This window comes from Massilia sp. W12 (genome assembly GCF_037300705.1).
Classification (GTDB): domain Bacteria; phylum Pseudomonadota; class Gammaproteobacteria; order Burkholderiales; family Burkholderiaceae_D; genus JACPVY01.
Genome location: NZ_CP147776.1, coordinates 3168148 through 3398833 on the forward strand (window position 1 = coordinate 3168148; position 230686 = coordinate 3398833).

Here is a 230686-nt window from a genome sequence, read left to right on the forward strand (position 1 = left end):
GGCGCGCCATCTCGGTTTTGTGCTGGTCGAGGGCAGCGACCTCACCGTGCGCAATGGCATGGTGTATATGAAAACCCTGTCCGGCCTGCAGCGCGTGCATGTGATTTTGCGCCGGCTGGATGATGATTATTGCGATCCGCTCGAATTGCGCGCCGATTCCACCATCGGCGTGGCCGGTTTGACTGAGGCGGCGCGGCGCGGCAATGTGGTGCTGGCCAATGGCCTGGGCGCAAATCTGCTTGAGTCCGGTGTCTTGAAATGCTTTTTGCCGCAGCTGTGCGAGCGCGTGCTGGGCGAGCCGCTCAAGCTGCGCTCTGTCACCAGTTGGTGGTGCGGCGAGGAGGCCGGCTTAGCCCATGCGCTGGCGCATATACGCGAGCTGGTGTGGAAGCCGGCTTTTATCAACCGCCGCCAGGCCCCGCAATTCGGCGATTTGCTGGACCAGGCCGGCCTGGACGATCTGCGCGCGCGGATTGCCGCCCGCCCCGGTCTGTTTGTGGCGCAGGAACAAGCGCCCTTGAGCCAGGCCCCGGTGTGGCAGGATGGTTTGCAGGCCGGCGCAGTCGGCTTGCGCGTGTTCGCCTGCGCCACCCCGAATGGCTATCTGGTGATGCCGGGCGGTTTGACGCGCGCGGCGGCGGATGAGCATGGGCGCGTCATCAATATGCAGCAAGGCGGGGCCTCGAAAGATACCTGGGTGATCGGCGGCAGCCGGCCCGGCCCCTTGCATTTATTGCACCACGCCACCTCGGCGGCGGATTTGAACCGTGGCGATGCGCATTTATCCAGCCGCATTGTGGACAATTTCTTTTGGTTTGGCCGCTATGCCGAGCGGGCCGAACATATGGTGCGCTTGAGCCGTTGCGCGCTGGATACGCGCTTGCAGCTGGCGCCGGGCGAGCGCAGCGGCGAGTGGTCGGCCTTGCTGCAGCTGTGCGAGCATTTCGGTTTGCTGCCGGCGCATCTGGTGCAGCAGGAATATCCGGAATCGACCGATGTGATTGAAGAATGGTTGATCCAAAGCGTGACCAATCCGCGCACCACCGGACTGGCCTCAAATTTGCAAACCCTGTTCAATGTCGCCTTCCATTTGCGCGAGCGCTTGTCGCTGGATAACTGGCGCATGCTGAATCAAATGGTGCAGCAGTTTGAGGCGGTCGGCAACGCGCCCACCCTGCTGGATGCGCAGGCGGTGTTAGAGCACAGCGCAACCGCCCTGTTCACCTTGTCCGGTTTTGCGCTCGATGGTATGACGCGCGATCAGGGCTGGCGCTTTTTATCGCTGGGGCGCTGGATTGAGCGGGTGCAGTTTTTGTGCAACAACCTGCTGCAAGCTTTGCGCATGCCGCCCGGCGCGCGGCTCGATTGGCTGTTGGAATTGGCTGACAGTATTGTGACCTACCGCGCCCGTTATATGGCGGCCCCGGAATGGCTGCCGACGCTGGATTTATTGTTGCTTGACGACACCAATCCGCGCGCAATTGTGTTTCAATTAAACGGCTTGGCCAAATATTTGCGCAAACTTGAGGCAATGCACGGGCCGTGCGGGGTGGATGCGGTGCAGGCTTTGCACCATCGTCTGGCAAGCCTGCATGTGGATAGCGATTTGCACCAGCACTCCAGCGCCCTGGAACAGGTTTTGCTTGCAATTACCCAGGGCAGCGAACAGTTGGCGCATAAAATCGAAGTCCGCTTCTTCAGCAATACCGAGCAGCATGCCGCCGCCAGTCAGTGATTTTTTGCCGGGAGCATTCAGTGAGCGAACAGGAGATTGTATACAGCGTGACGCATGAGACAGAATATCTGTATCAGCGCAGCGTTACCCTGTCGCAACAGTTATTGCACATGACCCCGCGCAGTTTCACCAGCCAGGAGTCGCTCGCGCACACATTGGAAATTTCACCGCAACCGGCGGAATTGTCGATGCGGCCCGATTATTTCGGCAATCTCAGTCATTGGCTGTGCGTGAGCGCGCCACATCTGCGCCTTGCGGTCTGCGCGCGCAGCCGTCTGCTGTTGCGCCGCCGCTTGCAGGAAGCGCAGTTGCAGGGTTCGCCGGCCTGGGAAGATAAGCGCGATAAGCTGTTGCGCACCGCACACCTGTCCCTACGCGAGGTGGCGCAATTTTGCTGGCCCTCGCCGCATGTGCCGTATGCGCTGGAAAATACCGAAGCCGCATGCCAGCAGCTGCGCGCGTATGCGCTGCAAAGCTTCACCCCGCGCCGGCCTTTGATGGAGGCGGCGCTCGATCTGACGCAAAGAATCCACCGCGATTTTGAATTTGACAGCAGCGCCACCACGATTTCCACCCCGGTTTCCACGGTATTTTCTTTGCGCCGTGGCGTGTGCCAGGATTTCGCCCATTTGATGCTGGCCTGCTTGCGCAGCCTGGGCCTGGCCTGCCGCTATGTCAGCGGCTATATTCTGACCACGCCGCCGCCGGGACAGCCGCGCATGATAGGCGCGGATGCCTCGCACGCCTGGGTTTCCCTGTTTTGCACCGGCTATGGCTGGGTCGATTTTGATCCCACCAATTGCTGTCTGGTGCAGGATGAGCATTTAACCGTGGCCTGGGGCCGCGATTTTTCTGATGTGACGCCGATGCGTGGCGTGATTTTGGGCGGCGGCGAACAGCAGCTGCAGGTGCGCGTCACCGTGACGCCGGAGCCTGCAGCGTCTGAGGCTGCCGCATCTTCCAGCTTGTGAAGGATGAGACGATGCCGGATTTTTACAATGAAATGTATGAAGATGCGGCCAACGCGGTGTTGCGCTCGCATTATGCGGATTTTTCCAGCTGGCTCGCCGAACAATCCGCCGCCACCCTGGCCAGCAAACGGGCGGAGGCGGATTTGCTGTTCCGCCGCGTCGGCATCACCTTTGCCGTATATGGCAATGAGGCCGGGACAGAGCGCCTGATTCCTTTCGATATGATTCCGCGCATTATTCCAGCCTCGGAATGGCAAATTCTGTATCGCGGTTTGCAACAGCGGGTGCAGGCGCTGAATATGTTCATTCACGATATTTATCATGAGCAGAATATCGTGCGCGCCGGGATTATTGATGCTGAGCGCATTCTCGGCAATGCGCAATACCGGCGCGAAATGCTGGGCGTGAATGTGGCTTCGGATATTTATGCGCATATCGCCGGGATTGATATTGTGCGCGCCAACCATGATGGCAAGCAGGGACAGTTTTTTGTGCTGGAAGATAATTTGCGGGTGCCTTCCGGCGTCTCTTATATGCTGGAAGACCGCAAAATGATGATGCGCTTATTCCCCGAACTGTTTGAACGCAACCGGATTGCGCCGGTGGCGCATTTCCCCGATTTGCTGCTGGACAATCTGCGCAGCGTGGCGCCGATCGGCGTCACCAACCCGACCGTGGTGGTGATGACGCCGGGCATGTATAACTCGGCTTATTTTGAGCATGCTTTCTTAGCCCAGCAAATGGGCGTCGAACTGGTTGAGGGACAGGATTTATTCGTCAAGGATGATGTGGTGTATATGCGCACCACGCGCGGGCCGCAGCGGGTGGATGTGATTTACCGCCGGATTGATGATGATTTCCTCGATCCTGAAGCGTTCCGTCCCGATTCTTCACTCGGGGTGCGCGGTTTGCTCTCGGCGTACCGCGCTGGCCGCGTCACGCTGGCGAATGCAATTGGCACCGGGGTTGCGGATGACAAGTCGATTTACCCGCTGGTGCCGGAGATGATCCGTTTTTATCTGGATGAAGATGCGATTTTGTCGAATGTGCCAACCTGGCAATGTCACAAAGCGGATGAATTGTCGTATGTGCTGGCGCATCTGCCTGAGCTGGTGGTGAAAGAAGTGCACGGGGCCGGCGGCTATGGCATGTTGGTCGGGCCTGCCGCCAGCAAGCAGGAAATCGAAGATTTCCGCGCCCGCTTGCTGGCCAATCCGGGCGGCTATATCGCACAACCCACGCTGGCCTTGTCTTCCTGTCCCACTTTTGTGGAATCCGGCGTGGCCCCGCGCCATGTGGATCTGCGTCCCTTTGTCTTGTCCGGCAAGCAGATCACCATGGTTCCGGGCGGCTTGACCAGAGTCGCTTTGACCGAAGGTTCGCTGGTGGTGAATTCTTCGCAAGGCGGCGGCACCAAAGATACCTGGATATTGGAGAACTGAGCATGTTGAGCCGAACCGCAGATCATTTATTCTGGATGGCGCGCTACACCGAGCGCGCTGAAAACACCGCGCGCATGCTGGATGTGACATTTCAGGCCGCCCTGCTGCCACAGGGCAATGAGGCGGCGCGCCGCAGCTGGCAGGCGGTGCTGGGCATTTCCGATTTGCAGGCGGCGTATGACGCCGCATATGACAAGGTGTCGGGCAAGCATGTGCTGGATTTTGTTGTGCGTGAGCGCAGCAACCCGAGTTCGATCGCCGCCTGTTTAAGCTGTGCGCGCGAAAATGCGCGTGCAGTGCGCGGCAGTCTGACCACCGAGGTGTGGGAGACGCTCAACACCACCTGGCTGGAACTCAACAGCCAGTTATCCGCTGGCGTGATGCATAAAGATCCGGGCAATTTCTTTGAGTGGGTGAAATACCGCTCGCATCTGTTTCGCGGCGTGCTGATCGGCACCATGCTCAAAGATGAGGCGTTTTACTTTTCCCGCCTGGGCACCTTTTTGGAGCGCGCTGACAATACCGCGCGCATTCTGGATGTGAAATTTCACGCCCAGCCGCATGCCGAGGGGCGGGACGAACCTGATCCGCGTGATTTTTATTACTGGGCTGCGCTGTTGCGCTCGGTGTCAGCGTTTGAAATTTACCGCCGCGTATATCGCGATGTGATCACGCCGGCCAAAGTGGCGGAATTGTTGATGCTGCGCCACGATATGCCGCGTTCGCTGCTGGCCTGCCTGGCCGAGGTGAATGACAATCTGAGCCGGGTGGCGAATGACGCTTCGGCCGACACTGAACGCTTCGCCGGGCGCTTGCATGCGGATTTGAAATATGCGCGGATTGATGAGATTTTGAGCGAAGGCTTGCATGCCTATCTGACGCGCTTTTTAGAGCGCACGTTTGAGCTGGGCAACCGCATCAGCCGCGATTTTCTGGTGCCGGGCGGCAATTGATAAGGAGGCGGGCATGACGTATTGCGTAGCCATGCGGCTGGACGCCGGCTTGGTGTTTTTAGCCGATTCGCGCACCAATGCCGGGGTCGATCATGTCGGCGCGTTTCGCAAGATGACGATTTGCGAAGTTCCGGGCGAGCGCGTGATCACACTGATGACTTCCGGCAATCTCTCGATTTCACAATCGGTGCGGCAGTTGGTGACAGCCGATGCTGGCGCCAACAGCCGTTCGCTGTGGAATGTGAATTCGATGTATGAGGCGGCGCAGTTGGTGGGCGATGCGATCCGCCAGGTGTTTGCGCGCGACGCCGCCGCGCTCTCCACTTTCGGCATTGATTTCAATATCGGCATGATTTTGGGCGGCCAGATCAAAAATGAGCCGTGCCGCCTGTTTATGCTGTATTCCGCCGGCAATTTTATTGAGGCGCAACGCGAAAATCCGTATTTCCAGATTGGCGAAGCCAAGTACGGCAAACCGATTATCGACCGCGTGGTGACGCCTTCGACGGCGCTCGATGAGGCGGCCAAGTGCGCCCTGATTTCCATGGATTCCACCCTGCGCTCGAATATCTCGGTCGGCATGCCGCTCGATTTATTGGTGTATCAGGCCGACAGCCTGCGGGTGGAGCGCTTTGTGACGCTGGATGAAAACAATCAGTACTTTGCGATGATCCGCAAATCCTGGGGCCAGAATCTGCGCCAGGTGTTTGAAAATCTGCAAAACCCGCTCTGGCATGGCGATCCGGCGCAATGGCCGAATGCCCTGACTGCGGATTGGGAAGGCAATCGCGATGTGCATTTACAACGTCCGCCGCCAGCCGCCCCATACTAAGCCCGCCACCTTCACTTTGATTTCACTATCCGCATTGCGGCTGATAATATGAAAAGACTCTGGCAGCTTGCCGGGGTGAGCGTATCGCAGCGGTAAATCTGCAGCAGTGGGCGAGAAATTGCCTGCGCTGCCGTTTTTTGCGCTGGTTTTCTCACGCCGCCGGCTTGCCAAGGCACAAGCGCGCTGCTTGCCTCCGCATTTGCCCCTGCGGCGCTGTGTATGACGTGTTGTGCTTGTCTTTTGATAGAGGAAGCCCGTATGCAACTGTCATTGAAAAACCGCTTGATCGCCCTGTGCGCAAGCATTCTGGCGCTGGCGCTGTTGGTCTTGGCCGGCGCCAATTTTCTGCTCAATAAAAACGCGACTGAAGAAAATATCAGCACGCAAATGCAAGCGCAGTTGCACAGCAATGTGGCGCTGCTGACCGAATGGGCGCGCGCGCGGCGTTTGATTGTCGCTTCGCTCAAAACGGTGGCCACCGGCGGCGATCCGCTGCCCTTCATCAAACAGGCGCAAGCCGCCGGCGGTTTTGATGACGCCTATATCGGTTACCCGGATAAAACCACGATTGCGCCACACCCCATGCCCGCCGGCTATGACCCGACGATCCGCCCCTGGTACAGCAAAGCGGTGAAGAATGGCGCGCCGATCGTCACGGCGCCTTATGTTGACGCCACCACCGGCAAACTGGTGGTGACGTTTGCCGAGCCGATGAGCGAAGGCGGCAGCCTGAAAGCTGTGCTGGCGGGCGATGTGCTGCTCGACACCGTGATCAAGAATGTGGGTGCGATCCGCCCTACCCCCTCTTCCTACGCGATGCTGGTCGAGACCAGCGGCTTGATCATCGCCCATCCTGACGCCAAGCTGGCCTTAAAACAGGTTGGCGAATTTGATCCGGCTTTGAATATGGATTTGGTGCGCAAGCTGGAAAAACAAAGCGCCGGACACACTTTGCGCTTAAAGGAGCGCGACGTGCGGCTGTTTGCGCGCCCGGTGGAAGGCACTGACTGGCTGCTTCTGATTGCGCTCGATGAGAGCGAGGCGCAAGCCAGTCTGCGCCAGCAAATCGCCAGTTCCGCCCTGATCACCCTGCTGGCGCTGGCGGCGATGGTGGGGATTTTATGGCTGAGTTTGAGCCACAGCCTGCAACGTCTGGTGCTGGTGCGCGATGCGCTGGAAGATATCGCTTCCGGTCATGGCGATTTGAGCCGCCGCCTGGATGCGCATGGCAGCGATGAAGTGGCGCAAATCGCACTGGCGTTCAATCATTTCACCGACAAAATCGCCGGCGTCTTAAAGCAGGTGCGCAAAACCAGTGAATCAGTACGCCACGCTTCGGCGGAAATCGCCAGCGGCAACGCCGATTTGTCTGCGCGCACCGAGTCGCAAGCCAGCTCGCTGCAGCAAACCGCAAGTTCGATGATGGAAATGACGGAATCGGTGAAACAAAACGCGGAAAATGCGCGCGAAGTGAATAAGCTGGCCGAAGACGCTTCCCATGTCGCCTCTGAGGGCGGCGATGCGGTGATGCGGGTGGTGGAAACCATGGGCGCGATCAAGCAAAGCTCCAGCAAGATTGCGGAAATCATCAGCGTGATCGACGGGATTGCTTTCCAGACCAATATTCTGGCCTTGAATGCGGCGGTGGAAGCGGCGCGCGCCGGCGAACAGGGGCGCGGCTTTGCCGTGGTGGCGGGCGAGGTGCGCAGTCTGGCCCAGCGCAGCGCGGCGGCGGCCAAAGAGATCAAGAGTTTGATCAGCACCTCCAGTGAGCAGGTGGAATCCGGGGCCAAGGTGGTGAATGTGGCGGGAACCACGATTGCCAATGTGGTGCAGGCGATTACCCGGGTGGCGGATATCATCGGCGAGATTTCCAACGCCAGCACCGCGCAAAGCGATGGGATTGAGGAAATCAGCCGCGCCGTGACGCAGATGGATGAAATGACGCAGCAAAATTCCGCCCTGGTCGAAGAATCCGCCGCCGCAGCGGAAAGTCTGCGCGATTTGTCGGCGCAATTGGCCGATGCGGTGGCGCAATTCCAACTCGAATAGCGCCGCCGGCCCGGGCCGGTTTTGCCGGCCTGGGCAAGCGAGGATTGCTTTTGTTACAAAATCAGCGGGTTTCAGTAGCAGTAAAGCAACAGACTTATCGATACGGCTTGCCTTTTCCCCTCAGTCACTCCAGCATATTGCCAGCTAAGGCGTGCGCAAGAAGTGTAACAAATCTTGTTAAAACAGAACTTGTTTTGCCGCTTCCTGTCTGTTAGCACAAGAGAATACATGCATTCCCTGCTTTATTGCGCAGTAAAGCCAGCATAACTGGCGCTAATAATTTGATCGAATAATCTGCGCATACAAAGGTCAGGCAGTGGCGTTTGAAATGTAACATTGGTTTTCACCGCTCCCCTTGCCAGGCGATCCCGGCTACCATGGGCCGCGTGGGCAAAAAAGGGACAAAAAGGTCTCTTATGTCGTACTAGCAGCTGTGTATCCATGTGACACACAACCGCCAGGCATAAATGTATGCTGGTTTTATTGAAGTCCGTTAAGCGGACACAACGGTGAGCGTTTTACGTTTTCCGCAGGCAGTCTGCAGCAAAATACTGCAGACAAATGAGCAGCGCGGCCAGCAGTGGACGCGCTCTATGTTGAGCATACTTACCCATTGATCTATGCAATCCGAAGCTACCACGACTCCAGAAGCGAACAACACCTCGGTCGCCGCACGGCGCATCCAGAACCTGTTGAACCTGATCGAGCACTTCCAGACCCATGAAATGATTCTGGATGAAGTCGCCGAATTTTTAGGTTTCACCCGTTCCGGCGCACAAAAATACGTGCAAACCCTGCGTGATGCCGGGGTGATCGAGTTGGCGCGCCACATCGAAGGCAACGGCACGAGCCAAGGCAAGGCGGTTTACCGCATTGGGCGCGATCCTGAAAAGATCAACGAATTCCGCACCGGCTTGACCCAGCCGAAAAAAGCCGGCGCCGGGCAAAACCGCCGCAAAGCCGGCGCCGAACATGGCATGCACGGCGTGCCGATGGCCGGCGAAGGCCGTCAATTCCATATCCTGGCTGATGACACGCATTATGCAATCCGCCTGCACCGCGCGCCGGTGCAACGTGATCCGCTGGTGGAAGCCTTTTTCGGCGCGCCGAAAACCAAAAGCTCCGCCGTGCAGTAAAGCGGGGTTTGCTTGAAACGGGCCAGCCGCCGCCAGCCCGTTTCAGCTGCATCAGCCAATCTATTCAAACAGGCGGCGCAATTCCGCAGGCCTTCCCACATCCCGCGCCAGCCCGCCTCAGGCAAAGCGGTTGTACAACACCACCGCCCAAGTCGCCACCACCAGCAAAATACTCAGCAGCACGGCGGCTGAACCAAAGTCCTTGGCGTTTTTTGAAAGCGGATGGCGCTCCAGCGAAACGCGGTCCACCACTGCCTCAATTGCTGAATTCAGCAATTCCACAATCAACACCAGAATCAGGACGGCAATCAAGACCAGTTTTTGAAACGCCGACACCGGCAGCAACAGCGCAATGATCGTGCCGGCGATCACCAGCGCCAATTCCTGGCGGAAGGCGTGCTCATGCAAGCAAGCCTGCTTCAAACCATCCATCGAATAGAAAAATGCGGAAAAAATGCGCCGCAATCCACTCTTGCTTTTAAATTCACTCTTTGCTTGGGGTTCTGTACTCATACATCCTCATTGTTTTGCTGTCCGCTTACGCCGCGCCGCCTGCCAGGCTGCGGCAGCGGCGCCGTCCGGCGCGCGCATATCTCTTTGTGCGCGCCAGCCGCTGGCGATGGGTAAGTGGCGGATCATACCATGCGGCCCGGCAATCAATCTCAACACAGCGGATGCTCCGCGCACAAACAGCCGGTACAGACGCGGCTGGCGCGCCAGCCAGGCCCAGGCCGCGAGCCAGGCGCGCTCGCTGCGCGGGCGCAAGCCTTGCGCGAATTGCATTTCCCGCAATTTACGCAGTAATTCCGGCAACGGAATCTTAACCGGGCACACCACCTGGCATTCGCCGCACAGCGTGGCGGCTTGCGGCAAATCAGGGGCGGCATGCAAACCCTGAAACGCCGGCGTCAACACACTGCCCATCGGCCCCGGATACACCCAGCCATAGGCATGGCCGCCGATTTTTTGATACACCGGGCAATGGTTCATGCAAGCGCCGCAACGGATGCAGCGCAACATCTCGCGCAACTCAGTTTCCAGCAGGGCGCTGCGCCCGCCATCGAGCAGAATAAACACCATTTCCTGCGGCCCTTCCTGCGCGCCGGCGTCACGCGGGCCGCTCAACAGGCTGACATAGTTGGAAATGCTTTGCCCGACAGCCGAGCGCGGCAGGAGGCGCAAAACGCTGGCCAGATCGGATAAGGTGGGCAAGACTTTTTCAATCCCGGCAATCGCCACATGCAGGCGCGGTGCGAGCAAGGTGCACATGCCTTCATTCCCCTCGTTCGTCACCAGGGCCACCGAACCGGTTTCGGCAATCAGGAAATTGCCGCCGGTGACGCACATCTCCGCTGCCAGGAAATGCGGGCGCAAGGTTAGGCGCGCTTCGCGGGTCAAGGCGGGAATGTCGATTTCGCCGGGATGGCTGCTGCCATGCACCCGTTCAAACAGGCGCGCAATCTCTTCTTTGTCTTTATGCACCACCGGGGCCACGATATGGGATGGCGCTTCATTGTCATTGATCTGCAGAATGTATTCACCCAGATCGCTCTCCAACACCTGCATGCCGGCGGCTTGCAAAACCGCATTCAAGCCGATTTCTTCACTCACCATGGATTTGGTTTTGACGATTCTGCGCACCTGGCGCGCCTGCGCCAATTCGAGCACCATCTGCGCGGCCTGTTGTGGCGTTTCGGCATACAGCACTTGCGCGCCGCGCGCACGCGCCTGTTCTTCAAATATTTCCAGCCAGATATCGAGCTGATCCAGGGCGCGCTGCCGCATCGTCACCACGGCTTCACGCGTGGCTTCAAAATCCTCCAGCTCACGGATGGATTGCGCCCTGCCCTGGACGAATTTGTCGGTGAGTTTGCGTAGATTGCGCTGCAATTGGGCGTCCGCCAGTTTTTCAGCTGCACGCGGTTTGAAATGCAAGGGATGGCTTTGCATCATTCCTCCTGTCCAGCCAGGATTTGCGCGTAGTGCAGCACCGTCCCATCCTGGCCCTGGCGCCGCATACGCCCTTCAATATGCAGCATGCAGCCGGTGTCGCCCATCACCAGCGCCGGCGCTGCTGTGGCGCTGTATTGCGCGCATTTTTCATCGCAGATAGCGGCGGAAATCTCGCCATATTTCAAAGAAAACGCGCCACCGAAACCGCAACAGGCGCGGCTGTCGCGCATTTCCCTGATCTCGACGCCGGCTTGCTGCAGCAATTGGCGCGGGCCGGCGGCTATTCCCAGTTCGCGCAATCCGCTGCAACAATCGTGATAGGAAATGCTCTGCGGCTGATGGGGCGCGTGTTGCAGCGGCAGTCTTGGCGGGGCGGCGACTTGCAGCAAGAATTCACTCAATTCGAGTATGCGCGGGGCCAGCGCGCGCCATTGCGCCAGTTCTTGCGGCTGATCTTTGAGCAATTCCTGATAGTGCACGCGCAACATGCCGGCGCAAGAGCCGGAGGGCAAGACCACCCAATCATACCCTTGCAGAGCGGATAAGACTTGCTGCGCCAGGGCCAGCGCTGCAGGCCGCGCACCGCTGTTATATGCCGGCTGGCCACAGCAGGGAATATCGGGTATCTCCACCGTGCAGCCGGCGGCTTCCAGCAAAGCCAGGCTGGCCAGGCCGACTTGCGGCCTCATCATATCCACCAGACAGGTGGCAAACAGGGCGACCCGCATCACTTTTCCCTTTCTCTATGAGCATCAGCCCGATTATGCACGCGCTGTCTGATTGCAGCGGACTTGCCACACAGATTTTCATGTAATAGCATTGATTTTCACATTGTGATATAACATGACAAAAATACTGCAACGCACAAAATTATGGACACTGCACAAGAACCCGGTAAGACCTCGATTCAGGTTATCGAGAGAATGAATCTGCTGCTCGACGCCCTGGCCAAATACCCCGATCCGGTCAGCCTGAAGGAATTATCCCAAGTTTCCGGCTTGCATCCATCGACGGCGCACCGGATTTTGAATGATCTGGTGACAACCCGCTTTGTGGATCGGGTTGAACCTGGCGCATATCGCCTCGGTATGCGTTTGCTGGAGTTGGGCAATATCGTCAAAAGCCGTTTGAGCGTGCGTGAAGCGGCGCTGGATTTCATGCGCGGCCTGCACCGCCGCACCCAGCAAACCATTAATCTCTCGGTGCGTCAGGGTGATGAAATTGTGTATATCGACCGCGCATTTTCTGAGCGCTCGGGGATGCAGGTGGTGCGCGCTATCGGCGGCCGTGCGCCGCTGCATCTGACTTCCACCGGCAAGCTGTTTTTATCGGTGGATGAGCCGAAAGCCGTGCGCGCTTACGCCACCCGCACCGGACTGGCCGGACATACCCGCAATTCGATTACCGAATTAGCGCGCCTGGAGCGTGAGCTGGCTCTGGTGCGCACGCGCGGCTATGCGCGCGACAATGAGGAATTGGAACTGGGGGTGCGCTGCATGGCGGCCGGGATACGTGACGATAGCGGGAAATTGGTGGCCGGTTTGTCAATTTCGGCGCCGGCCGACCGTTTGCAGGAAGAGTGGATGGAAGATTTGATTCAGACCGCAAACCAGATTTCGACCACGCTGGGGTATAACGGCAACCCGCTGTAAGACGCGGCAAAAACAAAAACGGCAGCCTGCGCGGCTGCCGTTTTTTGCTTGTAAAGAGGTTTTACAGCATGGTGCGCAATTTGGCTTCTTCCAGCCATTTGCGCACGCGGCTGGCGTCGCCCAGGCGCGATTCCTTGCCCTTGGAGTCAAGGAAAACCATGACCACCGGGCGGCCTTCAATCTTGGCCTGCATCACCAGGCAACGCCCGGCTTCAGAGATGTAGCCGGTTTTTTGCAGGCCGATATCCCATTCCGGATTATTCACCAGGTGATTGGTGTTGACATAGTTCAGGGTGCGGCCATTGGCCTCCACCGCGTAGCGCGGATCGGTGGAATATTTCGCCAGCAAAGGTTGCTGCCCTGCCGCCACCACCAGACGCGCCAGATCGCGCGCGCTGGAAACGTTTTTGCTCGACAAGCCGTTCGCATCGACATAACGGGTGTCTTGCATGCCCAGCGCTTTGGCTTTGGCGTTCATGGCCGCCACAAAGGCCGGCAAACCACCTGGATAATTGCGGCCAAGCGCGGCTGAAGCGCGGTTTTCAGAACTCATCAAGGCCAGATGCAACATCACGCTGCGCGGCAGCGAGACACCGACGCGCAGACGCGAGGAACTGAATTTTTCGCGATCCACATCTTCTTCGGCAATGGTCAGCATTTCATCCATGTCCTGATTCGCTTCCACCACCACCAAGCCGGTCATAAGCTTGGTAATTGAGGCGATCGGCAACACTGCATCGGCGTTTTTCTCAAACAGCACCTGGCTGCTGGATTGATCAATCACATACGCCACGCTGGATTTCAATTCGAGCGGGTCCGTGGTGCGGTTCAAGCCGGCCAGATCGCCAACTGTGGCAATCGCCGGCGCTACCGTCATTTGCTGCCCGGTAAACGCCACGCGCTGGTACACCACGCGCCGCTTGCCATGCACCAGCACGACTTTTTTCACCAGACGGGGGCGCAATTGCACTTTGCTGCTTTTGCCGGCTTTTGCGGCTTTGACCACTTTGCCGTTCTTGCCTTGCGCGCCGGGTTTGATCTTGACCACGGTTTTCTTCTGGCTTTGCTGCTTTGCTTCCACCGGGGGCGTCGCCAGCAGCGAAGCCAGAATCGCTGTTAAAAATGGCATTAAGAAGCGTTTCATATTTTCCTCCTGCAGCGCATACACGCCGCTGCTTGACTTCAGTATATGCAGTGATGGATTGCACATACGCGTATATCGCGGATATTCACGCGAGTCTTTCAAAACCATGTCAAAGTGTAACAAAATTCAGATTTATCGCAACTAAATTAAGGACTTAGCGCCTATTTCTGAAGCATTCTGTGAACACCCTGGACAGACATCCAGCCTTATTCATGAAAGCGGGCAAATGTCGCTACCGGTTCACGTTGCGTCACCAGGCTGTTTTCCACTTTGCTCATATCGGCATAACCCATGGACATGCCGCAAATCAAAATCTCCGCCGGGTCGATTCCCAAATGCTGTTTAATAATGTCGGGGTAATGGATAAAGGCGGCTTGCGGGCAGGTGTCCAGACCGCGCGCGCGCGCGGCCAGCATGATGTTTTGCAAAAACATGCCGTAATCCAGCCAGGAGCCGCGCTCCATTACCGGCTCAATTGTAAAAAACAGCGCCACCGGGGCGTCAAAGAATTGATAATTGCGGCCATGCTGCTGTTTCATGCCGGCCTTGTTATCGCGCGTCAAACCGAGCAGCGCATATAAATCCCAGCCGACTTTGCGCCGCCGCTCGATATACGGGGCCACCCATTGGCGCGGATAATATGGATACTCTTCGATTTCCTGGCGCTGCGGATCGTCATAGGCAGCCAGGATGTCGCGGCTTAATTTTGCGCGTGACTCGCCGGTCAGCACATGCACCCGCCACGGCTGGGTATTGGTGCCGGATGGCGCGCGCGCGGCGATCTGCAATATTTCTTCAATCAAGGCCCGTGGCGGCAACGTATCGAGAAATGCGCGCACCGAACGCCTGCTGGCGATTACATAATCCAGCGCCTGACGCACTTGTTCTTGATTCAGGCCATCAGGCAATGGTCTTTCTTGTGTCATCTCGCCCCCCATAAAGCGCGGCATGATTTTGTGGCGCAGGCAGCGCGACAATACTTGCAATCATGCAATTTTCTTGTGTTACGGACTTTCTGCGGCGACAAAATTTCAGCCGCCTTGCATAAACCGGCAAGTGTAGCATGCCATCTGCACAGCGCTGCATGCCGATCCATGCGGAAAGCGATGATGCATTGCACAAAAAAACGCTTGACTAAATTTCAGGCGCCATTAGAATACGCAATCGAAATCGTTGTTGCATTGCACAATCCCCGTTGCCCCCACAAGGAGACATCCATGTTTGCCATCCCCGAACAATTCACCACCAACGCCAAAGCCGGCATTGAAGCCCAATTCGCTGCATTCAATGCCCTGAGCAGCAAAGCTTTTGAAGGCATGGAAAAGCTGGTTGAATTGAATTTGAATCTGACCCGCAATGCGCTGGAAGAAAGCAGCCAGGCCACACGCCAGTTGCTGTCCGCCAAAGACCCGCAAGAAGTCTTCACGATCAATCATTTCAAGCCGATGGCCGACAAAGTGCTGGCTTACAGCCGCGAAGCCGCTGCGATCGCCAACAAAACCCAATCCGAATTCAGCAAAACTGCTGAAGCGCAAATCACCGAAATCAACCGTAAAACCGTTGAACTGGTGGAAGAATTCAGCAAGCACGCTCCTGCCGGTACGGAAGGCGCTGTGACCGCACTGAAAACCCTGATCGGCAACGCCAACGCCGGCTACGAGCAATTTTCCAAGGCCAGCAAACAAACTCTGGAAACGCTGGAAAGCAATCTGAGCCAGGTGATGAGCCAATTCACCCAGGCTGCTGAAAAAGCCGCGCCGCGCGCGAAAAAAGCTGCTTAAGTTTTTTCAAGCCATAAAAAAACCCGCTGCATGCAGCGGGTTTTTCATTTTCAGCGTCTGCCTCTCAGCCTTCGCCGAGGTAAGCCGCCTGCACGCGCGGATCATCCAACATGTCTTTCGCCGCGCCGCTCATGGTGATATATCCGGAATCCATCACATAGCCGCGATGCGCCGCCTGCAAGGCCAGTTTGGCGTTTTGCTCAACCAGCAAAATCGTCACACCCTGGGCCGAGATATTGCGCACCACTTCAAAGATTTTCTCCACCATAATGGGCGATAAACCCATCGACGGTTCATCCAGCAAAAGCAAATCGGGATGGCACATCAAGGCGCGCGCCATGGCCAGCATTTGCTGTTCGCCGCCGGAGAGCGTGCCAGCCAATTGGGCCGAACGCTCTTTCAGACGCGGAAACACGCCGTACCATTTTTCGATATCCGCTTCAATCGCCGCCTTGTCTTTCATGGTGAAGGCGCCCATTTGCAGATTTTCGTAAATCGTCATGCGCGCGAACACGCCGCGCCCTTCCGGCACCATGGCCAGCTTGCGCTCCACCAGCTGGAAGGATTTCAAGCCTTTGATCGATTCGCCTTTATAGCGGATATCGCCTTCCAGCTTGCTGCCAGGCAGACTGCCGGTGATTGCTTTGAGCGTGGTGGTTTTACCGGCGCCATTGGCCCCGATCAAGGTCACCAGCTCACCCTGATGCACTTCCAAATCAACGCCTTTGACCGCTTTGATGCCGCCGTATGCGACCTTGAGTCCGCTGATTTGCAAAATTGTCGCGCCAGCCATCAATGTGCCCCTCCCAAATATGCGTCAATCACCGCCTGATTGCTTTGAATTTCAGCGGGCAGTCCTTCGGCAATCGGCTTGCCATATTCCAATACGGTGAGGCGGTCGCACAAACCCATCACCAGCTTCACATCATGTTCAATCAAAAGCACGGTTTTGCCCTGCTCTTTGATTTTGACCAGCAGCTTGCGCAAGTCCAGTTTTTCGGTGGCGTTCATGCCAGCCGCCGGTTCATCCAAGGCCAGCAGCTTGGGATCGGTGGCCAGCGCGCGCGCGATTTCCAGGCGGCGCTGATCGCCATAAGACAGGAAACGCGCGGTGCGGGCGGCAAATTGGCCGATGCCGACAAAATCCAGCAATTCCTGGGCGCGGCGGCGGATCATGGCTTCCTCTTCACGCGCTGCCTTATGACGGAACACAGCGCCGAACACACCCTGTTTGGTGCGCACATGACAGCCCACCATCACATTTTCCAACACCGTCATTTCACCAAACAGACGGATGTTCTGGAAAGTGCGCGCGATCCCGGCTTTGGCCACTTCGTGCGGCGCAGAGGGCGAATAAGTCTGCCCATCCAGTTTGAAGCTGCCGGTGTCAGGCTGGTACAAGCCGGTGATGACATTGAAAAAAGTGGTTTTGCCAGCGCCATTGGGGCCGATCAAACCATAGATCTGACCACGCTTGACGTTGATGCCGACTTCGGTCAGCGCTTGCAAACCGCCAAAGCGCTTATTAACGCCGGCAATTTCCAACATGATATCGTTACTCATCTCTCAGTCTCCTGCTCAGGCTTGGGCCGGCTTGCCAGCCTGCTCCACTTTTTCTTCCTGCTCTTCATCTTCGTGCTTGGGCGCAGGCCACAAGCCGGCGGGCTTGTACAACATCACCACCACCAGCGCCAGACCGTAGAGCAGTTGACGCAAGACTTCATCTGCAATCACTTCATGTCCGAACAGTGCGTTTTGCACAGGGCGTGAGGTGTGGCGCAGCACTTCCGGGAAGGCCGCCAGAATCGCCCCGCCCAACACCACGCCGGGGATGTGACCAATGCCGCCCAACACCACCATCGCCAACACCACCACCGATTCCATCAGCGAGAAGGATTCGGGCGAGACAAAGCCCTGGAAGGAGCCGAACATGGCGCCGGCGATGCCGCCGAACGAAGCGCCCATGGTGAACGCCAGCAGTTTCACGTTGCGGGTGTTGATGCCCATCGCTTTGGCGGCGATTTCATCTTCACGAATCGCCATCCAGGCGCGGCCCAGACGCGAATTTTGCAGCCGCACCGAGACAAAAATCACCATAATGCACAGCAGCAGGAACAGGAAATAATAGGCTGTCACCGAAGGCATGCTGAAGTTGCCGATAAAGACGGTGGACTTGGAGCCTGGTTCACCCGCCAGGGAAACGCCAAAAATGCGAATCGGCTCAATCATATTGATGCCTTGCGGGCCATTCGTGATATTCACCGGCGCATTCAGATTGTTCATGAAGATACGGATGATTTCACCAAAGCCCAGAGTCACAATCGCCAGATAGTCGCCGCGCAACTTCAAGGTCGGCGCGCCGAGCAAGGCGCCGAACAAGCCAGCCAGCGCAGCCGACAAAGGCACAATCCACCACACCGACAAATGAATGCCGTTTTGCCGGATTTCCTCGCCGAACAATGACACCAGGAAGTTGCCGAAAGCCGGTGTCTGATTCACAAATGATTCCAGCACCGTGGCGAACTGCGGCGAGGCGAACAGACCGACCATATACGCGCCCACCGCAAAAAATGCGATATAGCCCAAGTCCAGCAAGCCGGTAAACCCGACCACCACGTTCAAGCCCAGCGCCAGCATGATGTACAGCAAAGCCATATCCACCACCCGCACCATGGAATTGCCGGAATCCGACAATTGCGCCAGGAAGGGGAAGGCAATCATGATCGCCAGCATAATCAGCATGCTGGCCTTGGCGCGGGCCGGATTTTTTTGCATATTGAAATCAAGCAAAGCCATCTCATCCTCCTTTACGCACGATCAGCCACACGCTCGCCCATGATGCCGGATGGCCGCAAGGTCAAGACAATGATTAACACCACGAAGGCGAAAATATCCTGATAGTGACTGCCCAAAAAGCCGCCTGTCAAAGGCCCGATATAACCGGCGCCCAGACTCTCAATCAGCCCCAGCACAATGCCGCCCACCATGGCGCCATAAATATTGCCGATCCCGCCTAACACGGCCGCCGAGAAAGCTTTCAAACCCGGCAAAAAGCCCATCGCGAATTGCACCGAGGAATAAGTGGCGCCCCACATCACGCCAGCCACAGCGGCCAGCGAGGCGCCGATGGCGAAGGTGGCGACCACCACAAAGTTGGCGTCCACCCCCATCAAACCGGCCACCCGTGGATTTTCCGCCGTGGCGCGCATGGCGCGCCCCATCTTGGTTTTTTCCACCAGGAACACCAGCCCCAGCATGGAAATAAAGGACAAGGCCAGCAACATGATCTGGGTTTGCGAGATCACTGCGCCGCCGATATGGATAGGCTCCGTGGACAAGGAGGCCGGCATCGGCAAGGGGCTGCGGCCCCAGTACATCATGGCGAAGGTTTGCAACAGAATCGAAACACCGATTGCGGTGATCAATGGGGCCAGGCGCGGCGCGTTGCGCAATTTGCGATACGCCACGCGCTCAATCGTGACATTGACGATGATGCACACCGGAATGGCGCCCATGATCGCGATGATGAGCTTGAGAAAGCCAGGCATATCCGGCGCCGCCGTGCCCAGAAAAGTGAGAATCGAAAATCCGACCATTGCGCCTATCATCAGCACGTCGCCATGCGCAAAGTTAATCAGATTCAAGACGCCATACACCATGGTATAGCCGAGTGCGATCAGTGCGTACATACTGCCTAACACCAATCCGTTGATGATTTGTTGGATAAATGTATCCATTGCCTGTCCTCTGTTCCCGGTATACACCGGCGGCACAGGTTCGGGCTGTCAGCCTGCTCCCGTCCCGCCAGGTTGGTTCAAGGCATAACGTCATTACGCGTCATGCCGCTTTCACAGCCAAGCGCAAGGCCGGGCTGTATGTCAATGACATCCTCTCCAAGTTTGCTGACGGCTCTGGCCGGTTATTCCGGTTGGCAGATAGCCAAGCTTCTGCCTTTATCCTACAGATGCCGCCAACAGTCAAATTAAAGCTGCGTTGCGCGCCCGTCCAAGCCTTTGGGCAGCGGGAACGTGACATTTTCTTCCACACCCTCCAGGCTGCGCACCCGTTTTGCGCCCAGTTCCTGCAAACGCGCAATCACTTCCCGCACCAGCACTTCCGGGGCCGAGGCGCCGGCAGTGACGCCGATGCGCTGCCTGTCCGCCAGCCAGGCCGGATCGATTTGCGCCGCCGAATCCACCATATGCGCCGCCACACCGCGTTTGGCGGCGACTTCGCGCAAACGGTTTGAATTGGAGCTGTTCGGACTGCCCACCACAATCACCAGATCGACTTGCGGCGCCATGAATTTCACCGCCTGTTGCCGGTTAGTGGTGGCGTAGCAGATATCGCCTTTTTTCGGCTCGGCAATCGCCGGGAAGCGCGCCTTGAGCGCAGCGATAATATCCGCCGTATCATCCACCGACAGCGTGGTTTGCGACACATAGGCCAGCAATTCAGGATTGCTGACTTGCAAGCGCGCCACATCTTCCACCGTTTCCACCAGATGCATGCCGCCATCCGTCTGTCCCATGGTGCCTTCCACTTCCGGGTGGCCGGCATGGCCGATCATGATGATTTCACGCCCTTCGCGCCGCATTTTCGCCACTTCAACGTGCACTTTCGTGACCAGTGGGCAGGTGGCGTCAAAAATCGTCAGCCCCAGAGCATCCGCTTCCGCTCGGACCGCCTGCGGCACGCCATGCGCGGAAAATACCAGCGTGCTGCCGCGCGGCACATCGCACAATTCTTCAATAAAGACCGCGCCTTTATTGCGCAAATCCTGCACCACATAGGCGTTATGCACAATTTCATGGCGCACATAAATCGGCGCGCCGAATTGCTGCAATGCGCGCTCAACGATTTCAATCGCGCGATCCACCCCGGCGCAAAATCCGCGCGGCTGCGCCAGCAACACTTCCTTGCCGTCCAGGGCCGCTTCTTGCTTAGCTTCCATCATCTCTCCCTGTCCTGTCACAAAATCGCAATGATTTTCACATCAAAGCGCAGGCTTTGTCCCGCCAGCGGATGATTAAAATCAAACAATGCATCATTTTCATCCAACTGCAACAACACTCCGGCAAACCGGCCGCCGCCCGGCGCATTGAACTCCACCAGGTCGCCGCGTTGGTACTGGGCATCCGGCGCGGAATTTTCCAGCAAAGTTTCGCGCGACACTTTTTGCACCAGCTCCGGGTTGCGCAAGCCGAAAGCGTCTTGCGGCGGCAACTCAAAGCTGGCCTCAGCGCCTTCCGGCAGACCGATCAGGCGCTGTTCCAGCGGCGCCGCTAACTGCCCCTGCCCCAACATGATGGTGGCGGGATTTTGCGCAAAGGTGCTGATGATTTCGCTGCCATCTTGCGCCTGTAAACGGTAATGCAACGTCAGGTAAGCATGTTCGCCAACCAGGGGCGTTTCTTGGTTTGTCATAATCTGTTCCGGATCCTGCGGGTGAAAAATGCCCCGTATTGTATGCCAGAACCCTGTCGGAAACCTGCGCCGCCGCCCTGTTTCCACCCGGCGCCGCAGCGCCCGCCAAACTTGGCGGCACATCCCCCTTGCCTGTGCAGCTGTATGCATATACAGTTAAGGCATTCCCGCATTTTCTCCACAAGGAGGCAATATGAGCATTGCCAGCTGGCCGGAAAATCAACGCCCGCGCGAACGCTTAATCGCACACGGCGCCAGTGTCTTATCCGACGCGGAACTGCTTGCCATCTTCCTGCGCACCGGCATTCCGGGAAAGGATGCCGTCACCCTGGGGCGCGAGCTGCTGCAAAAATTCGGCTCGCTGGCGCATATCTTTTCCGCCGCCCTGCCTGATTTTTCCAGCATCGCCGGGCTTGGCGACGCCAAATTCGCACAGCTGCAGGCTGCTTACGAACTGTCCCGCCGCGCATTGAGTGAGAATCTCCACAACCAGCCTGAGCTCAACAACACCCTCTTACTCAAACGTTATCTGCGCAATGAGCTGGCGCCTTGCACCGTCGAAACCTTTGTCGCGCTCTTCCTCGACACCCGCCACCGCCTGATCAAACGCGAAGTGCTGGCCACCGGCACGCTGCGCCAGGCGCATGTCCACACCCGGGAAGTGGTGCGCGCCGCCCTCTCGCATAATGCGGCGGCGATGATCATCGCCCACAACCACCCACGCGGCTCATGCGAACCCAGTGCGCCCGATCTGCATCTGACCAACACCCTCAAATCCGCGCTGGATTATGTCGAGGTCAATTTACTCGATCACATCATCGTTGGCGAAGATGGTTTGTATTCATTTGCAGAACACGGTCGATTGTAGGAACAACCCGGCTTTGCAGCCATTGGTGATAACACGTAGCCTGCAGGAAACATTCCGCCAACCCTGTTGATGCAGGCGAAAGGCGCCGCGCCACGCCTGAAAATAGATACCAAAATACAACACAATAAAAACTAAATATTAAATTGTTAAATTTAATCATGCCGTCATGACACAATTTTTTTTCGCAAGTGCTTGAAACACAAGAATTTTTTCGTTAGAATCTTGCTTTTCCGATTTAGGAAGCCTTTTAAGGAGTCAGAAATGGCACGTGTTTGCCAAGTAACGGGGAAAAAGCCGATGGTCGGCAACAATGTTTCCCACGCAAATAACAAAACCAAGCGCCGCTTTTTGCCGAACCTGCAAAGCCGTCGCATTTTCGTTGAATCAGAAAACCGCTGGGTTTCGCTGCGCATCTCCAACGCCGGCCTGCGCGTGATCGACAAGATCGGCATCGATGCTGTTCTGGCCGATCTGCGTGCCCGTGGCGAAAAAATCTAAACGCATAGCAAAGGAATTCAATCATGGCGAAAACCGGCCGCGATAAAATCAAGCTGGAGTCGACTGCTGGCACCGGTCACTTCTACACCACCACCAAAAACAAGCGCACCACCCCGGGCAAAATGGAAATCATGAAGTTTGACCCGAAAGCGCGCAAGCACGTGATGTACAAGGAAACCAAGATCAAATAAGATCATGGCGCACCACTAAAAAAACCGCACATGTGCGGTTTTTTTATTTTCAGCAACGTTCTGCGCGACTGCGCAATATAAGCCCCCCCCCTACCCATCCGCCTGCGCGCCGCATGCCCGCCTTCGCTAAACGCAGCAGGATAACGCCACGCATACCCGCCGAGGATTTTCCAAGCCCCGCGCCAGCGCAAAACAGATAAACGACATGCTTATGCTGCGGCATTTCAAGCGCAGCCGCGCAAAGCGGACGCATTCAAGCGAGGCGAAAAAAAAGCCGGCAACGCCGGCTTTTTTTACTTGCTGAAAGACTTATGCATAGCTGCGCAGGCGCAGGGAAAACTCCTGCAATGCGGCAATGCCGGAAGCTTCCGCACGCGCACACCAATCCTGCAGTTTTTGCAGCAATTGCTCACGCGACAAGGTGGAGCGCTCCCAAATCGACGCCAGTTCCATACGCATTTCATGGATGGTTTGCAGAGATTTGCTTTGCGCCAGCAATTCGCTCAACTGTTCTTTTTGCGGCTCGGGCAACTTGGCCGGTTCGCTCTTGCTGAACAGCTTGCGGGCGGATTTGCTGAAATTCGATTCCAGCGCGCCGCGCTCTTTCAATGCTTCCAACTCTTCGCGCCACGCGCCTTTGAGGGTTTTCACATATTTGCCCATCACTTCATAGCGATTGGCGATGACTGCTTGCAAGGTGTCGAAATCGATCACGGTTTTGCCATGCTGCAGCTTGGGCGCAGGCGCCACTTTCTTGACATGCGCCAAACCCAGGGTTTCCAAAATCCGGATGTACAGCCAGCCGATGTCGAACTCATACCATTTTGAGGAGAGCTTGGCGGAAGTGCCGAAAGTGTGGTGATTGTTATGCAGCTCTTCGCCGCCGATCAAAATACCCCAGGGCACGATATTGGTCGAAGCGTCCGGGCAGTCATAATTGCGATACCCCCAGAAGTGGCCAATGCCGTTGATGATGCCGGCGGCAGTCACCGGAATCCACAACATTTGCACCGCCCACACAGTCAGACCGACCACGCCAAACAGCAGCAAATCGATAATCAGCATCAATGCCACGCCCTGCCAGGTGAAACGGCTGTACAGATTGCGCTCAATCCAGTCGTCCGGTGTGCCGTGGCCATATTTTTCCAGTGTTTCTTTATTCTTGGCTTCTGCGCGATACAACTCAGCGCCTTGCAAGAGAACTGTTTTGATGCCTTTTGCGACCGGGCTGTGCGGATCGTCAGCGGTCTCGCATTTGGCATGATGTTTGCGATGAATTGCGGCCCATTCCTTGGTCACCTGGCCGGTCGTCAGCCACAGCCAGAAGCGGAAGAAATGGCTTGGCAGCGCATGCAGATCAAGCGCGCGGTGCGCTTGATGGCGGTGCAGGAAGATGGTCACGCTGGCGATCGTGATATGAGTCACGATCATGGTGAAGAAAAATACCTGCCAGCCGCTGGCATGGGTCAAACCATGCTGCAGGAATTCAATGATGTTCTCTAACATTACAACTCCAGTTGGATAGATGGGCGGACTGCGCACTGCGCGCCCGGCTCTGTTTGCAAAACGCGGCGCAAAAAAATGCCAAAGCCGTTTTGTTTTACTGCGATTTTACGCTGTAATGAGCGCGGCTTAAAGCGCTCAAAATAAAAAGTTTCCCGCAAGCTATATTTATGCCATGCAGCAGCCGGAAGCGCAATCAGCCTTTGGAGCTAGTCGGGCCATTTTTCAGATGCACATCGCGCTGCGGATAAGGCAAATCTATGCCCTGCTCGCGCAGCAGGCGCAAAATGGCGCGGCTGACATCGGACGACACGCCGCCCCTGCCATTTTCCGGGTCAACAATCCAAAAGCCCAGTTCAAGCTCCAGACCATCCTCGGCAAAACGCACCAGCATGGCTTGCGGCGGCGGCTCATGCGTCACCCTCGGCACAGTGGCGGCCACCGCTTCGAGTTGCGGAATCAGGCTTTCCACATCGGCGTTGTAAGGCACAGTCAGGCGGATGCCGATGCGCAAGCTGGTGTCGGTGAGGGAAAAATTCTGCACCACGCCGGACACCAGCATGTCATTCGGCACAATTGTTTCCACCCCGTCCAAGCCCTGCAATACGGTGTAGCGGGTGTTGATCTGGGTCACCCGGCCATTGAAGCGGTCAACGCTGATCATGTCGCCGATTTTCAGACTGCGTTCGAGCAAAATCACAAAGCCCGAGACATAGCTGCTGGCGATCTTCTGCAAGCCCAAACCAATACCCACGCCCAAGGCGCCGCCAAACACTGAGAGCACCGTGAGGTCGATGCCAACCATGGTCAATGACAGCAACACCGCCACCAACACCAGGCAGGCGCGCACCGCGCGCGAGACGACCACCCGCAAAGACAGGTGCACGCCTTCCATTTCCATCAGGCGCGACTCGATTTCGGCGCCGGCCCACAATGCCACCAGCACAGTGAGTAATGCACTCACCCCGGCCTGCAAAATGGACAATAAGGAAACATGATGGCGCCCGAGCGGGATGCGGGTATCGGCAAAAAAGTCGATCAGCTCAGGCCAGCTGCCGGTCAGATACAAAGCAAGCGCCAGCCACACCAGCAAGGCGAACACTTTTTCAAACAAGAGCAGATTATTGCCAACCTGACCGGCGCGCGCAAACACCCGGCGCAGCAGGAAGAACACGACGCGAATCGCCACCATGGCCCCGGCCAGGGGCACGGCGATGCGCAAAATGTCCAGGCGCAGATTCCAGCGCGCGGAGATCACGCGCGCCAGCACAATCAAGAGAAAAATCGTCAGCGGGGTGACTAAGCGCGCCACATGCTCGCGCGAAAGCGGCAAAGCATGGCCATCGCCGCCTTGCAGCAGATGGGCGCGCCAGCGCCGCCCCAGCCACCAGCCAAGGCCGGCGCACACCAAGAGCACCGCCAATTGCCAGAAAATCAGCGGGTTGCGGACATCGCTCCAGATATCCGCCAGCAAATTGGCCAGCAAATTATGCTGATTCATCTTCCTGTGCAGTGTGCGGCTTGCCGTTACGCTGTAAAACCGCAGCAAAGAAGCCATCGGTTTGGTGTACGTGCGGCAAGAGTTTCAGATAATCGCCCATCTCGAGCGCAATTTTTTGCTCAGCCAGAATTTGCGCCGCCGGCAACAGCGTGAAATCAGGATGGGACGCCAAAAAGTCTTGCACTACCGCTTCATTTTCCTCATCCAGCAAGCTGCAGGTGGCGTACACCAGGCGGCCGCCGCTTTTCACCAGACGCGCCGCCGCATCCAGAATTGCGCGCTGCTTCACGGCCAGCTCAGCCAAGCCTTCTTCATTCTGACGCCATTTCACATCCGGATTGCGGCGCAAGGTGCCCAGGCCGCTGCAGGGAGCATCCACCAGCACGCGATCCAGCTTGCCCGCCAGACGCTTGATTTTGGCGTCGCGTTCATGCGCGATCTGCACCGGATGCACATTCGACAAACCGCTTCTGGCCAGGCGCGGTTTGAGTTTGGATAAACGCTTTTCCGACACATCAAAGGCATACAGGCGGCCGGTATTGCGCATCATCGCCCCCAAAGCCAGCGTTTTGCCGCCGGCCCCGGCGCAAAAATCCGCCACCATTTCGCCGCGCTTGGGCGCTAACAATTGGGCCAGCAATTGACTGCCCTCGTCTTGCACCTCAATCGAGCCGTCTTTAAAGAGCGGCAGGTTTTGCAAGGCCGGTTTCTTTTGCAAGCGCAAACCGGTATTTGAAAATGGCGTCAGGGTGGCCACAATCCCGGATTCCGTCAGAGCCGCGAGGGCGGCGTCGCGCGTGGTTTTCAAGACATTCACGCGCAAATCCAGCGGCGCAGCCTGATTCATCGCCTGCGCCGCCACCAGACATTGTTCCTGGCCGAACTGGGCGCACAATTTATCAAACAACCACTGCGGCAAATTGGCGCGGATGCGCGCCGGCAGCAGGTTTTGATCGGTGGCGCGCACGCTGTTGACAAAAGCGGCTTCTTCTTCGCTGACGCTGCCCAGCGCATCCAGACCGGCATATTCCGCCAAGCCCAGCAGGGCCAGCTGACGCATCGTGGTTTTGCCATGGGTGGCGAATTCGGTATACAGCGCTTTGTGGCGCAACACCACATACACCGCTTCGGCAATCGCGCCGCGTTCGCGGCCGCCCAGTTTGGGATTGGCGCGCAAATAATGCGACAGCACCACATCCGCCGGGCCGGTAAAGCGCAACACTTCGCGCAACGCATTTTCAGTATGGTTTATGACTGCGGGAGGCAATCTCATCGGGAAATTCTTTCAAACAAAGGGGGTACAGAGAGGGGCTGGCCCGGATCAAGCGCCGGCTTGGGCCGGCAGCACACTGACGCGTCCATCCTGGATGCGCAGGCGGTTTTCGACGAACCAGCGCACCGCCTGCGGGTAAATGCGGTGTTCTTGCGTCAGCACGCGGGCTGCCAGACTGTGTTCATCATCGCCATCCAAAACCTCCACTGCAGCCTGGGCCACAATCGGGCCGTGATCCAGTTCGGCAGTGACAAAGTGCACCGTTGCGCCATGCAATTTGACACCAGCCTGCAAGGCCTGACGATGCGTATGCAATCCGGTAAAACTGGGCAACAGGGAAGGATGGATATTCAGCATACGGTTCGCGTATGCCTGGGTGAATTCGGCGCCGAGAATGCGCATAAAACCGGCCAGCACCACCAGATCCGGGGTATAGCTGTCGATCAATTCGCGCAGCGCGGCGTCAAACGCATTGCGGTCAGGAAAAGCGCGATGGTCCAGCACAGCAGTGGCGATGCCATGGCTGGCGGCAAACGCCAAGCCGGCGGCGTCTGCCTTGTTGGCAATCACCGCAGCAATTTGAGCTGGCCATTGCTGGTCGCGCGCAGCGTGCACGATGGCTTCCATATTGCTGCCGCGACCGGAGATCAGAATGACAATTTTTTTCATGGCGCGCATTGTACCTGCTTTAGCCTTGGCCTGCCGGCTTTTTGCCGCGCCGCCTTACTCCCTGATCTGCCGAAAGCTGGCGTAATGGTCTTCGGTGTAATAAAACACCACCGGCGGTTCGCCGCCGGCGACAATGCGGCGCGCGCCACGATGCGATATGCCGGGCGTTTTAACAGTGAATTCACGGTAATAGCCGCGCGGCATCTGCGGCAAACGCTGTTCGCGATTCATGAATTTGATGCCATCGCGCGGATATGGCCAGGGGCCGCCCTGTTTAATCAGCGCAAGCGTCTGGCGCGCCTCCGGCGGCAGACTGGCCGCATCCACCTGCGGCATGGCGCATGCCGGCAAACACAGCAAAAACATCAGGCAGACTTGCACAATAGATTGCATCCAGCCCATATCCCCTCCTGAAAGCGGCATGCCGCCAGTGATAATCGTAAAAAAATATATGCACAGACAAACCCGCTGCAGCAGCGCCGGATTCAGAGTCGAAAAACCTTGTTACACAATCCACAGGCGCAAATTGTGCAACGTTCAGAATTCTGGCTAAGATGGAGACACCGACTAACCGGGGAATTCACATGAACACATCAAGCAAAATCCTGCTGGCGACTTGCGCAACGCTGACCATTCTGCCGCTGTCAGCCAGTGCCGCTGACTTTGAAGATACCGCGCGCGTTGTCAGTGTGGCGCCACAAGTCGAACAAATCAACCGTCCGCGCCAGGAATGCCGCACCGAATATGTGCAGGTCGAGCGCCAGGTGAATAACAACGCAACACAAAACAACAATAATGGCGCACGCAATACCGGCGGCGCGATTATTGGCGGCGTGGCCGGCGCGATTTTAGGCAATCAGGTCGGCGGCGGCAATGGCCGCACCGCCGCCACCGCAGTCGGCGCGATTGCCGGCGCGATTGTCGGCGACCGCATCGAAAACAACGGCAACGGCCCCACCCCCAACAACAACAGCAATAACGGCAGCTACACCCAGATCGAACAACAGCCGGTCAAGACCTGTCGCACCGTCGATCAATGGGAAACCCGCAATAACGGCTATGCAGTCACCTATGAATATCATGGCCGCAAATACACCACCCAGATGCAAAATGATCCGGGCAAATTCCTCAAGGTGCGGGTATCAGTCAATCCTGCCGGATACTGAAACAGCAAGTGCGGTCTGATGACACAAGCCGCTTGAATGCGGCTTGCGGCATTTGTGCATGACGCGGATAATCTTTGTTTTTTGCTCCTCCCCTGTTCCCGCATGCTGATCAAACGCAAATCCATCGAAAAAGAAGAATCCCTGCGCAAAAGCGCGCCACGCACGCGCCGCCCGCATTACGCCCCGGTCACCCTGTCTGAGCATGATGGGGTGCGCTACCTGCATTTCGGCACGGAATGGGTGCAAGGCGGCATGCGCATCCGCAAGCCGAACTGGCTGGAGCTGGAATATGCGCAACAAATGATGGCCTTCATGCTGTTTTTGCCACAGGCGCAACATGTGGCGCAACTGGGTCTGGGCTGCGCTTCTCTCACCAAATTCTGCTACCACTATCTGCCGCAGACGCGCGTCACAGCGGTCGAACTCAATCCCTCCGTGATCGCGGTCTGCAGCGCGATGTTCAAATTGCCGCCCAATGATGAACGGCTGCAAGTGCTGGAAATGGACGCGATGGATTTTGTGCAAGACAGCGAACGCCACGCCAGCCTGGATGCGCTGCAAGTTGATCTGTACGATGCGCGCGCCAATGGCCCGGTGCTGGATTCGGTCGAGTTTTATCGCGGCTGCGCTGACCTCTTGCAAGAACATGGCGTGATGACGGTGAATCTGTTTGGCGACCATCCCAGTTTTCAGAAAAACATCAAAGCCATGCAAGCCGCATTCATCCAAGTGCTGACGCTGCCGCCGGCGCCGGATGGAAATGTGGTGGCGCTGGCATTCAAGCGTAGAATCAAACCTGATTTCGCGGCGCTGCATGAAGAAGCCGCACGCATCAAAGAAGCGACCAAGCTGCCGGCGCGCGCCTGGGTCAACGGCATCAAGCAAGCGCTGGAAGAAGCAGCCAAGCGCTGAGATTGACAAAACAGGATTGCATATGCGACAACAAAAACCCCTTGATTTGCAGATGCTGTTCACCTGGCTGTTAGCCGACGGCATTATGGAAAAGCCGGAAGTCAAAACCATGTACCACCACGCCCATGGTTTGATGAAAAACGCGGCCACGCCTATGCATCCCTTAGTCGCGATTGCGCAATGCAAAATCATCGCCCAGGACAGCAAAAAAATGCTGACCCTGGATTGGCTCACCGAATGGCTGGCCGGCAAGCTCAAACTGCCATTTTTGCGTATCGATCCGCTCAAAATCGATTTCACCAAAGTCGCAGACGTGATGAGCGCAACCTACGCCACACGCTTTAACATTCTGCCGATTGAAATCACAGCCACCGAACTGACCATCGCCACCCCGGACCCGTGCACCACGGAATGGGAAGCGGAAATCCAAAAAATCTCGCGCCGCAATATCAAGCTGGTGATCGCCAACCCGCTTGATATCAGCCAATACATCTCGCAATTTTTCAGTCTTGCCAAGTCAATCAAGGGGGCCAACAAGACGAATGCGAACGAAGCCTCGATGCGCAACAACTTCGAGCAATTGGTCGAACTTGGCAAAACCAATAAACAGGTGGACGCCAACGATCAGCACATTGTGAATATCGTTGATTGGCTGTGGCAGTACGCATTCGAGCAGCGCGCCTCTGACATCCACCTCGAACCCAAGCGCGACCTGGCGGTGATACGTTTTCGCATCGACGGCATTTTGCACCAGGTGTATCAGGTGCCTGCGGTGGTGATGATTGCAATGACTGCGCGCATTAAATTGCTGGGCCGCATGGACGTGATTGAAAAACGCCGCCCGCAAGATGGCCGCATCAAAACCCGCATGCCGAACGGCCAGGAAATTGAATTGCGCCTCTCCACCATGCCGACCGCATTTGGCGAAAAAGTGGTGATGCGTATTTTTGACCCGGAAGTGGTGGTAAAAACCCTGCCCGAACTGGGCTTCCCGAAAGCAGACGCGATGCGCTGGGATCATCTGACCACCCGCCCGCACGGCATCATCTTGGTCACCGGCCCCACCGGCTCGGGTAAAACCACCACGCTGTACACCACCCTCAAAGCGCTCGCCACCTCGGAAGTGAATGTGTGCACGGTGGAAGATCCGATTGAAATGGTGGAACCCAGTTTTAATCAGATGCAAGTGCAGCAAGGGATTGATTTATCGTTTGCCGATGGCGTGCGCGCCTTGATGCGGCAAGACCCTGACATCATCATGGTGGGCGAAATCCGCGATCTGGAAACCGCTGAAATGGCGATTCAAGCCGCACTGACCGGCCATCTGGTCTTATCCACCCTGCACACCAATGACGCGCCCTCCGCAGTCATGCGCCTGCTTGAGCTTGGCGTCCCGTATTATCTGCTGGAAGCCACCCTGATCGGCATCATGGCGCAACGTCTGGTGCGCACCCTGTGCGTGGAATGCAAGGCCAACGACGGATTGCTCAGTGACGACATCTGGAGCAGTCTGGTCGGTGAACGCGGCATCGCCAAACCGGGCAAAATCTTCCACCCGGTGGGCTGCCCGGAATGCCGCCAAACCGGCTACAAAGGGCGCACCGGGCTGTATGAATTATTAATGGTGACAGAAGAATTCACCCGTTTGATCCGTCCCGAAACCAGCTTGCAGGAATTACGCTCCCAAGCCACCAGCGAAGGCATGACGCCCTTGCGGATTGCTGGCGCACAAAAAATCATTGAAGGCCTGACCACCGCTGACGAAGTCTTGAAAGTCACCTCAGCGCTGACTGCTTGAATGAAAATTTTGCTGAAATTGCGGATTTCACCGCAGATTCATCTATAATTTCGCGCTTTCCGGGTTGTTAGCTCAGTTGGTAGAGCAGCGGACTCTTAATCCGTAGGTCGTAGGTTCGAACCCTACACAACCCACCACCGAATTCCGGCATGCCACACATGCCTGTTCGGGTTGTTAGCTCAGCTGGTAGAGCAGCGGACTCTTAATCCGTAGGTCGTAGGTTCGAACCCTACACAACCCACCAATATACCTCGCATAATCAAGCGCCTGACAGCCAGCCGCCGCTAGCTGTTGCCCTGTATCAAGAGCAAACCCGGCCTGATGCGCCGCAGCTTTGCATCACCCCGCGTACAAACATGGATCGCAGCGTTGCGCCATGTGCGCAGCAGCAGAAAACTGACAGCCTGATATTGATTGACGTAAAATGCTTCAGGTCTGCCGGCGCAGCCGGTGGCGACACACCAAGCCAGCGCAACTGGCGCCAACCAGGCGGGGAAACATGCTTTGTCGATGGTCAGGCATGCAGATGGCATACGGCAGCTTGCTGGCAGGTCGCATCCTTGCGCCCTGCTGCGACTGGCGCGCCGGCTTGCGCCGAAACGGTTTGCTGCGCTGCTTGTGCCGCCTGCCGCTCAGACTGTGCCTGATGCAGCTGGCGCTGCTGTTCTGCCTCGCCCCGGCGCATGCCGCGCCCCCCTGCCAGCGCCCCGATGTGTCACAGTTGTCAAGCCAACCGCTGCACATGACGCCCTGTCTGAGCATTCTGGAAGACAGCAGCGCACGCCTGACCTTACACGAGGTGCATGATCAGATGCCGGCGGGACGCTTTCGCGACGATATCCGGCGACGCGGACATTTCGGCATTTCCTCTTCCGCCTGGTGGTTGCGCCTGGAATTGCGCAATAACAGCGCGCAAACTCAGCAAATGATGCTGGAATTGCGTTACGCCAACCTGGGCTTGGTCAGCCTGTACGAAGGGGAAAGCACAGCCGGGGCCGAACAATTCAACAGCGTGCATACCGGTAACACCCTGCCCTTCACCAGCCGGGCCTGGCCGAATCACCATTTCATCTTCCCGCTCAAAATCGCCGCACACAGCGAACACACCCTGTATCTGCGCATTGCCGGCGCAGATACGCTGGAAACGCCCTTATGGCTGTGGCGCGAAGCGGAATTTTTACAAGCCGAGCAACAGGATTACCAATGGCAGGGCTGGTACTTTGGCATGCAATCGGCCTTGATCTTATACACCCTGCTCCTGTATCTGACCCTGCGCGATGCCGATTTTCTCTGGTACGCCGCCGCCATCTGCGCCTTCACCTTATCGCTGGCGGGTTTGAATGGCATAGGCAACCAATATCTGTGGCCCAACGCCGGCCCTGCAGCACAGGGACTGACCCTGATGTTTGGCGCCATCACCACCGCAATTCAAGGGCAATTCATGCGCCGTATTTTAAATACGCGCGAGAATATGCCGCTGGCCGATCGCATCATCCGCTTTTTGATCTGGCTGCAGCCGGTCTGGCTGCCGCTGATCTGGTTCGCCTTTGCCGCCAGCCTGCCCTTTATTTTGCTCAACCATGTGGTGTGCGCCTGCGCCGTGCTGGGTGTGAGCATCTATGCCTGCCGGCTGGGACAGAAAAATGCGCGCTATTTTGTTTTTTCCTATGCCCTGGTGGCGGCGGCGGTGGTGCTGACCACATTGCGCTCCTTCAATTTCCTGCCATCCAATTTTTTTACCACGCACGCGCTGCAAGCCTCGACCGCCATACTGGCGCTGGCCAATGCCTATGCCCTGATCGCCCGCTTTAACGGTTTGATGGCGGCCAAGGCGCAGGCGCAAAAAGAAGCCCTGGCGGCGCAAGAGGAATTGGTGCGCAATCTGCGCGACGCGGAACGTGAACAAGAAGCGCGCGTGCAGCAGCGCACCAATGAATTGCTGGCCAGCCACAGCGCCCTCTCCAACACCAACAGCCAGTTGAACGCTGCTTACGAATCAGCGGAAAGCTCACGCCAGCAAGCGGAAAAAGCGCGCCAGATCGCCACCCGCTCGCTGAATGAATTGCGGGCGGCGCAAAAGCAGGTGGTGCAATCAGAAAAACTGGCCGCGCTGGGGCAATTGATCGCCGGCGTGGCGCACGAAATCAACACCCCAATCGGCGCGGTCAAAGCCAGCGGCAAAAACATCGCTGATGCGCTGGAAGATGTGATGCACAAATTCCCGCCCATGATGCGCATCTTGGAAGCACACAATCTGAATCTGTTTTTACACCTCTTGCGCGGCGAACGCGGCCCCTTACTGAGCACGCGCGAAGAACGCAGCCGGGTGCGGCAACTCAGTCAGGAATTGGAGCAGGCCGGCATCAGCGATGCGCGCCGCAAAGCCGGCATCCTGGCCCAGCTGGACCCGAATTTGCGGGTGCAGGAAATTTTGCCGCTGCTGCAACACCCTGACTCAGAATTGATTCTGACTGTCGCCAATCACCTCGCCACCATCATCAACAGCACCAGCAATATCAATTCGGCGGTCGAGCGCGTGACCAAGATCATTTTCGCGCTGCGCACCTTTTCCTCCGGCGAAAAGCAGGGCGAATGGAGCAGCATGCACCTGAAAGACGGCATTGAAACAGTGCTGATGATTTACCAAAGCCAGATTAAGCAAGGAGTGGAATTGGTGCGCGAATATGAAAATATCCCGCCGCTGTATTGCATCCCCGATCAGTTGAATCAAGTCTGGACCAATTTAATCCACAACGCCTTGCAAGCCATGCAAAACCATGGCGTGCTGTGCATCCGCATCGCGCAGGAAGGCGCGGAAGCGCTGGTGGAAATCAGCGACAGCGGCTGTGGCATGTCGCAAGCCGTGATTGAGCGCATTTTCGAGCCGTTTTTCACTACCAAAGCGCCGGGCGAAGGCAGCGGGCTGGGGCTGGATATCGTCAGCCGCATCATCAAACGCCACCGTGGCCGGATTCAGGTGCAAAGCGAGCCGGATGTCGGCTCCACCTTCTTTGTTTATCTGCCGTATCTACAGCAAATCCCTGAAGACGATGAGGAGCATCCATCATGAGCCGCGCTTGGGGCCAGTGGCTATGGCATCTGTGCCGGCTGATTCTGACAGCCGGCTTATGCCTGCGCCCGGCGCTGGCGGTGCCATTTGACGCCAGCCGGCTGGAAATGCACATCGAAGCGCCGGCCCAGTCGCTCACGCCCTGGCTGCAAGTGCTGGAGGATGCGCAACACAAATACACCCTGGCCGAAGTGCGGCAGATGCGCTTTGCCCCGGTGAAAAGCAGCGGAGAATTGAATCTGAGCTATACCCGCTCCAGCTGGTGGCTGAAATTAGAGCTGCAAAACAATAGCACTCAACTTTTGCAGCATGTGTTTGAGCTGGCCAATCCGCGTTTGAATGAAGTCGATTTGTATTGGCTCAACGCGCAGGGCGAAGTGCACAGCTGGCAAAGCGGGGCAGACCGTCCCGCCCTCAAGCGTCCCCTGCCCGGGCGCAAATTCGCGCTGCCCGTCCAACTTGCGCCGCAGGAACAGGCGGTGCTGTATGTGCGCGTGAAAAGCCAGTCATCCATGATCTTGCCGGCATATTTATACCGGCTGCAGGACTACCGCCTGCATCAACGCAATGACCAGATGCGCCAGGGCCTGTTCTATGGCCTGACCTGCGCCATGCTGCTGTTCAATTTGATTATTTACTTCAGCATGCGCGACCGCCTGTATCTGCAATATGTCTTCTTCACCGCGCTCAGCACACTGGCCCTGAGCATACAAAACGGCGTCCTCAGTCACTGGCTGTACCAATACAATATCTGGGGCACACTGGGGGCATACGCCTGGGCCATCGGCTTTGCCATCGTGTTTATGCGCAACCTGCTCAACACCCCTGAAGCAGCCCCGCGCGCCGACCGCCTGTTGCATTATTTGAGCGTCTTCCATTTTGTCGCGCCGCCGCTGTATTGGCTGCTGCTGCAGCAAACCTGGTTCCCGATTTTGCCGCTGAACAATCTGATCAATCTGTTTTCGGTATGCTTCTTTTATGTGGTCGCCCTGTCCCTGGCCATACAAGGACGGCGCAGCGCGATTCTCTACGTTGTCTCATTTTTAATGCTGATCGTCGGCGGCTTTACCGCCACCAGCATGAATATGGGCTTAGTGCCGGTCAACTGGTACACCCTGCATGCGGTGCAAGTTGGCGTCAGCGTCGAAATGATTTTGCTCGCCTTCGCCCTGGCCGACCGCGTGACACGGGCCGCGCGCAGCAAAGAGACGGCGCAAAAAACCGCCCTCAAAGCGCAACAGGAATTGCTCTACAACCTGCAACACAGTGAAAGCCTGCTGGAAAGCCGGGTGCGCGAACGCACCGAGGAATTGAGCAAAAACAACCGCGCCCTGGCGGCGGCGAATGCAGAGTTGAACGCCGCCTACCAAAGCGCGGAAATCGCGCGTCAACAAGCCGAGCAATCGCAACGCGAAGCCACCCGCAGCATGGATGAATTGCGCAGCGCGGAAAACCAGCTGGTGCAATCAGAAAAAATGGCGGCGCTGGGTCAATTGGTGGCCGGCGTGGCGCACGAAATCAACGCCCCGATCAGCACCATCAAATCCTGCGGCAAAAATATCGCCGATGCGCTGGAACAGGCGATGGACGCGTTTCCACAGATTTTCAACGCCCTCTCGCCGCAAGACTCGCGCCTGTATATGCGCTTGCTGTACTGCGCGCAGCAAATCGGTCAACAGCGCTCGACCCGCACCGAACGCGCCCTCACGCGCGACATCACGCGCCGCCTGCAGGAACTGGAATTGCCCGATGCCCGCCACAAAGCCGGCATCCTGGTGCAACTGCATGCGCACGAAGATATAGAACAATATCTGCCCCTGCTCAAACACAGCCATGCCGACTTGCTGCTGGAATCAGCGCAAAGCATGATCACCGTGCTCAGCAGCGTGCAATACATCAATCAGGCCGCCGACCAGGTCAGCAAAGTGATTCACGCCCTGAAATCCTTCACCCATTTCGACCCGAATGAAACGCCGCAAAGCATACAACTGCAAGACAGCCTGGAAACCGTCTTGACGATTTTCCATAATCAGCTGGCGTTTGATATTGATGTGGTGCGCGAATTTGCCCCGATTGCGCCGCTGCCCTGCCTGCCCGACGCGCTGGCGCAAGTCTGGAGCGAACTCTTGCGTAACGCCTTGCATGCCTTGCAAGACACGCCGCACAAACGCTTACAGCTGACCATACGCCAGGCCGGCAATGAGGCGCAGGTCATCATTTCCGACAACGGGCACGGCATGGATGAAGCAACCCGGCAAAAAATGTTTGACGCCTTTTTCACCACCAGTGAAGAACATGGCGGACTGGGCCTGCATGTGGTCAAACGCATCATCGACAAACACAATGGGCGCATCGAAGTCAGCAGCGAACCGGGCTGTGGAACCACGATCACCGTCAGCCTGCCCTATCCCGCGCTGTGAAAGCCGCATCGTGTACAATCAAAGGTTTCAGGCCGCCCGGCCCAACCTGCACGCTAGCACAACACCATGAAACGACATGTAACCCTGACCGGCATCACCCCGTCCGGCACTCCGCATCTGGGCAATTACCTGGGCGCCATGCGCCCTGCAATTGAAAAAACCCGCACCGACGCCAATTCCGAGTTCTTTTACTTCCTGGCCGATTACCATTCCCTGATCAAATCGCAGGATTTTGACCGCATCCGCCAATCCAGCATCGAAGTCGCCGCCTCCTGGCTGGCGGCGGGCCTGGACCCAGAACAAGTCAAAATTTACCGTCAGTCCGACTTGATTGAAACTGCGGAATTGAACTGGATTTTGAGCTGCGTCGCGCCCAAGGGCCTGCTCAACCGCGCCCACGCCTACAAAGCGATCCGTGACGACAATGTGGAAAACGGACGTGACGAGGATTTCAACGTCACCATGGGGCTGTACTGCTACCCGGTATTGATGACGGCTGACATTATTTTGTTTGACGCCAAATATGTGCCGGTCGGCGCCGACCAGGTGCAACATCTGGAAATCGCGCGCGATATCGTCGGCTCCTTCAACTACCGCTATGGCGAAACCTTTGTGCTGCCCGAAGCCCTGGTGGGCGATGGCAAATTGCTGACCGGCTTAGATGGCCGCAAGATGAGCAAGAGCTACAACAATGCGATTGAATTGTATTGTCCGGAAAAGCAGTTGAAAAAGGACATCATGAAAATCAAAACCAATTCGCAATTGCCGGGCGAACCGAAAAACCCGGACGAAAGCATCTTGTTTGAATACTTCGCCGCCTTCGGCCAGCCGGATGAAGTGGCGAATATGCGCCAGGCCTTCCTGGATGGCATCGGCTGGGGCGACGCCAAAGAAAAACTGTTCCAGCTGGTCAACCGCGAACTGGCCCCTGAGCGTGAAAAATACCAGTACTACATCAGCCACCCGGGTGAAATCGAAGACATTTTGTTAGCCGGGGCCGACAAGGTGAAACCGCTGGCCAAAGCCAAAATGGAAGAGGTGCGCAATAAAGTTGGCATTCGCGCATTTCGCTGATATCTTTGACTGTGCGCCCACCGCACACTGCGGCGCGCTCATGGCAAGCGCACAAGCCCGAAGCAGTCTGCAAGCGGCTTGTGCGCGACCAATCCAAAGCGCTGAAATCCACCTCAGCGCAGGTTTTTGAAACGGGAGAATCGACATGCGCAAGGCCCTGGCCGCCTCATTATTGTCAGCCTTTGTCTTTCCCGGCAGCGGGCACTATTTCTTGCAACGCAAAAAAACCGGCGTGCTGCTGATGCTGGCCACCTCCATTCCCATGCTGTACCTGATTGTGGCCCTGATCGCCGTGGGGCAACGCCTGTTTACCCTGGTGCAAAAACAATTGCTGCCGCCGGATTTTGAAATCATGCTCGGCTACATTCTGAGCCAGCCCTTCGGCCAGGACACGCAAATGGCGTATTTCAGTCTGTATGCGATTTTCTTTTTATGGTTGGGCGCCATGCTTGACGCCTACCGCCTGGGCTGGCGCGAAGATATGCAAACCCGCAACTTGATGCAAAACATACAAGGCGGCGTCACGCCCGGGGTTTGAACCGGCTTGCACACCGCCTGCTCTGCTAGCAACTTGTCAGGGCGCGCGGATGGTAATGAAAAAACTGCAGAGCAAGAATAGATTTACCGGCTTTGCCGCATCCCGCGCGAAGCGATTGATGGCTCAGACGGCGATACAGGATCTGCTCTGCCGGATTGAGAATCGATTTTTCCAAGTCAGACAGGCAGCTGACTATCGATGCCGCAGGGGGCCATATGTACCGCATCCTCTTTTTTTGCCTGCTGTGCAGCAGTCTGCTGTGCGCGGCAGCGCCGCAAACCCGCGTGCTGCACTATCCGCAACCCGAATCCGATCATGATGAGCGCAGCCGCTACCCCTTGTTAATGCTGCGGCTGGCGCTGGACAAAGCCCAATTACCCTATGAACTGCGGCCCAGCACGCTGCGCATGCAACAAAACCGCGCGCTGGCGCAATTACAGCAAGGACAGATTGATGTGTTCTGGAGCATGACCTCCATAGAACGCGAACGTGAACTGCTGCCGATCCGCATTCCGCTCGATCGCGGCCTGTACGGCTGCCGCCTGCTGTTAATCCGCGCCAATGAGCAAGCGCGCTTCAGCGCCATCAAAGAGCGCCTTCAACTTGCGCAAATGCGCGCCGTGCAGGGACATGACTGGCCAGACACCGAAATCTTGCAAAGCAATGGCTTGCAAGTCATGAGCGCGGCGCGCTATGAAATGTTGTTTGAAATGCTGCGCAAAAGCGTGGTGGATTATTTTCCGCGCGCAGCGATTGAAATACAGGAAGAAGCGCGGCGCTGGGAGCAGCAAGGTTTGCGCATTGAGCAGGAACTGATACTGGAATACCCCACCGCCCTATATTTTTTCGTCAACAAAAAAGACAGCGCCCTGGCCCAGGCGCTCGAACAAGGCTTGCAAAGCGCCCTGAAAGACGGCTCGTTTGAGCGTCTTTACATGCAATTTCATGGCGACATGATCCGGCAGCTGAGATTATCCGAGCGGCGCAAAATCCGCTTGAACAATCCCTTGCTGCCACCGCTCACCCCGCTGCCGGACAAAGCGCCCGGCAATAAAGACTTATGGCTGCAATATTAAGGCGCCGGCTTATTCCAGCTTCCAGGTGTATTCCACCTTGGCCCAGCCCTGCTCCGGCTTGCCATCCTTGCTGGCCGGTTTGAATTTGCACTGCGATAAAGCACTGATCGCCGCCTTATCCAAACCCTTAAAACCACTGCTCTTTTCAATCTTGGACTCCACCACCCGGCCATCCGCTGCAATTAAAAACCCCATCAAGACCGTGCCCTTCTCCTCATTCATCAGAGAAGCGCGCGGATAAGCCGGCTTTTCACAAGGCGCTTTGGCATCCAATGCCGCCACCACATCCGCAGCCAGAACGGCGCAGGGCGCCGCCAACAACAAAGCGCATAAACTGCGCAAACCGGCTTTGTCGAAATTGCCCAATGCACGCATACCAGCTCCTTCACAGCAAAAACATCCGGCGCAACCCCGGACCAGAATCAAAACTCTTCCCAGCCATCCTCAGCCGGACGGGCCTTGGCTGCGGCTTTGGGCGCAGCCGGCTTAGCACGCGGGGCTGGCGCCGGGGACGGACGCGGGGCCGGCTTGGCAGCCTTGTGCGCAATGCGCGGAGCCGCCGCCGGCGGATTGGCTGCTTGATGGATATGCGCAGGGTCAAGCTTAAAGATAGACACCACATGCGCCAACTCATGCGCCTGCTCTTGCAAACCCTTGGCGGTGGCGGCAGCCTGCTCCACCAGCGCCGCATCCTGCTGCACCACCCCTTCCATTTCAATAATCGCGTGATTCACCAGCTCAATCCCGGCGCTTTGTTCCTGACTGGCGACGGTGATTTCATTCATGATGTCTGTCACCCGCTTGACGCTGGCGACCACTTCTTCCATGGTCTCACCAGCCTTCATCACCAACTGGCTGCCGGTGGAAACTTTATCGACAGAATCGCTGATCAAAGCCTTGATTTCCTTGGCCGCCGCTGCGCTGCGCTGGGCTAAGCTGCGCACCTCGCCCGCCACCACCGCAAAGCCGCGCCCCTGCTCGCCGGCGCGCGCCGCTTCCACCGCCGCATTCAAGGCCAGAATATTGGTCTGGAAAGCAATCCCATCAATCACGCTGATGATGTCCACAATTTTCTTGGAGGAATCGCTGATCGAATCCATGGTTTCCACCACCTGTGTCACCACATCGCCGCCGCGTCTGGCGACATCCGAAGCCGACACCGCCAGCTCATTCGCCTGGCGCGCATTCTCGGCATTCTGGCGCACAGTGGACGTGAGTTGATCCATGGAAGAAGCGGTTTTTTCCAGCGAGGCCGCTTGCAAATCGATGCGGCTGGACAAATCCGCATTGCCGGTGGCGATTTCCACCGAAGCGGTTTCAATCGCCTCCGTGCCGCGCCGCACCTGGGACACAATTTTGACCAGACTGTCCTTCATCTCACGCAAAGCGCCAAGCGAGCTTTCATGCCCGCTGTCAGTGGTTTCCACATGCACCGACAAATCGCCCTGCGCGATATCGTTGGCGATTTCCGCCGCATAGTCCGGCTCCCCGCCCAATTGGCGCAGCACCCCGCGCGTGATAAACCAGGCCGCCAGAATCCCCAGCAACACCGCCAGCGCCCCCAGGAAAATCATCACCATGGTGGCTTTGCCAAAGGCGCGATTGGCGTCTTCGGCGGCAGATCGATTGATCTTATCTTCCAACTCAATCAACTGGCCGAGCGCCTCCACCCATTTCTTTTGCACCGGGCGGATTTCTTTGATCAAGAGGCGGGTCGCATCTTCCGGCTTATTCGCCTGCCACAGCTCAAGCGCGCGCGCGATGGCGGGAGAAGCGGCTTGTTCGTATTCTTTGATCTGCGCGAGCAATTTCTTCTCATCGTCGCGCGCCTCATGCGAGGCGAAGGATTTGCTCAGACGCGCGTCAGCTTCGCGGTATTTCTGCTCATAGGATTTGATGCGCTCGATTTCCGGCTGCATGTCTGCGGCATCGGTATATAAGGTCAAGGTCTTGAGCGCCACCACCCGGTCACTCAGAGAATTATTCATATCGATCACAGCGCGCGTTTCGACATTTTTGACATTCACCACGGTATCCAGGCGTCCCTGGATGATGGACATATTGCGTATCCCCACCAAGGTCACAATCGCCATCAACAACAGCACCAGACTGAACCCGAACCCTAAGCGGGTCCCCACCTTCATCTTATGAAAATCCATGGCTCTCTTTCTATGACTTGCGTTGAAGCGGCGCTGAGAAAGCTGGCAAGGCGCACGCCATTTTTCTCTTTACCAGTAAAGTATAGTGGAAAGCCATGTGCTGGCAATCGTCTGCAGCCCTTCAGGCGGCAGGAATATGGCATCAATTTTGTTTATTCGACACAAGCGGTGAAACCCGCTGTCACTGAATTATCTTGCATGATCGCAATCTTGTTTTTTTTACATCCGCCAAAATCAAAAAAGCCTGCACCCCGGATGAGGTGCAGGCTCTGGCGCGCTGGCGCTGCGTGATTAAGGAATCGCCGCCTGGCGGATGCTTTGTTCAATCGCCCCGAAAATTGACGCCCCGGCATGATCCAGCATCTCGATTTTGATCGTGTCGCCAAACTTCATAAACGGCGTTTTAGCCGCGCCATCGGCAATCATTTCCAGGCAGCGCACTTCCGCGATACAGGAATAGCCCTTGCTGCTGTCTTTATTCGACACCGTGCCGGAACCGACGATGCTGCCGGCGCGCGCATTGCGGGTTTTCACCAGATGCGAGACCAGCTGATGAAAATTGAACACCATATCCACGCCGCAATCCGGCTGCCCCACCAGCTTGCCATTCCAGGTCGAGCGCAGCGGCAAATGCACCTTGCCATCGCGCCAGCTCGCGCCCAACTCATCCGGCGTTACCGCCACCGGTGAAAAAGCAGAGGCCGGCTTGGATTGAAAAAAGCCAAAACCCTTGGCCAGCTCCGCAGGAATCAAATTCCGCAGTGACACATCATTCACTAACATCAAGAGCCGGATTTTGTCTGCGCACTGGGCCGCCGTGCTGCCCATCGGCACATCGCCGGTGATTACCGCCACCTCACTCTCAAAATCAATCCCCCACTCATCTGAAAGCAGGTACACATCATCCTGCGGGCCGATAAAGTCATCGCTGCCGCCCTGATACATCAAAGGATCATGCCAAAAACTCTCCGGCATCTCGGCATTGCGCGCGCGCCGCACCAACTCCACATGGTTCACATACGAAGAACCATCCGCCCACTGGTACGCGCGCGGCAGCGGGGCCATGCAGTTTTTTGCATCAAAAGCAAAGCTGCGCGCCGCCTTGCCGGCATTTAATTGCTCATACAAATCTTGCAACTGCGGCGCGATGAAATCCCAATCATCCAGCGCTTTTTGCATGGTGGGCGCAATACTGTCGGCCAATTGCGCCGTTTTCAAATCACGGGAAACCACCGCCAGCAAGCCGTCGCGGCTGCCATCTTTGATTGTCGCCAATTTCATCGCTTCATTTTCCTTTGCATGAGTTGCCAAATATTACGCATAGCATAATTGATTTACCATATCGTAATGCTAAACTGTGGCCAAATCAAGCACCTGAGACACAAGGAAACCTTATGGATGAATCGCGCGCCGGCATCCAATCCATCGAAGTCGCCGCCCCGCTCTTGCACGCCCTGGCGCAAGCCGGGGCCGCCCTGCCCCTGTCCCAACTGGCCAAGCTGGCCGGCATGCCGGCGGCCAAGGCGCACCGCTACCTGGTGAGTTTGATCCGGGTCGGCCTGGTGCGGCAAGACGCCGCCAGCGCCCTGTACGATCTTGGCCCGATGGCGCTGGAACTGGGGCTGGCGGCCTTAAACCGGATCGACGCTTTGCAACTGGCCGACCTCACCCTGGCAGCCTTGGGCGAGGCGACTGGCGAAACCGTGGCCCTGGCGACCTGGGGCAATCTGGGCCCGACCTATATCCGGCTGCTGCCCTCACGCCGCGCGGTGACGGTGAATTTATCCATAGGCAGCGTCTTACCGCTGACTTACACGGCGAGCGGCCTGTGTTTCGCCAGCTGGCTGCCGGCCAATGAAAGCGCGCCGCTCTTACTGCCGGAATTAGCGCGCAATGCGCAAGAAGGTTTAGACGCGCCGCACACCATGGCGCAATTGCAAGCACAGCTGGAAGAAACTCGCGCGCACGGCATCGCGCGCGTGATTGGCCGCTTAGACCCGGCCGCCGCGCGACTGGCCCCGCAACGCATGGTGGAACAACTGCTGGCCGGCTTTAACGCCTTTTCCGCGCCAGTCTTCAATCACCAGGGACAGATTCAATACGCCATCTCGGTCGTCGGCCTGGCGGCCTATCTGGGCCAGGATTGGCAAGGCCCGATAGCGTGCGCAACACGCGAGGCGGCGCGCGAATTGTCGCAAAAACTCGGGTGGCGCGGACAGGCGGTTTGAAACAAAGCGCCCGGCGTGGGGCGCGCACAGCAAGCTGGCGCACACCGCGCAGACGCCTGACGCAAAAAACAGCGCTTACACTTTACACACCGCCGGCGGCATCCAACCGGCGTCAATCGTCGCCACATCCGGCCAATACATGCGCATGGTCAGATTAAAGCTGGCCGGCGCATCGCCCGCATTGCCCAGCGGCAGAATATTCATCCCGCTGTAATCCCGTCCCTCTTCCAGCAAACACAGGGTAATCACCACATTGCCCTCAGCATCCGGGGTCGGATTGTCCCAGTTATGGTAGGAATAGCGCCGCATTGCATTCGGAATGAAATAGCCCTCCGCATCATACACCGTGATCGACCAAAAGCCTTTCGCCGGCGGGGTTTGTCCCGGCGGGAAAGTGATGGTGTAAGTCTGATTATTGAGCATGCTCTCGCCATTGCTGTCGAGCGAGCAGCTGGGGTAAATCGCATCCGCCACCAAATTCGCGCCCAGCCCATATTCCGCCACCACCGCCCGGAAAAAATAATGCCGGCCAAAATCACCCATCTTGGCGTTGGTGATCATAGTCCAATAATTATTTTGCGCCGGGTCCATTTCGCGTGCTGGCGTGGGGCCGGGTCTGGCTTCGAGCGCGCTCTTCGGATCGCAAATCGCCGCCAGCGCAGCTTGCGCCGCCGCCTGCGCAGTCGCGAAATCTTGCTCACTCATGCTCGCGCGCCAGTCAATCTGTGCGCCGGGCGTCAAACCCAGACGCTGCAAAATCGACTCCATTGCCGGGCTTTCCGGGTCAGGCGGATTGGCATGCATCAGCGCGCAAAACCGGGTGAAAAACGCCGAACAATCAATATTTGTCAAATCCGCCACTTGCTGCGGCGGCGGCGTGCTCATATCCAGCGCGGGATCGACCACCCCGGGCGGCGCTTGATAACTGTCCGGGTCGCCATCCCAGCTTGAGAGCGGAATCAAATGCAAACTGCTTTGCAGCTGGTGCACGCTTTGATAACTGTAAGGATCTGCCGGCCCGCCGACATCGCCATGGCATTCAATCCGTCCCAAAATCCAGGCCATTTCGGTAGCCAGATCCAGGCGCTGCAAACCGGCCGGAATATCGCCCTTGAAATTCGGGCCGCACAAAACCCAATTCGTCGCGCGCTTATTGCCGCTGGCGGCGCCGATTGCATTCGGGCTGCCATCCGGGGTGAACACATTGGTCCAGCCATTCAGGATGGGCAACATGTAATAAATATCCATCGCACCGACCGTCATCACCAAAGGCTCCGGCCCCAGATCCAGCCAGGCCAGGCAATACAAGGTGTCGGCATTTGGCCGCACCACCTCTTTTTGTTCCGGGGTGACAAAGTATTGCGAGAGTGAAAATTGATTGATCGGCGCCTTGCCGGAAACCTCAGTGGCGCTTGCCACATTGGTGCTGACCTTGCAGGTGATATCCATCAACACCAGGGGGTAGGCGTAGGTATAAGCCGCCTTGACTTCTTCAGCCAGACTTAATTCGTGTGAAACAGACATGCTATCCCTTTCAACATTGCAATCAAAACGCGCTGTCAATGCAGCGCCCGACATGAAGCATTCGGATTATCAGCACAAACCGGGACAGATAGCGCTGTCAGCGCTTTTCCGGCGCAAAATTTGACAAACCAACGTATCAGAAATGAGACATAGTTAATAAAAAGGATACAAAACATGAAAGGCAGTTTCATTTGAATATGTCGGTGTTGCAAGGGGGGATCGCGTGGAATGCAAACAGGTGGCGGGCTGGGCCTGCGCATTGCGGCATGCCATTGGAAAGGGTTTGCACGCTAAAGGGGCGGCAATTGCGGGTTGTTTTGCGGGTTGTTTTGCGGGTTGTTTTGCGGGTTGTTTTGCGGGTTGTTTTGCGGGTTGTTTTGCGGGGCAAGTTTCTGCGACTGTGGCAAGACAGCAAAATCATCACCGGCGAGCGACATTCACTTATACTTGATGGCATTTCCCATGAGCATGGATCAGCGATGCCGACAATTTTGCATCTATCGGATTTGCATTTTGGATTTGATGGCAATCCTACGCAGCAGGCGCAACGCAAGCTGTGTTTGGATGGTTTGCTGGGCTGCCTGCGCGATGAACGTTGCTGGAAGCCGGATTACATTTTGATCAGCGGCGATTTGGGGATGCGGGGGGTGAAGTCTGATTATGTATTGGCAGGTGCGTGGTTGAAAGATTTGCTGGCGGTGTGCGGCTTGTCGGCGGGTAAGGTGCAAATCTGCGCGGGGAATCATGACAGCAATCGCAATGCCGCCAAGCGTTTCCCTTACCCCACCAGCCACGAAGCCGCCGCCGATGCACTGACGCCGCCTATCGCGGATATTCCCAATCTGAAAAGTTTTACAGACTACATCCAATTTTGCGCCGACTTCGGCTTGCCCTTGCTGACCATAGGCGCCGAACAAAACCGCTTGTCGGGAATCTGCGAATGGGATGATTTGCGCGTGCTGGTGATGAATTCGGCCTGGTATGCGCAGGGCAAAGATGACAAAGACAATCTCTGGCTGGGCCTGCCGCAATTGCAGGTGCTGGCGGCGGAAAATGGCTTAGCCGATTGCAAAACCGGGGTTAAGCTCACGGTGGGCATGTTGCACCATCCTTTTGACTGGCTGCACCCGGAAGAAAGCAATGCGCGGGGACGGGTGGATATTGATGATTTTGTCGCCTCGCGCTGCCATCTGATTTTGAGCGGGCATACGCATGGCAAGATTAAAAAGCCCAGCAAGGTATGCGATAAAGCCTGGCATTTCCAAAGCGGCGCCACGTTTGAGGATGGCGGGCATACAAACAGCTTCAGCTTGATACGGATTGAAGGCGCGCAGGTAACGCGGCAGCCTTGGGAATTTGACCCCGGCAGCGTGGATGAGCCTTGGCGGCTGAGTAAGGAAAGCACTTGCCAACTTGATCCCGCGCCGCAAGGCGCGGGCATGGAAACCACGTCCAAACCGCCAAGCACACCAAAAAACACACCGCCAGCGCAAGAAGACCTCAGCCACATCAAGCAATATTTGCTGCCCGATTTGCTGGGGCGGGAACCTGAACTGGCTAAGCTGGATGCGGTGTTCAAAGACACGGATGGCAAAAAAATCATCAGCATCATCGCCCTGGGTGGCGAAGGCAAAACCTCGCTGATGACGAATTGGGCTTTCTCCCTGAAAAAAGCCGGCTGGCCGGGTTTGCAAAAAGTCTTCGCCTGGTCGTTTTACAGCCAGGGTTCCAGCGACCAAAGCCAAGCCAGCTCAGACCTTTTCTTGCGCGACGCCTTAAAATTTTTCGGCGAAAGCGGTTTCGCTGAAAGCCAAGCCAGCCTTTACGAAAAAGGCCAAAAGCTGGCCGAATGCTGCAAAAAAACCAAAGCACTGCTCTTGCTGGATGGTTTGGAGCCGCTACAAATGCCGCCCACCTGCCCGGAGCGCGGCAGAATCAAAGACGCGGGCATTGAAGCCCTGCTCACCTATTGGGACGGCCCCAGCCTCTGCCTCATCACCAGCCGCTACGCGCTGGATGATCGTTTCACCGCCCATCTGCAACAAATCAACCTGCCCGCCCTGCCCTTGTCTGCCGCTATTGCCCTGCTGCGCAGTCTGGACATTATCGGTTTGCCACAGGAACTCGAAGCCGCCGCGAATGAACTGCACTGCCACGCCCTGGCCCTGCGCATCCTCGGCCTGTATTTAAAAGAAGCCCACGGCGGCGACATCGCCAAGCGAGATCTGGTCGATTGGCAGATTGCCGACGAAGAAGAACGCCACGGCCACGCTTTCCGTGCGATTCGCGCCTATGCGCGCTGGCTGGAAACTGATGAAAAATACGGCAAACCGGCGCTGGCGATTTTGCACATGCTCAGCCTGTTTGATAAACCCGCCAGCCGCGCCAGTATCGAGTGCCTGTTGCATGGTAAACCGATTGCGGGTGTGACGGATGCCTTATTCAGCACCACACAAAAAGGCCGCAAAAAAGTCCACACGCCCCTGCCGCCAAACACCCTGCAAACCCTGCTCAGCCGCCTGGAGCAAGCCAAGCTGATCAGCCAAGGCAAAGACCAGCATGGCGTATGGCGCAACCTGGACGCCCACCCCTTGCTGCGCGAATACTTTGCCAGCGAATTGCAAACCCGCTGCCCGCAAGGCTGGCGCCAGGCGCATCAACGCGTATTTGAGTTTTTATGCACAAACACCCCGGATCAAGACAACCCGACACTGGAAGATTTATTGCCGCTGTATGAAGCCGTGATGCATGGCTGCGCGGCGGGGGAGTATGAAAAAACCCGGAAGGATGTGTATCACAAACGCATATTGCGCGGTGATACGTTTTACAGCAGCAGAAAACTCGGCGCCTATGCCCACGACCTGGCCGCCATCGCCCATTTTTTTGCGCCGGGTTGGCGCGCCCTGCAAGCGGGGGCGGTTGCGCAAATCTCTGCTGGCAACCAGGCTTGGCTGTTTAGCGAAGCCGCGACTAGACTGCGCGCCTTGGGGCGTTTGCCGGAAACCCTGCCCTTGATGGAAGCCAATCTTACCATGCGTGTGCAACAAAAAAATTGGCAAAACGCCGCCAACACTGCCAGCAACCTCAGCCAAACCCAAGCCCTGCTCGGCCACTTGCCAACCGCGCTTACCAGCGCCCGGCAGGCGCTGGACTATGCAGAGCAAAGCCAAGACGCCTTTATGAAAATGGTAAACTGCAGCAACCTTGCCTGGCACAGTTTTTTAAGCGGCGACAGCGCCAGCGCAGTGCGCTTGATGCAAGAAGCCGAGCGCTTGCAAGTGGAAATGCAGCCAGCCTACCCGCTGCTGTTTTCGGTGCGCGGTTTTCAGTATTGCGAGATCTTGTTGGCGCAGCAAAGCAGCGCGGCGGAGGTGGCCAAGCGTGCGCAGCAGACTTTGGCATGGGAAGAAGATAGGCTGCTCGACCAGGGTCAAGACCACCACACCCTGGCCAAATGCCAACTGCTGTTGGCGCGCGCCGCACAGCCGGACGCCGCCGCCAGCCTGTCAGCAGCGCTGGCCCACAGCCAAGCCGCCTTGCGCTTGATTCGTCAGAGTAATAAGAGTGACTACATCCCCCCCGCCCTGCTCACCCACGCCCGCATTCAATGCGCATTACCAGACCACCCCGGCGCGCTGGCGGCGCTGAACGAAGCCTATGCCATCGCCCGCCGTTGCGGCATGCTGCTGTATGAAACCGACACCCTGCTGGCGCGGCTGGAATTGTTTGGCAAAGCCCAGCCCTACCCCTGGCCAGATTCCTCCCCCGCGCAAGACCACCAGCGCGCCGGCGAATTGATTGCGCAATGCAGCTATGGCCGGTGCAAAGCGGAATGGCAAAATCTGGCGCAAAAATAGGTCAAAACCCAAAAGTAGAAGGCTGGGTTGAGCGAAGCGATAAGCCGGCATCCGACACCGGTGGATAAACAAAGGAACAGGCGCCAGCCACCAGCCGTAGTTTTATTTGTGGGAGGGAGTTTAAGCCCATAGCCCCGAATCAGCGCCTGCGTATGCCCGGCCTTGTTCGCAACTGAAATCGCCCCCACAACAAATAGACAAGCCAGTGGAAACGCAAGCGTGAAGCCATCAGCGGCTGGCCTATTCCCCCTCCGCCTGCCCGCGCAATTGCGCCAGATGTTCCGCTTCCAGATAACACCACTGCCCTTCCTGCAACCCCAGTCCTTGCAGCGTCAAGCCGCCGATTTGCACACGGGTCAAGGCGGCGCAGTGGTTGCCGCAGGCGGCCAGCATGCGTTTCACCTGGTGGTATTTGCCCTGCTCCAGCACGATTTGCAGCAGGCGCGGGCCGAGTTGGCTGCATTCCAGCGCTTTCAAGGGGGCCGGCTCGTCATGCAATTGCACGCCAGCCAACATGTGCGCGATCAAGTCCTGGCTCACGTCTTCGGCGGTGCTGGCGTGGTAATACTTGGGGACATGGCGGCGCGGCGAGGTTTGCGCGTGAATAAACGCTCCGTCGTCAGACAGCAGCAGCAAGCCGGTGGTGTCGTGATCCAGGCGGCCTACCGGCTGCACGTCGCGCGCGCGGATCGGGTCGGGGAATAATGTCAGCACGCCGGGGTGGTGGCTGGGTTTGCGCGAACATTCATAATTCGGCGGTTTGTGCAGCGCTAAATACAGTTGCGGACGGTAGCGGAAGGCGACGCCATCCAGACTGTAGGCGCGCTTTTCAGGATCTGCCGGGATAAAACCGGGGTCATCCACCACCTCGCCATCTATTTGCAGCGCACCATCAAAAATCAAGGCGCGGCAATATTTGCGCGTGCCATAGCCCTGCGATTGCAGCAGGCGTTCCAACGTCAGTTTAGCCATATTCTCAGTCTTGCTGTGCGCCCCTGGCGCCTGTCGCACAAGGGCGGCAGGCGCGGTCGGTGCGTTTATTTTTTGAAAGGGTGGGCTTGCGGCGCTTCGTCATGACTGACTGCGCGCAGCAAATTGCGCACAAAGATATTCATCACCGGCTGGCGGTGTCTTACCCATACCGTGATCTCTTCCGGCTGGCAGCCCAGGCGCGCCTTGGGTTCGAGCGCTGTCCGTCCCAGGGACAGGCGGCGGCAGCCAAACGCAATTGCGTCTTCCACCGCCGCATGCAATAAGCGCAGATAAAGCGGCAGACGCACGCTTTTATCAAAACCGATGTGATAACCGTAAGCCGTGTCGCCGTCTTTGAGCGTGATGATAAAACCGAGGATGCGGCCCTCTTTGCGCGCCACAGTACAGCGCGCATCGGCGCCGGCCACATGCAGCAAGGCCGGGAAATACACTTCGGGCAGGGTAAAGAGGCGCAAACTGGCTTGTTCATGCACTTGCAGATACAGGGCGTGCAATTCCGCCGCCGCCGCATTGATGTCCTGCAGATGCGCGATTTCAATCCCGGCTTCATTGATCGGCTTGTAAATCTGTTGCTTGACCGCGCTGCGGTATTTGGATTGCATGCTGGCCAGATAATCCGCATGGTTGCGCCAGGCGGGGTCGAGCTGCAGCACCATATTCGGTTCAGTTTCCAGCGCAGCATAGGAGAGCTTTTGCATGATTTGCGAGGCTGGCAGCGCTTCCGGGGTGACATCTTTGATCATCACAAAATCGGTCTGGCCGGACAGCTTTTCAGCGCGCCGCACGCGGTACAGCGCTTCAGCGATTGCCGGCCAGATGTCGGCAGGCGCGGCGCCGGGGGCGAAGGCGATGCCATGCAAGCCATAGCTGAGCAAATTGCCGCACACCAAAATCCGTTCGCGCAAACCGGCTTGCAAGCTGGCCGCCGCCGGGTCGATGGCGCGTTTTAACAGGGCCAGGGCGCGCTCGCGCTTGCCGCGCTTTTCCTCTTTGCCACCCTCTTCTTTATTCGCTTTGTCTTCTTTTTCCTGCTTGCGATTGGGGCCAAGCTGGCGCGCGGAGACGTTCGCGATTTGCATATACAAGGCGGCTACCGCTTGCTGGCCGTCGTAGATCAGGCAGTAGCGCGGCGTGATATTGTCCGGGCCGGCCTGCTCCATCATCTGCAAATAATCGCGCTGCATGAAAAAGCCTGCTTCAGCGGTAACCGCATCCCATTGTGCGGCATTCAACATGCACAGGGCGTCGGCGATGGCGAATTGCAATCCACTGGGACTGCGCAGTTGGCGGCGCAGGCGGGCGGCGGCTGCGAAACGTTGCGCCAGCGGCAGGCTGGCGGTTGAGGTGTGTTCCATGTGCTTCTCAAATATCGTAAGTGTCTTTCTTGCCATGAATCGCCTGCTCGATCAGTTTGCGGTTCATGCCGGGCGTGAGCAATTCAATGAAGCTGTATATATAGGAGCGCAAATACGCGCCCTGCTTGACCGCCACGCGCGAGACATTCAAGCCGAATAAATGCCCCACGCCGACCGAGCGCAAATTGCGGTCGCGCTCGGCGTCAAACGCCATGCCGGCGATGATGCCCACGCCCATGCCCAATTCGACATAGGTTTTGATGACGTCGGCGTCAATCGCTTCGAGCAGAATTTCCGGCTTCAAGCCGCGCAGCTGGAAGGCGTGGTCTATCTTGTTACGCCCGGCAAATGCGCTGTCATAGGTGATCAGGGGATAGTGGGCGATGTCTTCCAGGGTCAAGTCGCGCAATTTCAGCAAGGGATGGTCGGGCGCCGTCACCAGCACATGTTCCCACTGATAACAAGGCAGGCTGACCAGCCCTTCAACGGCGGCTATCGCCTCGGTGGCGATGGCGATATCGGCCTGGTCTTTGTGCACCATGTCGGCAATCTGGCGCGGATTGCCCTGCAATAAAGAGAGTTTGACCTTGGGATATTTCTGCATAAAGGCTTGCACCACGCGCGGCAGCGCATAGCGGGCCTGGGTGTGGGTGGTGGCGATGATCAGACTGCCGCTGTCTTGCGAGGCGTATTCCTTGCCGATGCGCTTTAAGCTGTCGATCTCTTTCATGATCAGCTCGACCGAGTTGAGCACCATGCGCCCCGGCTCGGTCAAACCACGGATGCGTTTGCCGTGGCGCGTGAAAATGTCGATGCCCAATTCTTCTTCCAACTCAATGATGGCTTTGGACACCCCGGGTTGCGAAGTGAATAAAGCTTTGGCGGCTTCGGTCAGGTTGAAATTCTGACGCACCGCTTCGCGCACAAAGCGCAATTGATGCAGATTCATCTGCGCCCTCCGTCTGGCAGAACCGGCAATGCGCACGCCAAACAGCCCGGATAGGGGCGATGTGGCGCTGCTTGCATTCGCATATAGCTAAAGGGCATATAAGCAAATAAGTTCTATGTAGTTTGGAATAAGGGCCTAGTTTATTACGATTCAAGCTCTTTGTGCAGGAGGCAGTGATTCCAGACTCCTCAGTTAATCGCTTTTTTGCTTGGATAACCCGATGATTTTATTAAAATTTTCAGCAAATAATAGCGTCCCCCCTTGGGCCAGAGCGCTACAGGCGCGATTACTTGTTTCCCGGCTCCCTGGCGTCACGGTGCAGCAGTGCCACACCACTCCGCCTAGCAGACATGCGTCTGCGTCGTTGTCGCCCTTGCAGGGCGCACCTTCGCGTGCATGCGAAGGTTGTATTGAAGGCGGTTGGCATGCCAACCGTATGCCCTTCAATACCCTAGCCAGGAAACCGGTAAACAGCGTACTCCCGCCTGTCCAACTGAGGAATCCAGAATCATGCTGACTTATATCGTTTCAGGTTTTGCTGTAGGCCTGCTGGTCGGGCTGACTGGCGTTGGCGGCGGCAGTCTGATGACGCCCCTGCTCACTTTATTATTCGGCGTCTCGCCTTCGGTGGCGGTGGGTACAGACCTGGCGTTTGCCGCCACCACCAAAAGCGTGGGCACGCTGGTGCATAAAATCACCAGCACGGTGCGCTGGGAGATTGTGCGCCGGCTGTGTGTCGGGGCCTTGCCGGCGGCGCTGGCGGCCACCTTGTGGCTCAAGTCGCACGGCCCGCTGAACCAGGATATCGCCCAATTCATCCGTTATTCGATTGCCGCGTCGGTGATGCTGACCGTAATCGCCCTCTTGTTCAGAGGTAAAATGCAAGCCTGGATGAACGCCCATCCGAGCCGCCAGCTGACCGGCCAGCGCCAGGCGGCGGCCACGGTGATCAGCGGCGCGGTGATTGGCGCAATGGTGACGATTTCTTCGATTGGCGCCGGTGCGGTCGGGGCCACGATTCTGGTCTTGCTGTATCCGCGTTTGAGTCCGGCGGAAGTGGCCGGCACGGATATCGCCTATGCCGTGCCGCTCACCACGATTGCCGCATTGGGGCACTGGTGGTTAGGTTCGATTGATTGGTATTTATTGTTTACGCTGTTGCTGGGTTCGGTGCCCGGCATTACTCTGGGTTCGCTGTTGGCGCGCAAAATTCCGGAACGTTTTTTGCGCGGCCTGCTGGCCACTACGCTGACCCTGGTGGCGGCTAAACTGATTTCTTAAGATGCGCTGATTTTTAGAGGAAAGACATGTATCGCTACGACCAATACGACCATCTGATCGTCCGCGAGCGGATCGCCCAGTACCGTGACCAGGTGCGGCGCCGTCTGTCAGGCGAATTGCACGAGGATGAATTCCGTCCGCTGCGCCTGCAAAACGGCCTGTATATGCAGCGCCATGCCTATATGCTGCGGGTGGCGGTGCCGTATGGCCTGCTGTCTTCGGCGCAAGTGCGCATGTTTGCCCATATCGCGCGCAAATATGACCGTGGCTATGGCCATTTCACCACGCGCCAGAATATTCAATACAACTGGATTCAACTCGAAGACACGCCGGAAATTCTGTCCGATCTGGCTTCGGTGGAAATGCATGCGATTCAGACTTCCGGCAATTGCATCCGCAATGTCACCTCGGACGAATACGCCGGCGTGGCCCCGGATGAAATCATTGATCCGCGCCCGTTTTGCGAAATCCTGCGCCAGTGGAGCACCTTCCATCCGGAATTTGCTTATCTGCCGCGCAAATTCAAAATCGCCGTAAATGGCGCGAAAAGCGACCGCGCCGCCACTTTTGTGCACGATATCGGTTTGTGGGCGCTGCAAAACGAAGCCGGCGAAACCGGCTTTAAGGTGATTGTCGGCGGCGGCATGGGCCGCACACCCATCATTGGCAGCGTGCTGAATGAATTTTTGCCATGGCAGCATGTACTGACGTATATCGAAGCGATTATGCGGGTGTATAACCAATATGGCCGGCGCGACAATATCTATAAGGCGCGTATCAAGATTTTGCTCAAGGCGCTGGGCGTCGAGGAATTCCGCCGCCAGGTGGAAGAAGAATGGGCAGACTTGAAAGACGGCCCGGCCACCTTGACCCAAGCCGAAGTGCAGCGCGTGGCCGGCTATTTCACGCCGCCGGCGTATGAGACGTTGCCGGATTACAGCACGGAGCTGGGCGCGCTGGCGCAACAGGAAAAAGCCTTTGGCGCCTGGCTCAAGCGCAATGTCAAGGGACACAAGCAAAGCGGTTATGCGGCGGTTGTGCTGTCGCTCAAAAAAACCGGCGTGCCGCCGGGCGACGCCACCGCTGAGCAGCTGGATTGGATTGCTGATCTGGCCGAGCGCTTTTCTTTTGGCCAGGTGCGCGCCACCCATGAGCAAAATGTGGTGCTGGCCGATGTGGCGCAAAAAGATTTGTACAAGGTCTGGAAAGAAGCGCGCAGCCATGGCGTGGCCACGCCGAATATCGGCTTGCTGACCGATATCATCTGCTGCCCCGGCGGCGATTATTGCGCACTGGCCAACGCCAAATCCATCCCCATCGCCGCCGCTATTGCAGAGCGTTTTGATGATCTGGATTTCCAGTTTGATATCGGTGACATTGAGCTGAACATTTCCGGCTGCATCAATGCCTGCGGTCATCACCACATCGGCCATATCGGCATTTTGGGGGTGGATAAGGATGGCAGCGAGTGGTATCAAGTCTCGATTGGCGGCGCGCAAGGCAACCAGGCCGCAATCGGCAAAATCATCGGCCCGTCTTTTTCCGCTGCGCAAATGCCGGAAGTGATGGATCGCATTTTGCAAGTGTATGTGCGTGAGCGCCAGGAAGATGAGCGCTTTATCGACACCGCGCAGCGCGTCGGCGTTGCGCCGTTTAAAGAATTTGTGTATGCCACGCCGATTGCGGCTGGACACTATATCCCGGGAGAAGATGGTCATGCCTGACAGCAAACAAATCATTTTGGATCAGCGCGTTTGCGCGGATGACTGGCAGCTTCTCAAGCAGGAAGTCAGTGAAGAAGCGGCAGCCGGCTTTGCCGTGCCGGCGGGCAAGGTGATTGTGCCGCTGGCGGTATTGGTGGCGCAGGAAGCGCAACTCGCGCCGCGCATTGCAGCGGGTGAAATCGGGGTCTGGATCGCCAGCCACGAGCGGCCCGAAACCTTGCGCGGCAAGCTCGATGCGCTGCCGGTGGTGGCGGTGGATTTTCCCAAATTCGCCGACGGGCGCGGTTATTCGATTGCCTACAATCTGCGCACCCGTCTGGGCTTTAAGGGCCAACTGCGGGCGATTGGCGATGTGCTGCGCGACCAGATGTTTTATATGCAGCGCGTGGGCTTCAACGCCTTTGAGCCGCGCGCGGATCGGAATATTCATGACGCCTTGAAAGGCTTGTCGGATTTTTCCGAGGTCTATCAAAACTCGGTGGATCAGAAATATCCGCTGTTTGCGCGCGCCAGCCGCGCCGCGCAAGCCGCCAGCCAAACCCAGGGACAAAACTTTGGCGCAGGGGAAGGCATATGAGCACGCCCGCCCCTGCCGGCTTTGAGGAGCGTCTGGCGCAAACCCGCGCCGCCCTGCGTCAATTGGCCAGCGAATATCAGCATGTGGCGCTGGCCTCCAGTCTGGCGGCGGAAGATATGGTGTTGACGGACTTGATCGCACAGATGCAACTGCCATTCGCCATTTTCACGCTAGACACCGGGCGTCTGCATGCGGAAACCCTGGGCATGATAGACAGCATCCGTCAGCGCTATGGGATTGAAGTGGCGCGCTATCAGCCACAGGCTGAGGCGGTGCAAGCGCATGTCGCAGCGCATGGCGAATTCGCGTTTTATGACAGCGTGGAATTGCGCAAAGAATGCTGCCGCATCCGCAAAGTCGAGCCGCTCGGGCGCGCCCTGGCCGGCTGTGACGCCTGGATCACCGGGCAGCGCCGCGCCCAGTCGCAAACCCGCAGCGAACTGGCCCTCATTGAACATGATGCAGCGCATGACAACATAAAAGCCAACCCGCTGGCTGATTGGAGCGAGGAAGATGTATGGCATTATCTGAAGCATGAAAAAGTGCCTTACAATCCCTTGCATGACAAGGGCTACCCCTCGATCGGTTGCGAACCCTGCACCCGCGCGATTCAGCCGGGTGAAGATATCCGCGCTGGCCGCTGGTGGTGGGAGCAAGCTGACAGCAAAGAATGCGGCTTGCATATTGTGGATGGCAAAATCGTGCGCATCAAAGCAGCAGCATAAGCGCAAACGCTTATGCAATTGATAAAAAAGGAAGCAAACATGAGCAACAGCACCCAGGCGCCGCAGTTGCCGTTTTCCCAACGGCATTTGGATGCGCTGGAATCGGAAGCGATTCACATCATGCGCGAAGTGGCGGCGGAATGCAGCAACCCTGCCTTGCTGTTTTCCGGCGGCAAAGACTCCGTGGTCTTGCTGCGCATCGCAGAAAAAGCCTTCCGGCCAGGCCGTTTCCCCTTTCCGCTGGTGCATATCGACACCGGCCATAATTTCCCGGAAGTGATCACGTTCCGCGATCAGCGTGTGGCCGAACTGGGCGAGCGTTTAATCGTCGGTTCAGTCGAAGATTCGATCAAGCGCGGCACGGTGCGCCTGCGCAATCCGCAAACCGATTCACGCAATGCGGCGCAAGCCGTGACCCTGCTGGAAACCATCGCCGAACATAAATTTGACGCCTGCATCGGCGGAGCGCGCCGCGATGAGGAAAAAGCGCGCGCCAAAGAGCGCATTTTCTCCTTCCGCGATGAATTCGGCCAATGGGACCCGAAGGCGCAGCGCCCGGAATTATGGGATTTGTACAATACGCGCGTGCATCCCGGTGAAAACATGCGGGTGTTCCCGATTTCCAACTGGACTGAGCTGGACGTGTGGCAATACATTGCGCGCGAACAACTGGCCTTGCCGCCGATTTATTTCGCGCATCAGCGCCAAGTCATCCCGCGCCGTGGCCTGCTGGTGCCGCTGACCGATCTGACCCCGGCCCAGGCCGGCGAAGAAGTGATCACCCAAACCGTGCGTTTCCGCACTGTCGGCGATATTTCCTGCACCTGCCCGGTGGCCTCAGACGCCGCTACGGTGGAAGCGATTATCGCTGAAACCGCTGTGACCCAGATCACGGAACGCGGCGCCACCCGGATGGACGACCAGACTTCCGAGGCCTCGATGGAAAAACGCAAGAAACAGGGGTATTTCTGATGGACAACAAACAAGAAGAATTGGGCCTGCTGCGTTTTATCACCGCAGGTTCGGTGGATGATGGCAAGAGCACGCTGATCGGGCGTCTGCTGTTTGACAGCAAGGGCATTTTCGCCGACCAGCTGGAATCGGTGTCGCGCGCCAAACACAAGCGCACCGTGGGCGATGTGATCGACCTGTCACTCTTGACGGACGGCCTGGAGGCTGAACGCGAACAAGGCATCACGATTGACGTGGCCTACCGCTATTTCGCCACGCCCAAGCGCAAATTCATCATCGCCGACACCCCCGGCCACGAGCAATACACGCGCAATATGGTGACCGGGGCCTCCACCGCTGATGCGGTCATCATTCTGGTCGATGTCTCCAAGGTCAAGCTGCGCGAAGATGGCGGGGTGGATCTGCTGATCCAAACCAAGCGCCATTCCACCATCGCCCACTTGCTGCGCATTGAGCATGTGATTGTCGCCGTCAACAAGATGGACTTGGTGGAATACGATCAAACCGTGTATGAGCGCATCGTCACAGCCTACCGCGAATTTGCGCAAAGCCTGGGGCTGACGGATGTGCGCGCCATCCCGATTTCGGCCCTGACCGGCGACAATGTGGTGGACGCCGGCGCGAACATGCCCTGGTATCAGGGGCCGACCCTGATTGAAATCCTGGAAGGCTTGTCGGTGTATGACGATGCGCATCAGGAACCCTTGCGCTTCCCGGTGCAATTGGTGGCGCGCCACAATGGCCACGCAGCAAACGACTTCCGTGGCTATATGGGTCGGGTTGAAGCCGGCCAGGTGAAAGTTGGCGACAAGCTGCTGGCGCTGCCCTCCAACAAGAGCGCGACGGTGAAAGACATCGTGGTGCTGGAAGGCTCGCTGACCAGCGCGCACGCCGGCAAGTCTGTCACCTTGCTGCTGGATGAGTATCTGGATATTTCGCGCGGCGATATGCTGGCTGCTGCTGACCAGCCGCCCACCCTGCTCAAGCAGATCACGGCGGATGTCTGCTGGCTGTCTGAAGAAGGCTTGGACATGCGGCGTAAATACTGGATCAAGCACACCACGCGCCAGACCGCCGCCAAAGTCACGCGGGTCGAAAGCCTGCTCGACATCAACACCCAGCAAAAGCGCGAGGGCGATGGTTTAAGCCTGCAATTGAATGACATTGGCCGCATTCAACTCAGCGTGCAACAGCCGCTGGCGGTGGATGCGTATGAGCAGTCACGCGCCACCGGGGCCTTCATCCTGATTGATGAAGTGACGCACCAAACGGTGGCCGCCGGTATGATCAGGCTGTAATCATGCCCGGCATCCTGCCCAAAACCAGCGCCCGCCCCGGCCCGGGGCGGGTGGTCTTGCTTGGCGCCGGCCCCGGCAGCGCTGATTTGCTGACGGTGCGCGGCGCGCGCCTGCTGGGACTGGCCGACGTGGTGTTGCACGACGCCCTGGTCGGCCCGGATGTGCTGGCGCTGTGCGCGCAGGCGCGCCTGGTGGCGGTCGGCAAGCGCGCCGGCCAAGCCTCCATGCCACAAGATGAAATCAACGCCAAACTGGTGCTGGCAGCACAGGAACATGCGCTGGTGATCCGCTTAAAAGGCGGCGACCCGATGTTGTTTGGCCGCGCCGATGAGGAAATGCAGGCCCTGGAAGCTGCCGGCATTCCCTATGAAGTGGTGCCCGGCGTCACTACCGCCTTCGCCGCCGCCGCCGCCAGCCGGCAACCGCTGACCAAGCGCGGCGTGGCGCGCAGCGTGGCGTTTTTCACCTCCACCAATGGCGACGGACAACCCGAGCAAACCAGCCTGCCCTCCTGCGATACGCTGGTGCAATACATGGGCGGACGCGAAGCCATCCAAACCGCAGAACGTTTGCTGGCCGCCGGCAAAAGCCCGGAGATGCCGGTGCTGGCGGTGGAAAACTGCAGTCTGCCGCAACAACGCATCTTGCGCCTGAGCCTGGCTGAGCTGGCGCAAGGCCGGCTGGAACAATTGCGCCAAGGCCACAGCGGCCCGGTGCTGGTGATGGCCGGCTGGGCGATGCAAGTCCGTCCCTCGCAAAGCTGAATCCAGAATCTTTGCGCGCCTCAGGCTGCGCCGGCGGCAGCCTTTGCGCCCGCCGGGCGCAGCTTGCACTACCACCCACAAGAAAATAAATTCACATAAGAAAATACTGGATGCATATCCAGTTTACGTTATCCTTGAAGTTTGCCGCATGCGCCCCCACTTCGCTATCAGCATGCCTCACCCGTCAGCTGGTCTATCAGCCGCCTGACGCAACCAGGCGCAGGCCACCCGCCGCGCCACTTCAAGGAATAGAGGAAACACGTATGAAACGTCTGCTCGTGACGTCCGCCACTTCGCTGTTATTGCTGCTTGGCAATTCAGCACAAGCCCGGCAAGACGCCCACCAACTCAACCCCGAAGCCGTAGTGCTGTCGATTACCGCCAACATCCTGCACACTGACAGCGCGCTGCTGCAACCCGAAGCCCCGTTCGCCCAACAACACCCGGTCAGCGCCGATGCCCTGGACGTGGTGGAAATCATCATGGCGGTGGAAGATGCGCTGCAATTGAAGATCGACGATAGCGAACTCGACCGCCGCATTGGCGCCAGCGATGAAAGCGAATTGGCGCAAAAACTCACCATCCGTCAGCTGCAAAGCTATGTGCGCGAACTGTGGGAAAACGCGACCAACCGCAAAAAACGGCAAGCCGCCTGAAACCGGCTTCAAGCAGGACATCACCGGGCGCTGAATCAAATCAGCCCCGGTTTTTTTACGCCTGCGATCAGCCTATTGTGGAAAGTACTTATCGGCATCTTTCAATAGTAACAATTCTTAAAGCCGGGTATTGCACCACAGAAACATCCGTATAATGCGCCCATCCCGAAGTTGTCCATACGCACACGGTGCGCCGTGTGGATGGATGGCTGCTTGTCCAATTTTTGCTTTTATTTGAAAAGGTCACGATGAAAAAAATCTTTACCGCCAGCATCCTGTCACTGTTTGCCAGCGCCGCCATGGCGCAGGACTTCACCGCCGCCGGCGCCTCCTCTGCCCGCACACTGTATGTGAAATGGGCGGAAAGCTATGGTCAGAAGAACAATATCAAACTGAGCTATCAGGCGGCAGGATCGGCGGAAGGGATCAAACTGGCCAAGAGCAAGGCGGTGGATTTCGGCGCGACCGATTTCAACTTGAGCGCGGAAGAAAGCCGCAGCGCAAAATTGATCAGCATTCCGAGCGCCGTGACCGGCATCGTGCCGGTGGTGAATCTGCCTGAAGCCAAAAGCGGCGAATTGCGTTTGAGCGGCGAAGTGCTGGCCGAGATCTATATGCGCAAAATCACCAAATGGAATGACGCTGCAATCGCCGCCTTGAATCCTGGCGTGAATCTGCCCAAGATCGGCATCACCGTGGTGGCGCGCAGCGATGGCTCCGGCGCCACCTACAACTTTACCGAATACCTCTCCACCGTCAGCCAGGATTGGAAGAATGCCTATGGCCGCAATATGACGGTGAAATGGGCGGCTGATGTGCAGCAAGTCAAGGGCAGCGATGAAATGTCTGCCGCCGTGCGCCAAACCGCCGGCGCAATCGGCTATATCGACTACAAATTCGCCGTACAAGACAAGCTGGGCATGGCGCAACTGAAAAACCGTGACGGTAAATTTGTCGCTCCGAATGGCCGCCGCTTTGCTTCCGCCGTGCAAAACAGCGCCTGGACCAAGGGCCAATTTGACGACACCCTGATCAACCGCGCCGGCGGCGCGACCTGGCCTATCACTGCCGGCGCCTTCATGCTGCTGCCGAGCAGCACCAACAAGCCGCAAGCCACCATCGCACTGTTGAAATTCATCAGCTGGACGCTGGCCAAAGGCGACCATTTGGCCGACGGCGCCGACTTTGTCGCCCTGCCGCATGCGGTGCAAGCGCAAGTGTTTGCCGAACTGACCAAGATCACCGACAACCGTGGCCAACCGCTGCAGTGGTCGCCTGCGCTGTAAGCATCTGCAAAAAAACGGCAGCCCCGGCTGCCGTTTTTACTGCAAGCGAAAGTGAAAAACCGGCATATAGCGCACCTGCGCCCACTCCCGCAGTCTCCAGCTGCAAAGCAAGCGCACACACAACACCTTTTACCCCCGCATTGACTTTACAAGGCTTCTCGCAAGAGACGGCTGCGCTGTCGCGCCAACAGAAATCCAGCTCCAGGCGCATCAAAACACGGCGCTTCCCTATTCTGTCTTGCAGTCGGCAATTTTGTCAGATGGTCTGCGCTTCAGGCCGTGTCCAATGTGAGCCAAAGAAAAACCCCACTTTCGTGAAAAAGTGGGGTTTTTCATCTATCCGTCGGGCCTTGACAACCTGTTTTTTAATCAGTGCACACGCACGGTGCGGACTTCGTCGCCGTCTTCGCCTTCGTCATCGTCGTCATCGTGATCATGTCCATGCGCGCCATGCACATGGCCGTGGGCGATTTCCTCATCGGTGGCGGCGCGCACTTCTTCCACTTCCAGGAAGAAACGCAGGGCGATGCCGGCCAGCGGGTGGTTGCCATCGAGTTCGACCATATCGTCAACGATGCGGGTGACGGTGAAAATCACCGCATCTTCATCATCTTCAGCGCCTTCCGGCAACCCTTCAAATTGCATGCCGACTTCGAGCGGGCTGGGCAAACGGTGGCGCGGTTCCAACTTCACCAATTCCGGATCGTATTCGCCAAATGCATCTTCCGGCTCAACCTGGATGGTGGTGGAAAAACCGGCTTGCTGGCCGTCCAGCGCTTCTTCAATCTTGGGCAGGGTGTTTTCATAATCACCGTGTAAATACACCATTGGCTCGCGGCCATCTTCGATCAGATTGCCTTGGGCATCTGACAACTTGTAGCGCACAGTCACTACCGTATTTTTGGCAATCTTCATCTTGATTCCTCGTCATGGTTTACAGCTGCAGAATTATACGCCGCCCACGCCGCATGCGCGGCTGAAGCCTGGAATATTTGCGCGCGCAGGCGTAAAAAACCTGTGCGCACACAGCGTTTTGCGGTATGGTGCAGCTCTTTCTCCCCGTCTTTTTCGATTTTTACTATGAGCACCACTCAACAAGTTTCTTCCCTGCTGGGCGAGATCACGCCCGCCCGTTTCATGGCCGAATACTGGCAAAAACGCCCGCTGCTGGTGCGCCAGGCGATTCCCGGATTTCAAGCGCCAATCGGGCCGGAGGCCTTGGCGGCAATGGCTGCGCGCGAAGATGTGGAAAGCCGTTTAGTCAGCGCTTTTGATGGTCAATGGCAGTTGCAGCACGGCCCGCTGACCAGCCTGCCGGCGCGCGATAAACGCGAATGGAGCATGCTGGTGCAAGGCGTGAATTTGCACGATGACGCCTGCGATGCGCTGATGCGCCGCTTCAATTTCCTGCCCTTGGCGCGGCTGGATGATTTAATGATCAGCTTCGCCACCGATGGCGGCGGAGTCGGGCCGCATTTTGATTCATATGATGTGTTTTTATTGCAAGCGCATGGACAACGGCGCTGGCGCATCAGCGCGCAAAAAAATCTGGATCTGATTCCGGATTTGCCGCTGAAAATCCTGCAACACTTCACCCCGGAACAGGAATTTGTGCTGGAGCCGGGCGATATGCTGTATCTGCCGCCGCATTATGCGCATGATGGCGTGGCGCTTGGCGATTGCATGACGTATTCAATTGGTTTCCGCGCCCCTTCCTTCCAGGAATTGGGAGAACAGTTTCTGCAATTCATGTTGGATTCAATCGATTTACCGGGGCGATATGCCGATCCGGATTTAAAACCGGTCAAGCATGTGGCCGAAATCAGCCCGGCGATGCTCAAGCAGGTGACGCGCGAAATCAATAAGATGCGCTTCACCAGCGAGGATATCACGGTGTTTCTGGGCCAATATCTGACCGAAGCCAAGCCCGGCGTCTGGTTTGACACGCCGCAGGAAACTTCTGCGTTTGACGCATTCCTGGCGCGCGCATCGGCCAGCGGTGTGCGCCTGTCGCGCAAATCGCAGATGCTGTACACCGATGACACCCTGTTTATCAATGGCGAATCGTATGAGATTCCGGAAAACGACAGTGCATTGCTGCAAAACCTGGCCAATCACCGCCGCTTAAGCGCAGCGCAGGTGCGCGCTGCCGGGCAGGATGTGCAAGAGGCGCTGCACAGCTGGCATGACGAAGGCTGGCTGTTCTGCCCCGCCGGAGAGGACGATGCACAGCCCTGATCTTGCTGGCGCAAGCGCGCCGCAGGACGGGAAATTTGACACGCTGCGCGAATTCAAGCTGCACCTGTCCCGCGCCGTGGAAACGGCGCAGTATGAATTGCTTTGCCTCGACCCGGATTTTGCGTTCTGGGGCCTGGAATCTGCGCAGATGGCGCAATTGCTGCGCGCGTTTTTCCTGCGTCGGCCTGATGCCCGCATCAAGCTGGCGCTGCATGAGACGCACTATCTGCAACGCTGCCCGCATTTTTTGCGCACCGTGCAGGCTTTTCCGCTGGCCTGTGAGACGCGCCAGACGCCGCGCAAGCTGCGTGAATTGCGCGACTCATTTTGTATTGCAGACCAACGCCACATCGTGCGGCGCTACCACGCAGACCACATGCGCGGCGAAGCCGTATTCAGCACACCGGAAGCCTGTTTTACGCCTTTGGAGCGCTGGCGCCAGCTGTGGGATGCATGCCATCCATGTTTGCCGGTATTTAGTAGCGGAATCTGAGGCACAAAGGAATTTTTTTTGCTACAATGCCCGTCCCGCAAGGTGCAGACTTGTTGCACGACGGAATGCATTTTCCTGTTGTTTGTGCGCAAATCCGCTAGAGAAACTGCTCTACGGGCTATTGCGTTGCACAAGTTCTTGTTATAATTGCGGGTTAGGAAGGTACCGATGCGCTATAAGAACTTCAGCATGAACATCTGCCGAAAGATTCTATAGCAGCAACCGGAACGCCCTATAGAGCGATAATTACCGGTAATTATTCATCGCACCGTTTTGTTCTGAGCTTTCAAGCTTGTTTTTGAATTAACCAAGGAAAACCCATGAAAAAATCCCTTCTGATGATCTCCATGTTGGCTGCTGCTCTGGCTGCTTGCGGTCAAAAACCGCCTGCTGACGCATCCGCTTCCGCTGCTGCTTCCGCTCCGGCTATGACCACTCCGACTCCTGAAGCCACCCCGACCCCGGCTCCGGCCGCTCCGGCTGCTCCGGCTGCTGACGCTGCCGCCACTCCTGCTCCGGCTGCTTCCGCTCCGGCTGCTTCCGCTCCGGCTGCTTCCGCATCCGCTCCGGCTGCTTCCGCACCGGCTGCCGCTTCCGCATCGGCTTCCAAGTAATCTTTGATTGCTTCCAAAAAAGCCGGTCACTGACCGGCTTTTTTGTTTCTCCCAACCTCATCAATTCCGCCTCTGCGCCACATTCTGCCCAATTCAGCCGGCCGCAGCTTCTTTTTCGGGCACGCATTCAGGCGCTGCCGTTTTATTCTCGCTTCCAACTTGATGTCAGCATGGCGCAGTGCCTCTATGTCAGCAAAAGTGGATATTGCGCCGCACAAATTTAATCCAACCCAACTCTGCGACAGCAAATAAAAAAAGCAGGTTGTCGCCAACCTGCTTTTTGAATGTGCTTAACAGCGCTTTTATTTCAATTGATCTGTCAGCAGCGCCAAAATCTTATCTGCGGTCGCGCTTTTATCTTCACGCCCTTCTGCATTCAAGACCGAAACCTGACTGAGTTCACCGCTGGCGGATTTCACCACAACGCGGTAACGCGGCGCATCTTTCTTATCCGAAGAACCAAAGGAGAACAGGCGCGATAAAAAGCCTTTTTCAGTTTTGCTCTTGGCGTCGGCTTCCGGATCGATATAGCGCACATAATACATGCCGGCGACGCGATCACGGTCTTCCACGGTGAAGCCGGCGCGGTCGAGCGCCAGGCCGACACGGCGCCAGGCGCGGTCAAAGCCTTCATTGACTTCCACAAAGGCGCCCTTATCGCTCTTGATCAGCTTGGCTTGCGCCGGCTGCGGCGCTGCGCCTGCCACCACTTCTTTAGCCTTGTCTTCCGGGATACCCAGACGGTTCATCAAACGCGCCAGGAATTGCGCTTCCAGCGCAGGATCTTGCGCGCGCGGCGTCCATACCGAAGTTTCTTTTTGCGCCCCGGTCAAGACTTCCTGCACGCCGCGATGGCTGATGTAGATTTCCGTGCCGCCATCGGCGGTGCGCTCCAGGCGGGTGCGGAATTTATCACGCTCGCCGCTGGAATACAGCGAATCCAAGACCTTGCCCAGGACATTGCGCACCATGTCCTGCGGAATCTTGGCGCGGTTTTCTGCCCAATCGGTTTCCATCACGCCAGCCGCCATCGACTCTTGCGAAATGGCAAAGCCCATTTCCTGCCAAAAGTCTTTGACTTGCGGCCACAAGGCTTCCGGCGCGCGCTTGACTACCAGCCAGCGCACATTGCCGGCGCGCTCGACGCGGATATCGCCCAATTGCGTCACCAGCACCTGACCGCTGGCCACTGCGCCGCTGCGCGCGCCTTGCTGCATATTGTAACTGGACGCTGTGGCGCTGCCCCTGGCCTGATCCGGGATCGCATAGCGGTTATCGCGTTGCAACTGGGTCAGATCCGGCGGCACTTCCAGGGTCGGCGCCTTGGATGCGCTGCGGTAATCTACCTTGTCTTGCTCGACCAGGCTGCCCAGCGCATTGCAACCAGCCAGCGAAACCACGGCTGCCAGTGCGATCACTGTGCGGGAACTGTGCGCAAACGCGCCAAAATTGTTGCGAATCTTCATATCGGTACAGGATGAAAGGCGGCCCGGGATGGGCCGCCGCATGAACAGTGCGCCTTGACGCGCGCGTTATTGTAATACACCTGCTTTGCGCAACGCTGCAGCCAGCGGAGCATGTTGCGCTTCGCTCAAGCCGACCAGCGGCAAACGGATGCCTGTGGGAATCTTGCCCATTTGCGCCAGCGCCCATTTGGCCGGCACCGGATTGGGTTCGCAAAACAGCAATGCGTGCAAGTCCAGCAAGACATTATTGAGCGCCACTGCAGTCTTGGCGTCGCCCGCCATCGCCGCCGCGCACAGGCGCGCCATGGCGTTAGGCGCCACATTTGCGGTTACGGAGATATTGCCGGCCCCGCCGCCCAGCATCAGGCACATGGCGGTGGCGTCGTCGCCGGAGTACACCGCGAAATCGGCGGGAACCGCACGCAACAACTCAAAGCCGCGCGGAATATTGCCGGTGGCGTCTTTAATGCCGACAATGTTTTTGATTTGCGCCAGACGCAACACCGTGTCATTGCTCATATCAGCCACGCTGCGGCCCGGCACATTGTAGAGAATCACCGGCAGATCAACATTTTCAGCAATCATTTTGAAATGCTGATACATGCCTTCCTGCGTCGGTTTATTGTAGTAAGGCACCACCGACAAACAAGCGTCTGCGCCCACGCTTTGCGCATATTGCGACAGTTTGATCGCTTCGTGCGTGGCGTTGGCGCCGGTGCCGGCGATGATGGGAATACGTTTTCGGGCGTGTTCGACTGAGAATTTGATCAGTTGCTGGTGTTCTTCCACCGTGACGGTGGCGGATTCGCCGGAGGTGCCGACGATCACAATGCCATTCGTGCCTTGCTCAATATGCCAATCGATCAGATTTTGCAGACTGACATAATCCAGACTGCCATCTGCGTGCATAGGCGTGACGATTGCAACGATGCTGCCCTTAATCATAGAGAACCTGCTGCCCATAAAAAGTAAAACCCTGATTGTACAGCTTCCCCCGCACGCTTGGGGCAAACACAGTCGAATTTCAGTTCAGATCACGCAGAAAAACACCCGGCCCGCCAGGCCGCGCGATTCACAGCGGCCCGAGCAGGCCGGGGCGCGCGCCAAAACCGCCTTTGCGCGCGCAAATGCGCTGCACCATCGCTTCCTTGGGCGCCAGCACATAACCATCTTCATACGCCAACACCCGCATATCGCCCTGCGCTTGCAGGATCTGCAGCAACTCACCCGGCTGCAATAAAAAGTCGGGATTGGATGGCTTGCCGAATTCGCCATTGCCGGCGGCAAAGGTTTCCATAATGAACAAGCCGTCTTCCGCCAGACTGGCAAACAGACGCTCAAACAAGGGGCGGTGCAGATAATTCGTGACCACCACCGCGCCCAGACTGCGCGGCGCGCAAGGCCAGGCCAATTCCTGTGGCGCGACTTCCAGATCAATCACACACGCCTGCACCCTCTCTGCCAGCGCAGCATCGTTTTGCAGCGCGGCAATCGCCTGTGCATCGCGGTCCAGCGCAATCACATTCAATTCGCGTTCCGCAAATAAGCGGGTGTGACGCCCGCCGCCGCAAGCCAGATCCAACACCGGGCCGGATTCGACCAGATGGGCAAAGCGGCGCACCCAGGCGGATGGGGCGGCATGCGCATGCGGATTCATAAGGGCGCTCCGGCGAATTGATATTGCAAACCCATGGCTTCGCGCACATCGCGCAGCGTTTCGCGCGCCAGTTTGCGCGCATGTTCAGCCCCATCGGCAGTGATTGCGCGCAATAGCGAGGGATCATCCAGATAGGTTTGCACCGCTTCGTGCAAGGGAGCTTGGGCGGCGATGATATTCGCCGCCAATTGCTGTTTGCAATCAACGCAGCCAATCACCGCACGCATACAGCCGGCGCGCACATCGCCGCATTGCTGTTGCGGCGAAAACGCCTGATGCAAGGGCCAGACCGGACATTTATCCGGCGCGCCGGGGTCGCTGCGCGAAACGCGCGCCGGATCGGTCGGCATGGCGCGCACTTTGCGCTCGACGTTGGCCGCGTCTTCGCGCAGGCAAATCACATTCGCCTGCCGGCTTTGCATGCGCTGGCCATCCAGCCCCGGCAAACTGCTTTGCGGCAACAGACTAACTTCCGGCTCGACTAAAATCAGCTTGCGGCTCCCTTCCAGATAGCCGAACAAGCGTTCGCGATCTATCATCGACAGATTTTGCGCCTCATCCAGCATGGCCTTGGCCTGCTCAAGCGCGCCAGCGCGTCCCTCCTGCTGGTAAGCGGTGCGCAATTCGGCATATAAACGGGCGCGCTTGCTGCCCAGTTTTTTGACCGCGCTTTCGGCTTTCTCCTCGAAATCCTTTTCCGAACCAAACAGATGATTAAAGCGGCGTGCAATTTCCCGCATCATTTCCAGCTGCGCGCTTTGGTTTTCATACATCGCCACATGCGATGCGCGATAAATCAAGGCGTCTGCCGCCTGCAGCAAAACATAGGCCAGATTGGCGAAGCTGCCATCTTGCGCGGCTTCGCTCAAATCCAGCCAATTGGCCGGGGTGGCCATGGCCAGCAACAATTGCAATTCGGCGTGTTCCGGCACTTCGGATTGAATAAACAGGGTGGCCTGGGTCGGGTCGATGCCGGCCGCGAGCCAGTCGAGCAACATGTCACGGGTGTGTTTTTCCATGCGCGCGCATGCTTCGACTTCGCCGCCCAGGGCATGCCAATCGGCGATGAAAAACAGGCAGCTTTGCTCAGATTGCAAGCGCCGCCATTCCTGCAGCACACTGTAATAGTGGCCTAAATGGAGCTTGTCAGTAGGACGCATGCCAGAGACAAGGCGTTCAGGATACATGATGTGGTTTTCAGTTAAAAGGAAGCAGGATCAGCAAGAGCAGCTGACGCACAGCTTCGATCATGGGCAAAAGAATGACGCCGAACAGATCGAAGATACCAGCAGCTTGCAAAAGCAGCAAGGCCGGCAAGGGAATCCAGGCATAGCGGCTGAGGGCTTGCCAGGGTTGCAGCCAGGACAAGGGGGCCAGACCGCGCACGATTTGCGCGCCATCCAGCGGCGGCAGCGGCAACAGATTCACCACGCACAAGAGCAGATTGATTTCCACCCCGATTTGCGCCATCGCCCCGATAAAACCCTGCCCTTGCAGCAACAGCTCCAAGGCTTGCCATAATAAGGCTTGCAGCAAATTTGAAAACGGGCCGGCGGCGGCGGTCAAGGCCAGATCGCGGCGCGGCTGCCGCATATACATCGGATTGATCGGCACCGGCTTTAAGAAGCCGAACACAAAACGGCCTCCGCTGCCAAACCAAAACAGCAGCGGCAACAGCACGCTGCCAAACAGATCCAGATGCGGCAAGGGATTGAGGGTGAAACGGCCAGCGCGGCGCGCGCTGTCATCGCCGCACCAGGCCGCCACGCGCGCATGTGCGACTTCGTGCAAAATCAGGCCGGCCAGCAGCGGCACGCCATATAGCAGCACCAGCAGCGCTGCTTGCAGCAGGGAAAATTCCGGATTCACCGCTTCAGAGACCGAACACCGCCGGATCGCCACGGCCCTGGCGCACCAACACCGCTTCGCTGCCGGACAGATCGATCACGGTGGTGGCGTCAAAACCGCAGGCCCCGCCATCAATCACCAGCTCGATTTTCTTTTCCAGTTTTTCGCGGATAAATTCGGGATCGGTCAGCGGATGCTGCTCATCCGGCAAAATCAGGGTGGTGGACACCAGGGCCTGGCCCAATTCTTCCAACAAGGCTAAGGCGATTTTGTTTTCCGGCACGCGCATGCCTATGGTTTTGCGTGAGGGGTGACTGATGCGGCGCGGCACTTCTTTGGTGGCTTCCAGAATCACGGTGTAAGGGCCGGGGGTGGCCGCTTTCAAGACCCGGTATTGACGGTTATCGACCCGCGCATACAGGCTGATTTCGCTTAAATCGCGGCACAGCAAGGTCATATGATGTTTTTCATCCACATCGCGGATGCGACGCAAGCGCTCCACCCCGCTTTTGTCATCGAGCTGACACACCAGGGCATAGCAGGAATCAGTAGGCAAGGCGACAATGCCGCCGCTGTTGATGATGGCGGCGGCCTGTTTGATCAGACGGGCTTGCGGATTATCGGGGTGAATCTGGAAAAATTGGCTCATCGCGGTTTGCCGCCCGCCGGCTTGGCGGATGGCGCGCTGTTATTCAAGGAGCGCAATTGTACGCGAATGCGCCGGCGCAGGCAAAGCGCCGGCGCCGGACAAAAGTGCTCAACGCCCTTGCAGCGCAGCGATCCGGTCTTCAATCGGCGGGTGGGTGGAGAACATTGCCATCCAGCCCGGGCCATCGGCAATCCCGGCGGCGGCCAGGTTTTGCGGCAGGCCGGCGGTTTCGATGCCGCCCAGGCGTTGCAGCGCGCGCACCATGGGTTGCGGCGTACCCAATAATTTCGCAGCGCCGGCGTCGGCGCGGAATTCACGCTGACGCGAGAACCAGTTCACCACGATCGAAGCGAGCACGCCAAACAACAATTGCAAGACCAGAATGCTGATGGTGTAACCGATGCCGGCTTGCTCTTCCTCATTTTTCAAAATCACGCGGTCGATGAAATAGCCTACCACGCGCGAGAGGAACACCACAAAAGTATTCATCACGCCCTGAATCAAGGTCATGGTCACCATATCGCCGTTGGCGATATGCGCCACTTCATGCGCCAGCACAGCCTCGACTTCATCCTGATTCATACTTTCCAGCAAGCCGGTGGAGACGGCCACCAGGGCTGAATTGCGGAAGGCGCCGGTGGCGAAAGCATTCGGTTCGCCCTCGTAAATGGCGACTTCGGGCATGCCGATCCCGGCTTTTTGCGCCAACTGCTGCACAGTCGAGACCAGCCAGCGCTCTTGGCCATTGGCCGGCTGTTCAATCACCCGCGCGCCGGTGCTCCATTTCGCCACCGGTTTGGAAATCAGCAGAGAAATCCCGGCGCCGGCAAAGCCGACGATGAGCGAATACACCAGCAAATTGCCCAGCTGTAAATTGCGGCCCGGCGCAGCCACCCCGAAGATGGACAGCAAAATGCTGATCACCAGCATCACTGCCAGGTTAGTCACGATGAATAAAGCAATGCGTTTCATGATGGCCTCCAAAGTTTTCAGGCATTACACCCTGTGTGGCCGAAGATGCGGCGGCTGGCCGTCTTCGGCAAGCGTAAAAATGTTACCAATCGTGCCAAATCGGCTTGACGCCGGGCGGCATCGCCGGCAACTGGCCGAGATCAACCCTTGATTCGCCCGGCGCATGAAAATCTGATCCGGCTGAAGCCAGGAAACCATAGTGCTGCGCCATATTCGCATAGTGCGCATACTGTTCGACGCTATGACTGCCGGTCACCACCTCAATCCCGGCCCCGCCCATGTCTTTAAAACATTGCAACATTTCCGCTTCCGCCAGGGTGGAATATTTATAGCGGCCAGGATGCGCCACCACCGCTTGCCCGCCGGCTGCATGAATCCACTGCAATGCCTGTTCCATGCTGGCCCAGCGGTGCGGCACATAGCCGGGCTTGCCTTCGGTTAAGTATTTTTGGAATACCTCAGAGACTTTGGCGCACAGGCCGCGTTCAACGATATAGCGGGCGAAATGGGTGCGCCCGAGTAACTGCGGATTGCTGGCGTAACGGCGTGCGCCGGCCAGGGCGTCCGGCACCCCGGCTTGCGCTAACAGCGCCGCCATTTCTTCCGCGCGCGCTAAGCGGCCATGACGGGTGTGCGCCAGGCCTTGGCGCAAAAGCTGATTCTGCGGATCAATTTGCAAACCCAGAATATGGACAGTTTCACCAGCCCAGGAAATCGAAATCTCCACCCCGCACACATAGCGCATGCCGGCTTCAAGGGCCGCCGCACGCGCGGCGGGAATCCCGCCCAGTTCATCATGGTCGGTCAGCGCCCACAGACGCACCCCATGCGCATGCGCCCGCGCAGCCAGCACTGCGGGGTCCAACACCCCATCAGATAAATTCGAGTGGCAATGCAAATCGACATCAAGCATGGCGGGAAAGAGAATAAAAAGGAAAGAATTTGCGCATTGTACCCGGCTTTACGCGGGTCGGTGCGCGGCGCAAAATTATGCAGCGGCCTGATTCAAAGGAAGAATGCAGGGCACGGTAATCACAAAGCGGCTGCCCTGCCCCGGCGTGGAACTGACTTCCCAGCGGCCGCCCAGGGCTTTGCGCACCAGATTGTCAACAATCGACATGCCAAGCCCGGTGCCGCCGCGCCCGATTTTGGTGCTGAAAAAAGGTTGCAGCAAATGGCTCAGGGTATCGGCATCCATGCCGCAGCCATTATCGGTCACGCTCAACTCGACCATGCCCGGCTCATCTTCTTTGCAATGCGCTTTGATCTCCAACACGCCATCCGGTTTGCCTTCAAAAGCGTGCAACATGGCGTTATTAATCATATTGATCAAGACCTGGCCCAGCGCGCCGGGGCGGCTGTCCATATTGATGCCGGGCGGAATATCGGCTTGCACGCGCTGCGTGCGGCCGCGCAAGCTCGGCGCCACGCTGGCCAATACCTCATGCAATACTTCCGCCAAATCAAAGCAGCGCCGCTGTTCGCTGGCCTGATCCGCCGCCACCTGTTTGAAATTCATTAACAATTCTTTGGCGCGGCCCAGGTTTTTTTGCAATAACTCGGCGCCGGAACAGACATTGCGCACAAATTCATCCAGATCGCTGCGTCGCAACTGATTGTTTTCCAGCGCATCGGAGACTTGCACCACCTGCTCGGCCAGCATATCGGCGGCAATCGCGCTATTGCCCAGCGGCGAAGCGAGTTCATGCGTCACCGAAGCGACCAGCATGCCGATCGTGGCCTTGGCTTCACTGCGCGCCAGCATTTCCTGCTGGCGCGTGAGGCGTTGCACCATTTGCTCCAACTCGGTGTTCAAGGTGCGCAACTCATCATTCTGACGCTTCAAAGCGCGTTCCTGGCCAAACGCATGGCAAGCCGATTTGACGGTCATTAACAGATCGTCATTATTAAAGGGTTTTTCCAGGAAACGGTAGAGATTGGCTTCATTAATGGCGCGCTTGACGCCATCGAAAGCGCTTTGCCCGGTGAGCATGATTTTGACTGTGCTCGGGCTTAATTGATGTAATTTGACTAATAACTCATCGCCGCGCATGCCGGGCATGATGAAATCGGACACCACCACGGTCAAATCGCTGCCGGCTTCGCGCAATTCGGCTTCGATTTCGAGCGCTTCCTCACCGCTTTCGGCGATTTCGATCACCCATGAGGGGCCAAGCCGGCCTAATAAAGCGCGCAGCGCCGACAACACGGTCGGGTCATCATCCACGCACAAAATTGTACCTTCGCTCATCGCGGCTCCAGGGGCAGGGTCATCAGACTGACTCAGGCAGGCTTATACGGGCAATCATACCGGCATAGAGCGCAACAGGCAACCGCAACACATCAGGCAGGGACAAACTGCCAAGCCAAGGGGGCTACCGTAATGCGCTTGATGCGCAAACGCCGCATCAAAAAAACGGCCAGACTCGCGTCTGGCCGCACTGCACACGGCGCTTGCGCCCCTTGCAAACGCCGTCCCACACAGAGAAACCTGCTTATTTTTTGCCGAAAGGCGACACATTCACGCCTGCCGGCGCCTGCTGCCCGCTTTGTTGGCCGCCTTGCGGCGCCGCGCCGCATTGCTGACCCTGAGCTTGTTGCTGTCCTTGTTGCGCGCTTTGCCCTTGCTGGGTTTGTTGCGCCTTGGCCTGTTTGATGATTTCAGCAATCTTGGCGCGCTGCGCTGCGCTCAAGAGCGAAACAAAATCCGCGTCAGCCTGATCAATGCGCTTGCTGATGCTGTCGGCTAAGCGCAAGTGCGCGCTACGGTTTTGCTCCAGTGCGGCGCGATCAATGGCCGCCGCCAGCAACAGGGTTTCACGCGCCTCGCCCACCGTCTTGCCTTGCTCGTGCAGCGGTTTCAAATCTGCCGCTGCGGTTTTGGCCAGGGCTTGGATCGCGCTTTTTTGCGCATCCGTGGCGTCCGGCACGAGGTGGGCCAGCATTTTTTCCAGACCTTTCAGGAGTTGGGTTTCATCCGGCAAGGGGCCGCGCGGCAGCAGGCCGAAACCATCCGGACGCGGGGCGTGCGGTTTGCATGCGCCCTGCCCGGCCTGGCCGCCCTGAGCTTGTTGCGCCTGCTGGCCGCCCTGGGCCGACTTGCCTTGTGCGGCGGCGGCGGGCTTTTGTGCGCCCGGCCCAGCCGGAGCGGCGGCATATGCACTGCCGGCCAGCAAGCTGCCCAGTGCGGCAGCCAGAATCATATTGTGGGCGAATTTGCCAGCTTTGCCATGGATGAAGTTGCGCATGATATTTCCTTTCAATGATTGATCTGTCGTCCAGTTTTTCTGCTTCCCCTGCATCGCTTGATGCATGGGTGTACTTTGCGCGGCAAAAGTGAAGCAAATGTGGAGCAATGAAAAGAAGTGTGAAGCAAACGCGCAGAAACGAACCGGCGGCGGGAAATGGCCGATGAGTGGTCAATTCAGGCAGATTCAGGCAGATTCAACAGCGCACCGCTTACCGGCTGCTATCCTGCGAGAGCATCAAGCCCCGCAGCCGCTGCTGCGCCTATCCCCTTTTGCAGAGTGGCGGGGCAGAGGCAGCTTGTGGCAATCATGCAAAGCTCTTTTGAAATGTAATAAGCTACCGGGCTTTAGGTGCGACTATTCACGCGGATCCAACCCATGACAGAGCCTGACTTCCCCAGTGATTTCCCGCCTCATTTGAATGAAAATGCCGCAGTGAAGCCAATTCGCACGGCCATGCCGATCGGGCAGCACTCCCTTGATTTCAAGCAAATGAACGACACACAATTTGAGCAATTTTGTTGGTGGCTGATCCGCAAAGATCATCATTTGCTCGGATGTCAGCGCATTGGCGGCAGCGGGCAAAAGCAAGATGGAATCGACATTTTTGCACGCGCCAAATTACACCCGGCGCAGCTTGTCGTGTTTGAGTGTAAATGCTGGCATCAACTTTCTTCCAGAGAAATGGTAAAGGCCGTAGATAGGTTCCTGGGCGGAAAGTGGCTCCAACCGGGCGCCCGGTTTGTCTTGATCATCGCGCAAGACACAGTAGGCAAACTGGTCAAAACGTGGGACAAACAGTCTGCACGATTAAAAGAGCAGCAAATCGAAGCAGAACTGTGGACGGGTATGCATCTTACTGAAGCGGTACAGCCTTTTCCGGATATCGTCAGCAAATTTTTTACAGGCGAGGCCGTTTCGGCATTTGCCAATGAATGGATGCAAAAAGTCGGGTTTATTGAGCGATTGCATAAGGCATTGATCGATGAACGGGTCGAGGTGCGCGCGCTGGCCGAGCGGTATTTAGATAACACGGATGCGCGCGGCAAAATTGAAACAATCCATCATGTGGATGACAACTGGCGCATCGCCTTGCCGTGGGTGCATATGCTAGCACTGCTGCCCGGAAAGCGTTTTTATCCTGGCTCAGCCTCAATTGAAATTCAAAAAGCAGACACCTCTGGCTTGGCTGTAGTGCTATCGCAATCCTGGTTGATGGAAAATTTCATCGGGATGGAGGGTTTTCCTAACGTCCCGGCCTATCGCCCGTTTTTGCTTGGTGAGTCGCGTCACAATCCGGCCGGTGAAAGCTATATGGTGAATTTGGAAAACTGTCGCCTGCGCTTGCCGATAGCGGGGGTGAAGGAATTACTCTATGCCGCAGATAAACTTTCAGGCGTATTCATTGACGCGCTTCATCAAAAAGAGCTTGAATGGGGCGCGCAGGATTTCCCCTTCATTGGTCAGGGCGTAAATCAGTATGTCGCCCTTTGCGCCATCCCGAAGCAGGTCTGGCCTATGTTGCTGGAATTTGCCTGGGAGCACGATGCGGAGGCTGGCGAGAGCGCTTGGCATATCTTTGATCAAAACCGGTTTTATTTGAAGCTGTATACGGTGCGGGAGCATGCCAATTTTGATCGTGCTTACCATGGTTTTTTTTATGCCCGCGAAAACCTTGATGGATTGAGCTTTAACGATGATGTGGTGATTTTATGGCATCCACCGTTTGATGATGCCGGATGCTCCAGCCGGGGATGGTTGTCATGTGCAGAAGCTTTGCGCTGGCTCAGCAGTGAATTGCTGCCAGCTGTCGGGGCCTGGGTTGCGGCCAATGCATTGAAGAGAAAACGGTGGTTTAGCAAAGCAAGGGCACAAGCAGAGATCGCCGCAGAATGGGCGGAATATGCCAGGATCCGTGATGTGCGAATCCAGCCGCTGCTAAGAGAGCAGCGCTACCGCAAACTTGGTTTGCTCGCAACCATTGAAATTTTGCAAAGCGAGGTTGGTGTGCTTCGCCGGGAACTGTATCTCTCAACGCAAGCAATAAAGCGCCTGTATCGGGCTATGCTACCCATCTTGCAGGGCGAGCGGGGTTATTCCGGCTATATTTCCAACAAATTATCGCTCAAGGCAAATAGCCATCAGGAGATTATTGCCGCATTACACTTGCGGCTACAGCAAGAAACCTTGTCCTTGAGCAATTTTTCACTCGATTGCACACTGCGCGCCTGCCTCGAAGCGCTCAAGGATGCCGATGATTGGCTGGCCATGAATGTGAAAGAAGAAATGTTTGCCGCCTTGACGCCGATCATGCAATTTGTGGATACGCAAAATCTGTTCAAACGGCATAGTGAGTGGTCATGAATTGGCTTGCAAAATACCACTGTAACACCAAGGATTTCCCACTACTGGACAAGTCTTTGAAAAACTTACTACAATCCAGATACTCAAAAGCAAAGGTATATGCGAGCCATTTTTTAACGCTTGATCAGAAATTTTATCCCCAATGGATTCCCAAACCCGCAAGCCGCCATCGCTTTCACCGTTTTGGCAACTGCCGTCCATGTCGCTGGCAGCCATCGGCAATCTGCCGCTGGCTTGGCGCTTTTACCAAATTCGAGCCATCATCAATGCTAAACCACTGATGCACCGCTTAGCAATGAGCAACGTCATCGCCAACATGAATCAGGTCAATCATGCCATGGTTTATATGATTGCCAGCGATCAACACGGGGTTCGCTTTTACCTCGGCGTTGTCGGAACTGCGGACGAAGTAGATGAGCTTGCCCTGTCCGGCCAATTGCTGAAAAGCGCGTTTGAGGGCAACTTCCTCGGAGCCGAATTGCATGATGCGCCGGCGCAGGATATTTCCAGCGTACTGGGGCAGCGCACTCGCGCGGGCTTGCTTACTGGCGTGCCCTCTCTCAACAGCGGCGATGCCAACAGTGGCGATGAAGAATCTCAAGGTATTGAGCGATTGGTCAATAGCTTGGCCGGTGAATGTTGGCAATTCATCGTCCTCGCACAACCGACCCACCTAACGACTACAAGCAAGATACTGAAGCAAATTCTGGCATTTTCAACCGACCTGTCCGCCAAGCAAAAGCGTTCGGTGCAAACTGCCGAGAACACTGGCTGGCAAAAATCCAACAACCATGGCAGTTCCACCAGCAAAACCAAAGGAACAAATACATCAAATACCAATTCAGAGAACAACAATAGTCAAAGCAGGGGAGAAACCAAGGGCACAAGCGATGCAGTGACACATGGCAGCAACAAGTCGGAAACCAACACTGAGTCGGGCGGCAGCAGCACTTCGACCAGCCACGACATGATAGACAAAGGCTATGAAGAGATGCAAAAACACCTGAGCGAGGTACAAATTCCCCGTTTTCGACTCGGGCAAAGCAAAGGCATGTTCCGTAGCGCAATTTATGTCAGCGCCGATTCCAAAGGTTTGTACCAACGTCTTGCGCATAGCGTGTTATCTATTTTCCAAGGAAATAAAGCGGGCATGATGCCTCTGCAGCTCCACTCGCTCGACTTCAATACCGGGGGAGACATCGGCGCGTTATTCACCCTGTACGATAGCAAGCTCCAAAAAACCGAGCGTCAAGCCGAACTGATCCACTCCTTAGCAGCCAGTCCGACCTCACACTTTTTTCAAGGCGCAACCTGGCTCACCAGCGAGGAACTGGCACTGCTGATGGGCTTACCAGGGATGGAATTGCCAGGACTGCCCATTCGCAAAAGTGTTGATTTTGCACTTAACCCTGGCACTACAGCCCAAACCGCACCTTCAAATGGCGACGAAAATATCGAATTAGGCAATGTGATCCAGCATGGCAAGACTCTGGCCTTTAAATCTGTCAAGCTGGCGTGCACGGAATTGCGCAGCCACCTGTTTGTGTGTGGCGTAACAGGCTCCGGCAAAACCACTACCTGCATGAAAATTTTGCAGGCTTCCAAGCAACCATTTCTGGTGCTGGAACCGGCCAAAACTGAGTATCGCGCCTTACTTGCCAACGATACAGATATACGCATTTTTCCCTTGGGACATCCTAAACTGGCATCGTTCTACCTGAATCCGTTTGAACTGGTTTCGCCGCGTGAAAATCTGAGCAGCCATATCGCCATCCTCACCAATACTCTGGCGGCAGTGTTTCCGATGGAAGCGGCAATGCCCTATCTGGTCGAAGAAGCGATCATCAATGCCTATAAACGCAAGGGATGGCACATCCACCAAAGCCGCAACTACTTGCACGATGAGCCGTTTGCTCGTGGCAGCAATGCATGGCCCACCTTTTCCGATTTACTGGGCGAATTGGATGGTGTGGTGCGCGCAAAAAAAATGGGCACAGAGTTTACAGAAAAATATCTCGGTTCGCTGCTGGCCAGGTTGAGCAATTTAACCCTTGGCATCAAGGGAAAATTACTCAATAACGCACATTCTATTAGGGCGTGTTGACAATTAACAGCACTTTGGATGGGAATTTTCAAAAAAAGCTGTTAACTTTTTGCCACTTGTGTTTACATTCTTGTTTTTGGGCAAAACAGAATGGCACGGATGATGTTACGGGACGATCAGTGGGCAAGAATTGAAGCCTTGGTACCAGGAAAGGTTGGCGATAGAGGCAGAACAGGCGTGAATAATCGGCTGTTTGTGGAAGCTGTTTTATGGATAGCAAAGACAGGCAGCCCGTGGCGGGATTTGCCTGCTGAATTTGGCCCATGGAACAGCGTCTATGTGAGGTTTGCGCGTTGGTCGGATAAGCAGGTATGGCACAAAATCTTTGCCGTGCTACGCGAGGACGCGGACTTTGAGGAAGTTTTTCTTGATAGCACTATCGTGCGGGCGCATCAGCATGCAGCAGGAGCCGCAAAAAAAAGGGGCCGCAATCCATTGGCCGGTCTCGTGGGGGATTAACCACCAAGATTCATGCTTGCGTTGAGGGCTTGGGCAATTTGGTTCAGTTCATCCTGACAGGCGGAGAAGTTCACGATATAACCCAGGCAACCGCGTTACTCAATGACGTCGCGCCACAAGCGGTGCTGGCAGATAAAGCCTATGATGCCAACACACTGATTGATTGCATTGAGGGAAAAAATGCCAAGGTCGTGATTCCACCAAAGGCGAACCGGAAAGAACAGCGGGATTATGATCAGTTCCAATATCGAAACCGCAATCTCATTGAGCGCTTTTTCGCCAAAATTAAGCAATTTCGACGGATCGCTACCCGCTACGACAAACTGGATACCCGTTTCTCTTCGTTTGTAACCTTGGCGGCATCAATGATATGGTTGAAATAAATGTCAACACACCCTAATTTTGACGCTTTGCTCGATCAAAGGGTCGTGATTGAACTCGATGAAATCAAGGATGAGGGTGATAAGGCGTTGTTGATGGGCTTGATCATTACCCGCTTGGCAGAATGCATGAAGCAACGCCACCAAGCCAACCCAGCCTTCCGTCACCTGACCCTGATTGAGGAAGCTCACCGCCTATTAAGCCGCCCTGAACCGGGAGAAAGCGGGAGCAAAAAACTCGGGGTGGACATGTTTTGCAACTTGTTGGCAGAAGTGCGTAAATATGGCGAGGGCTTGATTATTGCCGAACAAATCCCGAACAAGCTGGTGCCGGATGTGATTAAAAATACCAACACCAAAATTGTCCACCGCCTGTTTTCCGCCGATGACCGTGACGTGATCGGTAACGCTATGGCAATGCGCGACGATCAAAAAGATTTTTTACCGCTGTTGCGACCAGGTGAAGCCGTGATGTATAGCGGTGGTTGGCATGCGCCGACACTACTAAAAATTCATCACAACACAGACACCAGCCGCAACCCGATAGCCGAACAACAGGTACTTGAACAAGAACTTCAACGCCAGTGGAAACAACGGCAAGAGCTGTTTCCCCACCTTGCCCGCACGGGCTTATTTGAGCATGCAGCACAGTTGGCGCAAGGCCAGGAGCAGCTTGCTGCCATTTGGAGCTTGATTCTTGCGCTGACGCCCCTGCGTGCGCAAGAGCGCCCATCCAAGGTTGCTGAGCGGCAAGCCATTGCCACCCGCCTTGCGCGCCACGTTCTTATTTGCGCTTGGCAGGGGGAGGATTTGGCGCAAGGATTGGTGGCGTATTTACTGGATCATGCCAGCGTGGACAACGACACTGACTTGAAGGCCGGATTACTGAAGTTTACGCGATTTATTGTCCAAGCGGATGCCGACGCCTGCCTGAGCCTGCAAACGTCGTTGACAAACTCAGCCATTTTACCCACCATAGACACTTGGTTGAAAAATGGCACTCTGTATCATTTGCATTAATCAAAACCGGGGGGATCATGGTGTTAGGTATTCTCGTTGCTCTTGGCTCGGCACTGATCGGCGCTGTTAGCACCATCGGCACTGCCGTTGCCGCATTTTGCACCACCACGCTGCCAGCTATTTTACCTGTGCTAACCCAAAGCATAAATGTAGCCTACCTGGCGGCCAAAACCATCAGCGCGGTGATGCAATTATTTGAGGTCTTTTCCCCAAATGAGCAGGTTGAAGAGGTGGGCGACCGCGCCTTGCAAGCAGCCGAAAAAGAGATCACCCCGGATAAATTTGAACAATTTGATGACTACATGACGCAGATTCGCTGCTTTGAACTAGACCCGGAAAAAAGCGCCAACTACGATGCATCTACTAAAATCGCAGCTGGAATGGCCATTTCCAGCCTTGGGCTGGAGCGCAAATTGCACTTGCCCGAAGGCAGCATGGGCGGTTTATTTGTACTTGCAACTCAGTACCCGGAATATTTCACCATCAGCCGCCTGATGGCTATTCTTGCAGCCACCAAGGATGTGGGCATGGTAGTAGACTATTATGCCGACAGGCTTGATATAAGCAATGTTGATTATGTGGAAACGATGTTGCGCGGCGTGGAAAAAACCATTCAACCAGATCTGGATGAGCAAAGTATTCAAGCCGGGTTGCATGCAGCCAAACAACACCTTTTAAGCCAGGCAAAACCGGAATAAGTATGATCAACTTCACAATTCTTATCGCTGAAACGGTGGTTTGTTATATCTGGCGGGATGGCAAATGGAAGCTGTACTTGCTTGATGGCGAGGAAAACACTCATCTGTCCAAAGGCGGTGCGTATGTGATGCAGCAGATCAAACAACAACTGCACAACCCGGCCGACCTGCGGCAAATCGACATCGTGTTATTGTTTTCCAAGACAGGTCAAAACGCATTGCCGGATTTTTTTAAGGCCGCAAGCTCGCACGGGTTTGGCCAAGTGCAAGCATTGGCCTTGGCCCCGCTGACGCAACGCACACAGGTGGCGCGCCAGACGATTGATGCTGTGTCGGATACTGCGTGGTGTTTAGAATGTCTGTTGCCACTGCTTGATGCAATGTTGCAATCCAGACTCGACCTCTTGAGCGATGCGCAGCGTGAGCAAACATATGCGCACGAGAAAAATATTGAACAATTGCAGGAGCGGCTTCGCCGCTTAAAAGTCGAAAATGCTGCGCTGCAAGCCCGAGCGGATGCTTTGCAAGCCGCCCCCATGGAACATCTGGTGACTTTTTTGCCCCTTTTTTTCCGCAATTTCTGGGAAAAGATCCGGCCGGACGAACTGGCCCATTTGGCTGGCAAACTGAGCTTTCCAACCATTCCCTCCCCCTGCCCGGATCTATCGCCAGAAGTGATAAGACAACTTAAAGTGAAGTTTAAGACATTGCCTGGCAGCGCTCAGGGCAAGATTATTGGCATGGTGGAGCAGTTGCGAAATATTCAAAAACAGGATATCCGGGTGGAAATGTTGGATTTTTTGGAGAAACGAAATGATGGATGAGGATCTGCGGCGTTTAGAGAAAATTCGGGAGAGTCGGCGCGTTTTTTCCGAGAAATTGACCTATGGCGATTTATGTTTGCTGCTAATGCAAGACAAAAACATCCAGAGCTTAATCGCTCAAGCTGTTGCTGCTGCAGAGTCTGGACAATCGCCGGTCGGATTGGACACAACAATTCCGAACATTGCATCAATGCATAAAAAAAGTGAGGCTACCCTCCGCCAAATAGACACTTTAAGAGTCGAACTTGCACAACAATTAAAAATGCTGGAAATTTTGGCTGGAGACGAGGAACTCCAAACACTCTGGTTAGGGAAACAGCGCACATCAGATCAAATCGGCTTGGTTAAAATGATCGCCACTGCCGCAAACTGGGACAGGGTTTTGGATTTGTGGGACATCATTGCCGAGCGTTGCAAAAAGGAGAATCGGGTATCGAGCAACAATGAAAAAGAAATACTGTTAGGTGCAATAAATATTCACAATTCAATCTGGCAGGGTATGGCTGCAGTTACCCTTCATGCAGAAGAGGGGGATAAATACGACTATAACAAACATATGCGTAGCAATAATGCCGGCGAAATTGTTTCTTCGGAGTTGTTATTTGGAATTTGCAATGCAGCCCAAACTTTACAGCGCCAACCAGTTGTTAGGACAAGATAAAATTTCATCTTCTCAATCCCCGGTGAAATTTAATATGACCCCCCCTTGATCAACAATTAAAAAATTACTGAGAATTTAATATATTTTAAATTAGCGGAGATTACAATGACATTATCAGATACTTCAAAATGGCAAAATTCATTCTTGAGGCAATTAAATAATATATTGCTGAAAGGTTTCCTAATACATGTAAACTCCAACCGATTTTGGTGGATTGGATCTGCTGACCGCAAAAAAAAATTTGTATTGCAGACCTTCAATGGTACTAAAGATCACTATTTATTATTCGACGGATTTGACGGCCAGGAGCCAAAGGATGCCGTGTCGGTAGATTTTGCTAAAAAATTCGACGGACGCCTAAAACTTGCGGGCCAGGAATGTAGCCTGCCGACCTTTTTGGAATTTGAAGCATTTGTGAAAGATGATCAATGCCCATTGCGCACCGGATCAAATTTTTTAATACTGAATAAAAATAAATGGCATACAAGTATTGGGCCAACTCTTTTTTCACACAATGGTCTTAGCCTTATCCAAGATTTTTCAGTTGATGACAATTACCCACTCATGCGTGTTGCAAGAATTCTGACAAGCGATGTCCTGCCATTTTTTATTCTCTACGAAAAAGGGTATGAATTCTTCAGTACATCAAATTATTCTGCCTTGAATTTGTTCAACTGGGCTTCAATATTCCCAGACCTGGATGCACGCCCAGTCCGTCAGCCCAAATTGGATACCGCCACCTGCACAGAGCGTGACAAAGGCATCTGGGAACTTTGGGGTCTGGACCTGAACTTGCTAAAAAAAATGGGCGTGCGCTCTAGAGACCCTGAACTGGACGTTCGCACAAAAAATATCGCTATTGATTTCGGCACCAGTAGCACCGTAGTAGCAATTGCAGAAACGGATGGCTCGAAGAGATTGCTGCGCATTGGTGCACAAGACTATTTAAGCGCCCCTAATGCTGCCGATTATGAAAACCCCACTGTATTGGAATTTATAGACTTTACCGCCTTCTTGAGAAAATGGCAAAATTACGCCTATCGTCCGCAACTCGATTGGAATCACACGCGCTGCGCGCATGAAGCCTTACATGATTTTCGCAATAACGAATCAGATCCTGCCGCCTGCGCAAGCACATTAACCAAGCTCAAACAATGGGCCATACGTGAGGCGACTGACAGCCCTGTATACATTACGGATCGGGCTGCCGGGCTTGAATACCAGTTGCCGCCGCTAACCTTGCGCACGCCTGTCAAAGGGACGCCGTTGCAAGTGGATATAACTGATCCATTTGACCCAATTGAGTTATATGCTTGGTATCTCGGCATGATTATCAACTGGCGCGGCAATGGCATACACTTAAATTACTACATGACCTTCCCAGTTGCTTATCCGCAATTGGTCAAAGACAAGATTTTGGCATCTTTCAAACGCGGTTTGCAACGCAGCTTCCCTGAACCTTTTACCCGCTCTCCTTCATTCAATGATTTTTGGGTAGAGGAGCGCGCCGCCGAACCCGCCGCCTTTGCTGCTTGCGCTCTGCGCACCTACCAAATTCAACCAAGCAAAGCCGGCACAGCCTATGCCGTTTTTGATTTTGGCGGTGGCACTACCGACTTTGATTTTGGCTTCTACCGCACGCCGACCGAGGATGAACTGGATCAAGAGTATGAAGCCGTTTTAGAACATTTCGCCCCAGCCGGAGATAAATTTCTGGGCGGTGAAAACCTGTTGGAAAATATGGCCTACATAGTATTTCAGGAAAACCTGGCACAATGCCGGGAGAAAAGAATTGCCTTCACCCAGCCAATGGATGCGCAGCCGTTTGTCGGCTACGAACTGCTGCTGGACAAAACCCAAGCCGCCTCCACGAACACTATGTTGCTGATAGAAAGATTGCGGCCAATGTGGGAGCAAGGTGAATACACCAATTCTACAGGCGTTGAAAAGCTGAACCTGATCAACAAGGACGGGATTAAAACTCCATGTGAATTGAAAATTCCTAAAGAGAAATTAGCCGATTATTTGCGTAACCGTATTGGAAACGGCATCAAAGAGTTTTTGGTTGCCATGAAACTGGCTTTTTCCGAAAAGATACCAAAAATCATTCACGTGTTATTGGCAGGCAATGCATGCCGTACAAAATGGGTAATGGATTTTTTTAGGCAAGTAGGGCGTGTTGACAATTAACAGCACTTTGGATGGGAATTTTCAAAAAAAGCTGTTAACTTTTTGCCACTTGTGTTTACATTCTTGTTTTTGGGCAAAACAGAATGGCACGGATGATGTTACGGGACGATCAGTGGGCAAGAATTGAAGCCTTGGTACCAGGAAAGGTTGGCGATAGAGGCAGAACAGGCGTGAATAATCGGCTGTTTGTGGAAGCTGTTTTATGGATAGCAAAGACAGGCAGCCCGTGGCGGGATTTGCCTGCTGAATTTGGCCCATGGAACAGCGTCTATGTGAGGTTTGCGCGTTGGTCGGATAAGCAGGTATGGCACAAAATCTTTGCCGTGCTACGCGAGGACGCGGACTTTGAGGAAGTTTTTCTTGATAGCACTATCGTGCGGGCGCATCAGCATGCAGCAGGAGCCGCAAAAAAAAGGGGCCGCAATCCATTGGCCGGTCTCGTGGGGGATTAACCACCAAGATTCATGCTTGCGTTGAGGGCTTGGGCAATTTGGTTCAGTTCATCCTGACAGGCGGAGAAGTTCACGATATAACCCAGGCAACCGCGTTACTCAATGACGTCGCGCCACAAGCGGTGCTGGCAGATAAAGCCTATGATGCCAACACACTGATTGATTGCATTGAGGGAAAAAATGCCAAGGTCGTGATTCCACCAAAGGCGAACCGGAAAGAACAGCGGGATTATGATCAGTTCCAATATCGAAACCGCAATCTCATTGAGCGCTTTTTCGCCAAAATTAAGCAATTTCGACGGATCGCTACCCGCTACGACAAACTGGATACCCGTTTCTCTTCGTTTGTAACCTTGGCGGCATCAATGATATGGTTGAAATAAATGTCAACACACCCTAGATAATTCAGATGAAATGCCAAAAATTGATGCAAACGGAAACCTCTATCTTCAAGCAGATTGTGAATATGAAGAGCCGCTTAAAACATGGATCGCCGACATTCTTGGTGTGCCAAACCTAAACCTCAACACCCACCCACCGCTATTGGCTGATCCGAGCAACCCCTACGCGCCTACTGCCAAAACTGGTGTCGCACTGGGCCTTCTCGACCTTTGTCCAGGCGGTGTAATCAAAATCATTCGTCATGTCCCTCCCACCCAAGAAATTGCATTTGCCAACGCGGTAGGCCGCATCGCGCAAGGTAAGCTTTTGGTCAAACTCCCACACCGCGCCCCTTATGGCATCTGGCACGAATTAGGCGCACAACGCGAAAAAGTGTTTAACCTCGCTTACACATCCTCACTGCAAGTGCAGGCAGGCGACATGCACACAGGCGACCCGGCCCTCACTATCAAAAAACTGCAATTCTCTGGCGAATTGGATGGCCACAAGGTCTATGGTCGCGCGGTAGGGCCGAACCGGATTGCGGTTTGTACCTCGATATCGTTGGAGGCTGTGAAGGCAGATCAGTTTGAAAATTTGCAGCTAATTGATTTGTAGCAATCCACGGGCTGCTGAATGGAGGCAAGCCAGTTCACTTTTTCTGTAACTGGTAAGACTCATATAAAGCGCTAATCTGCCCCCGCAGCTATCCGATATACATTTTTTGCATTGCAAAATAAAAACTTTTTGCTTTCCAAAGCGCTTTGAACTACACTTGCAGCCATCTTCAAAGCGCTTTGAATTTATTGAAAGCGCATCCGCCGGATATGGCGGCGGCAAACCGAGCGAAAGAACAAGAGACATGACAGCACAGCAAACGCCTATGACAAGCAGCCCGCGCGCCGATTGGTGGCGCGAGGCCGTGATTTATCAAATCTACCCGCGCAGTTTTTTTGATTCCAATGGCGACGGCGTGGGCGATTTGCCCGGCATCACCGCACAGCTGGAACACATCGCCCGGCTGGGCGTGGACATGATCTGGATTTCGCCCTTTTTCACCTCGCCGATGAAAGATTTCGGCTATGACGTGGCGGACTATTGCAATGTCGATCCGCTGTTCGGCACGCTGGCCGATTTCGATGCCCTGGTGGCGCGTGCGCATGCGCTGGGCTTGAAAGTGATGATTGATCAGGTGCTCTCACATACGGCGGAAAATCATCCCTGGTTTGTTGAAAGCCGCAGCAGCCGCGACAATCCGAAAGCCGACTGGTATGTCTGGGCGGACCCGCAAAGCGATGGCACGGCGCCGAATAACTGGCTGTCCGTGTTTGGCGGTTCGGCCTGGGCCTGGGACAGCCGGCGCCGTCAATATTATCTGCACAACTTCCTGGCCAGTCAGCCGGATATGAATTTCCACAATCCGCAGGTGCAGGATGCGCATTTGGCGAATATGCGCTTCTGGCTGCAGCGCGGGGTGGATGGCTTCCGCATGGACGCCTGCAATTTCCATTTCCACGATCAGCAATTGCGCAACAATCCGCCCGCCGCCAAACGCGACTCGGCCACAGTCTCAGAAGTCAATCCATATGGCATGCAAGCCCATGTGTATGACAAAACCCGCCCGGAAAATATTGCCTTCCTGCAGCGCGTGGGCAGCCTGCTGGCGGAATTCGGCGCGGTGGCGATCGGTGAAGTCGGGGCCGACGATTCGCTTGAAGTGATGGCGCAATACACCGCCGGCGGCGACAAGCTGCAGATGGCTTACAGTTTTGATCTGCTGACCTCTGAATACAGCGCGGCGCACATCCGCTCACGCGTGGAGCAATTCGAGGCGCGCGTGAAAGATGGCGGCGCCTCCTGGTCGATTGGCAACCACGATGTGGCGCGCGTCTTGACGCGCTGGGGCGGCAAAGACGCCACGCCACAATTTTCCAAAATGATTTTAGCGCTGCAACTCTCGCTCAAAGGCACGCCCTGCCTGTACCAAGGCGATGAATTGGCCTTGCCGGAAGCCCAAGTCGCCTTTGAAGACTTGCAAGATCCGTATGGCATCGCCTTCTGGCCTGAATTCAAAGGCCGTGACGGCTGCCGCACCCCGCTGCCATGGGATGCGAACCTGCCCAATGCCGGCTTTTCCAGCGCCAAACCCTGGCTGCCGCTGGCCCCGGAACATGTGGCGCGCGCCGTTTTGCAACAAACGCAAGACCCTGACTCAGCCTACAATTTCGCCTGCGCCTTTTTACGCTGGCGCAAGCAATGGCCGCAACTCTTGCGCGGCGGGATTGCTTTTTATGATGCGCCCGAACCAGTCTTGGCGCTGGTGCGCAGCCAGCCCGGCGCGCCCACCTTGCTGGCCGCATTCAACCTCGGACGCGAAGATTTGGCGTTCGACTGGCCGCAAGCGGCGGCAGCGCGCAGCATGCAGGGACATGGCTTTAGCGGCAGTGCGACCGGAGCCAGCATCACCCTGCCCGGCTGGAGCGCCTGGTTTGGCTTGATCGACTGATTGAATTGGGGATTGAGATGGCGGGATTGAAACTGACAGGGATCAAGAAGCAATATGGCAATCTGCAAACCCTGCATGGCATAGATTTAACGATTCAAGATGGCGAATTCATCGTCTTTGTCGGCCCCTCGGGTTGCGGCAAATCGACCTTGTTGCGCTGCATTTGCGGTTTGGAGGAAATCAGCGGCGGCGATTTATTCATCGGCAATACGCGCATGAATGATGTGCCGCCGGCCAAGCGCGGCATTTCCATGGTGTTTCAAAGCTACGCGCTGTATCCGCATATGAGCGTGGCGGAAAACATGGCTTTCGGCTTAAAGCTGGTCGGCATGGATAAGCGCGCGCAGAACGAAGCGGTGCAGCGCGCCGCGCAAGTCTTGCGCATTCAAGCCCTGTTGGAGCGCAAGCCGAAAGAACTCTCAGGCGGTCAGCGTCAGCGGGTGGCGATTGGACGCGCAATTGTGCGCAAGCCGGATGTGTTTTTATTTGATGAGCCGCTGTCAAATCTGGATGCCGCGCTGCGCGTGCAAATGCGCATTGAATTAGCCAATTTGCACCGCGAATTGGGCGCCACCATGATTTATGTGACGCATGATCAGGTCGAGGCGATGACCCTGGCTGACCGCATCGTGGTCTTAAACGGCGGCAAAATCGAGCAGGTCGGCGCACCGCTGGAGCTGTATCACCGCCCCGATAATCTGTTTGTGGCCGGCTTCATGGGATCGCCGCGCATGAATTTCATGCCGGGCAAGATCAGCGCCGCGCAAGCAGGCGTGTTGCAAGTCGCGCTGGAGGCCGGCGGCCATCTGGATTTGCCGCGCGAGCGCAGCTTGGCCGCCGGCAGCGCGATCACGCTCGGGGCGCGTCCTGAACATATGCAATTGGCGCGTCACAACGCCAGTCAACACGATATCCCGGTGCAAGTGCTGGCGGTGGAGCATCTGGGCGATATCAGCTATGTGTATGTCACCGCGCAAGGCGTCAGCGAGCCGCTGGTTGCGCGGGTTGATCCCGAAAACGATTGGCGCGCCGGCGAAGCCGCCTTTGTGTCAATCGCACCGGCGCGCGCCCATCTGTTCGATGAACAGGGACGCGCCTGCCGTTAAACCCAGGTTTTTCCGGTATTTGGCAGGCAACGCGCGGCCGCCGATCCCCTTTTCCGATAATACGCGCGACACCATGGAGTTGAGACAATGAAAGCATCTGGCGCAACAAGCACCTTCAAGCGCACTCTGATCACTGCCGCCCTGCTGGGCGCCGGCATGGCTGTGCTGCCCTCATTCGCAGCTGAAAAAGACAGCCTGTTGATCTGGATTAATGGCGACAAGGGCTACAAGGGGATTGAAAAAATCGGTGAGGAATTCACCAAGAAGACCGGGATCAAGGTGACGGTGGAACATCCGGAAGATGCGCCGGGTAAATTCCAGCAAGCCGCCGCCGCCGGCAAAGGCCCGGACATCTGGATTTGGCCGCATGACCGCATCGGCGAATGGATCAGCGGCGGCCTGCTGCAAACCATCACCCCGTCCAAAGCGGTGAAAGACAGCATCTCTGCGCTGCCGTGGAAAGCCTTCACCAGCGGCGGCAAAGTGTGGGGTTATCCGATCTCGATTGAAGCCGTGGCCCTGGTGTACAACAAAGACCTGGTTCCGACCCCGCCCAAGAGCATGGATGAGGTGTTGGCGCTGGATAAAAAACTGCAAGCCGCCGGCAAGCGCGCGATTCTGTGGGACTACACCAACACCTATTTCAGCTGGCCGCTGCTGGCTGCCGGCGGCGCTTACGCCTTCAAACCCAAGGCCGATGGCGGCTATGAAGCGAATAACACCGGCGTCAACAATGCCGGCGCAGTGGCCGGGGTGGAAGCGATCATGAAGCTGATCAACGCCGGCGCCATGCCCAAGGGCGCAGGCTATGCCGAAATGGAAGCCGGCTTTAATCAAGGCAAAGTGGCGATGATGATCAATGGCCCCTGGTCGTGGGACAACGCGAAAAAGTCGAAGATCAATTTCGGCGTGGCGCAAATCCCGACGGTCAAAGGCAAAGCCGCCGCGCCTTTTGTCGGCGTGCTGGGCGCGATGATTTCCAAAGCCAGCCCGAACCGTGATCTGGCCGTGGAATTCCTGGAAAACCACATGCTGACCGTGAATGGTTTGAAGACCATCAATGCGGATGTGCCGCTGGGCACGCCGGCGAATATTCAGTTCTTCAATGAGCTGAAAAATGATCCGAACATCCAAGCCACCATGGCCAGCGCGCAAGCCGGGCATCCGATGCCGTCCAACCCGGAAATGGGCCGTTTCTGGGCCTCGATGAAATCGGCGCTGGAAAACATCACCGCCGGCCGTCAAAGCGTGAAAGAAGGTTTGGACGCCGCCGCCAAGCGGATCCAGACGGAAGCCAAGTAAGTCCAGGCGGCCAGGGTTTCCGCGTGATATTGCGGAAACCCGCCGCAAGCCAATCTCATGAAAAAACGTTTTTCCGCCGCCAGCCTGTGCGCGGCCATGCTCAGCGCTGCCCTGTTTAGCGCCCATTTGCCGGCGCAAGCCGCAGAAGCCGGCAAAATCATCATCTGGGTGAATGGCGACAAAGCCTGGAAGGCCATCCATAAAATCGGCCAGCGCTACACCGCGCAAACCGGAATTCCGGTGCAGGTGGAAAAGCCTGAGGATGCGCCGGGGCGCTTTATCCAGAGCGCCGGCAAACAGGACGCGCCGGATATTTTTTTATGGGCGCATGACCGCCTCGGCGAGTGGGTGCAAAAGGGCTTGTTAAGCCCGCTCTCACCCGAACGCCAGGTGCGGCGCAGCATTCACCCGCTGGGCTGGAGCGCATTCACGGTGCGCGGCAGAACCTGGGCCTATCCGATTTCCATGGAAAGCATAGGCTTGATTGTGAATCGTGATCTGCTCAGCAAAATCCCGGCGGATTTTGCCGAACTGCCGGCCTTGGATCGCAGCCTGCAGGCGCGCGGCAAAAAAGCGATTAACTGGGATTACAACAATGTCTATTTCACCTGGCCGCTGCTGGCTGCGCATGGCGGCTATGCATTCGGGCACTGGGATGACGGGCATTATGACGCTGACAATACGGGCGTAGCCAACCGTGGCGCGCTCAAGGGAATGGAAACTGTGAACAGCCTGCTGGAAGCCGGCGTGCTGCCGAAAACCAGCTCCTACGCGCAAATGGAAAAGGAATTCCACGAAGGCAAAACGGCGATGATGATCAATGGCCCCTGGGCCTGGGAAGGCGTGCGCCGGGCGAAAATCAATTTCACCGTGGCCCCGCTGCCGGCGGTGCAGGGCAAGCCGGCGCCGGCGTTTGTCGGGGTGCAAGGGGCGATGATCAGCGCAACCAGCCCGAACCGCGCCAGCGCGGTGCGTTTTATCGAAGAATATTTACTGTCCCTGCAAGGCTTGCGTGAGATGAATGCCGATGTGCCGCTGGGGGTGCCGGCGAATCATGCGTTTTATCAGGAATTGAAAAGCGATGCGGCGATTGCCGCCACCATGCACAATATTCAGCAGGGGCAGATCATGCCGAACAACCCGGAAATGGGTAAATTCTGGAGCGCCATGAAAAGCGCGCTGGAAAACATCACCTCCGGGCGGCAAAACAGCCGTGACGCTCTGGAAGCGGCCGCACGCCAGATCACAGAGCAAAGCAAACAAAGCAAAAGCAAAAAATAAGCGCGCATCGCGCATCTGGGGGTAAGCATGAAGCAATGGCTTGGCAAGGCGGCGCTGGGGACGACTTTAGCGGCCGGCCTGTATCTGGTGTTCATTATTTATCACGCGGGACAGAATTGGCTCGCCATGCTGTTTTTGGCCCTGCTCGCCTTATTGGGCCTGGTGTACAGCTCAGAAAAATTGTATGCCTGGCGCTATCTGTTTCCGGGGCTGGCAGCGGTTCTGGTGTTTGTGATTTTCCCGCTGATTTACACCATTTCCATCGGCTTTACCAATTACAGCTCGAAGAACCTGCTCAGTTTTGAGCGCGCCACCGCCGTCTTGCTGGATGAAACCACGCGCACCGAGGCCAGCGGCTATCCCTTCACCTTGCATGCCGATGGGCAGGAATTCCGCCTGCGCCTGCTGGCGGCGGATGGTCAGCAGGTTTTACTCAGCCCGCCGCTGGCGCTGCGCAAAAAACAGGCGCTGAGAGTGGAGTTGCAAGCGAATGGCAAGCACGCGCTGGGCGAAGCGCTGCCGCTCAAGGAAGTCATCGCCCATCAGGCAGCGTTAAAACAATTAAGCCTGGTGCTGCCGGATAAAATCGAGTTGAAAATGACCGGCCTGCGCGAATTCGGCCCGATCGCCAAGGTGTATCAGCAACTGCCGGATGGCAATTTGAAAAAGCTGGCGACGGGAGAAATCATCAAAGCCGATTTCGCCAGCGGCTTTTATGTCACGCCGGATGGCGAAAAACTGGCGCCGGGCTTTAAAACCCATGTCGGCTTTGCCAATTTCAAACGCATCTTTGAAGATAAAGCCATCAGCGGCCCGTTTCTGGGCATCTTTGTCTGGACCGTGGCGTTTTCCGCGCTGACCGTCTTCACCACCGTCTCACTGGGCATGATGCTGGCCGTGCTTTTAAACTGGGACGCACTCAAATTCCGTGGCGTGTATCAAACCCTGCTGTTTTTAGCGTATGCGGTGCCGGGCTTTATCTCGATTCTGGTGTTCAAAGGGCTGTTCAACAACAACTATGGCGAGATCAATATGATTCTCAACTTTTTGTTTGGCGTAAAACCGGCCTGGTTTTCCGACACCGCACTTGCGCGCACCATGCTCTTGATCGTCAATACCTGGCTGGGCTATCCGTATATGATGGTGCTGTGCATGGGCTTGATCAAATCGATTCCATCTGATTTATATGAAGCTTCCGCGCTGGCCGGGGCCGGGCCGCTGACCAATTTTTTCAAGATCACCATGCCCTTGATCATCAAGCCCTTGATGCCCTTGATGCTGGCCTGCTTTGCCTTTAATTTCAACAACTATGTGCTGGTCTCGCTTTTGACCGGCGGCCGTCCGGACTATCTGGACACCGTCTTGCCAGCCGGCTCAACCGATTTGCTGGTGTCTTATACGGTGCGCATCGCGTTTGAGGATTCGGGCCAGCAATTTGGTCTGGCGGCCGCGATTTCAACCTTGATTTTCATTCTGGTGGCCGCGATTTCCTTGCTCAATATGCGCCTGACCAAGATGAACCGCAGCACGATTTAAGGAGGATGTATGGCGATTGTGGTGGATAAATCGAGCCGCTGGCGCATCATTGCCGCGCATGCGCTCTTGATCGGTTTGACAGCGCTGGTGCTGTTTCCCTTTTTGATTATTTTGTCGATTTCGCTGCGTCCCGGTAATTTTGCGGTGGGCAGTTTGATTCCGGCGGAAATCAGCCTGGATCACTGGCGCTTGGCGCTTGGCATCTCATATCAGGGGCCGAACGGCAACTTGATTCAGCCGGAATATCCGGTGTTGCGCTGGTTGTGGAATTCGATCAAGGTCGCCACCTTAAGCGCCGGCCTTGCGGTGTTGCTCTCGACCACTTGCGCGTATGCCTTTGCGCGCATGCGATTCCGTTTCAAGCAGCAGACTTTATCCATGCTTTTGCTGCTGCAAATGTTCCCGGCGGTATTGGCGATGATTGCCTTTCATGCGATTTTCGACTGGCTGGGCAGCTACATCCCCTGGCTGGGAATTGATAATCACGGCAGTTTGATCCTGGCCTACACCGGCGGCCTGGCGATGCACATTTGGACCATCAAGGGGTATTTTGAAACGATTCCGATTGAGATCGAAGAAGCCGCCAAAGTCGATGGGGCCACGCCGTGGCAGGCATTTGTGTATGTTTTATTGCCGATGGCATTGCCGATTTTGATGGTGGTGTTTTTATTAGCCTTCATCGCCGCCATGAATGAATATCCGATTGCCTCCGTGCTTTTGCACGAGCGCGACAAGATGACGCTGGCGATTGGCATGAAGTCATTTTTGTATGAGCAGAAATATTTGTGGGGCGATTTTGCAGCGGCGGCGATTTTATCGGGTCTGCCGATTACGGCGGTGTTTTTGCTGGCGCAACGCTGGATGGTGTCCGGCTTAACCGCCGGAGGGGTGAAGGGGTGAGCGCGGGGTTTCGCGCGGCATGCCGCGCGCCGCGCGAACGGTCCGGGCATGCAAGCCCGGACTCCGTAGCCTTTGTTCTCAGCCGCGTCAGCGGCTGCAAGCTAAAAAGCACTGAAATCGAGCCGGGATTTCGCGCGGCATGCCGCGCGCCGCGCGAACGGTCCGGGCATGCAAGCCCGGACTCCGTAGCCTTTGTTCTCAGCCGCGTCAGCGGCTGCAAGCTCAAAAGCACTGAAATCGAGCCGGGGTTTCGCGCGGCATGCCGCGCGCCGCGCGAACGGTCCGGGCATGCAAGCCCGGACTCCGCAGCCTTTGTTCTCAGCCGCGTCAGCGGCTGCAAGCTACCCCCTCCACGGGGATGCAGGCCACAGAAGTAAAAACATCTCCCAAACACCGTTTCCACCACTCGCCATGAAAATCCTGCTCTCCACCACCCTGCTCGCCCTGTCCCTGCATGCCGGAGCCAGCCCCGTCCCGCCGCCGCAGGCCGCCGGCTTTGCCGCCAATCCGATTGTGTATTTTGTCTTAACCGACCGCTTCCACAACGGCAATCCGGGCAATGACGCATCGTATGGCCGCACGCCGGGCAAGGGGCCGGGCGATTTTCATGGCGGCGACCTGGCCGGACTCACGCAAAAACTCAAAGCCGGCTATTTCCGCGATCTGGGCGTCAATGCACTGTGGATTTCCGCGCCATATGAGCAAATCCACGGCTGGGTGGTGGGCGGCAAGCAAAGTTTTAAACACTACGCCTACCACGGCTACTGGGCGCTGGACTACACCCTGCTGGATAAAAACATGGGCACGCCTGCCGAATTGCGCGAGCTGGTCGATACCGCCCATGCGCAAGGCATCCGTATCCTGTTTGACGTGGTGATCAACCATCCCGGTTACGCCGATTTGCACACCCTGGCCGAATACAAGATTCCAGTGTTATGGAAAGGCTGGGAAAAAGCCACCCTGCGCGACTATCACAGCCTGATCGACTACAACAACTTCGCCTTCAAAGAATGGTGGGGGCCGGACTGGGTGCGCGCCGGGCTGCCCGGCTATGTCGATGGCGGGCGCGATGATGAAACCATGCAGCTGGCCTATCTGCCCGATTTCCGCACCGAACGCGACAAAGCCGTGTCCCTCCCGCCGATTCTGAAAAAGAAAGCCGACACCCGCGCGCGCGACCTGCCCAACACCAGCGTGCGCGGCTACCTGGTGCAATGGCTGGCCGACTGGGTGCGCGAATACGGCATCGACGGCTTTCGCTGCGACACCGTGAAACATGTCGAAGCAGCCTCCTGGCTGGCCTTAAAGCAAGCCGCCAGCAAAGCCCTGGCGGAATGGAAGGCGAACAATCCGGCCAAAAAAATTGACGACGCGCCCTTTTGGATGACCGGCGAAGCCTGGGGCCACGGCCCGCAGCGCAGCCACTGGCATGAGGCCGGCTTTGATTCGATGATCAATTTTGATTTTCAAAGCGCCGCCAGCGCCGACTGGCTGACGCTGGATAAAACCTGGCTGGCGTATGCCAATGCCCTGCAGGCGCAAGACAAGCCGTTTGACATCCTGTCCTATATCTCCTCGCACGACACCGCCCTGTTTGCGCGCGACAAATTGCGCCACGGGGTAAGCGCCCTGTTGCTGACGCCGGGCGGGGTGCAATTATTTTATGGCGATGAAAGCGCGCGCCCGAATGGCGCCGCGCCGGAGGGCGACCCGCAACAAGCCACGCGCTCGCCCATGAATTGGGACAGTATGGATAAAACGCTGCTGCAACATGCGCAAAAACTCACGCAATTCCGCGCCCGCCATGTCGCCATAGCGCGCGGCGAGCATATGCGCCTGTCCGAGCAGCCCTACGCCTTTATGCGCGTGGACGCCAAGCGCGGCGATATGGTCTTGGTGGCGCCGCAAGCGCAAGGCGATATCCTACTGCCGGCAGGCCGCTTTGCCGAAGGCCAAGCACTGCGCGACGCCTACAGCGGACAACTCACCCGCGTCAAACAAGGCAAGATTGCGCTGCAGGCGCAAGGCAGCGTTTTACTCGAAATCGCAGAATAAAGCCGCGCCGCTTGCATGTTTGGCGCACAGCGCCCAGAATGCAAGCAAACCAATTGCGGGAGTATATGATGCGGCTGCCGGCTCTGTTTTGTTTTCTCCTCGCCCTGCTCTGCCTGCCTACGCCACGCGCACAGGCGGCGGAGAGCCATCCCCGCCTGTGGCTCAACAGCAGCGATGTCAGCCGGCTGCGCAGCTGGGCCACCCAGGAAAATCCCTTCTGGCGCGATGCCTTGCTGCCACTGGCGCAACGCGCCAAAGCCGAAATGGATCGCGGCGATGTGCCGGGGCGCGATTGCGGCAGCACGGAATATGAATCCTACCCGGCGGAAATGTATGCCGAACTGTTCGCCTTCATGTCATTAATCGAAGCCGACGCCGCCGTGCGCGCTGATTATGCCGGGCGCGCCCGCACGCTTTTACTGGGCATCATGCGCCATGCCGCGCTCGGCCCTTCGGAAGACCGCAGCGTGGTGTGCGCCGAAACCGGCTCAGCGGATTACCCGCCCTATCGCAGCCCGCGCTTTTTCACCGAAGACTCCAACCGCGCACGCTGGCATGGCGAAGCGTTTCCCCTGGTGGTGGACTGGATTTATCCATATTTGAACAGCGAAGACAAAACCCTGATCCGCAGCGTGTTTTTGCGCTGGGCGCAAGAAATAGTGGAGCGCGGCTATCACCGTCCCGAGCCGATTGGCGTTGTCAACTCCCCCACCCTGCTGGAAAACAGCAGCCAGGTGCGCTGGTCGGGCAATAATTATTTTGTCGCCCATATGCGCAATCTGGGCATGCTGGCGCTCTCTTTCGACGCGGCGGACGACGCCAATAATCAATTGCGCAATTATCTGGGCAACGCCACCGGGGCCTGGCTGTATATCTTTGATCATTTAACGCGCGGCGATGCGCGCGGCGGGCTGCTGCCGGAAGGCTATGAATACAGCCCGCAAACCGCCAGCTACGCGGTGCAATTTCTGCTGGCCTTGAAAACCGCCGGGGCCGATACCTGCGGGCGGCACTGCCGGCTGGCGGAAAATCCGTTTTGGGATGACTTCCTGATCTCTTACTACCATTCGCTCAGCCCGGCCCCGACCACCAACGCCAATCAGCAACGCGTGTTTTTGCCGGCCTGGTATGGCGATGGCGAAAACTATCAAAGCAGCGACTTCATCAGCGCCTTTGGCGCGATGGGCGCATATGATTATCTGGATGGGCGCAGCGAGCGCTTAGCTTCATTGCGCTGGGCGCAAACCCATTTGGCCCCGGGCGGGGCCGCCGGTTTGACGCGGCGCGCCTCCAACCCGGAAGATTTCCGCCAGGCGATTTTGTATTTCATGCTGTTTGACCCGAACGTGGTCAGCATTCCCGAATACGACCCGCGCAGCAGCCTGCCGCTGAGCTGGTTTGCGACCGGCTTGCACACCGTGCTGGCGCGCAACAGCTGGAGTGCGGACGCCTCCTGGTTTTCGTATCAGATGAGCTGGAACCACATCGACCACCAGCAAGCCGCCGGCGGCAATTTTGAGTGGTATCACAATGGCGAATGGCTGACCAAGGCGCGCAATGGCTATCCCGATATCGCTGAAGGCATCGCCAGCTCGGAATTCAAAAATGCGCTGACGATAGAAAACAGCCGCCCCAACCGCGATGCAAATGACTGGCGCATCGACCTCTGGCAACGCGGCTCGCAATGGAATCTGCTGCCCTCGGGCGATCCGCAATGGCTGGCGTCCAGCCATAACCGCCATTATCAATACGTGCACAGCGACAATACCAATCTGTACAACGCAAGCAACGAAGGCGTGAACGATGTGCGGCACGCCAGCCGCGCTCTGCTGTGGCTGCCGGGCGAGGCGCTGTTTGTGTTTGACCGCGCCGAAACCGCCAGCGCCAACCGCTTTAAGCGTTGGTGGCTGCAACTGGCCAACCCGGCCACGATAGAGGGCAAGCTGGCCAGCTCGCGCACCGCCGGCAATCAAACCCTGTGGCTGCACAGCTTGCTGCCGCAAAACGCCGTGCTGACTGCAGTCAACACCAACGAGCAGCATATTGAAAACACCGCCGCGCGCGGCGATTTGATGCGGGTGCGTCTGCGCGTGGATGCGCCGGACAATCCGCAAGCGCTGCAGTTTTTGCATAAATTAAGCGTCGGCGGCAACGCCGCCAGCGCGCAAGGGACGCTGGTGCAAAGCAGCAACGGGGCCTGGAGCGGCGCCACCCATGGCGACACCCTGGTCATGTTTCCCCACAATGTGCAGGGCGAGGCCGGTTTCAGCTACGACAGCAGCGCCAGCCGCCACATCATTACCGGCTTGCGCGCCAACAGCGCCTACAGCTTGAGCCGCAGCGGCAATACCTGGATGTTGAGCAGCGGCGGCGCTTTGCAAAGCGATGCCGGCGGGGTCTTGCACTATCCGCAGGGCAATGACGCCCTGCTCAGCTTGAGTCTGCAGGGTAATGGAGTGGGCCTGGTGATGAGCGATCCGGCCGGGGTCTGGTGCGGCACAGCCTGCAGCGCCACATTTGCGCCCGGCGCCAGCGTCAGCTTGCGCGCAGTCGCCGCCAGCGGCAGCGTGTTTAGCGGTTGGAGCGGGGCGTGCAGCGGCGCCGCCAGCACCTGCACCGTCAGCATGAGCGCAGCGCAAAGCGTGAGCGCCAGTTTTGCCGCCAGCGGCGGCGGCGCGGCGCCTGGCGCCCCCACCCTGCTGCGCACCCAGCCGGCGGAAAATGGCGCGCAATTGTATTTCAGCGCGCCGACAGACAGCGGCGGCAGCGCGCTGACCGGCTATCTGGCCGCCTGCACTGCGAACGGACAAAGCACGCGCAGCGCCAGCGGCGCAGCCAGCCCGCTGCGCATCGAATTAAGCGCCGGCATCATCTGGCGTTGCAGCGTGCAAGCGCAAAACAGCGCCGGCGCCGGCAGCGCCTCGAATGCGCTGGCGGCGCAAGCGCTGGGGGCTGGCGCATTGCATGCGGTGAATGTGGCGCGCAGCGCCTGCAGCCAGGCAGCATCCGGCAATGACTGGCAAATCACATGCGGCGCGCAAACTTTCACAGCCAGCCGCGCACAGCGCGTGCAATTCAGCGATGGCCAGCTGGCGTTTGACACCGAAGGCAATGCCGGCAAGGTGTATCGCTTATACCAGGCCGCCTTTGACCGCCAGCCGGACGCTGCCGGCCTGGGCTTTCACCTGGCCACGATTGAAAAATACGGCTTGAATCTGGAAGGCGTGGCGCGCAATTTTGTGCAAAGCCAGGAGTTTTCCGATCGCTATGGCAGCCTGGACAATAACGGCTTTGTGGCGCAACTGTATCAAAACGTGCTGCACCGGCCTGCAGACGCCGGCGGGCTGGCGTTTTGGGTGAATATCCTCAACACCGGGGCCGGCACCCGCTTTGGCGTGCTGGTCGGTTTTTCTGAATCAGCCGAAAACAAAAGCGGCGTGGCGGCGGCGATTGCAAACGGCATCAGTTTCACGCCATGGGAGCAATAAGCCAAACCGGGCTTGCCGCCAGCGCTGCGCCCGGCTGCGGCCGCGTGGCGTGAAAACATCAAGCGCGGCAAGGCTTTCGCGCCGATGCGATCCTGCGCCGCCAACAGCGGCTGGCGGAAAAGCGTTCCCCCCTTTTGCCCATGGTATGCTTAACAAATCAACAGCATACGGAAGCAGGTATGAAACCAGGTATCGTGTTAGGCATTGCCGCCCTTGCCCTGGCGGCGGGCGGGGCGTGGCTGATTTATGGCGGCGAGGAAGCCGCCGTCAGCCCGGCGCAAAATCAAGTGCAAAAAAATGTCGATGGCTTGATGGGGCAAATCACGGCCCAGCAAGCCGGAGCCGCACCCATCGCCAGCGGCGCCGCGCCATCGCTGCCCTTGCGCATGTACAGCTTTGCGCGCGAAGGCAATCTCAAGCAATACGCGGACTCCCTCAAACAAAGTCAACAGGCCGCGCAAGCCTATCAGGGCTTGCGTGCGATTCAAGCCTGCCTTGCGCTGCGCGCGCACACCGAAAATATGCGCATCGTACTGGAACAGGCCGATGGCACGCCGGGCATGAACCGCGAGCGGCGCGCCGCGATTGAAGAAGTGCAGCGCCGCTGCCAGGGCTTTGCCAATACGCCCGATCAAGACATGCTCAAACAGCAGGAAGCGCAGATGGAATTGGCGCGCCGCTTAGGCTCGGTCGAAGCCAAACTTGATCAGGCCGGCGGCGATGCGCAAATCGACCGCGACACCATGCTGGCCTTGCTGCAAAGCCACGCCGACAGCGCCTGGGAACGCGCCAGCCCGGCCTTTGCCGCCTCGCTTAAAAACGCGCTCAAGATCAGTCCCGACACCATCGAAAGCCAGGAAGTGGACACCGCCGTCATGCTGGCCGGCTGTGAATTGGGCAAGGATTGCAGTGAACAATCCTGGGGCACGGTGGCGCAGTGCGCGTTTGACAATTACTGTCAAAAACCGCCCGCCTTGAACTGGCAGGACAATTTAAGTGAAGAGAATAAAAAACGCATTCTGGATCTGAAAACGCGCATCACCCAGATGGTGCGCAGTAATAATTACAGCAGCATACGCTGAAGGCCGCAGCCAAGGGGGGAGCCATGCCAGTCGAGATCGTCAACACCATCAGCAGCAATCTGCAAGCGAATGATCATCCCTATTTAAACGGGCCATGGACGCCGCAATTGCAAGAAGTCAACGCCAGCGGGCTGGAAGTGATCGGAACCATTCCCGCTGACTTGAACGGGGTGTATTTGCGCAATACCGAAAACCAGATCCAGCAACCCATCGGGCGCTATCACCCGTTTGAGGGCGATGGCATGCTGCATATGATGCGCTTTCGCAATGGCCAGGTGGAATACCGCAACCGCGCAGTGCGCAGCGCCGCCTTTGTCGAAGAGCAAGCCGCCGGGCGCGCCCTGTGGGCCGGTTTGATGGAAGCGCCGGCCAAATCACAACGCCCCGGCATCGGCCCCAGCGGCCATTTGAAAGACGCTTCTTCCACCGATGTGGTGGTGCACGCCGGGCTTGCTTTAAGCACTTTTTATCAATGCGGCCAGGCGTATCAGCTCGATCCCTGCACGCTGGAAGATTTAGGCCCGGCCCCCTGGGCGCCGCAACAAGGCGTCTCGGCCCATTGCAAAACCGATCCGCATACCGGGCAATTGCTGTTTTTCAACTACGGCAATGATTATCCCTATCTGCATTACGGGGCCTTGAATGCGCAACGCGAATTACTGTATTACCACGGCCTGCCGCTGCCCGGCCCGCGCTCCCCGCATGATTTTGCGTTCACCACCAACTATCTGATTTTCAATGATTTTCCCTTCCTGCCAGATGAACAGGCGCAAGCCGAAGGTCGGCATGTGATGCGCTTTGCGCCGCATATGCCGGCGCGCTTTGCGATTGTGCCGCGCCACGGCGGGCCGGAGGCGGTGCGCTGGTTTGAGGCAAGTTCCACCTATGTGCTGCATTTTCTCAATGCCTGGGAAGAAGGCGATCAAATCGTACTGGACGGCTATTACCAGGAAGAGCCGATGCCGCGCCAGGCCAGCCCGGCCGCCATGCGCGTGGCGCCGGGTTATCAGCGCATGATGGCGTTCTTGGATCAGCACGCCTTCCGCCCGCATCTGCACCGCTGGCGTTTTGATCTGAAAACCGGCGTCTGCACAGAAGAGGCTTTAAGCCATCATCTGCTCGAATTCGGCACAATCAATCCGCAACGCCTGGGCCTGCCGTATCGCTATGCCTATTCGGCGATCCCGACACCGGGCTGGTTTTTATTTTCCGGTTTGATGAAGCAGGATTTGTCCGACGGCGGCACGCAGGAATATTTATTCGGCGAAGGACGTTTCGGCAGTGAAAGCCCGTTTGCGCCGCGCGATGGGGCGGTGGATGAGGATGACGGCTATTTAGTCAGCTTTGTCACAGACGCCTACGCCGCCCGTTCTGAATGCGTGGTGCTGGACGCCAAAAATATCGCCGCCGGGCCGGTTTGCCGGATTATTTTGCCGCACCAGATTTGCAGCGGCACCCATGCTTGCTGGGCCTCGGAAGCTGAATTGCAAAAAACCTGAAACCGCTGCGGCCTGTTGCCTCACCCACAGCAACAGGCCGCAGCCGGGCGATTACGCCCTGCCCTCCCAATACGCCTTGGCGCGCGCCCACACTGCCTGCCCGACCTGACGACCGAGCGCCAAACCGGCTGTATTGCCGGCGGAAAAATGAATCCCGCCCAGCAAACGCGATAAACCGGCCTCTTCCGCCGCTGCGCTGAAGGTGGGCCAGGACAGCGTCACCGGGGCCAGCGGCAATTTTGGATCAGCTTGCAAGGTTTTGGCGGCGATAGTCACGCTCATGCCGAATTGATCGCTGCCGCTAAAGTTCTTTAAAATCTCAGCGCTGGCGGCGGAAAATGCGCTGTGTCCCGAAGTATGTTCAGCAAACGGCGGGGTCGGAAAACTGGACTTTTGGAAAGGCCGCCAAGCCTCGCCCTGAATGCTTTGCAAACCGGCCGCCGGGCCTTCAGCGCCAAAACCCTGGATGGTTTGGCCGGCAAATAAAAAGCGGATCGCCGTCACTGGCCGCACATAGTCATAGAAGCGTTTCGCCTCCCAGGTGGCGATGCCGGCGTCAAACACCGCATTGGCCAGCGCAAAAAACAGTTTCACATCCTGATCATTGTCATATTGCTTTTGCTCAGACAGCCATTGCGCGAACAGACACCAGTGGCCGGGCGGCAATTCCGAGCTGGGGCCATCGGCCCAGTATTCGGCAATCACCTTTTGTTTTTCGCTCAGATTGATCGCGTAATCCAGCACCTCTTGCGCCTGGCTGCGAAACAGCGGACTGCCGAGCGGAGCCGGCGCAGGGGGACGGAATTGCGCAGCGCTGCTCAAGGCAAAGGGCGTCACATTTTTCCAATGCGGCGCGATAAAACCCGGCGTCACGGCCTTGCCGCTGGCGTCAAAAAAGGTCAAGGGCTGCCAGCGCTCCGGCGCCACAATCGCAGACTGCGGCGTGGCCTCGGTGAATAAGGCCGGCGGATTGGCCGGCGCATAGCCGGTGTAATCAGAATACGGCAAACCGGAAGCGGATAAGCGCCCATCCTGGTTCGCCCCGTCGCCCCGGCGATAGTCCAACAGCGCTTGCGCGGCCAGATTGCCAACTCCGGCCGGCAACGCCGGATCGAGCGATGTGCTGGTTGTAAAACCCAGCTTCGTCATCAAGCCGTCAAAGGTGGTTTTTTGTGTGGGAAACAGATTCATGCAGGCAGCATACGCGGCCTGACTCATGGCGCGCGCCTTGGCCTCCGCGCTGCGCTCTTCAGCCGGACGGCGCAAAGCGCCATGCAAACGGGTGCCCAAAGCCACAGCATCATAGGCAGCCCAGGCGTCATACATAGCGGTATGGATGATGGCCAGCGCGCGCGCCACCATTGGCGGGCCGGGTTTGACCTGGCGCACCGCGTCCAACGCGGCGCCGCTCCACAATATCACCACTTTGGGCGGCGCCGCAGCAGGCGTGGCGGTGTCGCCGCCGCAACCCGGCAGCGCAGCAGCGCCGCCCGTGACGGCGCACAGGCGCAAAAAGTCCCGCTTTTTCATGTTGTTCTCCCGATTGAATGAATGATGTCTGGCGCAATTCTGTGTCGCGTCCGGCTCGATTGTAATGCACGCATGGGAGCCTGCCGGAAATTGACAGGCGATTTGCTTTCCTGCGCCGCGCCAGGGCTACAATATGGCGTCTTTTTCACCACAGCCAGCCGCCATGTCAGCCTACGATATCCTGTTTGAACCGGTCAAAATCGGCCCGGTCACCAGCAAAAACCGCTTCTACCAAGTGCCGCATTGCAATGGCATGGGACATCGCTACCCCTCTTCGCTGGCGCAGATGCGCAAAATCAAGGCCGAGGGCGGCTGGGGTGTGATTTGCACCGAGGAAGTGGAAATTTCGCCGCGCTCGGAAATCGCGCCGTATAACGAGGGCCGCATCTGGGACGAGGCCGATCTGCCCGCCTTGCAAAAAATGACGGATGCCTGTCATGCGCATGGCGCGCTGGCCGGGATTGAAATCATGTTCAATGGCTACGCCACCGCAAATTTATACAGCCGCATCACGCCGCTTGCGCCCAGCAATCTGCCGGTCAGAAGCGGCGACCCGCTGCAAGCGCGCGCCGCCAGCAAAAGCGACATCGCCGAAGTGCGCCGGCTGCACCGCCAAGCCTGCCTGCGCGCCATGCAAGCCGGCTTTGATCTGGTGTATGTGTACGCCGGCCATGATTTGGGCATGCCGCTGCATTTTTTATCGCGCCACACCAATTTCCGCAGCGATGAATACGGCGGCAGCCTGGAAAACCGCGTGCGCTTATTGCGCGAATTGATCGAAGACGCCAAGGATGCGGTCGGCCATCGCTGCGGCGTGGTGGTGCGTCTGGCGCTTGATCAATTACTCGGGCCGCAAGGCATCACCAGCGCGGCGGAAGGACGCGATGTGATCGCCATGCTGGCCGAGCTGCCGGATTTATGGGATGTGAATATCGCCGACTGGAGCAATGACAGCCAAACCGCGCGTTTCGCCGCAGAGGGGTATCAGGAAAGCTATTTGCAGGGCATCAAGGCGCTCACCAGCAAGCCGGTGGTGGGCGTCGGCCGCTACACCTCGCCGGATGCAATGGTGTCGGCCATCAAACGCGGGCTGATGGACATGATAGGCGCGGCGCGGCCCTCGATTGCCGACCCGTTTTTGCCACATAAAATCCAAGCCGGGCGGCTGGAAGATATCCGCGAATGCATAGGCTGCAATATTTGCGTCTCGGGCGACAATGCCTGTGTGCCGATACGCTGCACGCAAAACCCGACCATGGGCGAGGAATGGCGGCGCGGCTGGCACCCGGAATTCATCCCGCCGCGCGCCTCCTCTGCGCGCGTGCTGGTGGTGGGCGCCGGCCCGGCCGGTTTAGAAGCCGCGCGCGCACTCGGCCAGCGCGGCTATCAAGTCGCACTGGCTGAGCGCGATGCCGAGTTGGGCGGGCGGGTCAGACGCGAAGCCCGCCTGCCCGGCCTGGCCAGCTGGATGCGGGTGGCGGATTACCGTTTGCAGCAATTGCGCCAGATGCCGAATGTGGATTTGTATCCCGGCAATGATCTGAGCGCGCAAGATATTCTGGACTTTGGTTTTGAACAGGTGATTCTGGCCACCGGCTCACACTGGCGGCGCGATGGTTTTGGCCGCAGCCACCGCGCGCCGCTGGCGCAAGGCGAATGGGCGCAGATTTTCACCCCCGACGATATTCTGGCAGGCCGCCTGCCAACCGGCCCGGTGCTGGTGTATGACGATGACAATTACTATATGGGCGGGGTGCTGGCTGAGTTTTTGCGCAAACAGGGTTTGCCGGTGCATTACATGACGCCGGCGGCCAAGGTGTCAGAATGGACAGAGCAAACCATGGAGCAGGCGCGTATTCACCGCCGCCTGCATGAGCTGGGGGTGGAAATTTCCGTCTCGCGCCTGTTGCAAAGCGTGACCCAGGACGGCCCCGGCCTGCGCCTGCAAAGCGCCTGCGCCTACACCGGAGAGCTGCGCGAACAGCATGTCAGCGCCCTGCTCTTGCTCACCATGCGCGAGCCGCAAGACGCGCTGGCCCAGGCATTGGCGGCGCGCGCCAGTGACTGGGCCGGCAGCGGAATTCAGGCCGTGCAGACCATAGGCGACGCCTATGCGCCGGCCACAATAGCGGCGGCGGTATATGCCGGACACAAGGCGGCGCGCGAGATGGATGCACCGGAAAGCGGCGATGTGCCGTTTAAGCGCGAGGTGGTGCAATTGGCGCGGGAGTGAGGGGCCAGCCCATCCGGCAACCCGCCTTTGTTGCAGCGTCAAACAGGGCAAAGCGGCTGAATAAAAAAATCGGCGCAACCAGGCTTTTTTCAATACACTGAACTTCACCAGCATGGATGGCGGAGCAGCCGATGGCGATTCAGCACAAAAGCACTGACTTTGCAGCCCTGATTGAGCTGTTTCTGCTTGCTTTTTTACTGTGCGCCACAGCAGCAAGCAAGATGCAGCGCCAGGTTGCTACAGGCAACAGCCGGCTGCGCGGGCAAATCATTTGCAATCTGCACAGGCGCAGAGGCGCGCTTGACCTCATTTGCCCCCGTACAGCGGGACAGGGCTGTGCCGGTATGCGGATACACATCGTATACAATCTGCTTTTCCGTGTCCCGGGTCAGCGTATCAGTGCCGCCCAGTGCAAGCACGGTCACGCTGTCGCAGCCGCTGGCGGCGCCTGAAAATGCGCACACATAAGCTGATTTTTTAATTTGAGGTTGCGTTTTGGATAATTTTTTTCTGGTCATTCTGGCTTTATTCCTGGTGGCCTTGAATGGTTTTTTTGTGGCGGCGGAATTTTCTATCGTGAAATTGCGCGCCAGCCGCGCCCGTCAGTTGGGAAAAAACCATGGTTTGCGCGGCGATACGCTGCAAAAAGTGCATGGCAAACTCGACAATTATCTTTCCGCCTGCCAGCTCGGCATCACGCTGGCCTCACTCGGCTTGGGCTGGATCGGCGAACCGGCTTTTGCGCGCTTATTGGAACCCGTCATCAGCCTGCTCGGCATCACCAATCCCAAACTGACGCACGGCATCGCCTTTTTCTTTGCCTTTTTCACGATTTCCTTTTTGCACATCGTAATCGGCGAACTGGCTCCGAAATCGCTGGCGATCCGCCGCCCGGACAGCATTGCGCTGTGGACTGCGCTGCCGCTGTATGCCTTTTACTGGGCCATGTTTCCGGCGATTTGGTGTTTGAACGCCAGCGCCAACTGGGTCTTGCGCATCGCCGGGCTGGATCAAGGTCATGGCCATGATCATCATTATTCGCCGGAAGAAATCAAAATGATTTTGCGCGGCAGCAATGCCGCCGCCGATTTTTCGCGCGATGAGTGGAATATCGTGGCGCAGACCTTGGATTTCCGCAGCCTGGAAGTGTCTGATCTGATGCGCCCGATTCAAGAGATGCGCGCCCTGCACGCCGATTTGAGCGCGGCGCAAAATCTGGAAATCGTGCGCCAGCACCGCTATAGCCGCTATCCCTATTTTGCGGAAGACGGCAAAACCGTATTGGGCGTGCTGCATTTGAAAGATTTATTTTTGGCGCAAGGCATGGAGCATGCGCAATTGCAAAACTGCCTGCACAAGATTGAAATCGTGCCGCCGAAAATGCCGGCGCTTGAATTATTCCGCCGCTTTCGCAGCGGCAGCCCGCATTTCGCCCTGGTCGAAGGCCATGAACAATACATCGGCTTTGTCACGCTGGATAATCTGCTGTCGGCCTTAGTCGGCCATATCCGCGATGAATTCAGCCAAAGCGACAATGATTGGTTGCGCTTAGATGACGGCAGTTTGCTGGGCAAAGGCAGTCTGCCGCTGTTTACCCTGGAGCGTGCGCTCGGCCTGGATATTGAAAACGACGAGGTGGATTCAGTTGGCGGCCTGTTGATGCACACCTTGGGCGAGATCCCGCACGAGGGGCAAAAAGTGGATTTTGACGGCTTTTCCATCACCGTCAAAAAAATGCAAGGCCCGCGCATTGTGCTGCTCAAGGTGCGCGCGCATGATCAGGCGGCGCCGGGCGGGCATTGAGTCCTTGATGCATTGGCGCCGGCGTGTATGTCAGCCACCGGATTTTTCGTCATTCACCGGCCCCTGCGCGGCATTCGCCGAAATTGGCTTTAGCCGCCGGCGACTTGCCGCTATCCTGTTTTGCATGTCACACACTTCCAGGAGTTTCACATGCAACACCCTCCATCTGTGCAAGAACCGGCGTCGGAAAACCCGGACTGGCGCCATAAAAAACGCCAGGCGCAGCACATGGCGCACCATCTGGCGCTGGGTATTTTTCTCTTGCTGTTTGGCGCGCTGGCCCTGTTGAAACAGCAAGACTTGCTGTACATCGGGCCGCTGTGGCATTTTGCTCCGCTGGTTCTGGTTGCGCTGGGGATGGCGAAAATGCTGGCGCAACCGACACCGGGCCGCTTGGCCGATGGTCTGTTTATGATCTGTATCGGCGTATGGCTGAGCGCCTGTTTGATGCGCTATGCAGGTTTGAGCTTCGCCAACAGCTGGCCCGTCGTTCTGATCGCGGTCGGCGCCAAAATGCTGATTCAAGCGCTGGCCGGTTTTTTCACCAATAAGGATTAAGCATATGAAACACCATCCGCAGCAAGGTTTGTTGCAGCAGATCTTTATCGGCCTGATCATCATGGCGGTCGGGGTGATTTATCTGTTTGATAATTTCGGCTGGTGGGATGCCGGCGCCATTTTCCACTATTGGCCGGTGCTCTTGATTGTGCTGGGCGTGATCAAGCTGCAGGAAGACGCGCCGAATAAATCTTATTTCACCGGCGCAGCCTTGATTGCAGTCGGCGCGGTGTTGACCATGAACCGCCTGGGCTGGTTGAGTTTCAGCTGGAAAATCATCTGGCCTTTGATGTTTATGCTGGGCGGCCTGGCCCTGATTGTGCGCGCGGTGACAGACAATGCAGACAAGCCTGGGCACACGCCCGATGGCGTCGCCGCACAGGGCGGCAACGATGGTTCGTATGTGCGCGCCAGTGTGCTGATGGGCGGGATTGAGCGGCGCTTGAATACGCCGGATTTCAAAGGCGGCAGAATCAGCGCCGTGATGGGAGGGTGCGAATTGGATTTGCGCCTGTGCGATTTGCAAGGCGAGGCCACGCTCGATGTGCAGGCGGTGATGGGCGGCGTCGAAATCAAGGTGCCGATGGATTGGGCGGTGGAGATGCGCGGCACGCCGATTTTAGGCGGCTTTGAGGATAAAACCATGGCCCCGCAAGACAGCAGCAAACGCCTGATCATCACCGGCGTGGCAGTGATGGGCGGCGTCAGTGTGGAAAGCAGACCGCGCTGATGCCGGGATTTTTACAAAATCTGCGCAGCGTCAGCCTGTATTTGCTGGTCTGGGCCATCTTCGGCGCCCTGCTCGGCTCAGGCATTCACAGCGCCAGCAACAACGCCTTGCCGGCCTGCCTGTTTTTTGCGCTTCCCGCCGCCATCCTGTTTGGCGTTGCGGCGGGTTTTTCTTCTTATTATGTGTGCCGCGCCTATCCGCTCAAGCAATATCATGCGGCGGCGCTGGCCCTGATTTTATGCAGCGCCGCCACCCTGGCCGGCTTGTTGTGGACGGCCCTCTGGCTGGCTTTGCAGCATCTGCTGCGCAACACCTGGCTGGATTGGCTTGCCTTGAACCTGACGCCGGCTTTGCAAATTGCCCTGTTCGCGCTCGGCGCCCTGTTGTACCTCTTATGCTGCGCCTTGCACTATTTAGCGGCTGAATTTGAACAGCGGCGCGATTTGGAAAAGCGCGAATTGCAAGCACAAGTGGCGGCGCAGGAAGCCGAACTGCGCCTGCTGCGCAGCCAGATTGATCCGCATTTCTTATTCAACAGCCTCAATTCCATCAGCGCCCTGACCTCGGCCAACCCGGCAGGCGCGCGTGAAATGACCTTGCGCCTGGCCGATTTTTTCCGCCGCAGTCTGCATGTGCACGCCGACCGGCATATCAGCGTGGCGCAGGAAATGCTGTTGATCGAAGATTATCTGGCGATTGAAAAAATACGCTTTGGCCAACGCTTGCAAATCGCGTTGTCGGTAGAACCAGCCGCGCAATCCTGCCTGGCGCCGCCGATGATTTTGCAAGCGCTGGTGGAAAACGCGATCAAGCATGGCATTGCGCAGTTGCTCGAAGGCGGCGCCATCGAGATCAAGATACGGACTCAGGCGCCGTATTTGAAAATCAGTGTGAGCAACCCGGTTGATCCGGATTACCGCCCGCCCCGGGGACGGCGCGGCATCGGGCTGGAGAATGTGCGCCAGCGCCTGCACCATGCGTATGGCCACACCGCCAGCGCGCATTGGCGGATGCAAGCGCATCAGTTCCAGGTGGAATTAACCCTGCCCTTGCAAACAGGAACACAAGATGCGGGTATTGATCGTTGACGATGAAGAATTGGCGCGCATGGTCTTGCGCGAAATGCTGGCCGCCCACCCGGATCTTGAATTGATCGGCGAAGCGGCGAATGGCTATGAGGCGGTGAAGGCGATTAGCGAATTGCGCCCGGATCTGGTCTTGCTGGATATTCAAATGCCCAAATTGAACGGCTTTGAAGTGCTGGAGCTGGCTGCCGGCCGCGCCCCCGCGCCGCACTATATTTTCGTCAGCGCGTTCGATCAATACGCCTTAAAAGCGTTTGAAGTGCACGCCCTGGATTATCTGCTCAAGCCGGTCAGTCCCGAGCGTCTGGCGCATGCCTTAAACCACGCCAGGCAAAGCCTGGGCCGCGCGCAAGCCTTGGCGCCGCTGGTGCAACACGCGCAGTTGCAACATGGCCCCTTGACGCGCATTCTGATCCGCGACGGCGGCAAGGTGCATGTGGCGCCGCTTGAGCAAATCAGATATATCGAAGCGCAGGATGATTATGTGCAAATCCACTGCGCCGGGCGCAGCTTTTTGAAAAACCAGCGTTTGAGCGAACTCGAAGCCCTGCTGGATCCGGCGCGTTTTTTGCGCATCCACCGCTCATACATCCTGAATCTGGATTATCTGGCGCGCATTGAGCCGCTGAGCAAAGACAGCCAGCAGGCTTTATTGACAAGCGGCGATAAACTGCCGATCAGCCGCAGCGGCTATCAAAAATTGAAGGACGTCTTGCAATAGACATCGCTTGAGACTGGCTGCCCGCATTTGCAGCGATGTGATTGGCCAATTTCCACGCCGCAGCCCCCCATGCCATGCTCAGTAAGCGTAAAAAAACAAAACCCCGCCTTTTTCAAAAGGCAGGGTTTTCATTCGCCCGAGGACGCCACGGCGTCCTTTTTTATCGGGACAAGCAAATCAAGCTTGTTTGCGGCGACGCGCCAATGCGCCCAGCACGCTCAGACCGCCCAGCATCATGGCCCAGGTTTCGGCTTCCGGCACCGGGGTCAGGTTGACGTTGGCGCCAAAGCTGCCGCCGGTGTTGGAGACCACAAAGCCATTCACTTGCAGCCAGTAGTCGCCCGGTTGCAGGGTCACATTGTAGAGCGACCACAGATCGATGTCGCCGCGCGATTCCTGCACGCCCTGCGCCACCACGCCAGCATTGTTGCGGATGGTGAAATCAGTGATTTCCAGACCATTGGTCGCACGCGAGCTGATCGAAGACAGATAGGATTCCAGGATCACATACGGACGATCGCTGATGCTGAAGGTGAATTTGTCAGCGAAGAAGTTGTTGCGCTGATTGTTACCGAAGGTGGCGCCGAAGTCCGTGGTGTTGTCCAGGAACTGCAGAGCTTGAGTCGGATGGCTGATGTCGGTTGCTGCGATTGCGACCGGTGCGAAGCTGAATGCCGCCAAAGCCAGGCCAAAACCGGCGAATGCTGCCTTGCTGCCTTTCATAAATACCTCTTGGAATATTGATTGGAATAGATGGAGTGTGATTTATACCCACGCTTATAACTATGAGCATTTGCGTCATAGTGTAGCCGACAATAGCATTTTTTGCTATCTGTTCTGCTTAAACGAGGATTGCCGCGAAATCAGGCCAGCCAGGCGCCGCCAAGGCGCCCCGGTTCCGCCCCAAGCACTTGTATATGCTCGTGATTTTGCCCGGCTGCGCTCTCGGTGCGGAACGAATGAAAATGCAGAATTCAGCACAGTGGATAGGAAAGGCCGGCGCCATAAGTGACAGGCATTAAACAAAATGCAATGCGCGGCAAGCCAATTTCGCACCAAAAGTGTGCGATATCGCTCACAATTTCTAACAGTTTTTAGAATCGTTTACCTAATGTAACAGAACTGAAATCGTGTATGAAAATTCCCCGCTGGAAACATATTCTTGTCAAGAATATACAGCATACTGAGGAAAACCGGCTGCTGCCGGCATGCTTGCGCAAACCCGCATCAGCGTGTGGCATATGGCGCAGCCAGCGGATCGCCCACCAGCAAGCCTTGCGCCGGCCAGGCGATGCTTTTCAGATAGGCTTCCAATGCGCTGGCGCCGGCCAGATAGTGTTTTAATAAAACCGTGGGATGAGGGAATTTCTGCGGATGGGCGCAGGGTTCAGACACCGTGCCATAGCTGGCCGTGGCGCCGGCCTCCAGCCAGCGCAATACCGTCATCTGACTTTTGCCCTGCAAATCGCCGCCGAACGATGTCAGATGATCCGCCAGCGCGCCCGGCAAAAAGTGCAGCGTTTCCAATTTTTGCACATGCGGCGCGCCGGTTTGGTAAATCATCACATCCGACACCCCTTCCAGGGCGTCGCTGCGCAGATTTTTGATGCGCAATTTCTTTTGCGGCAAATTGGCGGCAGGCGGAAAAAACGGCACGCGCGTATTGCGTGCGCGGTCACTGGTATGCAGATAATAGGCGCCGGCTTCGCGCAAACCCTCGCGCCCGGCCTGGTATGACTTGGCCAGCAATTTACGCGCCAAGTCCGGCGCATCCGTCGGCAACAGCATCGCCGGACGCAAGCCATGATCGGTGTAGGGTGCGTTGGATTCAGAATCAAAATAGGGATTCGGGCGGCTGGGATTGCAGGTGCGCTGACAAATCCCCGGCTCAAAGCCGAAAGTCATGGCCGAGGTAATGGAATTGCATTCGACCGCATACGGCGCACTCCACACCAGCAACATGGCTTGGATGTCCGGCTTGAGCTGGGCCATCACGCCCTGGCGCAGAAAGCGGAAAGCGCCGCTGTCGATGCGCGCAGGCTTGCCCGGCAGGCGGATGTGGATCAGATTTTGCGGTGGAATCTGGTACAGCTTTTGATATTCGGCGGCGATTTGCACGCTGCCCGGATCAGCGTCATTCACCACCAGCGCCAATTGTTCCGGTTTGAGCGCATAGCGCTCGACTGGGGCCGCCGCAGCCGCCATGGGCAAGGCCGCTAGCCAAGCCATGCAGCGCCATGCGCTGACTGAAAAATACCGGGTAAGCTTCATCGCAATCCATCGCCAAAGCAGTGATTGCCGCATGATAGAACAATCTGCCGCCAAGCCCGGATTTGCGCGTAAAAAAAGCGGGGCGCACCCCGCTTTTGTGAATCTTACTGCGCCAATCAGGCTTTACGGCGACGCGCCAACACGCCCAGCGCGCCCAAACCGGCCAGCATCATGCCCCAGGTTTCAGCTTCCGGAATCGGGCCGGGGCCAGGGCCTTGCTTGAGGTTGATGTTGCCGCCGTAGCTGCCGCTGGTGGTGGACACCATGTAGCCGCTCACTTGCAGCCAGTAATTGCCGGCTTGGAAGTCGTGCGTCGGCAGTTTCCACACATCTTTCACGCCGGTGCTGACTTGCTGACCGCCAAACACCAGCTGACCGGCGTTGTTGTAGATGCTGAAGCCGGTCAGGGCCAAGCCGGTGCTGGCGCTGGCGCTGATCGAAGACACGATGGCTTCGGCGTGGTACACGCTGTTCAGGGTGAAGGTGAATTTGTCAGCAAAGAAGTTATCTTTGTTGTTGGCTGCGAATTTGCCGCCAAAATTGATCGAGTTATTGCTGCTGTTCAGGGTCAGCGCGGTCGGGCTGTGGCTGATATCTTGTACTGCGTGCGCATTGAAGGACATTGCGGCTGCCAGGGCAATAGCGGTGAGGGCAATCTTTTTCATGAAGCTTCCTATATTGTGTTGAAAGGTATGCGGGTTGGAGTAAAGCATGCTGAACGTGGCAGCGGCGTTGCGATGCGCCTTCCGATGTGGCGCGGAGCTGCTCACGTTCTCCACCCTGACCTGGCCTGCGCCAATCTGGATCCGGAACAATATATCCGGGCATGATGTTAAAAAATCCGGGGGCTGGAAAGCTGTTTCACAACAGCTTGATCCCGAAAAGATCCTTGCTTGGCATGAATGTCGGCAACGCTTACTGCACTGCGCAACATTCCTGGCTGGTGTTGCCACTAATTGTAATTGAATTCAGCATTTTGCGCCTCTGTTGTTGTTATACGTGGATTGGTGACTTTCCGAGCGCAAAGAAAAGATACTCACGGGCATCATCCTCACCTTTCCTCTCTTTTCGCATTTTCAACCATGACTCATAATGCGGAATATAGCGTGGCGCCATGCCGCGCAAGCTGGGCAACCAGCCGCTGTTTTTCAACATGGCGATCTGGCGGCGTTGCGCAGCCCCGGAACTCTTGGCCGGCGCCGGCCCCTCCTGACTTGCGGCAGACCCTGAGACGGTTTTCGCCGCATCCTGGCGCGGCGGTTTGACGCCCTGCACCTGGCCGGCCGCCAGGAATCGGTGCCGCCAGCGGAAGGCGCGATCCAGATTCAAGCCCACCTTCTGGGCTGCCTCACGCAAGGTCATCCCCTGCGCCAGGCACTCCGCGTATTCGGTGAATTTTTCCTTGTTGCGCAGGCGCGAAAGCGGGGTATTGCTGACGCAATTGGAAGAGCGTCCACAGTCTTTGCAGCGCACCCGCTGCATGCCATGTTCAAAGCCATTGCGCACCACATGCGCACTGCCGCAATGGTGGCAATGCAAGCCGCCGCCCGCCTCTTGCAGCGCCTGCCAGGTCTGCTGTAATTGGTCATTGCGCGAGAGCGCAGCGCGCAAACGGCGGATTTGCGCCGGCGATAATTGATGCAGCTGGGAGAGGAAATTTTCAAATTGGGCGGTTTGCATATGTGCTCCTGAGAACAGCGGCTGATTATCGCACGTATCCTCGTTTAATCCGAACATTACTTTACAAGGACGAAACAATAATATTAATTTTTTTACATAGTTGAAATTGAGCCTGTTATTTTTATTTGCATCAAAATCTGCGCAGCAACAATCATGTATCAAAAAGACAATGAATTTATCGCAATTCATGCCATGTATAGCAAGGAATGATCATGATATGCGTATTTGTTTTTGAGAAGGCTGCAGGGATGGCGCACTCAAGCTTTGCGCGCCCGCCGCAGTGATGCGGAAAAAGCCATGCTGGCCCAGGCGTGCGGGCCGCGCATTGCCTCAACTTGGCTTGGCAATCGATTGGTTTTAGTTCAGCCGCAGTCTCCAGCGCCGCTTCGCATGCAATGCAGGCGAAAAAAAAACCCTGGCCAAGACCAGGGTTTTTTCATACAAAGACGTGGCTGGATTATGACAAATGACGCGCAGTGGTGTTTTGCCAGTTCCAGGCGTCGCGGCACATGTCCTCGATGTCGCGTTCAGCACGCCAGCCCAGATCGCGCAAGGCCAGCGATGCATCGGCGTAACAAGTGGCGATGTCGCCGGGGCGGCGCGCCACAATTTGATACGGAATCGGGCGGCCGCAGGCTTTTTCAAACGCCGCCACCATTTCCAGCACGCTATATGCACGGCCAGTGCCCAGATTCCAGGTATGGATGCCGGGCAGGCTTGGCAGTTTTTCCAAGGTTTTGACATGGCCCAGCGCCAAATCCACCACGTGGATGTAGTCGCGCATGCCGGTGCCATCCAGCGTCGGATAATCATTGCCGAACACCGCCAGCCGCTCGCGCCGCCCTTCCGCCACCTGGGCCACAAAGGGCAACAGATTATTCGGCGGGCCATTCGGATCTTCGCCAATCAAACCGCTGATGTGGGCGCCGACCGGATTGAAATAGCGCAGCAGCGCAATATGCCAATCCGGCTTGGCTTTGATGACATCGTGCAAAATCTGCTCAATCATCAGCTTGCTGCGGCCATAAGGATTGGTGGCGGAGACGGGAAAATCTTCCGTGATCGGCACCGTGTGCGGATCGCCATACACCGTGGCCGAAGAGGAAAACACCAATTGCTTGACGCCGGCTTCGGCCATGCATTCAAACAAAATCAGGCTGCCATTGATATTGTTGTCGTAATACTCCAGCGGTTTTTCAACCGATTCACCAACTGCTTTCAAGCCGGCGAAATGGATCACGGCGTCAAACTGATGGCGCGCAAACACTTCACGCATGCGCGCACGGTCGCGGATATCGCCCTGCTCCATGCACAATTCGCGTCCGGCGATTTGCGCCAGCCGTCCCAATACGGAAGGCTTGCTGTTGCAGAAATTGTCATACAAAACCGGCTCATGTCCCGCACTCAATAATTCCAGCGCGGTATGTGAGCCGATATAGCCGGCTCCGCCTGTCACCAGGATTTTCATATTCACCCCTTGTTGGCAAATACTGCGTCATACGCGGCGAGCAATTTTGGCGCCTCGTATTTCCATTCCAGCTCGTGCTCCACCCGGTTGCGGCCAAAATCGCCCATCTGCTTGCGGCGTGGCGCATCGTCCAACAACTCGGCGATTTTCTGCGCCATGTCCACCGGATCATTGCGCTTGGCGTACAGCGAAGCCTGTTGCGCGGAGACCTTGCCTTCGGTCAGATCAAATTGCACGATGGGTTTGGCCAGGGCCATGTATTCCATGATTTTATTCATGGTGGACTTGTCATTCATCTCATTGGCGACGTCAGGATTGACGCACACATCGGCGGTGTTGAGCATATCGAGCAACACCTCATCCGGCGCACGCCCGGTGAAAGTGACATGATCGGCGATACCGAGATCTTTCGCCATCTGCTTCATTTGCTCCAGCGATGTGCCGCCGCCGACCAGGCCGAAATGCACATCTTTGCGTCCCATATCGTGAATCAAATGGCGCGCGCATTGCAACAGCAGATCAATCCCCTCTTGCGCGCCCATCACGCCGACATAGCCGACCAGATATTGCTTGCCGCATTTGAGTTCAGGCTTGGGCGGCACAATCCGCAGGCGGTCGAGTTTGGGGCCGCTGCGCACCACATACACCTTGGCCGGATCCATGCCGCCGCGTTCAATCGCAATTTTTTTATACGATTCATTGGTGGCGATCGAGACATCCGAGGTTTTAAAGCTCCAGCGCTCCAGCACGATCATCAATTTGTAGAAGAAATCGCGGCGGTTGAATTTGGCTTCGTACAACTCCGGATTGATGTCGTGATGATCGAACACAAAGCGCTTGCCGAACAGCTTGAAAAAGCCGCCCACCAAAAACAGCAGATCCGGCGGATTGCAGGCATGGATCACATCAAAGCCATGCTTGAACAAGACTTTGAAAGCCAGCCGGAAGCTGTGGAACAGCGCCATCGAGTATTCGATGGCATAGCCCTTGGCGCCTTCCGCTTCCAGCGGCAAAGCGTAGCGGTAGATATGAATGCCGTCGATTTCCTCGTAGCGCTTTTCATAGCCTTTACCGGTCGGGCAGATGATGCTGACCTGGTAGCCATTCGCGTGCAGGGTGGTGGCTTCCTGCCACACGCGCCGGTCAAACGGCGATGGCAGGTTTTCCACCAGGATCAAAACGCGGCGCGGCTTACCAGCAGATGCCATCGTACTGTCCCCCGCTTTGTTGTTTGGAAATGCGCACCAGATCCACCAATTGCTGACCTTCGCGCAGGCGGGTCGGCACGGCCTTGAATTCTTCCGCGCCATTGCCGATCACCACGGTGTCGGCGAATTCCAGCACTTCATCAATCGAATTCACCATCAATTTGGAGATGTGCGGAATGTGGTTCAGGATGTAATCCTGATTCGCGCCGGTGAGTGCGGCCAGATTCACGTTTTTATCATACAGCTTGAGCTGATAACCCTTGCCCAGCAGATATTCAATCACATCGACCAAGGGCGATTCGCGCAAATCGTCAGTGCCGGCTTTAAACGAAAAGCCCAGGATGCCGACTTTTTTATGGCCCTTGTCAGCGATCATCTTGATGCCTTTTTCAACCTGGCGCTGGTTGGACGGCAGAATCGAGTTCAGCAGCGGCAAATCAAGATCCAGGCTGCGCGCTTTATACGTCAGGGCGCGCACGTCTTTCGGCAGGCAGGAGCCGCCGAAGGCAAAGCCGGGTTTCATGTAATACGGGGACAGATTGAGTTTGGTGTCCTGGCAGAAAATCTCCATCACTTTATGGCCGTCGATGCCGAGCGATTTGCAGATATTGCCGATTTCATTGGCGAACGCCACTTTCACCGCATGCCAGGTGTTGTCGGTGTATTTCACCATTTCTGCGGTTTCAACATCGGTGCGCACCAGCGGCGCCTGCATTTTTTCATACAGGCCGACCAGCATTTCACCGGCGCGCGCATCGGTTTCGCCGATCACCGTCTTGGGCGGATTGTAGTAGTCATACACCGCCGTGCCTTCGCGCAGGAATTCAGGATTGTTGCAGACGCCGAAATCGACCCCGGCGACTTTGCCGGATGCTTCTTCAAGCACCGGAATCACCACGCTGCGCATGGAGCCTGGCAGCATGGTGCTGCGCGCCACCACCACATGGAAATCAGATTTTTCGCGCATCGCAGCGCCGATTTCCTGACACACTTTGCGCACATGGCTGAGATCAAGATTGCCATTGAGCTGGCTGGGGGTGCCAACGCAAATCAGCGAGATGTCGGTGGACAATACCGCGTCGCGCACATCAATGGTTGCGCGCAGATGGCCGGATTTGACAGTGGCGGCGATCATTTCGCCAATGTCTTTTTCAATAATAGGGGTAATCCCCTGGTTGATCAGATCGACCTTGGTGCGGTTCGGGTCAACCCCGACCACATTATGTCCGTCACTGGCCAGACAACCTGCCGAAACGGCGCCAACATAACCCAGGCCAAAAATACTGATTTTCATGGATTCACCTCTTGTCGGGAATTAATAGATGCAGCGATGCTGCAATAAGGAGTGTGAGAACTCAGCCGAAACTACTGCCGGCCCCGCTGCGGGGCCGTGCATGCTTGCGTGCGAGGCGAAAACTGCGCTGCATTCAGGCACGGAAACAAGCTGCGTCCGCATATTGTCAAACTGGAAATATAGCATGTTTCACCCTGTGCCGTCTGCGAAATAAACCTTTGCTCACATCTTGTGCGCTGGCCGCCTCACTGCGCGCCGGCCTCGCCTTCGATTTCAATGCGTATCATGGTGGTGCGTTTTAAGCAGCCCCGGAATTTTTCCTGCCAATACACAGTGGGACAGGGTTGCTTTTCATCAAAATGGCGCGAGATCCAACCCAGCTCCGGGTCTTCGCTGCCGTTGCGCAATTCCGGCAGGCCGACATGTCCCGCGTCTTCCTGCGTCATATACAGCTTGACTGCGCCGGATTGAATCAGCACATGATCGCCCTCGACCGTAACCTGGCAGGAATCATCGAAATGCCAGAAGAATTCCGCGCTGTGATCTTCGTCAGAGTCCAACACGTCTTCGACTAAAATCATGCGCCGCCGTTTGTCCCAGGCGATGGTGCGGCGGTGCAAGACCGGGTCATCCAAACGCATATAGCCGTCATGCTCGGCCACCAGGCGGTCGAAATTGACATTCGTGTCAAAGCTTTCCGCTTCACAAGTGGCTTTTTTGAGCCACATGAAATTGCCGCCGGATTCGGATTGATCCACCCCGTCCACCCGCACCGTGTTATGGGCTGACGTGCCACGGAAATAATCACGCCATTTGCGCTCGGTATGGTAGGCATAGGTGCCGGGATCGATCAGGATAGGCCGCCCGGCCACCGACAGGGTGAACGACAAGGCATCGGCATGGCCATGCGCGGCAATCGAGAGATAACCCAGGGGGCCGGCGTCAGCCACAATCTTGACTTCACGCGGCGTATCGAAATCGCTGCCCAAAATGTAATAGCCGCCTTTGGGGAATTCGCGTTTTTGCGGAAATTCGAGCGGATTCGGATTGCCCAGCGCTTCATATTCCTGCGCGCCGCCATCGCCTAACAGCCAGCGGCTCTTGTCTTCAAAGCCGGCGGATTTGGCTTTAAAGTCAGCGCGTTTGAACAGCACCGCGCCGGTCGCCAGCAAGGAACGGAAGGCGTCGAAATTGTTTTGCCGCGAAAAACGCACCATCAGCGCGTCATCCGAGTCGCCAATCATCGGCACATGTCCCTCGACATCCATAATCGCTTCGACAAATTCGAGCATGGCCTCCAGGCGGCGCCAGTAGGCATTGGAAAATTCGACCCCATTGGCGCGCCCGAACAAGCCGTTTAACAAGAGCATGTCGGCGACTTCATGGTGATACCAGATGCCCTGCTCCAGATTCACGCCGTCATCCGCATTTTGCAACAGCGCCTGCACTTCCAAGCCTTCTTTGGCCAGCTTGCTCCATTTTGCGCTGTCTTCCCAGCATGGCCAGGTGGTGGCGCCGATGAACAGTCCCATGTATTCGCCCAGCAAATGATTGTTTGCCGAAGAATGCAAGGAGAAATGGCTGGCGATGAAATGGCAATGCTGGTAAATCGAATTCAGCCAGCGCTGTTTGATGAGCGCGCCTTCGCCGGCAAACAGCGGCGATTTGTCCGCCCCCAGCAAATGCCAGGCCACCGCCCAGTTCGACAGGCGCACCGCGTTTTCCAGCGAACTCGACCAGCCCAGTCCCTTCGGATAGGGACACTGTTCAAACCAGGAGGAAAGCAGATCGAGGCAGCCCTGGCCGTATTTCGCATCGTGCGATAAATACCAGGCTTGCGCCAGCGTCACCAATTCGTAATGGCGGTTCGGCTCCCACAGATATTTAATATTGCCGACCAGGCTTTCATCGCGGTAATCGATGGTTTTGCCAAAGCTCAGCGGCGCGCGGATGCCGGTTTTCGGATCGCGATTCCAATCCGGCGGAAAGCCCAGTTCGATATCGTGCAGCGCGAACACATCAAAGCGCCCGGCCAGAATGCGGTCGGCGGCGGCCAGATAGGGCGCGGCGTCAAAGCTTTGCGGCAATTCCGGCAGCCAGGCGCGGCCATAGGCGGGATGCGGATGCGGCGGCTCGGTGGCCAGATACCAGCCCTGCTCTTCCAGCCGGGTATGTACTGCGTTCATCACACGCCAGGTGATTTCGCCCGGCCCCATGGTGCGCAAGCGATTGATTTTCCAGGCAAGAGAAGTCATGGACGTACTCCAAGTTCGTAATAAATGCGTTCCACCTGCGGCAAAATCTGTTCCGTGGCGAACACATCGCATATGCGTTGATGCGCAGCCTGCCCCATTTGTTCGCGCAGCTTAGCATCCGCCAGCAGACGGTGCAAAGCTTGCTGCAAAGGGGCGACTTGGCGCGGCGGCACTAAAAACCCCTGTTGTTGATCTGTCACTGCTTCCGGAATCCCGCCCACCGTGCTGGCGACAATCGGCAAACCGCTGGCCATCGCTTCCAGCACGCTCATCGGCAAGCCTTCAAAATACGAAGGCAGCGCGAAAATCGCCGCCTGATCCAGCAGCTTTTGCTTGTCGGCGCCGACAATCCAGCCCGGCAGTTTGAGACGGTCGGCAATCCCCAATTCCGCCGCCAGGGCGCGCGCGGCGTCGTGGTCGCCATCGCCGCCCATCACCAATTCCAGCTGCGGGAATTCTTTCGCCAGTTCAGCGCAGGCGCGCATCAATTCGACGCTCCCCTTGGGCGGGCCGACCCGTCCCAAAAACAGAATCTGTTGCGGCTTGCGGCTGGCGAAAGGCACTTGCGGCGGCACCTGCACCGGATTGTAGAGGGCGTAAATACGCGGGTTGTTGGTGATCGTTTTGGCCCAGCCCAGCCAGGTGTTGGAGAGCACAATCACCGCCGCCGCATGGTCATACACATAGCGGATCAAGGCCTTGCCGCGCGCGCCGCAATCCTTGTCATAAAATTCGGCGAAGCGCCCGCCATGCAAATGCACCACCAGCGGCACGCGCAGCCAGATTGCCGGCAACATAAAAAACAGCTTGCGCCAAAAACTCGGGCCGGACGACAGGTGCACATGCGCCAGGGCGACGCGAAAGGTCAGTAATTGCCACATAAAGCCAAGCCAGGCGCGTGCAAAATAACTGATCTTGCGCCACTTCGAGCCATCCCGATGCGTCTCCAGATACAACACACCCCAGCGCGACAAAAGCCCGGCGGCGCGCCAGACTTTGACCACAGAGGAAATCCCGCCCAGCGTTTCAAAGCTGGTGCCCAACATCACGATTCTTTTTTTCATGCAAACTCCAAATTGCTTCCGCAGGATGCGAAAGCGCACGCATGCCCGTTTGCGGCAGACGGCGGCAGGCGCCGGCTGCGCCGGCGATTGTCCCGCTGTGTGCACGCTGCAGGCTTCAATTGCGTGTCACGAGAAAATAAAAGCCGGGACCGGATGACAGTTTAGCCATGTCCAGATCGACAAGCCAGCCACTTGCGGTTTCTTGCACCGGCAACATATCAGTTAGCTCACCATTTTGGCGCATCGCCTGCACTTGCAAACGTCCGTTTTTGCCGCCGATTTCAAGGCGCGCGGCGATTGGTTTGATACGCGCCGGCAAGCTGCCCAGGCGCACCAGCTCCTGTCGTTTGGCCGAGGTAAACCGCATGCCGGTATTGAGCGCATCGGTGGCCACAATCAACAACATTTTTTTCGATTTATCCAGATTGGCCGCATCCAGCGCGGATAAGCTGACCAGGGCCGGCGCGTCGCTGCTCTTGATCTGCAATGTCCCCAAGGACAGCCCTTTGCCGACATCTTCAAATAAGGCGGCCTCGGTTTTCGGGGTGCGGATCTCAAATTGACGCTGTTTCATCTTGGCCAGCAATTGCCCGGTGCTGCTTTGAAACACGCCGGCGGCGGCCTGGGTGCGGTTGTCCGGCGCGCTTTGTTTGGCCAGTTTGTCAAACTCATCCTGCTCGCCGCCGATACCGATTTTAGCCAGCAATTGATCGACCTTGCGCCCGACCTTGGATTCTGCATTCACACTGAGCTTGGCCAGCGCTGCCGGATGCGGTTTGCTGCCATCGTCGCCCAAGCGGGTTTGCGTGCGCATGACCAGGGCATTGCGTTCGACTTCACGCCCGATGCCCCAATAGCGCGCCGAAGATTCTTCCTTGCCGCCGGGCAAGGTGATTTCCGCCACGGCGCTGGCGGCCTTGATATCGCCGCGCCGGTATAACAAGGCGGCCAGGGTTTCACCCGCGCGCAAGACCGGGTCGAGTCCGACCGCGTATGGATGAATCGATTGCTTCCAGCCTTTGCTGTGGGCATAGGTGAGGTCAACCGCTGTGCTGGCGTGCTGGCACACCGCGTCCCAGTTTTGCATGGCGGCGTAACTCGGCACCAGAATCGCTTCGCGCCGCCATTCATTCCAAAACGGCTGGCCGTATTCTGAAATGGTGTAAGCGCGCCCGGCCAGACGGTTTACCGCCAGGGTGGTGATGTGCTGCAGGTTTTTATCAAACGCGCTGTCATTGTGCATTTTCGCGCCCGGCTCTTTGCCGAATGCCTCGTCATGATAAATATGCATATCGGCCCAGTTGAACAGTGCGCGCGAACGCATATTCAGGCTGGTCGGGTTGTTGTTGAACGAGGTCAGCGGGCCTTTGTAGCCGAGTTTGCGCAGATGCGCTTGCATCCATTGCGCGGTATTGCTGTGCAACTCCAAAAAGAAGGCCAGCACATCATCCATCTGCGGCGAGCGTTCGCTGTGGCTGGGCAATTTCAAACCACCCTGCTCTAATACGGCGGGCGATTGCTTCCAGACTTTTTCAAAATCGGCCCCTTTGGGATAGCGTTTTTTCAGCCACTGCTGCAGATGCGGCATCAGCTCATCCGGCACTTTGCGCCGCACATGGCTTAAGAATTGCAAGCCGCCCTCGTTCACTAAAATCATGCCGAACAGGGCTTCATCGGCCAGAATGCTTTTGCCGGTATGCGGATTGACGCGGGCGAACAGTTTTTCGACCTGATCGCGCCAATGCTGCTGCGCCGCCGGATCGTAGTACAGACGCACCAGCAGATTATGCTTTTTCACCCAGCGGTGCGGGAACACGCCGCCGAGCGAGCCGTTTTCAGAGGATTGCGCATCCAGCATCCAGTAAATGCCTTCGCGCTTGAGCGCGGCCAGGAAGTAATGCAAACGCTCCAGTTGCTCGGCGTCATAATCAAAATCCTCGCCGCTGTTGTGCATCAAATTGGCTTCGATGTACATCAGGCGCACCAGATTGTAGCCGGCGCGCTTTAATTGGGCCGCATAGCGCTCGGCCTGGGTTTTATCCGGGTAGCCGCCATACGGCATGCCAAACACCATCGGCGCGCACATAAAGCGCTGCTCGCGCGCGCCGATTTGAAAGCGTCCCTCCGGGCTGATCGACACCGCTTGCTTGACGCCGCCTTCCTGCTCTGGAAACTGAAGTGAAAAGTCGAGCGGACTGCCGGCTTTGATTTCCAGATTGACATCGCGCATGGTGAGCCAGCCATTGTCCAGCGCCACCCCGTCGCCGCCATACGCCGGCAGACTCAGCAGCGCAGCCGCGCTGACAGCCATCAGATTGCGTTTCATATGCGCCTCACTAAATTCTGCTGCTGCAAATCGGCTTAAACCGGCATCGGTTTGGCCGGCACCCCGGCCACGCTGCTGCCGGCGGCCACATCTTTGACCACCACCGCGCCGGCGGCAACGGTGGCCCCGCGCCCGATGGTGACCGGGCCAAGCACACGGCAGCCGGCCCCCAGCAAAACGCCGGATTCAATCACCGGCACCTGTTTTTCGCCAGCGCGGCCGCCAATGATGACTTGCGGCCCGACATACACATCATCGCCCAAAACCGCTTGCGCATGCACCACCACGCCCAAACCTTGATAGGCGAAGGTGACATTGCGGCCGATTTTGGCCGTGGGCGGCAACACCACCGCAAATAAAATCCGGTTCACGCCGTACAAAAGCTTGGGCAACAGCGGGATGCCCAAGCGGTGCAGCCAGGAATAAAAACGGAACAGTTTCAACATATTTTCCTCTCTTTGGCGGCTGGTGAATCAATTCAATCCCGATACGCAACCCGCAGGCAGCGGGGCGGCCCGGCTCAGTTGCGGCTCAATTGTTGATACGCCGCCGCCAGCTGACGCGCCAGCACGGCATAGCTGCGCTGCGCTTGGACCCAGGCCGGGCCGTGTGCGGCGCGCGCGCGCGCGGCTTGCGGATCGTGCAAAATTTCCAGCATCGCCTGCGCCATCGCTTCGACGCTGCTGGCGCACAGCCAGCCGGCCTGGCTGCCTTGCAAGACCAAGACCTGGTCCGGGGTGTCATTGCCGACGCAAGGCATGGCCAGGGCCAAATATTCCAGCGGCTTGGTCGGGCTGGAAATGTCAAACAAATCGCCGCGCGGGATGTAGGAGACCGCCAAATCACAAGCGGCCAGCAAGGGCCAGGCTTGCGCCGCCGCCATCCAACCGGTGATGTGAACAGCCTCTTCCTGTCCCTGCTGTCGGGCGTAAGCGCGCAAATCATCCAAATCGGATGGCGTGGGCGAATCGCCGATCAAGAGCAGGCGGCAAGCTGGAACAGTGCGCCGCACCAGGGCCAGCATATCCACCACGCGCTCCATTTCGCGCGAGCGGTCAAGCGTGCCGAGGTAGCCGATCACCGGCAAACCCTGCCAACCGGGCAGGCGGGTTGGCGTAATCGCTGCGCCTTGCAGGCTTTCGCAATCCACCCCCATCGGAACCGGCGTCATCTTTTCACGCGCCACGCCACGGCCAGCGATTAAATCGCGCATCGCCTCGCTTTGCACAAATACATGGTCGGCATTGGGCAAGACGAAGCGGTCGAGTAAAAACACTTCAATCAAGCCTTTCAGCAACACCAGGCGGTAACGCAAGCCGCCGCCTTTGGCGATTTCCGCACGGGCGCGCCCGATCCGTCCCTCGTTCATTAAAAACGACATCCAATAGGCAAAACGTATGCCTTTGATGCGCGCCAAAATCAGCGCCAGCGCGCCGATTCCCACCATATCGCGCACTTGCACCATGGCGTACTGGCCGCGTTTGGCGCCTAAGATACTGCGCAGGCAGTGCCAGACATAGGCCGCTTCGCGCCACAATCTGCCACGCCCCTGTCCCGGCACGGTGACGGAGGCAAAACCCTGCTGTGTCACCTCGCCCTGGCCCTGGCGTCCGACCAGATCCGCGCGCACGCCTTCGCGCGGCAGATATTTGCCAAACAGCACCGCCACATCCGCGCGGTAAGTCGGCATCGGTTCCGGCACAAAATACAATACCTTGATGTCTTGATTGCTTTGCTTCATTTTTTTCTCCTTGACGGAGCCGCTTCATCGAACGCCGAACACCAGGCGCAGGATACGCGCCAGCTTGGGCGAAAATTGATGGATGGATTGCAATTCCTGCATTTTCATCATGCCGCTTCTGCGCAGCAGGAAAGCAAACGCCAGCATGGCGGCCAGCGCCGCCGGGATGCCGGGCCAGGGTTGCCAGCTTGCCGGCCAGGGCATGAGCAGCACAGCTTTGGCCATGATCACCCCGCCCAGCAGCGGCGGCACGAGCGCGTGCAATTCACGCAAACCCAGTCCGGCTTGCAACAGCGGTTCTCTGCTTTTCCAGCGCAGCCAGGCAAACACCAGGAAATACGGCAAGGCGCTGATAGCCACCAGCCACAAACTGTTTTTGGCCCAGGCGGCGGCGGCCAGCAAGACATAGCACAGCAGCGCTGCCCAGTTCCAGATGCGGTTGTGCAAAGCCAGCCGGCCCATCGGGTTTAAGCCTATCCATAAGGCTTCGCCCAGGGAAATCGCAGCCAATTGCAGCACAATCAAGAGCGCCAGCCAGACTTGCGAGCCGTAGCGGCCATGGGTGGCCAGATCAATCAATTCTTTGCCGCAGCCGGCCAGAAGCATCACGGCGGCGCATAAAATCGCCGCATTCACGCGCAACAGCAAGGCCATCACCAGGCGGATGCGTTGCGGGTCGCGTTTTTCGGCATAGTCCGCCGCCAGGGTCGGCTCCAACATGCCGCGCATCAAAAACATCGGCGTCAGCTGGTAGGCGCGGTCGGCCAGGGTTTGGAAAAACCCGAATGCCGCCACCACCACCGGCGAGGCCACGCTGCCGACGATCAAACGTAAAAACACGCCGCGAAACGGCAGATTCACCAGATAGGCGAACTGGGTGCTGATGCTGTCGCGCCATAAGCGGCCCCAGGCAAAACCGAACTGCAAACGGCCACTGGCCGGATGCGCGCGCGCAATCTTGCGCAATTCCAGCACCAGGCTCAGCTTTAAGGCCAGCGCCAGCAGCACTTCTGTGCCGGCCATCATCCAGGCCACGGCGATAAAGCCGGTCTGGCCGGCAAAACCCAGCCACAACAAAAGCGCCATGCGCAAGCAGGTGGCGCCCATTTGCAAAAACGCCTGCCGGCTTTGCAGCCCGAGCGCATTGCAATACACCGGAAATGAATCCGAACCGCCTAAAGCCAAGGCATACAGCAGCGCAGCCCAGGGCGCGCTTTGCAAGACTTGCCATAATTGCGCCGGCAACCAGCGCTGGCCCAGCCAGAGCAGACCGAGAAACAGCAAGATCGTGGCGATGCGCACGCCCGAGAGGCTGACAAAAAGCCAGCACAATTCGCGCCAGCGGCCCTGCTGGCGCAGCGGCGGCACAAAGCGATAAGCGATTCTGTCCACCCCGTACATGGTGCAAAACACCAGCACCGACAAGCAGCTGATGAAGATGGTGTAGGCGGCGTAATCTTCCACCGCCAGCGCGCGCACCAGCACAAACTGGGTGGCCAGGGCAATCACCGCCACCGCCAATTTAGCCAGGGCAAACCATTTCGCCTGGCGCGCTACCTGCGCTGCCTGATAGGGATGTTCGGCCATTCGCAAGCCCCCTGCGTCAATGCGCCTGCGCGCCGGCGCGCTTGCGCTGCGGATACAAAGGCGCGGCGCGGCGCGGGCGGGGGATGAAGGCGCGCCGGCGGCCGGGCGCCGGCTCTTTCACCGGCGCAGCTTCCACTTTGGCGTCGGGCGCTTCCGGGAAGCGCGCAATTTGCACGATGCAACCCAAAATCCACAGGAACAGCAGTTGCAAAGTGGGTTCGTCAGTCAGGCTGCGGTTATAAATCAGCTTGGACAGCATCAAGACCAGACTGGCGAAACAGGCGTCCATGATGGCGCGCTGGCGCTCGCTGCCCTGCCCTGAGCGCATAAAGCGCCACGCCACCCAGATCCCGCCCAGCATCATGCCGACATAGGAAGTAAAGCCGAGCACGCCCAAATCCCACAGCAGCACAGCGACGGTGGTGGCGTCAATCGCCAGCGGTTCAAAGCGGCGCGCCACTTCGCCCTTGCCCAGCACGCTGCCGCTTTTGCTGGCGCCGGGGCCGTAGCCGATCATGCGGCGCGGCAAGCTGGCCTGGCGGTCTTCCGCCCACAGCGCGATTGAGGCGCCACGGCTGACTTCGCCTGTGGTGTAGTCGATATTGCGGGTGTCAAAGAAATAGCTGGTGGTGCGTTCGAGTTTTTCTGATGTGCCGGCTTTCTGGGTTTTTTCGTTTTTCCAATACAGCGCGTCATAGGTCACATACACACCGCCCAGCACGACCGCCAGCACAATCCCGGAGGCGATCACGGTGCCGACGTTTTTCAAAACGCGCTGACGCAGCACCATCAAACACATCACCGGAATCCAGACAAAACCGGCCTTGACCTCGCCTAACAGGATGTTGGCGAAAATGCACAGCACGATGAAAATCACCCAGCGCCGGTCCAATTGCTTGCGATGCCAGGCGGCCAGGGCGTAGCCGAGCGCGCAAATCAGGAAAAACACCATCACCGCCGACAAGCCGCCGGCCACCTCGCTGCCGCCAAAGGTGCCGACCACCGAGTCAAAGCCCTGCGCGCGTTTGCCGGCGACGAAAAAATGCTGATACGCCACCACTGGCAACTGGCACACCACCACCACCAGCATCAAGCGCCAGATGCGCTGCAAAAACAGGCTGTCCCATTTAAACCAGATCAGCACGGCCAGCACGCCGAACATCGGGAAGGTGGTTTTCAGGGAGGAGATAATCTGCGAAGCGCCGGGGCGGTTGAGTGCAGTGCTGGCGAAAAAGCAGGCCACAAACATCAACAGCGCAAACAACACCGGCCCAGCCTGGGGCAGCGGCTTCAAGTCGCGCCGGTTGTAGGTCGTGAATTCGAGTAAAGCGCGAAAAAACAGCAAGCCCCCCATGCCAACCGCAAGCCAGGGCGCTTTGCTGAATTTGGCGAAATACATAATCGAGCCTTGCACCAGAAAGGTCAGCACGAACAGCACTTGCAACATGCCGCGCGTGCTCATCAGCACAAACACCATCACGGCAAACACCAGGCCGGCTAACAACACCACCAGAAAGGGGTTATCCAAGCCGGCCACAAAGCCCATGAAGGCCGGCACGATCATCAAAGGGATAAACAGGAGTTGCGGCGGCAAAAAAGGCCGCCGCCCCAGATGCGAACGCGAATAGCGCAAGCGATCCTGATAAGTGCGCTTGATCCAGCGCCAGATGGTGCGCGGCAACAGCACGCACCAGACGCTCCCGCGCCACAACCACCGGGCGCCATCGCGCCAGGTTTGTGCGACAAACAACAGGCGCACAAAGAGCCAAACAGCGCTGGCCCATTGGCCCATGCGGGAGAAAAATTTCATTGCTTACTCAGTTTGCCGCAACAGCTGCGGCTTATGCGCCAAATGTGCCAATCAAACGGCTGCGGCTCTTGGCGTCCAGATCGCGCAACATGCTGTTGACGAATTCATCTTGCAGTTTGTAAGACGCTTCCAGGTCGGTGTCGATATTCGATACGCGCACCAGCATGCCGTCCGGCACACGCCCGGTCAAGCCATAGGTCAGCGCCTGCAAACGGCGTTGCACCCCGGTCTGAATCACTTTATCGCCCACCGTGATCCAATACGTGATCGGTTCATTGCGCGGGCCTTGCACCGCCATCAGGCGCTTGATCGGCAATTGGCCGTACTCGGTCAGCATCTGGCCCAGCACATTGCGGGTGACTTCAAAGCCTTGCGCGGTGTAGCAGACTTCCGGCTTGTGCACTTGCAAATTATTGCTCTGGTCGCCGCCGTAGGCGATTGAGAGCATGATGCGCTCGCCCTTGGTGTTGACATAGGTGCGCGAGAGCGTCTGGTCATACAGCACGGCCAGCTTGCGCTCGGTTTCCGGATCCGGTTTGACCGGAATAATGGTCGGGTCAACCTGCCAATCGCCAAACTTCTTGGGAATGATTTGTTCCAGAGAGAATTTGTCGTTTGCATTGATCTTCTTGGTCGGTTTCAGCGCCACAGCGCCCCAGGCTGCCGTCAGCAGCACCACCGCGATCAGAATTTGCCGGATATACGTCATCATGCCCCCTGCTTTGCTGCCGGTTTATCTTTGAACAAGCCGATTTTGCCCACGATGGTGTCCATCAGGAACAGGAAACTCAAGGCCAGCACATATAAGAACATGCCGGTTGAGCCGTGGATAAAGCCCTGCCCCACTTCGTCACCAAAATAGTACGTGACCAGAATCAAAATCATCACCCGGATCACGTTTGCGACAAAGGCGATCGGCAAAATCGCCAATACGATCAAGGCGTTGCGCAGGCGGTTTTGGTATTCCATCATGTACAGATACAGCACGCCGACGGCCGACAGCGAGAACATCGAGTGCAGGCCGGAACAGGCGTCGGCCACCAATAATTGATATTGTCCGATCACGAGTTGCACGCCTTCGCGCCCGATCGGATAACCGGCCCAGTACAAGACGTTTTCAGCAATGATGGAAATGTATTTCTTCAGCGGTCCGGTCAGCGCATCCACCAGCGGGCCGGGCAAGGGCAGCAGGAAGATGATGAAGATAATCGGGAACCACAGATGGCGCAAACCGGCCCAGCCGCGCATGACCAAAACCACCCCGGCCAAGAGCGGGATAAAGGCGCCCAACTCAAAAATATTGATGACCTGCGAGCGGCCAATGGCGTAAATCAAGCCGCCAAAGATCAGGCAAAGCATGCCGGCGATCCAGGCCGGACGGTTGGGGCCGGCTTCGCACAAAAAGGCGTCGCGCAACTGCCACATGAGGTAAGAAATCACCGCCAGAATAATCGGGCCATGCGCCTGATCATCGGTTTGCCACAGGGTATTCCAAAAGTCATACACTGTGGGGCCGATCAAGGCTAAGCCGGCGGCCAGCGGCAGCCCCCATTCAATCAGGGCGGCCTTGAAATCACGACGCGCGCCAAAGGCGGCGGGGGATGCGGGGATAGCGCTCATTGTCAAAACTCCAGTAACACAGATCCAACCACTTCAGCATTGCTGCGTTGCACCTGTTCATTCATCACATTCACATCGGACAAACGGGTCTTATCTTTGCGCACCGCCAACAACACGCCCCCCACGCGCGAGGCGATGGTGAGCGCATCGGCGCTGCTGGCAAAGTCGGAAGTGTCATACAAGACCACATCGTAACGCTTGCACAATTCGTCGTTCAAGGCGCCAAAACTGGTGCGCGCCAGCAATTCCTGGGGATTGGGCGGCAGCGTGCCGGCCTGCAGCACGGATAAATCGACAAAGGCATTGGTGCGCTGAATCACATCAAGACCTGCGCGCCCGGCCAGAATGTCGGATAAGCCCTGACGCCCTTCCAGGCAAAACAGTTTGTGTTGGCAGGGTGTGCGCAAATTGGCGTCCACCAGCAAAGTGTGTTCGCCCAGCTGGGAAAACACAATCGCCAGATTCGCCGCCAGAAAACTGGCCCCTTCACCGGAATTGATGGCGGCCACCATCAGCGCTTTTTCCCCTTGCGCAAACCAGCGCAGCATGAGTTGCGAACGGACAGCGCGCAAAGCTTCCACATGCACCGAAAAAGGGTGAAAGGCGGCCACCAGATCCACCGGATAGGGGCTGTGGCCGGCTTGCAGATAGGGATAATCAAACTGGTGCGCCAGCACGCCTTGAATATCCGCCTCAGTCACCAGGCCCAGATGCTGCGCAGCCTCGCCAAAGCGCATGCCTTTTTCGCGCTGGATGCGCAAAATCTGTTCTGCATCTTCCGGCGTGATCTTGCCCATTTCGAGCAGAATGCGGCCAATACTGCTGTCACGGCTGACCGCAGCCATGCCGACTTGTTTCTCCTCGCTCATACCTTCTTCTTCCTTTCGCCTTTAGCGCTGCTCTTGCTCTTGCGCGAAAACAGCTTGCGCAGCCATTGCATACGGCGTTTATTCGGCGCACCCCAGGACAGCTGCCCCATCACCGGGACTTCCAGCGCATTCACCAGATCGGTGGCGGAGCGCACGCGGCGATCCATCATTTCCGCCAACAGGCCAAAGCCGATGCCCAGCATGCCGCCGATGAAAATCGAAAGCGCCACATTCAAGACAATGCGCGGGCTGGAATGATCCAGCGGCGGCACCGCCGGGGCCAGCACGGCGATATCGGATTGATTGGACTGGCCTTCCAGATTGGCCTGGGTGAAGCGTTGTGAAGCAGTGTCATAGGCGCGCTGCGCGCTTTCGACTTCACGCATCAACAAATTCATTTGGTCGCGCGTGCGGTTCAATTCCAGGATCTTGGTTTTTTGCGCGCTCAAGGCGGCGCGGATTTCCGCTTCGCGTTGCTGCATGATGCGCGCATTGTTGGAAACGCTGTTGCTGGTGGCGGCGATATGCTCGGCCAGCGCGCTGCGCAGCTTATCCACTTCCGCCTTGGCGGATTGATATTGCGGATGGTTTTTATCCAGGCGCTGCGCCACTTCCGAAAACTTGGCTTCTGCGGTGGCCAGCGAAATGCGCATATTCTGCACCAGCGGATTGCCGCCCACGTCCGGCGATTCAATCGGGTTGGCCCCCTTCGCCATTTGCTGGCGCGAGGTCGCTTCGGCCATGGCCGCCTGCGCCAGCACCAATTGCCCGCCCAGATCGTTCAAGCGCGTGGTTTCCACGTCCAGCCGGTTATCGACGGAATACAGATTGTTTTCCTGCTGATAGGTGGAGAGCTTTTTCTGCGCGCTTTCCAGATTGTCGCGCAATACCTTGAGCTGGCCGGTGAAGAAAGTGGCGGCCTTTTTCAGCGGATCAACCTTGAGTTGCACCGACATCTTTTGATATTGCTCGGCGAACATATTCGCCACCCGCGCCGCGCTGTCCGGGTCATTTGATTTATAGGTAATGGTCAAGACCGAGCTTTCCTTGGACGGCTCGACGATCAAGCCTTTGAGCAAAATCTCCGCCAACCATTCACGGATCTTGCCATTGCCCTTGGTGGCTTTCATGAACTCTTCTTTGTACACCGGCTCGTCAGCCCAGCGCAACTCATCCACCACCGCCAAAGAGACCGACATCGAGCTGATGATATCGACCTGAGTCGCCATATAACCCGGCATCAATTGCGCCGGCAGCGTCATGCCGGTGACCGGATCCACCCCTTTGTAATTCAATACCAGGCTGGTGGAGGCTTTATAGCTTTTCGGCAACATCATGCTGATCGCCAGCGTGGCGGAAACCGTCACGATGAGGGTGATCAGGCTGATTTTCAGGTGCGCCCTGAGGATCAGGAATAACTGGGAAAAATTCATTGCGTGCTTCTTTCAAAGTCCTCAGAACAGGCTTTCCTGGATGTACACCACATCCTCGGCGCGCAACAGGTCGTCATGTTTGGCTTGCAAGACCTGGATTTTGCCATCCGGGCCTTGGCGCTTGATGCGCACGCCGCGCTCTGTGCCGCGTGCGGTCAGGCCGCCGGCCATCGCCAGCCCCTGCAACACCGTCATATTCCGCTCCAGCCGGTATTGGCTGGGGCGCTGCACTTCGCCATAGATATAAAAACGCGGCGCACGTTCGACATACACCACGTCGCCGCCCTGCATCAAACCATTTTCTTTGAGTTCCGTGCTGCGGAACATGGCGACGATATCGATTTCTTCACGCTGCGGTTTGCCGTCGCGATAACGGATCACTGTCACCGTGTCTGCCGCATCCTGCGCCAAACCGCCGGCCAGGGCCAGCACATCGCTCAACATACGCCGTCCTTCAAGCGGAAAACGGCCCGGACGGTTGACCATGCCCAACACCGACACCTGCTGGCTTTGCATCTGCGTCACCGTGACATTGATTTGCGGATTTTTCAAAAAACCGCCGGCTTCCAGCATCGCCGCGATTTTCTTTTCGGCGGCGGAGGGCGAGAGCCGGCCCACAATCACTTCGCCGACCAGGGGATAGGTGATTTTGCCCGATTCGCTGACCCGGGTTTCAAGCGTCATATCTGGATTGCCATACACCACGATGCGCACCGCATCGCCCGGCCCCAGCAGATATTCGGCAGCCGCAGCCACACCCGGCCAACTCGCCAGGCACAGCGAAAACAACAAGAGCTGCGCAAGCAGTCTGCGCAATTGGAGCATGTTCTTCATACCATCCCATCCGCGTGCCGGAGCCCTGCCCGCTCCGGCGGTTTGTCTCATATCGTGCGATTGCCGGCCAGGCAGGACCGGCCTCAAATTATTGTGCGGAAGCGGAAGCAGCAGCAGCCGATGCGGCCGGCGCAGCTTCAGCCGGAGCCGCTGCCGGAGCCGAAGCGGCGGCGGGAGCGGATGCAGCGGCGGAAGCGGATGCAGCGGCGGAAGCGGAAGCCGGGCCTTTCGGCGCACCCGGCAGGTAGTCGATCTTGGCGTTTTCACGCAAACGCTTGATCTCAGCTTCGGTGGTTTCCTTCTGCTTCTTGCTCATCAGGAATTGTTCGATTTGCGGCGAAGCCTGTTCCAGCGTGACCGGGGCGTCTTTGATATTGATGATTTGCAGCAGGGTCGAGACCGGGCCTTCATTCACCAGGAACAGTTCGGTGCGTTTTTCCAGCATCTTGCTGCTCATCTGCGGCGGCAGATCAGAGGTCGAGCGGGCCAGATCATTGCGCGCGAATTTCAGGCCTTTCTTTTCCAGATAGGCGGCGACTTCATCGAGCGTTTTGACGGTATCGAGCATTTTCTTCATTTCTTCGTCGATATCCTTGCCGGCCAATTGCAACTGCTTCATTTCAAACACTTTGCGCTCGCCGAAAAACACCGGGTTTTTCTTGAAGTAATCTTCGATTTCAGATTTGGTGGGTTTGCCCAGGGCCGCAATTTTCTTTTGCAGATAGGCTTGCGCAAGCATGGTGGACTTGGTGTTTTCGATGGCTTGCATCACGGTCGGGCTGCGGTCCATCTTTTCTTTGACCGCCGCTTCCACCAGCAATTGGCGGTTGATCAGCTCTTCCATCATTTGCTTGGAGGCCGCATCATGCTGCGCCTGCGGCACATTGGCGCGGGTCAGCGCATCGTTCAATTGAGAAATCGTGATTTCCTCGCCATTCACAGAGACGATGGACTGACCCGGTTTCTTCTCTTTGTCACCGCAGGCGGATAAGGCGGCCACCAGCATCAACGATGCGGCAATGGTTTTGACGACCGGGGATGCCTTGCGGGAGGAATTGGCGAAGATCATTGAGGTTTGCTCCTAAAAATATGTTTTTGATTTGATGCAAGCAATACAGGCGTATCAGACAAGGCCTGAGCACATACGCGCAGCGCGACTGAAAACTGATAAAAACGCTAAACCGGACGGCTCGGACTGGCTGGGTGATGTCTGAAGGCCTTGTTGCAAAGTTGCAATAAAAAAGCCTGCGGCATTATACACCAGCCAGAAATACTGTTAATGAATAGCGACTGCGCACAAGATCAGTACGCATTTTCGCGCTTGGCCACCACCAGCACGGTGCGAATAATAATCCACAAATCCAGGGTAAGCGACCAATTCCGCACATAATCGAGGTCATACTCAATGCGCGCCTGCATCTTGTCCAGGGTTTCCGTTTCGCCGCGCAAACCATTCACCTGAGCCCAGCCTGTGATGCCGGGTTTGACCTTGTGGCGCAGCATATAGCCCTTGATCAGCTTGCGGTACATTTCATTGTGCGCAACCGCATGCGGACGCGGCCCGACAATGCTCATGCGGCCTTGCAGCACATTGATGAATTGCGGCAATTCGTCCAGCGAGGTCTTGCGTAAAAACGCGCCGACGCGGGTGACGCGCTGATCATTTTTTTGCGCCTGCCTGACCACAGCGCCATCGTCGGCCACCGTCATCGAGCGGAATTTATAGACGATGATCTCCTCGCCATACAGGCCATAGCGGCGCTGCTTGAAAATCGCCGGCCCCGGCGAAGTGATCTTGACCGCCGCCGCCACCACCAGCATGATGGGCAACAGCATCAACAAAATCAGGCTGCCCAAGACCAAATCGCTGGCGCGCTTGATCACGCTGTTGACGCCGGTAAACGGGGTTTCGCACACCGCCACCACCGGCATGCCGCCCAGATTGTCGATGCGCGCCTGCATCAAATCAAACACATAGATATCCGGCAGGAAATACACCGAAGCAGTGGTGTCTTGCAATTCATCGAGCAATTTGCGGATGCGCGGCTGGGCCGAAATCGGCTGGCTGATGAAGACCATCTTGATATTGTGCTTGTGCACATAGTCCGCCACATCGCTCATCTTGCCCAAAGGCGTGATGTTCGCCCCCGGCGGCTGGCGCGACACATCGCGATCATCAAAAAAGCCATGCAGATGCATGAACATATAGGGGTTGTCGGCGATGCGCTTGGAGAGTTTCAAGCCGACATCATTGACGCCGATGATGATCACCGAGCGCGATTCGCCTTCCTTGCCCGGATCAATCACCATGCGCCGCACCGCCATATGGCTCATGATCAAAGCAAACGGCGTGGCGCCGAACCAGATCAGCATCACATCTTCATCGTATTTATGTTCAAAACCGGTGACATGGCCGATCAGATACAAAATTCCCACCGTCAACAGCCAACCGACGATGATGTCGCGGATATAGGCAAACATCTTGCCGCCACGCCAGGAACGATATGGATCAATCTGCTCATAAATCATGCCGGAGATGAAAAAGACGATAATCGCCAGCAATAAATAGTATGCGCTGAAATGCACGTCGCAAGCCCAGCTCACCAGGTACAACACGCCCCAGATGATGGAAGGGTCGAGCAAACGCTTGGAAAAAGATACCAGCGGAATGTCGGTCACTGTCATATTTATCGCGCCAAAGTGTCAGCGGGCGGCGCCCGCATTATCAGTATTCGTAATGTGCATTCAAGCCAATGCGGTTGTTATGGTAGGAACGGTATTCCAGATTGGAATCCAACTGATCCCGTCCTACATTTGCTGAAACTTGTAATTTTGGCAGTGGAACCCAGGTCAAACCCAGTGTTGCATTATAGACTTTCTCGACCAGATTGACGTTCATGCCAGGCATCGGCACAGCCGTGCGCCGCTCCAGATTCAAACGGCCATCCAATCTGAGTTTGCTGGAAATATTCCACACCGGAATGATGCGCAGCCCATTGCTGAGTGAGAGACTGGTGCTTTCCTTATCCACGCCATCAAGCGCACGCCAGAGTTGCGCGCCAAACTCCAGCTTGGCGCTGGCGCGCCAATTGCCATTCAGATGCCAATTCAGCCCGGAGTAATCGCGCTCCGGCTGAAATTGATATTTGCGCCGCACATAGCCGGTCAGCAATTGCAACTCGGTTTTGGCGGAATAAGCCCAATGCAGCTTGAGCTTGATTTCATCCGTGCTGCGGTCAAACTTATCGGCGGAGCGTTCGCTGTCCTTGAACAGCGGAAAACCTTCGCCGGTGCGGCGCACCATCAAACTCAAACTGCTGCCGCTGGCCGGCAGCCAGTCCAGCCAGGCCTCGCGCGTGATCTGCTTGCGGTCAAACATCTTCACGGTATCAAGCTCATTGCTCAAATCCAGCCGGCCAAGCGTGCCGCGCAGGCGGAAACTCGGATGAAAACGCCAGCCGCCATCGACAAAACGGTTATTTTGCTGGCGCAAATTACGCAAACTCACCAGCACCCTGCCCTCATACACATCAAACGGACTCATGGTTTTGGAGTTGCTCACGCCCAGATTGCCGGCAATATGGTTGCCAAGCTGCCAGGCCAGCGTGGTTTGTCCCTCGCGGCTGTCGTAATTCAAATCCGTGTGATTTTGAAACTTGCTGTGCCCGAGCACGAAACGGCCCTGCAACAGCTGGCGGCCAAATTTCTTTTCCAGCGCCAGACCAAGGCGGGTATTGAGTTCCCAGTCCTGGCGCGCCTGCTTATCGCGCGCCTGGCGCTCCTGCTCACTGACATTCGGATTTTCCACATCTGGCCGGCTGCGCAGATTGCTGGCGTAGTTATAACTGAGGTCGGCAAAAGGCGTGATCAGCTTGCCGCTTTCGGCATGCGCACTGGCCGCCGCCGTCAACAGCAGCAAGCCGCACAAGCGGCGGCAAAGCCGTGACGGAACTGCAGGGGCCATATTATTTTCGGGTTGGAACACGCTTGCCTCACATGAATGCTTCACAGAAATTGCCATTTTACCAATATTGCCAATTTCCTGTCTGCAAAACCCAGACGCCGAGCACGCCATTCGTGACGGCATGGGCAAATACCGCCGTCCACAAATTGCGGCTCTTCATATAAAGGAAACCATACGCCAGACCGGCAATCACGCCGGCGAACCATTCGGTATGCGACACCGCAAACACCAGCGAGACCGCGAGCAGCCATTGATAGGGGATCGCGTTTGGATCAACTTGCTGAAAATCCGGCTTGACCAGCCAGCGTTGCAAAAAGGAGCGGTAAAACAATTCTTCCATCAGCGGCACCACCAGCGTCGCGCCAAAGATGCGCGTGCCGACTAAAAACCAATTCATTTTGTCCGGCGTGGTGTGCGGATCATAGCCGCGCCCCTCGCCCATCAACATCCAGGGCAGATTGGCGTTGATCCACAGCACAAACACCAGCACGCCGACGCCCAGCGAAAGCGCAAGCGCGCGTGCGCCCATGGCGCGCCGCAATTCATCATATTCATGACGGAAGTACCACAAAGCAGCCATGACCAGGCTGATCTTGACCGGATACAGCCACAGCAGATCGGGCTTGGAGACATGCAAGACCTTGCCCAACAAGTCTTCTATCGCCAAAAACAGAATATAAATTGCAAACGGTAAACAACGCGCCAGCATTGGTTTTGTCAGCATAGTGTTCTCTAGGTTTGGAATGAATGGCCCGCCTGGCGCCTGCAAACCGGGACGCCAATCACGCCTAAGTTTGACAGACTACAGGGAAAAAAATGGAAGGCCCGTCAGTACGGCAAGTTTGTCAGACAATATTGCAGCAAATATGAATGCCACCTGTCTGTTTTGTACAACAAAGGCGGTAATCTTATCAAATTTCTTACATGATTGCAGCCTTTTATCAGAAAAAAATGTATGAATTCGTTTCTATAGGCTTGAAATTAATATTTCCAATTAGCAATATTGCATTCAGGACATTGCGCCTTCTTTATTTGGCAACAAAGCCGTGGCCTCAATCTCAACTTTCGCCCGGCTTTCCAGCAAACCGGCCACCTGCAGCACCGACATCGCCGGGTAATGCGACCCCAGCACACGCCGATACGCCGCGCCAAGCGCAGCCCCGGCTTGCAGATATTCCTCACGCGACAGCACATACCAGGTCAGGCGCATGATGTGCTGCGGCGCGCCGCCGGCCTCTTGCAATACCGCCAGCACATTTTGCAGCGCCTGCTCAGCCTGCGCCGCAAAATCATCCGACACCATACACTGCTGGCCATCCCAGCCTATACAACCGCTGATGCACACCAGCCGCGCGCCGCCGGGCAAGGGCGCCGCCACGCCATGCGCATAACCGCGTCCGCGCAGCCAACCGGGGGGCGATAAAAATTCCATCTCACACTCCTTGCTGTAACACACTGCGCGCCACAATGTGCTGCTGCACTTCGCTGGCGCCTTCATAAATACGCAAAGCGCGCACTTCGCGATACAAGCGCGCCAGCGGATGGCCGTCGCACATCGCCGCCGCGCCGAATACTTGCTGGGCACGGTCAATAATCTGCTGGGCATGCTCGGTAGCCTGCCACTTGGCCTGCGCCACCGCCTGCGCCAGCGCGGCGTCTTGCGGCTGGCAATCATACAGCCAGGCGGCGCGCGCGCAGAGCAGGCCGGCCCCATCCAGGCTGGCCGCCTGCTGCGCCAGCGTGGCAGCGCAAACCGCCTGATCCGCCAGCACGCCGCCATACATGGAGCGCTGTTTGGCGTGGCCGATGGCGCGCTGCAACGCGGCGCGCGCCATGCCCAAGGCCGCCGCCGCCACACTGCTGCGCAAAGCCTGCAAAACTTGCAGCGCCAGCGCATAACCACGCTGCGGCGCACCCAACAGCGCCGCCGCCGGCAAGCCCACCCCATCCCAGGCGATGCGCGCCAAAGGATGCGGCGCTAACATCGTGAATTCCTCACACACCCGCCACGGCGACAGATGGCGCTCCACCACAAAGGCGGAAATGCCGTGCTGCGGCTTGGGCGTCTCGGCGCTGCGCGCAAATAGAATGCACACATCAGCATGCTGACCATGTGAAATCCAGCACTTTTCACCCTGCACGACAAAACCATCCGGCTGCGGCCTGGCCTGGCAAGTCAAGGCGGCGGCGTCAGAACCGGCCGCGCTTTCAGACAAGGCAAAAGCGCACAACACCTCCCCGCTGACAATCTGCGGCAGATACTGCGCCTGCTGCGCCGCACTGCCGCCGTGCAGCACGCTGGCCGCGCCCAAAGCCTGCATGGCGAACACAAAATCGGCCAGCGGCGCATAGCGCGCCAACACTTCGCGCTGCAAAACCAGGCTGCGCACAGAAAAAACCGCGCTATCAGCCAGACTGTCAAGCCAACCGCCCTGCCCCAGCAAGCGCGCAATCAGGCGGCAATCCTGCTCCATCGCTTGCGCGGTATGGCTGGCCGGATCATCCAAAGCAATCCCGCGCCCGGCTAATGCGGGCAAGAGCGCGCCGCACACCCAGTCTTCAAACGCCTGCGCCATGGCGCGCTGGGCGTCGGTAAAAAACGGCGTCGCGCGCCAAGCCTGAATATCCATCTTAATTTCCCTCAAATTGCAGCGGGCCGCGCGTGCTGAAAGCCTGATGCGCGCGCTTGAAATCGCCCGTCGCCATACACAGCGCCTGCGCCTGCGCTTCCGCCTCCAGCGCCTGCGGCAGCGACAGATTCCATTCCTGCTGCAACATTTTCTTGGTCATCGCATGGGCAAAGCGCGGCCCGGCGGCAAGCTCAGTCGCCAGCGCCAAGCCGGCCTGCGGCAAATCCGCCGCCGCATGCAGCGCCAGCAAATAGCCCCAGTCCAGCCCCTGTTGCGCCGTCATACTGCGCCCGCTGTATAACAACCAGGCCGCGCGCGCGGCCCCGATCTGGCGCGGCAACATCGCGCAAGCGCCCATATCCGCGCCGCACAAACCAACCCGGTTAAACAAAAAAGAAATCTGCGCCGCCGGCGTGGCCAGACGTAAATCCGCCGCCGTCGCCAGCATCGCGCCGGCCCCGGCGCACACCCCGTCCAGCAAGGCGATGATGGGTTGCGGACAATCCAGCATGGCCTGCACCACGGCGCAAGTCATGCGCGTGAATTCGAGCAATTCCGGCATGCTCATCTGCGTCAGCGGGCCGATGATTTCATGCACATCGCCGCCGGAACAGAAATCGGCCCCATCGCCGCTTAACAAAACCGCATGCACATCCGGCGCGCGCGCAATGCGCTGCAAAATTTCCAGCAAATGCGCATACGCGGCAAAGGTCAAAGCATGTTTGCGGGCGGGACGCACCAGGCGCACCCTCAAGACGCCGGCATCCAGCGCCAGCGCAATCTCAGAGCAAGGCGCGAGTTGCGCCAGCCAGGGGGCGAAAGCTTGTTTCATGCGGATTCTCCAGAAAAAAGCGGCAAACTGATGCCGCGCGCCGCCGCCTGGCTGCGCGTCCAGGCCGGGTCTTGCAAATGGGGCCGGCCAATCGCACACAAATCGGCCCAGCCAGCCGCCAGCAAAGTGTCGGCCATCGCCATGTTTTGAATATTCCCGGCGCACAACACCGGCATGCCGAGTTTGCGCCGGATCTGCGCCGCCGGCAATGCTTGATACATACGGCCATACGCCACCTGTTGATGGGGACTGACCTGCGCGCTCGACACGCTCAGCAAATCGGCCCCGCCGGCTTGCAGCAAGGCGGCGATTTGCAGCGCCTCATCCAGCGTATTGCCGCCCGCCACCCAATCCAGCGCCGAGATGCGCACCGACAAAGGGCCGCGCCACACCGCGCGCACCGCCGCCAGCACTTGCAGCGGAAAACGGCAGCGCGCCGCCACATCGCCGCCATAGCCATCGCGACGCTGATTATAGAGCGGGGACAGAAAGCCGGACAGCAAATAGCCATGCGCGGCATGGATTTCCAACAGATCAAAACCGATCTGCGCAGCCAGCCGCGCGGCCGCGACAAAATCATCCAGAATCGCTTGCATGCCGGCCTCATCCAAGGCCTGCGGAGATGCTGAACGCCCGTCCTGCCAGGGCAGCGCACTGGCGGCAAACAAGGGCCAGGCTTGTGACGGCGGCAAGGGCGCCTCATAACCCAATCCGGCAGACGGCGGCAGACAAGCGCCCTTGGCTCCGGCATGCCCGATTTGCGCCGCCAGCGCACAGCCGGCGGCGCGCGCCGTTTGCAGCACCGCGCGCCAGGCCGCCAGATCCGCAGCCTGCAAACTTAAACAAGCCGGCGTAATGCGCGCAGCCAGGCTCACCCCCAGCATTTCGGTGTACACCAGCGCCGCCCCGCCCTGCAGCAAGGCGCGCAAATGCGCCTGATGCCACGTCCCCAAACGCCCGTCCCTGGCCTGATATTGCGCCATCGGCGCGACCACGATACGGTTTGCCAGACGCAAACCGGCCAGCGCCAAAGGCTGCAAACAGGGCGCAGCCACCTGCCCCTGATTGCGGGCAAACCAGGCCGCATCCGCCGCCTGCAAATCGCTGTGCAGCACACGCATGCTGCGCGTCAGCAAGCTGTAGCAAAAAGCGCCAAAGTCTGCTTCAAACGGCGGATCAGCAAACCAATGCAAAGAATTATGGGCGGCATGCGCGCTGCGCATGAGTTGGCGCGGCCCCGCTTGCGCATAGGCGGCGCCGGCGGCGGCAAGAGAAGGCTGCTGCGCCAGCGTATGCGCCAGCAAGAGCGCATCCTGCCACGCCAGACGTGTCCCGGCGCCAATCGAAAAATGCAGCTGATGGGCCGCATCGCCCAGTAAGAAAAGCGGGGTTTGGCCGGACTGCGCCTGCCAGCACGCGGCGACAAAGGGGTGAAATTGCTGCCACTGTGCGCCGGGCTGCGCCAACAGCGCCGCGCCCTGCAGCCAGTCGGCCAGGGTGTGCTGACAAAACGCCAGCCATTGCGCGCTGCTGGCGCCCGCCATATGCGCCTGCCACAGCGCCTCATCCGCTTCCAGCACCACACTGGCATGCCGCGCGGCGTGTGGATAGCAATGCGCATGCAGCCAGCCGTGCGGCGTTTGCACAAACACAAAATGAAAGCCTGACAGCGCGCGCGCCAAGCCCAGCCAGACATAGCGCTTGGGGCGCGCCGGCATAGCCTGCTGCAGCGGCCCCGGCGCCGCCGCAATCTGCAGCGCTTGCCGCCATGGACTGGCCACACCATCGCCAGCCAGCAGCAGATCCGCAGCAGGCGCCAGCTGCGCCGCATTATGCGGCAACAGCGGCGCATCAAAATGCAGCGCAACCCCGGCCTGCTGCGCCGCCTGCGCCAAGACCTGCAACAACTGCCTGCGCCCAATCGCATACAGCGGCGCGGCCTGACACACATCCTGCTGCGCCGGCTGGCCCAGACCCTGGCGCCAAATATGCAAAGCCTGAATCAGCTGCAAATGCGGCCGCAAAGCCGCCGCCGCCTGCGGCAGATGCGCCGCGCATTCCTCCAACCAGGCCGGCGGCAAAACCACGCCCCAGCCGGCCTGCTCCCACTGCGCCTTGGGATTGCGCTCATAAATACTGAGGCGATGCCCCTGCGCCCGCAGCAAGAGCGCGGCAAACAAAGCGGCCGGGCCAGCCCCGGCGCACGCGATCTGCAAAGGCCGGCTCACAGCGCCTCCAGCACGCTCTGCGCAGCGGCGGGCAATAGGCGGCGTTGCAATTTGCCGTTTTGATTGCGCGGCAGGGCCGCCACCGTCAGCCAGCGGCGCGGCATTTTATACGCCGCCAACACTTGCAGCCGGCGGCGTACATCCTGCTCCAGCGCCGCGCTCCAGACGGCGCCCTCTTGCAACACCAGCAAGGCCGCCAAAATCTGCCCGCGCTGCGCCTCCGGCAACAGGCAGACTGCCGCTTGCGCGACTTCGGGCTGGCCTTGCAACAGCAATTCGACTTCCAGCGGAGCCAGATTATGCCCATCCAACACCAGCAGATCATCGCAACGGCCATGGAAAAAAATCCAGCCCTGCGCATCCATATGCGCCGCATCCCCGCTCAGATTCCAAGCCTGCTGCACATACTCGCCCTGGCGGCCGGAATCGCCTTCGCGCCAATAGCGGCAACCGCTCGGCCCCTGCACCGCCAGCCGCCCCGGCACGCCCGGCGCACAGGCTTGGCCGGCCTGATCCAATACCGCCACCCGGTAAGGCGGCAAGGCGCGCCCCAGGGCGCCGGGCGGGGCCGCCTGCCCGCTGGCGGGGCCGGCGATAAACACATGCAACATTTCGGTGGCCCCCAGCGCATCCAGCAGCGGAACATGGCTGGCGTCTTGAAACGCCTGCCGGGTGGCCTGCGGCAAGGCTTCGCCAGCGCTGATGGCCAGGCGCAAGCGCGCCGGCGGCAAATCCAGGCGCGCCAGCTGGCGATAAAACAGGGGGGAAGAAAAACACAGCGTCGCGCCGCAATCGCGCGCGCGCTGCCAAAACGCCGCCGGCGGCAGATGCGGCCCCAACAGCGCCGCCGCGCCATGCGCTAAAGGAAACAAGAGCAATCCGCCCAAGCCATAGGTGAAGGCCAGCGAAGGGGTGCCGCTGCAGACATCGTCGGCATGCAGCTGCAGATGGCGCGGAAAATAGTCGCATATCGCAAACAAGGCGCGCTGGTCATGCGCACACAATTTAGGCTGACCGCTGCTGCCTGAGGTTTGCGCCAGCAGGCAGATATCGTCCGGTGCGCCGGCATGCAGCGGCGCGGCGGGCAAATCGCGCCCGGCTTGCGCCAACTGCCAGAGGTCGCCGGTTTGCGCGCTGAGGGCATCGGGCGGCAAGTTCAGGGTCGGCGGCGGTTCACCCTCGCAGGCGGCCAGCCATTCCGGCAGCAAATCCGGGTCGCACAGCATCAAGCTGATTTCCCCCGGGCCAAAGCGTGCGCGCAATTTCGCCAATTCATGCCGGCGCAACATCGGCCCGCACAACAGCACTTGCGCGCCCTGCCGCCACAAGGCCAGCACAGCGGCTCCCAGCATGGGCGAATTCGGCGCATACAACAGCACCCGGCTGCCGGCCCCTATGCCCTGCCCCACCAGCGCCGTGGCCAGCAATTCGCAGCGCGCCGCCAGCGCCGCATAGCTCAAGCGCTCATGCACACCGATCAGCGCCGTGCGCGCGCCAAAGCGCGCCAGCGCGTCGGCCCCTAACAGCCATTCATATAGATTGAATTGCGGCGGCAGCGCCGGCTGCGCCAAAAACAGCGGCCAATCCTGCGGCGGCGGTAAATCAGCCAGCGCGCGGCCAAGTGCTGATGCGGGAGAAGAGTGCAAAGCGGACATCGGGCAAGCCCACGGAAAAGCGCGCATTGTAGGGGGAATCGGACGCGGCGGCAACCAGGGCCGGGCGCAGCCTGCTTTGCGACTGAAATCGCGCTCACAACAAATAGACAAGCTGGTGGCATTACTATGAAACTGGCGCCAGCCGCGCTTGATTTGCAGGAGGGGGATTTCCCTATGTCTGCCGGCGCCGCCCAAGCGGCGGGCGGCGTCCGTATTGTCCCCCTCAAATATTAATCGAGGCTGGAATCCTGCTCGGCAGCAGATAGGGATAAGGATGGCGTTGCGTGTTGCGCAAATTGATTTCCGCTTCCACTTCCTGCAAGCGCTGCTGGAAAGCTTCCAGCAAGGGTTGCACTTCGGGGTCGTGCAGCCAATTCGGATAGGGGAAGTGATTGCTCTTGTATTCGCCCAGCTTGCGGTAATACACCGAACCCAGCAAATACAGAATATTCAATTGCTCAAAGGCGATTTTCAGATCCGGCAGGACTTGCAGCCAGTCTTGCATATTCAGCCCGGCTTGCTGCGCCGGCAGGTCGGCCCAGGCGGCGCCGGTGAACAGCGGACTGTAAATTTCCAGATCAAATTGCGGGAAATTCACCGCCGCATGCTGTGCGCTGGCGGTAAAAATGGCCATGGTCAAGACTTCGGCCAATTCCTCGCGGTTGCGCGGGGCGCTAAAGCCCTTGAGCAAACCATCTTCCTGCAAGCTCTTGCTCCAGGCGCTCAATTCACAATCGTCGCGCAGCGCTGCTTCATCGGCGTAATACAGCCAGACATAATTGCGGCACCATTCCTCAATCGCGCCCCATACCAGCAAAGCGTCGTCGCGATAAGGAAAATACGGCAGGCGCGCGACATCATCCAGGCCGCGCCGGCGTAAGTCGGCGGGCAACATGTTTTGCGTAAAATCAAAAGCCAGACGGTCGCCGCCAGCGCTTTTTTGCAATTCCTCAATCTTGGCGCCGAAGATGTGGTCAATCGCCCCGCCCGGCGCGATCAGGCTGGAGGCGGCCAGGCTGTTGATGAATAAGCTGCCTTCGCAATGCGGCAGCAGCAGTAAATTGATGGGATGTTCCGGGGCCAGCTCGCGATGGGTGGCGACGGTGAAGGCTTCCATCACCAGATGGGTGCGCGCCAGATGGGCGAACAGTTCATGGTAGTTGGTGGCGGCAACCTGGACGATGGATTTGGCGAATTGCCAGCCCCAGTACAAAGGGTCTTGCGGCACGCGGCTGGCGATAAAGGTGGGGAATTTGCGCCCATCCTGGCCGCATTGAATCGCCACCGGCAGCAATTCTTTTTCATTTTTCGGCAGCACAAACAGCACCATGGGCGCAAATACTGTCTTTTTCTTGCCATCGACTTCGACCGGGGCATGGGTCAGGCTTTCCAATTCGGCATAGTCTTCCCAGAACAAGCGCCCTTCGCGCAGCGCGTCTTGCAGATTGTCGCCGCCGCTGCCCTGGGCGAATTCGGCTTCGCTTAAGCGGAATTTTTCCGGCCAGGCATCCAAAGCGGATAGCAACATGGGGTTGGGGCCGGCGACGCGCATGCGCGAAAAAATCCGGTCGTCCAGCGTATCCTGCGCGATTTCCGGCACGGCGATGGTGCGAAACAGATCTTGATACGCTTGCAGGCTGTGCGGCTGGCCGTCTTGCTGCTCGGCAAAACGCTGCTGGATTTCCTGCAGGCGCTGCCATTGGCCTTGCAGCGCGCCTTGGCTGGGCGCAATCAGGGTGCGCAGGGCCTGGGCGGCCCCGGCCAGCAAGCCGGCGCCATCTTTTTCATGGCGTTTGTGATGTTCCTGCATGGCGCTGCGCAATTTGGACAATTCCTCTTCAACTGCCTCTTTTTCATCATGCGCCAGCAAATGCGCCAGATTGGCCAGGGCGTTTTCCAGAATGGCGAAAGCGCTGCCGCCGACTTTCACCAGCCATTCCAGGGTGGGATCATCATGCAGCGGGACTTTGGCCGCCATCGGCACCCCGACCACATTCGGAATCTCGCGGCTCCACAAATAGGTGTCGCGCTGTTTGGCCAAGGCTTCCTGGCGTTCTTGCTGTTGGGCTGGATTGCTGTCTTGCGGTAAAAGCGGTTTGCTGCGGGGCAAGTCAAACATAGGGCCTCCTGATGGCGGGTGGATGGATGTTGCAACGCATCAGATTCTAAACCCCTGCGCAAGCCTTGTCTGTTACGCGTGATTACAGCGCTGGCCGCTTAATCGGCCTGCCAGCGCAGCAGCCAGCGCGCGCCGCCCTGCCCCATGTGCGCAGCCTCCATGCCGATCCCGCCGACATACAGCAAGCCGGCTTCGCTCTGCAGCAACGGCAGCCAGGGGCGCTCCCAAGGCGGCACGGCGGCGCTTTGCCAATGTTGCCGCAGGCTGCGCCTGGGCCGGCCCCACAGCTTGAGTTGATAGCCGGTTTGCGCCATGCGCGTCTGCAAGGACAGGGTTTGGCTGCGCAACCATTCTTGCGCAAAGCCGGCTTCATGCGTTGGCGCAAAATGCAAGCTGCCATGCCAGGCCGGGAAATCCAGCCGCAGCTCGCCTTGCCAGCGGAAGTCGAGGCGCGGCGGCGCGGCGGCGCGCAGATCCAGCCGCGCAGTCAGATAGAGATGCTCGCGGTAGCGCCGCAGTTGTGCGCTTTCCAAGGTGATGCAGACCGCAGCGTCGGGGTCTTGGCTTGCGCTTTGGCGCCAGATTTCACGGCTTTGCGCGCTCGATGGCATGCGCTGACCGTGCGCGCCCAGCCAATAGCGCAACAAGTTTTCACGCCGCGCCGGCGACATCGCAAACAAATCGGCCAGCGCCAGGCGCCGGGTGTGGGCCGGCGCGCTTGCGCTAAGCTGCGCCCAATCGCGGGCGGTGTATTCCTGCAGCAATTCCAAGCTTTGCTGCAAATTCGCCGCACTGCGCGCAAAACAGGCGGAGGCGGCGGGAAACTCTTGCGCTAACTGCGGCAAAAAATGCAGCCGCAGCGCATTGCGCGCATACGCCGGGTCTTGATTGGATTCGTCTTCGATATGGCGCAAGCCCTGCGCCTTGGCCCAGGCTTGCAATTGGCTGCGCGAAAACGGCAGCAAGGGGCGCAAGCGGCTCAGGCCATCGGCGCTGTCGCGTTGTTGCGCAGCCATGCCGGCCAGCCCGGCCAGGCCGGCGCCGCGCAGGGCCTGTAAAACAAAGGTTTCGGCCTGGTCGTCCTGATGATGCGCCAACAGCAAATGCGCCACCTCATGTTCCTGGCACAGCTGGGCCAGCGCGGCATAACGCGCCTGACGCGCCGCCTGTTCCACGCCCTGCGCTTGTAACGCTGGTGCACTCAGGCAAACCCGGCGCGTGGCGAAGCCGATTCCCAGCGCCTGCGCACTTTGTTCGCAATGCGCCAGCCAGGCGTCGGCATGCGGGCTGAGCCCGTGGTGGATATGAAAGGCAAACAGGCGGATCTCAGCTTGGCTTTCAGCCCAGCGCGAAAGCAATGCCAGCAGCACGCACGAGTCCAGCCCGCCGCTATAGCCCAGCGCCAGCCGGGCCGGACAGCCGGCGGCGCGCCATTGCGCGTTCCAGTGCTGCTCAAAAGCATGGCTCAAGGTACTCATGGCGCATCAACCGGATGAACCGGATAACAGCGTAGCAAAGGGGGAACAGGCGCAGGCCGGGTTGCGCACGGCGATAACCCGGCGTCCGACACCATTCGCACCACAAACAAACCCGCCCCCGCGCACAAACAAAAACGCGCGGCATGCCGCGCGTTTTGCGAGAAAATGCCGCGCTTATTCCGGCGCATTGGTTTCCTTGAATTTGCCATACGCCATCAGCTTTTCATGCCGGGCAGCAAGCAAATCCTTGGTTTTCATGCCCTGGAATTGGCGCAGGGTGTCGGCCAATGCGCGTTTGAGCAGGGAAACCATTTGCTTGGGGTCGCGGTGTGCGCCGCCCAGCGGCTCGCTGACGATTTTGTCAATCAGGCCCATGGCTTTGAGGCGGTGCGCGGTTAAGCCCAGAGCTTCCGCCGCATCAGATGCTTTTTCCGAGGTTTTCCACAAGATCGAGGCGCAGCCTTCGGGCGAAATCACGGAATAAGTGGCGTATTGCAGCATCAGCACCGAGTCCGCCACCGCAATCGCCAGCGCGCCGCCGGAACCGCCTTCGCCGATGATGGTGGCGATCAGCGGCACCTTGAGTTCCGCCATCACATACAGATTATGTCCAATCGCTTCGGACTGGCCGCGCTCTTCAGCGTCAATGCCGGGGAAGGCGCCGGGCGTATCGACGAAAGAGAAAATCGGCAGATTGAATTTTTCCGCCAGCTTCATCAGGCGCATTGCCTTGCGATAGCCTTCCGGCTTGGGCATACCGAAATTACGCGCTGCGCGCTCCTTGGTGTCACGCCCTTTCTGATGCCCGATCACCATGCAAGCCTGGCCATTGAAACGGGCCAGACCGCCGATCACCGACAAATCATCCGCATAGGTGCGATCGCCATGCAATTCATGGAAATCAGTAAAAATGCCTTGGATGTAGTCGAGGGAGTAAGGACGTTGCGGGTGGCGGGCGATTTGCGAAACTTGCCAGGGAGTGAGTTTGGCGTAGATGTCTTTGGTGAGTTGCTGGCTTTTCTTTGCCAAGCGCTCGATTTCCTCAGAAATATCAACTGCCGAATCATCCTGTACGAAGCGCAACTCCTCAATTTTGGTATCCAGCTCTGCTATTGGCTGTTCAAAATTGAGGAAAGTGGGTTTTGACATTTTCACTCCTTTTTTTGTTGGATTTGCGCAACAAAAACAACAGGCAAATCATTTTCTTCTGGCGTTTTGCGCCGACAGCGGATTGTGCCACGTCATCAGGCAATGGGCAAGGGTTCTAAACTTTGCCACATATACCATACGGCCACGCTGCGCCAGGGTTCCCAATTGGCGGCCACTTCGCGCGCATCGCTGCGCGAGACCGGCTCGCCGGAAAAGTAATTCAGACTGATGGAACGGATCAGGGCGGCGTCATCCAAAGGCAGCACATTCGGGCGCTGCAAATTGAAGATCAAAAACATTTCCGCCGTCCAGCGTCCGATGCCGCGCACCTGCATGAGTTGCGCAATCACGCTTTCATCATCCATTTCCTGCCAGCCGGCGCGATCCATGGCCGGCAGGCGCTGCGCCAGGTCGAGCAGATATTCCAGCTTGCGCTTGGATAAGCCGCAAGCGCTCAACAGCGCAGGATCAGTGGCCAGGATCTGCTCAGGCGAGCAGGCCGGGCACACTTCCAGCAAACGCAACCAGGTCGCTTCCGCCGCCTTGGCCGAAATCTGCTGCGATAAAACAGACTGGGCCAGGGTGCGGAAAGCATCGCCGCGCGCCATGATGTGCGCGTCGCCGAATTGCGGAATCAGGCGCGCCATGATACGGTCGCGCGCGGCCAGTTCTGTTCTGGCCTGTTCCCAAAAGTCAGGGGCTGAACTCATGCAGCGCGCCACTCCGTGCGGCCGCCCGGTTTGTCTTCCAGCACCACGCCTTTTTCCAGCAGCTCAGCGCGGATGCGGTCAGCTTCGGCGAATTGCTTCGCCGCCTTGGCCTGGCTGCGCGCCTCAATTTGCGCCTCAATCCAGGCGGCATCCAGGGTTTTCACCTGAGCCTGCAAAAATTCCTGCGGGTCGCGCTGCAAGATCCCCAGCACTGCGCCCAAGCCCTTGAGCTGGGACGCCAAACGCGGATCACGTTCGCGATTGAGCTTGCCGGCCAATTCAAACAGCGCGGCCATCGCCAGCGGAGTATTGAAATCATCATCCATCGCATCGCGGTAGCGTGCGGCGTATTCCTCATCCCAATCCCAGCCCGAACCGTCAGACGGGCAATCTTTCAAGGCGGTGTACAGGCGGGTCAAGGCTTGCTTGGCGTCGTCCAGATGGTGGTCGGAATAATTCAAGGGGCTGCGGTAATGGGTGCGCAGCATGAAGAAGCGCAGCACTTCGGCGTCGTATTCTTTGAGCACGTCGCGGATGGTGAAGAAATTGCCCAAAGACTTGGACATTTTTTCGCCATCGACTTCCAAAAAGCCGTTATGCAGCCAGAAACGCGCCATCTGGCCGCCGCTGGCGCCTTCGGATTGCGCGATTTCGTTTTCATGATGCGGGAACACCAGATCCAGGCCGCCGCCATGAATATCAAACGGCTCGCCCAGCAGGCTGCAGGCCATGGCCGAGCATTCGATATGCCAGCCCGGACGCCCGGAGCCATACGGAGAAGCGTATTTGACATCCGCCGGCTCTTCCGGCTTGCTGGCTTTCCACAACACAAAGTCGAGCGGGTCTTGCTTGGCGCCATCGACCTCAACACGTTCGCCGGCGCGCATATCGTCCAGATTGCGGCGCGAAAGTTTGCCGTAGCCCTCCAGCTTGCGCACGGCGAAATTCACATCGCCATTCGCACTCTTATACGCCAAGCCCTTTTGTTCAAGGGTTTGGATGATGGAGAGCATTTGCGGCAAAAATTGGGTGGCGCGCGGGTTGTCGCTGGCCGGCAGAATATTCAGCTTCTCGATGTCTTCATCCATGAGCCGGATAAAACGCTCGGTCAGATGGGCGATCGGTTCATTGTTTTCCACCGCGCGGCGGATGATTTTGTCGTCAATATCCGTAATATTGCGCACATAGCGCACAGCGTAACCGGACTGCTTCAGCCAGCGGTGCACAATATCAAACGCCATCAGCATACGCGCATGGCCGACATGGCAATAATCATAAATCGTCATGCCACAGACGTACATGCCCACCTGACCCGGATTCAGTGGAACAAACACTTCTTTCTCGCGTGACAGCGAATTATAGATTTTCAACGAACTCATCAATAGCTCCGGGCCTGTGCGTAAAAACAGTATGGGGAAATTGGCAAAGGAACAGGCGCAGGCAAGGCGGAAAAAGCCATGCAAACGCCCGGCACGAAGGAAGGATTATCGCATGATTTTTCAGGCTGCGCGCCAAACCGAGATGTAACGGATTTCCTGCAAGCAAGAATTGCGGGGCGGGACAGCCTGCCGCGCGCCGTTTTATGCACAGTGTCACGCAGTTTGATTCTTCTTTGGTAGAATGCCGAACTTCGCTCAAAGTCTCTTGATGAAACCCATGCAACTCTTGCCAGCAAGTTTTCTGCCCCCCCGATCAAAAACCTTGCCTTCAGCGTCACGCTCTCTGAAGTGGCCGCGCTTGCGTCATGGCGCCCTGGCCCTGCTCAGCGCGACGGTATTCGGCATGGCGGCCCTGCCTGTGCAGGCGGATGATTTTTCCGATGTCAGCAAACTGATCCGCGCCGGCCAGTTCAATGATGCCTTGAGCAAGGTTGACGCCGTTTTGGCGCAACGCCCGAAAGATGCGCAAATGCGTTTCTTGAAGGGTTTGATTCTGACTGAGCAAAACAAGAACCCGGAAGCGATTGCGGTCTTCACCAAGCTCACAGAAGACTATCCGGAATTACCCGAACCGTATAACAATCTGGCGGTGCTGTACGCCGCCAGCGGTCAATATGACAAGGCGCGCGGCGCGCTGGAAGCGGCTATCAAAACCAATCCGACTTACGCCACCGCGCATGAAAACCTGGGCGATGTGTACGCCAAGCTGGCCAGCCAGTCGTATGACAAGGCGTTGCAACTGGATTCCGCCAATAACAGCGCCAAATCCAAGCTGACCATGGTGCGCACCCTGGTTGGCAACAGCAGCAGCGCAGCGCTGCCCAAGGCCGGCGCGACGACGGCGGCCAAGGCCAGTCCAAGCCCGCTGCCGCCGGCCAAACCGGCAGCCAGCCCCAGCCCGACAGTGTTGGCGGCGGCCAGCCCGGCCCCGAGCGCCAGCCCGGCCAAGCCGGCGGCCAGCCCGGCCCCAGCCGCCACCCCCAGCCCGGCCAAGCCGGATCCGAAGGCCGAAGCGAAAGCGGCGGCAGAGGCGAAAGCCGCCGAGGCCAAGGCAGCGGCAGAGACCCGCGCACGCGAATTGGCTGAGGCGAAAACCGCCGCTGAAAACAAGGCCCGCGCAGAGAAAGCGGAAAAACAGGAGGCGGCGCGCAAGGAAGAGGCGCGCGCCAATGTGGAACGCGATGAAGTCTTGAAAGCAGTCAATGCCTGGGCCCGCGCCTGGAGCGCAAAAGACGTGAAAGCCTATCTGGCCGCATACGGCAATGATTTCCAAACGCCCAACGGCGAAGCGCGCAAAGCCTGGGCCGAAGAGCGCAAGGGAAGAATTGAAAGCAAGGGCAAGATCAGCGTGCAGATTGAAGATGCGAAAGTCAGCATTGAAAACGGTCAGGCCACGGTGAAATTCCGCCAACTGTATAAATCTGACCGTTTGAGCGCCAACAGCCGCAAAATTCTGGTCTTAACGCGCCAGGGCGGCAAATGGCAAATCAAACAGGAACGCCAGGCAAGCTGATGTTGTCCCCTGCAGTCAAGCCGAATCAGGCGGCCCGCCGTCCACGCCGCAGCAGCAGCGCGCTGTTGCTGTGCGCCGCCATGCTGTGGTGTGAGGCCGCATTCGCGATTGGCGCATTCCGCCCGCCGCCGCCCACGCCGACACCGACGCCCGCCCCGGCAGCGCCGCTGCTGCCGCAGCGCGCTGACAAAAAGCCGGACCCGGACGCCAGCCTGATCGCGATTTATAAAGATCTGGGCAATAACCGGCGCAAAGAAGCGTTGGCCAAGGCCGACGCGCTGGTCGCCGCCTATCCCAATTTCCGCCTGGCGCACCTGGTGCGCGGCGATATTTTGCTGGCGCAAGCCAAGCCGGTGCAAGGTTTCGGCGCCGGCGCGAATGCGACCCCGGACAAAATCGCCGATTTCCGCGCCGAAGCGCAAGCGCGCATCCGCGCCTTGCAGCAAAAACCCGACCCGGACATGGCCCCGCGCAGCCTGCTGCAATTGCGCGAAGACCAAACCCATGCGCTGGTGGTCGATACGCGCCAATCGCGCCTGTATGTCTATCAACACCAGAACGGGCGCCTGCGTTTTATCACCGATTACTATATTTCGCACGGCAAATTCGGCGTGAATAAATTCAAGGAAGGCGACCAGCGCACACCGCTCGGGGTGTACTACGTCACCAGCCGCCTGCCGCGCGCCAAGCTGCCCGATTTTTACGGCTCCGGCGCCCTGCCCATCAACTATCCGAATGAATGGGACAAGCTGCATGGGCGCAGCGGTTCCGGCATCTGGCTGCACGGCACCCCGGCGGCGAATTACAGCCGCCCGCCGCTGGCCTCGGATGGCTGCGTGGTCTTGACCAATCCCGATCTGGAACAGCTGTATTTATCGGTTGAAGCCGGCAAAACCCCGGTGGTGATTGCCGAGCGGGTCGAGTTTGTCAACAAAACCCGGCGTGAAAGCGAACGCCAGCAAGCCGCGAAAATGGTGGAAGACTGGCGCGCCGATCTGGAAAGCCTGGATTCAGCGAAATTCCTGGCGAACTACTCGCCGCGCTTTAAAGCCGCCAATGGCGACAATCTGCAAGCCTGGTACGCCAAAAACCGGCTGCAAGCCAACGCCACCAGTAATTTGAGCATCAAGCTGCGCGAAGTCACCCTGTTCCGTTATCCTGATGTGCCTGACATGGTGGTGGCCACCTTCACCCAGGACACCTATTTCGGCAAAAACAAATACACCTCCAGAAAGCGCCAGTATTGGCAAAAAGAAGGCCCGTCCTGGAAGGTGATGTACGAAACCCTGTTGTAACCGTTTAAAAGGAGTTGCTTATGCACACCCGCCGCCAATTACTGAGCTGCCTGCTGGCCGCTGGCGCCATGTTCTGCCTCAAGCCGTCCGCCGCACAGGAAAGCGCGGCAGCGAGCGCGCCGGCAGACGCCGCCAGCCCGGCGCCCGCCCCTGCCGCGCCGCCGGCGCCGCCGGTTGGCAACGGGCCGAAAGTCGTGCTGAAAACCAGCATGGGCGAAATCGTGCTCGAACTGAACCCGGAAAAAGCGCCCAAGACGGTGGAAAATTTCCTCAAATACGTCAAAAAAGGCCATTACAACGGCACCCTGTTTCATCGCGTCATCGACGGTTTTATGATCCAGGGCGGCGGCTTTGATGAAAAAATGAATCAAAAACCGACCGATGCGCCGATTCAAAACGAAGCCAAAAACGGCCTGAAAAACGAAACCTACAGCATCGCCATGGCGCGCATGCCGATGCCGCATTCCGCCTCCGCGCAGTTTTTCATCAATGTCAACAACAACACCCCGCTCGACTATCCGGGCCGCGACGGGTGGGGCTATTGCGTTTTCGGACGCGTGATTGCCGGCATGGACGTGGTGGACAAAATCGCCAAGGTTGAAACAGGCAACCATGGCATGCATCAAAACGTGCCGGTGAAACCGGTGATCATCAAGCAAGCCGCGCTGCAAAAAGCAGGCGGCAAATAAAGGAGCAGCATCATGGCAGTTCTTCTGCAAACCAATATGGGCGACATCACGATTGAGCTGGACGCGGAAAAAGCGCCGAAATCCGTCGCCAACTTCCTCGAATACGTGCAAAGCGGCCACTATGACGGCACGATTTTCCATCGCGTGATGGGCCATTTCATGATCCAGGGCGGCGGCTTTGAACCGGGCATGAAGCAAAAAGAAACCCGCGAACCGATTGAAAACGAAGCCAACAACGGCTTGACCAACGACAAATACACCATCGCCATGGCGCGCACCAATGCGCCGCACTCGGCCACTGCGCAATTCTTCATCAATGTGGTGGACAATTCCTTCCTGAACTATCCGGGTCAGGATGGCTGGGGTTATTGCGTATTCGGCAAAGTCAGCGCCGGCACGGAAGTGGTGGACCAGATCAAGAATGTGAAAACCGGCCGCAGCGGTTTCCACGGCGATGTGCCGCTGGAAGACGTGATCATCACCAAAGCCAGCGTCATCTGAGCAGGGCATGACGCCAGGCTTTAGCAGCGCACAGCGCCACGGCGAACAGCCGTTGGCGCTGTTTGTTTCTGATGTGCATTTGGATCCGGCAGCCGCCAAAGGCAGCGCAGCCGACGCCACGCGCAGCGCTTTTTTGCGCTTTTTACAGCATGCCAATCAGGCCCCTGCCCTGTATCTGCTGGGCGATATTTTTGAATACTGGGCTGGCGACGACGATCTCGACGCGCCCGAACATGCCGACTGGCTGGCCGCCCTGCAAAGCTTGCATGAGCAAGGCGTGCAACTGTATTGGATCGCCGGCAACCGCGACTTTTTAGCGGGGGCCGCGTTTGCAAAGCGCTGCGGCATAACGCTGCTGGCGGAAAACCATGTGCTGCAATGCGGCCCGGCCAACATTTTGCTGTGTCATGGCGACGCCGCCTGCACCGACGACCATGAATACATGGCGTTTCGGGCGCAAGCGCGCACGCCAGCCTGGCAACAAGCGTTTTTGGCCCGTCCCCTGGCCCAGCGTAAAGCCATGATTGCGCAAATGCGCGCGCACAGCATGCAAAGACAGGCCGGCATGGGCGCCCAAGCCATGCTGCTGGACGTCAACCAGGACAGCATCGCGGCCTTGCTGGATGCGTATGATTGCCGCATCCTGCTGCACGGCCACACTCACCGCCCGCAATGCCATCGCTGGCAGCGTGACGGACTGAATTATGAACGCCATGTGCTGCCCGACTGGGATGTGGGCGCCGGGCGCGGCGGCTATATCCGCTTGGAAGCCGATGGCAGTTTGAGCCATTGGCGGCTGCAACAAGATTGAAAATTATGGAAAAACAAGACAGCGCGCCCGCGCCTGAGAGCGTGCCGGCGCAACACAAAACCAGTTTGGCGATGTTAAAGGGCTTGCTGCCCTTTATGCGCCCGTATCGCAATACTTTTCTGCTGGCCGGCATCGCCCTGTTGCTGGCGGCCGGTTCCACCTTGACCATTCCGCTGGCCTTCAAGCGCATGATCGACCTGGGCTTTGGCCCCGGCAGCGCAGGGGCTGAGCACGTCAACAGCGCATTTTTAACCCTGTTCGCAGTCGCCACCCTGCTGGCGCTGGCCACCGCCTGCCGTTTTTATCTGGTCTCCTGGCTGGGCGAACGTGTCACCGCCGACATCCGCAGCGCAGTCTATCGGCATGTGGTGCAGCAAAGTCCGCAATTTTTTGAAACCGCCAAAACCGGCGAAGTCTTATCGCGCTTAACCACCGACACCACCTTGATTCAAAGCCTGGTCGGCACCAGTATTTCCATGGCGCTGCGCAATATGCTGCTGTTCATCGGCGGCTTGATCATGCTGTTCATCACCAGCCCGCGCTTATCCGCCATCATCCTGGTGCTGTTGGCCGGCGTGGTGCTGCCGATTGTGGCGTTCGGACGGCGCGTGCGCCGCCTGTCGCGCGATTCGCAAGACCGCATCGCCGATGCTTCCGCGCTGGCGGGCGAAATGCTCAACGCCATGAGCACGGTGCAGGCTTACACCCACGAACAAAGAGAAGCGGCGCGCTTTGACGACTCGGTGCAGCGCGCTTTCGCCACCGCCGTGGCGCGCATCCGTGCGCGCGCCTTGTTGACCATGCTGGCGATTTTGCTGGTGTTTGGCAGCATTGTGTTTGTGCTGTGGCTGGGCGCGCACGCGGTGCTGGAAGGCCGCATGACCGGCGGCGAACTGGGCCAATTCATTTTATATGCCGCCACCGTGGCCGGCTCGATTGGCGCTTTGTCGGAAGTGATGGGCGAAGCGCAACGCGCCGCCGGCGCCACCGAACGTCTGCTGGATTTGCTGGCCTTGCAAAGCCCGATTCAATCGCCGGCGCAGCCGCAGGCGCTGCCCGCGCGCACCGAAAACGGCGCCGCGCTCACCTTGCGCGACCTGTTCTTCCACTACCCGTCCCGCCCCGACGCCGCCGCCCTGTCCCATGTCTCGCTCGACATCCGCCCCGGCGAAACCGTGGCGCTGGTCGGCCCCTCCGGCTCCGGCAAAAGCACGCTGTTCCAACTGCTGCTGCGTTTTTATGATCCGCAAAAGGGACAAATCAAACTCGACGGCGTGGACATCCGCCAACTCGGCTTGCAAGATTTGCGCAGCGCGATTGGCATCGTGCCGCAAGACACCGTGATTTTTTCCGCGAATGCGATGGAAAACATCCGCTATGGCCGGCCCGAAGCGAGCGATGCGGAAGTGATTGCAGCAGCCAAGATGGCGGCGGCGCATGAATTCATTGAACGCCTGCCGCAAGGTTATCAAGCGTTTTTGGGGGAACGCGGGGTGCGCTTATCCGGCGGCCAGCGCCAGCGCATCGCGATTGCGCGCGCCTTGCTGAAAAATCCGCCACTCTTGCTGCTCGACGAAGCCACCAGCGCGCTGGATGCGGAATCTGAACGTCTGGTGCAAGGCGCGCTGGAAGCTGCGATGGAGGGCCGCACCACCCTGATTATTGCGCACCGTTTGGCCACCGTGAAAAAGGCCGATCGCATCATCGTGCTGGAACACGGCCAGATCGTCGAAAGCGGCAGCCACGCCAGCCTGCTGGCGCAAGGCGGGGTGTATGCGAATTTGGCGAAGTTGCAGTTTCACAGTTAACCGCGCAGGGTGGGCGCGTCTGTTTCGCCCCCACCCCACATGGCAGGCGACATTGCGCGAAAACGCATTATGAAATAAGCCGCGCAGAGAATAGCACGGCGGCGCGCCTGTCCAAGCAGCGGCTATCCATGCGTGAAGGCGGATGATGAAACGGGCGGAAAAACGACTTGCACGGCAAATCAAACAGCGCAGCAATGTTGCACTGGCTGAGCCACGTTTATGGTCAAACAAAAGTCAGCAATCCGTACAGGCCATCTGGGCCAAAGAATACCGCGATATCCACTACCACTGCAGCAAATGCCATGCCGCCGCAGTCTTTTCAGCGCAAGATCAAAAGCACAGCTACGAGATTAAGAAAGCCTATATTGATCAAAAGCGGCGTCTATGCCATGACTGCTGGCTGGAATCATTGCGGATCAAACAGGCGCTGCAAGATTATGCAAACAAGTGGCATACGCAAAAAAATGTTTTGCGCACGGACGAAAACTTCCTGCAAGCTTGGCTGGATTTGGTTTTATTGCATAAACTGTATTTAAGTCGCAAAGAGGATACGGCCAGGATCAATATGATTAAAAGACTTCTGGATGCTCTGCAAACCTCCAAAGCAATAGCTGATACGCTCGACGCAGCTATAAAGTAATGCTTATTCAGTTTTCTCCAACACTGTCCCATATTCCATTTCAATACAACCACGCTAACGCGAAGGCAGGCATAGCAATCTCATACAGCCTAAATTTATGCTATGATAAACTTCAACTCAACTACAACGCAACACTAAAAATGTTTCCACTGAGTACTATTTCTGACTGGTTGACATTCCTCCCTTCTGTCGATGGGGAATTGGAACATGGCGAATGGATTATTCGCATTCATTCTTTTTCTGACGACAAGGCCAGTCTTGTCTTTGAGAAAGAATTCTACGAAAGCAATAAGCATGCGCCCGGCTTGACAAAGTATATTTTGACAACCCCCGCAGGAAAAAATCATTTATTGCACATTCTCCACTTCCTGGAAAGCAATGAATTCAATCTGCAGAAAATTCTTTCCTCATTGGAGGGCATGGAATTTGACGAAGTAGATGAGGTTTGCCTTGGCAAGTATGGAGATTATCAATTCATGGCCATGAAATTTGAGGCCAGATAATGAATAAAAACAAGCAAAATACAGCATTTTTACTGCGCAACAAAAAAACCCAAAAAGATGCGACTGAAAAGAAGAGTGAAATTGATTGGCGTGCGGCGGCAATCAAAGGCGAACGTCTCTTGAAATCCCCAACACTGTACAAAAAATCGGAGTTCACAGAATGGGAGTAAAAATTACAACAGCCAGTTTTCTGGAAAATCAATTAAGCCGAAATGATCTGGAAGAGCTGGTCGAAGCATTCAGAAAATTCAAAGCAGATGGTGATTGCACAGACTTTTTCGGACGCGATTATCCTTACATGGGACCGCAGAAAGTAAAAGATGAAGATTTATGGCATGCACACATTCCTGATCCCGGCAGCCCCAGATTTAAATTGAGGGTAACTCAATTCAGACGCAGCAGCGATACCGCACTGGTTTATTGTCGCGCATATTTTGATGACGATCATTATCTCTTGATCGGGATTTTGTACACTGCCCACACCGCCTATCAACAAACCCCGCGAACGTGGTATTTACCTTTTCTTGAAATTGCAAAAGAATTTCGAGAGAGTCATTAATATCAGAATGTTCACATTGAGCTTATCCTCGTCAGATCGAATTCATCAAAATATTTTTGAAAATCAAGGAAATATATTTTCAGAAACATTAATGAAATATCAAAATTTATCAACCATGATTATTCACTAATGAAACGCTGATTAATTCATTTTTTCGCCGATTTCCGCTTCGTGACTCATTGGTTTATATAGATATGCGAATTTGAAATTCGATTAAATCAGTACTTCCTTAATTCCATTTTCAACAAACAGAAAACACAGGTAAAATTATGCAATTAGAAATTGAATGGCAAACAGGCACACCAAAATTCCAAGATTTATACTTGGCCGCGATTAAATTGGAAAATGATGCAGGTTACTATGCATTTCTTTCCTGGGATGGAGAAACTTGGGATCAAACTTACCCAGAGGAGGTGATAGCATTTTATCCTGCTAGCGAGTTTGTCCGCCTTGCAGGACCAAAGTGGCCGGAGCCGGAACTTACGCCTGAAATAAAAGAAACATCCAAAACAGATATTGACAAATCAGAATTTGAAGAATTCGATCCGGATGCATAACAAGAACTTGGTGCTATATGTTACTTTCCATAGAATTCCCGCAAATACACGCATTGATCCGCAATGAATTTCATGGCGGGCTATTACAATAGAAATGAAGAATAATCATACAATCAGGTATTTTACAACTCTTATCTAAAAAAAGGATTCAATAACCACCTCCCATGGAAGCTCCCCCGCCAGAATTTACCCCATTACGTATTGGTGAAGTTATTTTTCGCCCTGACGAAGATGTATTCCCCGAACGCCAGCCTGGCGCCGAGTATTTGGCGGCTTTTGATGTGAAAACCAATGTCAAACTTTGGACAGTAAAGATTGCAGACCCATTACGTAACAGTCCAGGCGCGCCGCAACCTTACAGCGCTGTTCATATGACGCATTTGCAGAACCTGGAAAATGAAAACGCGATTTTAGTCACGATGCAATTTGGCAAGCGTTACAAGCTTGATTTGCAGAGCAAAACTGTGACTTTGGTTTTTAACCCATTTGAAGGCAAGGAAAAAACAGCGCCAGTGGGAGATATGCCGCCAAGACCCAAGCGCTGATTGGTTTGAAAGGCTGCTGCAAGCGACGTGCAAATCTATGCAAGTATGCAGCAGCCATCGTTTATGCAAACGGGTTCCCTGCCCCGCAAAACAGTAAAGATAATTTCATGCCTCCATTGGAGCTGAATAAACACGAATGGATTAACCGGGCATAGTCGCATCAATGGAACGAAATCATACTTGCACCATGCAGAGTCACAACAAATCCCGATAGCGCTCCAATTGCTTAGCCGTCATGCTTAATCTATTTTTATCCAACCTCAGGAAAAAATCTTGCACAGACATAGGCGGGGCTTTAAACCTTTCACGCATAGCCTTCAGCACAGGAACAATTGCCCCCGGATTGTCGAGGATCAAATCAGAGATGAATTTATCCGGCGACTCTGCAATCACACCAAAAACTTTCAACACTTTGTTTGGAAAATCACTCAAATTCCAGGTGACAATTTTCTGTGCGCCACTTGCAATAGCCGCAGCCACCACATGCCTGTCATCTTTATCCGGAATATTGACCTCGGCAATGTAACGTTCATAATTACTGATCAAAGCCGCTGGTTTGATTTTATTCATCAAATCCAGCGTTCTGCCAATTTTCACTTCCGTAATATCAGGTTCATTTTTCAATAAATGCCCAACCCACTCCCGGGTGATTTTTTCAGTCCACTTTGCTTCATAGATGCCGGCAAAAAAGAGTGAAAGCAATAAATCCCGCAGGAAGCTGCCATATAATACATTGGCGTCCAGGACAATTTTTGATTTACTCATTCCGCATCTCCATCCTTTCGTGGTCTGCGCAACAAATGTTCAGGCACCGGCTCTGTATATGTGCGCCAATCCACATCTGCAACCAAATCCGTAAATTCCGCCCACACTTCTTTATTGGGCAAATCAGTGGGATCTTTTGCGTAAATGGTGACCGTACCTTTCTCCGTATCAATAAAGAAATGCAATGGAATGCTTTGCGGCAATAATTCCAAAGCCTCTGGCGGCACTTGCAGCAGTCCATTTTGGATGCTGGCATAAGCAGTTTTAATTGCCATGTGACATTCTCCTCATACCCAGATTGCAGTGAGGGCATCATAGCAGATCGTATTCATGCAAGCCGATTCACCACAAACAAAATGCGCAGGCTTTTGCATGCTTCACCAAACCCGGCGCATGCAAAAACCGCAAGGGCGCCGCGCGCCCTTGCCAATGTTTCAGCCCTCCCCCAACACCTCCTCCAACATCACCGAGACCCCCAAAAACGCCGGATACGGCGCCGTAATCACCCAGGTTGGCACTTGCGCCAGCCAGTTGGAAAAGCGGCCTTTGTGTTCAAAGCGCTGGCGGAAGGCGGATTGCGCAAAACGCTCGCCCAAACGCGGCACAATGCCGCCGCCTATATAAATACCGCCTTGCGCCCCCAGTGTAATGGCGATATTCGCGGCAATCGTGCCGAGCATGGCGCAAAACGCATCTACCGTTTCCACACTGATGGCGCAGGAGCCGTCGAGCGCGGCGGCGGTGATGTGCGGCGCGGCGGGCGCGCTTTGGAAGGACACGCCGCGCCAATCGGCCAGCGCGCGCCAAATCAATTCCAGCCCCACGCCTGAGAGCAGGCGCTCGGCGGAAACGTGGGGAAACTCGCGCCAGGCAAAACGCAAAATCGCAATTTCACGCTCATCCGCCGGCGCAAAACTGACGTGGCCGCCCTCGCTTTGCAAGGCAATCCAGCGCTGGCCCGCCGGAATCATGCCGGATACGCCAAGCCCGGTGCCGGCACCGATCAAACCCAGCACACCGCCGGCGCGCGGCGCACCGCCGCCGACTTGCTGTAATTGCGCCGCGCTCAAATGCGGCAGGGCGCGCGCCAGCGCGGTGAAATCATTCACCACCAACAGCGTGTCAAAACCCATTTCCGCCTTCAACGCGGCAATCGAAAACGCCCAATGGTGATTGGTCATGCGCACCGCGTCGCCATCGACCGGATTGGCGATGGCAATCGCGGCATGGCGCAAGCTGCGCCCGGCCAGGCGCACATGCATGCGCTGCAGATACGCGCGCATCGCCTGCGCCAGACTGGGGTAATCGGCGCAGGGCAACACTTGCACTTCTTCATATTGTAAGGGCGCAAACTCCAGCGCAAAGCGCGCATTGGTGCCGCCAATGTCGGCCAAAAGACGTGGGCCGTATTCTTGTGATGTCTGTGGTAAAGCTTCCATCTTCTTCCCGTTCTGTTTTTATCAGGCCGCAGCGCAGATCCGCTGTTTTTGCGCCGCAAGTAGTAATACAACAATCTGATTGCAATTTTATCGTAGTTTGACTACCATTGCCATGCGCTGACGTTTTTGTCAGACATTCACAACATGAATAATTTCAGCCGCGCGCTGTGCGCGCCAGATAACAGGAGTCCGAGATGAAAGCCACCACCCTTGCCGCCTTGCTGTCCATGAGCTTCGCCCTGCCCTCATTTGCCGCAGATGTCGAAGTGCTGCATTACTGGACATCCGGCGGTGAAGCGAAATCTGCCGCTGAATTGAAAAAAATCGTGCAAGCCAAGGGATTTGGCTGGAAAGATTTTGCGGTGGCCGGCGGCGGCGGTGAAAACGCCATGACCGTACTGAAAAGCCGCGTGATGTCGGGCAATGCGCCGACTGCAGCGCAAGTCAAAGGCCCGATGATTCAGCAATTCGGCAAAGAAGTGGGCTTAGCCAATATCAATGACACAGCGCAGGCCGGCAAATGGGATGCGGTGCTGCCCAAGGTCGTGTCAGACGCCATGAAATACAAAGGCAATTACGTCGCCGTGCCGGTGAATGTGCACCGCGTCAACTGGGTGTGGGCGAATGCCGATGTGCTGAAAAAAGCCGGCGTGAATGAGATTCCCGCCACCTGGGACGCGTTCTTTGCCGCCGCCGACAAAATCAAAGCCAGCGGCGCAATTGCGATTGCGCATGGCGGACAACCGTGGCAAGACGCCACTGTGTTTGAATCGGTGGCCCTGGGCGTGGGCGGCGCCGCTTTCTATCAAAAATCCCTGGTTCAGCTTGATCAGGCCAGCCTGAGCAGCCCGACCATGATCAAAGTATTTGACACCCTGGCCAAGCTGAAAACCTATATCGACAAAGACGCCGCCGGACGCGAATGGAATCTGGCGACTTCGATGGTGATCAATGGCAAAGCCGGCTTCCAATTCATGGGCGATTGGGCCAAGGGTGAATTCAGCGCCGCCGGCAAAACCCCGGGCAAGGAATTTTTATGCGCCCCGGCGCCGGGCACTGACAAGGCTTACACCTTCAATATTGACTCCTTCGTGATGCTGAACCAGAAATCGGCGGATGCGAAAAAAGGCCAGGACGTGTTGGCCGCCGCCATCATGAGTCCGGAATTCCAGGAAGTATTCAATTTGAACAAGGGTTCGATCCCGGTGCGCCCGGATGTGCCGCGCGGCAAGTTTGATGCCTGCGCCACCCGTTCCATGGACGATATGGCGGCTTCCAATAAAAACGGTGGCTTAGTGCCCAGCTTTGCGCACGGCATGGCGATTTCCCCCGCCGCGCAAGGCGCAATTGTTGATGTGGTGGCCAAATTCATGAACTCGAATATGAGTTCAGCGGATGCCGTGAAAGCCTTGGCCAAAGCCGCCAAGACCAAGTAAGCTCGCAGCAGCAGCTTCTGCACGCTGCCGCCCGGCGTTCCGGGCGGCAGCGCAGCCCTCCCTCACCCTGAGCAAGCAATGAAGATACGCGCCCTGTTTGAGCGGTTCGCACCGCAATTGGTGTTAGGCCCGAGTCTGTTGGCCAGCCTGATCTTTGTGTATGGCTTCATTCTGTTTACCGGCTATTTGTCGCTGACAGAATCAGGCATGATGCCTAACTATGAATTCGCCGGCTTACTGCAATACCACGAATTGTTTGAGCATGAGCGCTTTTGGCAGGCGTTTAAAAATCTCGGCATTTTCGGCGGCCTGTTTATTCTGATCTCGGTTGCGGTCGGGCTGTTGCTGGCGATTGTGCTGGATCAAAAAATCCGCGCGGAAGGCGCATTGCGCGCGATTTATCTGTACCCGATGGCGCTGTCTTTCATCGTCACCGGCGCGGCCTGGAAATGGATGCTCAACCCCGGGCTTGGCCTGGAAAAGCTGATGCATGATCTGGGCTTTAGCAATTTCACCTTTGACTGGCTGGTGAACCCGGATATGGCGATTTACACCGTGGTGATCGCCGGCGTCTGGCAATCCTCCGGCTTTGTCATGGCGCTCTTTTTGGCAGGCTTGCGCGGCATCGACGATGAAATCATCAAAGCCGCGCAAATCGACGGCGCCAGCCTGCCCACGATTTACCGCCGCATCATCATCCCGGCCATGCGCCCGGTATTTTTCAGCGTGCTCTTGATTTTGGCGCATATCGCCATCAAAAGCTTTGACCTGGTAATGGCCTTAACCAATGGCGGCCCCGGCAATGCGACCGATGTGCCGGCGATTTTCATGTACCAATTCAGCTTCACGCGCGGCCAGCTCGGCTTGGGCAGCGCCTCGGCCATGATGATGTTGGCCACCATCGTCGCGGTCTTAGTGCCGCTGATGTATCTGGAAACCCGCGCCGCGCGCGCGTTCAAATAAGGAGTGGCGATGCGTTCTGAGCGACTCACCCTCGGGCGGCTGGGCTTGTATGCCCTGCTGGCTGTATTTGTTTTGTACTACCTCACGCCGCTGTATGTGATGCTGTCCACCAGCTTGAAAAGCGTGGATGAAATCCGCAACGGCAATCTGCTGGCGCTGCCGCACAGCTTGAATGGCCAAGCCTGGGCGCGCGCCTGGAGCAGCGCTTGCACCGGGGTCAGCTGTGAAGGCTTGCAGCCTTTCTTTTTGAATTCCCTGAAAATGACCATTCCGGCGGTCTTGCTCTCGACCTTGCTGGGCGCATTTAACGGCTATGTGTTTGCGCACTGGCGGTTTCGCGGTTCGGAAGTCTTGTTCACCGCCATGCTGGTGGGCTGCTTCATTCCGTTTCAAGTGGTGATTTTGCCGATGGCGCGCGTGTTGGGCGAACTCGGTCTGGCCAACACCAGCAGCGGCTTGATCATGGTGCATGTGATTTACGGCACCGCCTTCACTACCCTGTTTTTCCGCAACTACTATGTGGGCGTGCCGGAAGAATTGATCAAGGCGGCGCGCATCGACGGGGCCGGCTTCTTTTTGATTTTCCGCAAAATCGTGCTGCCGATTTCAGGGCCGATTTTTGTGGTGTGCATCATCTGGCAATTCACCCAGATCTGGAATGATTTTCTGTTCGGGGTGGTGTTCGCCAGCGGCGAAGCGCAGCCGGTGACAGTGGGGTTGAATAATCTGGTGAACACCTCAACCGGGGTCAAAGAATACAACGTGGATATGGCTGCGGCCATCATCGCCGCCCTGCCCACACTCTTGGTGTATGTGGTGGCGGGACGCTATTTTGTGCGCGGTTTGACGGCCGGCGCTGTCAAGGGATAAGGGGGAAAGCAATGGCTGGTTTGTCTATCAAAAGTGTGCGCAAGGTCTATAACAATGGCGTGGAGGTGTTGAAAGACATCAATATTGAGATTGCCGATGGTCAGTTTTTGATTTTGGTGGGCGGCTCGGGTTCGGGCAAGTCCACGCTCTTGAATATGATCGCCGGCTTGGAAAGCGTCACCTCGGGTGAAATCAAAATCGGCGACAAGGTGGTCAACAATCTGCCGCCGAAAGAGCGCGATATCGCCATGGTGTTTCAGTCGTATGCGCTGTACCCCTCGATGACAGTGCGGGAAAACATTGCGTTTGGCCTGGAAGTGCGCAAAGTGCCGAAGGCGGAACAGGAGCAGATTGTGAACCAGGTGGCGCAGACGCTGCAAATCAGCCACCTGCTCGACCGCCGCCCGGCCCAACTGTCCGGCGGCCAGCGCCAGCGCGTGGCGATGGGCCGCGCCATTTCGCGCAAACCGTCCCTGTTTTTATTTGATGAACCGCTCTCGAATCTGGACGCCAAATTGCGGGTCGAGATGCGCGCTGAAATCAAGCTCTTGCACCAACGCTTGAAATCCACCATCGTGTATGTCACGCATGACCAAATCGAAGCGATGACGCTGGGCGATTTGATTGCCGTGATGAAGGATGGCGTGGTGCAGCAACTCGGCACGCCGCAGGAAATTTACGACAACCCGGCAAACCAATTCGTGGCCGGCTTCATCGGCTCGCCCTCGATGAATTTCATTCCCTGCCAATTGCAAAGCGATGGCGGCCAGCTGTATGTGACGCTGGCCAATGGCGGACGCGCTTTGCGCCTGGACCTGCCGTTTTCCCCGGTCGGTCTGCAGGGACAGATGGGACGCAAGCTGCTGTTAGGCATCCGCCCCGAGCAAATCACTGACCTCTCCAGCGCACATGGCGAACACGGGCAGGAATTGGATTGCATGGTGGAAATGACTGAACCCACCGGGCCGGATACCCTGGTGACAGTGCGCTTGAATGAGGTGAATGTGGTGTGCCGCAGCCACCCGCGCGAAGCGGCGGCAGTGGGCGCGCTGATGCGCTTGAATTTTAATTTGAGCAAGGCGGCGCTGTTTGCGGCGGAAAGCGGAGAGCGGGTGGCCTGAATCCTGCCCGCATCGCCTCATACAGCAGATGCAAGCGCCACCGGCGCCGGCGGAAAGCAAATACCCAGGCGTGCAGCGGCGTCTTGCATCCAGCGCGGTAACACCTTCTGCCGCCGCATTACACGCGCGTATTCCTCCCGCCAGCCTGGCGGGGTTTGTGGATGGGCTTGGGAATCGGCCAGGCAAAACAGCAGCAGGCGCGGCATTTGCCAATGGTCACGCTCAGAAAGACTCAAGGTCTTGGCTGCGCATAAGGCTGTATCCAATGTTGGAGTTTGCGGCATAGCCAAGGCTTGTAAGCAGGCTCGCCAGAAATCAAAACCACGTTTATCATACAATTTACCTTGTTCACCAGACTCAACCTGCACATCCGCAAACAGTGCCTCCTTCATATCCGCCCCATTGGCGCACCAATGCCAAAATACCAAGTTCAATCGAATTTGCTGATGCATCCAAAACATAAGTCTTGGTTTTTTTCTAGAATGCCTAACACATTCTTCTAATCCATATTCGCAATATGAGATGGATTTAGCATAATCACCAACTGCTGCCAAGTAAAATCCATGGATATTCAGCGCACCTCCATAAAAAGAAAAAATTTCCTCAGAATTGGAATGAAAATTTTTCCCTATAATCTCCAACCCCTCCTCTGAAAACATTATCGCATCATCTAATCGGCCTAACTGATACATGATAAGCCCTTGCGACACTAATACTGCTGCGTAATGATTTCGCTCATCTTCATTTCTAGCAACACCTAAATTTTTCCATATTTGCCTAACTTGCATGCTTTTCTGCAACGCCAAATCTATCTGTCCATTAAACACACATGTAACGCCCAACATTATTAAGCTTGATGCCCACTCCATCAAGCTTTCTCTATTTTCTTTTTTCTTGCATTTCACCTCAAATTGCTTTGCCAACAATTCAAGCGCAAACATAAAAATATCATATATAGCATCAATTCTCCTCTCAATATTAACATTCACCTTCTTTGCAATTTCAAGCGCCAGTTTGTATGAATTACCACTATCATCTTGCGCCAGAATTTGAAAAACCTGCACAAACACTTGCGAAAAAGGGCTGTCCACATCGCGGCAAACATCCAATACGGTTTGCAAGCTTTTTTGCAAACCTTGCAGCATCACATCGTGTAAGCACTCGCGCAAATCCGGTCTGTGCTTCAGCATGCGGGCGCAAACCGTAAGGGCGCTGTATTGCCAGGCAGAATTGTTTTGCCGCATCAACTCCAGCAGCAAATCTATGCCCCCATCCTGCTCCAGATAGGTGGCAAGCAAGGTTTCTGCCAATAAATCTGGCGCTAATGCAGGCAAACCTTTGGATGTTGGATAAAGCTGGCGCAATCTTTCAAATAGGCTTTTTAAATCTTTCTTCTCCTCACCCAAGGACGCCCAAATCACTTCCGCCTCTTTTGCCGTGCGCAAGCCGCCGCATAAGGTGTTTAAGCACATCAAGGTATCGCTCTGCCGCTGCCAATCCACCTCACGCCAGCCCGGCTCGATGGCATTGCGCCAATAGCGTTGCTCGTGCGCTAACAAGCTGCGCAGCAAGCTGCCGGGAGTATCGGCGCGCTCGCCGCGCAGGCAGAGCAAGGCGCTCATCTGTAAATACAGGGCGTGCTCGTAAAAAGCGGCGCTGATATCCGGGGCTTGCATGGTGGGGGCCAAACCCAGTTTGATGGCAAAAGCTTTGTGTGCGCAATACCAGGCTTGTTCGCGCTCACTCTGGCTTTGGTACAACTGCGCAACTTCATATGGGCCGGTAGTGGCGCCACCGTCGAGTATGGCGGCGCAGTCTGCATTTTTATACGGCAATTGCCGCCACCAGTCGCCGCCCTGGCGCGCTAACAGCAATAAGCGCAAGGGCACGGCGCCAGCATGCAAGCGCCAGGCAGCCACAAAGGCTAACACCACATCTTGCCGGGTTTCGGCGTAATCAATCACGGCAAAACATGCTTGTCCGCTGGCTTGCAATTTAATGGCCAGATTTTTCGCCTGGCCGGGAGAGAGATCGCCGCCGACAAAGCCGGCTTGCCAGCCCAAGGCGCGCATGCGCTTACAACACTCCAGCGCCAAGCGAGTTTTACCGCAACCGCCCTGCCCATACAAAAGCCGCACTTGCAGCGGATCAGATTGCTGCGCCCACGCCAATTGTTCTTGCAAAAAGCCCTCGCGCGCCGGGTCGAATGGAATCACCTCTTCTTCCGCGCGCAGCAAAACGCTGTCAGACAGACCGGGACGCCAGGCGGCTGGTGGCAAAAGTAAAAGTTGGGCTGGCGCGCTGGATACGGGGGCTGGCGCTGCGGGCGTGGGGGCTGGCGCGGGAACGGGGGCAGCATCTGCCGCCTGCGGCGCTTGCGCCGCTGAACGCATCAAATTTCCCCAGGCCAAGGGTGTTAAAAACGTTTCAGCGCAAGCGCGCCAAGTATAGTTTTCCTTCAACTTACTGCGCAGTCGGGCGGCGTGGTCTTTCCACTTCTTGGCATCTTTCGCCACACAAATAATCGCTTCAGCCAGACTGTTTAAATCCTCAGGAATAAAGTAAGGGTGCTCGCAAGCACTGCCACGCACGTCAATGGCTTGATACTGATTGCTGTATTCCTCTTTCAAAAAACGGTGCAAGCCGGATTTATTGCTGATGATGATGGGCACGCCTGCGGCGATAGCCTCCCACCCCACCAGACCAAAGCCTTCATGCCAGGACGGCATCATGGCCAGACTGGATTGCTTTAATTCCTTATCCCAGATCGCTTCCCTTTCATGCGTAAATGGCAGCGCCTGCAGGGAAAAGGCCCGGTTGGCGTATAGCTCGGCAAAGCGGCGCAACTCGGCTTCAGCTTCCTCCGCATAAGCCCCTTGCGGTCCTTCAAAATTCACACCACGCAAACGCAAGCGCGGCTCTTCACAGCCCTGCAAACAATCCGGCAGGCGTTTGGGGTCTGCATCAGCCTGACGGATTGCATCGCCAAATGCGGCCACGCCCAATTCCGCCTGCTTGATTTTTTCGCCCAAGCGCCCGCTCAAAAAAGCCGTGAACGTTTTTGGTGGATTGCTGCGCGGCTCAATATCCGCCATGCCGGGTATAAGTTGAAATGCATGTTCACAGCCAAAGCCATCCAGGGCATTGAATAATGTCGGCCCCACGCCATAACAAATGTCAGCTTGCGCAAACAATTCGCGCTGCATTTCGACTTTTTCTTCTGCCTTGGCGCTGTTTTCCGCAAAATCCTCATACGCGCTGTAGCTCATATGATGAATTAAAGCCACGCGCCCGCCGCCAAATTCCTTACGCGCCGCCAGCGCGATGCCGCCGCTGATCCTGTCGTGCCCCAACCACACAATGTTTTGCGGCTGCAGATGTGGCCATTCCTGGCGCAAAATTTGGCAGGCTTTGAGGTAGTCGTTGTCGCCAAATGCGCCTTCCTGCGCATCCAGCCCGCGCAAATACACCACATGCGACAAGGCTTGCTTTTGCTGCGCAGCATCGGTCTGCGGCACGATGCAAATCACCTGCATAAAACCATCGCAGGCGCTGCCCATGGCGCGCAGAAAATCATAATTGAAGCTGTTGATGCCGCCATATTGCGGCCCCCAGCCGGTGGCGAATACGATCAGGGCGTGACTGACTTGGCTGGGCGGGGAACAGGTGGTCATACCGGGCGGCGTGAGTTGATCTGACTGTCAGCATAAATTTGCCGGTGCGGCTTTGTCAAATCCGTGCATGGCGGCGCATGGCTTTTTGTGGGAGACGCGCCAGCCCCGAATGGCGCCGGCCATTTGCCACATGTTTTTGTGGGAGGGGCTTTTGCCCCGAATGGCGCCGGCCATTTGCCAAGACCTGATTCGCGACTGAAGTCGCTCCCACAAGCTTGGCAGCGGCTGTGGGTTTATCTTTTTTCAGGCTTGTCGCTGAGCTTCAGCCAAGCTGTGTTTTTTGTGGGAAGCGCGCCAGTCCTTTGTGTTTTCAGGCTTGCTCAGGCGGCTGGCGCCGGCCAAATAAGATAGCCGGCGACTGGCTTTATTTTTTCTGCTCCGCCGGCCAAACCCGCTGGCCGCCGACCCAGGTTTGCAAGACCTTGATCTGTTGCAGTTGCTGCGGCGGGGTTTGGAAGATGTCTTGTTCCAATACGATGAAGTCGGCCCATTTGCCCGGCTCCAGGCTGCCGGCTTCTTTTTCCTGGTGGGCGGCGTAGGCCGCATTCAGGGTGAAGCAGGCCAGCGCTTCTTTGAGCGAAAGCGCAGCCTCGGGGTACCAGCCGCCGCGCGGCTGGCCTTTATCGTCGCTGCGGGTGATGGCGGCTTGCAAGCCGGCCAGGGGGTGCGGCGCTTCGACCGGAAAATCCGAGCCGCAGGCCAGATGTGCGCCGGCGGCCTGCAGGCGGCGCCAGGCATACGCGCCTTCAATGCGCGCCGGGCCGACTCTGGCTTCGGCCATATTCATGTCCGACACCGCATGCACCGGCTGGATTGAGGCCAGCACGCCCAATTCGGCAAAACGCGGAATGTCTTGCAGCGCAATCACTTGCGCATGCTCAATGCGCGGGCGCAGTGCGCGCCACTGCGGTTGCTGACGCAGCAGGGCGGCGAAGGCGTCCAGCGCCTGGCGGTTGGCGGCGTCGCCAATCGCATGCACATTCACCTGATAGCCGCGCGCCATGGCCTTGGCGATTTGCGCGCGCAAGGCGCTGTCGGCGCTGAATAATAAGCCGCTGGCTTGCGGCGCATCGGCATACGGGGCCAGCAATGCCGCCCCCCGGCTGCCCAACGCGCCATCGGCAAACAGTTTGACGGCGGCCAGCGAATAATATGGCGTGCGCCAGGGTTGCGCATCGCGCTGCAATAAGGCGTCAAAACGCGCATCCACGCCGCGCCACATGCCATAGACGCGCAAACTCAGGCGTCCTTGGGCGGCGTATTCGCGCAACAGCTTGTCTTGCGCCGGGCCGATGCCGGCGTCATGCATGCCGGTCATGCCGAGTTGCGCCAGCATGGGCAGGGCGGCATCCAGCGCTGCGCGCAAGCCGGCTTCATTTTCTGTTGGCAAAACCGGCTTGATCAAGTCCATGGCGCGGTCGATCAAGATCCCGCTTGGCTCGCCATTCGCCAGTTTTTCTATGCGTCCGCCTTGCGGGTCGGGGGTGTCGCGGGTAATGCCGGCCAGGGCCAGGGCGCGCCGGTTGACCCAGGCCGCATGGCCGTCCACCCGCACCAGAAAAGCCGGCTGGGCGCAGGCCGCTTGCAATTCGTCGGCGTCGGGGAAGCGTCCCAGTTTCCAATTCGCCTGATTCCAGCCGCCACCCAGCAACCATGGGGTGGGCAGCTTGGCGCAGGTGTGGCGAATGCGCGCCAGCGCGCTGTGCAGATCTGGGGTGTCGCGCAAGGAGAGTTCGCCGGCTTGTTCGCCCAGCGCAAACAAATGGCCGTGCGCATCAATCAGGCCGGGCAATACGGTGCGTCCCTGCAGATCGAGTTTTTCATATGCGCGGGTGCCCAGGGCGGCGCGCACCTGGGCGCTGGCGCCGGTGGCCAGAATCCGGCCCTGTTCATCAATTGCGATGGCCTCAAATTGGCGCAATTGCTGGCGCGCGCCATCTTGCACAATCGTGTAACCATTCGCGTTTTCCAGCAGGCGCGCCGGGGCTGCGCCGGCGGCATGGCAAAGCAGGCTGGCGGGCAGAATCAGCGCCGCCAGCGCACGCCGCGCCGGTATGGCGGCGGCAAAAAAAGAAGCAAACATGCTCACTCCACAGAAAAGGGCAGCCAGGGTTGGCAATGCTACAATCCGCATCAGGCCGGCTTGGGCTGGCGTAAGCGGAGGGTTGAGGTTTGGACGAAGTGGCGCAAAGTGTACCTGCTTTTCAGCGGATTAAAGAATTTCTGCTGCATGAAATCCAACAGGGCCGCTGGCAGGCTGGCGATTTGATTCCCTCGGAAACTGCGCTGACGCGCCAGTTTGGCGTGGCGCGCATGACGGTCAACCGCGCCGTGCGTGAACTGACGAATGAACAGGTGCTGGTGCGCAAGCAGGGTTTGGGCACCTATGTGGCGCAACCGAAATATCAGGCCACGCTGCTGGAGATCAAGAGTATTGCGGATGAGATACGCATGCGCGGCCATGCGCACAGCAGCGCCCTGCTCTGTCTGGATGCCTGCGAAGCCAGTTTGAAGTTGGCGCGCGAATTTGCGCTGGGCAGTGGCGCGCCGCTGTTTCATTCACGCATTGTGCATATGGAAAACGGCTTGCCGATTCAAGTTGAGGAACGCTGGGTGAATCCGGCTTTGGCGCCGGATTATTTGCAGCAGGATTTCAGCCACAGCACGCCGAATGAATATTTAATGCGGGTCGCGCCGCTGCAGGCGGCGCATTACAGAATTGAAGCCATGATGCCGCCGGCGGAGGTGGCGCAATGGCTGCAGATGCCGGCCAGCGAACCTTGCCTGGTGTTGCACCGGCAAACCCTGGCTTTGGGACAGGTGGCTTCCATCGCCACCATGTGGCATCCGGCTTCACGCTACCAGTTCGCCGGCAGCGTCGGGCCGGGAATATCCTGATCTATTCAATGTCTTTTAACATGTCCTGCAATTGCGCGAGCGAGACCGGCTTTTCCACCGGGCCAAGCACGCGCAATTGGTGAAAGCGGCCCATCAGTTTGGCCGAGTGCAATACATGCGCCTGTTGGCCTGAAATCAGCAGCACCACGCCGTCATAATGCATATCCGCCAAGCCCTGCATGACTTGAAAGCCATCAAGTGAGCCGGGCATATGCAAATCGCACAGAATCAAACCCGGTTGCGGGCGCATGGTGTGCAGCAGATTTAATACTTCACGCCCGCCGTGACAGGTTTGCGGCTCGGTAAAGCCGGCCTCTTTTAACAAATCGACAAAATATTCTCTGAAGAATGCATCGTCATCCACCACCAGAGCACGGGTCTGCCGCAGCGATGTTTGGTCTTTCTCTTGCAAATCCATATACATTCCAGTCAAAACAAAGGTGGCTGCACGGCGCATGCACAGCCACAAACCGCTTGCTTATTTTCAACCCGCCCCCTTGCATGCCCTGTGATGCAGGCGGCTTGCGTATTTTTACTTTCATTCATCAGCAGCGCTTACGCGCCGGCTCAATACTTCTTCAACTTTTTGCTGCAGTTTTTGCGCCGGAAAAGGTTTGTGCAGACAGACATCGACCAAATTTTCAGCCAAGCGCAAATATTCCTGATTAGATGAGATGGCGATGATGCGCAGCCCCTGCTTTTGACGCGCCAGGAAGATGCCCTCGATTCCCTCATGTCCCGGCATAATCAAATCGGTCACCAAAACCTGCGCCTGCTGCGCCTGTAACACATTCAAGATGCCACGGCTGTTGGCTGCCACATGCACCTGATGTCCGGCCAGCCGCAAGGCGCTTGCATACAATTCGCACAAATCACTGTCATCTTCCAACAAGACCACGCTCGCCATGCGCCATCTCCTAACTGGTGGCGAGGGAATGCAACAAAGCCACCCTGTCGATCGGTTTTTCATATGCGCCCAACACCGTCAAGCCGTGCGCGCGCGCCAGTTTCTCCGCCGCCCGCATCACGCCTGCGCCCACGCCGGAATGCAATACCACGTTTCCAGCATAGCCAAGCCGCGCCAGCTTGTCCAAAAATTCAATCCCATCCATATCCGGCATGCGCAAATCACACACCAGCAAGGCTCGCGGCCAGCGCAAGATGTCGCACAAGGCGTCTTTGGCGTTACTGAAACAATGCACATGTTGCGCGCCCAGATCGCGCATCATTTCTTCCATCACTGACAACATGAAGCTGTCATCATCCAGCAGCACCACATGTTCAATCCGTTCGCGCATCACCTGTTCGCTCTCCATACCACCTCCACTGACGCAGCCAGCTGTTGACCTTGAGTCTATTGTACGAGTGGACTGTAAGCGCCCTCACCTGTCAGGTTCGACAGTGGCGTCCGGTAAAATTTCTGCAACAAAAGATTGCCATGCGGCAAGCTCAAAATTCCTTCGCCACATAGACCTGCCGGCTGAAGGCATCGGAAAACGGGCGCGGCATGATGTCCGGTTGCAAGGGGGCCTGGGCTGAGGGGTCCAGATCAAAGCTGCGCTCCAGCACGCCGCAGTGCAGGCGCAAGCCGCTTTCCAGCTCAAATTGCAGATGCAAACCCTGTTCGCCAAAGCCATGTGCGAGCCAGATCCAGGGGCCATCTTCAAATTTATCCATGCGCCGCCCTTCCACATGCACCGCCAGTAAGCGCCCTTTACATTGCAATTTCAATTGCGCATCTGCGCGTGCGGGACGGATCTTGAGTTCTATCGCGCGCACCGCGCCGCGCCTTTGCAAGATGCGGTCGGACAGGACTTCAATTTGCGGCGGGGCCAGGCGGCCAGGGGCGGGATGCAGCCACAGCAAGCTGCGCTCATCGCCCAATACCGGCAAGGGACGCAGGCGCGCCTGCTGCGGGAAGAAAAAGCGGGTGTAATGATCGGGTTGCGGATCGCGTGAAAACCACCAGCTTTCTTCGTTTTCGGCGTCATACAACCAGGCCAGATGGCTGGGACGCGGATAGTGCGGGCTGTATTGCGGCGTCAGCAGACCGGCGGCGCCGCAGGCCAGGAACAGGGCGGCGCTGAGCGCTGCGGTGAGCGGCCAGGGTTTGCCGGAGACTGGCGGGCGGATTGCCGCCAGCCAGGGGGCAAACAATGCCAGCAATAAAGCCAGCAGCAAGGCGCAGACCCAGGCCATGGCGGGGGTCAGGGCTTGCGCCACCAGCCGCCATAAGGGCGCATGCAGGCATAGCGCCAGAATCAGCAAGCCGCTCCACAGGCAAGCCGCCGGGGCCGGGCGGCGCCAGTACGCCATGCTTTGCAAGAGTCCGCCCAGCAAGGCTAGCGCCAGCGGCCCCAACAGGAGATAACTCATGCCCGGGGCCCGCCATAAACTGAGTCCGAGTAAGAACAGCCACAGCAGCGCTGCGCCAAGCCGCCATTCGTGCAAGGAAAACAGGCGCAAGCAGCCTTGCAGCATGGCGGCGCAGACTGTCAGCGCGGCCAATTGCATGGCCAGCAGATGCCAGAGTTGCTGCGGCATGCCGCCATGTGCGGAAATGCGGTAGTCGCCATCCATCCACAACTGCAAGCGCCATAGCAGCCAGGCGCTGCCGGCCGCCAGTCCCAGCCATACAAGCTGCACGGGCAAGCTGGCCAGGGTTTTCCACAATCGCAGATGTTGCTCCCGGCGTGCGCTGCGCACCTGCCACAGCAACAGCCCGGCGCACACGAAAAAGGGCAGCCAGGATGGCGGGTAGTACGCCATGCCCCAGACCGGCAGATGAAAATACACCAGCTCGCCGCCATGGCTTTGCTGCTTTTCCTGCTGACCGAAGGCGCGCACTGCCGCCAGCATGCTTTGCCCGAGTTGTTGCAAGGTGGCGGGATCAATGTTTTGCAGCGTATCGGTGCGGCTGTGGTAGCGCGTGTGGTCTTCGATGGCGGCAAAGTTCAGGCCGGCCACGCCCTGGTTCTTGAATACGGAAAAATCGGTGTAATTCGGCATCAGCCGATAGACTTCATAAAACAGGGAATTGGCCTGGATTTGCGGCAGGGCTTGCGCCAGGGTGCGGATCTGCGGCGCGCTGCCGGACTGGGTTTCAAACATCAACAGCGGGCCGCCGGCGCCGCGCATTTCAAAATTCAACACCAGGCCCACCGCATCGCGCGCCGGATGTTCTGAGGCGAATAATTGGGCGCCCAGCATGCCCGCCTCTTCGCCATCGGAAAACAGTACGATCAGGTCGTGTAACAGCGGCGGCTCCTGGCGCAGCTGGCGCAAGGTTTCCAAAACCGCCGCCACCGCCATGCCATTATCCGCCGCGCCGGGGGCATGCGGGGCCGTGTCGTAATGCGCCATCAGCAGCACGGCTTTGCCGCCGGGACGGCTGCCGGGAATCCGGCTGATGATGTTTTTCACGCGCCCGCTGCTCCAGGCCGAATGGCCCACGCCTTCTTGCACCTCTACCGCCATGCCCAGGTCTTGCAGAGATTTGATCAGATATTCGCGCACCCGGCCATGTTCTGCGCTGCCGATTGGATGCGGCGCGCGCGCAATCTGTTCCAGACTGGCTTGGGCGCGTTGCACATCAAACACGCCTGGCCCGGGCGGGGTCGGATCGAAGTGTGGGGTCAGCGCCGCCAGCAAGGCGGCGCAACATATGGCCGTCAGGCTGAGCAAGATCATGGCCAGCGGCCAGGAGACAACACTGTCTGCGTCCCCGGGGACGGTATCTGCGGATGATGGCGTGGGTTTGAATTCAGACATGGCAGGCGCGCAATAGTGTGAGCACATTGTGCGCGATGGCGTGCAGCGATGCAAGCCGCGCAGACGTGAGAATCAGGCGATCCGGACTTGCGGCGCGACATGCGCAAGGCTCATCCCGGCCCGGGTCTGCGCAATTATGGTTGATGCAGCAGCGCTGTTGCGCGCTGCCGGCAAGAGCCTGTGTCAGGTTGCGGCGCGCGGCGTTGTGTTAGCGCGCTCAGGCTGCGCCCTCGCCTTTGCGCGGGCCAAGGCCATACACCAGCATCGCCACCACGGTCAAACACCAGACCACCAGGGCGCCGGAAGGCAGATCGAATTGCACGGAGAGCAAAAGGCCGAGCAGATAACCGAGCGCGCCGGTGAGATAGGCCAGCGGCAAACGCAGCCCCTCGCGATAGTGGCGCACCGCCAGACTCGGCACGATCAGGCTGGTAAACACCAGATACACGCCAACCAGCTGCACCGAAGCGGTGACGGCCAGGGCGAACAAGAGGTAAAAGCCGAGCGTGCCCAATTTTTCACGCCAGCATTTCAGCAGCAGCACGATGATGGCGCTGCCGATCGCCGGCAAAATCAATTGCGAGGGACGCACCCATAAAATCTGGCCGGCTAATAAATCTTGAATATGTTCGCCGCCATGCGGGTTTTTGGAGACCAGCAACAAGCCGGCGGTGGCGGCCAGAATAAACATGACGCCGATCTGCGCTTCCTGCACGTCTGGCCAGCGTTTTTCGGTCCAGGTCAGCAAAAAAGCGCCGCCGATGGCCGCGCTGGCGGCGGCGGCTTGCACCATATAGCCTTGCAAATCGAGCAAGCCGGCGATGATCACGCCCAGTGCGGCGATTTGTGCAATCGCCAGATCAATAAAGACAATGCCACGGCGCAAGACCTGGGCGCCGAGCGGGACATGTGTGCACAATACCAATAAACCGGCCAACAAAGCCCACCCGATAATTCCCAAGTCCTGCATCCATCACCCCTTATTTGGCGGCGTCCAATAAACGCTGCACCGTCACATCAAAAAATGCAAACAAGTCTTTCGCCTTGTCTTCACCGCCCACGGTGAATGGCAGCACCACCGGCTTGATCGCGCTGCGTTCGGCTAACCATTGTGAGGCGCGGCCATCCTGATACACCGCGCGCAACACCATTTTAACCGGCTGCTTTTGCAATTGCTGTTGCAAACCGGCCAAATGCGCTGCCGAAGGCTCCACGCCCGGTTTGGGTTCGAGCGTGGCGACCGATTTCATGCCCAGCCAGTGCAAGAGGTAGCTCATGTTTTTATGATGCTCCACCACCGCCACGCCTTTCAAGGGGGCGGCCTGCTGCTCCCATTTTTGCATGGATTGTTGCCAGCGCGCGCTGAAATCTTTATAGCGGCTCTGGTAATACGCAGCGTTGGCGGGATCCACTTCGGCTAAGCGTTGCGCCAAGGCTTGGGCGATTTTGGCGATATTGCGCGGGTCCTGCTGGATATGCGGATTGCCGGCGCCGTGCACGTCGCCATCAGCGCGGTCTAAGCGCGCCGGCACATCCAGCGCGGTGACATAGGCGCCGGCCAGGAAGTGTCCCGGCGCACCGGGGTTGAGCTTGGCGTTGCCGGCCTGCTGCAGCAGAACCGGCAGCCAGCCGACTTCCAGATCCATGCCGGTGCACACCAGCAAATCAGCGGAGCGGGTGCGTGCGATCAGGCTGGGACGGGCTTCGATTTTGTGCGGGTCTTGCTGCGCGCTGGTGGCGGAGCTGACCTTGACTTTATCGCCGCCCAGCTCGCCAGCCAGCGCCGCCCATTCCGGCTCACAGGCCAGCACAGAAAGTGCGGCTTGCGCCGGCAACGCCGCCGCGAGCAGCGGCGCCAGCAAAAATTTACTGATTTGCATCTATTTCTCCAGACATGCTCAGTATGCATGGGCCTGGTGGGCGCCCAGACTCATATTGTATTGCAGGTAAATCTGTTTATCGGTGCGGCCGCTGCTGGCTTGCTCATGGCCGTATTGCAGACGCAGGCGCGAGAATTCAGACGGCAGATAATCCAGCGCCAGGGTGGTCTTGCGCGGTTTGAAATCGGACAGCAGCGGCATTTGCTGCGCCGTCAAGCCGCCTGCGGTGAGCAAACCATTATTCTGGCTGCCGGTGAGCTGTTCGTGACGCAGGCCGACTTGCCATTGCGGGGCAAATTTATACACGCCCTGCACATACCAGCCGTTATGACGGCTGCTGTAATCTGACATCACCACCGTGGCCGGGTCATTGCTCCAGGACAGCTGGCCGTCATACCAGCGGCGCAGATATTCGCCGGAAATCTTCACGCTCTGACCATTCGCCGCCCATTTCCACACGCCATCCAGCACCAGGGTGCGGCTGCGCCCGGAATAGGTTTGCGCCACTTCCGCGCCGGTATCGTCGCTGTCTGTGAATTCCAGATTCGCGGTTTTGTCGCGCATCCAGGCCGCGCCAATGCGCCAGCTGGCGTTCGGGCCGAAGTCGTCGCCCAGTTTGACGAATACTGCGCTGTCGGCAAAACCGTTTTTATCGCGCGGCGTGCCGGGGAAGCTGCCGCCATTGCCCAGCTCCAGGCCGAATTCGAGATAACGTTCAGTCGGGGCCAGCCATTTCAGCTGCACGCCTTCACGCTTATATTGACCGCCGAACAGGGCGCGATACGCCAGCGGGGCGTCGATAAAATCCCAGGCGTGGGCGTGCTGGCTGTTGGCGTAACCCACTCCGGAGAACATGCGGCCGGCGCGGATTTTCAGACCATTGCCCAGGCTGCGCGTATCGATAAAGGCTTCTTCCACTTCAGCATGGCCCTCTTCACCCAGGGCAAAGGTGAGCTGGCCGGAGAAATTCGGATCAACGTTGGCAAACAGGGTGATTTCAGATTCGCCCAGCGAAAAACCGCGCTTGGCCGGGCCGACTTCGCCGCCGCTCGGCAGCACGCCCTGGATTTTGTATTCTTCAGGATGTTGCGATTGATTGGCCATGGTGGCCGAGAGATTCAAAGCGAGCGCCGGATTGAATTCGTTCATATTGCCGGCGGCTTTCTTCGCCTTGGCAGTCGGGGCTGCGGCGGCAGATGCGGCAGGCGCGGCGCTGGCGCTCTTGTCTTGCAATTGCTGCTGTAATTGGGCATTTTGCGCTTGCGCCTGGTTCAGCTTTTGCTCCATGGCGGCCATCCGCGCTTCATACGCGGCGCGCATTTCTTTGAGTTCGTTACGGATTTGTTCCAGCGCTTTATCATCGGCAGCCTGCGCTTGCTGAGAGCACAATCCGGCGGCCAGCATCGCGGCTAACAGGGTGTTGCGGGCGAAATTTGTATTCGACAGGGGCGCAGCCTTGGCGCGCACGACATTGGATTGCAACATTCTTCTTTTCCTTACTCACATGTATTAACGAAGACGCCGCCCGCTTGACGCGGCAGCCGTCCAAAAAAACGGTTCACCCGTATCCCTCTTCCGATCAGGCAAGGCCAGATCAAAAGCCGGCGCACGTTGCGTGCAATCCATGTCCTGATAAACACAGACCACAGGCGAACCGGGAAAGCAGACTGCTGTCTGCCAGAGAGACCACACTACAAAAAACGGGAAAACGGATTACTTGGGCGGGGCGCGCGCCTGATAGGGCGCGGCGGCGTGTGCGACGCGCGCGCAGAGCGGGCCGACATGCGTGAGGAAATCTGGAGAGGAAAGCGCAGGCGCGGCGGCAAATCCAAGCGGTAAAAGATCGCTGCATTGGGCCACCGAGGCGCACAGTTCGCAATGCGATTCAAGCAAGCTGTGCTTGCCTTCGCGCGCTGTTTCACTGGCTTCAGGTGCGTTGAGCTGGATGTGCGTCAATGCATGAGACAAGGCCAGCTGCTGCGATAAGAGCAGCATCAGCGCGAGTACTACATGCAAAATTGAGGAACGTGTTTTCACAACGGCCTGTCGCACAAAAAATGGGAAAAAGGTATAGCGTCAGAAAAAACGCACAACCGCCAAAAGGATCAAGGTCGATCACGCCAAAAATGGTTTGATCAGAAATTTAAGACCCGTTCATTGTAATGCAAACCCGGCACAAAAGCGCAAGTACTTTTCATTAATAACGCTAAATCATTTTCATCATTATGAACGGACTTCAAACCGCAGCGCCTCGGCGAAAATCTGTTCCGGCGCAACCAGATTGACCCGCTTGGCGTCTGACAGCAGGCGGCGGAAACTGCGCGCGCCCGGCATTCCGGCCAGCAAGCCCAGCATATGGCGCGTGATGGTGGTGGCGCGCAAGGCGTCACAGGCAGCCAATTCCCGTTCGATATACGGCAGCATGGCGCGCAGCACGGCGCCGCGCTGCGGGATCGGCTCTGTCCCGCCGTAATAGCGCTGGTCGGCTTCGGCCAGCAGATAGGGGTTGTGATAGGCTTCGCGCCCTATCATCACGCCATCCACATGCTGCAAATGGGCGTTGATTTCGGCATGGGTTTTAATGCCGCCATTGATGATGATTTCCAACTGCGGAAAATCGCGTTTGAGGCGGTAGGCGTAGTCGTATTTAAGCGGCGGAATTTCGCGATTTTCTTTCGGACTCAAGCCTTTCAAAATCGCATTGCGCGCATGCACGATGAAGGTGTGGCAGCCGGCTTGCGCCACTGTGCCGACAAAGTCGCGCACGAATGCATAGCTTTCTTCTTTGTCGATGCCGATGCGGTGTTTGACCGTGACATCAAGCTCCACCGCATCACGCATGGCTTTGACGCAATCAGCCACCAGCGGCGCTTCCGCCATCAGGCAGGCGCCGAACGCGCCGCGCTGCACCCGCTCAGACGGACAGCCGCAATTCAAATTGATTTCGTCATAGCCCCAGTCCTGTCCCAGCCGCGCGGCGCGCGCCAAATCGCCCGGCTCGCTGCCGCCCAATTGCAGGGCGATGGGGTGTTCGCTGTGATCAAAGCGCAGGTGGCGCGGCACGTCGCCAAACAGCAAGGCGCCGGTGGTCACCATTTCGGTGTACAGCCAGGTGGAGCGGCTCAAGAGACGGTGAAAATAGCGGCAGTGGCGGTCAGTCCAGTCCATCATCGGGGCCACAGACAGGGTGCGCGGCGGCAAGGCGCGCGCGGCGGTTGGAGCGGGATTTGGATTGGGCTGGGCGGACGGGCTGCTGGAAGTCATGGCGGATCGTAAAAACTGCTGAAAAAACAGGCAATTATAGCAGGGAAAGCGCATCCGATCTGCCCGGATTGTTTGACAAAGCTTTGCCTTTGGCGCGCTGGCCGGCAAGACGCGTTTTGGTTTGGGCATGCGGCTGGCTGGCGCGTCAGGCGCCCCGGGGCAGACTGACGGCGCGGGCCTGCTGCATTCAAGAATTCAAGCTGCCGGGCGGCATGCTGAATCTGGATCCGATTGCGCTGGGAAAGCGGGCTGCGGCAGAACCGGCGGCGCCAAGCCTGGCGCCATGCAAGGGCTGCGCACGGCCAGAAAGCAGCGGCAATCATGGCGCCCAAGAGCGCCGGAAAAATCCGTTTTGCCCTTACAAAAGCCAATACTTATGCAATACTTGCTTTCTTTTTTTCGCGCTGCACATAAGGCTTTTCCCATGACTGATCCCAACCAGTATTCCTGCCACGGTTTTCATGCTGATCTGCCGGGAGGCAAAGCCACCGGGGTGTTGCGTCTGGAGGCCGATGGCATCCATTTCACCATTGGCGCAATCAGCGGTTACTTCCCCTTTGCCGGCACGCATATGCAGCTCGGCGGCGCGTCTGACCGGCTGGTCTTGATCAATCATCCGCAACACCCCGAATGGTCGATTTACACCAGTGAGCGCAGTATTTTGCGCAATCCGCATGTGCAAGCGCATCCGCAGATGGCCGGACATCTGGCGCGCGCCAAACAGCATGCGCGTAAAAACTGGCTCATCGCCTGCCTGGCTTTTTTCCTGGTGGTCGGCGTGCCCGCCGGCCTGCTCTGGCGCAGTGATATCGTGACCGGCTGGGCGGCGCAACAGGTGCCGCCGGAATGGGAAACCAAGGCCGGCCGGCAAGCCCTGGATCAAATCCGCATCAAGGGCGAATTCATGCCGCAAAAAGAAAGCGACGCCCTGCTCGCCCCCTTGCTGGCGCCTTTACAGGAAGAAACCAGAAAATCCCGCTTCAAATGGCAGTTTTACATTGTCAACGACCCCACCCCGAATGCCTATGCGCTGCCGGGCGGCTTTGTGGTGATTCATTCCGGCTTGATTCTCAAAGCCGATCAGGCGGAAGAAGTGCTGGGTGTGCTGGGCCATGAAATCGCCCACGTCGAGCAACAGCACGGGGTGCAAAACATGATAGGCAACGCCGGTTTATACCTTGGCGCCAGCCTGTTGTTTGGCGACGCCACCGGGCTGGTGGCGGTGCTGGCCAACGCCGCCCCGCTGCTGCTGTCGCAGAGCTATTCGCGCCGCTTTGAAGAAGAAGCCGATGAAGTCGGCAGCGCCATGCTGGTGCGCGCGCGCATCAATCCCATGGGGCTGGTGACTTTCTTTGAAAAAATCATGGCGGAAGAGAAAAAACAGTTGGAAAAAGTGGAGGATGAGCACGCCCGCGAAGCGCTGAAACTCAGTATGCGTTTTTTGAGCACCCATCCCAGCACAGAAAAGCGGATTGCTGACATGAAGCAGCGGCTGAGCCGGCAACCAGCGCCGGCCTGGCGCGAATTCGGCGACGCCTTCCCAACCCTCAAACAATCGGTACAAACCTTCGTCGCCAATAGCAAACAGGAAAAGAAAGGAAAAACATGAAATCCGACATCAAAGGCGGCACGGCCTTCTCCTATGTGGATATGGAGTTGGCGCCGGGAGAAGTCATCATCACTGAATCTGACGCCATGTCTTCCATGGATGCGGATATGGAAATGAAGGCGATTTTCAATGGCGGGCTGTTCAAGGGCTTGCTGCGCAAATATCTGGGCGGTGAATCGCTGTTTTTAAGCCGCTACGCCAACAGCGCCAGCGCGCCGCGCCGCATCACCTTCGTGCAACCGACGCCGGGACAGATCCGCGAAATTGAGCTGGCCGCAGGCGAAAGCCTGTATCTGCAGCCGGGCGCGTTTTTAGCCTGCAGCGAAAGCGTGACGCTGGGCTTGAGCTTTGCCGGCTTGATTTCCTGGATTGCGCGCGAGGGTTTATTCCGGCTTGAAGCCAAAGGCCCGGGCAAGCTGTGGTATGGCGCTTACGGGGCCTTGCTGGATCGTCAGATCAAGGGGGAATACATTGTCGATACCAGCCACCTGGTGGCCTACGACAAAAACATCAAACTCAAGCTGCAATTCGCCGGCGGACTGTTTTCCAGCCTGTTTGGCGGTGAGGGACTGGTCTTGCGCCTGGAAGGCGAAGGACGGGCGGTGATACAAACCCGCAGCATGTCGGGTTTGGCGAATTGGGTCAACCCGAAATTATAAGGAGAACGCAATGAAGGTTGAATTATTCCACCGCCCCGGCAACACTGCGGCCAAGGTGATGCTCAATCCGGGCGAATCCTGCACCACCGAATCCGGCGCCATGATCGCCATGAGCGGCCATATGGAAATCAGCACCACCACGCACAAGAAAGGCAGCGGCGGCTTGCTCAAGGCGGCCAAACGTCTGCTGTCTGGCGAGTCATTTTTCCTGAATCATTTCACGCCGCAAGGCAAGCCGGGCGAAGTCTGGCTGGGTTCCGGCCTGGCCGGCGATATGCTGGTGCGCGAATTGCAAGGTGAAAATCTGATCGTGCAATCCGGCTCTTTCCTGGCCTGCTCGGAAAACATCAATGTTGATCTGGGCTGGCAGGGTTTCAAATCGCTGCTGTCGGGCGAATCGGTATTCTGGCTGCATTTGAATGGCAGCGGCACACTGGTCTTGAGTTCTTTCGGCGCGATTTATCCGGTTGAGGTGAATGGCGAATACATCGTTGACACCGGGCATATTGTGGCCTTTGAAGAAAGCCTGAATTTCACCCTCAGCAAAGCCGGCGGCAGCTGGCTGCAATCCTGGCTCGGCGGCGAAGGCATTGTCTGCCGCTTCAAAGGACGTGGCACGGTGTGGTGCCAATCGCATAATCCAGGCAGTTTTGGCGCCCTGTTAGGCCCGAACTTGCGCCCACTGTGAGGAAGGACAAGAGCATGACGCAAACTTTTAATGTGATTGTCACCGGCGAATGTTTGCCGGGCGTGACGCGCGAGCAAATGGAAGCGGCTTTCGCCAAACTCTTCAAACTCGATCCGGCGCAAGCCGCCGCCACCCTGGCGCGCGCGCCGCTGTTGATCAAGCGCGGGGTGGATGCCGCCAGCGCGCAAACCTATGCCAATGCCTTAAACCAGGCTGGCATCGCTCACCGTTTGGAAGACGCCAACCCGGCTGCGGCGCCGGATCTGGCCAAGCCCGCCGCAGCGCCCGCGCCGGCCACGCCGCCCGCGCCGAGTCTGGAAAAAACTGCGCCGCCGCCGGCCGCCGCTGCGACGCCCGAGGCCGGTTTGCCGGTAAAGCAGCCGGCCCATCAGCGCGGCGACGAGTCCATCTTCGAGCCGGCGGCGCCCAAAGGCTACCGTTTCCGGATTGAAGGCAAACCGGATTACGGCTTTGTCACTGTGCATTTGAATCAGGGCGATATGATCAAGGTCGAAGCCTCGGCCATGGCCACCATGGACACCCATGTGCAGATGAAAACCAAGATGAAAGGCGGTCTGTCACGCTTGTTGTCGGGTGAAAATCTGTTCATCAATGAGTTCACGGCGCAGGGTGCGCCGGGTGAAATCGGGATTGCGCCGGCAGCGCCTGGCGACTTGCTGCACCGCTATCTGGATAATGAAATCATTTATCTGCAAAACTCTTGCTTTGTGGCCTGTTCGCCGCAGGTGAATGTGGAAGCGAAATGGCAGGGGCTGGTGAAAGGCTTTTTCGGCGGCCAGGGTTTATTCCTGGTGCGCGCGATCGGCACTGGCGATCTGTGGTTTAACACCTATGGCGCGGCGATTGAAATCGAGGTCACTGACGAGTATGTGGTGGACACCGGGAATGTGGTGGCCTTCACCGAGGGGCTGGAGTACAAAGTGACTAAAGTTGGCGGTTATAAATCGCTGTTTTTGTCGGGCGAAGGCTTTGTCTGCCGCTTTACCGGCAAGGGCAAGATCTGGCTGCAAACGCGCACCCCGGCCAGCTTTGTGAACTGGGCCAGCGCATTCAGGCCAAGTAAGAAAGGCTGATCAGCACGCCGCATTGCGGCGTAAAGCGCAGCCACGCCATGTGGCTGCAGCCGCACATGCCGGCCCACGCCGGCTTGCAGCCAGCGGCTTTCGCAGTTGTGGCGCCGGGTGAATCGCTGCGCAGCAATCCAGCCGGCTGCCCCTTGCCATCCCGCTGCCGCTTATTTCTTCCACTGCGGCCCGACAATCATCACTTGCTCGGGACAGGTGAAATCATCCTTGGGCGGCTCGCCGCTTGTGCCGTCAAAATAAGTCAGTGAGGCCGTGCTCAAGGGTTTGTTGATCATATTTGACAGCAGGGAGATTTGCACTTCGGTGAAATGCGGCGGATTGGCTTTGTTATTGCATTGCAGCTTGGTGAGCGCGGCCACATTCGCGCCAAACGCGCCATTCAGGGCTTTTTGCAATTCGGCTTTGGGCACGCTTTTACCGATATTCGCCGCCAGAAAAGCGCCGAAGGGTGATTGGCGCAGCTGTTTGGTGAAGCGGGCGATGGCGCCGAAATAATCGTTTTGATCAAACTCAAAACACACGCCATGTTTGCCCCACTCATAATTGGCAAGGCAGCTCGGCGCCATGGCGCCGGGCATGACGGACACAAAATCGCGCAGATTGTCCGCCGCCACATTCACGCCGGGGGCGTAACACTTGCCCTGCGGGCTGTATTTGGGCATGGCCAGCGGGCCGGCAGCGCAACCATCTTTCATCCATTCTTCCCTGGTCACGCCCTTGGCCGCCAGCGAAGCCGGCAGACTGGGCCATAAACCGTGCGCGCTCAGATTATTGGCCGGGTCCAGCGGCGTTTGGCTGCATTCGAGCGGCGCGGCGTCGCCGCTTTTGCCCAGGCAAAAACCGGGCTGCCAGGACAAGGCCAGCACATAGCTGGAAAAATCAGCGTGTTTGCGCGCTTTCAAGTCAGCGCCATAGGCCAGTCCGGCGCACAAACTCATGACGCCGGCTGTGATGATTTTGCCGTATTGCATATGTCCTCCCATCGTTGGAAACAAGGGATGATAAGCGCAGCGGACGGTGAATGCAGTGAAGAAACGATGAAATGCCTGGATTGTCGGCAAAAACAAACAGGGCGGCGGTTTATTCACCACCGCCCTGCTGCTGGACTTTTTACGCTTTATGCCTGCACAACATTGGCTTTGCGGCGGCGCGCAAACAGCGCCAACATGCCAAGTCCGCCCAATATCAGCGCGCTTTGCTCAGCTTCCGGCACGGCGGTGGTGACGCTGACAGCGCCGAGCTGCCAACCTTCATCATTCAAGTCCTGCCAGCCATAGCGTTGCTGCCCTTCAAAACTGGATGGCGAGTCATACGAGTAGGTGATGTTGTTGGCGCCGGCTTGCAATTGCACCGGCAGCGAGATGGTGACTAATTGGCCGGTGTGTTGCACCGTGGCGCCTGTCGGGCTGGTGAATACGCGGTCAAGGCCGCCGCCGCCAAGATTCCATGTGCCGGAGAAAATTTTGGCGCCATTGAGGTGCAGATTGAAAATATCGATGTAGTAATTGTCGCCATCCAGGCTGTTAAAGCCGCGAATCTGGAAATTCAAGGTGGCTTGTGTGGCGGCTGAAACGAAATTGTTTTGCTGCGCAACCCAGGTGTTGATCGGGCCTTGGGCGCTGTAGTCTTGGGAGAAAATCACGGTATCGGCCTGCGCTGCGGCAGCAAATGCGAACAGTGCGGCGGCAAAGATATTTTTCTTGAATTGCATAGTTTTCCTCAGAGTCTTTCTTGGTAAAGCCAGATGCGTCGCTGCGCTCTGACTGACTACCTGTGCTTGTGCTTTTGTTGTTGGCGACCCGGCATACCAGTTCGTCCAGGTGAAACCGAACTGCAGACAGTATACAGGATTTGAGGGAAACTGGATTGGCTTATTTTAAATAAACTTCAAACTGTTCCGCATATCATCGGCAGATGTATTGCCCTTGCGCTTATTTTTGCGGGGGAAGGCGCATCAGATTGCGCTGAAGCTTGCTGATGCGCTCTGCAGGACTGGCGCAATGTTGGCTGCCATCAGACAAGGGCGGCGGCGCATCAGCCCAAGCCCTTTACTTTTGCCGATACAACAGCGCCATCGCCAGCAGAAAATAGGCGAGCGCCGCCAGCGGCAGGCCGAACCAATACCATGCATGCGCCTGATCCTGTTTCCAGCTCCACCATGCCAGGATTTGCCCAAGCGGCACGCTGAGCAGGCCGGCCCACAACGCCAGATCCAGCAAGCCGCCCTGCCATTTGTTCAAATTGCGGCCATTGGCAAAACCGGCGGCGCCGAAAATAATGCCCATGACCAGCCAGGCGCCCAAGCCCAGGGCGCCAAAGCTGGCCAATAACATGCCCCAAAAGCTCATCCGCCTTTACACATTGTCTTGCACTTGCGGCGTGCTGCTGCCGGCGGCCAGAGTGATGCGGGTGGTTTTCAGCAAGGGTTCTGCCGGTTTGCTGCCATCGGCGTTCAAGGGTTTGACTTTCTTGAACAACACGGTGAAGCTGTCCGCCGTCACTTGCGCCAGCGCATAGCCTTGCGCGTGGTGGTCAAGGTAGGCGAAGTCCGGGTTGTTGGCGCGCACCACGGCGTCATAGGTTTGCGGATTGGCCACCAGCGCAGCCAGCGGCGTCGTGCCCGCCCCCTGCTTGATATAGGTGTACCAGGAATCGCTGCTGATGCCTGCGCTGACAAAATCCACCAGCACCGGCGTGCCTGTCGCAATATCCTGCTTATCGCGCACCACCCCGCATTGGAAGGCGTGCAAATCGCCGGTGATGGCCACCACGTTCTTGATGTTTTGCGCTTTCAAATAGCCCAGGATGTCGGCCTTGTGCGTGGGGTAGCCATCCCAGCAATCGGCATTGATCACATACAGATTGTTGTAAGGCGCCGGGGCTTGCTGGCGCATGTCCAAAAAGCAGCGGTTCAAAGTCACTTCATTGCCCCAGATTTTCCAGATGGCGCTGGAGTTTTTCATGGTGTCTTTCCACCATTGGGTTTGCGTAGTGCCGAGAATCGAGGGCGCGCGCTGCAAGGCGGCGGCGGAACTCTTTTCAAACGCTTCGATGATCGGCAGCGGCACAAAATAACGGCTGCCGATTGAATCATTGCCATTCACCGGATCTTTGCCCAGCAGGTTGGCGATGGTGGCTTCCGGCACCACATGGTCGTCGCGATACAGGCGCTGATCGGTCATCACCAAATGCATCAGGCTGCCGAATTTGAAATCGCGGTAAATGCGGATGTTGTTGTAAGCGCTGTTGTTGAGATCAAAGCTGACGTCGCCAAAGTCGATCGGCATGTATTCGGCCCAGGCTTGATTGGCGCTGCGGCGGCGTGCAGTCTCCTGCAGGTTGCCATTGGAATAGGTTTGATGATCTTGCCAGGCGTCGTCTGAAAATTCGTGGTCGTCCCAAATCGCAATCAAAGGGAATTTGGCGTGCAGCGCTTGCAGACGCGCATCCGAACGATAGGTTTTGTACAGGGAGCGGTAGTCGTCCACGCTGACGGCGTAAATCGCGCCGGCATTGTTTTTCTTGCCTTCCGGCAGGGTGATCGCTTTGTGCGCCGGTTCCGCCACGCCGCTCTGGAATGTGGCGCCCACGGTTTCATAGATGTAGTCGCCCAGGTGCACCAGGAAATCGAGTTCTTCCTGCGCCAGCAATTCCATTGCGCCCCAGTGGTTGACCGTCCAGTCCTGGCAGGTCATCCAGGCAAAGCGCATTTGCGCCGGGGTGCTGGCGGCGGCGGGCGCGGTTTTGCTGCGGCCTGCCGGGCTGACATCTGCGCCGGCGATGAAGCGATAGTAATACGTGGCGGCGGGCGTCAAGCCGGTGATTTTGGCGCGCACCGTGAAATCATATTTTTCTGTAGCGGCCAGGGTGACGCTGGCGGCCAGCTGGGCGAAATCAGCGGAAGTCGAGACTTCCAGCTTGAGCGGAATGTCTTCCTTGGCCCCGCTTGCGCTGATGCAGCGGGTCCAGAAAACAATCGAACTGTCTTTCGGATCGCCGCTGGCCACGCCTTGCGGGAAGCTGTAGCTGCCCTTGCTCTGGCTGGCGGCGCCGCTGGCGCCGCCGCCGCCACAGGCTTGCAAGCCTAAAGTGGCGGACGCCACCGTGAAGTACATTGCTGATTTTACAAATTGACGCCGATCCATAGTGTCTCCCGAGGGGTTTGTGGGTTGCCGCTTAATGCATGCGCGGATAGCCTGTGATTTTTTGAATTTCCTGATAGAGGGGTTGTAATCTATCGTACATTTTTTGATACACCCGGTTGTACAGTTCATCATACATGCGCTGGTTGGCCGGAATCGGTTCAAACACTTTCCCGATGCGGGTCATATTTTGAATCGCATCAGAAAACGAGGCATGGTACTGCAGCCCGGCAGCGGCGGCAATTGCCGCGCCAAGTCCGGATGTTTCGTAGATATGCGGGCGCGCGGTGGGCAGGCCAAAGATGTCGGCGGTGAGCTGCATCGCGGCGTCGCTTTGCGAGCCGCCGCCGGAGATGCGCAGCTCTGTGATCGGCACGCCGGAGCGCTTTTCGATGCGCTCGCGCCCTTCGCGCAAGGCATACGCCAGACCTTCCAGAATCGCGCGGTACATATGGGCGCGTGTGTGCACATCGCCAAAACCGATAATTGCGCCCTTGGCTTCCGGGCCGGGAATCTTGATCCCCGGCGTCCAATACGGCTGCAGCATCAAGCCCATGGAGCCGGGCGGCACGGCGTTGACCAATTCATCGAACAAGGCTTCGGGCGGCACGCCTTTTTGTTTGGCTTCGATTTGCTCATGCAGGCCAAATTGTTCCTTAAACCAGTTGACCATCCAATAGCCGCGAAAGATTTGCACTTCGGTGCTGTAAGCGCCGGGGATGGCGGCGGGGTATGGCGGAATAAAGGGGGTGACTTCGAGATAGCGGCTGCTGGTGGTGTTGATGGTGGCGGTCGTGCCATACGAGAGGCAGCCGATATGCGGCGCCTGACAGCCGGCGCCGATCACTTCACAGGCTTTGTCGGCGGCGGCGGCGATCAGCGGAATACCGGCCGGCACACCGGTTTCTTCTGCCGCGCGGGCGCTGATCTGGCCGATAGTGGCGCCCGGCGGCAGCAAGCGCGGCAGGCTTTCGGCTTTCACGCGCAAAGCTTGCCATTTCCAATCGCCAGGCTTGGCCCAGGCCAGTTTTTTATAGTCAAACGGCAGATACGCCACCATGGAGCCGGTGGAGTCGGCGAATTCGCCGGAAAAGCGGTAATTCAAATAGCCTGAGAGCAAGAGCCATTTATCGGTTTTTTCCCAGATTTCCGGCTCGTGCGCGGCGATCCAGTTGACCTCGGCTTCCTGGCGGAAAAAATTGATGGTGTGCGAGACGCCGGCCAGTTTGAAGGCGAAACGCCACCAGGGACTGATCTGCGGCACATGGTCGGTGCGGCGCTGATCCAGCCAGGTGATGGCCGGGCGCAAGGGCTTGCCGGCTTTATCCAGGCTGATGATGGTGCCGCGCTGGGTGGTGACGGCCACCGCGCGCACTAAATGTTTGGGGATGTGGTAATCAGCCCATAAACGCTGGCAGGCGGTGCACACGGCCTGCCAGTAATCTTCCGGGTCGTGCTCGGCCCAGCCGGGGTGGGTGGAGAAATACGCTTCCAGATGGACTTGCGATTTGGCCACGATATTGCCATGCAGGTCGTAAATAATGGCGCGCACGCTTTGCGTGCCATTGTCAATTGCCAGCAGATACTCATTGCTCATCTGGGTTCGCCCTTACGCTGCGTTGGCCAGGATCGCCGCTTGCCATTCGGCGTCAGCCGGCGCTTGCGGCAGGCTGTAATTGCGTTGCCACAAGTCGAGCCAGGCCGAGGCTTCCATTTGACAGCGCTCTTCACTCCAATTCAACTCTTGTTTGCACAGCAGCAGGATGCGAGGCAATTCGGCGCGCGCGCCTTGCGCCAGCAAAATCCCTAAGCGGCTGCGGCGCAACATCAGGTCTTCCAGCTTGAACACGGCTTCATTGCGCAACATCCAGCGCAGTTCGGCCCACAGGTAATCGCTCGCGCCCACCGTTTGCCAATCTTCGGCATGGGCCGAGGATAAGAGCGCGGCGGCGAAACGGCCATAGCGCCCTTCCAGCCGTTCGCGCTGGAAGGCGGTGAGCGGGAAATACGGCGGCAGGCCGGGGCCGGGGGCGAAAATCGGCCCCGGACGCAAATCCAAATCACGCTTTAACAAGGGCGCGGCATGACGCAAGGTGTCCAGCGCGATGGTGCGGAAGGTGGTGAGTTTGCCGCCGGTGACAGTCAGCAAGCCCTGCTCTAACCACAGAACATGGTCGCGCCCTTCTTTGGAAGGATCGGCAGCGCCGGTATCCACCACCGGGCGCACCCCGGCATAGGAAGACAGCGCATGTTGCGCCTGCAAACCCAAGTGCGGAAATTGGAAGTGCAGCGCTTCCATTAAATATTCGACTTCGGCCTGCGTGATCACAGCTTCTTGCTGCAAATCGGCGCTGTGATCGACATCGGTGGTGCCAACCAGGGTCACGCCTTCCCAGGGGTAGGCGAAGACCGGGCGGCCATCGCGCGGATGCATCAGGCTGACGGCTTGCGCCAGCGGCAAGCGCCAGGCCGGAAACAGCAAATGACTGCCGCGCAGAGGGCGGATGCGTTGCGCGACGCGCTGGCCGGATTGCGGGCGCAGCCGGTCAGCCCAGGCCCCGGTGGCGTTGATCACCAGCTTAGCCTTCATTTCAAATACCGCGCCGCTCAAATGGCACTGCGCTTTCACGCCATCCACCACGCCCTCAGCGTTACGGGTCAATTCGCGCGCAGCCAGATAATTCACCGCCACGCCGCCATATTCATCGGCTTCCTGTAACACGCGCAAGACCAGGCGGGCGTCATCGGTTTTGGCGTCGGCATAGCACATGCCGCCTTGCAAACCTTCTTGCCCGATATGCGGCGCGAGCGCATTGAATTCATCTTTGCTGAAATAATGGCGGCCACGGCGGCCAGCGATCAAATCGTAAATCGCCAGCCCCAGCGCAAACAGCCAGCGCCCCGGTTTGCGGCCCTGGTAATCGGCAAAGGCAAAGCTTTGCGGCGTCACCAGTCCCCAGGCGTCATGCAAGAGCGCTTCGCGTTCTTGCACCGATTCGCGGGTCAGGCCGAATTTGCCTTCCTTTAAATAGCGCAGGCCGCCATGCACCAGCTTGGATGAGCGCGAGGAGGTGCCCCAGGCGAAATCGCGCTGCTCCATCAAGAGTACGCGCAAGCCACGGCGGGCGGCTTCAAGCAAAATCCCGGCGCCGGTAATGCCGCCGCCAATCACCACCAGATCCCATTCATGTTGCAAATGGGCTTTTAACTGGCTGCGGAAATCACGCGCCCACATCTTATTGCTCCGGCAAAAGTTTGCCCGGATTCATCAAGCCTTCGGGATCAAAATGGGCGAATAATTGTTGCATCGCGGATAAGCCGAGTTCGCCTTTTTCAGCGCGCAAATATGGCGCATGGTCGCGCCCGACGCCGTGCTGATGGCTGATCGTGCCGCCGTGGCTGACAATCGCCTGGCTGATCGCGCCTTTGAGTTTGCGCCAACGCTCCATATCGTGCTCAAAACTGCCGCTCTGGCGGTACACAAAGGTGGTGTACACGCTGGCGCCTTGTTGATACAAATGCGATAAATGGGTGTAGGTGTGGACTTTTTCACCGAAAGCCCCGAATGCATCGCGCGCGGCTTGCTCAACCGCATGCATCATCGGCGTCACGCGCGCCCAGTCGCACGCGGTTTCACAGGTGTCGATGGCGTAGCCGTGTTCCCAGGCGGCGTTGCGCAGATATACATTGCGGAAGCGGTTTTGCTTCCATTTCTCACCCATGGTTGTGCCGACATGCACGCCGCGCCAGGCGCGTGCGGCGCTGAGCGCGCTGGCGATGGCGGTGCGCGCGGTTTTGGCGTGGCCGGTGGCCCCGATCAACATCATGCAGCGGCCCTGGCGGCAGCCGCGCAAGTCCAGCCAGCCCTTGAGCAGGCCAAGCAGGCGGCTGTGGCCGGCCAGGGTCAGCATGGTTTCAGTTTCCAGGGCATTTGAAATGCGCATCATGGAGAGCGGCAATTTATGGCGCAGCATGTCTTGCGCGGCATGCGTCGCATCGTCCCAGGAGGGGAAGAAAATCGCGTGGAAGGCTTCAAATTCGGGGCTGCGCATGACGCGCACTGTGGCTTCGGTCAAAAAGCCGAGCCGGCCTTCGCTGCCCAACACCATTTCGCGCAAATCGGTGCCGGCGGAGGACGCCGGGAAGGTCGGGATATCGAGCGTGCCGCGCGGGGTTTCGATGCGGCCGCCGGCGAACATATTTTCGATTCTGCCGTAACGCAGGGATTGCTGGCCCGAGGAGCGCGTCACAATCCAGCCGCCCAGGGTGGCGTATTCAAACGATTGCGGGAAATGGCCCAGGGTGTAGCCGTGGGCGCGCAATTGCGCTTCCAGATCCGGCCCGCGCACGCCGGCGCCGAAGGTGGCCAATTGCGCTTCACGATCCAGATTCAACAGCCGCGAGCAACGCGCCATGGAAACGGTGAGCACCGGCCCGCCCTGCTCCGGCACGTCCAAATGGCCGACCACCGAAGTCCCGCCGCCATAGGGAATCAGGCGCACTTGATGAGCGCTGGCGTAATCGAGCAAAGTACGCACATCTTCGCTGCTTTCCGGGAAGGCCACGCCATCCGGCGCATGCTGCAGGCGGCCATGGCGCAATTTGAGCCAATCCGGCAGACTCTGTCCGTGCGCATGTTGCAAGCGCACCACCGGCGAGAGATCAATCAGGGGATGCGGCGCCAGACGCGAAGCGGGAATGGCGGCCAGGGCCTGCTCCAGGCTGGCGTCTTTGGGGCTGATGCCTTTGCCGATACGTTCGCCCAACCAGTCAAGGGCGTCCGGCGATAAGGCGAAAGTGACTTCCTCTTCTCCCCAACCATTCCATTTTTGCGCCATCTGTGATCCTTTATCAGTCGTATTCAAGGGGGTGGGCCTGCAGGCACAGGCATCAATGTGCGTCTTTCTTGCTTATTATGCAAGCTCTTCGCACGATCTTTGCAAGGCGTGGCAACGGGGCTTCACCAGCGCATGCTATACTGGCGCGCGATGGGCGCAACCAGCCTGGAAGGACATTTGAGGTTTGGCGGATGCTGCCTCCCCCCGCTGCGGGAGGGAGGCGCATGCCAGTGAAAATGACAAGCGGCATGACAAGGATGATATATCCGGAATGCGCAAGGCTTGGGATTTGCGCCGCATCGGATTGCCTTGCCAGGCCCATTTCCACAGCCACCGCCAGTGGGGTAAGTTTGGCAGTGCTTAAACAGAAATCTTACAGACCTGCTCATGCGCCGTATTGCGCTTTCATGCCACCCGATTTGTGCAAACATGCCATCTGACTTGAATCCCCCCCTGAACACTGCCTCTAATCCGGCGCCGCGCCGCGCCAGCCAGGCGCGCCATGGCGTGGTTGGCGCTTATTTGCAACCGCTGCTGCAATATGCGGCGCAATGCGGCATCAGCGCCAGCCAGTTGGCGCAGGCAGCGCAATTGGGCTGTGTGCTGGACCCGGTTCCGCAATGGTTGCCGGCCACTGATTATCTGCGCTTGCTCGACGCCGGCGCGCAACTGAGTCAGGATCCGTTTTTCGGCCTGCATGTCGGCCAGCAGGTCAAACTCGGGGCCTACAATGTGTATGGCTTGATTTTGCTGTCCTGTCAAAACTTTGGCCAGGTGCTGCAACAAACCTTGCGCTATGAGGGCTTGGCGCATGATCTGGGCAAATCCGAATTAATGCCGCTGCAAGCCGGCGAAGCGCTGGCCGAATACCGCTGGCACAGCCACTTCCCGCATGCTTCGCGCCATCTGGTGGAATCGGTGTTTGCCGGCATCGCAGTGTTCGGTTCCTGGATGGCGGGCGGCGCGCTGCCTATCGCTGCGGTCGGCTTGCAGCACGACGCGCCGGCGGATGTCTCGGAATATGAAAAAATTCTGGGCGCGCGGCCGCAGTTTTCCGCCCCGGTTAACTATGGCCGCTTTGATGCGCGCCTGTTGGCGATGCCGGTGCCCAACGCCGATGTCAGCATGTATCCGGTGTTGCAACAACATGCTGAACAATTGCTGCAGGAAAAACTGCGTTCGCAGCAGGATGGCGGGATTATCGCCTTGGTGCGCAACGCCATCATGCAAAATCTGGCGCAAGATCAGGTGCGCTTAGCCGGCATCGCCGCCGAATTGCAACTCAGTCCGCGCACCCTGCAGCGCAAATTGAGCGAAGCGCACGCCAGTTTTCAACAAGTGCTGGACGAAACCCGGCATCAATTGGCCTGCCAATATCTGCGCCAGGCGGAACTCAATCTGGCGGACATCGCCTTCATGCTCGGGTTTCAAGAACAAAGCTCATTCAATCACGCCTTTAAAGAATGGCAGGGCATGAACCCCGGGGCCTGGCGCGAACAATTCCTGCGCAATCAATAAGCCCCCGCCGGCAACCCGGCAAAAGCGCCGGGTTTTCCCGTTTTTTTGCAATTCACCCCGCATTTACGGCGTTTTGTCGCATTCAACAAGCCCGCCCTGCCTGCTTTTTGTACAGTTTCACCATGCCAACACACATTGGAGACCATGATGAAACGCCTTCTCAGCCCCGTTCTGTTGCAAGCACTGCTGGTGCTGGCCGTGACCGGCGCCAGCCTGGCGCTGATCGTCAATGAAGCCGGATTGCAACAACACAGCCGTGTGTTGTGCCTGGCGCCGATGTGCTAATGAACAAATCAAAAAAGGGGGAAATCATGAATCAGCAAGCTTATCTGTCCAAACTCAAAGCCGCATTGGAAGGTCTGCCGGCGCAGGTCATCGCCGATGCGCTGGCGCAAGCCGAGCAAAACATTGTTGACGCCAAAGCCCAAGGCAAAAGCGAAGAAGAAGCCGTGGCGGCGCAAGACGATGTGCGGCAAGTCGCCGCCCGCCTGCGCGCCCAGCGCAATCTGAAAGATTTCAAGCAAAACGCGAATATGTACAACTTTGCCCGCGTCTGCGCTTCCCTGGTCGGCCTGGGCTTTTTGAACATGATGCTGATCGGCCCCATCATCGCTTATTTCGCCATTCTGTTTGCCGGTTACGCGGTGGCGTTTGCCTTATTCGTCGGCGGCAGCGCGCTGACCGCCAGCGGCATCACTGATCTGGAAAAAATCGGCCTGGACGCCAAAACCAGCAAAGAACTGCAAGTGGAAATTCAGCGTGAAATGAAGCATGCATCAGCCGATGAGCGCAAATTCATCTCGATTGCCGCCGGCGAATTCTCCTCGCGCCCGGTGCGCATCGCAGTCGGTTTGCTGGTGAGCCTCGGCAGCATTTTGATGACGCTGTTGATGTTGTTTGTCACCAAATATTCGCTGCTGGGCCTGCGCCGTTACCTGATCATTAATTGGGAAATTTTGCGCGGCCAGCCGCAAGCCGCATAAACCTGAGGCGCCGGCCAACACAATTCTGCGGCGGCCAATGCGCCGCCGCGCCAAACAAAACAACAGAGGAACACAAGATGGAACAAGATCGCCTGCCCGCACCGCAAGATGGCGCGCATGACAAACAAAGCGCAGAATTCAAAGAGCCTGCCGCTGCAGACCACAGCGCGGCACAGCCGCAACAGCCGCCGAAACAGAACGCGATGGGCAAACTCAAACGCTTGCCGCTGTATTTGAAAATCGGTCTGGGCCTGGTCTTAAGCTCCATGGTTTTGACCGCCAGCATGGCCGGCTTGATGCAAGCGCATGGCGGCGTCAAAATCCAGGCCAAAAGTCTTGCCCCGCTGACGCAAAACCACCGCAGCCTGACGGCGAATATCAGCCGGGTCGAAATCAATCTTCCTTACGATATTGAGATTGAGCAAAGTGAAACCGCCGGCATGGATCTGGAAGGCGAAGCCAGCGTACTGGCCCAGATCAGCGCCACGGTGGAAGGCGATTTGCTGAAAATCGAACTGCTGCAAGACAAAAAAGTGCGTGGAGAAATCCGCAAAATCCGCCTCAAAATGCCGCAGCTGAGCCATGTGGAACATCAAGGCTCGGGCACGCTTGAGATCCGGGGCTTTCATGGCGACAGCCTGGAAATGCAGATGCGCGGCAGTGGAGAAATTGATTTCAAGGGCCAATACAAGAATCTGACAGGGGCTTTGCGCGGCAGCGGCGACATGCGCTTAGACATCGGCTCAGCGGAAAAAGTCAGTTTGAGCTTAACCGGTTCCGGCGGGATTGACGCCAAAGGCAGCGCGCAACAATTGCATACAAAATTGTCCGGCCATGGAGACTTGAATGCAGAACATTTGAGCGCACATGAAGTCCAAGCTGAACTCAATGGCAATGGCGATATGCATGTGAATGCGCGCCAAAGTCTGCAGCTGAATTTGCATGGCAATGGCGATGTGATGGTGGCGGGCAAACCCGCTGTGCGCCATGTCACCGTGCGCGGCCTGGGCGATGTGCATTTTGATTGAGAACGCCCGGCTTGTTTCGTAATACCTGGCGCCTGTCACAACCGGGCGCCGGGCAATTTAAGCAGTGCTGTACGGCTGGCGCTCCGGCGCCACGATAAAAAGCTTTAACATGCGGATGTAAAACTCTTCATTGTGAAGCCGACGCCAGCCAGTCCAGTTTTACCAGGTTCAGCCTCCTGTCACCGGCGGAAAAAACGCCACCTCGCAGCCCTCTTCCAAAGCCTGTTGCTGATCACACATTTGCTGTCCGAAGGCCTGACGCAAATGCGCCGCCTGCGCACTCTCCGGGCCAAACCGTTCTTCCCACACGCCGCCGCGCAGCGCCAGCCAGCGCCGCAAATCGGCGATATCCAAAACCTCCGGCGGGGCCACCGCCAATTCCTGCTCCACGCCTAAAGCTTCGCGCAAGCTGGCGAAGTATTTGATTGTGATATGCATCTCACACCTCATTCATACAAACTGGAAAATGGCAAAAAGCGCACCATCTGTCCATGGGCGATTGTCTGTCCCGGCGGATTATCAATCAAGCCATCGCCCCATACCAGGCTGGCCAACACCGCCGATCCTTGCTGCGGATGCAACTCCAAACCACCTTCAGCATTGATTCTGGCGCGCAAAAATTCATTGCGCTTATCCGCCTTGGGCCAGCTGAAATGCGCCGGCAATTGAAAAGCTTGCGGCGGCGCATCCGGCAAACCGGACAAGCGCCGCAAAAAGGGACGCACAAACAGCATAAATGTGACACAGGCCGAAACCGGATTGCCGGGCAAACCGATGAACCAGCTATGCGCACAGCCGCCCGCCCCCGGCGCACGGCGCAGGCGGCCAAAGGCGAGCGGTTTGCCGGGTTTGATGGCGATTTGCCATAAATCCAGCTCCCCCTCGGCTTGCACCGCCGCCCGCACATGGTCTTCGCCCCCCACCGACACCCCGCCGGAAGACAAGACCAGATCATGTTGTTGCGCCGCTTCACGCAGCGCGGCGCGGGTGGCCTCCAGCGTATCGGCCACCGGCGGCAGCAAGCTCACAGCGCAGCCGGCGCGCTGCAACAAGGCAAGCAAGGAAAAACGGTTGGCGTTATAAATCGCGCCGGGCGGCAAGGGTTGGCCCGGCAAAATCAATTCATCGCCGGTCAGCAGCAAGGCGACCCGCACTTGCGCTTGCAACGGCAGGCGCGCCAAACCGGCGGAGGCGGCTAAACCCAGGTGTTGCGGCGCTAAGCGCATGCCGGCTTGCAACACAGTGCGGCCCAGACCCAAGTCCTCGCCGCAGCGGCGAATCCATTGCCCGGACTGAATCTGCGCCAGCACGCGCACCCGGCCCGCCTCTTCCTGACATTCTTCCTGCATCACCACCACATCGGCCCCCGCCGGCAGGGCTGCGCCGGTGAAAATGCGCGCCGCCGTGCCGGCCTGCAAAGCGCTGCCGGGATGACCGGCGGCGATTCTTTGCGCCACCGGCAAACCCGCGCCTTGCGCCGCCGCCAGATCTGCCAGCGCGAAAGCGTAGCCATCCATCTGCGCCACATCCATCGGCGGCACATTCGCCAGGGCCGCCACATCCGCCGCCAAGACCCGTCCCAGACAATCTTGCAAGTCACAGACTTCCTGTCCCGCAAGCGGATGCGCGTCGCGTAATAATTGTTCCAGGGCTTGCGCCGTACTCAGCATCTTGCTCTCCTTGTGTGGCGCGTCTCAAGCCGGCAAACGCGCCGCGACCCAGGCTTTGAGCCGGGCCGCGTCAGCCGGAATCACCTCAAAGCGCTGCGGCAGATGTTCCAGGCCATCAAAGCCGGCAGGACGTTCCGCATCGCGCCCCAGCGCTTCGCGTATGGTTTCATTAAACTTGGCCGGCAATGCGGTTTCCAGCACAATCATGGGCACATCATCCTGCCAATATTCCTGCGCCACTTTGACGCCGTCGGCGGTATGGGTGTCGATCATCACACCGCAATCGCGCCACACAGCAGCGATGGTGCGCAGCCGATCAGCATGCACCGATTTGCCCGAGACAAAGCCATATTGCGCCACCTTGGCGAATTCATCGCCATCGCCGCCGGCCAGATCAAAGCCGCCGCTTTGTTCCACTTTAGTAAATAAATGCTTAACCCGCGCGCCATCGCCGCCGCACAAATCAAACACAAAGCGCTCGAAGTTCGAGGCTTTGGAAATATCCATCGAAGGGCTGGAGGTATGGAAGGTATTGGCGCTGCCGCGCACGCGGTAATGACCTGTGCGGAAAAATTCATCCAGCACATCATTTTCATTCGTCGCCACCACCAATTGCGCAATCGGCAAGCCCATCATGCGCGCGATGTGGCCGGCGCAGATATTGCCGAAATTGCCGGACGGCACGGTAAACGACACGCGCTGACTGTTATCTGTGGTGGCCTCCAGATAAGCACGGAAGTAATACACCACCTGCGCCACCACGCGCGCCCAGTTGATCGAATTCACGGTGCCGATGCGGTGACGCTGCTTGAACGCCAGATCATTGGAAATTGCTTTCACCATATCCTGACAATCATCAAACACGCCCTGCACCGCCAGATTGAAAATATTCGGATCTTGCAAGCTGAACATTTGCGCGCTCTGGAATGCGCTCATTTTTTGATGCGGGGACAGCATGAAAACCCGGATCCCCTGCTTGCCGCGCATCGCATATTCCGCTGCGCTGCCGGTGTCGCCGGAGGTGGCGCCGATGATGTTGAGTTCGCTGCCCTGCTTAGCCAGCGTGTATTCAAACAGATTGCCCAGCAATTGCATGGCCATATCTTTAAACGCCAGCGTCGGACCATTGGAGAGGCTTTGCAAAACCAGTTTTTTATTGCCGGCCTGCAGCAAGGGACGCAAGGGCGTGATGCGGCTGCAGTCGTCGCCGGCGCGGCCATTGCAATACACTTGCGCGGTATAAGTTTTGGCGCACAACGCTTCAATTTCCGCCGGCGCAATATCGGTGGCGAACTTCTTCAAAATCTCCGCCGCCAAGGCGGCATACGAGAGCTTACGCCAAGCATCCAATTCAGCGGGACTGACTTGCGGATAGCTGGCGGGCAGATACAGGCCGCCATCCGGGGCCAAGCCTTCGAGCAGAATGTCGGAAAAACTGCGGGTTTGCGCGCCGTCAGCGCTGCGGGTCGAGTGATAGAGCATGGCGGATTGCGAATTGGACAAAATTCTATTATATGGGCATGCGCGCTTTTCGTCGCGCTGCAACATGAGCGCCCCGGCATAGATTTTGCAAATCCCCAAAAGAAAAAAATTTCCTGAAAGAACTATTTTTATAAAAACTTACCAGCCCCAAAATATCTGCGTTTTACTTGCAGCATTCCCTATGCGAAACCGGCCCCATGCTTTATATTGAAAACAAGTCTGTTGGTAAGCGAAGCTGCACAGACAGCCGCAAACCGCAGAATACGTCACACAGGGAATGACGGAAAAACGTTTGGATCTGCGCCGCATGCGGCTTTTCTGTGCAAAGGAAGTGCTATGTTTTTCTCTCATTGGAGCTTACGGGCTCAGTTGGTCAGTGTTTTTGTCTTCATTTTCTTCGGTATCGCTCTGCTTGGCAGCCTGTCTCTGTATCAAATCAACACGATTTCAGAAAAAACTGAAAAGATGTACCGCCATCCTTTTACTGTCAGCGTCAACATTGTGTCAGCTGAAGCGAACTTGCTGCGCATGTATCGGACCATGGACAATATCTTGCAAACCACGGAGGCGGCAGCGCTTGATCCCCTGCTCAATGAAATCAACCAGCTGGATCAGGTGACAGAGCAGGAACTCTTGCTGGTGCAAGAGCGTTTTTTGGGGAATAAGCAATACACCGAAGATATGTTGCGCTCCTTCCGTGATTGGCGACCTATCCGCAAACAAATCATCGACCTCAAGCGCGAGGGCAAACACGATGAAGCGATACAGTTTGCCGCGCAGCAGGCCATCGCCAAGCGCAATGAAATGAATGCGAATGAAAAGAAAATCCGCAACTTTGCCGTGAATAAGGGCAAACAGCTGGCCGAAGAATCTGCGCAAAGCGCACAAAGCACATTCATGTTCATGTCATCCCTGGTCGTCGCAGTCCTGGCTTTGGTCGGTGGCGCCTTCTGGTTTATGCTGCGCCGCTTGCAAACGCAATTGGGCGGCGACCCGGCGTATGCAGTCAGCATCGTCAAGCGTATCGCCAGCGGCGATTTGGCCTGTGAGATCAGCACGGCGGCCCATGACAACAAGAGTCTTTTGTTTGAAATGCAGGGAATGCGCGACAATCTGGCCAATATTGTGTCCGAGGTCAGGCGCGGCGCGGACAATATCGCCAATGCCGCCAACGATGTCGCACGCGGCAATATGGATTTATCCAGCCGCACCGAAAGCCAGGCCGGTTCACTGGAGGAAACCGCAAGCTCAATGGAGGAATTGACCGCCACCGTGCGGCAAAACGCTGACAGCGCACGTCAGGCGCGCGACCTGGCTGGCAGCGCCTCTGATGTGGCGCAACGCGGCGGCAAAGTGGTGGGCGAAGTGGTCAACACCATGGATTCAATTAACGCCTCCTCCAAAAAAATCGTCGATATCATCAGCGTGATTGACGGAATTGCCTTTCAAACCAATATCCTGGCTTTGAATGCAGCCGTGGAAGCAGCGCGCGCCGGCGAACAGGGACGTGGCTTTGCCGTAGTGGCGGCGGAAGTGCGCAGCCTGGCCCAGCGCAGCGCGGGTGCGGCAAAAGAAATCAAGCAGCTGATCAACGACTCGGTGGAAAAAGTCGGGGCCGGCGCACGCCTGGTGGATCAAGCCGGCGCCACCATGTCGGAAATCGTGCAAAGCATTCAGCGCGTGACAGACATCATCAGCGAAATCAGCGCCGCCAGTCAGGAGCAAAGCACCGGGATTGAGCAGATCAATCAAGCGATTGTGCAGATGGACCACAACACGCAGCAAAATTCCGCGCTGGTGGAAGAAGCCGCCGCCGCCACCCACAGCATGCAAGAAGAAACCCGCCAGCTGGTGGACCTGGTGGCGACTTTCACCTTGGCGCATAGCGGCGCCAAGGCGCAAGCGCAAATGCCACGGGCGGCAAAATCGCAGACCTCCAAGCTGAAGTTGATTCAAGCTGAATTGCGCCGGGCTTAAAGCGAAAGGCTGGCGAAACACCGGATTGATTGGCTTACGCGCTGATCAATCCGGGGCTGCGCAGGCATCAATATTTTTCCATGCGCAGCCAGGCAATTGCGCCGGCCATGCTGCAGTTTGCGTGCGTTTGCATGCAGGCATAAGCATATTCGCGCAACACATCATTGGCGCCGTACAGGCTGCATGCGAGCAAAGCAGCGGCCTTTTCTTCATCATAGCGCCCGGCAAACAAGATGCGCCAATACCAGTCAGCCGCCCACAGTTCAGCAATGATGATGTGCGCTGTCCATAGGGTCAAATAGATCTCCGTTTATTCCAATGCATGAGAGCCAGCTTTGCCACATTTTAATGCCGGCGTATTGCCGCCAATTTTTTGATCCGCCCGCCTTCATATTCCACCCATTGCGCCACAGCATCCAGCGCCCGATGGCGCGGGAACACATGCGGCGTCTGGCAAAATGTGGCGTATTTTCCGGCCAATAATTCGCAACGATCCGGGCGGAAAGCGGCGAAATCGTTCAGCGTGGCGCGGGCGCCGAGTTGGAGAAAGCATGACAAAATAAAGCCGCAATCTGGATTTTTCAGCCTCATGTATATGGAATATTTTTTCCCATTGTTTTCCCATTTCAGGCAAGGGGTGGGCGGCAGCTTGCGGCCAAGCAATTGTAAAAGCCCGGCCAAAGCCAGCAGCGAGGCATAACTTTGGAAATGTGTTGGCTCTGCCGTCTGCGCCTGCAACCAGTCATGCAGCAATTTGTCACTTTCTGCCGGAATGCTCTTGCCAAATGCGTGCATAAAATTTTCCCAATGCCTGGCCGTGCCGGATTTGAGATCAGCGCGGCGCTCATAGGAAGCCGCAGCGCAAGACCACAGATAATGAAATGGCGCGGCGATATTCTTCGCTTGCAACAGGATTTCGATACGCTCAGCTTGCAGTGCGTTTTGCAGCACAGCCCCAGCATCTGCGTCTGAAAATTCAACAAGATGCATTCCTCCCAATAGCCTGTGCGCGGTCATGGCGAACAAATCTGCATCATCCGGCTGTGTTGCAAATCGCGCCAATACGCCATTGGCCCATGGTTGCCGTAAATCCGGGCGGCTTTGCCAAAAAAGCTGCGGGGCGTGCGCCAAATCATTCCAATCTGCGGCGTCAAAAGCGCTGCATGATATCAGGCTGAGGCGATGCGCCAACGCTTCTTGGATGTGTGCTGCTGGCGCAAAATCTGCTGGCGACGGCAGGCAGTCCAGGCCGGTGCGCACAGGATACCAGGCTTGCGCGGGGACAAGCTCAACTGCAATTTGCACTAAAGCATCCAAAGCCGCAGGAGCACAAGTTTGCATTGTGAAGCCGTAAGCGCCTATGAACCGGCAAAGTTGGTAAAACTGTTTTTCAGCACCATCACGCAATGCGCAGGCGCGCCAGGCAGATGCCGGCCATTGCCACAATAGTTCAACACAGGCCTGGCGAAAATCGTTTGAGAAACTGGCCAAGAGATCGTTGACTTCCGCCAAAGACCCGCATTGCTGCAAGAGATTGTCCATGCGCGACGCATTGAAAGCTTGTTCAAACTGGCTGCGCATAGCGCCCCGGCGTGCCAACAAGGCCATCGCTTGAGCGACACTAAGCAGCGACCGTTCCGATTGCACAGTATTAGCCAAAACTGCATCCAGCAAGGCATCATCCAAGCCCTGGATTAATTTCCTGGCAAAGTCAGGTGTTGAGCGCTGAAACAACGGGAACAAATCCGGCAAGGTCGCGCCTTGCAAAAGACTCAGCCAGCGTTGCGCGCCTATTTTTTTCTCCAGGTTTGAGAGTAAAGCGCTCTGATTCCTGGCGTCATGCAAGCCAAGCTCACGCAGGGCAAAGTTCAGCGCGCCAAGCGAGCGGCCGGATTGCACGGTGGTGCGGAAAATGGCTTCCAGCAAGGCATCATCCAAGCCGCTGATTAATTGCGCAGCGAAGTCTGGGGTTGAATTTTCAAGCAAATGAAACAAATCCGGCAAGGTCGCGCCTTGCAAAAGACTCAGCCAGCGTTGCACGCCTATTTTTTTCTCCAGGATTGAGAGTAAAGCGCTGTTATCACGAGCGTCATGCAAGCCAAGATCACGCAGGGCAAGATGCAGCGCGCCAAGCGAGCGGCCGGATTGCACGGTGGTGCGGAAAATGGTTTCCAGCAAATCATCATCCAGCAAAGCAATTACTTGCGCTGAAAAACCAGGCGGGGTGTTTTCCAGCAATTGCATACAATCCTGCAACGCGCCGCGCTTTATGACGCCATACCACGCTGAAATCGGGAAGGCGCTTAATAAACTTGCCACATAGTCCCTTGAGAGTTGATTCAACGTCCTTAGGCCATACCCAATGCCATGCAGCCAGCGCACATCGCCACCGCCATGTATTAAGGCCGCGATCTTGTCTTGAAGTGCCGCGATATAACGCTGCGCCAAAACAGGCGCCAGTGCGTGCCCGGCGCGGGTGCAAATCATGCAGCTCCATGAAATCAAGCGCACATCATGCTGCATTGCGAAGCGCAACCAAACCTCAAGCACCCTCTCATCCGCTAATATTGCCGCCTTGAGTTGGTAATCATCAGCCGGCTCAAGCAAGGCTGGCCGGGTGCGCAATACCAGTAATAATGCCTGCGCCAACGCTGATTCCCCCTCGTGCGCCAGCAGCCAGGCGCAATACTCCGCCAACACGGCGCCAGATTGCTCAAGTAATGAACCGGCCACCCGGTCTTCCCGCACAAGCGCATGCAGCAACACTTCTGCTGCAGCAGGATGTTCCGCGCAAAAGCATGGCGGATGACCTTGACTGGCCAGCCAAACCGGCTCACCTTGCCCCAATTGCGCAATCGCTCGCTGCTCCTGCAATGAAAAAAAATCACAGCGCGGATCAATGTCAGATGCCGCCAAGGCCGCAAATCGAAACCAGGCTTCATGGTTGTCAGCCGCATTTTTAAAATACGCCTGACGGGCATGGCGTAAAATTTCCCGCTTAATTGCCTGGGCAGTGAGCTTTGCCGGGGTATGCAATGCCGCGCAGGCTTTGCCGATCAAGAACAGATTGCGCCCGCATGCATTCGCCAGCCGCAATAAATCGTCTTGCCGCACCGCAAGCCAATCCGGGCGCTGACTTTTGATATAGCGACACAGCGCTTTATCATCCAAGGCCAGCGAATACAAGCCGCCATCGGCTTCAAGCTGCTCCAAAAAAGCATGTCCATCACTGCGCTCAACATCTTCCTCACCCGCCCCGACACGGCGCGCAGTACAGATGATGCGCCACTGCCGCCCTGCGCCAAGCAGCCGGAATTTATCGATCAGGTTTGCCGTTTTATCCCAATCCTGATGCACATCGTCCAGCACAAAAAACACCGGGGAGGATAAGCGCAACTGCATTGCGTGCGCAATTTCATGTGCGCTCGCGCTTTCGCTTGGCAAATGCAGGTAATAACAACGCCAACCCGGCCGCACGCAAGCATTCAGCGCCAAAAAAGTTTTACCGGCGCCGCTCATGCCGCACACCACGCTCAACTCTTGTGCTTCGATCTGCGCAGACAAGCGCGCCAGGGAGTCCCCCTCATCACGCCATATACTTCCATTTTTACGGGCGATCTCGTAACTCCTCAGACGCAGCGGCATTCTGCCCTCGCCTATCGGCCAGAAGACATCGCCGCGCCATCCAAGATTGGCGCAATGAACTTGCACCGCCGGCTCACCAAACATTTCCGCCACAATATCCGGCATGCCTTTAAGCTGAGCATCAAACCATTCGCGTCCACGCAATTCAAATTCAATTCCGCGCTGCTTTAAGCTCGCGCGCAGGGGGAGATACTGCTTGCTGTCTTGCACATCTTTAATTGTGCCGGTGCAAAGGATCACAAAGCAATGCGGCGCCGGCAGCTTTTCCCGATCCAAGGCTTCATCGGTGAATTTTTGCACCCACGTCTCCAGCAGGGCTGGGGTGATAGCGGTATTTTTACTTTGCCAGCACCAATACTGCTCCCCCTTGGTGCTCACAAAGTCGATGCCAAATTGCGCTTGGCCATTACGGCCAAAATATTGCGCTATATGGCCTTCATGTAAGATCAGGCGATAACACAGGCGCTCAAACCATGGCCCGTCGCCAGCGGCGTAGTGCAAGGTGGGGTAGCTGTGCGCCGGATCAAGCGGTGCGGGCCAAAATGGGACAGTCAGGCTTGCTGTTTGTGCTGGCAGCGCGCTGTGAATTGCCGGTGGCAGTGAAGTGGTCATGGTCAGATGATGGGTGGAGTGAAAGCAAAGTCGCTGGCTTACCTTTCAAGACCGTGAAATTGATGAATTGATTGTACAAGCCGGGATGAATACCGGCAAGCAAAGCCCCACGGGAAGCTGTCAAAGCGGGGCGCACCAAGTGGATCTGATCACAACTTTCGCCTTGGCGCATAGCGGGGCCAAAGCGCAAGCGCAGATGCTGCGGGCGGCAAAATCGCAGACCTCCGAGCTGAGTGATTCAAGCTGAATTGCGCCGGGCTTAAAGCAAAAGGGTGGGGAAACACCGGATTGATTGGCTTGCGCGCTGATCAATCCGGGGCCATCCAGATATCAATATTTTTCCATGCGCAGCCAGGCAATTGCGCCGGCCATGCTGCAGCCTGAGTGCGTTTGCATGCAGGCATAAGCATATTCGCGCAACACATCATTGGCGCCGTACAGGCTGCATGCGAGCAAGGCATTGGCCGGACATCATGCCGCACATTCCGGCAAACCATTTTCAGATGCGCCACCTGCAGCTTTGGGCACAAGCCGACCACCACCACGCCTTCCTCACTCCAGTCAAACTGGAAGGCTTCGCCTGGCGCGAACTTTAGCGGTACAAACGCATTGACGCCAGCGCGCCCATCGCTTTGGCGCCACGCCCGGATGAAATTGGTCAGCCGGCATAACCTCCCTGGTAACCTTCCGCTTGCAATTGTCGGAATAACGTCATTTCTTACTCTGTCATGTTACGGATCTCACATGCTCCAGCCTCAATTTACGGACACGCGGGGCTGAGAATTGAAGCAAAGCTGCAGCGCTTAGCGTCATCCGACTTCCGTTGTAATTTTTTTGTGTACTTTACGAAAGGCTTCCATGTATGCGATGCTCTTGATGCCAAATCTGGGCGTGAACTCTGAGATCCAGTCAGGAACTGGCTTTGGCTGTGATTGATCATAGTGCTGCCACAACTCTCAATATGATTCAGTACCTAAAAATAATAAAAAAACTTACATGTTGCATTTTGACATTTTTAAAAACAATGCTTTACATATTGGAGAAATGTGTTATTATGAAACACCTTCACTCATATGTAGGCATATGTGAGTAAGGGCTTCTGATTGCTTCAGTGCATTCTGCTACTGAAGCATCTCTCCGACATAAAACGGGAAGTAATCGTTTTATTCATCTTTGTTGGCCATACCTTATTTGTGGATGGCCCTACCTTGTTCTATTTTTTAGGAAATAAAATGCAAATCAATCACTCTTTTGACGTGTCCCCAGAAATCGGTGCAGAAGTTGAAGTTCTGAGCAACGCAAGCTATTTCGTCCTTGAACCAGAATTGAAGGATGGCGGTTTCGACTGCGCTGGCACGGTTGGTTCGGCTGGCTCGGTTGGCGGTTGTTTGGGTACTTTCGGCACTTTTGGCTGCTGCTGCTAATCTGCAATCTTCAATCAACACAACTTTTTGCGAAAAAAAATGCAAATCAATCACTCTTTTGACGTATCACCAGAAATCGGCGCAGAAGTTGAAGTTCTGCATAGCGCAAGCTATTTCGCCCTTGAGCCAGAATTGAAGGATGGTGGTTTCGACTGCGCGGGTACTTTTGGCTCGGCTGGCTCCTTTGGCGGGACTCTGGGTACTGTCGGCTGTTTTGGCTGCTGCTGCTAATTTGTTCTTGCAGCGTTTTTTGCAGAACTGCGCTTCGCTGCAAATTTCAGAAAAGGAAATTCCCATGTTTCGTTCCAATAGCATCTCCCACGCTTTCGATCTGGCAACTGCTTCCAGCGACATCGAAGTAATGGCTCAATCTCAGTTCTTCGTTCTTGAACCAGAAGATAAGGCGATTGACACCTTTGGTTGCCTTGGTAGCGCTGGCACTTTCGGTGGCTGTTTTGGTTGTTTGGGCACTGCAGGTTGCTGCTGCTAATCACCATTCTTTAACAGTGAAAATTTTGAGAGCATAAAATGCAAATCAATCACTCATTTGACGTTTCCCCAGAAATCGGTGCGGAAGTTGAAGTCCTGAATGGCGCACACTATTTCCTTCTTGAACCAGAAGTGAAGGATAGCGGTTTCGATTGCGCTGGCACGGTCGGCACTTTTGGCTCCGCTGGTGGTTGTGCTGGCACCTTCGGTACATTCGGCTGCTGTTGCTGAGTTAGCATGTAAGTGCACATGCATGCACTAACTTGAGCATGCATGTGCCACTCTTTACGCATGTGGCGAGAATGGTGGGGATTGCAATGAATATATGTAGGGTACGAGGTTGATGGCATGATTCAAGCCGATGAAATAAATGAAACACCCAATGTCGAGAAAATAGCGAGCAGTGGGAATCGAGCCGGTGCAGTTATGGATTCTTCCGATCCCAGCGTCCCATGTCTGGAGGTTGTCAACACTTCCATAAGTTATGGGGATTTCATTGCTCTCGACGGGGTTGATCTAAAAATTCAATCCGGTGAGATCGTCGGAATACTTGGCCCAAACGGCGCCGGGAAGTCCACACTGATCCGCGCATGTGAGGGATTGGAAAAGATAGACCAAGGACGCATCTTGCTCCTGGGTAAAGATATTTCCGTAGAGCGAAAAGCGCTGGAAGGACGAATTGGCGTAGTGTTGCAACGGCCAAAATTTTCCAGCTATGCGACGGTTCGTGAAACCATTGATTTGTTTCGCTCGTTCCGTGCCTGTGGCAGTGAGCCAGAACGCCTGACAGAGGCGTTGGGGCTGAATTCAAAGCTTGACGTCAAAATATCAAAACTATCCGGAGGGGAACGCCAACGTCTAGCTGTGCTCATTGGATTGATGGGAAGACACGAGCTAATTCTCTTGGATGAGCCGACATCGGAACTGGACCCCCAGGCGCGCAGGGTTGTCTGGCAACTGATTTCTCAAGTCGCACGTCAGCATAATAGTGCGATTCTGATGACTACCCATCAGATGGAAGAGGCCGAGGTTCTGTGCGATCGCGTCTACATTATCGATCATGGCAAAATTATTGCCAGCGGTAATCCGGCGCAAGTAATCTTCGACAACTGCGAGGAAATGTCTGTATTGGTAACAATTCAGGCTGATGCGATGGAAGCAGTAGGAGCTGCTTACCCCAATATCGCCAGTACCAGACACGGTCAGTTCATTAAATGTCATATAAAGGTAGCGGCAGTTGAGGAGGGCCAGAAGCTGATGCGAGAATTACTTGAACGGTTTGGTTCTGCGGTTGTAGATGTTGGACTGCAACGTTCAAATCTGGAAGATGTCTTTATTAAGCTAACTGGCGCGCATCTCCGTGACTAATATTATTTAGGGGGTATCTTGTTTCGTCAGTTTTTATTACGTTGCTATCGCTCTTTCTCCAGAAACATTGTGGTTAGCATCCTGCCATTAGCGATGCCAATGATTTTTTTGCTCTTGTTTCTTGATGCGACCAAAGGTGCTGGTGCGCCTCCGTCTTTCAGGATTGGTGTCGCTCAGGAAGCAGCGTCAAGTCCTTGGGTTGATGAGTTGATGGCAAAAGGAGTGGTTCGTATCGACACGCTCACGTCAGAGGCAAAGGCAGACACGATCGACAGTCGTAAACACGATGCGATTTTGCTGGCTCCAGACAAGACTGGGGTTCCTGTTTTAATGGTTCGTGAAGGCTTGATGCCTTGGGCACGCGTGCTTACAGCAGATAAGCTCGTCAACAGCGCTGAGGGCGGCGCTACCGCGAGACCTCGGATTGATATTCGCGAGATCAAGGTGAGCAATAATGATTACCTTTCGTTCATTCTGCCAGGATTGTTCGTGATGGTGTTAATTCAGTTGGCGATGACATCAACAGCAAATGTCGTACTCAATGATCGTGCGGACGGTACGTTTCGGCTTGTCTCTTCGGTCAAGGGCGCAATCTTACCGCTGGTGGCGGCTGAGATTTTGTTTAGGTTAATTTTCGCTTGTGTCTGCTATTGCCTCATGTTGCTGGCGATTTCCCAGTCAACCACAGGGTGGATCAATTCGACAATCTTTCCGTTCACTGCCGTATTTATGCTGGGTGCGGTAATGATGGTGGTATTTGGCTACACATTAGGCGGGCTGCTGCCAGGCAGAAGAAATTGGACTGCGGTCATCACTTTAATGGGATTGGCATTTTGGTTCTTTTCTGACATCCTGTTTCCCGCTAGTCAGCATGCGCTTGCGCGTCCGCTGGCATTGGTGTTGCCGCCAACGTATTTAACTGATGCACTGCGACAAATTGCAACAGGCAAGCCAGGTACATTTCCTCTTTATGTTGATATCGGCGCCATGGTGTTCGTGCTGGTGGTATCAACTGTGATCAGTATCCGCTATTTCCGTTTTGAAACGAATGACGACCGTTTATAAGTAGGATCCAAATATGCAAGCAAATAACTCATTAGTTGAAGCGTCAGAAAATCAACCGGCTATCCGCGATCTTGACATGGTGTTGCTCTACCCAGGGGCTATCGATGGAGGCGCTGAGCAAGTCATCATTGGATTGATACCTGAAGTGGTGCAGCGTCCGGAAGTCACAGCTTGGGCATTTGAACGCACTTTAGAGCCTGTCCCGGTGGTCGCGCTTTTGCTCGATGTTGAAGCGGATGCGTTGGCCGATGTCGTCGATCTCTGCGAGGATTGGCTATCGTCGCGGTTGGTTGATGATCCCGTGTTGGTAATGCCGCCCTTGGTTGATATGCCAAGCAGTGGTTCGAGAGAAAATTTGCCTTGGGGCGTGCGTCAGTCAAAGATCAATGCAGCAGCAGGCGCCGGCAAACTCAGACAACACATCGCACAGGAACAGGCAATCTGTGAGCTTGCATTGGCCGTACTGAGTAATGTACGGGACAATGCTTGGGACAGAAAAACAATTGCTCCCACACTGCTATATACCATACTCCAGCATGTAGCTGGAGAAGCTCAGGTCGCGACTGTTGCATATCAAATGATGCAACATCTCCTTTCCGAGCATCCAGCCAAGGAAACATTAATCCGGCAATTCAGAATGAATGCGCACAAACTGGTCAAGGCGGATGTGCAAATATTGCTTCAAGGCGCCACGCATGACGAGTTTCAGTCAGCACTGAGCACGCAGCTTGACAAATTGAAAAGTATTATGGTTGCGCAGGATGTGGCTGGCAATAATGCTTTTGTTTCTGCGTTCTGGAAGCGCTTGGCGGGCAGCATTGGTTTTACAGCAGTTGAGGCTGCTTATCTCGCCTGCCTCGTTGCAAGCAATGGACGGGCCGAACAGTGAAAATTAGACCTAGCATCACATCCATGTTATTGGAGCAGGAAGCTGCATATCCCTTTATTCGACTCGCCCAGCCTTTTGCTGGTGTGACCGGAATTCCTGAGCTTACCCGTACTGTGGAATTGGGCCAACCCGAGCTTGAAGTTGCGATATCGCGAGTGGGAGATGTGTCCGCTTTGTTTCCTGGCTTACGCTCAGGCGATGGGCGTACCTATGCTAACAGTGGCGGTATGAACGGCGCATGCGCAGACGAAAATCCAGAACTGGCTATAGTTAAATCCATTGCCGAGGCTGCTGAGCGCTACGCTATGACTGTGATAGGCAACGATGAGGTTGTGGTCGCTACAGCAAATGAACTTGGAGCTGAAGCGCTGGATTGGCGTTTGTTTCCGCGCTGCCTTGATCATGAGTACGCGAATTTTCCCGCCATAGTTCCCTTCGATCCAGATAAAAGGATGCGATGGGTGAAGGGAATTTCTTTGGTGAGTGGCCGCCGTTTGCATGTTCCGGTCGCGATGACGCACATTTCGGCGGTTAGCCGTCGCGCTGAATCATTTTCCCTGCCTATCTCGACTGGTGTTGCTGTGCACACCTGCATTTACGAAGCCACAGCCAGGGCGATCATGGAAGTAGTCGAGCGCGATTCAATTGCATTGACCTGGTATTTGCGCCAACCGCTGCCAAGAATTCAAATCAGCTCAGAGCGCGTTGAACTTTATCGCGAGCGCTTCAAAGCCTTTGAAAGCAGCCAGATTACGCAATACTTGTTTGATGCAACGACCGACCTGGGTATTCCGGTTGTGTACGGCCTGATGGTTGCGCCTGGGCATCCATCAGCAGCCATTGTGGTCACCGCTGCAAGTGACCTTAACCCGGTTTCAGCCTGTGCTAAGGCGATGCGTGAGGCGGTTTCCACGAGATTGGCGGTCATTGCATCGTCTGAAGTGCCTGCAAGTCCAGAAGCCTGCATCAAACTCGAACATGGAGCAGTCTATATGGGGGCGCAATCAAGGATGAAGGAATTTGACTTCCTTCTCAAGTCCAAGCAAAGTATGGATATTGAAAATATCGCAAATCGTGACGTTGGCGACAGTCGTCGTAACCTGCTCTGGCTTATTAATCGGTTAAAGGAAAAAAATATTGAAGCCGTGGCGGTGGAATTAACGACAGAGGACCTTCGTGAGAGTGGTTTGCGTGCTGTGCGTGTCGTAATTCCACAGTTGATGCCTATGTCCTACGTCACGATGGCCCGTTTTCTTGCACATCCACGCTTATCACAGTACGGTGAACTGGTCACTGGCGCCCCCTTTACGGCTGACATGGTCAACCCATTACCCCAACCTTTCGCGTGACTTGGATGAATATTTTTTATAGTGGAATTTTTGGACGGCGTGCCGCAGATATTGCCGCGCTACGCTGTAATGATGCTTGTCTGATAGACATGAACCAAACCGACGCCGCAATAATTGCCAAGCAGTGTAAGGGCGGAAAGGCATTGGTTCTCCTTTCCGATGCCTCCGGTGCGGGATTGGATGCTTTGGCCACCGGATTTCGGGAGGCCGGTGTGGTCTGGACCGCCGTAAACTTGTACCCAGCCATGTTGCGCATTGGCCCGTTGATTAAAGCGGATGGAGTATGTTTTGAGTGTGCCACCCGCCGTTATTTGTCTGCGCCTGGTTCGGACGGTCTTATGCGGTTGGAAGAACTGCTGCGTGGAGCCGCCGCCAAACAAGCCATCACATTCCCTGTGGTGCCTGCCACGGTCGTAGAGATGGCCGTTTCTGAAGCAATGCGCCAGATTAATGATGTGGAGCTTCCTGCTGGTTTTATACTTAAAGTGGATTTTGTTGATATCTCCATGACATCAGCAGTGGCGCGACCGCTGCATGGCTGCACTTGCTGCAACTTAACAAATAGAAACCGAACACCAGGAGAACGCTTCTATGCCGATCTGGAGAGTGACATGCTGGAATTGACCGGAGGCATTGCCTGATGAGCGAAATCACCGAATCTCCATCCGTTTGGATGATGTTGGAAGCTGACGAAGAAGTCGGCCATATGTTACGAGAGAAGCATCGCCTTGCGCACGGCGTACAGGCAATTTCCCACAGGGATGGGGTGGTTCTGCTCGGCGGCCCGGTGCCCGATATGTACAGTGGCTATGGCTTGCGCAAGGTTCTTTCTCAAGTGCTGCCGCTGTTGGACGGTGAACATACGATGCAGGAAATCGATCAATGTTGCCTTGAGATTGAGCCTCGCCAAATCAGGAACATTGTCGGCAATCTGTTTATGAATGGTTTGTTGCGCACTGGCACAGCTTCAAGCCTAGAATCCGACATTGAAAAATACCTTGATCGTATGGTCGGCGTTACCGGGGTGTTTCGCTCCGGCAAGGATGCTGCCGTGGCTTTGCGTAATGCGCGGCTGGGTATATTTGCGCCGCAACAGATTCAGGATTGCTTGTGCGCGCAGTATGCTGAAATGGAAGGTGGCGCTGCAATTAAAATTGGGCATGCGGACGATCTGACTCCGGAGTTGGATCTGCTTCTGGTGGTGGCGATTTCCGGGGATGTGGATCCAGCTGCAGTGTTTGAGCGCGCGAACCGTCTTGGTATTCCATCCTTGAACCTTGAGCTTGGTGGAAAGGACGCTCGTCTTGGGCCGTTAGTCGTGGCGCAAGTGAGCGCAAGCTATGCCTGTTATATGGCGGCCCATGCGCGACTGATTGATACGCCACGTCCATACGATCCGCATACGGCAATGTTCTGGTCTGCAGCTGCGTTGCACATGGCCATGTCGATCCTGACGCGAACCCTCAGACGGCCACCGGTAAATGCATTTGTGGACAATCAATGGCGATCAGGTCGGCAAATTGAGCGGCGCACTTCGATCGCTCGTTTGTATGGATGGATGCCGAATGGCGAACCGGTTCGCTTGCCCCTGGCAAATGGTCAGGCTGGTTATGAAGGCTGGAAACAGTATTGCAGTATTGCATTACAAACGCAGGATTGGAATCCGGCAAATTCCTATCTGATCCATTTCAAACCTGAAAACATACAGTCTATATTCGAGCGGGTTCCGGCAATATTCAGCGGCATCAAGGTTGCTTTGCCTAAACATCGCCCCGGTGAGTTGTCAAGCTCCGCGCCACTATCTTTGTCATCCCTTGCCCTGCTGGCCGTCAATTCGGCCGGATTCCAGTTGCGCGATGGCGTTCCCCATCGACTGGTTCCAACGGGTGGTGGCTTGGGCTCCACTTTACTTATGTTTTTAGTGCGCGATGTTGTCGGCCTGGAACCTGGCTGTTACTGGCTTGATGCCTATTCGGGCGATTTTGAGCGAATGAAAGACATCGACCTGACATCAGTATATGAATGGCTGAACGTCAATCCTGCCGCGCCGGCGGTGATGCTCAGTTTTGCCAATGCCGGAAAAGTTGCGCGTAAGTATGGCCCATTCAGCATTAATATCTCGTGGTACGACTCAGGCGTACTGCTGGCGTTTGCACGTAATGTCGGGGCCGCCTTGGGATTGCGTCTGATTGACCGCGCCCGCCCTCCCGCAGAATTGCTGATGACAAAGTTGGGACTTCCAGCCTCTGCGTTGATACCTACAGGCGTGATCGAGCTTGGGAACAATGAAAATGCTCCCGTGAGCATACCTTCACATGATCTCGAAGAGCTTCTTGCCCGCATATCAAAGCGGCGAGCAACGCGCAGCTGGGCTACCGATGTAACTAAGAAGGACGTCGCACGCTTCTGCTCCCTTGCAGATCAGACGCTCACCCGTCATGGCATAGTGTCTGGATTGGAGCTGGACATTTCTTTGCTATTGCTGCTTAAACTGTCAGACGGAGAGGACGGATTCTACGAATATCGGTTAGGTGGTGGTCTTCGTCTGATCAAAGCGCATGGGCGCCAACATCACGGTGACATCCTGTCCCAGGGACGGCTCACTGAAGCACCGATCATAGTATTGCCTCAGGTCAACTTGCGCACAGTGCTTGAAGTAATTGGCGACGACGGTGTAGAAACAGCCTATCGTGCAGTTGGCACGATTGTTGGGGATCTGTGGCTGAGCGCAGCTTTGATGGAAATGGTTGGCACTGCCTGTGGTGGAGCGTTTGAGGGGCGTATCCGATCTGTCACTGGGAATCATTGGCTGGAAAACTTCGCACCGCTGTCGCTTTGTCTGGGGCCAATCAAAAGCGCGCAGATGGAGGAGTAAGGGAAATGAATGCCCTCACTATACAACTGGATCCCAATGTGGAGGTTCTCAACGACGATCGAGGACGCATCGTCCTTCTCCCTCCTGACCATAGGAGCCCTATCCGCTTACCATCCAGCGATGCTGCACTTGTGTCGCATCTGCGCAGCGGTGTATGTGATTTGCAAGGGAATAGTGAGATTGCATCTTTGTCGGAGGATCAGCGCAGCAGATTTCATAAAATCGCTGTTGCGCTGGATCGGGCTGGTCTTTTAGCTGGCCGCAGGGTTGCGCCTGGATTCCGCACGATTCGCTTTCGAAACTTAACCAGAATCTATGATGCGCTGGCTGCTGCATTAGTGCGGCCCATGCTCAGTTTGTTGTCGGTTCGTACACGTAGCTGGTTTCTGCTTTGTTTTACGATAGCAACGTTGATCGGGCTAGTTGCGGTATGGTGGTCAGTGCAAGGTCGCATGTTCGCTTCAGCGATCACCCCGTATTGGCTACTTGGAATCGCTTGCTTTTTGTTGTTATTTCCGTTCATTCACGAGTTCAGTCACGCTCTGGTGGGAAGACTGTTCGGTTTGAAGGTAACAACAGTTGGCGCGCAACATCACGGCGGGTTCAGTTGGAGCCCTTTCGTCGAGGTTCGTCACGCACTTTTATCTTCAGACCCGAACGTGCGTATTTGGATTCCCTTGGCGGGAGTGGTGTGCAACTTATTTCTCGCACTACTGACAGGTCTGTGGTTGTTATCGGTGGAGCCAAGATCGCTCAGCGCCGGGGTAGCCGGCATGTTAACGCTATTGCTGCACATTCGTGTACTCATTGACGGTGGCCGGGCCTTTAAATCTGATGCCAGCCAAGCGCTGCGCATTGCCAAAGAATTACTGCCACCGAGCGGCCATGTAAGACTCACAAGGGTAATGAGGGGGGGGCATGTGATTTTTTTTGTCTCTTGCATATGCATGGTTGCCTTGTCGTTTAAAGATTTTGGGATTTCTACGTGAGCGTACATTTAGAAGATAAAAACGAGCCCCAGTCAGGCGCTCCGGTTGATTTGCTTGCGCGGCTTGCACACACCGAACGTGCAACTGGGCAAACGAGTCAGCAGGTAGCGCCTGCGAGGCTGAAGTCCTTGGCATTGCTCATTACAATGATTGTAGTTTGCGCGGCATTGATATTGTTTGTAGCGGTTGATTGGAAAAGCAATACCAGTCCGAAAGCAATTGGCAATGAGTCTGTTTCAAGCCGACCGCCAAGCGCGGCAGCGGCGCCCAAGCCTGAAGTTGTCAGTATGGACAAAGGCGCGGAATTGGAAGCATCCGGTTATGTCGTCGCACGTAATAAGTCAACGGTTTCATCAGACATCACAGGCCGTATCAAATCAATCAATGTGGTTGTGGGCCAGACTGTCAAGAAAGGCGATGTAATTGCCCATCTTGATGATCGGGAGGCGCTGCTCAGACTGGCTGCCGCAGAGATAAAAGTTACTCAGACCCGGTTAGCTGCTGAAAACGCTCGAGTACTCATGGCGAACGAGAAAGACAAATTGTCGCAATTAAAAGGTCTGATTGAGCAAAAATTCGTCTCGGAATCGACTTATAAACAAGCTCTTGCGGCTTATGAGAGTGCAACTATCAAGGTTAAGGCTGAGGAGGCAAACAAGGCCGATGCTGAGAACTCCTTGAATGCGGCGCGCATATTTGCCGAACGGCATGTGATTCAAGCACCGTTCTCCGGTATTGTCGCCTCCGTTTCAGCCGGTGCAGGCGAGACTGTTTCACCAACCTCTGGTGGAGGCAACAGTTTCATTCGCAGCGGTATCGTTCAGTTGGTTGATCCTTTCAGCCTTTATGTCGTCGCCGAAGTCCCAGAACGGCAACTTCAGCCAATTCATGTTGGACAGGATGTTGAAATTATCGGCAAGGCCGCTCGCAGCAGTGTGTTTGTGTCGAAGGTATCCTGGGTTTCTCCGATCTCGAATCGGCAACGGGGTGTTGTCGAAGTGGGCATCAATTTTAATGACCCTGCGCGTCAGTTTATTGACGGTATGGAAGTAAATGTGCGGTTTATGAGTAAAGCGACAGGATCGAAACGAGAATAAATGGAGTGAGGAAAGTTATGAGTCAAGAGAATGTTGTCGAAGTCAGAGACCTGCAGAAACAGTATTCGATGTCTTCGGAGCGCTTGGTAATTTTGAACAACGCCAGTTTTACCGCCCGTGCAGGTGAGTTGGTTTTGATTATGGGGCCGTCCGGTTCCGGCAAAACAACGTTTGTTTCGCTGCTCGCAGGTATGGACAGTACATACAAAGGATCTATTCGCATTGATGGCCTGGAATTGGAGAAGCTGTCGGAGCAGGAACGCGTCCGCTTGCGCAGTACGCTGATCGGTTTGGTTTTTCAGGATCACAGGTTATTGCCCCAACTCACTGCCCTTGAAAATGTCGAAGCGCCCATGTATTTGCGTAATTTCAGTGCAAGCGAGCGGCGCAGCCGTGCTGCCGACGCACTGCAATTAGTGTCGCTCTCAGAACGAATGCAGCATCGTCCCGGGCAGTTATCGGGGGGCGAAAAACAGCGAACTGCGATAGCGCGTGCGTTGGTTTGCGGCGCAAAAGTTCTGTTATGCGATGAGCCGACCGGGAGTCTCAATCGTGAGATGAGCATGCAGATATTCAGGCTTCTGAAAGAGTTGTGCAAACGGCTTGGGAAGACCGTTGTAATGACTACTCATGATCCGGCGGCTATCGAATTCGCAGATCAACTTCTGATTCTTGAAGATGGCAAGCTGGTGAAAAGTGTTGACAAGAACGAGGTAACGCATGCTGCAACATCCAGTTAACAAGGTTAGCTATCGCTCACTGCGAGCGGAGTTTTCGACCTATCTGTTCATGGTGTTTGCAGCGCTGATTGTAAGCCTCTTCATGGTGTTGCAGGGCGTCGGAAAAGCGCAGCAAGGTGACGTGTTTTCCAAGGATGACCGTATCCTGGTCGTATCGAACAAGATAGCGCCTCGCTACCCTTTGCCAGTGCGTTACGCCTATGAAATCAATCTGCGCGAGCTTCCCGGTGTGGAACGTGCTGTAGCGGTCAATTTCGTTCCTGCCACCATGAATGGTCCACGTAAGCAGATTGCTGTAATGGCGGCAAATCCAAGTGATATTCTGCGCACAAATACTGACCTTGTCGTTTTAGGTGGCGCCGCACAGCGCTGGATTGATGACACTAACGGGCTATTGGTTGGGCGTGATTTCGCTACACGTGAGGGATTGATGATCGGTGATGTCATATCGATCACATCTCCTTCCTTCCGTGAGGCGGGGGGGGTGGATACAATTAAGCTGAAAATCCAAGGCTTGTATGCTGTTAAGAACGATGCCTATCCTGCAGTGGGTGTGCTATTGCATGACAAACTCATACGCCCCAATGGACAGACTACAACTGCCCAGGGCGCCAGTGCCATACTGGTACTGCTCAAAGACCGGAGCAACGCCATCGAAGTGGCTCAGATCATAGATGACCGATACAAAGCATCACCGATGAGCACACGAACCACGCTACGTGAGCAATTCGTTGATTCTTACAATAGTCAGGGAGCAGGGATCAGGACATTGCTTCGTCTATACGGTTTGGGTGGCATAGCGGCTGGTGGAATGTTATTGCTTGCATTCTGCTATTTCAATGCTTACCGTCTGGAACAGGAATTGAGGAGATTCGAGGAAATGGGGTTTAATCGTTTCGGCGTGATCATGCGCGCAGCAACAGCGATGATGTTCCCGATACTTGCAGGGGCTGCATTTGGGGTTGTGCTGACGCTGCTGGTGTCGGCATTGTTCAAGGTTTCAATCCAGAAAGCTTTTCCATACTTCGCTGCAACATGGGAAACTGGATTGCCGCTACTGCCAGCCGTCGCAGCAATTACTTTTCTCCTGTCCGCTTTTGCCCTTCTGACAGTTGTTAAGTTGCAACGGCGAACAACTCAAGTGGGGGCTGTGCAATGACCGGAACAATAATAGCCGATATGCGGCATGGCTTCGGTTTGCTGGCCAAGCTCCATCTGCGTATGATGCGTGAACGACCGGAAATGGACTTAATGGCAGTATTGCTTCTGACTATTATCTGCTTCCTGGGGGGGATTGGCTTGATGCTGAATCACGCTGTAAGCGAGATTTTTCATCGAAGTGGTGATGCCGCTGTAGTGCTTGTTACTGCGCGCGGCAGCAGTGCCGGTGAGGTGGAAAGTTTTATCTCGACATCAAGTATTGCCAATTTAAGAAATTCCTTGTCGGAAGCCAATTTCAAGAAATTGAAGTTTAATGAGCAATTGGTTGTCTCTTCATCAAAGGAAGAAAGTGGACGGCAGCAATTTCTGTCGGTGAGGGGTGTAGCAACTGCTGATTTCACCAGTAATCGCAAGGTGCGAATCGTCGAGGGAAGGATGTTCGGAGAAAATCGCTACGAGCTGGTGGTAGGTCGCGCAGCATTGCGGGCATTCCCATCATTTAAGGTCGGCAGCAAGATTGAACTTGCAAAGCAGAATTGGTTGGTCGTCGGTATTTTCGAGATGGCGGGAGATGTCCGCGAGAACGAGATTGTGGGCAATTTGGAGCAGGTGCAGTACGCCCATGGTGCACAAAGCATGGTTAGCTCGATTCGCATCGCTGCAGCGAATGCCGACGAAGCGTTGCGTATCTCAAACGCAATCAACGCAGATAACGCGTTGGAGTTTACAGCACGTTCAGAGGCTAGCTATTTTGAGCAGCAAGTGAAGCCAGTTCTGCAGGCGACCACCAGATTGCAGGTTCTGATCATGGGACTGATGATACCCACAGCATTGCTCGGGTTGATATCCATCCTGCGCGTTCAGAATCTGAATATGCTGGATAAACTGAATATGCTCAGTTTTATCGGCTATCAGGGGGCCGACATACGGATATCACTCATCGTCCGTGCGCTAGTGCTTGGTCTCGTGGCAAGCTTGTTAACGTGCCTTATTGTTAGCAACCTCGTGGCTGGCCGTTCAATTGAATTGGAAATGGGATTGCAAGCCATGGACATTCGTTTCCAGGCTGCCCCCTGGATTTATTTGGTGATCGGATCGGTGTCTTGTGTACTTGCCGTCTGTGCCGCAATCATGAACAAAGTTAAGGTTGAGTTAATTCGATGAGCGAGTTGAAAGCCAAAATAGACGCCACCATTCAGGATGTGCATGCCCGTAAACTGGTTGAGCTTCTGCATACAAATTCTTTCTTCCAGGATGTGTGGGAAAGGCGCGAGTTGCATCTCTCATCAGTGTTCGATACGAACGGATTGCAGGAGATCTTTCCATTGAGTAAGTTTGATGAGGTACTCACCAGTGGCGCCTTAGTGTCGCCTCATCTGGATATTGTTCGCGATGGTAAGAAATGCGCAGCCCCGTTCACGGTATCGCCCAGCCCAGCCACTGATGTCGGGCGGGTATTACACGATCTAAAGCAAGGCGCCACGATCCGTGTCGCTCATATCGAACACTATCTTCCCAGCTTGAGCCGGTTTTGCAGAGGGTTGGAACAGGTTCTGCAAATACCTATCCGAGCAAACCTTTATATGACGCCGCCGTTCAGTCAGGGCTTTCAGCCGCATTTCGATCTGGACGATATTTTTGTAGTGCAGGTGCTTGGGCAGAAAGAATGGTTTTGGCATCCAAACTATGCAAATCAGGCTGCTTTGCCTAACACAGATATGCCCTTTGTTTCATCCAAGCACAGTTTGCTTGGAGCGCCCAAACCAATTATGATGAAGGCGGGTGACGTACTTTATCTGCCGCGTGGATTTATGCACGAAGCGCGTACTGACGAGGTGGCGTCCATCCACATCACCTTTGCGCCAATCGGTACCACCCTTGGGAAATTCATTGAACAAATGGTCAGAAAGCTGACGATTAGCGACGTGCGTTTGCGCCGTACTGTCAGCTTTGCCCCCGACCAGGAGAATGATGAGCAAGTGCTTGACCAACTCGCTTCAGAGATTCGATCCTGCCTTGAGGGACTGACTACAAGACAAGCGCTTTCCGAAGCTGCGGAATTCATGCGGCAATCCATGAGCAGGCATCGGAATCCTGATTTGCAGGGCAAATTGCTTGAGGCTTTGAATAACTGATGTGAAGGTGGCTGACTAAATGACATTGGTAGAAAATCTTCAAGTGGATATACTCACAAGGCTGTTAGGAAAACGCTGATTAACTTAACTTGCAAGCAAAAGTTGCATCCTAAGTTATTGATTTTATTAGGGCAGGATAACCTGCTGTTGTATTAAATCAGTATTTCCTTAGAGCGATTTCTCAGTTTATATACAAAGGATACAAAGATGAAGAAACAGATAACATCCGCAGTTCCCGGGCATCATTTGCTTTGGATTATTGGCGGCTTGATGTGTGGTTTAGCAGGCCTTTCTGTGGACTTGATTTTATCGGGGGCAGTTTTTGGCGTCGCTGCCAAATGGGGGGGCTTTGGCGCTTTAATCGGCGCGGGCGTCGGTCTGATGGCGGTCGCAAGTAAAGCTAAGGCAAGGTTAACGGCATAAAAATTGTTGCTGAAAAATCTAAGCTTCGCGCCCAGAAATCCCAAAACGCCACAAAGCCCAACTTTGCTCAAGTAATGATTTTGTTTGTTCCTTTGGGCCTCGTGCTGACGTGGCAGATGCTTAGCAATGTTGAGTGTCTCAGTCAATGTTATTGGACATCATTGCATGACGGACATATCGACCTGCAATTCAAACCAAACTGCCGCTCTGCAAACGCTTGCGAGCAAAATTGGTGAAGGCCAAATTGAAGCAGCAAGCATGTGCTGGCGACGCTTGGGTAAAACGATGGTGTTTTATTGCATTGTTGGCGCCGACTGAAATTGAGCAGATGGACATGCAGCAGGCAGGTCTGAGCCTGCCTGCTGCCCTCAACACGCCGAGAAATTCACCGACACCACATGCACCGCCAAACCGCCCAAAGAGGTTTCTTTGTACTTGGCTTGCATATCGGCGCCGGTTTGGCGCATGGTTTCGATCACTTCGTCCAGAGAAACAAAGTGGGTGCCGTCGCCTTTCATGGCGAGTGAGGCGGCGGTGATGGCTTTCACCGCGCCCATGCCATTGCGCTCAATGCAGGGGATTTGCACCAGGCCGCCAATCGGGTCGCAGGTCATGCCAAGGTGGTGTTCGATGCCGATTTCTGCGGCGTTTTCGATTTGCTCATTGCTGCCGCCCAGCGCCGCCACCAGTCCGGCGGCGGCCATCGCGCAAGCCACGCCGACTTCGCCCTGGCAGCCGATTTCCGCGCCGGAAATCGAGGCGTTTTTCTTGCACAGCATGCCGATTGCGGATGCCGCCAATAAAAAGTCGCGCACCCCTTGTTGCGGTTTGCTCGGTTTGCAGTCTTCGGCGTAATAGCGCAACACCGCCGGAATAATGCCGGCTGCGCCATTGGTGGGCGCAGTCACGACCCGTCCGCCAGCGGCGTTTTCCTCATTCACCGCCATCGCATACAGGCTGACGCGATTCATGGCGTCGTGCGGCAGCATATCGGTCTTGGCTTGTGCGGCGCGCCACAGGGCGGCGGCGCGGCGTTTGACTTGCAAGCCGCCCGGCAGCTCGCCATCCGCGCGCAGCCCGCTGCCTATGCATTCGTACATGACTTGAAAAATGCGGTCCAGCCCGGCGTCCAGCTCGCTTTCCGGCATGCGCGCGCATTCATTGGCGCGCAACATCTGGGCGATGCGCAAGCCGCTGTTGCGCCCGTGCGCCAGCAGCTGCTCCATGGTGTCAAAAGGAAACGGCAGTTGCGCGGTGGGGTGATCAGCTTGCGCTTCCTGCTCGCCTTCAGCGACGATGAAACCGCCGCCGATTGAATAAAAGATTTTGCTTTCGCTTACGCCATTGGTGCGCAGCAAGGTGAACGACATGCCGTTCGGGTGGCCCGGCAGGGTTTCGTCTTTGTGCCAGTGCAGATGGCGTTTTTCTTCAAACGCGATTTCTGTTTTTCCCAGCAGGGACAGGCGGCCGCTTTGGCGCAGCTGCGCCAGTTTGTGCGGCACGCTTGGCGGATCGACCAGTTGCGGGGTTTCGCCCATCAGGCCAAGCAGCACCGCCGTATCGGTGCCGTGGCCAACGCCGGTCAAGGCCAGCGAGCCATACAGGGCGACGTTGACTTCAGTGACATCGCGCAAGTCGCCGGCTTCCAACAAAAACCGGCGCGCCGCCAGCATCGGGCCGACCGTATGCGAGCTTGACGGGCCGATGCCGATTTTGAATAAATCAAACACACTCATATCCATAACACTTCTCCAAAGGGGCTGCCGGCGGGATCGCCGGCAGGAGGCAAGACAGTGACGAGTGTGCGTAAGGGGCCGCCCTGTCAGACGCGGATATTGGCCAGCATATCGTCCACCAATTGCGGCAGCGCGATGCGGGCTTCCCATCCCCAATCTTCCTGGGCTTTGCTGTCATCCAGGCTCTGCGGCCAGGTTTTTGCGATTCCCTGTCTTGCATCCGGTTTGTACTCAATCTGAAAGTCTGGGCGCTTGGCGCGAATGGCTTCGGCCAATTCGCGCGGACAAAAACTCAAACCGTCGATATTGTAAGCGGAACGGATGGCGATCCGCTCTGCCGGCGCATCCATCAATTCCAGCGTGGCGCGAATCGCATCCGGCATGTAAATCATGGGCAGCGTGGTGTCCTCTTCCAGGAAGCAGGAATAGGTTTCGCCGCGCAAGGCTGCATGGAAAATCGCGATGGCGTAATCGGTGGTGCCGCCGCCCGGCGGCGACTTGAAGCTGATGATGCCCGGGTAACGGATCGAACGCACATCCACGCCGTATTTGGTGAAGTAGTATTCACACAAACGTTCGCCGGCCAATTTGGAAATGCCGTAAATCGTGCCCGGGTCCATCACCGTCATTTGCGGTGTGTTGACCGCTGGCGTATTCGGACCAAAGGCGGCAATCGAAGACGGCCAGAACACTTGCAGGGGCTTGCCAGCCTCTTTGCGCTCGCGCGCGATTTCGAGGATATTCAGCAAGCCATCCATGTTCAATGTCCAGGCCTTGAGCGGCATTTGCTCGCCGGTGGCGGACAACAGCGCCGCCAACTGATAGACCTGGCTCACGTCTTCGGCTTCGATCAGAGCCGCCAGCGCTGCACGGTCCAGCACATCGAGCTGGAGGTAACGCTTGGCCTGGTACAAGTTGTGCGGGGACACATCGCTTGCCAGGACATTATCAGCGCCGTGACGCGCCGCCAATGCCTCTACCAGTTCGCTGCCAATCTGGCCGTTTGCGCCAATGATCAGAATTTTCGCCATAGAATTACACCTCCGGTTTTTTGGGAATACCCAGTTCCTGACCGGCTTGCTTAAAGGCGTGCAAGGCGCGGTCGAGTTGTTCAAGTGAGTGGCTGGCCGAAACCTGCACGCGCACGCGCGCCTGTCCCATCGGCACCACCGGATAGCTGAAGCCGGTCAGCAAAATGCCCAGCTCATACATACGTTGCGCATATTTTTGCGCTAATTGTGCGTCATACAGCATGACCGGCACCACCGGGTGCATGCCGGGTTTGATGACAAACCCCAGCTTGCCCAGTTCGCGCCGGAAATACGAAGTGTTGGCGTGCAGACGGTCGCGCAGTTCGGTGGTCTGGCTGAGTTTGTTCAGTACCGCCAGCGAAGCGCCGCAAATCGACGGCGCCAGGGTATTCGAGAACAGATACGGGCGCGAGCGCTGACGCAGCATTTCAATCACTTCTTTTTTGGCGGCGGTGAAGCCGCCCATGGCCCCGCCCAGCGCTTTGCCGAGCGTGCCGGTGATGATGTCGATGCGGCCCATGACATCGTGATGCTCATGGGTGCCGCGTCCGGTGCGGCCCATGAAGCCGGTGGCGTGACATTCGTCTATCATCACCAGGGCCTGGTATTTGTCGGCCAGATCGCAGATCTTGTCCAGCTGCGCCACCGTGCCATCCATCGAGAACACGCCATCGGT

General features: G+C 56.9%; 200 protein-coding genes, 2 tRNA genes and 3 pseudogenes (2 of these 205 running past the window's edge). 106 read left to right on the top strand and 99 right to left on the bottom strand.

From position 1 onward, the window contains the following. The 7 genes from V8J88_RS12560 to V8J88_RS12590 all read left to right on the top strand — a co-directional run. Window positions 1–1735 carry the 3' portion of a circularly permuted type 2 ATP-grasp protein gene (locus V8J88_RS12560; protein ID WP_338844472.1) on the top strand. The gene continues 767 nt to the left of window position 1, outside the view, so only the last 1735 of its 2502 coding nucleotides appear in the window; the start codon falls outside the window, past its left edge; the stop codon is at window positions 1733–1735. Window positions 1736–1755: 20 nt separating this feature from the next. Beyond that, window positions 1756–2706 carry a transglutaminase family protein gene (locus V8J88_RS12565; protein WP_338844473.1) on the top strand — a complete coding sequence of 317 codons (951 nt, stop codon included), beginning with the start codon at window positions 1756–1758 and terminating at the stop codon, window positions 2704–2706. Window positions 2707–2717: 11 nt separating this feature from the next. Next, window positions 2718–4148: a circularly permuted type 2 ATP-grasp protein gene (locus V8J88_RS12570; protein WP_338844474.1), complete on the top strand. Its 1431-nt coding sequence runs from the start codon at window positions 2718–2720 to the stop codon at window positions 4146–4148. Between the two features lie 2 nt (window positions 4149–4150). Further along, the gene (locus V8J88_RS12575) at window positions 4151–5101 is read left to right on the top strand and encodes an alpha-E domain-containing protein (protein ID WP_338844475.1); all 951 of its coding nucleotides are present in this window, start codon (window positions 4151–4153) and stop codon (window positions 5099–5101) included. Window positions 5102–5114: 13 nt separating this feature from the next. Beyond that, window positions 5115–5933, top strand: coding sequence for a proteasome-type protease (locus V8J88_RS12580; protein WP_338844476.1), 819 nt, complete (start codon window positions 5115–5117; stop codon window positions 5931–5933). A 258-nt stretch (window positions 5934–6191) separates the two neighbouring features. After that, window positions 6192–7985, top strand: a complete 1794-nt coding sequence (locus V8J88_RS12585) for a methyl-accepting chemotaxis protein (protein ID WP_338844477.1) — start codon at window positions 6192–6194, stop codon at window positions 7983–7985. Between the two features lie 620 nt (window positions 7986–8605). Beyond that, entirely contained in the window at window positions 8606–9121 is a 516-nt protein-coding gene (locus V8J88_RS12590; RefSeq protein ID WP_338844478.1) for an ArsR family transcriptional regulator, read from the top strand. A gap of 117 nt (window positions 9122–9238) precedes the next feature. On the opposite strand, the gene V8J88_RS12595 is transcribed toward V8J88_RS12590, so the two are convergent. Genes V8J88_RS12595 through V8J88_RS12605 form a run of 3 tightly spaced genes read right to left on the bottom strand, consistent with a single transcriptional unit; the run spans window position 9239 to window position 11802 of the window. After that, a complete protein-coding gene (locus V8J88_RS12595) occupies window positions 9239–9634 on the bottom strand; it encodes a diacylglycerol kinase (RefSeq protein ID WP_338844479.1) in 396 nt (131 codons plus the stop codon). A gap of 6 nt (window positions 9635–9640) precedes the next feature. Beyond that, a complete protein-coding gene (locus V8J88_RS12600) occupies window positions 9641–11071 on the bottom strand; it encodes a lactate utilization protein B (protein ID WP_338849882.1) in 1431 nt (476 codons plus the stop codon). Then, window positions 11071–11802 (bottom strand): (Fe-S)-binding protein, encoded by a 732-nt coding sequence (locus V8J88_RS12605; RefSeq protein WP_338844480.1) that lies wholly within the window; start codon window positions 11800–11802, stop codon window positions 11071–11073. Before V8J88_RS12605 ends, V8J88_RS12600 begins: the two co-directional genes overlap by 1 nt. A 144-nt stretch (window positions 11803–11946) precedes the next feature. Here V8J88_RS12605 and V8J88_RS12610 point away from each other — a divergent pair, with 144 nt between their 5' ends. Then, complete coding sequence (locus V8J88_RS12610) at window positions 11947–12726, top strand: IclR family transcriptional regulator (RefSeq protein ID WP_338844481.1); 780 nt, start codon at window positions 11947–11949, stop codon at window positions 12724–12726. 61 nt (window positions 12727–12787) lie between these two features. Here the strand turns inward: V8J88_RS12610 and pbpG are convergent, their stop codons facing one another. Both pbpG and V8J88_RS12620 read right to left on the bottom strand, forming a co-directional pair. Continuing rightward, window positions 12788–13870, bottom strand: coding sequence for a D-alanyl-D-alanine endopeptidase (pbpG, locus tag V8J88_RS12615; RefSeq protein ID WP_338844482.1), 1083 nt, complete (start codon window positions 13868–13870; stop codon window positions 12788–12790). Window positions 13871–14076: 206 nt separating this feature from the next. Further along, window positions 14077–14796 (bottom strand): nitroreductase, encoded by a 720-nt coding sequence (locus V8J88_RS12620; protein ID WP_338844483.1) that lies wholly within the window; start codon window positions 14794–14796, stop codon window positions 14077–14079. A 291-nt stretch (window positions 14797–15087) separates the two neighbouring features. On the opposite strand from V8J88_RS12620, the gene V8J88_RS12625 reads away from it, so the two are divergent. Further along, on the top strand, window positions 15088–15651 hold the full coding sequence (locus V8J88_RS12625) for a phasin family protein (RefSeq protein ID WP_338844484.1): 564 nt from the start codon (window positions 15088–15090) through the stop codon (window positions 15649–15651). A 64-nt stretch (window positions 15652–15715) separates the two neighbouring features. Here the strand turns inward: V8J88_RS12625 and V8J88_RS12630 are convergent, their stop codons facing one another. From V8J88_RS12630 to V8J88_RS12655, 6 genes are all read right to left on the bottom strand, one after another. Then, complete coding sequence (locus V8J88_RS12630; protein WP_338844485.1) at window positions 15716–16444, bottom strand: ABC transporter ATP-binding protein; 729 nt, start codon at window positions 16442–16444, stop codon at window positions 15716–15718. Continuing rightward, window positions 16444–17214: an ABC transporter ATP-binding protein gene (locus tag V8J88_RS12635; RefSeq protein ID WP_338844486.1), complete on the bottom strand. Its 771-nt coding sequence runs from the start codon at window positions 17212–17214 to the stop codon at window positions 16444–16446. Before V8J88_RS12635 ends, V8J88_RS12630 begins: the two co-directional genes overlap by 1 nt. A gap of 15 nt (window positions 17215–17229) precedes the next feature. Continuing rightward, window positions 17230–18447 carry an ABC transporter ATP-binding protein gene (locus V8J88_RS12640; protein ID WP_338844487.1) on the bottom strand — a complete coding sequence of 406 codons (1218 nt, stop codon included), beginning with the start codon at window positions 18445–18447 and terminating at the stop codon, window positions 17230–17232. 11 nt (window positions 18448–18458) lie between these two features. Next, window positions 18459–19388 (bottom strand): branched-chain amino acid ABC transporter permease, encoded by a 930-nt coding sequence (locus V8J88_RS12645; protein WP_338844488.1) that lies wholly within the window; start codon window positions 19386–19388, stop codon window positions 18459–18461. 245 nt (window positions 19389–19633) lie between these two features. After that, entirely contained in the window at window positions 19634–20608 is a 975-nt protein-coding gene (gene ispH, locus V8J88_RS12650) for a 4-hydroxy-3-methylbut-2-enyl diphosphate reductase (RefSeq protein WP_338844489.1), read from the bottom strand. Between the two features lie 14 nt (window positions 20609–20622). Beyond that, entirely contained in the window at window positions 20623–21078 is a 456-nt protein-coding gene (locus tag V8J88_RS12655; RefSeq protein ID WP_338844490.1) for a peptidylprolyl isomerase, read from the bottom strand. 193 nt (window positions 21079–21271) lie between these two features. Here V8J88_RS12655 and radC point away from each other — a divergent pair, with 193 nt between their 5' ends. The 3 genes from radC (at window position 21272) to rpmG (ending at window position 22635) form a co-directional block, all read left to right on the top strand. Continuing rightward, a complete protein-coding gene (radC, locus tag V8J88_RS12660; RefSeq protein WP_338844491.1) occupies window positions 21272–21946 on the top strand; it encodes a DNA repair protein RadC in 675 nt (224 codons plus the stop codon). A gap of 261 nt (window positions 21947–22207) precedes the next feature. Further along, complete coding sequence (gene rpmB, locus V8J88_RS12665; protein WP_338844492.1) at window positions 22208–22444, top strand: 50S ribosomal protein L28; 237 nt, start codon at window positions 22208–22210, stop codon at window positions 22442–22444. Window positions 22445–22467: 23 nt separating this feature from the next. Continuing rightward, window positions 22468–22635, top strand: a complete 168-nt coding sequence (gene rpmG / locus V8J88_RS12670; RefSeq protein WP_338844493.1) for a 50S ribosomal protein L33 — start codon at window positions 22468–22470, stop codon at window positions 22633–22635. A gap of 309 nt (window positions 22636–22944) precedes the next feature. Here rpmG and V8J88_RS12675 read toward each other — a convergent pair whose 3' ends face one another. From V8J88_RS12675 to V8J88_RS12695, 5 genes are all read right to left on the bottom strand, one after another. Beyond that, the gene (locus V8J88_RS12675) at window positions 22945–24141 is read right to left on the bottom strand and encodes a fatty acid desaturase (RefSeq protein WP_338844494.1); all 1197 of its coding nucleotides are present in this window, start codon (window positions 24139–24141) and stop codon (window positions 22945–22947) included. A 193-nt stretch (window positions 24142–24334) separates the two neighbouring features. After that, complete coding sequence (locus V8J88_RS12680) at window positions 24335–25639, bottom strand: mechanosensitive ion channel domain-containing protein (protein ID WP_338844495.1); 1305 nt, start codon at window positions 25637–25639, stop codon at window positions 24335–24337. After that, window positions 25626–26912, bottom strand: coding sequence for an RsmB/NOP family class I SAM-dependent RNA methyltransferase (locus V8J88_RS12685; RefSeq protein ID WP_338844496.1), 1287 nt, complete (start codon window positions 26910–26912; stop codon window positions 25626–25628). The genes V8J88_RS12680 and V8J88_RS12685 overlap by 14 nt, the downstream gene beginning before the upstream one ends. A gap of 48 nt (window positions 26913–26960) precedes the next feature. After that, window positions 26961–27581, bottom strand: a complete 621-nt coding sequence (purN, locus tag V8J88_RS12690) for a phosphoribosylglycinamide formyltransferase (RefSeq protein ID WP_338844497.1) — start codon at window positions 27579–27581, stop codon at window positions 26961–26963. Window positions 27582–27635: 54 nt separating this feature from the next. Next, complete coding sequence (locus V8J88_RS12695) at window positions 27636–27947, bottom strand: ribonuclease domain-containing protein (protein WP_338849883.1); 312 nt, start codon at window positions 27945–27947, stop codon at window positions 27636–27638. A gap of 218 nt (window positions 27948–28165) precedes the next feature. Between V8J88_RS12695 and V8J88_RS12700 the strand changes: the two genes are divergently transcribed. From V8J88_RS12700 to V8J88_RS12745, 10 genes are all read left to right on the top strand, one after another. After that, complete coding sequence (locus V8J88_RS12700) at window positions 28166–28747, top strand: glycine zipper 2TM domain-containing protein (RefSeq protein WP_338844498.1); 582 nt, start codon at window positions 28166–28168, stop codon at window positions 28745–28747. A 102-nt stretch (window positions 28748–28849) separates the two neighbouring features. Beyond that, the gene (locus V8J88_RS12705; protein WP_338844499.1) at window positions 28850–29659 is read left to right on the top strand and encodes a spermidine synthase; all 810 of its coding nucleotides are present in this window, start codon (window positions 28850–28852) and stop codon (window positions 29657–29659) included. 22 nt (window positions 29660–29681) lie between these two features. Then, the gene (locus V8J88_RS12710) at window positions 29682–31457 is read left to right on the top strand and encodes a GspE/PulE family protein (protein WP_338844500.1); all 1776 of its coding nucleotides are present in this window, start codon (window positions 29682–29684) and stop codon (window positions 31455–31457) included. A gap of 61 nt (window positions 31458–31518) precedes the next feature. Beyond that, a tRNA-Lys gene (locus tag V8J88_RS12715) sits at window positions 31519–31594 on the top strand. A gap of 31 nt (window positions 31595–31625) precedes the next feature. Next, a tRNA-Lys gene (locus tag V8J88_RS12720) sits at window positions 31626–31701 on the top strand. Window positions 31702–31983: 282 nt separating this feature from the next. Then, entirely contained in the window at window positions 31984–34527 is a 2544-nt protein-coding gene (locus V8J88_RS12725) for a 7TM diverse intracellular signaling domain-containing protein (protein WP_338844501.1), read from the top strand. After that, complete coding sequence (locus V8J88_RS12730) at window positions 34524–36947, top strand: 7TM diverse intracellular signaling domain-containing protein (protein WP_338844502.1); 2424 nt, start codon at window positions 34524–34526, stop codon at window positions 36945–36947. The genes V8J88_RS12725 and V8J88_RS12730 overlap by 4 nt, the downstream gene beginning before the upstream one ends. A gap of 66 nt (window positions 36948–37013) precedes the next feature. Then, complete coding sequence (gene trpS, locus V8J88_RS12735; protein WP_338844503.1) at window positions 37014–38021, top strand: tryptophan--tRNA ligase; 1008 nt, start codon at window positions 37014–37016, stop codon at window positions 38019–38021. Window positions 38022–38166: 145 nt separating this feature from the next. Then, window positions 38167–38559, top strand: coding sequence for a hypothetical protein (locus tag V8J88_RS12740; RefSeq protein ID WP_338844504.1), 393 nt, complete (start codon window positions 38167–38169; stop codon window positions 38557–38559). Between the two features lie 215 nt (window positions 38560–38774). Next, window positions 38775–39635: a transporter substrate-binding domain-containing protein gene (locus V8J88_RS12745; RefSeq protein WP_338844505.1), complete on the top strand. Its 861-nt coding sequence runs from the start codon at window positions 38775–38777 to the stop codon at window positions 39633–39635. A gap of 9 nt (window positions 39636–39644) precedes the next feature. On the opposite strand, the gene V8J88_RS12750 is transcribed toward V8J88_RS12745, so the two are convergent. The 3 genes from V8J88_RS12750 to V8J88_RS12760 all read right to left on the bottom strand — a co-directional run bounded on the left by V8J88_RS12750 (window position 39645) and on the right by V8J88_RS12760 (window position 43075). Beyond that, window positions 39645–40010 (bottom strand): energy transducer TonB, encoded by a 366-nt coding sequence (locus tag V8J88_RS12750; RefSeq protein WP_338844506.1) that lies wholly within the window; start codon window positions 40008–40010, stop codon window positions 39645–39647. A 47-nt stretch (window positions 40011–40057) separates the two neighbouring features. Beyond that, window positions 40058–41794, bottom strand: a complete 1737-nt coding sequence (locus tag V8J88_RS12755; protein ID WP_338844507.1) for a methyl-accepting chemotaxis protein — start codon at window positions 41792–41794, stop codon at window positions 40058–40060. 291 nt (window positions 41795–42085) lie between these two features. Continuing rightward, complete coding sequence (locus V8J88_RS12760; protein WP_338844508.1) at window positions 42086–43075, bottom strand: fumarylacetoacetate hydrolase family protein; 990 nt, start codon at window positions 43073–43075, stop codon at window positions 42086–42088. Between the two features lie 113 nt (window positions 43076–43188). On the opposite strand from V8J88_RS12760, the gene V8J88_RS12765 reads away from it, so the two are divergent. Then, a complete protein-coding gene (locus V8J88_RS12765; RefSeq protein WP_338844509.1) occupies window positions 43189–44022 on the top strand; it encodes an IclR family transcriptional regulator in 834 nt (277 codons plus the stop codon). Between the two features lie 75 nt (window positions 44023–44097). Here the strand turns inward: V8J88_RS12765 and V8J88_RS12770 are convergent, their stop codons facing one another. Continuing rightward, on the bottom strand, window positions 44098–45546 hold the full coding sequence (locus V8J88_RS12770; protein WP_338844510.1) for a DUF1254 domain-containing protein: 1449 nt from the start codon (window positions 45544–45546) through the stop codon (window positions 44098–44100). Window positions 45547–46025: 479 nt separating this feature from the next. On the opposite strand from V8J88_RS12770, the gene V8J88_RS12775 reads away from it, so the two are divergent. Further along, window positions 46026–49403: a metallophosphoesterase gene (locus V8J88_RS12775; protein ID WP_338844511.1), complete on the top strand. Its 3378-nt coding sequence runs from the start codon at window positions 46026–46028 to the stop codon at window positions 49401–49403. Between the two features lie 240 nt (window positions 49404–49643). Here V8J88_RS12775 and V8J88_RS12780 read toward each other — a convergent pair whose 3' ends face one another. The 3 genes from V8J88_RS12780 to V8J88_RS12790 form a co-directional block, all read right to left on the bottom strand. Beyond that, window positions 49644–50375, bottom strand: a complete 732-nt coding sequence (locus V8J88_RS12780) for a pseudouridine synthase (RefSeq protein ID WP_338844512.1) — start codon at window positions 50373–50375, stop codon at window positions 49644–49646. A 65-nt stretch (window positions 50376–50440) separates the two neighbouring features. Then, window positions 50441–51751 (bottom strand): GNAT family N-acetyltransferase, encoded by a 1311-nt coding sequence (locus V8J88_RS12785; protein ID WP_338844513.1) that lies wholly within the window; start codon window positions 51749–51751, stop codon window positions 50441–50443. A gap of 7 nt (window positions 51752–51758) precedes the next feature. Beyond that, entirely contained in the window at window positions 51759–52700 is a 942-nt protein-coding gene (locus V8J88_RS12790) for a CysB family HTH-type transcriptional regulator (RefSeq protein ID WP_338844514.1), read from the bottom strand. Window positions 52701–53207: 507 nt separating this feature from the next. Between V8J88_RS12790 and V8J88_RS12795 the strand changes: the two genes are divergently transcribed. The 9 genes from V8J88_RS12795 to pstS all read left to right on the top strand — a co-directional run bounded on the left by V8J88_RS12795 (window position 53208) and on the right by pstS (window position 61983). After that, complete coding sequence (locus V8J88_RS12795) at window positions 53208–53981, top strand: sulfite exporter TauE/SafE family protein (RefSeq protein WP_338849884.1); 774 nt, start codon at window positions 53208–53210, stop codon at window positions 53979–53981. A 26-nt stretch (window positions 53982–54007) separates the two neighbouring features. Continuing rightward, on the top strand, window positions 54008–55705 hold the full coding sequence (locus tag V8J88_RS12800) for a nitrite/sulfite reductase (protein ID WP_338844515.1): 1698 nt from the start codon (window positions 54008–54010) through the stop codon (window positions 55703–55705). Next, entirely contained in the window at window positions 55698–56282 is a 585-nt protein-coding gene (locus V8J88_RS12805; RefSeq protein WP_338844516.1) for a DUF934 domain-containing protein, read from the top strand. The genes V8J88_RS12800 and V8J88_RS12805 overlap by 8 nt, the downstream gene beginning before the upstream one ends. After that, the gene (locus V8J88_RS12810) at window positions 56279–57007 is read left to right on the top strand and encodes a phosphoadenylyl-sulfate reductase (RefSeq protein WP_338844517.1); all 729 of its coding nucleotides are present in this window, start codon (window positions 56279–56281) and stop codon (window positions 57005–57007) included. The genes V8J88_RS12805 and V8J88_RS12810 overlap by 4 nt, the downstream gene beginning before the upstream one ends. A 39-nt stretch (window positions 57008–57046) precedes the next feature. Beyond that, a complete protein-coding gene (gene cysD, locus V8J88_RS12815) occupies window positions 57047–57979 on the top strand; it encodes a sulfate adenylyltransferase subunit CysD (protein ID WP_338844518.1) in 933 nt (310 codons plus the stop codon). Next, on the top strand, window positions 57979–59277 hold the full coding sequence (locus V8J88_RS12820) for a GTP-binding protein (protein WP_338844519.1): 1299 nt from the start codon (window positions 57979–57981) through the stop codon (window positions 59275–59277). The genes cysD and V8J88_RS12820 overlap by 1 nt, the downstream gene beginning before the upstream one ends. A gap of 2 nt (window positions 59278–59279) precedes the next feature. Then, a complete protein-coding gene (gene cobA / locus V8J88_RS12825) occupies window positions 59280–60041 on the top strand; it encodes a uroporphyrinogen-III C-methyltransferase (protein WP_338844520.1) in 762 nt (253 codons plus the stop codon). A 263-nt stretch (window positions 60042–60304) separates the two neighbouring features. Continuing rightward, window positions 60305–60697, top strand: coding sequence for a hypothetical protein (locus tag V8J88_RS12830; protein ID WP_338844521.1), 393 nt, complete (start codon window positions 60305–60307; stop codon window positions 60695–60697). A 248-nt stretch (window positions 60698–60945) separates the two neighbouring features. Next, window positions 60946–61983 carry a phosphate ABC transporter substrate-binding protein PstS gene (gene pstS / locus V8J88_RS12835; RefSeq protein ID WP_338844522.1) on the top strand — a complete coding sequence of 346 codons (1038 nt, stop codon included), beginning with the start codon at window positions 60946–60948 and terminating at the stop codon, window positions 61981–61983. Window positions 61984–62352: 369 nt separating this feature from the next. Here pstS and V8J88_RS12840 read toward each other — a convergent pair whose 3' ends face one another. Continuing rightward, window positions 62353–62898, bottom strand: coding sequence for a peptidylprolyl isomerase (locus tag V8J88_RS12840; protein WP_338844523.1), 546 nt, complete (start codon window positions 62896–62898; stop codon window positions 62353–62355). A gap of 165 nt (window positions 62899–63063) precedes the next feature. Between V8J88_RS12840 and V8J88_RS12845 the strand changes: the two genes are divergently transcribed. From V8J88_RS12845 to V8J88_RS12855, 3 genes are all read left to right on the top strand, one after another. After that, a complete protein-coding gene (locus V8J88_RS12845; RefSeq protein ID WP_338844524.1) occupies window positions 63064–64221 on the top strand; it encodes a cupin domain-containing protein in 1158 nt (385 codons plus the stop codon). Continuing rightward, complete coding sequence (locus V8J88_RS12850; RefSeq protein ID WP_338844525.1) at window positions 64208–64714, top strand: hypothetical protein; 507 nt, start codon at window positions 64208–64210, stop codon at window positions 64712–64714. Before V8J88_RS12845 ends, V8J88_RS12850 begins: the two co-directional genes overlap by 14 nt. A 320-nt stretch (window positions 64715–65034) precedes the next feature. After that, a complete protein-coding gene (locus tag V8J88_RS12855; RefSeq protein WP_338844526.1) occupies window positions 65035–65328 on the top strand; it encodes a lipoprotein in 294 nt (97 codons plus the stop codon). 302 nt (window positions 65329–65630) lie between these two features. Here V8J88_RS12855 and bamC read toward each other — a convergent pair whose 3' ends face one another. From bamC to V8J88_RS12905, 10 genes are all read right to left on the bottom strand, one after another. Further along, window positions 65631–66794, bottom strand: coding sequence for an outer membrane protein assembly factor BamC (gene bamC, locus V8J88_RS12860; RefSeq protein WP_338844527.1), 1164 nt, complete (start codon window positions 66792–66794; stop codon window positions 65631–65633). A 66-nt stretch (window positions 66795–66860) separates the two neighbouring features. Then, complete coding sequence (gene dapA, locus V8J88_RS12865) at window positions 66861–67739, bottom strand: 4-hydroxy-tetrahydrodipicolinate synthase (RefSeq protein WP_338844528.1); 879 nt, start codon at window positions 67737–67739, stop codon at window positions 66861–66863. 127 nt (window positions 67740–67866) lie between these two features. Then, window positions 67867–68451, bottom strand: a complete 585-nt coding sequence (locus tag V8J88_RS12870) for a class I SAM-dependent methyltransferase (protein ID WP_338844529.1) — start codon at window positions 68449–68451, stop codon at window positions 67867–67869. Continuing rightward, the gene (locus V8J88_RS12875; RefSeq protein WP_338844530.1) at window positions 68448–69638 is read right to left on the bottom strand and encodes a tryptophan--tRNA ligase; all 1191 of its coding nucleotides are present in this window, start codon (window positions 69636–69638) and stop codon (window positions 68448–68450) included. Before V8J88_RS12875 ends, V8J88_RS12870 begins: the two co-directional genes overlap by 4 nt. A 10-nt stretch (window positions 69639–69648) precedes the next feature. Next, the gene (locus V8J88_RS12880; RefSeq protein ID WP_338844531.1) at window positions 69649–70353 is read right to left on the bottom strand and encodes a site-2 protease family protein; all 705 of its coding nucleotides are present in this window, start codon (window positions 70351–70353) and stop codon (window positions 69649–69651) included. After that, window positions 70325–70948 (bottom strand): L-threonylcarbamoyladenylate synthase, encoded by a 624-nt coding sequence (locus V8J88_RS12885; protein WP_338844532.1) that lies wholly within the window; start codon window positions 70946–70948, stop codon window positions 70325–70327. The genes V8J88_RS12880 and V8J88_RS12885 overlap by 29 nt, the downstream gene beginning before the upstream one ends. A 108-nt stretch (window positions 70949–71056) precedes the next feature. Further along, entirely contained in the window at window positions 71057–71920 is an 864-nt protein-coding gene (gene htpX / locus V8J88_RS12890; RefSeq protein ID WP_338844533.1) for a protease HtpX, read from the bottom strand. Window positions 71921–72002: 82 nt separating this feature from the next. After that, on the bottom strand, window positions 72003–72833 hold the full coding sequence (locus V8J88_RS12895; protein WP_338844534.1) for a 3',5'-nucleoside bisphosphate phosphatase: 831 nt from the start codon (window positions 72831–72833) through the stop codon (window positions 72003–72005). 75 nt (window positions 72834–72908) lie between these two features. After that, window positions 72909–74171, bottom strand: coding sequence for a hybrid sensor histidine kinase/response regulator (locus V8J88_RS12900; protein ID WP_338844535.1), 1263 nt, complete (start codon window positions 74169–74171; stop codon window positions 72909–72911). A 244-nt stretch (window positions 74172–74415) separates the two neighbouring features. Beyond that, window positions 74416–75168, bottom strand: coding sequence for a Spy/CpxP family protein refolding chaperone (locus V8J88_RS12905; RefSeq protein ID WP_338844536.1), 753 nt, complete (start codon window positions 75166–75168; stop codon window positions 74416–74418). Window positions 75169–75546: 378 nt separating this feature from the next. On the opposite strand from V8J88_RS12905, the gene V8J88_RS12910 reads away from it, so the two are divergent. The 20 genes and pseudogenes from V8J88_RS12910 (at window position 75547) to V8J88_RS13005 (ending at window position 103456) form a co-directional block, all read left to right on the top strand. Beyond that, complete coding sequence (locus tag V8J88_RS12910; protein WP_338844537.1) at window positions 75547–77532, top strand: restriction endonuclease; 1986 nt, start codon at window positions 75547–75549, stop codon at window positions 77530–77532. A 142-nt stretch (window positions 77533–77674) separates the two neighbouring features. Next, a complete protein-coding gene (locus tag V8J88_RS12915; protein ID WP_338844538.1) occupies window positions 77675–79636 on the top strand; it encodes a hypothetical protein in 1962 nt (653 codons plus the stop codon). 102 nt (window positions 79637–79738) lie between these two features. After that, window positions 79739–80478, top strand: a pseudogene (locus V8J88_RS12920) (IS5 family transposase). Beyond that, the gene (locus V8J88_RS12925) at window positions 80479–81495 is read left to right on the top strand and encodes a hypothetical protein (RefSeq protein WP_338844539.1); all 1017 of its coding nucleotides are present in this window, start codon (window positions 80479–80481) and stop codon (window positions 81493–81495) included. It begins immediately after the preceding pseudogene. 17 nt (window positions 81496–81512) lie between these two features. Further along, window positions 81513–82193, top strand: a complete 681-nt coding sequence (locus V8J88_RS12930; RefSeq protein WP_338844540.1) for a hypothetical protein — start codon at window positions 81513–81515, stop codon at window positions 82191–82193. A 2-nt stretch (window positions 82194–82195) separates the two neighbouring features. Next, entirely contained in the window at window positions 82196–83017 is an 822-nt protein-coding gene (locus V8J88_RS12935) for a hypothetical protein (RefSeq protein ID WP_338844541.1), read from the top strand. Next, on the top strand, window positions 83007–83678 hold the full coding sequence (locus V8J88_RS12940; RefSeq protein ID WP_338844542.1) for a hypothetical protein: 672 nt from the start codon (window positions 83007–83009) through the stop codon (window positions 83676–83678). Before V8J88_RS12935 ends, V8J88_RS12940 begins: the two co-directional genes overlap by 11 nt. Window positions 83679–83783: 105 nt before the next feature. Further along, window positions 83784–85868: a hypothetical protein gene (locus tag V8J88_RS12945; RefSeq protein ID WP_338844543.1), complete on the top strand. Its 2085-nt coding sequence runs from the start codon at window positions 83784–83786 to the stop codon at window positions 85866–85868. 95 nt (window positions 85869–85963) lie between these two features. After that, a pseudogene (locus V8J88_RS12950) lies at window positions 85964–86703 on the top strand (IS5 family transposase). A gap of 31 nt (window positions 86704–86734) precedes the next feature. Then, window positions 86735–87319, top strand: a complete 585-nt coding sequence (locus V8J88_RS12955; protein ID WP_338844544.1) for a hypothetical protein — start codon at window positions 86735–86737, stop codon at window positions 87317–87319. A 265-nt stretch (window positions 87320–87584) separates the two neighbouring features. After that, the gene (locus V8J88_RS12960; RefSeq protein ID WP_338844545.1) at window positions 87585–89207 is read left to right on the top strand and encodes an alpha-amylase family glycosyl hydrolase; all 1623 of its coding nucleotides are present in this window, start codon (window positions 87585–87587) and stop codon (window positions 89205–89207) included. Window positions 89208–89224: 17 nt separating this feature from the next. Then, a complete protein-coding gene (gene ugpC, locus V8J88_RS12965; protein ID WP_338844546.1) occupies window positions 89225–90313 on the top strand; it encodes a sn-glycerol-3-phosphate ABC transporter ATP-binding protein UgpC in 1089 nt (362 codons plus the stop codon). An 87-nt stretch (window positions 90314–90400) separates the two neighbouring features. Continuing rightward, on the top strand, window positions 90401–91615 hold the full coding sequence (gene malE / locus V8J88_RS12970; RefSeq protein WP_338844547.1) for a maltose/maltodextrin ABC transporter substrate-binding protein MalE: 1215 nt from the start codon (window positions 90401–90403) through the stop codon (window positions 91613–91615). A gap of 57 nt (window positions 91616–91672) precedes the next feature. Next, window positions 91673–92896, top strand: coding sequence for a maltose/maltodextrin ABC transporter substrate-binding protein MalE (gene malE, locus V8J88_RS12975; RefSeq protein ID WP_338844548.1), 1224 nt, complete (start codon window positions 91673–91675; stop codon window positions 92894–92896). A 27-nt stretch (window positions 92897–92923) separates the two neighbouring features. Continuing rightward, entirely contained in the window at window positions 92924–94432 is a 1509-nt protein-coding gene (gene malF / locus V8J88_RS12980) for a maltose ABC transporter permease MalF (protein ID WP_338844549.1), read from the top strand. Window positions 94433–94441: 9 nt separating this feature from the next. Then, on the top strand, window positions 94442–95332 hold the full coding sequence (gene malG, locus V8J88_RS12985; RefSeq protein ID WP_338844550.1) for a maltose ABC transporter permease MalG: 891 nt from the start codon (window positions 94442–94444) through the stop codon (window positions 95330–95332). 411 nt (window positions 95333–95743) lie between these two features. Then, on the top strand, window positions 95744–97387 hold the full coding sequence (locus tag V8J88_RS12990; protein WP_338844551.1) for an alpha-amylase family glycosyl hydrolase: 1644 nt from the start codon (window positions 95744–95746) through the stop codon (window positions 97385–97387). Window positions 97388–97452: 65 nt separating this feature from the next. Continuing rightward, window positions 97453–100875 carry a DUF4214 domain-containing protein gene (locus V8J88_RS12995; protein WP_338844552.1) on the top strand — a complete coding sequence of 1141 codons (3423 nt, stop codon included), beginning with the start codon at window positions 97453–97455 and terminating at the stop codon, window positions 100873–100875. 179 nt (window positions 100876–101054) lie between these two features. After that, window positions 101055–101957 (top strand): hypothetical protein, encoded by a 903-nt coding sequence (locus V8J88_RS13000; RefSeq protein ID WP_338844553.1) that lies wholly within the window; start codon window positions 101055–101057, stop codon window positions 101955–101957. Window positions 101958–101980: 23 nt separating this feature from the next. Next, window positions 101981–103456, top strand: coding sequence for a carotenoid oxygenase family protein (locus V8J88_RS13005; protein ID WP_338844554.1), 1476 nt, complete (start codon window positions 101981–101983; stop codon window positions 103454–103456). Window positions 103457–103507: 51 nt separating this feature from the next. Here the strand turns inward: V8J88_RS13005 and V8J88_RS13010 are convergent, their stop codons facing one another. After that, window positions 103508–104986: a DUF6851 domain-containing protein gene (locus tag V8J88_RS13010; protein WP_338844555.1), complete on the bottom strand. Its 1479-nt coding sequence runs from the start codon at window positions 104984–104986 to the stop codon at window positions 103508–103510. A 163-nt stretch (window positions 104987–105149) separates the two neighbouring features. Here V8J88_RS13010 and V8J88_RS13015 point away from each other — a divergent pair, with 163 nt between their 5' ends. The 6 genes from V8J88_RS13015 (at window position 105150) to V8J88_RS13040 (ending at window position 112116) form a co-directional block, all read left to right on the top strand. Then, the gene (locus V8J88_RS13015; RefSeq protein WP_338844556.1) at window positions 105150–107219 is read left to right on the top strand and encodes an NAD(P)-binding protein; all 2070 of its coding nucleotides are present in this window, start codon (window positions 105150–105152) and stop codon (window positions 107217–107219) included. A gap of 495 nt (window positions 107220–107714) precedes the next feature. Continuing rightward, window positions 107715–109022, top strand: coding sequence for a hemolysin family protein (locus tag V8J88_RS13020; protein WP_338844557.1), 1308 nt, complete (start codon window positions 107715–107717; stop codon window positions 109020–109022). Window positions 109023–109172: 150 nt separating this feature from the next. Further along, entirely contained in the window at window positions 109173–109580 is a 408-nt protein-coding gene (locus tag V8J88_RS13025) for a hypothetical protein (protein ID WP_338844558.1), read from the top strand. A 4-nt stretch (window positions 109581–109584) separates the two neighbouring features. Then, window positions 109585–110310 carry a DUF5668 domain-containing protein gene (locus V8J88_RS13030; protein WP_338844559.1) on the top strand — a complete coding sequence of 242 codons (726 nt, stop codon included), beginning with the start codon at window positions 109585–109587 and terminating at the stop codon, window positions 110308–110310. Further along, window positions 110310–111398 (top strand): histidine kinase, encoded by a 1089-nt coding sequence (locus V8J88_RS13035; protein WP_338844560.1) that lies wholly within the window; start codon window positions 110310–110312, stop codon window positions 111396–111398. Before V8J88_RS13030 ends, V8J88_RS13035 begins: the two co-directional genes overlap by 1 nt. Next, window positions 111379–112116: a LytTR family DNA-binding domain-containing protein gene (locus V8J88_RS13040; protein WP_338844561.1), complete on the top strand. Its 738-nt coding sequence runs from the start codon at window positions 111379–111381 to the stop codon at window positions 112114–112116. The genes V8J88_RS13035 and V8J88_RS13040 overlap by 20 nt, the downstream gene beginning before the upstream one ends. Window positions 112117–112293: 177 nt before the next feature. On the opposite strand, the gene V8J88_RS13045 is transcribed toward V8J88_RS13040, so the two are convergent. The 3 genes from V8J88_RS13045 to V8J88_RS13055 all read right to left on the bottom strand — a co-directional run bounded on the left by V8J88_RS13045 (window position 112294) and on the right by V8J88_RS13055 (window position 115052). Further along, window positions 112294–112839, bottom strand: a complete 546-nt coding sequence (locus V8J88_RS13045; RefSeq protein WP_338844562.1) for an FxDxF family PEP-CTERM protein — start codon at window positions 112837–112839, stop codon at window positions 112294–112296. A 504-nt stretch (window positions 112840–113343) separates the two neighbouring features. Beyond that, window positions 113344–114345, bottom strand: coding sequence for a TIGR03790 family protein (locus tag V8J88_RS13050; RefSeq protein ID WP_338844563.1), 1002 nt, complete (start codon window positions 114343–114345; stop codon window positions 113344–113346). Between the two features lie 158 nt (window positions 114346–114503). Next, window positions 114504–115052, bottom strand: coding sequence for an FxDxF family PEP-CTERM protein (locus V8J88_RS13055; protein WP_338844565.1), 549 nt, complete (start codon window positions 115050–115052; stop codon window positions 114504–114506). A gap of 46 nt (window positions 115053–115098) precedes the next feature. On the opposite strand from V8J88_RS13055, the gene V8J88_RS13060 reads away from it, so the two are divergent. Next, window positions 115099–115353, top strand: coding sequence for a hypothetical protein (locus V8J88_RS13060; RefSeq protein ID WP_338844566.1), 255 nt, complete (start codon window positions 115099–115101; stop codon window positions 115351–115353). A gap of 27 nt (window positions 115354–115380) precedes the next feature. On the opposite strand, the gene V8J88_RS13065 is transcribed toward V8J88_RS13060, so the two are convergent. The 30 genes from V8J88_RS13065 to cysS form a co-directional block, all read right to left on the bottom strand. Continuing rightward, the gene (locus V8J88_RS13065) at window positions 115381–116067 is read right to left on the bottom strand and encodes a hypothetical protein (protein WP_338844567.1); all 687 of its coding nucleotides are present in this window, start codon (window positions 116065–116067) and stop codon (window positions 115381–115383) included. A 457-nt stretch (window positions 116068–116524) separates the two neighbouring features. Next, window positions 116525–117535, bottom strand: a complete 1011-nt coding sequence (gene galE, locus V8J88_RS13070; RefSeq protein ID WP_338844568.1) for a UDP-glucose 4-epimerase GalE — start codon at window positions 117533–117535, stop codon at window positions 116525–116527. Window positions 117536–117537: 2 nt separating this feature from the next. After that, entirely contained in the window at window positions 117538–118743 is a 1206-nt protein-coding gene (locus V8J88_RS13075) for a glycosyltransferase family 4 protein (RefSeq protein ID WP_338844569.1), read from the bottom strand. Further along, window positions 118727–120037, bottom strand: coding sequence for a UDP-glucose/GDP-mannose dehydrogenase family protein (locus tag V8J88_RS13080; RefSeq protein ID WP_338844570.1), 1311 nt, complete (start codon window positions 120035–120037; stop codon window positions 118727–118729). The genes V8J88_RS13075 and V8J88_RS13080 overlap by 17 nt, the downstream gene beginning before the upstream one ends. Window positions 120038–120282: 245 nt before the next feature. Further along, window positions 120283–122292 carry an alginate lyase family protein gene (locus V8J88_RS13085; protein ID WP_338844571.1) on the bottom strand — a complete coding sequence of 670 codons (2010 nt, stop codon included), beginning with the start codon at window positions 122290–122292 and terminating at the stop codon, window positions 120283–120285. Continuing rightward, the gene (locus tag V8J88_RS13090) at window positions 122289–123356 is read right to left on the bottom strand and encodes a glycosyltransferase family 4 protein (RefSeq protein WP_338844572.1); all 1068 of its coding nucleotides are present in this window, start codon (window positions 123354–123356) and stop codon (window positions 122289–122291) included. Before V8J88_RS13090 ends, V8J88_RS13085 begins: the two co-directional genes overlap by 4 nt. A gap of 115 nt (window positions 123357–123471) precedes the next feature. After that, window positions 123472–125682 (bottom strand): hypothetical protein, encoded by a 2211-nt coding sequence (locus tag V8J88_RS13095; RefSeq protein WP_338844573.1) that lies wholly within the window; start codon window positions 125680–125682, stop codon window positions 123472–123474. Window positions 125683–125717: 35 nt separating this feature from the next. Further along, the gene (locus V8J88_RS13100; protein WP_338844574.1) at window positions 125718–126128 is read right to left on the bottom strand and encodes a serine acetyltransferase; all 411 of its coding nucleotides are present in this window, start codon (window positions 126126–126128) and stop codon (window positions 125718–125720) included. A 74-nt stretch (window positions 126129–126202) separates the two neighbouring features. After that, window positions 126203–127423: a glycosyltransferase gene (locus V8J88_RS13105; protein WP_338844575.1), complete on the bottom strand. Its 1221-nt coding sequence runs from the start codon at window positions 127421–127423 to the stop codon at window positions 126203–126205. A 24-nt stretch (window positions 127424–127447) separates the two neighbouring features. Then, window positions 127448–129010, bottom strand: a complete 1563-nt coding sequence (locus tag V8J88_RS13110; RefSeq protein ID WP_338844576.1) for a hypothetical protein — start codon at window positions 129008–129010, stop codon at window positions 127448–127450. 16 nt (window positions 129011–129026) lie between these two features. Then, window positions 129027–130820: a hypothetical protein gene (locus V8J88_RS13115; RefSeq protein WP_338844577.1), complete on the bottom strand. Its 1794-nt coding sequence runs from the start codon at window positions 130818–130820 to the stop codon at window positions 129027–129029. Window positions 130821–130851: 31 nt separating this feature from the next. Then, complete coding sequence (epsI, locus tag V8J88_RS13120; protein ID WP_338844578.1) at window positions 130852–131532, bottom strand: exosortase-associated protein EpsI, B-type; 681 nt, start codon at window positions 131530–131532, stop codon at window positions 130852–130854. Continuing rightward, on the bottom strand, window positions 131529–132440 hold the full coding sequence (xrtB, locus tag V8J88_RS13125) for an exosortase B (RefSeq protein ID WP_338844579.1): 912 nt from the start codon (window positions 132438–132440) through the stop codon (window positions 131529–131531). The genes epsI and xrtB overlap by 4 nt, the downstream gene beginning before the upstream one ends. Window positions 132441–132442: 2 nt before the next feature. Next, window positions 132443–133309 carry a chain length determinant protein tyrosine kinase EpsG gene (gene epsG / locus V8J88_RS13130; RefSeq protein WP_338844580.1) on the bottom strand — a complete coding sequence of 289 codons (867 nt, stop codon included), beginning with the start codon at window positions 133307–133309 and terminating at the stop codon, window positions 132443–132445. Then, on the bottom strand, window positions 133306–134742 hold the full coding sequence (epsF, locus tag V8J88_RS13135) for a chain length determinant protein EpsF (RefSeq protein WP_338844581.1): 1437 nt from the start codon (window positions 134740–134742) through the stop codon (window positions 133306–133308). Before epsF ends, epsG begins: the two co-directional genes overlap by 4 nt. A gap of 21 nt (window positions 134743–134763) precedes the next feature. Further along, on the bottom strand, window positions 134764–135576 hold the full coding sequence (gene epsE / locus V8J88_RS13140; protein ID WP_338844582.1) for a polysaccharide export protein EpsE: 813 nt from the start codon (window positions 135574–135576) through the stop codon (window positions 134764–134766). Window positions 135577–135664: 88 nt separating this feature from the next. Next, a complete protein-coding gene (locus tag V8J88_RS13145) occupies window positions 135665–136645 on the bottom strand; it encodes an EpsD family peptidyl-prolyl cis-trans isomerase (protein ID WP_338844583.1) in 981 nt (326 codons plus the stop codon). Window positions 136646–136878: 233 nt separating this feature from the next. After that, complete coding sequence (locus V8J88_RS13150) at window positions 136879–138261, bottom strand: undecaprenyl-phosphate glucose phosphotransferase (RefSeq protein ID WP_338844584.1); 1383 nt, start codon at window positions 138259–138261, stop codon at window positions 136879–136881. Between the two features lie 40 nt (window positions 138262–138301). Continuing rightward, the gene (gene epsL / locus V8J88_RS13155; protein WP_338844585.1) at window positions 138302–139540 is read right to left on the bottom strand and encodes an XrtB/PEP-CTERM-associated polysaccharide biosynthesis outer membrane protein EpsL; all 1239 of its coding nucleotides are present in this window, start codon (window positions 139538–139540) and stop codon (window positions 138302–138304) included. Between the two features lie 58 nt (window positions 139541–139598). After that, window positions 139599–140264 (bottom strand): CAAX prenyl protease-related protein, encoded by a 666-nt coding sequence (locus tag V8J88_RS13160; RefSeq protein WP_338844586.1) that lies wholly within the window; start codon window positions 140262–140264, stop codon window positions 139599–139601. Window positions 140265–140549: 285 nt separating this feature from the next. Continuing rightward, on the bottom strand, window positions 140550–140972 hold the full coding sequence (locus tag V8J88_RS13165; protein WP_338844587.1) for a RidA family protein: 423 nt from the start codon (window positions 140970–140972) through the stop codon (window positions 140550–140552). Between the two features lies 1 nt (window position 140973). Then, on the bottom strand, window positions 140974–142170 hold the full coding sequence (locus V8J88_RS13170) for an acyl-CoA dehydrogenase family protein (RefSeq protein WP_338844588.1): 1197 nt from the start codon (window positions 142168–142170) through the stop codon (window positions 140974–140976). A 1-nt stretch (window position 142171) separates the two neighbouring features. Continuing rightward, a complete protein-coding gene (locus V8J88_RS13175; RefSeq protein ID WP_338844589.1) occupies window positions 142172–143002 on the bottom strand; it encodes an enoyl-CoA hydratase family protein in 831 nt (276 codons plus the stop codon). After that, on the bottom strand, window positions 142999–145230 hold the full coding sequence (locus tag V8J88_RS13180) for an FAD-dependent monooxygenase (protein ID WP_338844590.1): 2232 nt from the start codon (window positions 145228–145230) through the stop codon (window positions 142999–143001). Before V8J88_RS13180 ends, V8J88_RS13175 begins: the two co-directional genes overlap by 4 nt. After that, window positions 145227–146885, bottom strand: coding sequence for an AMP-binding protein (locus V8J88_RS13185; RefSeq protein WP_338844591.1), 1659 nt, complete (start codon window positions 146883–146885; stop codon window positions 145227–145229). Before V8J88_RS13185 ends, V8J88_RS13180 begins: the two co-directional genes overlap by 4 nt. Before the next feature lie 223 nt (window positions 146886–147108). Continuing rightward, a complete protein-coding gene (locus V8J88_RS13190; RefSeq protein WP_338844592.1) occupies window positions 147109–149004 on the bottom strand; it encodes a lipoxygenase family protein in 1896 nt (631 codons plus the stop codon). A 98-nt stretch (window positions 149005–149102) separates the two neighbouring features. Then, window positions 149103–150482: a tRNA lysidine(34) synthetase TilS gene (tilS, locus tag V8J88_RS13195; protein ID WP_338844593.1), complete on the bottom strand. Its 1380-nt coding sequence runs from the start codon at window positions 150480–150482 to the stop codon at window positions 149103–149105. Window positions 150483–150656: 174 nt separating this feature from the next. Further along, window positions 150657–151631, bottom strand: coding sequence for an acetyl-CoA carboxylase carboxyltransferase subunit alpha (locus V8J88_RS13200; protein WP_338844594.1), 975 nt, complete (start codon window positions 151629–151631; stop codon window positions 150657–150659). Between the two features lie 95 nt (window positions 151632–151726). After that, on the bottom strand, window positions 151727–152341 hold the full coding sequence (locus V8J88_RS13205; RefSeq protein ID WP_338844596.1) for a DNA-3-methyladenine glycosylase 2 family protein: 615 nt from the start codon (window positions 152339–152341) through the stop codon (window positions 151727–151729). Continuing rightward, on the bottom strand, window positions 152338–153720 hold the full coding sequence (gene cysS, locus V8J88_RS13210) for a cysteine--tRNA ligase (RefSeq protein ID WP_338844597.1): 1383 nt from the start codon (window positions 153718–153720) through the stop codon (window positions 152338–152340). Before cysS ends, V8J88_RS13205 begins: the two co-directional genes overlap by 4 nt. A gap of 358 nt (window positions 153721–154078) precedes the next feature. Here cysS and V8J88_RS13215 point away from each other — a divergent pair, with 358 nt between their 5' ends. From V8J88_RS13215 to V8J88_RS13270, 12 genes are all read left to right on the top strand, one after another. Then, a complete protein-coding gene (locus tag V8J88_RS13215; RefSeq protein ID WP_338844598.1) occupies window positions 154079–155293 on the top strand; it encodes a tetratricopeptide repeat protein in 1215 nt (404 codons plus the stop codon). Then, complete coding sequence (locus V8J88_RS13220) at window positions 155293–156588, top strand: L,D-transpeptidase family protein (RefSeq protein WP_338844599.1); 1296 nt, start codon at window positions 155293–155295, stop codon at window positions 156586–156588. The genes V8J88_RS13215 and V8J88_RS13220 overlap by 1 nt, the downstream gene beginning before the upstream one ends. Window positions 156589–156656: 68 nt before the next feature. Next, complete coding sequence (locus V8J88_RS13225; protein WP_338849885.1) at window positions 156657–157277, top strand: peptidylprolyl isomerase; 621 nt, start codon at window positions 156657–156659, stop codon at window positions 157275–157277. Window positions 157278–157289: 12 nt separating this feature from the next. After that, window positions 157290–157778 carry a peptidylprolyl isomerase gene (locus V8J88_RS13230; protein ID WP_338844600.1) on the top strand — a complete coding sequence of 163 codons (489 nt, stop codon included), beginning with the start codon at window positions 157290–157292 and terminating at the stop codon, window positions 157776–157778. A 7-nt stretch (window positions 157779–157785) separates the two neighbouring features. Beyond that, window positions 157786–158589 (top strand): UDP-2,3-diacylglucosamine diphosphatase, encoded by an 804-nt coding sequence (locus tag V8J88_RS13235; protein WP_338844601.1) that lies wholly within the window; start codon window positions 157786–157788, stop codon window positions 158587–158589. Window positions 158590–158594: 5 nt separating this feature from the next. Next, on the top strand, window positions 158595–160397 hold the full coding sequence (locus V8J88_RS13240; protein ID WP_338844602.1) for an ABC transporter transmembrane domain-containing protein: 1803 nt from the start codon (window positions 158595–158597) through the stop codon (window positions 160395–160397). A 142-nt stretch (window positions 160398–160539) separates the two neighbouring features. Then, window positions 160540–161037 (top strand): zinc-ribbon domain containing protein, encoded by a 498-nt coding sequence (locus V8J88_RS13245; protein WP_338844603.1) that lies wholly within the window; start codon window positions 160540–160542, stop codon window positions 161035–161037. Between the two features lie 140 nt (window positions 161038–161177). Beyond that, window positions 161178–161540, top strand: coding sequence for a hypothetical protein (locus V8J88_RS13250; protein ID WP_338844604.1), 363 nt, complete (start codon window positions 161178–161180; stop codon window positions 161538–161540). Beyond that, window positions 161540–161710 carry a hypothetical protein gene (locus V8J88_RS13255; protein ID WP_338844605.1) on the top strand — a complete coding sequence of 57 codons (171 nt, stop codon included), beginning with the start codon at window positions 161540–161542 and terminating at the stop codon, window positions 161708–161710. The genes V8J88_RS13250 and V8J88_RS13255 overlap by 1 nt, the downstream gene beginning before the upstream one ends. After that, window positions 161701–162099, top strand: coding sequence for a type II toxin-antitoxin system YafO family toxin (locus tag V8J88_RS13260; protein WP_338844606.1), 399 nt, complete (start codon window positions 161701–161703; stop codon window positions 162097–162099). The genes V8J88_RS13255 and V8J88_RS13260 overlap by 10 nt, the downstream gene beginning before the upstream one ends. A 269-nt stretch (window positions 162100–162368) precedes the next feature. After that, window positions 162369–162656, top strand: coding sequence for a hypothetical protein (locus V8J88_RS13265; RefSeq protein WP_338844607.1), 288 nt, complete (start codon window positions 162369–162371; stop codon window positions 162654–162656). A gap of 164 nt (window positions 162657–162820) precedes the next feature. Then, window positions 162821–163201 (top strand): hypothetical protein, encoded by a 381-nt coding sequence (locus V8J88_RS13270; protein WP_338844608.1) that lies wholly within the window; start codon window positions 162821–162823, stop codon window positions 163199–163201. A 195-nt stretch (window positions 163202–163396) separates the two neighbouring features. On the opposite strand, the gene V8J88_RS13275 is transcribed toward V8J88_RS13270, so the two are convergent. The 3 genes from V8J88_RS13275 to V8J88_RS13285 all read right to left on the bottom strand — a co-directional run bounded on the left by V8J88_RS13275 (window position 163397) and on the right by V8J88_RS13285 (window position 165405). Then, the gene (locus tag V8J88_RS13275) at window positions 163397–163966 is read right to left on the bottom strand and encodes a PIN domain-containing protein (RefSeq protein WP_338844609.1); all 570 of its coding nucleotides are present in this window, start codon (window positions 163964–163966) and stop codon (window positions 163397–163399) included. Beyond that, window positions 163963–164241 (bottom strand): hypothetical protein, encoded by a 279-nt coding sequence (locus V8J88_RS13280; protein ID WP_338844610.1) that lies wholly within the window; start codon window positions 164239–164241, stop codon window positions 163963–163965. The genes V8J88_RS13275 and V8J88_RS13280 overlap by 4 nt, the downstream gene beginning before the upstream one ends. Window positions 164242–164400: 159 nt before the next feature. After that, window positions 164401–165405, bottom strand: coding sequence for a glucokinase (locus V8J88_RS13285; RefSeq protein ID WP_338844611.1), 1005 nt, complete (start codon window positions 165403–165405; stop codon window positions 164401–164403). Window positions 165406–165599: 194 nt separating this feature from the next. Between V8J88_RS13285 and V8J88_RS13290 the strand changes: the two genes are divergently transcribed. The 4 genes from V8J88_RS13290 (at window position 165600) to ugpC (V8J88_RS13305) (ending at window position 169795) form a co-directional block, all read left to right on the top strand. Continuing rightward, complete coding sequence (locus V8J88_RS13290) at window positions 165600–166841, top strand: ABC transporter substrate-binding protein (protein WP_338844612.1); 1242 nt, start codon at window positions 165600–165602, stop codon at window positions 166839–166841. A gap of 78 nt (window positions 166842–166919) precedes the next feature. Then, entirely contained in the window at window positions 166920–167804 is an 885-nt protein-coding gene (locus V8J88_RS13295) for a sugar ABC transporter permease (RefSeq protein WP_338844613.1), read from the top strand. A 9-nt stretch (window positions 167805–167813) separates the two neighbouring features. Next, on the top strand, window positions 167814–168674 hold the full coding sequence (locus tag V8J88_RS13300) for a carbohydrate ABC transporter permease (RefSeq protein WP_338844614.1): 861 nt from the start codon (window positions 167814–167816) through the stop codon (window positions 168672–168674). 11 nt (window positions 168675–168685) lie between these two features. Continuing rightward, window positions 168686–169795 carry a sn-glycerol-3-phosphate ABC transporter ATP-binding protein UgpC gene (ugpC, locus tag V8J88_RS13305; RefSeq protein WP_338844615.1) on the top strand — a complete coding sequence of 370 codons (1110 nt, stop codon included), beginning with the start codon at window positions 168686–168688 and terminating at the stop codon, window positions 169793–169795. Between the two features lie 17 nt (window positions 169796–169812). Here the strand turns inward: ugpC (V8J88_RS13305) and V8J88_RS13310 are convergent, their stop codons facing one another. Next, entirely contained in the window at window positions 169813–172011 is a 2199-nt protein-coding gene (locus V8J88_RS13310) for a hypothetical protein (RefSeq protein WP_338844616.1), read from the bottom strand. A gap of 1161 nt (window positions 172012–173172) precedes the next feature. Here V8J88_RS13310 and V8J88_RS13315 point away from each other — a divergent pair. Continuing rightward, window positions 173173–173493: a hypothetical protein gene (locus tag V8J88_RS13315; protein ID WP_338844617.1), complete on the top strand. Its 321-nt coding sequence runs from the start codon at window positions 173173–173175 to the stop codon at window positions 173491–173493. A 340-nt stretch (window positions 173494–173833) separates the two neighbouring features. Here the strand turns inward: V8J88_RS13315 and V8J88_RS13320 are convergent, their stop codons facing one another. Beyond that, window positions 173834–175552 (bottom strand): amidohydrolase, encoded by a 1719-nt coding sequence (locus V8J88_RS13320; protein WP_338844618.1) that lies wholly within the window; start codon window positions 175550–175552, stop codon window positions 173834–173836. 89 nt (window positions 175553–175641) lie between these two features. Between V8J88_RS13320 and hutC the strand changes: the two genes are divergently transcribed. Then, window positions 175642–176367, top strand: a complete 726-nt coding sequence (hutC, locus tag V8J88_RS13325) for a histidine utilization repressor (RefSeq protein ID WP_338844619.1) — start codon at window positions 175642–175644, stop codon at window positions 176365–176367. Window position 176368: 1 nt separating this feature from the next. On the opposite strand, the gene V8J88_RS13330 is transcribed toward hutC, so the two are convergent. The 9 genes from V8J88_RS13330 to dusA all read right to left on the bottom strand — a co-directional run bounded on the left by V8J88_RS13330 (window position 176369) and on the right by dusA (window position 185282). Further along, the gene (locus V8J88_RS13330) at window positions 176369–176785 is read right to left on the bottom strand and encodes a response regulator (protein WP_338844620.1); all 417 of its coding nucleotides are present in this window, start codon (window positions 176783–176785) and stop codon (window positions 176369–176371) included. 120 nt (window positions 176786–176905) lie between these two features. Beyond that, window positions 176906–177274, bottom strand: a complete 369-nt coding sequence (locus V8J88_RS13335; protein WP_338844621.1) for a response regulator — start codon at window positions 177272–177274, stop codon at window positions 176906–176908. Window positions 177275–177284: 10 nt separating this feature from the next. Then, complete coding sequence (locus V8J88_RS13340) at window positions 177285–177683, bottom strand: response regulator (RefSeq protein ID WP_338844622.1); 399 nt, start codon at window positions 177681–177683, stop codon at window positions 177285–177287. A 133-nt stretch (window positions 177684–177816) separates the two neighbouring features. After that, window positions 177817–180138 (bottom strand): M20/M25/M40 family metallo-hydrolase, encoded by a 2322-nt coding sequence (locus tag V8J88_RS13345; protein WP_338844623.1) that lies wholly within the window; start codon window positions 180136–180138, stop codon window positions 177817–177819. A gap of 217 nt (window positions 180139–180355) precedes the next feature. Further along, the gene (locus tag V8J88_RS13350; RefSeq protein WP_338844624.1) at window positions 180356–181108 is read right to left on the bottom strand and encodes a metal ABC transporter permease; all 753 of its coding nucleotides are present in this window, start codon (window positions 181106–181108) and stop codon (window positions 180356–180358) included. Window positions 181109–181118: 10 nt separating this feature from the next. Next, a complete protein-coding gene (locus V8J88_RS13355; RefSeq protein ID WP_338844625.1) occupies window positions 181119–182018 on the bottom strand; it encodes a zinc ABC transporter substrate-binding protein in 900 nt (299 codons plus the stop codon). Window positions 182019–182036: 18 nt separating this feature from the next. Then, the gene (locus V8J88_RS13360; protein ID WP_338844626.1) at window positions 182037–183503 is read right to left on the bottom strand and encodes a hypothetical protein; all 1467 of its coding nucleotides are present in this window, start codon (window positions 183501–183503) and stop codon (window positions 182037–182039) included. 228 nt (window positions 183504–183731) lie between these two features. Then, window positions 183732–183986 carry a hypothetical protein gene (locus V8J88_RS13365; protein ID WP_338844627.1) on the bottom strand — a complete coding sequence of 85 codons (255 nt, stop codon included), beginning with the start codon at window positions 183984–183986 and terminating at the stop codon, window positions 183732–183734. 255 nt (window positions 183987–184241) lie between these two features. After that, complete coding sequence (gene dusA, locus V8J88_RS13370) at window positions 184242–185282, bottom strand: tRNA dihydrouridine(20/20a) synthase DusA (protein ID WP_338844628.1); 1041 nt, start codon at window positions 185280–185282, stop codon at window positions 184242–184244. Window positions 185283–185706: 424 nt separating this feature from the next. Here dusA and V8J88_RS13375 point away from each other — a divergent pair, with 424 nt between their 5' ends. From V8J88_RS13375 to V8J88_RS13390, 4 genes are read left to right on the top strand one after another with little or no spacing between them, the layout of a single operon-like run. Beyond that, complete coding sequence (locus tag V8J88_RS13375; protein WP_338844629.1) at window positions 185707–186891, top strand: M48 family metallopeptidase; 1185 nt, start codon at window positions 185707–185709, stop codon at window positions 186889–186891. Further along, on the top strand, window positions 186888–187550 hold the full coding sequence (locus V8J88_RS13380) for a TIGR00266 family protein (RefSeq protein ID WP_338844630.1): 663 nt from the start codon (window positions 186888–186890) through the stop codon (window positions 187548–187550). Before V8J88_RS13375 ends, V8J88_RS13380 begins: the two co-directional genes overlap by 4 nt. Window positions 187551–187560: 10 nt before the next feature. Then, window positions 187561–188238 carry a TIGR00266 family protein gene (locus V8J88_RS13385; protein WP_338844631.1) on the top strand — a complete coding sequence of 226 codons (678 nt, stop codon included), beginning with the start codon at window positions 187561–187563 and terminating at the stop codon, window positions 188236–188238. A gap of 14 nt (window positions 188239–188252) precedes the next feature. Further along, on the top strand, window positions 188253–189332 hold the full coding sequence (locus V8J88_RS13390) for a TIGR00266 family protein (protein ID WP_338844632.1): 1080 nt from the start codon (window positions 188253–188255) through the stop codon (window positions 189330–189332). A 161-nt stretch (window positions 189333–189493) separates the two neighbouring features. Here V8J88_RS13390 and V8J88_RS13395 read toward each other — a convergent pair whose 3' ends face one another. From V8J88_RS13395 to V8J88_RS13425, 7 genes are all read right to left on the bottom strand, one after another. Then, a complete protein-coding gene (locus V8J88_RS13395) occupies window positions 189494–190315 on the bottom strand; it encodes a hypothetical protein (RefSeq protein ID WP_338844633.1) in 822 nt (273 codons plus the stop codon). Between the two features lie 146 nt (window positions 190316–190461). After that, entirely contained in the window at window positions 190462–191055 is a 594-nt protein-coding gene (locus tag V8J88_RS13400; protein WP_338844634.1) for a hypothetical protein, read from the bottom strand. A 337-nt stretch (window positions 191056–191392) separates the two neighbouring features. Then, a complete protein-coding gene (locus V8J88_RS13405; protein WP_338844635.1) occupies window positions 191393–191677 on the bottom strand; it encodes a hypothetical protein in 285 nt (94 codons plus the stop codon). A 21-nt stretch (window positions 191678–191698) separates the two neighbouring features. Then, complete coding sequence (locus tag V8J88_RS13410) at window positions 191699–193489, bottom strand: alkaline phosphatase D family protein (RefSeq protein ID WP_338844636.1); 1791 nt, start codon at window positions 193487–193489, stop codon at window positions 191699–191701. A 31-nt stretch (window positions 193490–193520) separates the two neighbouring features. After that, complete coding sequence (locus V8J88_RS13415) at window positions 193521–195083, bottom strand: FGGY-family carbohydrate kinase (protein WP_338844637.1); 1563 nt, start codon at window positions 195081–195083, stop codon at window positions 193521–193523. A 12-nt stretch (window positions 195084–195095) separates the two neighbouring features. Further along, window positions 195096–196721 carry a glycerol-3-phosphate dehydrogenase/oxidase gene (locus V8J88_RS13420; protein ID WP_338844638.1) on the bottom strand — a complete coding sequence of 542 codons (1626 nt, stop codon included), beginning with the start codon at window positions 196719–196721 and terminating at the stop codon, window positions 195096–195098. A 1-nt stretch (window position 196722) separates the two neighbouring features. After that, window positions 196723–198324: an FAD-binding oxidoreductase gene (locus V8J88_RS13425; RefSeq protein ID WP_338844639.1), complete on the bottom strand. Its 1602-nt coding sequence runs from the start codon at window positions 198322–198324 to the stop codon at window positions 196723–196725. Window positions 198325–198765: 441 nt separating this feature from the next. Between V8J88_RS13425 and V8J88_RS13430 the strand changes: the two genes are divergently transcribed. The 4 genes from V8J88_RS13430 (at window position 198766) to V8J88_RS13445 (ending at window position 201853) form a co-directional block, all read left to right on the top strand. Next, complete coding sequence (locus V8J88_RS13430; protein ID WP_338844640.1) at window positions 198766–199842, top strand: AraC family transcriptional regulator; 1077 nt, start codon at window positions 198766–198768, stop codon at window positions 199840–199842. Between the two features lie 144 nt (window positions 199843–199986). Then, the gene (locus tag V8J88_RS13435) at window positions 199987–200127 is read left to right on the top strand and encodes a hypothetical protein (protein WP_338844641.1); all 141 of its coding nucleotides are present in this window, start codon (window positions 199987–199989) and stop codon (window positions 200125–200127) included. A 26-nt stretch (window positions 200128–200153) separates the two neighbouring features. After that, window positions 200154–200825: a DUF1700 domain-containing protein gene (locus V8J88_RS13440; RefSeq protein ID WP_338844642.1), complete on the top strand. Its 672-nt coding sequence runs from the start codon at window positions 200154–200156 to the stop codon at window positions 200823–200825. 77 nt (window positions 200826–200902) lie between these two features. Then, window positions 200903–201853 (top strand): head GIN domain-containing protein, encoded by a 951-nt coding sequence (locus V8J88_RS13445; RefSeq protein WP_338844643.1) that lies wholly within the window; start codon window positions 200903–200905, stop codon window positions 201851–201853. 168 nt (window positions 201854–202021) lie between these two features. On the opposite strand, the gene V8J88_RS13450 is transcribed toward V8J88_RS13445, so the two are convergent. From V8J88_RS13450 to thrC, 3 genes are read right to left on the bottom strand one after another with little or no spacing between them, the layout of a single operon-like run. Beyond that, the gene (locus tag V8J88_RS13450) at window positions 202022–202291 is read right to left on the bottom strand and encodes a MoaD/ThiS family protein (RefSeq protein ID WP_338844644.1); all 270 of its coding nucleotides are present in this window, start codon (window positions 202289–202291) and stop codon (window positions 202022–202024) included. A gap of 8 nt (window positions 202292–202299) precedes the next feature. After that, window positions 202300–203523 (bottom strand): gephyrin-like molybdotransferase Glp, encoded by a 1224-nt coding sequence (gene glp, locus V8J88_RS13455; RefSeq protein WP_338844645.1) that lies wholly within the window; start codon window positions 203521–203523, stop codon window positions 202300–202302. Between the two features lie 24 nt (window positions 203524–203547). Continuing rightward, complete coding sequence (gene thrC, locus V8J88_RS13460; RefSeq protein ID WP_338844646.1) at window positions 203548–205005, bottom strand: threonine synthase; 1458 nt, start codon at window positions 205003–205005, stop codon at window positions 203548–203550. Between the two features lie 336 nt (window positions 205006–205341). Here thrC and V8J88_RS13465 point away from each other — a divergent pair, with 336 nt between their 5' ends. Beyond that, window positions 205342–206982, top strand: coding sequence for a methyl-accepting chemotaxis protein (locus V8J88_RS13465; RefSeq protein ID WP_338844647.1), 1641 nt, complete (start codon window positions 205342–205344; stop codon window positions 206980–206982). A gap of 67 nt (window positions 206983–207049) precedes the next feature. Here V8J88_RS13465 and V8J88_RS13470 read toward each other — a convergent pair whose 3' ends face one another. The 3 genes and pseudogenes from V8J88_RS13470 to V8J88_RS13480 form a co-directional block, all read right to left on the bottom strand. Continuing rightward, on the bottom strand, window positions 207050–207280 hold the full coding sequence (locus tag V8J88_RS13470; RefSeq protein ID WP_338844648.1) for a hypothetical protein: 231 nt from the start codon (window positions 207278–207280) through the stop codon (window positions 207050–207052). A 47-nt stretch (window positions 207281–207327) separates the two neighbouring features. Continuing rightward, window positions 207328–211239, bottom strand: coding sequence for a hypothetical protein (locus V8J88_RS13475; protein WP_338844649.1), 3912 nt, complete (start codon window positions 211237–211239; stop codon window positions 207328–207330). A gap of 494 nt (window positions 211240–211733) precedes the next feature. Next, a pseudogene (locus V8J88_RS13480) lies at window positions 211734–211939 on the bottom strand (IS21 family transposase); the annotation flags it as partial. Between the two features lie 532 nt (window positions 211940–212471). On the opposite strand from V8J88_RS13480, the gene V8J88_RS13485 reads away from it, so the two are divergent. Beyond that, window positions 212472–212663 carry a thiocillin family RiPP gene (locus V8J88_RS13485; protein WP_338844650.1) on the top strand — a complete coding sequence of 64 codons (192 nt, stop codon included), beginning with the start codon at window positions 212472–212474 and terminating at the stop codon, window positions 212661–212663. A gap of 66 nt (window positions 212664–212729) precedes the next feature. Here the strand turns inward: V8J88_RS13485 and V8J88_RS13490 are convergent, their stop codons facing one another. Continuing rightward, window positions 212730–212960 carry a hypothetical protein gene (locus tag V8J88_RS13490; RefSeq protein WP_338844651.1) on the bottom strand — a complete coding sequence of 77 codons (231 nt, stop codon included), beginning with the start codon at window positions 212958–212960 and terminating at the stop codon, window positions 212730–212732. Between V8J88_RS13490 and V8J88_RS13495 the strand changes: the two genes are divergently transcribed. From V8J88_RS13495 to V8J88_RS13565, 15 genes are all read left to right on the top strand, one after another. Beyond that, window positions 212959–213153 (top strand): thiocillin family RiPP, encoded by a 195-nt coding sequence (locus V8J88_RS13495; protein ID WP_338844652.1) that lies wholly within the window; start codon window positions 212959–212961, stop codon window positions 213151–213153. The two genes, V8J88_RS13490 and V8J88_RS13495, sit on opposite strands and share 2 nt — an antisense overlap. A gap of 38 nt (window positions 213154–213191) precedes the next feature. Then, entirely contained in the window at window positions 213192–213383 is a 192-nt protein-coding gene (locus V8J88_RS13500; RefSeq protein ID WP_338844654.1) for a thiocillin family RiPP, read from the top strand. A 117-nt stretch (window positions 213384–213500) separates the two neighbouring features. Further along, the gene (locus V8J88_RS13505; protein WP_338844655.1) at window positions 213501–214520 is read left to right on the top strand and encodes an ABC transporter ATP-binding protein; all 1020 of its coding nucleotides are present in this window, start codon (window positions 213501–213503) and stop codon (window positions 214518–214520) included. A gap of 18 nt (window positions 214521–214538) precedes the next feature. After that, the gene (locus V8J88_RS13510; RefSeq protein ID WP_338844656.1) at window positions 214539–215585 is read left to right on the top strand and encodes an ABC transporter permease; all 1047 of its coding nucleotides are present in this window, start codon (window positions 214539–214541) and stop codon (window positions 215583–215585) included. A gap of 13 nt (window positions 215586–215598) precedes the next feature. Beyond that, on the top strand, window positions 215599–216474 hold the full coding sequence (locus V8J88_RS13515; RefSeq protein WP_338844657.1) for a hypothetical protein: 876 nt from the start codon (window positions 215599–215601) through the stop codon (window positions 216472–216474). A gap of 23 nt (window positions 216475–216497) precedes the next feature. Then, entirely contained in the window at window positions 216498–217823 is a 1326-nt protein-coding gene (locus V8J88_RS13520; RefSeq protein ID WP_338844658.1) for a YcaO-like family protein, read from the top strand. A 5-nt stretch (window positions 217824–217828) separates the two neighbouring features. Then, complete coding sequence (locus V8J88_RS13525) at window positions 217829–218464, top strand: TOMM precursor leader peptide-binding protein (protein WP_338844659.1); 636 nt, start codon at window positions 217829–217831, stop codon at window positions 218462–218464. Continuing rightward, window positions 218464–220698: a hypothetical protein gene (locus tag V8J88_RS13530; protein WP_338844660.1), complete on the top strand. Its 2235-nt coding sequence runs from the start codon at window positions 218464–218466 to the stop codon at window positions 220696–220698. The genes V8J88_RS13525 and V8J88_RS13530 overlap by 1 nt, the downstream gene beginning before the upstream one ends. Window positions 220699–220703: 5 nt before the next feature. After that, window positions 220704–221687 (top strand): hypothetical protein, encoded by a 984-nt coding sequence (locus V8J88_RS13535; protein WP_338844661.1) that lies wholly within the window; start codon window positions 220704–220706, stop codon window positions 221685–221687. Continuing rightward, window positions 221684–222784, top strand: a complete 1101-nt coding sequence (locus tag V8J88_RS13540; RefSeq protein ID WP_338844662.1) for an efflux RND transporter periplasmic adaptor subunit — start codon at window positions 221684–221686, stop codon at window positions 222782–222784. Before V8J88_RS13535 ends, V8J88_RS13540 begins: the two co-directional genes overlap by 4 nt. Window positions 222785–222801: 17 nt before the next feature. Then, window positions 222802–223524, top strand: coding sequence for an ABC transporter ATP-binding protein (locus tag V8J88_RS13545; protein ID WP_338844663.1), 723 nt, complete (start codon window positions 222802–222804; stop codon window positions 223522–223524). Then, a complete protein-coding gene (locus tag V8J88_RS13550) occupies window positions 223505–224683 on the top strand; it encodes an ABC transporter permease (RefSeq protein ID WP_338844664.1) in 1179 nt (392 codons plus the stop codon). The genes V8J88_RS13545 and V8J88_RS13550 overlap by 20 nt, the downstream gene beginning before the upstream one ends. After that, complete coding sequence (locus V8J88_RS13555; RefSeq protein WP_338844665.1) at window positions 224680–225849, top strand: ABC transporter permease; 1170 nt, start codon at window positions 224680–224682, stop codon at window positions 225847–225849. Before V8J88_RS13550 ends, V8J88_RS13555 begins: the two co-directional genes overlap by 4 nt. Continuing rightward, on the top strand, window positions 225846–226820 hold the full coding sequence (locus V8J88_RS13560) for a cupin domain-containing protein (RefSeq protein WP_338844666.1): 975 nt from the start codon (window positions 225846–225848) through the stop codon (window positions 226818–226820). The genes V8J88_RS13555 and V8J88_RS13560 overlap by 4 nt, the downstream gene beginning before the upstream one ends. 207 nt (window positions 226821–227027) lie before the next feature. After that, complete coding sequence (locus V8J88_RS13565) at window positions 227028–227243, top strand: hypothetical protein (RefSeq protein WP_338844667.1); 216 nt, start codon at window positions 227028–227030, stop codon at window positions 227241–227243. 368 nt (window positions 227244–227611) lie between these two features. Here the strand turns inward: V8J88_RS13565 and V8J88_RS13570 are convergent, their stop codons facing one another. The 3 genes from V8J88_RS13570 to kbl all read right to left on the bottom strand — a co-directional run. After that, window positions 227612–228985, bottom strand: coding sequence for an L-serine ammonia-lyase (locus V8J88_RS13570; protein WP_338844668.1), 1374 nt, complete (start codon window positions 228983–228985; stop codon window positions 227612–227614). An 80-nt stretch (window positions 228986–229065) separates the two neighbouring features. Then, window positions 229066–230010 (bottom strand): NAD-dependent epimerase/dehydratase family protein, encoded by a 945-nt coding sequence (locus tag V8J88_RS13575; RefSeq protein WP_338844669.1) that lies wholly within the window; start codon window positions 230008–230010, stop codon window positions 229066–229068. A 4-nt stretch (window positions 230011–230014) separates the two neighbouring features. Next, a protein-coding gene (gene kbl, locus V8J88_RS13580) for a glycine C-acetyltransferase (protein ID WP_338844670.1) crosses the window boundary here: on the bottom strand, window positions 230015–230686 show its 3' portion. 549 nt of this gene lie beyond the right edge of the window; the window shows 672 of its 1221 coding nt (coding positions 550–1221); the start codon falls outside the window, past its right edge; its stop codon occupies window positions 230015–230017.

Excerpts from the sequence above, each read along its gene's own strand:
- V8J88_RS13280 (WP_338844610.1), bottom strand. The coding sequence starts at position 164,241 with ATGGCAATTAAAACTGCTTATGCCAGCATCCAAAATGGACTGCTGCAA.
- malF (WP_338844549.1), top strand. The coding sequence starts at position 92,924 with ATGAAGCAATGGCTTGGCAAGGCGGCGCTGGGGACGACTTTAGCGGCC.
- purN (WP_338844497.1), bottom strand. The coding sequence starts at position 27,581 with ATGAAAAAAATTGTCATTCTGATCTCCGGTCGCGGCAGCAATATGGAA.
- V8J88_RS13520 (WP_338844658.1), top strand. The coding sequence starts at position 216,498 with ATGTTATTGGAGCAGGAAGCTGCATATCCCTTTATTCGACTCGCCCAG.
- V8J88_RS12625 (WP_338844484.1), top strand. The coding sequence starts at position 15,088 with ATGTTTGCCATCCCCGAACAATTCACCACCAACGCCAAAGCCGGCATT.
- malE (WP_338844547.1), top strand. The coding sequence starts at position 90,401 with ATGAAAGCATCTGGCGCAACAAGCACCTTCAAGCGCACTCTGATCACT.
- V8J88_RS12830 (WP_338844521.1), top strand. The coding sequence starts at position 60,305 with ATGAAACGTCTGCTCGTGACGTCCGCCACTTCGCTGTTATTGCTGCTT.
- V8J88_RS13010 (WP_338844555.1), bottom strand. The coding sequence starts at position 104,986 with ATGAAAAAGCGGGACTTTTTGCGCCTGTGCGCCGTCACGGGCGGCGCT.
- V8J88_RS12785 (WP_338844513.1), bottom strand. The coding sequence starts at position 51,751 with ATGGAACACACCTCAACCGCCAGCCTGCCGCTGGCGCAACGTTTCGCA.
- V8J88_RS12895 (WP_338844534.1), bottom strand. The coding sequence starts at position 72,833 with ATGCTTGATGTCGATTTGCATTGCCACTCGAATTTATCTGATGGGGTG.
- V8J88_RS13100 (WP_338844574.1), bottom strand. The coding sequence starts at position 126,128 with ATGTTGAAACTGTTCCGTTTTTATTCCTGGCTGCACCGCTTGGGCATC.
- malE (WP_338844548.1), top strand. The coding sequence starts at position 91,673 with ATGAAAAAACGTTTTTCCGCCGCCAGCCTGTGCGCGGCCATGCTCAGC.
- V8J88_RS13545 (WP_338844663.1), top strand. The coding sequence starts at position 222,802 with ATGAGTCAAGAGAATGTTGTCGAAGTCAGAGACCTGCAGAAACAGTAT.
- V8J88_RS13285 (WP_338844611.1), bottom strand. The coding sequence starts at position 165,405 with ATGGAAGCTTTACCACAGACATCACAAGAATACGGCCCACGTCTTTTG.
- V8J88_RS12620 (WP_338844483.1), bottom strand. The coding sequence starts at position 14,796 with ATGACACAAGAAAGACCATTGCCTGATGGCCTGAATCAAGAACAAGTG.
- V8J88_RS13405 (WP_338844635.1), bottom strand. The coding sequence starts at position 191,677 with ATGTTATTGGCCAGCTTTGGCGCCCTGGGCTTGGGCGCCTGGCTGGTC.
- V8J88_RS13000 (WP_338844553.1), top strand. The coding sequence starts at position 101,055 with ATGAAACCAGGTATCGTGTTAGGCATTGCCGCCCTTGCCCTGGCGGCG.
- V8J88_RS12750 (WP_338844506.1), bottom strand. The coding sequence starts at position 40,010 with ATGCGTGCATTGGGCAATTTCGACAAAGCCGGTTTGCGCAGTTTATGC.
- V8J88_RS13300 (WP_338844614.1), top strand. The coding sequence starts at position 167,814 with ATGCGTTCTGAGCGACTCACCCTCGGGCGGCTGGGCTTGTATGCCCTG.
- V8J88_RS13465 (WP_338844647.1), top strand. The coding sequence starts at position 205,342 with ATGTTTTTCTCTCATTGGAGCTTACGGGCTCAGTTGGTCAGTGTTTTT.
- V8J88_RS13245 (WP_338844603.1), top strand. The coding sequence starts at position 160,540 with ATGATGAAACGGGCGGAAAAACGACTTGCACGGCAAATCAAACAGCGC.
- V8J88_RS13525 (WP_338844659.1), top strand. The coding sequence starts at position 217,829 with ATGAATATTTTTTATAGTGGAATTTTTGGACGGCGTGCCGCAGATATT.
- V8J88_RS13530 (WP_338844660.1), top strand. The coding sequence starts at position 218,464 with ATGAGCGAAATCACCGAATCTCCATCCGTTTGGATGATGTTGGAAGCT.
- V8J88_RS13295 (WP_338844613.1), top strand. The coding sequence starts at position 166,920 with ATGAAGATACGCGCCCTGTTTGAGCGGTTCGCACCGCAATTGGTGTTA.
- V8J88_RS13255 (WP_338844605.1), top strand. The coding sequence starts at position 161,540 with ATGAATAAAAACAAGCAAAATACAGCATTTTTACTGCGCAACAAAAAA.
- V8J88_RS13515 (WP_338844657.1), top strand. The coding sequence starts at position 215,599 with ATGCAAGCAAATAACTCATTAGTTGAAGCGTCAGAAAATCAACCGGCT.
- epsF (WP_338844581.1), bottom strand. The coding sequence starts at position 134,742 with ATGAATTTTTCCCAGTTATTCCTGATCCTCAGGGCGCACCTGAAAATC.
- V8J88_RS13440 (WP_338844642.1), top strand. The coding sequence starts at position 200,154 with ATGAATCAGCAAGCTTATCTGTCCAAACTCAAAGCCGCATTGGAAGGT.
- V8J88_RS13235 (WP_338844601.1), top strand. The coding sequence starts at position 157,786 with ATGACGCCAGGCTTTAGCAGCGCACAGCGCCACGGCGAACAGCCGTTG.
- V8J88_RS12930 (WP_338844540.1), top strand. The coding sequence starts at position 81,513 with ATGGTGTTAGGTATTCTCGTTGCTCTTGGCTCGGCACTGATCGGCGCT.
- V8J88_RS13035 (WP_338844560.1), top strand. The coding sequence starts at position 110,310 with ATGCCGGGATTTTTACAAAATCTGCGCAGCGTCAGCCTGTATTTGCTG.
- V8J88_RS13085 (WP_338844571.1), bottom strand. The coding sequence starts at position 122,292 with ATGACTTCTCTTGCCTGGAAAATCAATCGCTTGCGCACCATGGGGCCG.
- V8J88_RS13350 (WP_338844624.1), bottom strand. The coding sequence starts at position 181,108 with ATGCAGGACTTGGGAATTATCGGGTGGGCTTTGTTGGCCGGTTTATTG.
- V8J88_RS12685 (WP_338844496.1), bottom strand. The coding sequence starts at position 26,912 with ATGAGATTGCCTCCCGCAGTCATAAACCATACTGAAAATGCGTTGCGC.
- V8J88_RS13015 (WP_338844556.1), top strand. The coding sequence starts at position 105,150 with ATGTCAGCCTACGATATCCTGTTTGAACCGGTCAAAATCGGCCCGGTC.
- cysS (WP_338844597.1), bottom strand. The coding sequence starts at position 153,720 with ATGAGTTCGTTGAAAATCTATAATTCGCTGTCACGCGAGAAAGAAGTG.
- V8J88_RS13145 (WP_338844583.1), bottom strand. The coding sequence starts at position 136,645 with ATGATCTTCGCCAATTCCTCCCGCAAGGCATCCCCGGTCGTCAAAACC.
- glp (WP_338844645.1), bottom strand. The coding sequence starts at position 203,523 with ATGCTGAGTACGGCGCAAGCCCTGGAACAATTATTACGCGACGCGCAT.
- V8J88_RS13065 (WP_338844567.1), bottom strand. The coding sequence starts at position 116,067 with ATGCAAACCGCCCAATTTGAAAATTTCCTCTCCCAGCTGCATCAATTA.
- V8J88_RS12900 (WP_338844535.1), bottom strand. The coding sequence starts at position 74,171 with ATGAGCGAAGGTACAATTTTGTGCGTGGATGATGACCCGACCGTGTTG.
- V8J88_RS13395 (WP_338844633.1), bottom strand. The coding sequence starts at position 190,315 with ATGCAATACGGCAAAATCATCACAGCCGGCGTCATGAGTTTGTGCGCC.
- V8J88_RS12780 (WP_338844512.1), bottom strand. The coding sequence starts at position 50,375 with ATGGCTAAACTGACGTTGGAACGCCTGCTGCAATCGCAGGGCTATGGC.
- V8J88_RS12635 (WP_338844486.1), bottom strand. The coding sequence starts at position 17,214 with ATGAGTAACGATATCATGTTGGAAATTGCCGGCGTTAATAAGCGCTTT.
- V8J88_RS13385 (WP_338844631.1), top strand. The coding sequence starts at position 187,561 with ATGAAGGTTGAATTATTCCACCGCCCCGGCAACACTGCGGCCAAGGTG.
- V8J88_RS13040 (WP_338844561.1), top strand. The coding sequence starts at position 111,379 with ATGCGGGTATTGATCGTTGACGATGAAGAATTGGCGCGCATGGTCTTG.
- V8J88_RS13400 (WP_338844634.1), bottom strand. The coding sequence starts at position 191,055 with ATGCAATTCAAGAAAAATATCTTTGCCGCCGCACTGTTCGCATTTGCT.
- V8J88_RS12580 (WP_338844476.1), top strand. The coding sequence starts at position 5,115 with ATGACGTATTGCGTAGCCATGCGGCTGGACGCCGGCTTGGTGTTTTTA.
- V8J88_RS12800 (WP_338844515.1), top strand. The coding sequence starts at position 54,008 with ATGTATCGCTACGACCAATACGACCATCTGATCGTCCGCGAGCGGATC.
- V8J88_RS13005 (WP_338844554.1), top strand. The coding sequence starts at position 101,981 with ATGCCAGTCGAGATCGTCAACACCATCAGCAGCAATCTGCAAGCGAAT.
- epsG (WP_338844580.1), bottom strand. The coding sequence starts at position 133,309 with ATGAGCGAGGAGAAACAAGTCGGCATGGCTGCGGTCAGCCGTGACAGC.
- V8J88_RS12605 (WP_338844480.1), bottom strand. The coding sequence starts at position 11,802 with ATGCGGGTCGCCCTGTTTGCCACCTGTCTGGTGGATATGATGAGGCCG.
- V8J88_RS13420 (WP_338844638.1), bottom strand. The coding sequence starts at position 196,721 with ATGTGGGCGCGTGATTTCCGCAGCCAGTTAAAAGCCCATTTGCAACAT.
- V8J88_RS13380 (WP_338844630.1), top strand. The coding sequence starts at position 186,888 with ATGAAATCCGACATCAAAGGCGGCACGGCCTTCTCCTATGTGGATATG.
- V8J88_RS12700 (WP_338844498.1), top strand. The coding sequence starts at position 28,166 with ATGAACACATCAAGCAAAATCCTGCTGGCGACTTGCGCAACGCTGACC.
- V8J88_RS13320 (WP_338844618.1), bottom strand. The coding sequence starts at position 175,552 with ATGTTTGCTTCTTTTTTTGCCGCCGCCATACCGGCGCGGCGTGCGCTG.
- dapA (WP_338844528.1), bottom strand. The coding sequence starts at position 67,739 with ATGATTAAGGGCAGCATCGTTGCAATCGTCACGCCTATGCACGCAGAT.
- V8J88_RS12910 (WP_338844537.1), top strand. The coding sequence starts at position 75,547 with ATGACAGAGCCTGACTTCCCCAGTGATTTCCCGCCTCATTTGAATGAA.
- htpX (WP_338844533.1), bottom strand. The coding sequence starts at position 71,920 with ATGAAACGCATTGCTTTATTCATCGTGACTAACCTGGCAGTGATGCTG.
- galE (WP_338844568.1), bottom strand. The coding sequence starts at position 117,535 with ATGAAAATCCTGGTGACAGGCGGAGCCGGCTATATCGGCTCACATACC.
- V8J88_RS13495 (WP_338844652.1), top strand. The coding sequence starts at position 212,959 with ATGTTTCGTTCCAATAGCATCTCCCACGCTTTCGATCTGGCAACTGCT.
- V8J88_RS13445 (WP_338844643.1), top strand. The coding sequence starts at position 200,903 with ATGGAACAAGATCGCCTGCCCGCACCGCAAGATGGCGCGCATGACAAA.
- V8J88_RS13060 (WP_338844566.1), top strand. The coding sequence starts at position 115,099 with ATGCTGAACGTGGCAGCGGCGTTGCGATGCGCCTTCCGATGTGGCGCG.
- V8J88_RS13340 (WP_338844622.1), bottom strand. The coding sequence starts at position 177,683 with ATGGAGAGCGAACAGGTGATGCGCGAACGGATTGAACATGTGGTGCTG.
- malG (WP_338844550.1), top strand. The coding sequence starts at position 94,442 with ATGGCGATTGTGGTGGATAAATCGAGCCGCTGGCGCATCATTGCCGCG.
- V8J88_RS12590 (WP_338844478.1), top strand. The coding sequence starts at position 8,606 with ATGCAATCCGAAGCTACCACGACTCCAGAAGCGAACAACACCTCGGTC.
- V8J88_RS13025 (WP_338844558.1), top strand. The coding sequence starts at position 109,173 with ATGCAACACCCTCCATCTGTGCAAGAACCGGCGTCGGAAAACCCGGAC.
- V8J88_RS12770 (WP_338844510.1), bottom strand. The coding sequence starts at position 45,546 with ATGTCTGTTTCACACGAATTAAGTCTGGCTGAAGAAGTCAAGGCGGCT.
- V8J88_RS12610 (WP_338844481.1), top strand. The coding sequence starts at position 11,947 with ATGGACACTGCACAAGAACCCGGTAAGACCTCGATTCAGGTTATCGAG.
- V8J88_RS13575 (WP_338844669.1), bottom strand. The coding sequence starts at position 230,010 with ATGGCGAAAATTCTGATCATTGGCGCAAACGGCCAGATTGGCAGCGAA.
- V8J88_RS12600 (WP_338849882.1), bottom strand. The coding sequence starts at position 11,071 with ATGCAAAGCCATCCCTTGCATTTCAAACCGCGTGCAGCTGAAAAACTG.
- ispH (WP_338844489.1), bottom strand. The coding sequence starts at position 20,608 with ATGATGGAAGCTAAGCAAGAAGCGGCCCTGGACGGCAAGGAAGTGTTG.
- V8J88_RS12820 (WP_338844519.1), top strand. The coding sequence starts at position 57,979 with ATGGACAACAAACAAGAAGAATTGGGCCTGCTGCGTTTTATCACCGCA.
- V8J88_RS12705 (WP_338844499.1), top strand. The coding sequence starts at position 28,850 with ATGCTGATCAAACGCAAATCCATCGAAAAAGAAGAATCCCTGCGCAAA.
- V8J88_RS12990 (WP_338844551.1), top strand. The coding sequence starts at position 95,744 with ATGAAAATCCTGCTCTCCACCACCCTGCTCGCCCTGTCCCTGCATGCC.
- V8J88_RS12585 (WP_338844477.1), top strand. The coding sequence starts at position 6,192 with ATGCAACTGTCATTGAAAAACCGCTTGATCGCCCTGTGCGCAAGCATT.
- V8J88_RS13165 (WP_338844587.1), bottom strand. The coding sequence starts at position 140,972 with ATGGAATTTTTATCGCCCCCCGGTTGGCTGCGCGGACGCGGTTATGCG.
- V8J88_RS13410 (WP_338844636.1), bottom strand. The coding sequence starts at position 193,489 with ATGGATCGGCGTCAATTTGTAAAATCAGCAATGTACTTCACGGTGGCG.
- ugpC (WP_338844615.1), top strand. The coding sequence starts at position 168,686 with ATGGCTGGTTTGTCTATCAAAAGTGTGCGCAAGGTCTATAACAATGGC.
- V8J88_RS12760 (WP_338844508.1), bottom strand. The coding sequence starts at position 43,075 with ATGAAATTGGCGACAATCAAAGATGGCAGCCGCGACGGCTTGCTGGCG.
- V8J88_RS13055 (WP_338844565.1), bottom strand. The coding sequence starts at position 115,052 with ATGAAAAAGATTGCCCTCACCGCTATTGCCCTGGCAGCCGCAATGTCC.
- V8J88_RS12915 (WP_338844538.1), top strand. The coding sequence starts at position 77,675 with ATGGATTCCCAAACCCGCAAGCCGCCATCGCTTTCACCGTTTTGGCAA.
- V8J88_RS12790 (WP_338844514.1), bottom strand. The coding sequence starts at position 52,700 with ATGAATCTGCATCAATTGCGCTTTGTGCGCGAAGCGGTGCGTCAGAAT.
- V8J88_RS13550 (WP_338844664.1), top strand. The coding sequence starts at position 223,505 with ATGCTGCAACATCCAGTTAACAAGGTTAGCTATCGCTCACTGCGAGCG.
- V8J88_RS12850 (WP_338844525.1), top strand. The coding sequence starts at position 64,208 with ATGCACAGCCCTGATCTTGCTGGCGCAAGCGCGCCGCAGGACGGGAAA.
- dusA (WP_338844628.1), bottom strand. The coding sequence starts at position 185,282 with ATGACTTCCAGCAGCCCGTCCGCCCAGCCCAATCCAAATCCCGCTCCA.
- V8J88_RS13570 (WP_338844668.1), bottom strand. The coding sequence starts at position 228,985 with ATGGATATGAGTGTGTTTGATTTATTCAAAATCGGCATCGGCCCGTCA.
- V8J88_RS13220 (WP_338844599.1), top strand. The coding sequence starts at position 155,293 with ATGTTGTCCCCTGCAGTCAAGCCGAATCAGGCGGCCCGCCGTCCACGC.
- V8J88_RS13335 (WP_338844621.1), bottom strand. The coding sequence starts at position 177,274 with ATGGCGAGCGTGGTCTTGTTGGAAGATGACAGTGATTTGTGCGAATTG.
- V8J88_RS13075 (WP_338844569.1), bottom strand. The coding sequence starts at position 118,743 with ATGGCATCTGCTGGTAAGCCGCGCCGCGTTTTGATCCTGGTGGAAAAC.
- V8J88_RS12845 (WP_338844524.1), top strand. The coding sequence starts at position 63,064 with ATGAGCACCACTCAACAAGTTTCTTCCCTGCTGGGCGAGATCACGCCC.
- rpmG (WP_338844493.1), top strand. The coding sequence starts at position 22,468 with ATGGCGAAAACCGGCCGCGATAAAATCAAGCTGGAGTCGACTGCTGGC.
- V8J88_RS13500 (WP_338844654.1), top strand. The coding sequence starts at position 213,192 with ATGCAAATCAATCACTCATTTGACGTTTCCCCAGAAATCGGTGCGGAA.
- V8J88_RS13230 (WP_338844600.1), top strand. The coding sequence starts at position 157,290 with ATGGCAGTTCTTCTGCAAACCAATATGGGCGACATCACGATTGAGCTG.
- V8J88_RS13475 (WP_338844649.1), bottom strand. The coding sequence starts at position 211,239 with ATGACCACTTCACTGCCACCGGCAATTCACAGCGCGCTGCCAGCACAA.
- pstS (WP_338844522.1), top strand. The coding sequence starts at position 60,946 with ATGAAAAAAATCTTTACCGCCAGCATCCTGTCACTGTTTGCCAGCGCC.
- V8J88_RS13360 (WP_338844626.1), bottom strand. The coding sequence starts at position 183,503 with ATGTTGCAATCCAATGTCGTGCGCGCCAAGGCTGCGCCCCTGTCGAAT.
- V8J88_RS12925 (WP_338844539.1), top strand. The coding sequence starts at position 80,479 with ATGTCAACACACCCTAATTTTGACGCTTTGCTCGATCAAAGGGTCGTG.
- V8J88_RS13390 (WP_338844632.1), top strand. The coding sequence starts at position 188,253 with ATGACGCAAACTTTTAATGTGATTGTCACCGGCGAATGTTTGCCGGGC.
- V8J88_RS12680 (WP_338844495.1), bottom strand. The coding sequence starts at position 25,639 with ATGAATCAGCATAATTTGCTGGCCAATTTGCTGGCGGATATCTGGAGC.
- V8J88_RS13345 (WP_338844623.1), bottom strand. The coding sequence starts at position 180,138 with ATGTCTGAATTCAAACCCACGCCATCATCCGCAGATACCGTCCCCGGG.
- V8J88_RS12940 (WP_338844542.1), top strand. The coding sequence starts at position 83,007 with ATGATGGATGAGGATCTGCGGCGTTTAGAGAAAATTCGGGAGAGTCGG.
- V8J88_RS13095 (WP_338844573.1), bottom strand. The coding sequence starts at position 125,682 with ATGAAACGCAATCTGATGGCTGTCAGCGCGGCTGCGCTGCTGAGTCTG.
- V8J88_RS13275 (WP_338844609.1), bottom strand. The coding sequence starts at position 163,966 with ATGAGTAAATCAAAAATTGTCCTGGACGCCAATGTATTATATGGCAGC.
- V8J88_RS13250 (WP_338844604.1), top strand. The coding sequence starts at position 161,178 with ATGTTTCCACTGAGTACTATTTCTGACTGGTTGACATTCCTCCCTTCT.
- V8J88_RS13115 (WP_338844577.1), bottom strand. The coding sequence starts at position 130,820 with ATGAAATTTTTCTCCCGCATGGGCCAATGGGCCAGCGCTGTTTGGCTC.
- V8J88_RS13315 (WP_338844617.1), top strand. The coding sequence starts at position 173,173 with ATGTGGCCATTCCTGGCGCAAAATTTGGCAGGCTTTGAGGTAGTCGTT.
- V8J88_RS12725 (WP_338844501.1), top strand. The coding sequence starts at position 31,984 with ATGGCATACGGCAGCTTGCTGGCAGGTCGCATCCTTGCGCCCTGCTGC.
- V8J88_RS12810 (WP_338844517.1), top strand. The coding sequence starts at position 56,279 with ATGAGCACGCCCGCCCCTGCCGGCTTTGAGGAGCGTCTGGCGCAAACC.
- V8J88_RS13560 (WP_338844666.1), top strand. The coding sequence starts at position 225,846 with ATGAGCGAGTTGAAAGCCAAAATAGACGCCACCATTCAGGATGTGCAT.
- epsE (WP_338844582.1), bottom strand. The coding sequence starts at position 135,576 with ATGAAGAACATGCTCCAATTGCGCAGACTGCTTGCGCAGCTCTTGTTG.
- V8J88_RS12675 (WP_338844494.1), bottom strand. The coding sequence starts at position 24,141 with ATGTTAGAGAACATCATTGAATTCCTGCAGCATGGTTTGACCCATGCC.
- V8J88_RS13485 (WP_338844650.1), top strand. The coding sequence starts at position 212,472 with ATGCAAATCAATCACTCTTTTGACGTGTCCCCAGAAATCGGTGCAGAA.
- V8J88_RS12640 (WP_338844487.1), bottom strand. The coding sequence starts at position 18,447 with ATGGCTTTGCTTGATTTCAATATGCAAAAAAATCCGGCCCGCGCCAAG.
- V8J88_RS13270 (WP_338844608.1), top strand. The coding sequence starts at position 162,821 with ATGGAAGCTCCCCCGCCAGAATTTACCCCATTACGTATTGGTGAAGTT.
- thrC (WP_338844646.1), bottom strand. The coding sequence starts at position 205,005 with ATGCTCTATCACTCGACCCGCAGCGCTGACGGCGCGCAAACCCGCAGT.
- V8J88_RS13425 (WP_338844639.1), bottom strand. The coding sequence starts at position 198,324 with ATGGCGCAAAAATGGAATGGTTGGGGAGAAGAGGAAGTCACTTTCGCC.
- V8J88_RS12570 (WP_338844474.1), top strand. The coding sequence starts at position 2,718 with ATGCCGGATTTTTACAATGAAATGTATGAAGATGCGGCCAACGCGGTG.
- V8J88_RS12995 (WP_338844552.1), top strand. The coding sequence starts at position 97,453 with ATGATGCGGCTGCCGGCTCTGTTTTGTTTTCTCCTCGCCCTGCTCTGC.
- V8J88_RS12955 (WP_338844544.1), top strand. The coding sequence starts at position 86,735 with ATGCCAAAAATTGATGCAAACGGAAACCTCTATCTTCAAGCAGATTGT.
- V8J88_RS12945 (WP_338844543.1), top strand. The coding sequence starts at position 83,784 with ATGACATTATCAGATACTTCAAAATGGCAAAATTCATTCTTGAGGCAA.
- V8J88_RS12905 (WP_338844536.1), bottom strand. The coding sequence starts at position 75,168 with ATGCGCAACTTCATCCATGGCAAAGCTGGCAAATTCGCCCACAATATG.
- V8J88_RS12960 (WP_338844545.1), top strand. The coding sequence starts at position 87,585 with ATGACAAGCAGCCCGCGCGCCGATTGGTGGCGCGAGGCCGTGATTTAT.
- V8J88_RS13355 (WP_338844625.1), bottom strand. The coding sequence starts at position 182,018 with ATGCAAATCAGTAAATTTTTGCTGGCGCCGCTGCTCGCGGCGGCGTTG.
- V8J88_RS13110 (WP_338844576.1), bottom strand. The coding sequence starts at position 129,010 with ATGGCCGAACATCCCTATCAGGCAGCGCAGGTAGCGCGCCAGGCGAAA.
- V8J88_RS13030 (WP_338844559.1), top strand. The coding sequence starts at position 109,585 with ATGAAACACCATCCGCAGCAAGGTTTGTTGCAGCAGATCTTTATCGGC.
- V8J88_RS13200 (WP_338844594.1), bottom strand. The coding sequence starts at position 151,631 with ATGTCAAAACCCACTTTCCTCAATTTTGAACAGCCAATAGCAGAGCTG.
- V8J88_RS12805 (WP_338844516.1), top strand. The coding sequence starts at position 55,698 with ATGCCTGACAGCAAACAAATCATTTTGGATCAGCGCGTTTGCGCGGAT.
- V8J88_RS12595 (WP_338844479.1), bottom strand. The coding sequence starts at position 9,634 with ATGAGTACAGAACCCCAAGCAAAGAGTGAATTTAAAAGCAAGAGTGGA.
- xrtB (WP_338844579.1), bottom strand. The coding sequence starts at position 132,440 with ATGAGCGCTATCCCCGCATCCCCCGCCGCCTTTGGCGCGCGTCGTGAT.
- tilS (WP_338844593.1), bottom strand. The coding sequence starts at position 150,482 with ATGAGTACCTTGAGCCATGCTTTTGAGCAGCACTGGAACGCGCAATGG.
- V8J88_RS12875 (WP_338844530.1), bottom strand. The coding sequence starts at position 69,638 with ATGTATCCTGAACGCCTTGTCTCTGGCATGCGTCCTACTGACAAGCTC.
- V8J88_RS13265 (WP_338844607.1), top strand. The coding sequence starts at position 162,369 with ATGCAATTAGAAATTGAATGGCAAACAGGCACACCAAAATTCCAAGAT.
- V8J88_RS13375 (WP_338844629.1), top strand. The coding sequence starts at position 185,707 with ATGACTGATCCCAACCAGTATTCCTGCCACGGTTTTCATGCTGATCTG.
- V8J88_RS13450 (WP_338844644.1), bottom strand. The coding sequence starts at position 202,291 with ATGCATATCACAATCAAATACTTCGCCAGCTTGCGCGAAGCTTTAGGC.
- V8J88_RS12755 (WP_338844507.1), bottom strand. The coding sequence starts at position 41,794 with ATGGATTTTCATAAGATGAAGGTGGGGACCCGCTTAGGGTTCGGGTTC.
- V8J88_RS13170 (WP_338844588.1), bottom strand. The coding sequence starts at position 142,170 with ATGGATATTCAGGCTTGGCGCGCGACGCCGTTTTTTACCGACGCCCAG.
- V8J88_RS13535 (WP_338844661.1), top strand. The coding sequence starts at position 220,704 with ATGAATGCCCTCACTATACAACTGGATCCCAATGTGGAGGTTCTCAAC.
- epsI (WP_338844578.1), bottom strand. The coding sequence starts at position 131,532 with ATGATGACGTATATCCGGCAAATTCTGATCGCGGTGGTGCTGCTGACG.
- V8J88_RS13080 (WP_338844570.1), bottom strand. The coding sequence starts at position 120,037 with ATGAAAATCAGTATTTTTGGCCTGGGTTATGTTGGCGCCGTTTCGGCA.
- V8J88_RS12730 (WP_338844502.1), top strand. The coding sequence starts at position 34,524 with ATGAGCCGCGCTTGGGGCCAGTGGCTATGGCATCTGTGCCGGCTGATT.
- V8J88_RS12695 (WP_338849883.1), bottom strand. The coding sequence starts at position 27,947 with ATGTTTTTGCTGTGTTTGCCGGCATGCGCCATGCCGCAGGTGGATGCG.
- V8J88_RS13090 (WP_338844572.1), bottom strand. The coding sequence starts at position 123,356 with ATGAAAAAAAGAATCGTGATGTTGGGCACCAGCTTTGAAACGCTGGGC.
- V8J88_RS13490 (WP_338844651.1), bottom strand. The coding sequence starts at position 212,960 with ATGGGAATTTCCTTTTCTGAAATTTGCAGCGAAGCGCAGTTCTGCAAA.
- V8J88_RS12765 (WP_338844509.1), top strand. The coding sequence starts at position 43,189 with ATGGATGAATCGCGCGCCGGCATCCAATCCATCGAAGTCGCCGCCCCG.
- V8J88_RS12885 (WP_338844532.1), bottom strand. The coding sequence starts at position 70,948 with ATGAGCCAATTTTTCCAGATTCACCCCGATAATCCGCAAGCCCGTCTG.
- rpmB (WP_338844492.1), top strand. The coding sequence starts at position 22,208 with ATGGCACGTGTTTGCCAAGTAACGGGGAAAAAGCCGATGGTCGGCAAC.
- epsL (WP_338844585.1), bottom strand. The coding sequence starts at position 139,540 with ATGGCCCCTGCAGTTCCGTCACGGCTTTGCCGCCGCTTGTGCGGCTTG.
- bamC (WP_338844527.1), bottom strand. The coding sequence starts at position 66,794 with ATGAAGATTCGCAACAATTTTGGCGCGTTTGCGCACAGTTCCCGCACA.
- V8J88_RS12655 (WP_338844490.1), bottom strand. The coding sequence starts at position 21,078 with ATGACAAACCAAGAAACGCCCCTGGTTGGCGAACATGCTTACCTGACG.
- V8J88_RS13105 (WP_338844575.1), bottom strand. The coding sequence starts at position 127,423 with ATGAAGCAAAGCAATCAAGACATCAAGGTATTGTATTTTGTGCCGGAA.
- V8J88_RS13205 (WP_338844596.1), bottom strand. The coding sequence starts at position 152,341 with ATGAGTTCAGCCCCTGACTTTTGGGAACAGGCCAGAACAGAACTGGCC.
- V8J88_RS12775 (WP_338844511.1), top strand. The coding sequence starts at position 46,026 with ATGCCGACAATTTTGCATCTATCGGATTTGCATTTTGGATTTGATGGC.
- cobA (WP_338844520.1), top strand. The coding sequence starts at position 59,280 with ATGCCCGGCATCCTGCCCAAAACCAGCGCCCGCCCCGGCCCGGGGCGG.
- V8J88_RS12710 (WP_338844500.1), top strand. The coding sequence starts at position 29,682 with ATGCGACAACAAAAACCCCTTGATTTGCAGATGCTGTTCACCTGGCTG.
- ugpC (WP_338844546.1), top strand. The coding sequence starts at position 89,225 with ATGGCGGGATTGAAACTGACAGGGATCAAGAAGCAATATGGCAATCTG.
- V8J88_RS12745 (WP_338844505.1), top strand. The coding sequence starts at position 38,775 with ATGTACCGCATCCTCTTTTTTTGCCTGCTGTGCAGCAGTCTGCTGTGC.
- V8J88_RS13565 (WP_338844667.1), top strand. The coding sequence starts at position 227,028 with ATGAAGAAACAGATAACATCCGCAGTTCCCGGGCATCATTTGCTTTGG.
- V8J88_RS13240 (WP_338844602.1), top strand. The coding sequence starts at position 158,595 with ATGGAAAAACAAGACAGCGCGCCCGCGCCTGAGAGCGTGCCGGCGCAA.
- V8J88_RS12575 (WP_338844475.1), top strand. The coding sequence starts at position 4,151 with ATGTTGAGCCGAACCGCAGATCATTTATTCTGGATGGCGCGCTACACC.
- V8J88_RS12840 (WP_338844523.1), bottom strand. The coding sequence starts at position 62,898 with ATGAAGATTGCCAAAAATACGGTAGTGACTGTGCGCTACAAGTTGTCA.
- V8J88_RS13185 (WP_338844591.1), bottom strand. The coding sequence starts at position 146,885 with ATGTCCGCTTTGCACTCTTCTCCCGCATCAGCACTTGGCCGCGCGCTG.
- V8J88_RS13260 (WP_338844606.1), top strand. The coding sequence starts at position 161,701 with ATGGGAGTAAAAATTACAACAGCCAGTTTTCTGGAAAATCAATTAAGC.
- V8J88_RS13190 (WP_338844592.1), bottom strand. The coding sequence starts at position 149,004 with ATGTTTGACTTGCCCCGCAGCAAACCGCTTTTACCGCAAGACAGCAAT.
- V8J88_RS12870 (WP_338844529.1), bottom strand. The coding sequence starts at position 68,451 with ATGAATCCGCATGCGCATGCCGCCCCATCCGCCTGGGTGCGCCGCTTT.
- V8J88_RS13555 (WP_338844665.1), top strand. The coding sequence starts at position 224,680 with ATGACCGGAACAATAATAGCCGATATGCGGCATGGCTTCGGTTTGCTG.
- trpS (WP_338844503.1), top strand. The coding sequence starts at position 37,014 with ATGAAACGACATGTAACCCTGACCGGCATCACCCCGTCCGGCACTCCG.
- V8J88_RS13050 (WP_338844563.1), bottom strand. The coding sequence starts at position 114,345 with ATGGCTTGGCTAGCGGCCTTGCCCATGGCGGCTGCGGCGGCCCCAGTC.
- V8J88_RS12855 (WP_338844526.1), top strand. The coding sequence starts at position 65,035 with ATGAAAAAATCCCTTCTGATGATCTCCATGTTGGCTGCTGCTCTGGCT.
- V8J88_RS12645 (WP_338844488.1), bottom strand. The coding sequence starts at position 19,388 with ATGGATACATTTATCCAACAAATCATCAACGGATTGGTGTTAGGCAGT.
- V8J88_RS13160 (WP_338844586.1), bottom strand. The coding sequence starts at position 140,264 with ATGCTGACAAAACCAATGCTGGCGCGTTGTTTACCGTTTGCAATTTAT.
- V8J88_RS12935 (WP_338844541.1), top strand. The coding sequence starts at position 82,196 with ATGATCAACTTCACAATTCTTATCGCTGAAACGGTGGTTTGTTATATC.
- V8J88_RS13045 (WP_338844562.1), bottom strand. The coding sequence starts at position 112,839 with ATGAAAGGCAGCAAGGCAGCATTCGCCGGTTTTGGCCTGGCTTTGGCG.
- V8J88_RS13505 (WP_338844655.1), top strand. The coding sequence starts at position 213,501 with ATGATTCAAGCCGATGAAATAAATGAAACACCCAATGTCGAGAAAATA.
- pbpG (WP_338844482.1), bottom strand. The coding sequence starts at position 13,870 with ATGAAACGCTTCTTAATGCCATTTTTAACAGCGATTCTGGCTTCGCTG.
- V8J88_RS13290 (WP_338844612.1), top strand. The coding sequence starts at position 165,600 with ATGAAAGCCACCACCCTTGCCGCCTTGCTGTCCATGAGCTTCGCCCTG.
- V8J88_RS13175 (WP_338844589.1), bottom strand. The coding sequence starts at position 143,002 with ATGAAACAAGCTTTCGCCCCCTGGCTGGCGCAACTCGCGCCTTGCTCT.
- V8J88_RS12740 (WP_338844504.1), top strand. The coding sequence starts at position 38,167 with ATGCGCAAGGCCCTGGCCGCCTCATTATTGTCAGCCTTTGTCTTTCCC.
- cysD (WP_338844518.1), top strand. The coding sequence starts at position 57,047 with ATGAGCAACAGCACCCAGGCGCCGCAGTTGCCGTTTTCCCAACGGCAT.
- radC (WP_338844491.1), top strand. The coding sequence starts at position 21,272 with ATGAGCATTGCCAGCTGGCCGGAAAATCAACGCCCGCGCGAACGCTTA.
- V8J88_RS13150 (WP_338844584.1), bottom strand. The coding sequence starts at position 138,261 with ATGACAGTGACCGACATTCCGCTGGTATCTTTTTCCAAGCGTTTGCTC.
- V8J88_RS13435 (WP_338844641.1), top strand. The coding sequence starts at position 199,987 with ATGATGAAACGCCTTCTCAGCCCCGTTCTGTTGCAAGCACTGCTGGTG.
- V8J88_RS13225 (WP_338849885.1), top strand. The coding sequence starts at position 156,657 with ATGTTCTGCCTCAAGCCGTCCGCCGCACAGGAAAGCGCGGCAGCGAGC.
- V8J88_RS12630 (WP_338844485.1), bottom strand. The coding sequence starts at position 16,444 with ATGGCTGGCGCGACAATTTTGCAAATCAGCGGACTCAAGGTCGCATAC.
- V8J88_RS13330 (WP_338844620.1), bottom strand. The coding sequence starts at position 176,785 with ATGGATTTGCAAGAGAAAGACCAAACATCGCTGCGGCAGACCCGTGCT.
- V8J88_RS13415 (WP_338844637.1), bottom strand. The coding sequence starts at position 195,083 with ATGAGCAATGAGTATCTGCTGGCAATTGACAATGGCACGCAAAGCGTG.